Raw genomic sequence first — 230,686 nt, 5'->3', positions numbered from 1 at the left:
CAGCTGGCGAATAATCGTCTGGGCCGCTCGGCGGCTGCGGCGCAGGCGGGATTTGACGCTTGCCGCGCGATGCCGGGCGGGATTGCCGCTTCGTGCGTATGGCTTCAGCTGGCCCATGCCAAGGCGCTGCTGGCGCTAGGGCAGGCGCAGCCGGCGCTGGAGGAGGCCGAACGTGCCGCCGCCGTAGCCCGGGCCGCGCAGGGGAGTTGGGCGGTGATGAGCGCGTCGCCGCCATGCTGCGAGCGCAGGCGCTGCTGGCGCTGGGACGCTACGAGCAAGCCGAGAGCACACTGGCCGAGTTGGCGCAGCGCGTGGCGGCGTTACCTGATCCGATGGCCAATGGCCAGACTGAAGTGGATCTGGCGCTGAACGCGGTACGTGCCGAACGGGTTGGCATCAATGCGCAAGCCTTGTCTGAGCTGGCAGAACGTGTTGGCGTGCTGGCGCAGCAGTTGGCTGGACAGCGTGGTCTGTCGCATCCCACTTATGCCAATGCGCTGCTGGATGCCGCCGCGTTGAATGCACGCGTGCCGGATCTGGCGCTGGCGCGTCAGCAAAGCGCGCGCGCCATGGCGATTGGTCTGGCTAATCGCGCTACGTTGTTGCAGGCGCGTGCCGCTGCGCAGTTGAGCGTGCTCGATGACGGCAATCAGGCGGTGTTTCTTGGTAAGCAGGCGGTGAATGCCTTGCAGTTAGCGCGTGAGAATATCACTGGCTTGCCGGTTGAGCAGCAGCACAGTTTTGTGCAACTGAAGCAGGTAGCGTATCAGCAATTGGTTGATCGCTTGCTGGACCGGCGACGTATCGGCGAAGCGGAAAGCGTGCTGGCGATGGTGGAGGAAAATGAATTCCACGATCTGGTGCGCGGCGCCGACACCAGCGCCGATGGCCGGCAGGACGCCCGCATTGCGCGTCTTGGTTTCGACGGCGTGGATCAGTCGGCGCAGCAGCAGTTCACGGCGCGTACGCACGCATTGGAGCAAGCCGCCCAAGCGCTGGCGAAGGCACGGGAACAGCAGGCGCAGGGCAGCGCAGGCAGCGCGGCGGAGCTGGCGACGGCGCAGGCTGACATGCTGCGTGTATTGGACGAGGCGACGGCGGCGTGGAGCGCGCCGAGTGCCGCCGCCTCGCCCATTCCGGCAACATCGCCGACTGCTTCTTCGTCCACCGCGTCGGCTGCGGTGCCGGATGTCGTGCCGCTGACCACCGTGACACGCGCGGCCCTGCCGGTGGGGCGGTTGCAACTGACTTATCTGGTGAGCGAACGCCGCTTGCGCATCGTGGTTCAGCACGACAACGTGGCGCGCGTGGTGACGCTGGAGGTCAATGAGGCTGCGTTGGCGCGGGAAATTGCCACGCTGCGGCGGCTGGCGCAAGATCCGGGCAAAGATCCGCGTCCGCAGGCGCAGCGTTTGTACAACCAGCTGCTGGCGCCTGTGGCGCAGGAGTTGGCGCAGGCGCGCAGCCTGAACTTGTCGCTGAACGGCGTGCTGCGCTACCTGCCGTTCGCCATGCTGCATGATGGACGTCATTGGCTGGTGGAGCGCTTGCCGCTTCAGGTCGCCGGCGGCGCCGACTCGAACGACGTGCCGACTGCAATCAACGCCCCGACGCGCACGCATTCGGTCGCGCTGTTCGGCCAGAGCCAGGCCACCGACGATCTGCCGGCCCTGCCGTACGTGGCGCGTGAGTTGCAGGCGGTGAGCGCCACCGAACGCGCCGGCCATATTCCCAGCCAAACTTTTCTGGACGCCAGCTTTACCGCCGCCACCCTGGAGCAGGCGCTGCAACGCGACAGCATGGTCCACATCGCCAGCCACTTCGTGCTGCGCTCGGGCCGCGATGACGGTTCCTACCTGCTGCTTGGCAACGGTCAACGTCTCAGCCTGGCGGAACTGGCGCAGCCGCGCTTCCGCTTCACCGGCCTGGACCTGCTGACCCTGTCGGCCTGCGAAACGGCGGTGCCGGCCGGCGTCGACGCCACCGGCCGTGAACTGGCCAGCCTGGCCTGGCTGGCGCGCGAACGCGGCGCGCGCAACGTGCTGGCCAGCCTGTGGCGTGTGTCGGACCGCTCCACCGCCACGTTGATGACCGACTTCTACCAGGCACTGGGACGCGGCGTTAGCAAGCCGGAGGCCTTGCGCCAGGCACAGTTGCGACAGATCGCCAGCGCAACGGCAACCGGCGCCGGACGTGCACGCGGCCTGAAACCGATCGATGTACCGGCGTCGGCAATTATGCCGGCCGGCACGCACAGCCACCCGTTCTACTGGGCCGGATTCACCATGCTGGGCAACTGAAAAACCATCAGCCGGATACCACGCCATATCTTTGGATAGGGGCCTCAACCGAACGCCTGATTCATCATTAAACTGACAGAATCACTCCCGAGGTCACCCACCATTTACGCGAGGAAAGCATGCGATTGCCACTGATTCCCCCATCTGAACTGAGCACCGAGCAAAAATCCCTGTACGACAGCATGCGCAAAGGCATCGCCAGCAACTTCAATGCGTTCCAGGTGGAACGTGAAGACGGCGCCCTGATGGGCCCGTGGAATCCATGGCTGCACGAGCCGGCTATCGGCAAGGCGATCTGGGATCTGACGCTGGCCATGACAGCCAACGCCGTTCTGCCCGATAACGTGCGGCAGATCGCCATCCTGGTGGTCGGCGCGCGTTACGACGCCGCCTACGAGCTGTACGCCCACGTGGCGGTGGCTGAAAAAGAGGGGATGTCGGCCGAGCGCCTGGCGGCGCTGGTGGCGGACCTGAAGCCCACCGACTTGTCGAAGGAGGAAAATGTCGCCTTCGATTTCTCGTATGCACTGAGCCGTGGCGGGGTCTTGCCGGAGCCGCTGTACCGGCTGGCCATCGCCACCTTCGGTCAACATGGCACGAATGAGTTAATCTATCTGGTCGGCCTGTATGCGCTGGTCTCGACCACGTTGAATGGTTTCAACGTGCCGGTGCCGGAACGCGAATAAACGAGTCTTCCCTAACATCTCTTTTGAAGGAACATCATGAGTATTCAAGACAAAGTTGCTGTTGTTACCGGCGCCGCCAGCGGCATCGGCAAGGAAATCGCCACGGTATTTTTCAAGAACGGCGCCAAGGTCGTCATCGCCGACCTGAACCTGGCATCGGCGCAGGCGGCCGCCAAGGAACTCGATCCGTCGGGCGAACGCGTGATCGCGGTGGCGATGGATGTCACCAATGAAGAGCAGGTCGACGCCGGTATCGCCGATGCGGCCGCCAAGCTCGGCGGCATTGACGTACTGGTGTCCAACGCCGGCATCCAGATCGTTGCCCCTGTTGACACCTTCGCGTTCTCGGACTGGAAGAAGATGCTGGCGATTCACCTCGACGGCGCCTTCCTGACCACCCGCGCCTGCCTGCGCCTGATGTACGAGCAGAAACGCGGCGGCAGCATCATCTACATGGGTTCGGTGCACTCGAAGGAAGCGTCGAAGCTGAAAGCCCCGTACGTGACCGCCAAGCACGGCCTGGTCGGCCTGTGCAAGACCGTGGCCAAGGAAGGCGCCGCCCACGGCGTGCGCGCCAACGTCATCTGCCCGGGCTTCGTGCGCACCCCGCTGGTGGAAAAACAAATCCCCGAGCAAGCCAAGGAACTAGGCATCACGGAAGATGAAGTGGTCAAGAATGTGATGCTGAAGGAAACCGTCGACGGCGAATTCACCACCGTCGACGATGTCGCGCAAACCGCGCTGTTCCTGGCAGGCTTCCCGACCAATGCGCTGACCGGTCAATCGATCGTGGTCAGCCACGGCTGGTTCATGCAGTAATCAGAACGAGTGCCGCACGCCCAGGTTGAAGGCGGCATTGCCGCTGCCAGCCTCGGTGTCGTTGCCCACCGTGTAGCCAGCACCGTTGCGGTTGTTGATCTTGGCGTAGGCCAGATAGGTGCTGGTACGACGTGACCACGCATACGAATAACCAAGCGCCAGCTGGCTGGCGTCCTGATGCCATTGACGGTTATCCTTGTGCAGATAGGACGTCATCACCGTGCCGCGCGCACCCACCGGAATGGTGGCGCCGATCAGCAGATCGCGGCTGTCGGTAGTCGGCTTGGGCGCATCCTTGTAACCGTAGGCGTTGGCCACCGGCAGCACCGCGCTGTTGAAGCCCTTGTCCTGGCCGAACGCAAAGAACGCTTTCACGATATGAAAATCGTAGTTGGCGACGAATAGCGCGTTGTGGCCCAGGTCATGCGATACCGTCGCGGCGCCTGGCACCACGCTGTCGCTGTTGCGGTTGTTGTAGACCAGGCGCGCGTTCAGGTCGCCATTGCTGTAAGCCAGCGCCGCGCCGTACTGGCGGCCGGCCGACTGGTCGCCCTGCTGTTCACCCAGGCTGTAGGTCGCTTCGCCGGAAAAACCGTACAGCGATGGCGTTGCGTAGGCGATGGTGTTGCTGGTGCGCGTGTTCGGGCCGGCCAGCGGGAACAGGTTCTTGGCGCTGCCCGCATAGCCCAGGCCGAACGGATCACCGACTTCGCCCAGGGCCTTGTACATGGCGGTCTTCTGGCGGCCCAGGGTCAGCATGCCGTAATCGCGGCTGTTCAGTCCCACCAGCGCCTGCCGGTTGGCGATGGAACCAGCGACATCGGATTCGCCGGTGTCCACCTTGACGCCGGACTCCAGGATAAACAGCGCACTCAGTCCGCCACCCAGATCTTCGGTGCCTTTAAAGCCCAGGCGCGAGGCAGAACCGACGCCGCTGGTCACCTTGTCCAGGTTGCCCGCCGCGCCGCCGCGTTCGGCCACCACGCCGGCGTCGATGATGCCGTAGATCTGCACGTTCGATTGCGCCTGCGCGCCGGCGGCGATGGCGCCCAGCGCCACCACGCCGAATAACTTCTTCTTCATCGGCGCCCTCGCTTAGCCGCGGTACAGCGGATTGCTGGCGACGTAGACTTCAATCGCGCCTGCATCGAAGCCGGCCGGCGCAATCTTCTTCAAATCCACTTCGGTCACGTTCGGATAGGTGTCGACGTGCCAGGTGAAGCTTTTGCCTTGCTGGACGAACTGCACGGTTTCGCCGTTCGTCACATTGACATATTTGGTGCCGGCGTCGAGGTTGATGACGCGGTCGCTGTAACTGTTGCCGACCAATTGGCCGTAATCGGCGGCATGCGCAGCGCTGAGGGCGGCGGTGGCGATGGTCAGGGCAAACAGGGTGTTTTTCAGGGTGTTCATGGCATGGCTCCTTTGCGTTGAGAATGGAGCCAGTGTAGAGAACGGCCGCTGACACCAGCATGACGCCGGCATTACAAATTCATGACGCGATCATTGCAGAAAAATGGCAGCGAAAATGACCGAATTGTCATATCTCTGTCAGATTGCTGTCCCCGGGCTGCGACTAAAGTCTGGCTTTGGATTGCAACAAGGACCGATCATGAGACTCCTGGTGATAGAAGACGAACCCAAGGCCGGCGAATATGTGCGCACCGGTCTGACCGAATCCGGCTATGTGGTGGACCTGGCCCGCAACGGCAAGTACGGCCTGCACATGGCGCATGAATTCCGCTACGACCTGATTTTGCTGGATGTAATGATGCCGGAGATGGATGGCTGGGAGGTGATGCGCCAACTGGATAAATCGGCCGGCGTGCCGGTACTGTTTCTGACGGCGCGCGGCACGCTGGAGGACAAGCTCAAGGGACTGGAACTCGGCGCGGAAGACTATCTGGTCAAGCCGTTTTCGTTTGCCGAACTGCTGGCGCGCATCCGCGTTGCGCTGCGGCGTGGCAGTCAGCAGCGCGTGGACGATATGCTGCGCATCGCCGATCTGGAAATCGATGTGCCGAAGCGGCGCGTGGTGCGGGGCAATCAACGCATCACGCTGACCAACAAGGAGTTCGCGCTGTTACAGTTCTTCGTGCAGAACCAGGGCCAGGTGCTGTCGCGTTCCCTGATCGCCTCGCGCGTGTGGGACATGAACTTCGACAGCGACACCAATGTCGTCGACGTGGCGGTGCGCCGCCTGCGCCAGAAAATCGACGAACCGTTCGCCACGCGCCTGATCCAGACCGTACATGGCGTCGGCTATCGTTGCGAAGCGGGGGCGTGATGCGCTCGTCACTGGCCGCCCGCCTGGCGCTGCTGTTTGCCTGCCTGTCGTTCGCGGCGCTGGCGGCGGTTGGCGCTGTACTGTACAACTCGCTGGCGCGGCATCTGGCCGACCGCGACGATGCGGCGCTGGTGGCGCGCGTGGAGCAGATCCGCACGCTGCTGCAGGAAACCGACCTGATCTCGCTGATCCACCAGAAGCCGCAACTGTTCGCCAATATGCTGGGCAACCGCGAAGCCTTGCTGGTGTTGCGCTTTGCCGGACAGGCGCCGCTGATCGAGGTGAATCCCAGCCGCACGCCGGTGCCGGCAGTGGCGCCGATGCGCACCAGTGCGCCGCTAGCGCTGACCGACGTCCAGCACGCGCAGGAACGGGGCGGCATCCCGTTTTCGGTGCTGGCCATTTCGACCGCCATTTCCGGTTCGCGGCAAGACCTGGAGATCATCGCCGGCCGCCTGATGACGGAACGCAGCCGCGTATTGCGGGCCTATCGCAACGAGATCTTGCTGGTGGCCTCGTGCGGCGCCTTGCTGCTGGCCGGCCTGGCCTGGTGGGGCGCGCGGCGCGGCTTGCGGCCGCTGCGCGCGCTGGCGCATCAGACCGCCGCTATCGGTGTGCGCAACCTGTCGACCCGCATCGACGCGCAGAATGCGCCGCGCGAACTGGCGCCGCTGATCGAGGGCTTCAACGGCATGCTGGACCGGCTGGACCGCAGCTTCACGCAACTGAGCCAGGTCTCGGCCGACATGGCGCATGATTTGCGCACGCCGATCGGCAATCTGCTGGGCCAGACCGAAGTGGCGCTGGGCCAGAAGCGCGATGTCGCCTACTATGAAAAACTGCTGGGTTCCAATTTTGAGGAATTGCAGCGGCTGTCCAAGATGACCGACAACATGCTGTTCCTGGCGCGCGCCGAGAACGCGGACAACGCCATCGCCCGCAAGCGCCTGCCGCTGGCCGATGAGCTGGAACGCATGGTCGATTATTTCGAGGGCGTGGCCGAGGAACGCGAGGTGCGCATCGCGCTGCACGGCGACGGCATCGTCTGGGCCGACCAGACCTTGCTGCGGCGCGCCTTGGGTAATTTGATGGCCAATGCGGTGCGCTATGCCGAGCCGGGATCGATCATTGTGCTGTCGGCCGTGGCGCATGCCAGTGGCATTGACCTCAGCGTCGAGAACCGTGGTCCAACCATTCCGCCGCAGCATCTGGCACGCATCTTCGACCGCTTCTACCGTGCCGATCCGGCCCGCGCCGATTCGGCGGCGTTCAGCGGCTTGGGGCTGTCGATCGTGCGCAGCATCATGACCTTGCATCAGGGGCGGTGGCAGGCCACCAGCCAGGATGGTGTGACGCGCTTTACACTGCGCTTTCCGCACGAGCCGGCGCGGCCTTGACTTCGGCCTCGGCTTCGCAGCGATAGCCGACGCCGTGTACCGTGTGGATCAGGCGCACGGCAAACGGCGCGTCGATCTTCTGGCGCAGGCGGCGTACGGCGACATCGACGACGTTGGTGTCGCTGTCGAAATTCATGTCCCAGACGCGCGAGGCAATCAGCGAGCGCGACAACGCCAGTCCCTGATGCTCGACGAAAAAGGTCAGCAGCGTGAATTCCTGGTTGGTCAGCGAGAGCCGCTGGCCGGCGCGGGTCACCCGGCGCGTCAGTACATCGAGGTGCAGGTCGGCGATGCGCAAGCCGTCTTCCGGCCGGCCTTGGTGGTTTCGGCGCAGCGCAATGCGGATGCGCGCCAGCAGCTCGGCGAAGGAGAACGGTTTGCCCAGATAGTCTTCGGCGCCGAGTTCCAGACCCTTGAGGCGGTCGGCCAGTTCGTCGCGCGCCGACAGGAAAATCACCGGTGCGGCCGGCGACGGGCCGAGCTGCCGCATCACTTCCCAGCCGTCCATGCCAGGCATGCTCACGTCCAGCAGGATCAGGTCGTAATGCAGCGTGGTGGCCAGGTGCAGGCCGTCCTGTCCGTTGCGGGCCAGATCGACCACGTAGCCCGATTCGTCCAGGCCGGCGCGCAGGTAGTCGCCGGTCTTGGGGTCATTTTCGATCACCAGGATTTTCATATCCTAAGCGACTTCCACCATGACCAGCTCACTGTCCTGCAAGGCGATGATGTGGGTGGCTTCCACGCCCAGCACCACCGCGCCGTCGCCCATCGTCATGATTTCGCCGTCGATATCGATCCGGCCGGACGCCACCACCAGATAAGCCTGACGCGCCAGGCCGAGCGGATGGCGCAGGTAGGCGCCGGCCTTCAGCATGGCGCTGAGCACGCGGGCGTCGGCGTTGACCGGCAGCGCCGTCTCGTCGCCGGGCAGGCCACTGGCCAGCACCGTGAAGCTGTTGCCCGGCTCGCGTGGAATGGGCCGTGTTTCCCAGCGCGGCTCGGCGTCCGGCGTGCGCGGCTTCAGCCAGATCTGGTACACCCGCAGCGGCACTTTGCCGTGGTTGGCTTCCGCGTGCCGGATGCCGGTGCCGGCGCTCATCACCTGCACTTCGCCGCCGTGCAGCAGCCCTTCCGAGCCGAGACTGTCGCGGTGCTGCAGCACGCCGTGCCGCACGTAGCTGACGATCTCCACCGCGCGGTGGCCGTGCATGGGGAAGCCGGCGCCGACGGCCACTTCGTCGTCGTTCCAGACGTAGAGCGGACCGAGCGCGCTGTGCTCCGGGTTGCCTTGCGGATCGACGCGGAAATGGTAGCTGGCGCGCAGCCAGGGCAGGGTATTGCGGTCGAGCGACTTGTAGCGGCGATGTAAAAGCATGGTTTCCTCACTAACGAGGAATCCAGTGTATTTTGTGCAGCCCGCTGTGTAAATTGGGAGAAAGTGGAATCACTATCCATGTGGCTGCACAATAAACGCGTTCTGCTGTCATCTATTTGTAATCCTTGCGTCATGGCTTGGTCACCGCCGGGTTTTTATAGTGGGACGCGTTCAACCCCTACTGACCCAAGGAGAAAATGATGGCTGATACACCGGAAAATCTACATCGCAGGAATACTTTACTTCAGGCTGTGCGCCTGTCCGTGGCCGGCACCTTGGCCGCGTCCGGCGCGGCGGCGCTGGCCAGTCCCGCCGCGCCGGATGAGGCAGCGGCGGCCACCGCCGAGAAAGCCATCGATACGCTGGAAGGTACGTATGGCACACACAAAGGCCAGCGGCGCAACCACACCAAGGGTATCGGTGCGATGGGCACCTTTGTCGGCAATCCGGAGGCCGCGGCGCCGTACTCGCGTTCGCTGCTGTTTTCGGGCGCGCCGATTGATGTGGTGGCGCGCTTCTCCATCGCCGGCGGCAACCCCAGGGTCGAGGACAAGGAAAAAAGCACGCGTGGACTGGGGCTGGAGTTTCGCCTGCCGGGCGGCGGCATGCATCACATCACCATGCTGAATACGCCGATGTTTTTCGCCCGCATGCCGGCCACCTTCATCGCCAAGTTTGCCGCCGTCAAGCCGGACCCGACCACCGGCAAGCCGATGCCGGAGAAGGTCAAGGCCTTCAACGCCACGCATCCGGACGCCGCATCGCAAACCATGTTCCTGACCGAGCACAACCCTCCGCCCAGCTATGCCAACAGTGCTTTCTACGGCATCCATACCTTCAAGTTCGTCAACCAGGCCAATCACGTTACGCTGGTGCGCTGGCGGTTTGTGCCGCGCGATGGCGAGAAGAGTCTGAGCGATGCGGACATGGCGTCGGCGCCGGATGATTTCCTGTACGCGGCGCTGACCGAGCGCCTCAAGCACGGGCCGGTCGAGTGGGACATGCTGGTGGCCATCGGCGAGCCGGGCGATTCGGAAACCGATCCGACCATCCTGTGGCCGAAGCAGCGCAAGGAAATCAATGTCGGCACGCTGACGCTGACCTCGGCCGCGCCACCGGAAACCGCCGCCAGCAACCGCATCAATTTCGACCCGCTGGTGATGGCGGACGGCATCCTGCCGACCGAAGATCCGATCCTGCTGTTCCGCTCGCCGTCCTACGCGTATTCGTACGCGCGGCGCCAGAGCGAAGGCTGAACGCGCGCAATTGAAATCGCGCTGGCCTGGGCGGCGTTCCCAGGGGGGCACGCCGCCCACCCCACGGGAACATTTTCAGGCAGATAATCAAAGTAGGGCAATCATGGCAGCGCGTTAACAGCTTTACACGAATTTACGTGGTATTTGGGTGTTAATTGCCTCAAGGTAATTTGTTTCCATGTGGGAATTTGATAGTATTTGCTGACCACTTCTGCCTTTCCTGCGAGACCGCCATGTCCCTTTTCTCCCGCCACAGCCGCCTGGCTGTACCGCTGACCTGCATCGCCGCTTTGCTGAGCGCCTGCGGCGGCACCACCACCGATAGCACCGCCAATACGGCCCAGTTGCAAGCGGCGCCGTTGGCCACCGCCACCACGATCCTGCAACTGGATCCGGCCACCTTGCCGGAAGCCGACGCGCAGCAGCTGGCGGTACCGGCGTTCCACATGGCGCCGGTGTTGCTGGAGACGCCGGCCGACGCCAATGCCGATGCCGCCGCGCCGGCCGCCGTGCACACGCAAACCGTGCCGACCGAGTTCCGTGGCATCAGCTCGCGCCGCCTGACATTGCAAGGCTTGCGCCAGGTCCAGGCGGCCCGCAGCCAGAGCACCAGCAGTGGCAGCAGCGTTGACGGCAGCACCGACAGCAGCGCAACCGCCAGCACCACCGCCGCGCCGCTGGCCACGACCACCACCGTGGCGACCTACACGCCGGCGCAGATCCGCGCCGCTTATGGCCTGCCGACGCTGCCGGCCAGCTACACCGGCCTGACCGCCGCGCAAGCAGCCCAGCTTGGCGCCGGCCAGACTATCTACATTGTCGACGCCCAGCACAATCCGAACGTGGCAGCCGAGCTGGCCGCGTTCAACACCAAATTCAGCCTGCCGGCGTGCACCACCAAGACGGTGGCCACCACGGCCACGCTGCCGCTGGCGACCGCGTCGTCGTCGGCCTGCGAATTGTCGGTGGTGTACAGCACCGCCGCCGGCGGCATGACCGCCACCGCGCCGACCTATGATTCCGGCTGGGCCACCGAGATTGCGCTGGACGTGCAGTGGGCCCACGCCACCGCGCCGCTGGCGCGCATCGTGCTGATCGAAGCAGCCAGCTCCAGCTACAACAATCTGCTGGGCGGCATCAAGCTGGCTAACGCAATGGGCCCGGGGATCGTGTCGATGAGTTTTGGCGGCAGCGAGAGCAGCGGCACCAGCTCGGCCGAGAGCGCATTCGCAGCCAGCGGCATGACTTACCTGGCCGCCACCGGCGACTCCGGCGCCGCCGTGTCGTGGCCGTCGTCATCGGCCAAGGTGCTGGCGGTCGGCGGCACCACGCTGACCTACACCGGCGGCACCCGCTCGGAAGTGGTGTGGTCCAGCACCGGCGGCGGCGTCAGCGCCTATGTGGCGACGCCAAGCTACCAGAGCACCGCCGTCCCCGGCATGGGCAGCGCCGTGCGCCGCACGGTGGCCGATGTCGCCTTCAACGCCGACCCGAACAGCGGCCAGTACGTGGCCGTGATCGCCTCCGGCACCTCCACCGTCAAGTGGGCCAGCGTCGGCGGCACCAGCCTGGCGACGCCGCAATGGGCCGGCCTGATCGCCGTCAGCAATGCGCTGCGCGCCGTCAACGGCAAGGCCGCGCTGGGTGCACCGCATGTGGCGCTGTACACCAATATTTCGACCGTTCCAGGCACTTACGCCAGCACCTTCGCCGATATCACCAAGGGTAGCCACGGTACGTGCTCGGCCTGTAGCGGCGAAGTCGGCTACGACCAGGCCACCGGCCTTGGCACGCCGAACGCTACTGCGCTGCTGTCGACCTTGTCCGGTCTGACGGTGCAGACCGCGCCGGTGGTTGCCCCCGCCAGCATCAGCGGCAAGGCCGGCACGGCGCTGAGCTTTACCGTGGCGGTGACCGCCAGCAATGCGTTGACCTACACACTGAGCGGCGCGCCGTCCGGCATGAGCATCAGCAGCGCCGGCGTGGTCAGCTGGGCGACGCCGGTGGCCGGCACCTATAGCGTGACCGTCACCGCCAAGGACAGCAAGACCGGCTTGAGCGGTCAGGGCGTGTACACGGTGACGATCGCGGCTGCTACCACCACCACCACCGGCACGACGACGACGACCACCGCCGCCGCCGGCAGCGGCCCGGTCATCAAGGCCACCACCATGAGCGGCGTCGCCGGCCGCGCGCTGAGCGGCACCATCAGCATCACCGACGCCACCAGCAAATCGATCTCGGTCAGCATCTCCGGCGCACCGCTGGGCATGAGCTTCCAGGTCAGCGGCATGCAGATTGTCGCCAACTGGGCCTCGCCGCAGACCGGCAGCTATACGCTCAAAGTGGTCGCCACCGATGGCAACGGCGCCAGTGCTTCGGCCTCGATACCGGTAACGGTCAACGCCCGCTAAGCCGCACCAGCACTCAGCTCCAGCCCGGCCACGCGCCGGGCTTTTTTGTATCTGTCCCTCCCAAAGCGGGATGGCGGGGGCTGCGGACAGCGCTACATTCTGTTATAGTTCGGCAATAATTGGTCTGACCAATTATGGTTTGGTCAGGCCATAATTACATAAGTGTAATATTGCCAAACAGAATACAGCGCCTGCTGACGGTGCTGTCCTCCTCACTTTCACTACACGCTACCTATGTCCAAAGACAAATTCAGTCCGTCTCGCCGGACGATACTCATGGCGACTGCAGCGGCCGTTCCTCTGGTTTCCGTGCCGGTCTACCGCGCTGCCCGCGCCGACGGCCTGGAAGGCGTTGAACTGGCGCAGTACCAGCCGGTCTTCTTCTCGGCAGCCGAATGGCAATTCCTGCTGGCCGCTTGCGACCGCCTGATTCCGGCCGAAGGCCGTGGTCCCGGCGCACTGGAAACCAATGTGCCGGTGTTCATCGACCAGCAGCTGCACAACGGCCTCGGCGACGACGTCTACATGGCCGGTCCGCACAAGGCCGATGCGCCATCGACGCTGGGCTTCCAGGGCACCTTCACGCCGCAGCAGTCGTACCGCACCGGCATCAAGCTGGCGCAGCAAGTCGCGCAGCAGAAACACGGCAAGCCGTTCGAGCAGTTGGCGCCGGCCGACAAGGACGCGCTGCTGACCGCGCTGCAAAAGAACGAGATCGTGTTTGCTGACCTCGGCGAACCGGGCCTGAAGGCGTCGTCGTTCTTCAACCAGATGCTGGGCGACGCCAAGAACGGTTACCTGGCCGACCCTATGTACGGCGGCAACAAGGACATGAAGGCCTGGGTCGCGATCGGCTTCCCCGGCGCCCGCGCGGCGTACACGGAATGGGTTGACCAGCACAACGTCAAGTACCCGTTGGGTCCGGTCAGCGTCAGCGGTAAGCGTGCTTAAAAAGAAGAAAGTTAAACATGTCAAACATCACTAACGACGAAGTCGACGTCGTCATCGTCGGCCTCGGTTGGGCCGGCTCCATCATGGCCATCGAACTGGCCAAAGAAGGTTTGAAAGTACGCGCGCTGGAGCGCGGCCCGGACCGTCCGCCGGAAGATTTCGCCTACCCGAAACCAGCCGACCAGTATGCCTACGCGATCAAGAACAAGGTGTTCGCCACCCCGCGCGACGCCGCGCTGACGGTACGCTACAACGACAGCGAAACCGCGCTGCCCACCCGCAAGTGGGGCGCGTTTGCGCCCGGCACCGGCGTCGGCGGCTCCGGCCTGCACTGGACAGGCGTGCTGATCCGCCCGACCACCACCGACCTCAAGCTCAAGACCTATGCCGACCACGCCTACAAGCGCGGCTCGCTCGACCCGGACATGCGCATCAAGGACTTCCCGTTCAGCTGGGAAGAGATCGAACCGTTCTACGACAAGTTCGACAAAATCTGCGGCCTGTCCGGCACCACCGGCAATCTGAAGGGTGTGATCCAGCCGGGCGGCGATCCGTTTGAAGGTCCGCGTTCCAGCCCGTATCCGCTGCCGGCGCTGCACGACACCTACAACAGCTCGCTGTTCGCCGCCACCGCGAAAAAGATGGGCTACCACCCGTTCCCGAACCCATCGGCCAACGTCTCGCAGGCCTGGACCAACCCGTACGGCGCGCAACTGGCGCCGTGCAACTACTGCGGCTACTGCTCCAAGTACCCGTGCCTGAACTATTCGAAAGCCTCGCCGCAGACCACCATCCTGGACGTGGTCAAGCGCATGCCGAACTTCAGCTACCGCGCCAATGCCAACGTCATCCGTGTTGACCTGCACGCCGACAAGAAGACCGCCAAGGGCGTCACCTACATCGACGAGAACAAGAACGAAGTGTTCCAGCCGGCCAAGATCGTCATCCTGTCCAGCTTCCAGTTCGCCAACGTGCGCCTGATGATGTTGTCGGGCATCGGCCAGATCTACAATCCGCTGACCGAAACCGGCACCATCGGCCGCAACTACGCCTTCCTGAGCAATGGCGACGCCACCCTGTTCTTCAAGGACAAGCACTTCAACCCGTTCGCCACCGCCGGCGCCACCGGCGAAATGTTCAACGACATCTCGCCCGGTAACTTTGAAGACGGCATCAAGCTGGGCTTCATCGGCGGCGCCAAGATCCACAGCTCGCAAGCGACCGGCGCACCGATCGGCACCTCGCTGCCGAAGGGCACGCCAGGCTGGGGCAAGGGCTGGAAAGAAGGCATGGTCGACTGGTATGGCCGCTCGATGAAAATCGGCATCACCACCACCTGTCAGTCGTATCGCGGCCACCACCTCGATCTGGACCCGAACTACAAGGACCCATGGGGCCAGCCGCTGCTGCGCATGACCTTCGACTGGCGCCAGAACGAACTCAAGCTGCAACGCTACCTGCGCGACATCGTGCTCGGCATCGCCAAGGAACTGGGCCCGGATTCGATCAGCGAAAACTTCCTGGCGCTCGATTCGCACTGGGACATTACCAAGTACGTGTCGACCCACAACGTGGGGGGCGCCATCATGGGCGATTCGCCGCGCGACTCGGCGCTGAACCGCTACCTGCAATCGTGGGACGTGCACAACGTGTTCGTGCCGGGCGGGAATGCCTTCCCGCAGAACTTCCAGGCCAATCCGACCGCGACCATCGGTGCCATCACGCTGTTTGCCGCTGAAGCGATCAAGAACCAATACCTGAAAAACCCTGGCCCGCTGGTGCAAGTATGATCAACAAACTGACGCAATTCCTCACCACCGCAGTGCTGGCGCTGGCCGGCGCTGCCGCCAACGCCGCCCCGGACCAGGCGCTGATACAGCGCGGCGAATACCTGGCGCGCGCCGGCGACTGTATCGCCTGCCACAGCGCGGCCGGCAAGCCGGCGTTTGCCGGCGGCCTGGCCATCGACAGCGGCCACGGCATCATCTACTCGACCAACATCACGCCGGACAAGCAGCATGGCATTGGCGCGTATTCGGAGAAGCAATTCGCCGACGCCGTCCGCAAAGGCGTGCGCGCCGATGGCACGCACCTGTATCCGGCCATGCCGTATACCAGCTACGCCAAGGTCAACGACGCCGACATCAAGGCGCTGTACGCGTTCTTCCAGTCGGGCGTGAAACCGGCGGCGTATGACCCGCCGGCCACCAGCATGAACTTCCCGTTCAATCTGCGCTGGGGCATGGGCGTGTGGAACTACCTGTTCGCCGACACCAAACCGTTCGTGGCGCAAGCTGGCTGGAGCGACAAGGTCACGCAGGGCGCGTATCTGGTGGAAGGCCTGGGTCACTGCTCCAGCTGCCACACGCCGCGCGGCTTCGCGATGAACGAGAAAGCCGGCAACAGCGGCCAGCCGAAATTCCTCGCCGGCGGTGAGCTGAACGACTGGCCGGTGCCATCGCTGCGCGGCCTGCCACGCTGGAGCGAAGCGCAGATCGTCGACTACCTGCAAACCGGCCGCAACCACGGTTCGGCGGTGGCGGGCGAGATGACGGCGGTGGTCGAGCACAGCACCTCGCGGCTGCAGGATGCCGATCTGCAAGCGGTGGCGGCCTACCTCAAGCAGCTGACGCCGGTGCCGCCACGCGGTCCTGCCGTCAAGCCGCAGGGCAAGGAAGAAACCGCGCGCAAGCTGACGGCAGCCGTCAACCTGACGCTGGGCGAACGCCTGTACCTGGATAACTGCGCCGCCTGTCACTTTGTCAATGGCCAGGGCGCCAGCCGCGTGTTCCCTGAGCTGGATGGAGCGACCGTGATCAATGCCGACAATCCGACCGCGCTGGTCAACGTCGTGCTGCATGGTGCGCGCACGCCATCGACCGAGAAAGCGCCGTCGATCCTGGTGATGCCAGACTTCTCGCGCCGCCTGAGCGATGCCGAGGTCGCCTCGCTGGCCACTTTCCTGCGCCAGGGCTGGAGCAACAGCGCCGACAGCGTGTCCGAACGCGACGTCGCCAGGATCCGCGCCAAAGCCCACTAAAATTCGGGGTCAGTTCTGCCCAATATACACGAGCCCGGCCGTAGTGACACCTACTGCTGGGCTTGTGTACGTTTGGAAGAACTGACCCCGGGTTTGTCGCGGTTGCGGATGGCGTTGAGTTGCTTGAGTTCTTTGTCGCTGGCGTTGGCCAGCAGGGCTTCGTGGGCCTTACCCAGCTCGACGTAGTGGGCTTGTTCGGGCGTCAACGCCTGGCCACGCAGCGCCCAGCTGGTCAGGGCGCCGGTGGCCATGCAGCACAGCAGCACCAGCACCGTGTAGACGGCGATCCAGCCGCCAGTCTTGAATTGCAGCAGGTTCAGCGACAGGCTGGTCTTGCGCGCCGCCTCGGTGGCTTCCGCCAGCCGCGCGATCATGTCGCTGACCGCCGCCTGGGTCGCATGGGTAGCCGCAGCGCTGGCCTCGACGGCGGCGCGGTCGGCGATGTGCTGCGCGTCGGCGCCGACCCGCACCGCTTCTGCAATCTTGCTGTCAATCTGGCTCAGGCCGGCATTCGCCAGCCGCACCAGCTTGTCGCAGTTGGCGATCTGCCGCGTGACGTTCGCCACTTCGCCGTGAAAACGTTCCACCTCCTTGGCGTGGGCGTCGAGCTTGTCGTTGAAGAGATCGAGTTCGGCTTGGTTCATGGCGAGGTCGGCAGGTGATCGATGTTGCCTATCATACCGCCTTCCCCGTGCGACGAATAAGCAAAATGCTGCAGCTTGCGAGCATGGTCCGTTGCGCCCGCCTGGTGCATACTGTGTCCATCAATCAGGAGGACATCATGACTCAAGTAACCATTTATACCAGCCCGATTTGCGGCTATTGCAGCATGGCCAAACGGCTGTTGGCCGGCAAAGGCGTGACCGTCAACGAGATCGATGCCGGCAGCGACCCGCAGGCGATGCAGGAGATGATGACGCGCAGCGGCCGCCGCACGGTGCCGCAGATTTTCTTCGGCGCGCGCCACATCGGCGGCTATGACGATCTGGTCAAGCTCGACCGCGCCGGCGAATTCGACGCCGCGCTGGCCGCCGGCTGATCGTCCTGGCGCGGGGGCCCGGCCGGCGTGCGCCCCGGCCGGCCCAAACCGATTACCATGACGGTTTCACCGATGGGATAGCCGCATGAAAACTTTACTGTCCGCCGCCGCCCTGGCGCTGTGCTGTGGCGGTGCGCTGGCCGCCGAGGCGCCGCTGGCCACCATCGCCGCACTGGATGTACCGCGCTACATGGGTACCTGGCACGAGATCGCCAAGTTCCCCAATTCCTTCCAGCGCAAGTGCGTTGCCGCCACCACCGCCACGTATGCCTTGCAGAAGGACGGCAAGGTGCAGGTGGTCAACCGCTGCCAGACCGCCGGCGGCGACATGATCGAAGCCACCGCCGAGGCGCGCCAGGTCGGCGCCGCCACTTCGCCCAAGCTGCAGGTGCGCTTTGCGCCGGCCTGGCTGTCGTTCCTGCCGATGGTGTGGGCTGACTACTGGGTGCTCGATATCGCTGACGGGTACCAACTGGCCGCCGTCGGCGAGCCGCGCCGCGAATACCTGTGGATCCTGGCGCGTACGCCGACCGTGTCGCCGGCGGCCTACGAGGCGCTGGTCGATCGCCTGACCCGCCAGGGTTTCGATACCAGCCAGCTGGTGAAGACGCCGGCCGCCAAACCGGCGCCCTAGCACGCTACAGGCGTGGCAAGAATGCCTTATGATGAAGGCTGTTCAACCAGCGCCCGTGCCCATTGGAACCGACTACTTATCACCTCGCCGTTTGCGACTACCTGGAGCGGCGGGAGCCGGAACTGTGGCAATGGATCGCCGCCAGCCGCCAGCAGCACGACCCCGAGCTGCGCCTGCACTTGCTCAAGACCACCTACCAGCTGAGCCGCGAAGCGCACGCTGCGCTACATGCCGCCGTGGCGCTGGCGGCGCAGCGGCTCGGCATTGCGCCCGAGGTGGCGCTGTACCAGGCCCAGCATGACAGCCAGCCCAATGTGGCGATCCTGATCGAGGACCAGGCGGCCCATATCGTGTTCAGCGGCCCGGTACTGGAACTGCTGGACGCGGCCGAACTGCAAGCCGTGATCGGCCACGAGCTGGCGCATTACGAGCTGTGGCAGCGTGACGGCGGCAGGTACTGGATCGGCAGCCGGCTGGTCGAGCGCCTTGCGGCGGAAGAGGCCGGCGTCGGCGAGTGGCACCACACGGCGCTGCGTTACCAGCAATATATGGAAATCTATGCCGACCGCGGCGCCTACCAGGTGTGCCAGGATATCGCGCCGTGCATCGCCAGCCTGGTCAAGATCCAGACCGGACTCAAGCAGGTGCACGTCGACAGCTATCTGGAGCAGGCCGACCGCATCCTGGCGCATGAGGGCGTGGTGAGCGAGGCGGTCAGCCATCCGCAATCGTTTATCCGGGCCCGCGCGCTGGCGCTGCATGCGGCCGGTGCGTCCGATTGCGACGCCACGCTGGCGCAATGGCTGGACGGCGCGCTGGCGCCGGACACGCTCGACATCCTCGGCCAGGTCGAGGTGGCCGCGCTGACGCGCAGCGTGGTGGCCGGTCTGCTGGCCTCGCCATGGTTCAACAGCGAAACCGTGCGCGCGCTGGCGCGGCGCTACTGGGACGATTTCCTGCCCGGCGAACCGCCCGCCGAGCGCCACCTGGGCGTGGTGGGCCAGGTGCGCCTGCCGCAGCCGCACCAGCTCGATGAATACCTGTCCTTCGTACTGCTCGACTTCGCCTGCGCCGATCCGGCGCTGGAAGAACTGCCGATGGCGGCCGCGTTGCAGCTGGCCCAGCAGCTGGACATCGCCGATGCGTTCGAGCGCGCGGTCCTGAAGGAAACCAAGCTGAAGAAAACCGCCGTGGCCAGATTGCGCGCCATGACGATCCCCACCGATATCCACCGCCCATGACCAACCCGACCCACAGTTTTTTCGACTTCCTCGCCACCCTGCACGATACGCCGCAGACCGAGGACTTGCAGGCCTGGCTGCTGCCGCTGCTGGAGCAGGTGGCGACGCTGCACGCGCAGGACCAGGTGGCGCCACTGCAGGGCGTGGCCAGCCTGCGCTTCGATTACAACCAGCTGTGGTTTGAACAGGGCCTGGCCGGTGCGCCGCAACGGGCGGACGCCAAAGTGGCCGCGCTCGATCCGCTGACCACGCTCACCGTCAGCGCCCGTCTGTATCAGGATGAAGCGCGACAGCGCAACCTCGTGCTCGGCGCGGTGCCGCAGGGCGACGACGGCCTGACGGCGCCGCAGTATCTGCCGGGCTACGTGGCGTGGGAACACACGCTCGGCCATCACGATCCGCTGACTGACATTTTCGTGCTGGGCCTGGTACTGGTGAGCGCGGCCTGCCGCCTCAACCTGTCCAACGAGGACGACCTGGCGCGCTTTGTGGCCCACCGCCACAACCTGTTCGCGCTGAATGACCGCCTCAATCCGGTCTGGGCGCGCACTATCGTCCGCATGACCGAGCTGTCGCGCCATCGCCGCCAGCCGGATTTGCAGGAAGCGCTGCACACGCTGCGCAACTACCGCGTACTGGAAGTGCCGCCGGCGTTGCCGGAAACGGCGACGGGCGAAGGCGAGCGCAGCCGCCAGTTGCAGGCGCATCTGCGCGACCGCCTGTTTGAGGTCTCGCGTCGCAACAAACTGCTGTACTTCAAGCCGTCGCAGCAGACGTTGAACCTGACCATGGGCTCGTTCCCTTTGATGCTGGACGTGCGCAACGTCAAGGAACAGCAACTGTTTTATTGGCATGACGCGGTGGCGCGCCAGGTCTGCAGCGAGGCCGCCATTCCGCTGCAAAAATACCTGCGCTTCGAGGACTTGCCGTTCCTGCCGGCGCAGCTGGACACGATCCGCGCCAGCGCCCAGCGCGATCAGGCCGAGTACGGCTTCTCGCAGCTGCGGCTGGCCGTGTGCATGCTGCGCTGGCATAACTTCAAGGAAGACAAGGATGAGCGCATCACCACGCCGCTGCTGCTGTTGCCGGTGACGCTGACGCGCAAGAAGGGCGTGCGCGACACTTACCAGTTGCAGGCCACCACTTCGGTGGCGGAAGTCAATCCGGTGCTGCGCCACGTACTGCGCCAGGTGTATGGCATCGAGCTGCCGGAGAGCATCGACCTCGACCAGCCGCTGGATGACTTCCACGCGCAGTTCGAGCAGCAGATCCGCCAGTCGGAGCCGGGCATCACGCTGCACAAGATCGACCGCCCGCAGATCCAGCTGATCCGCCGCCAGGCGCGCGCGCGGCTGGACCAGTTCGAGCGCCGCCGCAAGAAGCTGAGTGGCCTGAGTCGCCGCAGCTACGGCGAGTTCGAGTACAGCTACGATGCCGCCGCCTACCATCCGCTCGGCGTGCAGCTGTTCCTCGACCGCGTCAAGCCGCAGCCGGCGCCGCTGGCGTCGGTGGTGGGCAAGCCGCGCCCGCTGCACATGGCGGCGCCGGATGCTGTCACTGCACCCGCCACCGTCGAGCAGGAAGTCTACGCGGTCGACCAGGAGCGCCCGGGCACGCCGTACGATTGGGAATTCGATCTGTGCGCGCTCACGCTGGGCAACTTCAATTACCGCAAGATGTCGCTGGTGCAGGACTACAACGCGCTGCTGCGAGAGAATCTGGCCAGCCCGGCGTTCGACGGCATCTTTTCGCTGGCGCCGCGGCGTGCCTTTGCCGAATCGGCGCCGGCGCCGTCGCTGGGCGAGCAGTTTACCGTGGTGCCGCAGGACCCGACCCAGGCGCGCGCCATCGCCCACGCGCGCAGCGGCGCCAGCATGATCATCCAGGGGCCGCCCGGCACCGGCAAGTCGCAGACCATCACCAACCTGATCGCCGATTACGTTGCGCGCGGCAAGCGCATCATGTTTGTCTGCGCCAAGCGCGCCGCCATCGACGTCGTCTATCACCGGCTGCAGCAGCACGGGCTGGAGCAGTTGTGCGCGATGATCCACGATTCGCAGGGCGACAAAAAAGCCTTCGTGATGGATCTGAAGGCCTGCTACGAAACGTGGATGGCGCCGGCGGCCGATCCGCACCAGGCCGAGCAGGAACGTGCCGCGCTGCTGGCGCTGGCCGACGGCGAACAGGCGCAGCTGGCCGCATTCTCCGCCCACATGACGCAGTCGCCCGACAGCCTGGGCATTCCACTGCGCCAGCTATACCAGCGCATCGCGCAGCTGACCGGCAGCATCGACGCGCACCAGGCCAGCGCGGAAGACATCGCGTCGCTGCCCGACTACGCGCTGTGGGCCGCGCATGGCCCGGTGTATCTGGCGCTGGCCGCGCGGCTGCGCGACGCGGGCCAGGACCCATGCCTGGCGCATCTGCCGTTGCGCTACCTGCATCCACAGCTGCTGGCGGCGCCGCAGCCGGCGGCGGCGTTGCGCTCCGCAGTACAGACGACGCTACCGCTGCTACGCCAGCTGCAACAGGCGCTGGTCGGGCTGCCGCCCGAGTTGTGGCGCGACGTGGCGCAGCTGCGCGCGCTCGGCGCCTATCTGCAAGCGGTGCGGCCGCTGCTGCAACGCCGGTTGCCGGAATTGCTGGACGCCGGCCAGCCGCGCAGCGCGGCCTTCCTCAAGCTGCATCGGCAGTACGCGACGCAGCACACGGCGGCACAGGCGGCAGCGGCGCAGAGCGCGCACTGGCGCGTGCGGCTGTCGGCCGCCGAGGTGGCGGCAGCGTTACCGCAGGCGGCGGCCGTCGAGCAATCGTGGCTGGGCTGGCTCAAGCCGGCCTGGTGGCAGCTGCGCGGCTTATTCAAGTCGCATTACGACATGGCGGCGCATGCGGTGCAGCCGCGCTGGAGCGACGCCCTGCGCTGGCTGCAGCAGGATTACGACGCGGCGGCGGCACTGGCCGCCACCGTGGCGGAGATCGACAGTAGCTGGCAGGTTGACGATGTGGACGCCTTCAGCGTTCAGGTCGAGCAGCTGCACGCGCGCAGCGCCGCCTTGTCGCCGGCGTTGCTATTGTTCCAGTACGCCCTGAGCAGCGGTGCTTACGCCGACTTGCCGGGCTTGCTGGCGCTGGAACCGCTGTGCACTGCCGCCTTGCGCGCGCTGGACGCCGGCTGGACCGATGTCGAGCACCTGACGCTGCCGCAATTGCAGGACGAGGTGGCGGCGGGAGAGACGGCCGGCGCCTGGTTGCCGCTGGTGGCGCCCGGACTGTCGGCCTTGCAGCAGACGCCGCCGGCGTTCGCTCACGCCGCGCGCAGTTGGCAGGGTCAACCGGAAGCGCTGGAGATGGCCATGGCGCGCGCCTCGCTGATGCGGCTGTACCGTGACGATGCCGCGCTGGCGCGCCAGGACGGCGTCCAGCTCGATCAGTTGTGCGCGCGGCTCGGCGGCCACCTGCGCGAGTTGCAGGCCCTCAACGCCCGCGTGATCCTGGAACGACGCCGCAACCACTTCCTGGCCCAGCTGGCGCTGGCCAACAGCGGCGCCGGCCAGCTGGACGCGGTGCAGAAGGAATTCAAGAAAGCCTATACCGCCGGCCGGCGCGAGCTGGAAAACGAGTTTTCCAAGGTGATGCGCTACAAGGCCATCCGCGAGCTGGCGTCCGGTCCGTCCGGGCTGGTGGTGCGCGACCTGAAACCGGTGTGGATGATGAGCCCGCTGTCGATCTCCGACACGCTGCCGCTGGAAGCCGATTACTTCGACGTCGTTATCTTCGACGAGGCCAGTCAGATCCCGGTGGAGGAAGCGGTGCCGTCGCTGTACCGCGGCCCGCAGGTGATCGTGGTGGGTGACGAGATGCAGCTGCCGCCGACCAATTTCTTCGGTACACAGGCCGATCCGGACGAGGCGGATGAGGAGCTGCTGGCTGACCTCAGCAGCGACAGCTTCCTCAACCAGGCCGCCAAGAGCCTGCCGTCCACCATGCTGCAATGGCACTACCGCAGCCGGTCGGAGGCGCTGATCACGTTCTCCAACCACCGTTTCTACGACGGCAGCCTGCTGACCATCCCCGACCACGCGCTGGTGCAGCCGGCCCTGCCGATCACGCTGCGCGCCGGCGATGCGGTGGCGCCGGCGCTGGCGCAGGCCTTGCAGCGGCCGATCAGTTTCCATTACCTGACCGACGGCCTGTACCGCGATCGCCGCAATCCGGCCGAGGCTGGCTACATCGCGCAGCTGGTGCGCCAGCTACTGAACGACAGCCACGGCCCCGGCCTGACGCTGGGCGTGGTGGCGTTCTCCGAGGCGCAGCAGGACGAGATCATCCAGGCGCTGAAGACCTTGGCCGGCCAGGACCCGGCGTTCTCGGCGCTGCTGGATGCGGCCTACGAGCGCGAAGAGGACGGCCAGTTCTGCGGCCTGTTCATCAAGAACCTGGAAAACGTCCAGGGCGACGAGCGCGACCTGATCATCATGAGTGTCTGCTACGGCTACGACAGCCAGCGCAAGATGCTGATGAACTTCGGGCCGATCAACCGCGCCGGCGGCGAGAAGCGGCTCAACGTGGTGTTCTCGCGTGCCAAGCGGCATATGTTCCTGGTGTCGAGTATCAAGCACAGCGATATCCGCAACGACTACAACCCGGGCGCGTTCGCCCTCAAAGCGTATTTGCAGTTCGCCGAACTGTCGTCGGTGGGTGACCAGGCCGGCGCGCGCCAGGTGATTGCATTGATGGGCGGCAAGGTGACCGTGCAGCGCCGCGCCGAACTGCATCCGGTGGTGGCGCAACTGCGCGCCGCCTTGCTCGAGCGCGGCTGGGAGGTCGATACCGGCATCGGCGAATCCAGCCTGCGCTGCGACCTCGGCGTGCGGCACGCCGGCGACACTGCCTATCGCCTCGGCATCCTGGTCGATACCGACGCGCATTACGCGTCCGCTGACCTGGTCGAGCGTTACCTGCAGCAGCCCGGATTGCTGGCCGGCGCCGGCTGGCGTTTGCTGCGCGTGCTGAGCAAGGATTGGGTGGCGCAGCCGGAGCTGGTGCTGAAACAGGTAGTGGACGCGCTGGCGTCGGCGCAGACGGTCGGCAGCGACACCAAAGCTGCTTAACCGAGCAGTCGCGCCAGGGCCTGGACGGCGCGGCTGGGCGGCCGCTGCCGATGCAGCAGCAGCGAGAAGGGGCGTGGCGGCAGGTCGAGGTTGACCTTGCATAGCAGCCCCGCTTGCAGATGCGGCGCCACCACCAGTTCCGACACCACCGTGGCATAGGCGCCGGCCATGGCGGCGCTGCGCACCGCTTCGTTGGACGGCAGCGCCAGTGCCACCTTTAGCTGCGCTGGCGCGACGCCCAGCGCCGCCAGCTGCGTCTCAAACGCCGAACGCGTGCCGGAACCCGGTTCGCGCAGAATCCAGTCAGCCGCCAGCAGCGCCGCCGCATCCACCGCGCGGCCATCGGCCCACGGATGGGAGGGCGCCACCACCGCCACCAACTGGTCATGCGCCACCACGGTGGCGGTCAGCTCAGGCGCATCGACGCCGTCTTCCACCAGCCCGAGATCGGCCGCGCCGTCGCGCACCGCCTGCGCGACGCTGCTGGTGTTGCCGATAGTGAGGCTAAGTTCGATTTGCGGATACTGGCGGTGGAAGGCCAGCAGCAACGGCGGCAGCCAATAGCTGGCAATCGTCTGGCTGGCGTGCAGCGCCACCGCGCCGCGTTGCAGGCCGGCCAGCTCGGCCAGCGCCAGTTCGGCGTTACGGGCCGCCGCCAGCGTGGCGCGCGCCTCGGCCAGGAACAGCCGGCCGGCATCGTTTAGTTCGATGCGGCGGCCGACGCGGTCGAACAGCGGCGTGTCGTAGCGTTCTTCCAATGCGCGCAACGCGGCGCTGACGGCCGAGGGCGTCAGCGCCAACACCGCCGCCGCCTGGGTCAGATGTTCGCGCTCGGCGACGGCGACGAAGATGCGCAGTTGTTCCAGCGTCATGCAGCTTCCTTAGGCGATGTGCAGAAAATGGATCAGGCCGAGGCTGATGGCGCACAGCACCAGCAGCGACAGCACGACCACCATGGTAACCCGGCCACCGGCGCGCAGCACGCTGCGGGCGTCGACGCCTAGGCCCAGCGCCGCCATCGACATCACGGTCAGGAAGCTACTGGCGGCCTGGGCCGGCTTCAGCAGCGCCGGCGGCAGCAGGCCGGCCGAACGCAGCGCCATTAGCGCCAGGAAGCCGGCGATGAACCACGGCACCAGCGCCGACAGCCGCAACCGTTGACGTGGCGCGTCACCAGCCTGCGGGCCGAACAGCGACAGCAGCAGCACGACCGGCCCCAGCATCAATACCCGCACCAGCTTGACCAGGGTACCGACATGGGCACTGGTCAGCGATACCGCGCCGGTGGCGGCCAGCACCTGCGGCACGGCGTACACGGTGAGGCCGGCAAACACGCCGTACTGGCTGGCCGACAGCGACAGCAGCGGCATGGCCAACGGCAGCAGCAGGACCACGATGACGCCCAGCACGGCGGTGAACGAGATCGACGCCGCCACGTCCTCGCCATCGGCATCGATTACCGGCGCCACGGCGGCGATGGCGGAATTGCCGCAGATTGAGTTACCGCAGGCGATCAGCAGGGCCAGCTTGGCGGATAGGCCGCTCAGGCGGCCGATGGCGTAGCTGCAGCCGATCGCCAGCCCCACCACGCCGGCGATACCGGTCAGCAGCATCCAGCCATTGGCCAGCAGCGCGCCGGCGCTGACGGTTGCGCCGAGCAGCAGCACCGCCAGTTCCAGCAAGGTCTTGGCGCTGAAGTGGATGCCGGCGTCCCAGCGCGCCGACAGGGGCGTCAGCGTGCGCAGCGCGGTACCCAGCAGGATGGCGAGCACGAGGCTTTCCAGCCAGGCGCGGCCGAACAGGGCGGTCTCGGCCTGCGCCAGCCCGCAGGCGACAGCGGTGACGACGGCGCACAGCAGCAGTCCAGGAAGGATTTTGGTTGACATTGCTTATTCCTTATTCAAATTCCGAATAAGCAAAGTATGAAACCGCATATCCATGCAGTCCATTGATATGTTCTGCACAAATCATTCGATTTTATAAAACAAAACGCCCGTTCGGCGTGACTCCGAACGGGCGTGAAGCTGGCTTCGGTTTAGCCCAGCGTCAGGGTCAGCGTGGCGCCGCCGTAGTTCGGCGTCACGTTGCTAAAGCCGTCCACCGTGATGGTGGTGAACTTGCCTTTCAGGCTGCCGGCGGTGATCACAGTTAGCACATCGCCCGCTTTCGGCTTGTAGCCGTTGGCGAATTTGATGCGCAGCGTGCCGCCGGCGATGGTGGCGGTGCCGGACACGGTCAGGCTGCCCTGGCTGCCGGCGGCTGCGCCGCCCAGATCCAGTTCCAGCGTGGTGCTGCCGCTGAGCTGGGTGTACTTGCCGGTCACTTGCAGCGCGGCCGGCGCATTGGCCACCAGCGTGCCGCCGCTGACGTAGACGTCGCCCTTGCCGAAGGCGGCCACCGAGTCGCCCTGCAGTGCGCCGGCGGTCAGTTCGGTGCCGCCGGTCCAGGTGTTGGCGCCGGCCAGTTTCAGCGTGCCCGTGCCTTGCTTGACCAGCTTGCCCGCGCCGCTGATGTCGTTGCGCCAGCGGTCCACCGCGTTGAAGCCGCCCTTGCTGGCGTCCATGACGATGGTGACGTTGCCGCTGAACGAGGCATAGCCGTCGGCGGCCGCGAACAGGTTCAGACGGCCCCAGCCTTCTGCATCGTCCATTACTGGGTAGCCGGAGGTCAGCGCGGTGGTTTTCAGCACCACGCGGCGCTGGGCGTCGCTCAGGTAGGGCTGGCGCGTTTCCAGCAGCACTTCGGCGCCTTTCGGCACGGCGGCGGCGGCGTTGGTGGCGGCGATCGGCGCGAAGCCGAAGGTGCTGCGGCGCAGATAGTTGGCCTTGTTGGTGGCGTAGTCGGCGAAGCGGTCATTGGCCACGGTGCCCGATTGCGCGTAGGCGGCGAAGGTATCGGCAGTGGTGCTGGTGGCGGCCATCAGCGCGCTGTGCGCCTGGGTGACGGCGGCGGCTTTCTTGGCGGCGTTGGCTGGATCGGCCAGGTTGGCGGCGGCGCTGGCGATGCCGAGCATGCGGCCGCTGACCACGTCCAGCGGCGAGTGCATGCCGGCCAGGATGCGCATTTCGCCCAATTCCAGGCCACGGCTCAGCATTTCCTGATAGCGTTCCGGCACCGCGTAGGCCATGGCGACGGCGTCGCGCACCGCTTCGGCGGTGTGGCCGCTGGTGAATCCGCCATCGGTATTCGGAGTGGTGCTCTTGGCCGGGACCAGCGCCGGCAGCAACTGCACGCTGGTGCTCCAGCGGTAAGGACGGGCGTATTTGTAGAAGCGCTTGGCCGGTTCGGTAGAGGCGTTGTTGCCGACCAGGTTGACCAGGTCGACCACGTTGCCGAAGCTGGTGTTGGTGGCGCTGCCGACGCCGGTGTTGTTGCCGCCGTCGTTGTACAACACGGTAGTGGCGTCGGCCGCCACGCTGGTGATGGTGGTGGTCTGCTGGGCGGCGGCGCGCCAGGCGCTGGTCAGCGGTCCAAGGCCGTCGGTGATGCTGTAACCCTTGCCGCGGCGGTCATCCAGATACGCTTGGACGGCCTGGTCGGCGGTGCGGTTGGTGGTGGCTTTGACCACGTAGTCGATGTTGGCCTGGTGTACGGTGGCGTTGAGCACGGTGCCGTCCGGCGTGCCGTCGCCCGGTACGCCGGACCAGGTCGATGCGACCACGGCCGGGAAGGCGCCATTGGCTGGCGCGGTCACGCCGGCGTCGACGATTTGCGTCAGCGGTTTCCAGATGCTCAGGAAGCCGCCCAGGATGCGCACGCCGGCGTTGGTGTCGAGCGTCGCGTAGCGGGCGTCGCCGCGCTGGTTGGTGGCGATGGTGTCAACAAACGCGGTGGCGGTCGGCAAGGCGACGCTTTCCGCTGCGCCCTGGTCGGCGGGCGCGGCTGGAATGACCAGCGGCTCGTCGTTGGAAGAGCCACCGCAGGCGCTCAGCGCGGCGGCAATGCTCAGGGCCAGGATCAGGGGGCGGGCAGGAAGCAGGTGCATATCGGTATCCGTTGTCGGTGGGGAGTTGGAAAAAGGCCACAGGGTAAAGAGCGGATATGACAAGCTTGTTACGCAACGGCGCTGGCAGCGCTTCCAGCTAAAAATATTATGGCTGATGCGGAAAAGCTGATGGCTCGGCAGGCTGCTACAATGCGGTGTGAAAAAAATCCTGCTCATCCTGCTGTTGACGATCCTGCCGATCCAGTACGCCTGGTCGATGGCGGCCGTCTATTGCCAGCACGAAGAGAACAAGGTGTCGCACTTCGGCCACCATGGCCATCAGCACCAGGCGCAGTCCGACGATGACACGGACCACAGCAAGCCGTCCAAGCATGGCGATTGCGAGGTTTGTCATCATGCGGTGCAGGCCTCGGTACCGGCCGCCGAGCCGCTGATGACGGTGGCGCCGGCCGCCGTGTTTGCGCCAGCGGGCGTGCCGCGCTATCACTCCTATATTGCCGATGGGCCGCCACGGCCCAATTGGATGCTCGTCGCTTAACGCGGCGAGGCCTGATCTTTTTCCTTTCACGTCTCGTCGAATTCCTGTTCTGTTAACTCGGAGAATTCGATGGTCAAGATATTTTTGCCGCTATGGTTAGCGGCGTGGCCTGCGTACGCGCAGGCCGTGGTGGAGCCGTGCGCGCCGTTGACGCTGTCCGCAGCGCTGGCGCTGGCGGATACCTCTCATGCCGATCTGGCGGCGGCGCGGCATGCGCTACTGGCGGAAGACGGCGTGGTGCAGCAGGCTGGCTTGCTGCCCAATCCCTCCCTGAGCGTGGAGCGCGTTGATACGCGCCGTGATACCCGCGAAACCACTTTGCAACTGAGCCAGCCGCTGGAGCTGGGCGGCAAACGCGCGGCGCGCATGCAGGCGGCGCAGCGTGGACGCGAGGGTGTGGCGGCGTTGCTGGTGCAGCGTCGGGCCGAGGTGCGCGCTGATACGGCGGCGGCGTGGTTTGCGGTGCTGGCGGCGCAGGAGCAATTGCGTCTGGCGCAGCAGGCGTCGGAGCTGGCGCAGCGCGCAGCCGGTGCGACCGCACGGCGGGTGGTGGCCGGCAAGGTGTCGCCGGTGGAGGAGACGCGCGCGCAAGTGGCTGCGGCCACCGTCAAGCTGGACTTGATACGGGCGCATGGCGCGCTGGCGACGGCGCGTGCGCGGCTGGCGGCGTTGTGGAGCAATCCGGCGCCGTGCTTTGCGCAGGCTTCTGGCGAGATGGCGACGTTGCCGGAATTGCCGTCGCTGGCGGCGCAGCGTGCGTTACTGGTGCAGGCGCCGGCGATGCAGGTGGCGCAGTCGGAGCTGGCGCAGCGGCAGGCGGCGGCACAGGTGGAGTTGTCGCGCCGCGCGCCGGACGTGGCGCTGACGATCGGTAGCAAGCGCTCGGAGGAACTGGGGCGCACGCAGGCGGTGTTTGGCGTGTCGGTGCCGTTGCCGCTGTTCGATCGTAATCAGGGGGCGGTACTGGCTTCGGCACGGCGTGTCGATCAGGCGCGGGATGGGGTGACAGCGACGGCCTCGCGGCTGGAGGCGGAGCTGGTGCAGGCGCGGGAAGAATATGCGTCGGCGCGTGCGCAGGCGCTGGCTTTGCAGGGCGAGATTCTGCCGGGCGCGCAGAGTGCGTATGACGCGGCCAGTACTGGCTTCGAGTACGGCAAGTTCGGCTTCCTCGACGTGCTGGATGCGCAGCGCACGCTGTTGCAGGCACAGTCCCACTACCTCACCACGCTGGCCGATGCGCATCGCGCGCAGGCCGCCATCTTGCGTTTGACCGGAGCAGAATATGAGTAAGAAGCAGACTATTATCATCGCCGTCATGGCGGTCATCTCGCTGCTGCTGGCGGCGTTTATTCTCAAGCCGTGTGGCGACGCGCACGCTGATGCCAATGCCGATGCCAAGGCGCCGGCCAGCGCGGCGCACGGGGATGCTGCCAGCGCCGCGCCCGAGACCATCGCGCTGAGCGAGGCGCAGGTCAAGGCGTCCGGCATCGTGCTGGCGACTGCTGCGCCGGCGCAGATCAGCACCATCCTCACGCTGCCAGGAGAGATCCGCTTCAACGAAGACCGCACCGCGCACGTGGTGCCCAAGCTGGCCGGCGTGGTGGTGGCCGTGCACGCGGAGCTGGGCCAGACCGTCAAGCGCGGACAGCTGCTGGCGGTCATCGCCAGCAGCGCACTGTCTGAACAGCGTAGCGAACTGCTGTCCGCACAACGCCGGCTGACGCTGGCCAGCACCACGCTGGAACGCGAACGCAAACTGTGGCAAGACAAGATCTCGGCAGAACAGGACTACCTACAAGCCCGCCAGGCGATGAACGAAGCCGACATCGCTGTCCAAAACGCCAAGCAAAAACTGAGTGTGCTGGGTGCTGGCGCGGCGGCAGGCTCGCAGCTCAACCAACTGCAACTGCGTGCACCGTTCGACGGCGTGGTGATGGAAAAGCACCTCGCGCTCGGCGAGGCGATCAAGGAAGACGCCAACGTCTTCACCATCTCCGACCTGTCCACCGTGTGGGCCGATTTCGCCGTGCCGGCGCAAGACCTGAACCGCGTGCGTGTCGGCGAAAGCGTCATCGTGCGCGCCTCGGCGTTCGACGCGCAGGCCAGCGGCAAGATCAGTTACGTCGGATCGTTGTTGGGTGAACAAACCCGCACCGCCAACGCCCGCGTGGCGCTGGCCAATCCGCAGCGCGCCTGGCGTCCGGGCCTGTTCGTCAATGTCGACGTGCAGTCGGGCCTGAGCGAGGCCGCCGTCACCGTGGCTTCAGGCGCGCTGCAAACGGTGGATGGCCAGCCTGCCGTCTTCGTGCGCACCAGGCAAGGCTTCGTGGCCCAGCCGGTAAAGCCGGGCCGCAGCGACGGCAAGCTGACCGAAATCCTGCAAGGCCTGTCCGCAGGCGCTGTCTACGCCGCCGCCAACAGCTACGTGCTGAAGGCGGAACTGGGCAAGGACGGCGCGGAACATGAACATTGAGGCGGGAGACGACCATGTTTGAACGACTTATCCGCTACGCCATCGACCAGCGCTGGCTGGTTCTGCTGATGGTGGCCGCGATGGCGGCGCTGGGCGTCGTCAGCTATGGCAAGCTGCCGATTGACGCCGTGCCGGACATCACCAACGTGCAGGTGCAGATCAACACGGCGGCAGCCGGCTACTCGCCGCTGGAGACCGAGCAGCGCGTTACCGTGCCGCTGGAGACGGTGCTGGCCGGCCTGCCGCGCATCGAGCAAACACGATCACTGTCGCGCTATGGGCTGTCGCAGATCACGGTGGTGTTCAAGGACGGCACCGACATCTACTTCGCGCGCCAGATGGTCAGCGAACGGTTGCAGGAAGCGCGCGCGCAGCTGCCGGCCGGGATCACGCCGGCCATGGGACCCACCTCCAGCGGCCTCGGTGAAATTTACCTGTGGACGGTGGAAGCGAAGCCAGATGCGAAGAAGGCCGACGGCACACCCTACACGCCGACCGATCTGCGCGAAATCCAGGACTGGATCGTTAAGCCGCAGCTGCGCAATGTGGCCGGCGTCACCGAGATCAATTCCATCGGTGGCTACGCCAAGGAATACCAGGTGGCGCCGCAGCCGCAGCGTCTCGCTTCCTATGGTTTGACCTTGCAGGACGTGGTGCTGGCGCTGGAACGCAACAACGGTAACGCCGGCGCCGGCTACATCGAAAAACGCGGCGAGCAGCTCCTGGTACGCGCGCCGGGCCAGGTGAAGTCGCTGGAAGACATCCGCAACATCGTGCTGCGCAGCGTGGATGGTGTGCCGGTGCGCGTGCGCGACGTCGCCGATGTCGATATTGGCCGTGAACTGCGCACCGGCGCCGCCACCGAGAATGGCCGCGAAGTGGTGCTGGGCACCGTCTTCATGCTGATCGGGCAGAATAGCCGCGCCGTGTCGCAAGCGGTGGACAAGCAGATGGCTGTCATCAACCGCAGCCTGCCGGCCGGCGTGCAGGCGGTCACTGTGTACGACCGCACCACGCTGGTGGATAAAGCCATCGGCACCGTGAAGAAAAACCTGCTGGAAGGCGCGGTGCTGGTGATCGCGGTGTTGTTCCTCTTCCTCGGCAACCTGCGCGCGGCGCTGATCACCGCCATGGTGATTCCGCTGGCGATGCTGTTCACCTTCAGCGGCATGGTGGCGGGCAAGGTCAGCGCCAACCTGCTGAGCCTCGGCGCGCTGGACTTCGGCATCATTGTCGATGGTGCGGTCGTCATTGTCGAGAACTGCGTGCGGCGATTGGCGCATGCGCAAGTCACGCTCGGCCGGCCGCTAACGCGCGCGGAGAAATTCGATGAAGTCTTCGCTGCGGCAAAGGAGTCGCGCAGGCCGCTGCTGTTTGGGCAGCTGATCATCATGGTGGTGTACCTGCCGATCTTCGCGCTGACCGGCGTCGAAGGCCGCATGTTCCACCCGATGGCCTTGACGGTGGTGATGGCGCTCGCGGGCGCGATGATCCTGTCGGTGACGTTTATACCGGCGGCGGTGGCGCTGTTCATCGGCGACAGCGTGGTGGAAAAGCACACGCCGCGCATCAACCTCGGGTACGAAATGCTGCTGGAACGCGCGCTGGGCAACGCGCCGGTGGTGCTGTCGTTCGCCGGCATCGCGGTGGCGCTGTCGCTGCTGATGGCGACGCGCATGGGAAGCGAATTCGTGCCGTCCCTCAACGAGGGCGATATCGCCATGCAGGCCTTGCGCATTCCCGGCACCAGTCTGACGCAGTCGGTGGAAATGCAGAAGCAGGTGGAGTCGACCTTGACGCGCCAGTTCCCCGAGATCGAGCGCGTGTTCGCCCGCACCGGCACGGCGGAAATCGCGTCCGACCCGATGCCGCCGAATATCTCGGATGGTTACATCATGCTCAAGCCGGAGGCGCAATGGCCCAAGCCGAAGAAGTCGCATGCAGAATTGCTGGCGGCGATACAGGCATCGGTGGCGCAGTTGCCGGGTAATGCCTATGAGTTTTCGCAGCCTATCCAGCTGCGCTTCAATGAGTTGATTTCGGGCGTGCGCAGCGATGTCGCGGTCAAGCTGTTTGGCGATGACGATGCGGTGCTGAACGCCACTGCGGCGCGCATCGCGGCCATGCTGGCCAAGGTTGACGGCGCGCAGGAGGTCAAAGTGGAGCAGACCAGCGGCCTTCCGGTGCTGACGGTGGAGATCGACCGCGCAAAGACGGCGCGTTACGGCCTCAATGTCAGCGATGTGCAGGAGGTGGTGGCGACCGCCATCGGCGGCAAGGACGCGGGCACGATGTTTGAGGGGGACCGGCGCTTTGACATCGTGGTGCGGTTGCCGGATGTGCTGCGCAGCGATCTGGAGGCGGTGAAGCGCTTGCCGTTGCCGCTGGCCGGTTCCGGCAATTTCATTCCGCTCGGTGAAGTGGCGAACTTCACTATCGCGCCGGGGCCGAACCAGATTAGCCGCGAGAACGGCAAGCGCCGGGTGGTCATCAGTGCCAATGTGCGCGGGCGGGATATGGGATCGTTCGTGGACGAGGCGGAGCAGCGTTTGCAGCAGGTGAAAATCCCGGCCGGCTACTGGACTACGTGGGGCGGGCAGTTCGAGCAGTTGCAGTCGGCGTCGCAGCGCTTGCGGATTGTGGTGCCGGCGGCGTTGGGGTTGGTGATGCTGCTGCTGTTTGCCATGTTCGGCAATTTGAAGGATGGGCTGCTGGTGTTTAGCGGGATTCCATTCGCGTTGACCGGTGGGGTGGCGGCGTTGGCGATGCGCGGCATACCGTTGTCGATATCGGCAGCGGTGGGGTTTATCGCGTTGTCCGGCGTGGCGGTGCTGAATGGGCTGGTGCTGGTGTCGGCGATCCGCAAGCTGCGTGAGGAGGGACGCGGTGTCGAGGAGGCGGTGCGGGAAGGCGCGTTGGCGCGCTTGCGGCCGGTGTTGATGACGGCGTTGGTGGCGTCGCTGGGGTTTGTGCCGATGGCGATTGCCACCGGCACCGGGGCGGAGGTACAGCGTCCCCTGGCCACGGTGGTGATCGGGGGGATACTGTCCTCGACTGCGCTGACGTTGCTGGTGTTGCCGCTACTGTATCGTTGGCTGCATTTACCCCGCACGCTTTTGCCACGACGCTGGCGTGACCGCTTAAGGGTCTGACCCCGTCCGGGGTCAGACCCTGCGTGGCAGTGCGGGTTACAGCGGCGTAAACCGAATCGCCTGGCCGCCGCCAGGAGCCAGTTTGAGTTGCAGCACCGTTTTCGCCGTCACCGTCTGCTTCTCAATGACGATGTCGAAACGGTGGCTGCTGCGGTAGTCCGCCTGGTCGCCGTCGCGATAGATCTCTGCCGTGTAACGCTTGCCGGCGTCGAGGAAGTCCAGCGACAGCGGCAGCGTGCGCGCCTGTCCATCCGTGATCGAACCGACATACCAGTCCTCCGAGCGGCGGTCCTTGCGCGCAATCGTCACATACTCGCCCAGCGAACCATGCAGCACCCGCGTGTCGGCCCAGTCGGTCGGCACGTCCTTGATAAACTTGAACGGTCCCGGATACTTCTCATAGTTCTCGATCAGATCCGCCGCCATCACCACCGGCGAATAAATCACCACAAAGCTGGCCAGCTGCTTGGCCTGCGTGGAGTTGATCGGCCGTCCTTTCACGCCTTCCAGGCTCAAAATGCCCGGCGTGTAGTCCATCGGACCACTCAGCATGCGCGTAAACACCAGGTTCACTTCATGATCCACGCTGTTGATCGGATTGCCCCAGGCGTTGTACTCCATCCCGCGCGCGCCTTCGCGTGAAATCCAGTTCGGATAGGTGCGGCGCAAGCCGGTATCCTTTACTGGTTCATGCGTATCAATCGCCAGCTTGTAGCGCGCCGCTTCGGTCACCGCCTTCAGGTAATGCCGCACGCCTTCCTGCGAATCGGTGTAGCCGAAATGCGTGCCGCCGCCCGCGCTTGGGAAAATCGCCGCGCCGCCATCAGTCACGTAGCCGGACTTGATGCTGTCCACGCCCAGCTTTGCGTACAGCTGATAACCCGCATCCATTTGCTGCTCGTAGCGGGCGATATTGCCGCCGGTCTCGTGGTGGCCGATCAGCCGTACGCCTTTCTGCTGCGCGTAAGCCGACAGCGCAGGCAAATCAAAGTCCGGATACGACTGCGTGAAGCTGAATGACGAACCGCTGCCCGACCAGTTGCCATCCCATCCCAGATTCCAGCCTTCCACCAGCACGCCGCGGAAGCCGTTGCGCGCGGCGAAGTCGATATAGCGCCTGGTATTGGCCGTGGTGGCGCCGTGCTTGGCGCCCGAGCCCCAGGTGCTGCGTTCCAGGTGCATCTCCCACCATACGCCGACAAACTTGGACGGCTTGACCCACGATACATCGCCCAGCTTATTCGGTTCGTTCAGGTTCAACACCAGATCGGACATATACAGACCGGCCGCATCGTCGGCGATCTGCATGGTGCGCCATGGCGTGGTGAAGGCGCCGCGCCGTTCCACCGGCGGACCGAATGCGGACGGCGTCAGGTGCGCGCGCAGTGTCTGGCCTTCCACCTTGCGCAGCCACATCGAGGCGTAATCGACCAGTGCCGCTTCGTGGAAGGCGATATGCGTGCCGTCCTGCGTGCGGATGGTCAGCGGCGTGTTGGCGGTGCCGACTTCGGCCAGCGGCGTCTTGCGGGTGGCATATTCCAGCGCGGCCTTTTCGCCGGCTTCCTGCCACCACGCGGTGGATGGCGGCGCGACGACAAATTCGGTCAGCTCATCGCTGATTTGCGCAACCGGCAATTGCTGCTGGTCGGGGAACTCGTAGCGGAAGCCGACGCCGTCGTCGAATACGCGGAACACCAGCGCCAGGCGGCGGTTGTCGAGCGCTTTCTGCACCAGTTCCAGCCGCAGCTCCTGGTAGTGATTGCGCACGTAGCGGCGTTCGCCCCACGGCTGTTCCCAGGTGTCGTCGTGCGAGGAGACGGCTTGCCGGGCCAGCGTGAAGCCGTTGTCCAGCTGCGGCGCATTGGTCAGCAGGAAGCCGAGGTGGGACGGCGCGATCAGCGGCTTGCCGCGCCGCTGCACGCTGTAGGCCAGGCGGCCGCCGTCTTCCAGCTGGACTTCTACGCTAAGCGAATGGTCGGGCGACGAGACGGTGCCCAGCACCTCGGCGGCATTGGCGCTGGCGACCACGCCCAGCATCATGCAGGCGGCGGAGATCCAACGGACTTGCAGGGAATTGATATGCACTACTACTCCTTAAAACACTACAGTTGACGCGCCGCGCAGTTGGCCGCGATGAAGGCGGCATGCGACGGCATTTGATCCACACAATTGCTGATCACCGAGGCGATGTCGCCCAGGTAGTCGGCCACTTCTTTTTCATCCATCAGGTCTGCCAGCGGATGGTGCCCGGCCACCGGCACGCGCTGTCCATGCAGCACCTGCAGCCAGCCTACTTCCGCAAACAGTTCGTTGTCGACGCGGACGATGCGGCCGCGCGCGCGCCACAGATCCATTTTTTCGCGCAGCGTGTCCGGTATCTCCATGGTCCGCACATGGTCCCAGAACGGCGTGTCGTTACGTTCGGTGGCGTGGTAGTGCAGGATGATGAAGTCGCGTATCCGCTCGATCTCGAAATTGCATTGGCGATTGAATTCGGCGATGTCCGGCTGGCTGAATCCCTTGTCCGGGAAGAAGCTGATGAGGCGCGCGATGGTCGACTGGATCATGTGGATGCTGGTCGATTCCAGCGGCTCCAGAAAACCGGACGACAGGCCCACCGCCACTACGTTCTTATTCCATACCTGTTTGCGCTTGCCGGCGGTGAAGCGCAGCAGCTTGGGTTCCGCCAGCGGCCGGCCATCCAGGCTGGCCATCAGCTGCGCGCGCGCTTCATCGTCGCCCATGAATTTCGACGCGTACACATGGCCGTTGCCGGTGCGGTGCTGCAAGCCGATGCGCCACTGCCAGCCGGCCGGCCGCGCCGTGGCGCGTGTGTAGGGCAGCAGGCCGCCGCCAAGTTCGCACGGCACCGCCCAGGCGCGGTCGCACGGCAGCCAGTGCGACCAGTCCTCAAAGCCGGTGTGCAGCGCCTGTTCGATCAGCAGGCCTCGGAAGCCGGAACAGTCAATGAACAATTCGCCGCCAATCAGATCGCCGTTTTCCATGCGCACGGCGTCCACGTGGCCGTCGCTGGCGCGGGTCAGGGCGTCCACCACCTTGCCTTCGATGCGGCGCACGCCGCGTTGTTCGGCATAGCGGCGCAGATAGCGCGCATACAGGCCGGCGTCGAAATGGAAGGCGCTGACGATGTCGCCCAGCGGCGAGTTGCCGTGCGAGCGGTCGGCGCGCATGAATTTTCCTGCGTTTGCCGCCATGCGGTTGATCGAGTAGTTTTCCAGGTCGGGCGCCTTGCCCTGCTGGTGCATGCGCAGCCAGTACTGGTAGAACGGCAGCGTCGCCAGGTCCTGGCCGAAAATGCCGAAGCCGTGCATATAGCGGTCGCCAATGCGGCCCCAGTCGCGGAATTCGATGGCCAGCTTGAAGGTGGCCTGCGTCTCGCGCACGAATTCATTCTCGTCGATGCCGAGGACGGCGTTGAACAGTTTGATCATCGGGATGGTCGATTCGCCGACGCCGACGGTGCCGATGTCCTCCGATTCGATCAGCGTGACCTGCACCTTGTCGCCCAGTATCCGCGACAGCGCGGCTGCGCTCATCCAGCCGGCGGTGCCGCCGCCGACGATGACTACTTTTTTGATGGTCTCCATCTACTCTGCCTTGGTCATGATTTTATAGCTCCACGGCGCCATGTCGAACTGCGTCGACTCATCGACCTTGAGCGTCTCGCCGCTGGTGAAGTCGCGGTAGCGGCCAAGGTGCAGGTCATCGCGAAAGCTGGTTTTTACCGGTTGCGCGCTCAGGTTAAACACGGCGAACACTTTGTCGCCGGCGTTTTGCCGCACAAAGCTGAACACCTGTTTGGGCGCGTTGTTCGGCACCTGTTCCATCCTTGCGCCCCACTCGCCGTTCCACAGCGCGGTGTGCTGCTTCTTCAGCGCATTCAACTGCGTGTACAGCGCGGTGTAGGGCGACGCCTGCCACTGTATCGCATCGCGTTCGAAGAAGGCCAGCCGTTTGCGGTTGCCGGCTTCCTGGCCGTTGTAAATCAGCGGCATGCCTTCGCTGACGAAGGAAAACACGATGGCCGCATCCACCGCCGGGCCAAAGATCTCGAACTCGGTGCCGTCCCAGGCGTTCTTGTCATGGTTGGTGGTGTACAGCATGCGGTAGGCCTGGCGCGGATAAAACTTCTGGTTCCACGCATAATAAGTATACAGCGAGGTGGCGTCGGCCTTGCCGTCGGTGATGGCGCGCAGGCCGTCCCACCAGCTCCACGCGTAGCTGGCGTCGAAGGCGCGCGCGTGCATGTCACGGCTTTCCCATTCGGCCAGCATGAACACCGGCTTAATGGCGCGCAGCTCGGCCGCGGCGTTGTCCCAGAAGTCCTGCGGCACCAGGCCGGCGGCGTCGGCGCGGTAGCCGTCCACGCCCACTTCGCGCACCCAGTAGCGCAGCGCGTCGGTCATGTAGCGGCGCAGGCCGGGCTGGTTGTAATCGAGGTCGATGATGTCGTCCCAGTCGTACCATGGCGTGGGATGCGGGCGGCCGTGGCGATCGCGCTCGTACCATTCGGGATGGCTGGCGTACAGCACGTTGTCCCACGAGGTGTGATTGCCGACCCAGTCGAGGATGACGTGCAGGCCGAGGCCATGGGCGGCGTCGACGAAGTGCTTCAAATCGGCCTGGGTGCCGAATTCCGGATTGACGGCGAGGTAGTCGCGCACCGCATACGGGCTGCCCAGCGCGCCTTTGCGTTTGGCGAGTCCAATGGGATGGATGGGCATCAGCCACAGGATGTCGACGCCCAGCGCCTTGAGGCGCGGCAGCTGGCGTTCGGCGGCGCGGAACGTGCCTTCCGGCGTGAACTGGCGGGTGTTGATCTGGTAGATGCTGGCGTTTCTGGTCCATTCGGCGTGCTGGAACTGCACGTAGGGATCTGCTGCGGCGGCGCCGCTGAAGGTGATGAGCAGCGCGGTCAGGAGTGATTTGATCATGTAAGCGGTAAAAAAACGGATGCCCTGCCAGGGGACGGTCGACAGGGCATCCGGTAAAAACACCTAGAACTTGTAGTTCAGGCCAAAGGTGTAGGTGCGGCCATACACCACCTTGTTGGTGATCTGGTTAGGATCCGTGGTGTACTCCTGGAACGGTGTGTTGGTCCAGTTATGCCCTTGCAGGAACACCGACGCGCCTTTCAGCCAGCCTTGCTGGAATTCGTACGAGGCTTGCAGGTCGACGATGGTCTCGCCCTTGATGAAGGTGAACTGCGAGTCGCTGCGGTAGTCCAGGATCTGGCCGACGAAGCTGGAGCGGCGGTGCGCGGCCCACGCCAGTTGCAGGCCGTGGTTTTCGTAGTAGACGCGCAGGCTGCTGACGTTCTTCGACAAGCCGGGCAGGCCGATCTCGCTGACCGCGCCGTTGAACACCGGCGCATTGTTCGGCGAGACGAAGCCGCTGGTCGGCAGTCGCACCGAACTGTCGGTGAACGAGTAGTTGGCGGCGACGCCGAAGCCGTCCAGCCATTGCGTGGCCAGCGAGAACGGCAGATTGACCGCCAGCTCGTAGCCGTGCATGTTACCGCCCTGGCCGTTCTGCGGCATGGTCAGGAAGCCGATGGTGGAACCGGCGAACGGGCCGGTGGTCGGCAGCGGCGTGGTGGGGCTGGTGTACGGCTTGAAGTCGAACTGCATCGGCGCGTTGATGATGTAGTTGTCCAGCTTCTTGAAGAAGGTGGCGGCGCTGATGTAGCCTTTCTTGCCGAAGTATTTTTCATACGACAGGTCGAGCGAGCGCGCCTGGTACGGCTTCAGCTGCGGATTGCCGGCAAAGCCGCTCAGCGCCGGCGCCACCGAGGTGGCGTTCTGCACCGAGAAGTCGAGTCCGGCCTTCATATTGTCCAGGTTGGCGCGCGAAATCTGCTTGCCGGCGCCCAGGCGCAGTTTTTGCTCGTAGCCGAGGTCGAATGCTACGTTCAGGCTCGGCAGCACGTTGGTGTAGCTGGTGCCGTCGCTGCGGATTTTGTACGGGCAGGTTTCCACCGTGATGCCGGTGCAGTTGGCCAGGTCGACCTGGTTGCCGGTCGATTGCTGTTTGGTGTGAACCACCTGGAAGCCGATGTTGCCGGTGTAGGGGACGGCCCACAGGCTGCCGTCGAGGTCGCTCATGGCGTAGGCGGTGGCGACTTTCTCGCCGACGGTCCAGTCACGCGCCAGCACGGTGGCGTCGACCCAGCGGTTCAGTTCGTAGATCGAACCCAGCGTGCCGGTGGGGTCGAACGAGGCCACCATGATGCCGGAGGCGCCGGCCGGCGCCACCTCAGTACCCGGTACGGCGGCGCTGGCGTAGCCGTCGCTGCCCTTGACCGACAGCCGGCCTTCCTGACCGGTACGCGACTTGTCGCGCTTGGTGAAGTTGGCGCCGAAGTGCAGGTCGGACAGCGGACCCCAGTCCAGCACGCGGTGCGCGGTCAGGCGCGCCGAATTGACGGTGTCCCTGATGGTCGGCAGCGCCACGTAGCCGGCCTGCGGCGAATTCGGTCCGCCGCCCCAGCCGTCGACGTCGGTCAGCAGCGATACCGAGCGGTCGGCATAGCTGATGCTCGGCGTGTACTTGACGTCGGAGAAGTTGGTGCCGTTAAAGCCGGTGTAGCTGATGCTGGCCAGCTGCGAGGCCGGCGTGTTGCCCGGCTGGCCGGCGGTGGTCTCGTAGTTGGAGATGTTCTTGACACCCTTCGAGTGCGAGACATCGGCCTCGATCCGCCATTGCTCATCGAGCTTGAGCTCGTTGTTCCAGCCGATCGACGTCAGCTTGTCCTTGCTGCCGTACAGGTGATTGCGGACGTCGCCCTTGTAGTTGCTGATGGTGCCGCTGGTGGCGATGCCGTTGACCACCACTGCGTTGCTCAGCACGCCGACCGGATCGTACAGGCCGGTACTGCCGGCCACCGCGCCTTCGATGCCGGTTTTCTTGGTGGTTTCGTCGCCGCGCGAGTAGAACAGGTCCAGCGTCGAGCGGAAGTTCGGGTTGGGCTTGTATTGCAGCGTGACGGCGGCGCCGTCGCGGTCATTCTTGCGGCGCGAGGTCTCGGACAGGAAGCCGCTGGGCGCCTTGGCGGTGCCGCCGTCGTAGGCCATGTCGGTGGTGCCGCCGCCCCAGCTGTCGAACTTCAGCTCGCCGCCGTTGTCTTCCTTGAAGCGGGTCAGGCCCAGCGACAGGCCGATGGTGCGGTTGGCAAACTGGTCGACATAGCTGAAAGTGGTGCGGTGGCCAGAACCGAGGTCAGAACCCGAGTCGAAGCCAATGCGTTCCTTGCGCACCGAGGCGGCCAGCACGCGTTGGCCGAAGTCCAGTGGCCGTAGCGTGCGCAGGTCGATGGTCGAGGCCAGGCCCTGGCCCATCAGGCTGGCGTCCGGCGTCTTGTACACCAGCACCGAGCCGGTCAGCTCGGACGGGAACAGGTCGAACTCGGGGCTGCGGGCGTCGCTGGTGGACGCCTGCTCGCGACCGTTCAGCAGCGAGCCGTTGAAGCTTGGCGACAGGCCGCGCACGCTGACGTCGGTGGCCTTGCCGTTGGTCTTGTTGCGCTGGGTGGTCACGCCGCTCAGGCGCGAAATCGACTCGGCCACGGTGTTGTCGGGCAGCTTGCCGATGTCTTCGGCGGAAATCGCCTCGACGATGGAGCTGGAATTTTTCTTGATCGAGATCGCCGCTTCGACGCCACGGCGGATGCCGGACACGGTGACGCTGGCGATGCCATCGTCGTCCGCCTTGGCCGGCGCCGGCGTGGCCGGATCGCTGGCCGGGGTGGTTTGCTGTGCGTGGCTGGCGCCAGCGGCGCTGATCAGCAGCGCGCACGCGGCCGCCATCGGCCGCAGCCGGAATAGGGTGCTGGTGGTCATACATCTCCTTTGTTTTATTGTGAACTGCTGGACGGATGGTGTAACAGCGCTAAAACCGGGTCAACAATCGCGTCAGGCCGACCTGAAGAAAGCGTGAAGGTTGGCGGCCAAGTCCCTGATTTGCCGATAATTCGGCAGTTGTGGCGTTTTGCCGACGTTGGCGTACTTAAACTACAAAGCCAGCTAAACTGGCGCCATGAATATCCTGATGATTGAAGATGACCTGGCCATCGGCCGCGCGCTGCTGGCGGTGTTACAGGACGAAGGCCACCTGGTGGTCTGGCTGCGGCTGGCCGACGGCGTGCTGGCGCGCCTGCAACAAGAAAACTTTGACGCCGTGCTGCTCGACCTCGGCCTGCCCGACGGCGACGGCGGCACGCTGCTGCAGCAGGTCCGCGCGGCCGGCCTGAGTGTGCCGGTACTGATCATGACCGCGCGCGACAGTCTGCAAGACCGGCTCAACGGCTTCAACACCGGCGCCGACGACTATCTGATCAAGCCGTTCGAGATTCCCGAACTGCTGGTGCGGCTGCGCGCCATTGTGCGCCGCGCCAACGGCAATGCCGACGGTGGCGGCTGGAGCTTCGGCGACCTGATGCTCGACGAGCGGCGCATGCAGGTCACGCGCGCCGGGGCGCCGGTGGCGCTGTCGCGCACCGAGTTCGCGCTGCTGCTGGCCCTGGTCAAGGATTCCGGCCGGGTGCTGACGCGCGCCGAGCTGGAGCAGGGCGTGCTGCCGCACAGCGAAGGCCAGACGCTGGACGTGCACATCTCCAATCTGCGCAAGAAGATCGGCGAGCGCCTGATCCGCACCGTGCGCGGGGTCGGCTATTTTGCGCAGCGTCCGCATGAATAAGCCGTCGTCCTTATTCCGCCGCCTGATGCTGGGCTTTACCGGCGTCATCACGCTGGTGGCGCTGGCCGGCTTTACTTACGTGGCGGTGGAGGCCAAGATTACCCAGCGCGCGCGTACCGCCAGCGAAAACGCCGCCCACGCGCGCGAGGTACTGCTGCATCTGCGGGAGATCGCCGGCGAACCGGTGCGCATGCAGAATGCGGCTGCCGCGCTGGAAGCCGTGCGGCTGGCCATGTTCCGCGATCTGGACTATCACTCGCGGGTGCGCCTGCGGGTCTGGCAGCATGGCGCGCTGATTTACAACTCGCTGCCGGCCTTGCCGGACCAGTTGCCGGCGCCCGGCAGCGCCGCCGCGCGCGATAGCAACGCCTGGGTCAGCGCGGTGCAGCGTGACGACGCCAGCGGGCTGATCGTCGAACGCAGCCATGAAATCGATGATAAATGGATGCAGAGCTTTTCCGGCGTCAGCTTCCTGCTGTCGTCGACGATTTTCAGTTTGCCTTTGCTGCTGTTGCCGGCGTGGCTGATTATCGGCATCGGCTTGCGGCCGCTGCGCTCGATTGCCGAGCAGATCGAGGCGCGCGCGGTGTCGGATTTGACGGCGCTGCCGGAGTCCAAGTACCGCGAGCTGTCACCGCTGGTGGATGCGATTAATCGCCTGATGATGCGGCTGAGCGCGCGTATCGAGCATGAGCATGAATTCCTGACGGATGCCGCGCATGAACTGAAGACGCCGCTGGCGGCGATCCAGATCAATGCCCATCTGCTGTTGAGCCGTAGCGCGGCGGGACAGGCGGGGCCGAGCGCCGAGGCGGAGCAGGGCTTGCGCGATGGCGTGGCGCGGGCCACCCATATGGTGCACCAGTTGCTGGCGTTTGAGCGGGCGCGGGCCGAGCCGGGCGGCGAGCCGTTGCCGTTGACGGAGCTGGGTGGCTTTGTGCGGGGCCGGCTGGCGGCAGCGGCGCCGCTGGGCTTGCAGCGCGGGGTCGAGCTGGAATTCCAGTCGGCGCAGGAATGTCCGATGGCGGTGCATGTGGAAAGCATGGCGGCGCTGCTGGATAACCTGATCAGCAACGCGGTCAAGTATTCGCCGGAAAACGGGCGGGTGGTGGTGCGGCTGGAAGGCGGGCGGCTGACCATCAGCGACCAGGGGCCGGGCATTGCGCCGGCGTTGCAGCAGAAGGTGTTTGAGCGGTTTTACCGTGTACCGGGACAGGAACAGTCCGGCAGTGGGCTGGGATTGGCGATCGCCGAGCGGGCCGCCGAGCGGAATGGCGGCCGCATTACGCTCGACAGTGATGGCGCCGGCCTTACCGTTACCGTCGACTTTACCCCGCATGCTTTTGCCACGACGCTCACTTGACCTTTTAGGGGTCGGACCCGCAGGGTCCGACCCCACCCGGCGGTGCGGGTTTGTTATTCCTGAGGCGTCAGCGCCAGCGCTGCGCTGAAGTCACCCATCGGCTTGGCGCCGTTGGCGGCCAGCGCCTTGTCGCGCACCGTCAGGCCGTCCAGCACCGGCAGATTGAAGCGGTGGGTAATCGCGCGCAGGATCGAGGCCGAGTCATACTGGGTATGGTCGACCGACCCTTTTTTCACGTATGGCGACACAATAATCGCCGGCACGCGGGTGCCTGGACCCCAACGGTCGCCTTTTGGTGGCGCAGCGTGGTCGTAGAAGCCGCCGTTTTCATCGTACGTGACGATGACCAGCATGTTCTTCCACTGCGGGCTCTTCTTCAATTGCGCGATCACGTTGGCGATGTGCGCGTCGCCATCGGCCACCGACGCGTAGCCGGCGTGCTGGTTCAGGTTACCCTGCGGTTTGTAGAACGCCACTGGCGGCAAGGTGCCGGCTGCTGCGTCGGCCACGAACTGGGTGTCGTAGTCCTTCAAGTGCGCCGCGCGGTAGGCGGGGTTCTTCACCGGGTCCATGTTGGCGAAGTAGTTGAACGGCTGGTGGTGGAACTGGAAGTTAGGCGGATTGGCAAACGCGCCGCGGCTGGCCGAGGTGGCGTTGGCCGTGGTGCTGGCCCAGGCGCCCGAGTACCAGGCCCAGTCGACGTTCTTGCTGGTCAGCATGTCGCCGATGTTCTTCTGCGTCTGCGGTGGCAAGGTGGTGGACTTGGTGGTGTCGGCAAATAGGTGGCTGCTGTCGCTGGCGGCCGGGGCATTGCTGCTCGGCTGGTACGGCGGCTGCATGGTGTTGACCGCGTAGAACATGCCGGTCGAATCGGCCGGCGTGAGGGCGCCGTCGTTGGCGTAGGCCGGGGCGCCGTTCAGCACGCTGCTTGGCGCGGTGGCCGACGGCGTCAGGCGCACGAAGTTGCCCTTGCTGTCGACATCGATCTTGGCGATCGAGCCGGCCGCGACCGAGGTGTCGGCGTTCGGGTACTGCGGCGCGCAGGCGCAGATCAGGTACTGGTGGGTCAGGAACGAACCGCCGAAGGCGCCGATGAACAGGTTGTCGGCCAGCGCGTATTGCTTGGCGATGTCCCACATCTTCATCTTGCTGCCGTCGTAGTAGCCCATGGTCAGGCCGCCAGCGTCGGAATAGGCTGCGAACTTGTCGTTGGCGCCGCCGTTGATCTGCATCTGGTTGTTGTAGAAGCGGTGCACCAGGTCGCGCGAGATGACCGATTGCGGCATCGAAATCGCGCTGTTGGCGTCGTCAATCTGGAACGGTTTGTTCGGCAGGTTGGCGGTTTGTGCCTGGGTGATCACCAGGCTCTGGCCGGCGGCGGTCATGCCGCCCCAGGTTGGCGGCAGCACTGGCAGGGTGCTGTTGTCGATGTCTTTCTGCGGCACATAGGCGCTGGTCGAGGTCGGGTTCACACCCGGCACGCCGTTAGCGCCTGGGAACAGGCCGTACAGATTGTCGAAGCCACGGTTTTCCGCGTAGATGACGACGATATTCTTGATGTTGCCCAGCGCTGCGCCGGCGCTGATGGCGTTGGCCACGTCGGCGTTGGCGCTTTGCGTGCCGGCGGCGGCGATGACGGCGGTGAAGTTGTCGTTTTCGGTTTTCAGCTTGGCCTGGTCGTCGCCCGATACCTTGTTGACGTCGGCCAGCAGGTTGGATTCGCTGACGCCGATGCGTGCAGCCAGCTGGGCGCTGGCTTTGGCGAAGTCACCGCCGTTGGCGTCCATGATGGCGGTCAGTTCGGTGCTGATGGCGTCGATGATGCCGGTATGGCCGTTCGGTGCGCGGAACACCAGTTTCTGCGTCACCTTGGTGCCAGCGTCGCCCAGTGCGTCATGGCGGATGGCATCGGTTCCAACGGTGACCAGCAAAGCGCCGCTATTGGTGCCGGTGACTTTGAAGGAGCCGTCGGCGCCGGTGCGCACGGTGCCCGAGTTGCTGTCGCAGGTCAGCTTGGTGCTGCCTTCCAGGCAGACCACGGCGTTTTCATAGTAGCTGCCGACCACCTGGCCGGACACGGACGGCACGTCGCTATCGGAGGAACTGCCGCAAGCGATCAGCCCGGCGCCGATGCCGGTAGCCAACAGCAACAGCGGCACAGGACGCAGTGCCGTTTTCAAGTTTGATTTCATCATTCTGCCTTGAGGGTGGTGGGTGAAAGCGGCTCATGCTATTTAGCAAATATGTCAGGACGATGAAATGGGGAGGTCGCAAAAGTATCGTTTTGTATCGTTCTATGACTGTCATGTAGCGGTCACGTCATTTTGCTAGGCTGCGCGCATGAAAATTATTTATACAGTTGCCGTGGCTGCGCTGCTGAGCGCGTGCCAGCCATCCCCGTCTGATCACGCCGCCGCGCCTTCCGCCACTATCGCTGCCGATGCCCCCCGCGCTGCGTATGCGCCGCCGGCGGGCCGCCGTCCGACCGTGCCGGAACTGACCGCGCTGGGCCGCGCCATGTTCAATGAGCCCAGCCTGTCGGCGTCGGGCAAGCTGGCCTGCGCCAGCTGCCACAGCCCGGACAACGGCTACAGTCCCAACAACAATCTGGCGGTGCAGCTGGGCGGTCCCGACGGCCGCAGCGAAGGCACGCGGGCGACGCCGTCGCTGCGCTATATCCAGAACGTGCCGGTCTTCACCGAGCACTATCACGACGATGACGGCGACGACAGCGTCGATGCCGGCCCGACCGGCGGTCACAACTGGGACGGCCGCACGCAGACGGCGCACGAGCAGGCGCTGGGGCCACTGCTGTCGGCGCGCGAGATGGGCAACCAGGATGAGGCGGCCGTGGTGGCCAGGCTGAAGGATGGCGCGCTGGCGCCGCAGTTCCGCAAGGTGTTTGGCGACGATATCTTCAGCCGGCCCAACGCCGCGCTGCAGGGGGCGCTGATGGCGCTGGAAGTGTTCCAAGAAAGCCCGACCGATTTCTATCCCTACACCAGCAAGTACGACGCCTACCTGCGCAAGCAAGTCACGCTCAGCCCGCAAGAGCAGCGCGGCCTGCGCGTGTTCAACGATGAGACCAAGGGCAATTGCGCGTCCTGCCACATCAGCCAGATTTCGCAGGGCGGCGTGTTCCCGCAGTTCACCGACTACGGCCTGATTAATATCGGCGTGCCGCGCAACCGCAAGCTGGCGGTCAACGGCGATCCGGCGTATTACGACCTCGGCCTGTGCGGCCCGGACCGCACCGATCTCAAGGATCACAAAGAATATTGCGGCGCCTTCAAGACGCCGTCGCTGCGCAATGTGGCCACGCGCAAGGCGTATTTCCACAACGGCAGCTTCAGCAGCCTGGAGGAAGTGGTGCGTTTCTACGCTACCCGGGACACCACGCCGAAGCGGTGGTACAAGGGCCGCAAGTTCGACGACCAGCCGGAAGGCATGGACGGCAACGTCAACATGGAAGCGCCGTTCGGCGGCAAGGTGGGCGGCAAGCCGCTGCTGAATGAAGGCGATATCGCCGACATCGTCGCCTTCCTCAAAACACTGGACGATGGTTATCAAGTGAAAAATTAGCAAATTTGTCATAGAATGCGGATTCCATTGCTCTAAAGAATTGCCATGAAATCCAAGTTAATCATTGTCGCCGTGGTGGCCGCGCTGGCCGCCGGCGGTGCGTATGTGGTGTTGCGCGGCAAGCCGGCCGCTGCGCCGGCTGCGTCCCCGGCATCGGCCCAGACCGCCGCCGTGCCGGCCTTGCAGCCAGAACTGCAAGCGCTGCTGGCCAATTACCGCAAGATCATCGTGCTGCTGGCCGATGAGAAAACCCTGAACGACGCCGACCGCAAGGCCGCCAACCAAGTTGGCCAGTCACTGTTCCATGAAAACCTGGAGCGCCTGACGCGTATCCAGCCGCTGCTGGTGCAAACGCAGGCGCTGCCGCCGGCCCAGCGCGACGCCGCCTACGATGCGCTGCTGTCGTATATCGAATCGGCGTCCGACCTGTTCGATGCGGACCGGTTGGCGTTCCGCGAAGTGCTGCTGTCGCTGCAAAAGCTGGCGGCTACCGACCAGACGCTGCCGGCCATCAAGCTGCACAAGCGTGTCAGCGAAGACCTGGCGGCGCTGGAAGACATCGAGAAGCAGTACGACAAGGAAATCAGCGATATCTTCTCGCGCTTTGAAGCGCGCGCCATCACGCCCAAGCGCGAGAAGTGGGATGACTACGTCGCCCATCTGCGCAAGCTGTACACCCGCGAGCAGATCATGAAGGACTACGGCGTCATCGTGCCGTATCCGGAGCCGCCGGCCGCCGCCGCTGGGGCTGCGGGCACTGCTGCTGCGCCGGCCAAGGAAATCTTCGGCAACACGCTGCCGCCGAAAACCGTGGTGCTGACCTTTGACGACGGTCCGCATGGCACCTACACCGAAGAAATCGCCGCCATCCTCAAGCAATACAATGTGCCGGGCGTGTTCTTCGAGGTCGGCCAGAACGTCGGCCGCTACAAGAACGAGAGCAAGCGCCTGATCGACGCCGGCCACACCGTGGGCAACCACAGTTTCAGCCACGCGCTGCTGTCCAAGCAGAGCGGCGACAAGCTGTACGGCGAAATCGCCAACACCGACACCGCGCTGAAGGCCGCCGACGAGCGCCGCTCGCCGCTGTTCCGCTTCCCGTATGGCGCACACAATGCCGAAGGACTGGCCATCCTGTCCAAGCTGGGCCTGCGCTCGGTGATGTGGAATGTGGATTCGATGGACTGGGCCGATCCGGTGCCGAGCTCGATCGCCAACCGCGTGCTGGGCACGCTGGCCAAGGAGCAGCGCGGCATCATCCTGTTCCACGACATCCACGACCGCAGCGTCAAGGCGCTGCCGATGGTGCTGGACAAGCTGATTGCCGACGGCTACAGCTTTGCCGCCTGGGACGGCCAGGAGTTCAAGGTCGCCAAGGGCGCCAAGCCGGCGCCGGAGCAGGTCGCCATCAGCACCGGCTACGCCAACAGTTACGCGGTGGTGATCGGCATCAACGATTACCAGAAGTGGCCCAAGCTGCAATACGCGGTGCAGGACGCCAAGGCGATCCGCGACACGCTGGTCAACCGTTTCGGGTTTGCCGGCGAGCGCGTGTTCACGCTGACCAACGGCGAGGCCACCCGCAACAACATCCTGGCGCTGTTCCACGACAAGCTGGCCGAAGCCAAGCTGAAGAAGGATGACCGCATCTTCGTGTTCTTCGCCGGCCACGGCGCCACGCGCCAGCTGTCGTCCGGCCGCAACCTCGGTTACATTATCCCGGCCGACTCCGATCCGCAGCAGGTCAGCGTCGACGCCATTCCGATGACGGATTTGCAGAACATTGCCGAAAGCCTCAACGCCAAGCACGTGTTGTTCGTCATGGACGCTTGTTACAGCGGCCTGGGGCTGACGCGCGGCGGCGGCAGCGAAGCCTTCCTGCGCGACAACGCGCGCCGCATCGGCCGCCAGATGCTGACCGCCGGCGGCGCCGACCAGTTGGTGGCCGATGGCGGTCCCGGCGGCCACTCGGTATTCACCTGGACTTTGTTGCAGGCGCTGAACGGCAAGGCCGACCTCAACGGCGACGGCATGATCACCGCGACCGAACTGGCCGCCTATGTGGCGCCGGCGGTGGCCAGCGTGTCGCAGCAGACGCCGGCGTTCGGCAGCCTGCCGGGTTCGGAGGGCGGCGAGTTCGTGTTCCAGTTGCCGGTCGAGGCCGAGTTCCTCAGTGCGCAGTCGACGCAATTGCCGGCTGACGCCATCGCACTTAACAGCAAGCTCGATAGCGCCCGCAGCCAGCAGGCCGAGGGCAACGCAGTGGTGGTCAAGAACCTGAACGGCGGCGAACAGAAACTGGCGGCGCCGAAGCCGGTCGATGTGTCGGCGCGCCAGCTGGCGCAGCGCGCCAACGACCGTGGCATGCAACTGTATAAAGAGAAGCAGTATGCGCAGGCCGAGGCGGCGTTTACCGAGGCGCTGAAATTCCGGCCGGACTTCGGCCTGGCCGCCAACAACCTCGGCTTCGTCTATTACAAGCAGGAGAAATATGCCGAGGCGGCGCGCTGGTTTGAAAACACGCTGCAAATCGACACCTCGCGCGCCATCGCCTATCTCAACCTCGGCGACGCTCGCGCGCACCTGAACGACAACGAGAAAGCCAAGCAGGCCTACACCAGCTTTCTGGCGCTGGCCCCCAACCATCCAAGCGCCACCTATGCGCGCGAACAGCTGAAAAAGCTATGACGGCTCAGTCGCGGCGCCAGTCGTAGTCCATCTGGCGCGCGGTGCGGTCGGCCAGCGCCGCGCCGCTCAACCGCGCCACCAGGTGCAGCGACATGTCGATGCCGGCCGAGATGCCGGCCGAGCTGACAATGCGGCCGGTATCGACCCAGCGCTGGCCGGTCTTGACCTCGACCTGCGGCCAGCCCGAGCGCAGTTCGTCCAGGTCTTGCCAGTGGGTGGTGGCGGGCAGGCCGTCCAGCAGGCCGGCCTTGGCCAGCAGTACGGCGCCGGTGCAGACCGAGGCCGTCAGTTCCGCCGTCGCCGCCGTGGCAGCGATCCAGCGGATGACTTCCGGTCGCATCAGCTCGGCGCCGACGACGCCACCCGGCACAATGAGCACGTCAATCCGGCCGGTGTCGGCCAAGGTGGTTTCCGGATGCAGCACCAGTCCCGCGCGGGCGCGCACCGGCAGGTTGCTGGCGCCGATGGTGCGCACGGCGAACGGCGGCGGCGCGTTGGGCGTCAGTCCGGCCGCCACCCGCGTGGCGCAGGTGAATACCTCATACGGGCCGGCAAAGTCCAATACTTCAACGTTGTCGAAAATATAAATGCCTACGGTGCGTGTCATGGCGATCTCCTTGTCCCTAATCAGCCATGTTGGCACGGCCACAGTTGACACAAATGACATCCATGGTGGAATATCTGCCAGATGACTCCGATCCCGATCTGGCTGCTGGTGTATCCCGGCTTTTTGCTGCTGGACGCTACCGGCCCCGCCCAAGTGTTTGCCACCGCCAATGACGAGGCGGCCGACGCCGGCCGGCCGTCGCCTTATCAAATCAATATGATCGCCGCCGAACCCGGTCTGGTGATGTCGACCGCAGGCGTTTCCGTACAGGCCGCGCCCTTGCCTTCGCCGTCCGCGCTGGCCGGCGCCACGCTGATGGTGGCCGGCGGTCGTGGGGTGGAACGCGGGCCGGATGCCAGTCCGGCGCTGGATGCCGCGCTGGTCGACTGGGTAGTGCAGGCCGCCAGCCAGCTGGCGCGCTGCTGCTCGGTGTGCACCGGCGCCTTCGTGCTGGCGCGTGCCGGTCTGCTGGACGGCCGCCGCGCCGTCACCCACTGGCAGGACGCCGCCGCGCTGCAAGCCCAATACCCGGCCATCACCGTGCAGGAAGACGCCATCTATATTAGAGACGGCGCGCTGTACACCTCGGCCGGCATCGCCGCCGGCATCGATCTGGCGCTGGCGCTGGTCGAAGAGGATCAGGGCCGCGCCGCCGGACTGGCAGTGGCCAAGCGGCTGGTGGTGTTCTACAAGCGGCCCGGCGGCCAGCGCCAGTTCAGCACCGAATTGCTGGCCCAGGCCGAACCGCAGGGTTTGCACGGTCGCCTGACCGCCTGGCTGCGGCCGCGCTTGCAGCAGCAGCTGGATGTCGAGCAAATGGCGGCCGCGCTGGCGGTATCGGTGCGCACGCTGCACCGCCACCTGCAGCAGGAAGCCGGACTGTCGCCGGCGCAACTGCTGCTGCGGCTGCGCATGGAGGCCGCCTGCGGGCTGCTGGAGCAGGCCGGCATGACGGTTAAGCGCGCCGCCCGCCAGAGCGGCTTCGGCAGCGAGTACAATCTGCGGCGCGCATTTGCCGCGCAGCTGGGCGTAGCACCCAGCGACTATCAATCGCGCTTTGGATGAGGACAGGATGCAGGCACTGGAAAAATGGCTGGCCCGGGTATTGTTGCTGAACAGCGGGCTGGCGCTGGCCGTCAGCCTGGGCCTGCTCGGCGCCGCGGCGCCCACCGGCGACATGCTGCTGCACGGGGTGGCGCTGCTGGGTTTCCTGGCCGGCGTGCTGTCGCTGCGGCGCGCGCGTTTCGGCCTGTGGGGCGGGGCGCTCTATTATAGTGTGCAGCTGTTCAGCTATTTTCCCCATGGCGAAGGTCCGACCTTCAGCGTCAAAGCCGGCGTCAGTCTCGGCGTGGTGATGCAATTCGCCAACGCCACTGTTGTCATGAATGCATTTGCGCTGGTGCTCCTAGCCGCCACCCTCGCGGTGTTGTGGCGGCGCCGCCACCAGACCGCTGCAGCGCAATAGAAAATTTCCATACGTCATCATCGCGTCATATCACTGAGGCACAGTCTGGCCTTATCCAGCTGCGCTCGCCGTCGTAGACAAATCAACATGGTTGATAGCCGCTGAACATTGTTATTTTAAGCGTGGCGGCGCGGCGACAGGCTTGCAAATAAATTCCTTGCGGAAATTTAATCCGCTATACTAGCCCTCCATAGCAAGTTTTTTACGTCGTTTTACACACGTTTCAAAGAAAAAAACGAATGCTTTCAAGCACTTGGTGATTTTTGAACGGCAGCGGCAAGATTTCGTGAGTTTTTTTTCCGTATGGGAATAAGTTTACTTAGTGGAAGACTCGTGACGGTCGCCTTGTAATCAAGCAGGACGAGTTTTAGGCTCGATGTTGAGTTGGGAGGAGGCAATAAATCTTCTCGGGTTTACTCAAGTTGAGCAATATGTTGACGTTAAGAATGTGTGCGCACGCGGTTTTGCGTTCGCGGCAAGTAATACCTAATAAGTAGTTAAACGGCAAATATGCCACTGGCGGAAGACGCGGATGCAACGGTAGGGCCGTGCACCAGATGTTTTCGGACAGCAAATCGAATCAGCGCCCTTCTAGGAGAAATGCAATGAGCGTCATTACCAGTATGTCCACCAATCAGCTTGCAAGTCTGAGCACCCAACAAGTGGTGACCATCTCGACTGCAGATATTGCGGCGCTCAGCACCGAACAGATGGCGGCGTTGACCACCAATCAGTTCCAAGTACTGACCTCGACCCAAGTTGGCGCCATTTCGAGCGCCAATGTGCCATTGCTGAGTGCGACCAATTTTGCCGCTTTGAGCACCACCGGTCTCCAAGGCCTGACCACCGGCCAAGTCAAAATCCTGACCACCGAACAAATCGTCGCGCTGACCACCAACCAGGCTGGCGCACTGAACAGCCGCCAGTTGAGCGCACTGAGCACCGCCTCGTTTGCCGCGCTGGAAACCGAAGACTTCGCCGCACTGAAGACCGCCACCCTGGCCGGCCTGAGCAGCACCCAGATCGCCGCCCTGACCACCGAACAAGCCGTTGCACTGACCACCGCCCAGGCTAACTCGCTGACCAGCGCCCAAGTGCGCTCGCTGACCACCGAATCGATCGCCGCCCTGCAAACCGAAGACCTGGCTGCACTGAAGACCGCCGTGTTCTCGTCGCTGAGCACCGGCCAGGTTGCCGCGCTGACCACCGAACAGATCCAGGGTCTGACCAGCGCCCAGTTCGCTGCGATGAGCACCCTCGACGTCGCCTCGGGCCTGACCACCAACCAGATCGTGGCCATGACCTCGAACCAGTTCGCTGGTTTGACCACCGTGCAAGTTGCTTCGCTGTCGAGCGCCAACCTGGCCGCGATTGAAGCCGCTGACGTCAGCAGCATCACCACCGCCGGCATCGCAGCCCTGAAATCGACCCAGATCACGGGCCTGACCACCGAACAGATCGGCCAGCTGACCTCGAGCCAGGCTGCTGCGATCAGCACCGCCGCCATCAAGGCCCTGACCACCGAGCAAGTCGTGGCGCTGACCACCAACCAGGCAGCCGCCCTGAGCAGCGCACAGGTCAACGCGCTGACCGCCGCGTCGATCACCGCGCTGGAAACCGAAGACTTCGCCGCGCTGAAAACTGCGACCATCGCCGGTCTGAGCAGCGCCCAGATCGTCGCCCTGACCACGGAACAAGTCGTCGCCCTGACCACCGGCCAGGCTAGCGCACTGAGCAGCGCCCAGGTGCGCGCGCTGACCACCGAGTCGATCGCCGCCCTGCAAACCGAAGACCTGGCCGCACTGAAGACCGCCGTGTTCTCGTCGCTGAGCACCGGCCAGGTTGCTGCCCTGACCACCGAACAGATCCAGGGTCTGACCAGCGCCCAGTTCGCCGCGATGAGCACCCTCGACGTCGCCTCGGGCCTGACCACCAACCAGATCGTGGCCATGACCTCGAACCAGTTCGCTGGTTTGACCACCGTGCAAGTTGCTTCGCTGTCGAGCGCCAACCTGGCCGCGATTGAAGCCGCTGACGTCAGCAGCATCACCACCGCCGGCATCGCTGCCCTGAAATCGACCCAGATCACGGGCCTGACCACCGAGCAGATCGGCCAGCTGACCTCGAACCAGGCTGCTGCGATCAGCACCGCCGCCATCAAAGCGCTGACCACAGAACAAGTGGTTGCGCTGACCACCAACCAGGCAGCCGCACTGAGCAGCGCACAGGTCAATTCGCTGACCGCCGCCGCGATCACCGCGCTGGAAACCGAAGACTTCGCCGCACTGAAGTCCTCGACCATCGCTGGTCTGAGCAGCGCCCAGATCGTCGCCCTGACCACCGAGCAAATCGTTGCCCTGACCACCGGCCAGGCTAGCGCACTGAGCAGCGCTCAAGTCCGCGCGCTGACCACCGAGTCGATCGCCGCCCTGCAAACCGAAGACCTGGCTGCACTGAAAACCGCCGCCTTCGCTTCGCTGAGCACCAGTCAAGTCGCTGCCCTGACCACCGAACAGATCCAGGGTCTGACCAGCGCCCAGTTCGCCGCGATGAGCACCCTCGACGTCGCCTCGGGCCTGACCACCAACCAGATCGTGGCCATGACCTCGAACCAGTTCGCTGGTTTGACCACCGTGCAAGTTGCTTCGCTGTCGAGCGCCAACCTGGCCGCGATTGAAGCCGGCGACGTCAGCAGCATCACCACTGCCGGCATCGCAGCCCTGAAATCGACCCAGATCACCGGTCTGACTACCGAGCAGATCGGCCAGCTGACCTCGAGCCAGGCTGCCGCCATCAGCACCGCCGCCATCAAGGCGCTGACCACCGAGCAAGTCGTCGCGCTGACCACCAACCAGGCAGCCGCACTGAGCAGCGCACAGGTCAATTCGCTGACCGCCGCGTCGATCACCGCGCTGGAAACCGAAGATTTCGCCGCACTGAAGTCCTCGACCATCGCTGGTCTGAGCAGCGCCCAGATCGTCGCCCTGACCACCGAGCAAATCGTTGCCCTGACCACCGGCCAGGCTAGCGCACTGAGCAGCGCTCAAGTCCGCTCGCTGACCACCGAGTCGATCGCCGCCCTGCAAACCGAAGACCTGGCTGCACTGAAAACCGCCGCCTTCGCTTCGCTGAGCACCGGTCAAGTCGCTGCCCTGACCACCGAACAGATCCAGGGCCTGACCAGCGCCCAGTTCGCCGCAATGAGCACCCTCGACGTCGCCTCGGGCCTGACCACCAACCAGATCGTGGCGATGACCTCGAACCAGTTCGCCGGCCTGACCACCGTGCAAGTTGGCGCACTGTCGTCCGCCAACCTGGCCGCGATTGAAGCCGGCGACGTCAGCAGCATCACCACTGCCGGCATCGCAGCCCTGAAATCGACCCAGATCACCGGTCTGACCACCGAGCAGATCGGCCAGCTGACCTCGAGCCAGGCTGCCGCCATCAGCACCGCCGCCATCAAGGCGCTGACCACCGAGCAAGTCGTCGCGCTGACCACCAACCAGGCAGCCGCACTGAGCAGCGCTCAAGTCAACGCCCTGACCGCCGCGTCGATCACCGCGCTGGAAACCGAAGATTTCGCCGCACTGAAGTCCTCGACCATCGCTGGTCTGAGCAGCGCCCAGATCGTCGCCCTGACCACCGAGCAAATCGTTGCCCTGACCACCGGCCAGGCTAGCGCACTGAGCAGCGCTCAAGTCCGCTCGCTGACCACCGAGTCGATCGCCGCCCTGCAAACCGAAGACCTGGCTGCACTGAAAACCGCCGCCTTCGCTTCGCTGAGCACCGGTCAAGTCGCTGCCCTGACCACCGAACAGATCCAGGGCCTGACCAGCGCCCAGTTCGCCGCAATGAGCACCCTCGACGTCGCCTCGGGCCTGACCACCAACCAGATCGTGGCGATGACCTCGAACCAGTTCGCCGGCCTGACCACCGTGCAAGTTGGCGCACTGTCGTCCGCCAACCTGGCCGCGATTGAAGCCGGCGACGTCAGCAGCATCACCACTGCCGGCATCGCAGCCCTGAAATCGACCCAGATCACCGGTCTGACCACCGAGCAGATCGGCCAGCTGACCTCGAGCCAGGCTGCCGCCATCAGCACCGCCGCCATCAAGGCGCTGACCACCGAGCAAGTCGTCGCGCTGACCACCAACCAGGCAGCCGCACTGAGCAGCGCACAGGTCAATTCGCTGACCGCCGCCGCGATCACCGCGCTGGAAACCGAAGACTTCGCCGCACTGAAGTCCTCGACCATCGCTGGTCTGAGCAGCGCCCAGATCGTCGCCCTGACCACCGAGCAAATCGTTGCCCTGACCACCGGCCAGGCTAGCGCACTGAGCAGCGCTCAAGTCCGCTCGCTGACCACCGAGTCGATCGCTGCGCTGCAAACCGAAGATCTGGTCGCGCTGAAAACCGCGTCGTTCAGCGCCCTGAGCACCGCCCAGGTTGCTGCACTGACCACCGAGCAGGTCCAGGGTCTGACCACCGGCCAGTTCGCCGCGATGAGCACCCTCGACGTCGCATCGGGCCTGACCACCAACCAGATCGTGGCGATGACCTCGAACCAGTTCGCTGGCCTGACCACCGCGCAAATCAGCGCGCTGTCGTCGACCAACGTGGCGGCGATCGACGCGGCGGACGTCAGCAGCATCACCACTGCCGGCATCGCAGCCCTGAAATCGACCCAGATCACCGGCCTGACCACCGAGCAGATCGGCCAGCTGACCTCGAGTCAGGCTGCTGCGATCAGCACCGCCGCCATCAAGGCCCTGACCACCGAGCAGGTGGTGGCGCTGACCACCAACCAGGCAGCCGCGCTGAGCAGCCGTCAAGTGGTGTCGTTGACCACCGAAGCGATCGCCGCGCTGGAAACCGAAGACCTCAACGCGCTGACCACGGCGTCGGTCGCTTCCCTGAGCACCGCCCAGGTTCGCGCCCTGACCACCAATCAGTTCAACGTGCTGAACACCAGCAGCGTGCAAGTGCTGACCACGGCCCAGGTCAACAGCCTGAGCACCGAACAGGCAGTGGCGCTGAGCACCAACCAGGCTGCGGTCCTGAGCTCGTCGCAAGTGGCTGCCCTGAGCACCGCCAGCGTCGCCGTGCTGGAAACCGAAGACCTGGCCGTGCTGAAAACCGCGTCGGTTGCCGCACTGAAGACCTCGCAAGTGGCTGCCCTGAGCACCGAGCAGATCATCGGCTTCACCAACGGCCAGCTGGCAGCACTCAGCACCGCCGTGATGGCGTCCGGTATCACCACCGCGCAGATCGTGGCCCTGTCGAGTGAGCAGCTGAATTCGCTGACCACCGCGCAAGTCCGCGCGCTGTCCACCGCCGGCGTGCAGGCGATCGAAGTGGCTGATCTGGGTCTGATGAACACCAGCTCCATCGCAGCCCTGAGCACCGCCCAGTTCTCGCGCCTGACGACCGAACAGATCGCCGGCCTGAGCACGAACCAGGTGCATTCGTTCACCACCTCGCAGATCCATGCGCTGACCTCGTCGCAAGTCCAGGCGATGAGCACCGACCAGATCTCCGCGCTGCCGACCTTCACGCCGCTGGTGCTGGACCTGAACGGCAACGGCATCGACACCATCAGCTCGACGGCAGGTGTGCAGTTCGACATGCTGGCCAACGGCAGCAAAGTCAGCACCGGCTGGGTTGGCGGTGGCGACGGCCTGCTGGTCCTGGACCGCAACGGTGACGGCACCATCAACAATGGTGGCGAACTGTTCGGCTCGGGCACCACGCTGGCCAACGGCAGCAAAGCCTCGAACGGCTACGCCGCCCTGGCGGAACTGGATACCAACGGCGACGGCGTGGTCGATGCCAAAGACAGCCAGTTCTCGAAACTGCAAGTGTGGGTCGATGCCAACGGCGACGGTGTCAGCCAGGCTGATGAACTCAAATCGCTGGCCGATCTGAACATCACCAAGCTGAACCTGGATGCCAAGCACAACCCGTCGCTGAACAACGGCAACATCGTCGGTCTGACTTCGACCTACGAGACCGCCGACGGCGCCAGCCACACCGCAGCGGACGTCTGGTTCAGCGCCGGCGCCACCAGCAGCAGCCTGACCAGCTCGGTCAGCAACCTGTCGTCGGCGATGTCGAGCTACACCAGCCAGCCGGCTACCAGCGGCAGCACCAAGCTGGAAGTCCCAACCAGCAGCAACGGTTCGGTGGCCGCCCTGGCCAGCGCCATCGGCAGCTACGAGAACAAGCTGACCGCGGCCAGCCACTCGGCTTCGACGGAAGAGACGCTGCGTCTGAAAGCACTGCAAAACGGCGCGCAACACGGCCTGCTGGCAGCCAAGTAATCTGACAGCGCGGTAACAGAAACGGCAAGGCCTGCGGGCCTTGCCGTTTTTTTTTGCCCGGCCATTTTCGCGCCCGCCATCGCCGGAACAGCGGGGTAAACCGGGTTGTGCTTCCAAACAACAAATTCGCCCGAGGAAGGCGTGCACTAGGTTAAAATCCCACAGCTGGAACGAGCGCGTGCGCGTGTCGGCTTGGTTCCCGCTTTTTACCCACATCGATGCCTATGCAAGCTAAATTTCCCCATACCGCGATCCAGTGCCTGACTGCGATTGCCCAGCATCATGGTCTGCAGATAAGTCCGGAACGCCTGATCGATGAAAACGCGCTGCGCGCCGAGGAACCCGGCGTCGGCGCCTTGCTGCGCATCGCCTCGGATATCGGTTTGAAAGCCAAGGCCGACCAGCTGACCTGGTCGCGCCTGATGGCGCAAGGCGGCGTGTTCCCGCTGATGGCGCGCCTGGTGGACGGCAATTCGGTGATCGTGGTCGGCGTCAAGCCGGGGGAAAACGGCGGCCAGGACCATGTGGCGGTGCTCAACCCGGCCAGCGCCAACGCGGTGGTGGTGCTGGTCAGCCGCAGCGACTTCGAGCAGCGCTGGCAGGGCGATGTGCTGTTCATCAAACGCCAGCACAAGCTCAGCGACCCCAACCAGCCGTTCGGCCTGCGCTGGTTCATTCCCGAAATCCTCAAACAAAAAGCCGCCTTCCGCGACATCTTCATCGCCGCCATTGCCATGCAGCTGCTGGCGCTGGCCTCGCCGATCTTCTTCCAGCTGGTGATCGACAAGGTGCTGACCCACCGCAGCGTGACCACGCTGCAGGTGCTGTCGGTCGGCATCATCATGGCGCTGGCGTTCGACGCCACCTTCGGTTTCCTGCGCCAGACGCTGACGCTGGCGGCCAGTAACAAGATCGACATGCGGCTGACGCGCCGCGTGTTCGGCCACCTGCTGTCGCTGCCGATCGATTTTTTCGAGACCACCAGCGCCGGCGTGGTCACGCGCCACATGCAGCAGCTGGAAAAAATCCGCAACTTCCTGACCGGCCGCCTGTTCTTCACGGCGCTGGACGTGATCGCGCTGCTGGTGTTCATTCCGGTGCTGTTCAGCTACTCTGTCAAGCTGGCCTCGCTGGTGCTGTTCTTCGCCGCGCTGATCGCCGGCGTGGTGCTGGCCATGGTGCCGACCTTCAACCGCCGCCTGCAAGCGCTGTACTCGGCCGAGGGCCAGCGCCAGGGCATGCTGGTGGAAACCATCCACGGCATGCGTACTGTCAAGGCGCTGGCGATCGAGCCGTCGCAGCGCCGCGTGTGGGACCAGCGCTCGGCTGAAGCGATCACCATGCACTTCCGCGTCGGCCAGATTTCCATCGCCGGCAACTCGGTCACCGACTTCCTCGGCAAGCTGCTGCCGGTGCTGATCATCGTGGTCGGCGCCGCCGACGTGTTCGACAACACGCTGTCGGTCGGCGCGCTGATCGCCTTCCAGATGCTGTCGGGCCGCGTCACCCAGCCGCTGATCTCGCTGGTCGGCCTGGTCAACGAATACCAGGAAACCGCGCTGTCGGTGCGCATGCTGGGCGAGGTCATGAATCGCGCGCCGGAAGGCCGCGCCGGCGCCAACGGCCTGCGGCCGGTGCTGGAAGGCGAGATCAAGTTCGACGCCGTGACTTTCCGCTATCCGGGTGCGCAGGCGCTGGCGCTGGACAAGGCCAGCTTCACCATCGAACAGGGCACGGTGGTCGGCATCGTCGGCCGCAGCGGCTCCGGCAAGACCACCTTGACCAAGCTGATCCAGGGACTGTATCCGGTCCAGGAAGGCATCGTCCGCTTCGACGGCATCGATGCGCGCGAGATCGAGCTGGCGCATTTGCGCCGCCAGATCGGCGTCGTGTTGCAGGAGAACTTCCTGTTCCGCGGCACCGTGCGCGAAAACCTGTCGGTCACCAAGCCGGACGCCAGCTTTGAAGAACTGGTGGCCGCCGCCCAGGCGGCCGGCGCCGACGAATTCATCGAACGCCTGCCGCAGGGCTACGACACCGTGCTGGAAGAGAACGCCTCGAACCTGTCGGGCGGCCAGAAGCAGCGGCTGTCGATCGCCCGCACGCTGGTGGCCCGTCCGCGCATCCTGATCCTGGACGAAGCCGCCTCGGCGCTGGACCCGGAATCGGAAGCGATTTTCATCAGCAACCTGGCAAAAATCGCCGTCGGCCGCACGGTGGTGATGATTTCACACCGCCTGTCGACTCTCGTCAACGCCGACAAGATCATGGTCATGCAGCAGGGCCGCCTGGTCGATGCCGGCCGTCATGAAGAATTGCTTACCCGCAGCGAAACCTACCAGCACTTATGGAACCAGCAAACAAGTCACCTGTGAGCCGGGCGCGTCGCGCCAAGGACGAGACCGAGGTCGCATTCCTGCCGGATGCCGACGCCATCGAGCGCGGGCCGCTGCCGCGCTTCGTGCGCATCACGCTGCATGTGCTGCTGCTGGCGTTTGCCGCCTTCATCGTCTGGGCCAGTCTGTCGCCGATCGACCAGATCGTCATCGCCCATGGCAAGCTGGTCAATCCGCTGCCGAACATCGTGGTGCAGCCGCTGGACACCTCGATCATCCAGAGCATCGACGTGCGCGTTGGCCAGGTGGTGCGCAAGGGCCAGGTGCTGGCCACGCTGGACCCGACCTTCAACGCCGCCGACGAGAGCCAGCTGCGTAGTCGCCTGGAAAGTCTGGACAACCAGACCGCCGGCCTGCGCGCCGAGCTGTCCGGCCAGCGCGGCGCCGCCGACGTCGGCAAGAGCAGCGCCGACGCCCAGTTGCAGTCGCAATTGTCGAGCGAGCGCCAGGCCAATTTCGCGGCCCAGCAGAGCAAGATGGACCAGAACATCGCCCGCCTCAAGGCCAGCATGCTGACCAACAAGCACGACCAGGTGATCCTGGCCGAGCGCGTCAAGTCGCTGCGCGAAGTCGAAGCCATGCAGGAGCAGCTGATGGCCGAGCAGTTCGGTGCCAAGATGCACTTGCTGGAAGCGCGCGACCGCCGCCTCGAAGTCGAGCGCGACATGGACATGCAACGCAACAAGGCGGTCGAACTGGCCAGCGAACTGGCCTCGGCCGAAGCCGAGCGCGCCGCCTTCGGCAAGAGCTGGCGCCAGAAGGCGATGGAAGACTTGCTGAGCGCCTCGCGCGACCGCGCCGGCGTCACCGAGCAGCTGGCCAAGGCCGACCGCCACCTCAAGCTGATCCAGATGGTGGCGCCGGCCGACGGTGTGGTGCTGGAAATCGGCAAGCTGTCGGTCGGGTCGGTGGTGCGCGAGGCCGAGCCGCTGTTCACGCTGGTGCCGCTGGGCGCCGACCTGGAAGCCGAAGTGCAGATCGATTCGGTCGACATCGGTTACATCAAGCCGGGCGCCGACGTCCACCTGAAGGTCGACGCGTTCTCGTTCATGAAGCACGGCATGCTGGAAGGCAAAGTGCGCACCATCAGCCAGGATTCGTTCAAGCGCGAGACCAAGGACACCAGCGGCGGCGGGCTGGACGCCTATTACCTGAGCCGGATTCCGTACACCGGCAAGCTGAACCGGCTGCCGCCGGGCGTGCGGCTGCTGCCCGGCATGACCGTGTCGGCCGAGATCGTCGTGGGACACCGCACCGTGATGTCCTACCTGCTGTATCCGCTGACGCGCGCGCTGGACGAATCGATCCGCGAACCTTGATTACTACCCATTAACCTGTCGGAGCCCGGCTACGTGTTTACCATCATCATCCCCACCCATGACCGGCCGGTGCTGCTGCAGCGCACGCTGGAATCGCTGATCGCGCAGACCTGCCAGGACTTCAAGATCGTGATCGTGTCCGACAGCGCCACGTATATCCCGCCGTACAATCATCTGGCGCACTTCAGCGGCCGTTTCGACTACGTGCTGCGCTGCAGTGGCCGTCCCGGTCCGGCGCCGAGCCGCGACATGGGCCAGGCCATCGCCACCGGCGACTACATCATTTTCCTCGACGACGACGACACCTTCATGCCGGACCACCTGGCCAAGCTGAAGGCGCGCCTGGACCAGGGCGACCGTCCGGAACTGCTGTTCTGCGACCTGCAGGTGCAGTTCGAGAACCGTGCGGTGACGCCGCCCGAGCCGCAAGGCCCGACCCACAAGGTGTCGATCGCCGACGCCACCGACGACAGCGTCTATATCCGCAACCGCATTCCCAACAGCTGCATCGCCTACCGCCGTGACGTGCTGGACGGCGTCACCAACAATCCGGACATGGTGATCTACGAAGACTGGGACTTCCTGCTGAGCGTGCTGCAAAAAGGCTGCACGCTAACGCACGTTGCCACCGACGGCGTGGTGATCCACAAGACCCCCGCCGACGCGCCGGAAAATATGCGTCGCGGTAACTCGAATGAAGAGCTGGTGGTCAAGGTGATGATGGAGCTGTACATCCGCCATCCGGCGCGCAATATGGAAACGCGGCTGGCGCGCCAGGCGCTGCTGGCCAGCGCCAACCTGCATTTCGACCTGTCGCACTTCTGATCGGGCGGCGACGCCATGCACACCGCAGATTACCTGTTTCCGCGCGACCTGGAAGTCAACCCGACCGGGCTGAAGAAGATCATTGTGATCGGCTCCTGTCTGGCCGAAGCCTACGACAGCGAATTCAAGAAGCTCAATCCGCAGCTGGAAGTCGACAACATCATCTTCGGCAACGCCATGCAGCTGCCGGAGAAGTCGCGCGAAGAACTGGCCACGTTTGACCTGCAATACATCCAGCTGCCGCTGCGCAATGTGCTGACGGATGGCGTGATCCGCCCGCCGGCCGGCGGCGCCAGCGACTGGCTGGAAGTGGGCAAGGCCAACATCGATTTCCTGCTGAAGTACGCGCTGGCCTACAGCGGCTCGCTGCTGACCGTGGTCTCCAATTTTGTGGTCCCGCAAGGCAAGCTGGCGCCCAGCCTGAGCGACCAGGACAGTGCGCTCGACATCACGCGCATCGTCACCGAACTGAATTTCTACCTGGCCGACGCGCTGCGCAAGCTGCCCAACGCTTACCTGGCCGACGTCAATATGATTGCCGCGTCGATGGGCAAGAAATACTTCCTCGATGACGTGGTGTACTTCTTCACCCATGGCGTGCCGCTGGGCCTGGATGAGTTCATCGAGGCCGAACAGGAGTTTTCCGGCGACGCGCCGAACCGCCTGGACGGCAATCTCGACAAGGTGGCGCGTTACGACGGCAAGGTCGGCGAATTCTACGGCGCCGTGTACCGCCAGATGGAAACCATCCACCGCGTGATCCACCAGACCGATTCGGTCAAGCTGGTGATTTTCGACCTCGACAACACCATGTGGCGCGGCCTGGTCGGCGAGCATTACGAGCCGCAGGGCGCGTGGCCGCAGATGTTCGGCTGGCCGTTGGGCGTGTGGGACGCGATCAACCAGCTGCGCCGGCGCGGCATCATCGTTTCGCTGTGCTCGAAGAACGACCAGGCGGTGGTGACCGGCAAGTGGCGCCAGGTGGTGCCGCTGCCGTTCATTGAATTCTCCGACTTCCTGGTGCCGCAGATTAACTGGCAGCCGAAGGCCGAAAATGTCGCCACCATCATGCACGCGTTGTCGCTGACGGCCAAGAACGTGGTGTTCGTCGACGACAATCCGGTCGAGCGCGACGCGGTCAAGATGGCGCACCCGGAAATGCGGGTGATCGGCGCCGATCCGTTCGCCATCAAGCGTATTTTGACCTGGGCGCCGGAGACGCAGATCGCCCGCCTGAGCGCCGAGTCGGCCCAGCGCGAAGCCTCGCTGATCGGCAAGGTCAAGCGCGATGAAGAGCGCGCCGCCATGCCGCGCGAAGAATTCCTGCGCCAGCTGAATACCCGGCTGGAGCTGGTGGAGATCCATAACCGCGAGGCGCCGCAGTTCTTCCGCGTGCTGGAGCTGGTCAACAAGACCAACCAGTTCAACACGGTCGGCGCGCGCCGCTCGGCCGAGGACTACGACCAGCACTGGGCGCAGGGCGGGCGCGTGTTTGCCTTCTCGGTCGGCGACCGCTACACCGAATACGGGCTGGTGGGGGCGTTGTTCACGCTGGGTAACTGCATCACGCAATTTGTCATGAGCTGCCGCGTGCTCGGCATGGAGATCGAGCTGGCGGTGCTGCGCGAAGTGATCGCCGTGCTGCTGGAAGCCCAGCCGGCCATGGTGGTGTCCGGCCTGGTACTGAAGACCGACAAGAACACGCCGTCGCAGGGGGTGTTTGCGGCCGCCGGCTTCGTCGCCACGGATAACCCGCAAATCTTCCTGCGCACCACCGCGCCGGCCTCGCCGCTGGCGCCGCATGTGCCGGCGACGTGGGTCTGACCACCTTCACCACGAGAAAACCATGATTGTTCAACGAATTCAGCAGGACGTAATGTTTCATGACGAGACATTGACGCCGGAGCTGGCCGCGCGGCTGCCGCTCAATGACGTGCTGGGGCTGGTCAGCAATTTCGTCTACAACACTTTCATGCATGAGATGTTCCACATGAAGGCGCTGTTCTACCCGCAGCTGGACGCCATCCTGCAGGAACTGGGCAGCAAGCTGTATGACGGCGTGGCGCCGTTCCCGGCGGAGAATGACCTGCACCTGATCATCGGGTCGCAGTTTTCGAATGTCGGCGGGCATAGCCGCATCGCCCGCGATTTCCTGCAACTCAAGCGGCACAACCTGGTCGTGGTGACCGACACCTTCAACGACCAGAACGACGAGCAACGCCAGGAGATGATCGATTTTTTCCATCCGGCGCCGGTGCTGTTCCTGCCGCGCGGGAACATGGCGTTCAAGGTGCAGCAGCTGGTGGCGCTGATCACGAATTTGCGGCCTAGCCACACGTCGTGCTTCAACCACCACGTTGATCCGATCCCGGTGGTGGCGACGCTGGCCGCACCGGTCAGCAAGAAGATTTTCCATCACCATTGCGATTACCGGCCGTGCCTGGGCGCCAGCCTGGGCGAGTATTCGCACGTCGACACCACCACCGAATTGCAGCGTCTGTGCTGCGAGCGGGCGCCGCGTCACGAGAGCGTGGTGCTGAATATTCACGATACGCTGATCAATACCGATGTGGTGTCGCCGGCCTACCAGCCGGGCCTGCCGCTGAACACCATCAGCGCCGGCGGCGCTTCCAAGTATCTGTTCGCGGCCGAGCCGGCCGAGGCGTCGTATCCTTATGTGGTGGCGCAACTGTTGAAGCAGGGCGCCGGCCAACACCACCATTTCGGCAGCCTGGGCGATGCGGAACTGGCGCTGATCCGCGCGGCCATGGGGGCGCAGGGCGTGGCGTGGGAGCGCTTTGTCTACCACGGCAATGTGGCGTCGGTGTCGGCCGCCACGGCCGCCATCCAGAACGCCGTGTACGTGCCGAGCTTCCCGGTGGGCGGCGTGCTGGTGCTGGTGGAGGTGTTGTGCGCCGGTGCGCCGGTGCTGTTCAACGATGCGGTGGCCACCGACGGCGAATACGACTTCACCGTCGAAGCGCACAAGACGCTGCTGCCGGAACAATACCTGCGCTGGACCGCGTCCGACCAGCTCGGCGGGCTGCTGGCGCAGCTGGCGGCCGACTATCCGCGCTACGCCGCCTCCAGCCGCGACAGGTTCCTCAGCGCACATGCCACGCCCGCCTTCCTGGCGGACCTGGCGACGCTGGCTTAGTTGGCTTAGTTGGCTTAGCTGGCTGCGCCGGCGTCCAGATAGCGCAGGATGCGCGCTGGATTGCCGGCCACCACCGCGCGCGGCGGCACCGAACGGGTGACCACCGCCCCCGCGCCGACCATGGCACCGGCGCCGATGGTCAGGCCCGGCAGAATGGTGGCGCCACCGCCGATCGAGGCGCCCGGCTCCAGCACCGTCTGCGGAAAGCCATCCGGATATTGCTTCGACCGTGGGAACTTATCGTTGGTGAAGGTCACATTCGGGCCGATGAACACACCGGCGCCGACGCGCAACCCATCCCACAGATAATTGCCGCATTTGACGGTCACGTTGTCACCGACCACCACATCATTTTCGATGAAGCAATGGGCGTTGATGTTGCAGCCCTCGCCGATCTGCGCGCCTTGCAGGATCACCGTGAACTGCCACACCCGCGTGCTGGCGCCGATATTGGCCGACTGCACGTCGGACAGCGCATGGATATTGCTCATGACCACTCCTTAGCGCAGGATCGCATGCACGGCTTCGACCACCTGGGCGGCATCGTCGGCCGTCATGGTCGGTCCCATCGGCAGGCTCAGCACCTCGCGGTGGATCGCTTCGGAGATCGGGAACCGGCCTTCCTTCAAGCCCAGCTCGGCATAGGCAGGTTGCAAATGCGGCGCCACCGGATAGTGGACGATGGTGCCGATGCCGCGCTCAGCCAGCTGCTCGGCCAGGCGGTCGCGCTGCGGGTGGCGCACGGCGTACACATGCCACACCGGATCTGCCCAGTCCGGCACTTGCGGCAGCACCAGCCCCGGCACGTCGGCCAGTTCCTTCTGGTAGATCGCGGCGATGGCGCCGCGTTGCTGGTTGAACTGGTCGAGCGTGGTCAGCTTGACGCTGAGCAAGGCTGCTTGCAGTTCGTCCAGGCGCGAATTGTAGCCTTGGCGTTCGTTGCGGTATTTCTGCTGCGAGCCGTAGTTGCGCAGCACGCGCAACGCGTGCGCGGTGTCGGCGTCGTCGGTGGTGATGGCGCCACCGTCGCCCAGCGCGCCGAGGTTCTTGCCGGGATAGAAGCTGAAGGCGGCGCCGTCGCCCAGGTGGCCGGTGCGTACGCCGTTGGCGCGGGCGCCGTGGGCCTGGGCCGCATCCTCGATCACTTTCAGGCCGTGGCGCTGCGCTACCGCGTTGATGCCGGCCATGTCGGCCGGCTGGCCATACAGGTGGACCGCGATGATGGCGCGGGTGCGCGGCGTGATGGCGGCTTCGATCAGCGCCGGATCCAGGTTGTAGGTGGACTCGACCGGCTCGACCGGCACCGGCGTGGCGCCGCAATGGCTGACCGCCAGCCAGGTGGCGATGTAGGTATTGCTCGGCACGATGACCTCGTCGCCGGGACCGATGCCGTAGGCCTTCAGCAGCAGGAAGATGGCGTCCAGGCCGTTGGCCACGCCGATCGCGTTGCTGCTGCCGCAGTAGGCGGCAAACGCGGCCTCAAACTGCGCCACTTCGCTGCCCAGGATGTACCAGCCGGAATTGAGCACGCGCGCAAAGGCTTGCTGCAGCGCCGCTTCCTGTTGCAGGTTGATGGCTTTGAGATCGAGAAAGGGAACTTTTTGAGGGACGCTCATGATAGGCCTGTGGGAAATGCGGAGAGAGGTTGGTTATGCCAAGCATGATGGCCGATTTACGCGCCGGACACAATAGTGCAAGCCCCGCTTGGGTCCGCAAGTGGCGAACAACGTCCTGCTGTGATACTGTGAAACTTGCCCGGCAGGATAGCTTGCCGATGATCCAGCACACCAGACAGACGGAGAGAAGTTATGCAGTTAGCAGAGACAGCCATTGTGCAAGCCGGTGCGCGCGTCAGCGCCACCGCGCGCTTGGGCGACTATGTGAAAGTCTACCTGGGCGCCAGCGTCGGCGACGACAGCGTGGTGCATGGCATGACCCAGCTGTGGCCGGGCGCGCAGGTCGGCGCCAACGTGATTGTCGGCCCCGGCGTGACGCTGGCGCCGGCGGTGGGCGGCGGCGACTGTGGCATCGTGCTGGAGGACCGCTGCGAGATCGGCGCCGGCGCCACCCTGCTGGCGGGCGTGAATATCGGCACCGGCGCGCGTGTCGAGCCGGGCGCCACGGTGGCGCAGAACGTGCCGGCCTACGCGATCGTGTCCGGCACGCCGGCGCGCATCACCGGCTACGTGGAAAAACTGACGCCGGACGACAACGCCGGCTGGTACCGCCAGGCGCGCTTCCCGGCCACGCCGTCGACCATGGTGCTGGGCGTGGGCGGCGTGACGCTGCACCGCTTCAAATACCTGAACGACCCGCGCGGCGACCTGTCGGTCGGCGAGTTCCTTAACGATATCCCGTTCCAGCCGAAGCGTTATTTCCTGGTGATGAATGTACCGAGCGACAAGACGCGCGGCGAGCATGCGCACCACCGCTGCCACCAGTTTCTGGTGTGCGTGAAGGGCAGTTGCGCGGTGATGGTGGATGACGGCGAGACGCGCTGCGAGGTGCTGCTGGAATCGGCCGATATGGGCATTTACCTGCCGCCGCTGACCTGGGGCGTGCAATACAAATACTCGGCCGATGCGGTGCTGCTGGTGTTTGCCTCGGAATTCTACGAGGCCGCCGATTACATCCGCGACTACCGCGAATTCAACGCCGTGCTGGCGCAGTCGAAACTGCAACAGCCCGGCTGATCGGCGAGCCGCTCACCGGCCAGGCCGGTTAGCGTGGCTTGGGGCTCGCGGACGGATGCGAGTGGGCCGCAGCCACGAACTCGTCGTAGTCGTGGTAATAGTCCTTCGGATCGTACAGCGTCGAGGCCATCACCAGGCACACGGCGCCGGACGAGAAGTTCTCGACCTCGCGCCACATCATGCCGGGCACGTACAGGCCGTAGTACGAGCGGTTCAGCTGGAACTTCTTGCGCTCGTAGCCGTCATCCACGATCACGTCGAAACTGCCGGACATGGCGATGAACAGCTGCTGCAGTTCGATGTGGCCGTGGCCGGCGCGCGCGGAGCCGCCCGGCACGTCGTACAGGTAGTACACGCGGCGGATATCGAACGGAATATGGATTCCGCCCTCGACCACCGACAGGTTGCCGCGCTGGTCATGGCGCGGCGGCAGATCGATGATGCGGCACTGGTCCATCATGGCGCCACCTCCGCTGCGGCCGGGTTGACGTGGACGCCGCTGTTCAGTTCCGCCAGCACGCCGTGGTAGCGCTGCTGCGAGCGGGCGAACATCGGGAATACCCCGTTGAAGCGCAGCGCGGCGGCGTCCACCTGGAGCTGCATGGCGGCCAGTTCCTGCTGCGTGACGATGCCCAGGTCGGCGCATTCGATCAGCAGGTCCACATAGTCGGAGAAGCAATAGCCGAAGTTGGGATTGCTGTTCGGGTTGCTGTTCGATTCGAGCTGGAGGTCGTGACGGAAATACGACAGTTCCTCGTCAACATAAAACACCTTGCCACCCTCGGCCAGGTTGAAATACGCGGCGATGTCGGCCAGTCCCAGCGAGCAGTCGTGACGGTGGAAGGTGAACAGCCGGGTGCCGATTTCCCACAACCGCGCGCGGCGGAACAGGATGGTGGTGAACTCGCCGACGAAGTTACCCATGCTCAGCACCATGCTGCGCATCATGCCTTGCGCCGGAATGCTGCCCGAAGCCTGGTAGGGACGGCGGGTCTCGGTGCCCTGGTTCTGTACGTTGATCACCTGCGAGGCGGAAAACACCAGCTGCACTTCCGGGTCCATCTGCATCGCCGATACCATGCGCTCGATGCAGAACGGATGCAACACATCGTCGTCGAACAGCGGCTTGATGAATTCACCCTTGGCGCCGAACAGCGACGACAGCACGTTCTGCTCGCGGATGGCGACGTTGCGCTGGTAGATCACGTGCGGCGCGTACTTTTCGCAGATTTCGCGGATCGCCTCGGTCGGGCAGTTGTCGCTGACCAGGATCTCGATATTTGGATAGCTCTGGCCCAGCGCCGAGCGCAGGCAGGTTTCAAAATGGGCCGCCTTGTAGGACGGGATGACGATGCTGACTAAGGGAAGACTCATACTGTCAAGCTCCAGACAAGGTTAGGCGGCGACCGCGATGACGAGGTACTGCCACGGCAGTGCATCCTCGACCGCGACCACCGGATCGATGCCGCTGGCGCCCGCCATCAGGCGGATCGCCGGCAGGTATTTCTCGCGCGCCGGCTCTTGCAGAATGCGGGCGCTGCCGCCGCTGATCTGGAAGCCGGCCGCTTGCAACATCTCCAGCGCGGCGCCGCGGGTGAACAGGCGCTTGCGCTTCATTTCCAGGCCATCGGTGCCGTAGCGGACGTCGCCGGCGTTCAGGCGCGCCTGCATGCTCCAGTGCTGGAAGTTGCGGATGGTGAGCACCAGCTTGCCGCCGGGGGCGATATTGGTGCGGATCTTGCGCAGCATGCGCCATGGATCGTCCATCTGCTCCAGCGTTTCGTCGAACACCCAGGTATCGGCGTGGCGCACGTGGTCCCAGAAGTCGGGGCCGGCGTGTTCCAGGTCGTTGTTGAAGACAAAATCGCAGTGCGGGCGGGCGGTCTGCGCCAGCGCCGGATCGGCTTCGATGCCGGTGTAGTTGCAGATCGAATTGCGCTGTTTGTAGGCCTTGGCGAAGGCGCCGTCGCGGCAGCCGACTTCGACGATCTTGCGCGCCTGCGGCGGCATGAAGTGCAGCATGTCGGCATTGACGGCGGTGGTGGCGCTCGGCAGGTCGTAGTGATAGCCGCCGGTGCGGATCACCGTGCCCTGCCAGTCGTGCTTGAGGTAATGGCGTTTCGGCTGCTTGGCGAAGTCTTCGTTGACCCACGGGATGTTGGCCACCAGGTGGCTGGAATCGGCCGCGTGCAGCGCCAGCATGGTCGGGATCATCGGCGCGCCGTGCTTGATCGGCAGCGGCCATTGGCGCACCACGTCGATATTGGTCAGCATGCAGGCCGGGTACAGGTACGGCACGGTGCCGTCGTCCGGACGGTCGTTGCCCAGCAAATCGACCGTCAGCACGCAGCCGACGCCGTACATGCCGGGACGCAGCTCGGCGTGCATCGATTCGAGGAAGCCGGCCTTCAGGATCTCGACGTCGGAATCGAGGAACAGCACTTCGCCCGACAGGCCGAGGTGGTTGATCGCCCACGCCATGCCGGGGCCGTGGTGGATGTTGTAGCCGAACGGGATGAATTCGACATTGTCATAGCCGGCCGTGACGGCGCGGATGGTTTCCGCCACATCCGGATTGGAGCCGTCGATCACATACACGCGGTTGGTGTAGAACTGGCGCAGCGTGCGCAGCAGGCCGTCGATCAGGTCCGGCGTGTTGTACGACACGGTGACGATCGGGATCTGGTCAATGCGCACCGGCGCCGCCTGCTCCGACGGTTCCTGCGGCCGTACCGCATGGTCCGGCGCGGCCAGGCGCGGCGCGGCCGGCTTGGCGACTTTTTGCAGCGCCGCTTCCATATTGCGCACGAAGCGCGGGCTGTCGAACAGCGCCGAGTTCAGGCGGTTAGCGTGCAGCTGGCGTTTCATCGAGGCGATGCGCTGCGGATTGCTGGCCAGCTCGACGGCTTTCTCTTCGTACTCGGCAAAGCTGTAGGTGATCAGCTGCGGCAGGTCGACCGCGCGCAGCAGGCTGCCGGCCATGCGCGAGGCGAAGGTCTGGCCGGCGCAGGTCAGCAGCGGCAGGCCGGCCCACAGGGCGTCGCTGGCGGTGGTGCCGGCGTTGAACGGGAAGGTGTCGAGGAACAGGTCGGCCAGCTGGTAGCGCGCCAGGTACTCGGCCGGCACCGCGCGGCCGTTGAAGATGATGCGGTTGCGGTCGATGCCGGCTTCTTCGGTGTGGCGGTACAGGTTCTCGCGCACTTCCGGATGGTCGGCCACCAGCCACAGCACTGCGTTCGGCACGCGGCGCAGAATGTTCATCCACACGCTGAACAGGTCGGGCGTGAACTTGAAATTGTTGTTGAACGAGCAGAAAACAAAGGCGTCGTCCGGCAGGTTGACCGAGGCGCGGGTCGGCGTCGGCGCGATGGCACGCTGGCGGTCGTTGATCTGGAAGCAGTCCGGCAGGTGCAGCGGCTTCTCGGTGAAGAACGGCTCCATCTCCTTGGTGATCAGGAACTCGTCGGAGATCACGTAATCGATACCGGGCAGACCGGTGCTGCCGGGGAAGCCGAGGTAGGTCAGCTGCACCGGGGCCGGGCGGTAGGCGATGATCTGCGGACGGGCGCCCAGGGTCAGGCCGTGCAGGTCGACCAGGATATCGATCTCGTGGGCGCGGATGGTGCGGGCGGCCTGCTCGTCGGTCATCTTGTCGATGCGGATGTAGTGGTCCATCGCCTTGACCACGCGGGCGCGGATCGGCGAACCATCTTCACGGCTCCAGCTGAAGGCGTAGACCTCGAACTTGCTGCGGTCGTGCAGCTCGTACAGCTCGGCGGTCAGGATCGACACCGCATGCGAGCAGAAGTCGGACGACAGATAGCCGATGCGCAGGCGCTGGTGGTTATAGCCGTGCTGACCGGTGAGCGGCGCCACGGCGGCGTTGATCTTCTCATTGACGAAGCGCTTGGCGGCGGCCAGCTGATGCGCCGGATCGGCCGAGGCGCTGAGCATGGCCAGCGCCGAAGTGCCTTCCATCATGGTGGCGACCGAGACGTTTTCCAGGCCGCTGTAGACCGGCCACTCGCACTGCTTCTGGCGCAGGTGGACCCAGTGCGTCATCACACTGGCCTGTTGCGGATCGACGCGCAGGCTGGTGGCCAGCATGGCTTCGGCTTCCGGGTAGCGCTTCTGGATTTCCAGCAAACGGCCGAGGTTATTCAGGGTTTGCACATACAGCGTGCGGTTGGACTTGATGTCCGGCTCGATCGGATCGGTCAGGATCGACTGCCACATGGTCAGCGCGTCGACCGGCCGGCCGGTGCGCTCCAGCAGCGTGCCGAGGTTGAGGCGGGCTTCGACAAAATGCGGGTTCTGGGCGATGGCCTTGCGCAGCACCGCTTCGGCGCCGGCGTCGTCACCGCTGTTCGACAGCACCACGGCCAGGTTGAAGCAGGCGGCGTAGATCAGTGGCGACGGCGTGTGCTCGATCCAGGCGCGGTACAGGGCGATGGCGGCGGGCGCCTGGCCGCTGTCCTGCAGCACGGCGGTAGCGCCAAACAGGTCGGCGATGGACAGCTGGCCCTTGACGGCCATGGCCATGACGGAACCCAGCGGGCTGTTATCGGTAGAAGCGGGTGCGGCAGATGCTTGAGAGGTCATAGCAGAGCATAAAGTGGAATCAGTCCGAGCCCTATCATACCTTTTTGTCGCTGGGCGAGGGGCAACTTTTGGCTCTGGAGCAAGACTGTAAAACACCTGTTGCTCTAACGTTGGCAGGCCGGGGAAGCAGTGCCGCCTCCCCGGCCGCCATTTAACGTTTAGGGACGGCGAACCATTGGCTGGCTTGCTCCTCAAACGCTTGCTTGCCTGGGCCGGTGGCGACGCCTTGCAGGCTGTGCTGGGCACGATAGTGGTCCAGCGCCGCGGCCAATGGCGTGGTTGCCGCTGCTGCTGCCGCCGTCGCTGCCGAGGTTGGCAGCGTCAGCTGTTGCGCCGGGGCCGCAGAAGTGGCGGCATAACTGGCCATGGCGTTGGTCAGACCGCTCACTTGCTGTTGCAGCGAGGCAGTGGACGTTGCTTTGTCGGCCAGGAACCAGGCGTCTGCGCTCTGGTGCACGCTGCCGTCGGTGCTGGTGTAGCTCGACGTCAGGCCGATCACATTGCCGTTCTGCTGCGTCAGCGCGCTGTTGGCTTTGGTGCTGATGGTGGCAATGCCCAGCTGCGCCAGGGTCTTCAGCTCGTCGGCCTGGCTGACGCCGTCGCCGTTGCCGTCGACCCACACGCGCAGTGCGCCGTACGCGCTGTCGGCGGCCGTGATCTGGCCGTCGCCGTTGCTGTCGAGCGCGGCCAAGGCGGCGTAGCCGTCCTTGGCTTTGCTGCCGTCGGCCAGCGTGGTGCCGCTGCCGAACAGTTCGCTGCCGTCGTTGATCACGCCGTCGCCGTTGCGGTCCAGGGCCAGCAGGCCGTCGTGGGCGTCAACCCAGCCGGTGCTGACTTTCTGGCCGTCGCCGCGGATATCAAATTGCACGCCGGCGGTGATGCTGCGGGTCTGCACGCCGTTGCCGTCGAGATCGAGGATCAGCGGCGTGGCGTAGTTGACCGACGACGAGTTCAGCGCCATGGTCTGGGCAATCGACATCGAGGCGATCTGGGTCGCAGTCAGCGCGTCGGCTTGCGCCACGCTCAGCACGCCCAGCTGCGTGGTGGTCAGCGCCGGCATTTGCGCCGCCGCCAGCGCGCGGATCTGGTTGGTGCTGAAGGCCGCCAGCTGGCTGGTCTTCAGGCCGGCGATCTGCGTGTTGCTCAGACCGGCGATCTGCGCGGTGGACAGGTAGCCGATCTGGGTCGCGGTCAGCGAACCGAGCTGGCTGGTGCTCCAGGCCGCCAACTGGTCGGTGCTGAAGCCGTACAGTTGCGTCGCATCCAGCGCGGCGATCTGCGAATTCTTCAGCGCCGCCATCTGGGTGGTGGTCAGCGCCGCCGCCTGTTCACTGGCCAGTGCGAACAGCTGGTTGGTGCTCAGGGCCTGAATCTGCGTCGTGGTCAGCGCGCGTAACTGGTCGGAACCCAGCACGGCGACCTGGTCGATCGTCAGCGCGGTGACCTGGCTGAGCTTGATCGAGGCGATCTGGTCGGTGCTGAGCGCCTGCACTTGCGGCGTCGACAGCGCGGCCACCTGGGTGGTGCTGAGGTAGCCGATCTGGGTGGTGCGCAGCGCGTTGATCTGGCTGGTGCTGAAGGCGAAGAACTGGTCGACGGTGAGGGCGCCCAGTTGTGCGCTGGTCAGCGCCTGCACCTGGTTGGTGTTGAGGCCGGCCAGCTGGCTGACCGCCAGACTGGCGATCTGCACGGTGCCCAGCGCGGCGACGTCGTCCGTGGTCAGCACGTTCAGCTGGGCGGTCGACAGCGCGGTGACGGCGGTCACGCTGAGCGCGGCGGCTTGCTGGGTGCTCAGCGCCTGCAGCTGGTCGCTGCTGAAGACGCCGATCTGGGCGCCGTCGATGGCCGCCACTTGCGCGGTCTTCAGCGCGCGCACCTGGCCGGTGGTCAGCGCCATGGTCTGGCTGCTGGACAGGCCGATGAACTGGCTGGCGCTCAAGGCAGCCACGTCCTGGGTTTCCAGCGCGGCGATCTGTTCGGTGCTGAACACGGCCAGCTGGTCGGAACTCAAGGCCGGCAGCTGGGCGGTGGACAGGCCGGCGACCTGTTCGGTGGTCAGCGCGACGATCTGGTCGCTGCTGAGCGCACTGGCTTGCTGCGTGGTCAGCGCGGCGATCTGCGCGGTGCGCAGCGCCTGGATCTGGTCGCTGGTCAGCGCCGCCAGCCCGTCCAGCGTCAGGCCGTAGGCCAGCTGGGTGGTTGTCAGTGCGCTGATGTGGTCGCTATCGAGCGCGATCAGCTGTTCGGTGCCGAGGCCGTAAGCCAGCTGGGCCGTGCTGAGCGCGGCGAATTGGGCGGTGCCCAACGCATTCAGTTGCAGCGTACCCAGCGTCGACACTTGCGCGGTGCTGAGGGCGTTCAGCTGACGCGTGGTGAGGGCGTTCAGGTCGACGATTTCCAGCGCCGCCAGTTGGTCGGAGCTCAGCGCCGCCACTTGTTGCGTGCTCAGCGTGGCGGTCTGCTCGGTGCTCAGCGCAACAATCTGGGCGCTGGTCAGGGCGGCGATCTGCAGCGTGGCCAGGCTGGCGGTTTGCGCGGTGCGCAGCGCGCCGATCTGGTCGGTGGTCAAGGCGGCGATGCCGTCCGTGCCGAGGCCGTAATTGAGCTGGCTGGTGCCGAAGGCGCTGATGTGGGCGGCGTCCAGTGCCGCCAACTGCGCGGTGGTCAGGCCGGCGGCCAGCTGGGCGGTGGTCAGCGCCGCCAGTTCGGCCGTGGTCAGGCCGTTCAGCTGGTCGCTGCTGAGGGCGCTGATCTGGTCGCTGGTGAAAGCGACCACTTGGCGCGTGCTGAACACGGCCAGGTCTTCGGTTTCCAGCGCCACCACCTGGCTGGTGGTCAGCGCGGCGACCTGGCGCGTGGCCAGCGACGCTGCTTGCGCGGTGGTCAGCGCGATGATCTGGGCGGTGCTCAGGCCAGTGCTGATCTGGTCGGTGGACAGGGTGCTGATCTGCGCGGTCGACAGCGTGACCAATTGCTCGGTCAGCAAGGCCTGCAACTGGTCGCTGCTCAACAGGTTGAACTGGGCGGTGGTCAGCGCCGCCAGGTCGACGGTTTCCAGCGCGGCGATCTGGCCGCTTTGCAGGCCGGCCAGCTGGGTGCTGGTCAGCGCGCGGATTTGCAGCGTGGTGAAGGCAACGATCTGGTCGCTGGACAGCACGCCGATCTGGTCGGATTGCAGGTTGCGGATGGCGCTGGTGGCCAGCACGCTGAACTGGTCGGTATCCAGTGCGCCCAGCTGGCCGGCGTTCAGCACGGTCGCCTGGGTCGAGGTCAGCGCCGCCACTTGTGCGGTGCTCAGGTGGGCGAATTGGCCGCTGGTCAGCGCGCTGATCATGGCGGTGGTGAGGCCGGTGAAGGCGGCGCTTGACAGCGCGTTCAGCTGGCTGCTGGTCAGCGCGGCAAATTGCGCCGTGTTGAGCGCGGTCAGCTGGTTGCTGCGCAGGGCGACGAAATCGTCGGTGCTGAGCGCGCTGATCTGGTCGGTACGCAGGGCGCCGATCTGGGTGGCGCTCAGCGTGACGACCTGGGCGCTGCTGAGGGCGGCAATGTTGTCGCTGCTGAGTGCCGCGATCTGGTCGGTCCCCAGGCTGCTCACCTGTGCCGTGCCGAGTGCGCTCACCAGGTCGGTGGTCAGGGCGGCGATGTTGGCGGTGGTGATGGCGGCGATCTGGGCGCTGTTCAGGACGGCGAAATCGCCGGTCTCCAGGGCGTCCAGCTGGACGCTGCTCAGCGATGCGATCTGGGCCGTGGCCAGGGCCGCCGACTGTGCGCTGGTCAATGCGACGATCTGGTCGCTGGTGACGGCACCAAACTGCGCAGTACTCAACGAGGCCAGCTGGTCAGTACCCAGGTGTTGCCACTGGTCGGTGGTCAACGCTTCCAGCAGGCCGGTGCTGAGGGCGGCGACCTGGGCGCTGCGCAGCGCTTGCACGCCGTCGGTGCCCAGTGCCTGCAACTGGTCGCTGCTCAGCACGTTCAGCTGGGCGCCGGCCAGCGCCTGGATTTGTTGCGTGGTCAAGGCGGCCACGCGGTCGATGCTGAGCGCCTGCAGCTGGTCGCTGCCCAGCGCCTGCACTTGCGCGGTCTTCAGCGCGGCCAGGTCGACCAGTTCGATAGCTTGCAACTGGGCGGTGGTCAGCAGCGCGACTTGGGCCGTGCTGAGCAGGCCGAATTGCTGCGTGGTCAGGGCGATGATCTGGTCGCTGCCCAGCGATTGCAGCTGCGCGCTGCTGAGCGCGGCCAGTTGCGTCAGGCCGAACGCTTGCAGCTGGATGTCGCGCATGATGTTCAGCTGATCGGTGCCGAGGGCGGCGATCTGCGCGGTTTTCAGCGCGGCCAGGTCATCGCTGTTCAGCGCCACCAGTTGGAAGTCGGTCAGCGCCTGCAACTGGCTGCTGGTCAGCGCCTGGGTCTGCCCGGTGGTCAGGATGGCGATATGGTCCGGCGTCAGCGCCTGGATCTGGGCGGTGCTGAAGCTGGCGATCTGCGCCGGACGCAGCGCGACAAAGTCTTCCGCTTCGATGACGCTCAGTTGGTCCGAGGTCAGCGCGGCCAGTTGCCGGGTGCCGAGCACGGCGAATTGCGCGGTGCTCAGGGCGACGATCTGGTCGGGCCGCAGCGCCTGCACCTGGTCGGTGCCGAGCGCGTTCATCTGCACCACGCTCAGGGCCTGCACCTGCTCATCGCCCAGCGCTTGCAGCTGGTCGCTGGTGAGGATGCTGATCTGGGCGGTGCGCAGTGCGGCGATGTCGGCGCTGGTGAGGGCGTGCATCTGGTCGCTGCTGAGGACGGCGATCTGCTGGGTCGACATGGCGCCGACCTGGGCCGAGTTCAGCGCCTGGACCTGGAGCGTGCTCAGTTGCATCAGCTGGTCGGTGCCGAACGCCACGATCTGCGTGGCTTTCATCGCGGCCAGGTCATCAGTTTCCAGCGCGTGCACCTGGTCGCTGCCGAGCGCGGCCACGGCGGCGGTGCTGAGCGAACCGATCTGGCGGGTGGTCAGGGCGACGATCTGGTCGGTGGTCAGCGCCGCGACCTGGGCGGTACTGAGGCCGGCGATCTGCGTCGGCGTGAGCGACTGGATCTGGTCGGTGGTGAGCTTGATCAGCGTGCCCAGCGCCGCCAGCTGGGCGGCACTCAGCGCGGCGAAGTCGGCTGCGCTGAAGGCGCCGATCTGTTGTTCGCTCAGCGTCGACAGCTGGGCGGTCGACAAGGCGGCCACCTGGCTGCTGGTCAGCGCGGCAACCTGGTCGGTGCTGAGTTGCTGGATCTGCGCCGTGAGCAGCGCGTTGACCTGGGCGGTCCGCAGCGCCGCGACGTCATCGGTGCTGAGGGCGGCCAGCTGGCCGTTGGTCAGGTTGACGATCTGCGCGGTAACCAGTGCGACGACCTGGCGGGTGGTCAGCGCGGCGATCTGCTCGGTCAGCAGCGTTTGCAGTTGCGTGGTGTTCAGCGCGGCCAGCTGGGCCGCGGTGAGCGCCTGCACCTGGTCGCTGCCGAGGGCTTGCAACTGGTCGCCGCTGAGGGTCACGACTTGCGCGGTGCGCAGCGCGGCCAGGTCGCGGGTTTCCATGGCGCGCACCTGGTCGGAACCGAGCGCGCTCAGTTGCAGCGTGCTCAGGCTGGACACCTGCAGCGTGCTCAGCGCAACGATCTGGTTCAGATCCAGCGAGGCGATCTGGCTGCTGGACAGGGCGGCGAGCTGGACGGTGCGCAGCGCGGCGAGGTCGGCGGTGGACAGTGCCGCCAGTTGCGCGGCGCTCAGCGCTTGCAGCTGCGCCGTGCTCAGGCCGGCGGCCTGGAGCGTGGTCAGGACGCCGATCTGGTCGCTGCCCAGTGTGCCGAACTGGCTGCTGGTCAGCGCGCTCAGTTGCGCCGTAGTCAGCGCGCGCAGCTGGTCACTCGATAGCGCATCGAGCTGGTCGGTGGTGAGCGCCACCACTTGCGCGGTGCGCAGCGCGGCGATGTCGGCGCTGGAGAAGCCGAGCAACTGGGCGGCGCTGAGCGCCTGCAACTGCGCAGTGCTCAGGCTGCTGGTTTGCAGCGTGGTCAGCGCGGCCGCCTGGCTCGGGTCGAGACCGGCGATTTGCGCGGTGCTGAGGACGGCGATCTGGGCGGTGCGCAGCGCGGCCAGGTCCTGGGTTTCCAGCGCGTTCAGCTGGTCGCTGCCGAGGGCGGCGAGTTGCTGGCTGGTCAGGTGGCTGACTTGCAGCGTGGTCAGCGCGACCAGTTGCGCGTTATCCAGCTGGGCGATCTGCTGGGTTTTCAGCGCGGCGATCTGCTGCGTTTTCAACTGCGCCAGCATGGTGTTACCGAGCGCGCTCAGCTGGTCGCTGCTCAGCAGGCCGATCTGGGCGGTGCCGAGGTTGATCACCTGCGCGCTGCTCAGTGCGGCGATCTGTTCGGTCGCCAGCTGTTGCAGCTGATTGCTGCCCAGGGCCAGCAATTGGGTGGTGGTCAGCGCCCGCACCTGCGTGCTGCTGAGGGCGTTCAGGCTGTCGCTGCCGAGGCTGGCGATCTGGGCGGTGCGCAGCGCGGCCAGGTCGCGGGTTTCCAGGTCGTTCAGCTGGCCGGCGCTGAGGGCCGCCAGCTGGCGTGTGCTCAGGCTGCTCACCTGGGCCGTGGTCAGACCGATGATCTGGTCGCTGCTCAGGACGGTGATCTGGTCGGTCGACAGCGCGGCGATCTGCTGCGTTTTGAGCGCCGCCAGCACGTTGGCGTCAAGCGCCTGCAACTGGCTATTGCTCAGGACGCCGATCTGCGCGGTGCCCAGGCTGCTGGCCTGCAAGGTGCTCAGGGCGCTGATGCGGTCGGTGCCCAAGGCCAGCACTTGCGCGGTGGTCAGCGCGGCGATCTGGCGGCTGTTGAGGGCGGCCATGTGGGCCAGGTCCAGCGCCACCACGGTGGCGGTGCCAAGCGCGGCGATCTGGGTCGTGGTGAGGGCGTTCAGGTCGCGGGTTTCCAGCGCGTTCAACTGCTCGGACGACAGCGCGTTCAGCTGGCTGGCGGCGATTTGGCTGGCTTGCGCGGTGGTCAGCGCGACGATCTGGCTGGTGGTGACGGCGGCCAGCTGTTCGGTGCTGAGCGCGTTGAGCTGCTGGCTCTTCAGCGCGGCCCAGTCGGCATTGCTCAGCACGGACAACTGGCTGGCCAGCAGGTAGCTGATCTGCAGCGGGCTCAAGGCACCCACCTGCAGCGTGGTCAGGGCGCCGATCTGGTCGCTGCTGAGCACGCGGATCTGGTCCGAAGTGAGCTGGCTGACTTGTTCCGTCTTCAGCGCCGCCACCTGGTTCGGCGACAGGATGGCGATACTGTTGGTGCCCAGGCCCAGCAGCTGGCTGGTGCGCAGCGCGGCAAAGTCCTGGGTTTCCATCGCCGACAGCTGGGCGGTGGTGAGCGCATTGAGCTGCACGCCGGTCAGCGCGTTGGCCTGGGCGGTGGTCAGCGCCACGATCTGCTCCAGCGTCAGTTTGCTGATCTGGTCCGGCGTCAGGGCGGCGATCTGCGCCGTCTTGAGGGCGGCGAAGTCGCGGGTTTCCAGCGCCACCAGCTGTTCGCTCGACAGTGCGGCGATCTGGCGCGTGGCCAGTTGGGTGGCTTGCTGCGTGGTCAGCGCGACGATCTGGTCGGTGCCGAGCGCGCCGAACTGGGTCGTGGACAGGCCGTTCAGCACGGTCGAAGTCAGGGCCGACACCTGGGTGGTGGTCAGCGCCGCCACGGCGTCGTTGCTCAGTGCGGCTGCCTGGCGCGAACTGAGCGCGGCGAGGTCGCGGGTTTCCATGACAGCGACCTGGTCGCTGCCGAGCGCGGCCACCTGGGCCGTGGCCAGCGCGGCCACCTGCTGCGAGCCGAGGGCGATCAGATGCACGCTGTCCAGCGCGGCGATCTGGCTGGTGCCGAGCGCGGCGATCTGCTGGGTCTTGAAGGCGGCGAGGTCCTGGGTTTGCAGCGCGTTCAGCTGGGCGTCGGTCAGCGCAGCGATCTGGCGCGTCGCCAGCGCCATGCTTTGCTGCGTACTCAGCGCCACGATCTGGTCGGTTGACAGTGCGGCGACCTGGGCGGTGGTGAAGGCGTTGATGACGGCGGTGCTGAGCACGGCGATCTGGTCGGTGCCGAGCGCCTGGACGTTGTCAATGGACAGCGCCACCGCTTGCCGCGTTTGCAGGCCGGCCAGCGCCGCCGATGACAGCGCCACCAATTGCGCGCTGCCCAGCGTGGATACTTGCAGGGTGGTCAGGGCGGCGATTTGCTGCGAGCTGAAGCTGCCGAAATGGGCGGCGTCGAGCGCACCCAGCTGGGTGCTGGTCAGTGCGGCGACCTGGGCGGTTTTAAAGGCCAGCAGGTCGCGCGTTTCCAGCGCGGCCAGCTGGCTGGTGCTCAGCGAGGCGATCTGCACCGAGGTGAGTGCGGCTGCTTGCGCCGTGGTCAGGCTGACGATCTGGGCGTCGTCCAGCGCCGCCAGCTGGCGGGTGCTGAGCGCGGCGATCTGCAGCGTGGCCAAGGCGGCGATCTGATCGGTGCGCAGCGCGGCGATCTGTTCGGTGCTGAGGCCGCCAAGCTGGTTGCTGCGCAGTGCGGCCAGGTCGGCCGTTTCTAGCGCGCCCAGCTGCTCGGTCGATAGCACCGCCAGTTGTTGCGAGCTGAGCGCATTGGCCTGGACCGTGCGCAGGGCAGCAATCTGGGCCGCGGTCAGCGCGCTGACCTGGGCCGTGCCGAGGGCGGTGACTTGCGCCGTGCCCATGGCGGCCAGGTCAACGGTTTCCAGCGCGGCCAGCTGGGTGATGCTCAGTGCCTGCACTTGTTGCGTGGTCAGCGCGGCGACTTGCGCGGTGCGCAGCGCCACGATCTGGTCGGTGCTGAAAGCGCGCAGTTGCGCGGTTGGCAGGGCGGCGGTCTGCGCGGTGGTGAGCGCGGCGATCTGGCTGGTGCCGAGCATGGCGGTGACGCCGGTGCCGAGCGCGGCCAGCTGCTGGGTCCTCAGCGCGGCGAGGTCTTGCGCACTGAGCGCGCCCAACTGCTCGCTGGACAGCAGGCTCAGTTGCTGCGTGGTCAGCGACTGGATCTGCGTGGTGGTCAGCGCGACGATCTGGTCGGTGCTGAGGGCGGTGAACTGAGTGGTGGTCAGGGCGGCGATCTGCTGGGTTTTCAGCGCGGCCAGGCCGTTGCTGCCCAGGGCGGCCAGCTGTTCGGTGCCGAGGCGGCCGATTTGCGTGGTCGACAGGCCGGCGGCTTGCGCCGTGGTCAGCGCGGCCAGCTGGCTGTCGCCGAGGGCGCCCAGCTGAACTGCGTCCAGCGCGTTCAGTTGCAGCGTGGTCAGCGTGGCCATCTCGCGGGTGGTCAGGCTGGCGACCTGGTTGCTGGCCAGCGCGGCGATCTGCTGGGTCTTCAGGGAAACCGTCTGCGCCGTGGTGAGCGCTTGCAGCTGGTCGCTGCCGAGTGCTCGCAGCTGGGTGGTGCTGAGCGTGACCAGTTGCGCGGTGCGCAGTGCGGCCAAGTCCTGGGTTTCGATCAACGCCACCTGGGCCTGGCTCAAGCTGGCCAGCTGGGCGGTGGTGAGCGCCGTGAACTGGACCGTGGTGAGGCCGGCGCCCAGTTGGTCGTCGCTCAGCGTGGAAAACTGGGCCGTGGAGAGGGCGGCGACCTGCTTGGTCGACAGACTATTCAACTGTTGCGTCCCCATGGCGTGCAAGGTGGCCGTCGTCAGTGCGCGCAGCTGCGCGGTGCCGAACCAGCTGAGCTGGGCCGTGCTGAGCAACGTCATCTGCAAGGTGCTGAGCGTGGCGGCGTCCGCCGTCGTCAGCGAAGCAATCTGTGCCGATTGCAGTGCCTTGAGTTGGTCGGTAGTAAGGTCGGATAAGTTGAATGACATGTCTGATAATCTCCCACGGGAAATATATCTTACCGTCAATAGCGTTTAAGCCGGGAAAAAAGACTGAATTTAGTGCCAATTCTTGGCCTGAAAACAATGACTTAGCGCTCATTTTGTCATTCGCCGGTCATAAATTTCAGCGTGCAAAATAATGAATCTGGAAACACTGTAAGATGCTGATTCGCATTAAACCTCTACTTTCCCTGCCATGCTGCAAACTCCCGCCACTTTTCAGGCCGTTATCCGGCCGCAAGAACACGACCAGCCTGTCACATTTATTTTTCACCGTGGTGAGTTGCTTTTGCGCAACAGCATCATGGGCTTGCCGACGCTGGACGACCTCACGACGCTGCCGCTGGCGCCGGAACGCATCCATCCACTGGGCTTGTGGGAAGGGCGGTATTACCAGGTAACCTGGCTGGACGAGCCGCTGCTGCCGAGCGCGGAGTTTGGCTACCACGGCCTGCGCTCGCTGTTTGGCGTGCTGGACGACGGCTTCCTCGGCGTGGCCGGGCGCGCCTTCCAGCTGGTGGAGTGGGCCCGTACGCACCGGTACTGCGGCGTCTGCGCGACGCCGATGCAGCTGCTGGCGGGTGAGCGCTGCTACAAGTGTCCAAACTGTGGCCACAGCGCCTATCCGCGCATCTCGCCAGCCATGATGGTGCTGGTGCGCAAGGGAGACAAGGTACTGCTGGCGATGCACACCAACTCGCCCTACAAACGCTACACGGCGCTGGCCGGCTTCGTCGAGGCCGGCGAGTCGATCGAGGAAGCGGTGCACCGCGAAGTGTTCGAGGAAGTCGGCCTCAAGGTCCACAACCTGCAATACTTCGGCAGCCAGTCGTGGCCGTTCCCGCATTCGCTGATGGTGGCCTACACGGCCGACTACCTGGACGGCGAGATTCGCGTCGACGACAGCGAAATCGCCGAGGCGCGCTGGTTCGGCGCGGACGACGAATGGCCGGAGTTGCCGGTCAAGGTGTCGATCGCCGCGCGCCTGGTGGACGCCCACCGGCCCCGGTAAGGCCCCGACAATTTCTGTATACTGTCGGGCAATTTAGAAAAAAGGTGTTTCATCATGTCTCAAGAATTTACGGAAAACGACTGGCGCCGCCTGATTGCCAGCATTGGCGAAGACCCTGATCGTCCTGGCCTGCTGGAAACCCCGGCCCGCGTGACCAAGGCGTGGAAACACTGGACCTCCGGCTACGGCCAGGATCCGGTCACGCTGCTGAAGGCGTTTGAAGACGGCGCCGAGCAGTACAACGAATTCATCATCGTGCGCAACATCCCGGTGTACAGCCACTGCGAACACCATCTGGCACCGTTCTTCGGCAAGGCCACCATCGGCTACATCCCGAACGGCAAGATCGTCGGTCTGTCCAAGCTGACCCGCCTGGTCGACTGCTTCGCCAAGCGCCTGCAGGTGCAGGAACGCATGACCATGCAAATCGCCAACGCGCTGCTGGAAGTGCTAGAGCCGAAGGCGGTGGGCGTGATCGTCAAATGCCGTCACCTGTGCATGGAAAGCCGCGGCATTCGCACGCCGGGCGAAGAAACGGTGACCTCGGCCATGCTGGGCGAATTGCAGCCCAACCTGGCAATGCGCACCGAATTCCTGGCGCTGGCGCGGGACTGAGCGCGATGGCGGCGACGAAGGTGGCAATTGAGTGGCTGAACGGCGGCCTCGACGCCGCTTTTGCGCTGGCCAAAGCGCAGCAACGCCCGTTGTTCCTGTACTGGGGCGCCGCATGGTGCCCGCCGTGCAACCGGGTCAAGTCCGAGATTTTTGCGCGGGATGAATTCGCCGCCCGCACCGCCGGCGTGCTGTGCTATCACCTCGATGGCGACAGCGCCGGCGCGCAGGCGCTGGCCGCGCGCTATCAGCTGCGCAGCTATCCGACGCTGGTGCTGTATGCGCCGGACGGCGGCGAAATCACGCGCCTGCCGTGCGAACTCGATGGCGAACTGTTCGTGGCCGCCTTCGACGCCGCGCTGGCCGTGCATGCTGCCGGCTCGTCGGCAGCGGCGGCGCTGGAGGCGGCGTTGAGCGCATCGCGTCCGCTGAGCGCCGACGAGTGGTCGCTGCTGAGCCACTATTCGTGGGACACCGACGAAGGCAAGCTGCTGGGCACGCGCACACTGGCGCCGACCCTGGCCGCGCTGGCTGCGGCCAGCACCAATCCGGATGCGGCGGTGCGATTGCAACTGCACGCGCAACTGGCGGCCGGCAGCGTTGACGCCGCCTTCTTGCTGACGGTGCTGGCCGATGCACGGTTGGCGCGTTCCAATATGGACATCTTCAACAACAGCGGCCTGAACCTGATCAAGCGCGCCAGCCGGCGCGAAGAACTGGCGGCCGCGTTGGGCAGCGTGGCGGCGCAATGGGCCGACGACTTCTGGCTCAGCGCGCCGGACCGACTGATGGCGGTACGCCTGCAAATGCGGCTGGCGCGCCTGCTGGCGCCGACGCAGGGCTTGCAGAAGCAGATCCGCGAACGTGTCGACGAAGCGCTGGCCGAATCGACCGACCCGTACGAACGTCACACGCTGGTCAACACCGCAGTGAGTGCGCTGAACGACGCCGGCTTGCCGGCGCAGGCGGAGCAAGTGCTGCTGGCGGAACTGCCGCGTTCGCATTCACCGTACTACTTCATGCTGAGTCTGGCGGCCAGCGCCAAGCGTCGCAACGACGTCTCGGGCGTGCTGGACTGGTATGGCAAAGCGTGGCAAGCCTCGGTAGGCGTCGCGACGCGGCTGCAATGGGGCGTGACCTATCTGAACAGCCTGATCGACCTGGCGCCGCAAGACAGCGCCCGCATCGAACAAGCCGCGCAAGGCCTGCTGGCCGATATCCACGCGGCCGGCGCCGACGCCCACCAGCAGCGCAACCTCAGCCAACTACAAAAGCTGGCGCCGAAACTGGCCAGCATCCCCGCCGGTCCCCACACCGCCACCCTCGCCGTCGCCCTGACTCCGAATTAATGGCGCTGGAACTCGGCGCCGTCTTTCCACTTGGGCTGCTCTTTGCCTTGCGCGGCCTGGTAGCCGGCCTGGAATAGCAGGGCGATGTCGTCCACCGCGCCACTGATGTTCCAGTTCGGCTGCACGGTGTCGTGCACGGTGTGGAACTGGTGCGCGGTGTAGTTCAGCAGCTTGCTGGCGCTGCTGCGCAGGTAGATGGTCGGCACGCCGGCGCGGGCGAATTCCAGTTGGTCGCCACGGTAGTAGCTGCCGTAGCTGATGTTGCTGTCGGGCTTGACCACGCGGCCCTGCTTGGCCGCCACCGCCACCACCAGATCGTCCGCCGTCGATTTGCCCATGCCGCTCAGCTCAACATCGCGGGTGCGGCCCCACATGTTCAGGCCGTCGATGTTGATGTTGAGGATGGTCTTGCCGATCGGGACCAGCGGATGACGCACATAGTATTGCGCGCCCAGCAGTCCGCGCTCTTGCGCCGTGGTCGCCACGAACAGGATGGTGCGCTTGGGTGCCGTCGGCAGCGCTTTGTAGGCGCGGGCGATTTGCAGCAGCGCCGCCACGCCGCTGGCGTTGTCCACCGCGCCGTGGAAGATTTGCTGGCTGCGCGGTCCGGGCAGGCTTTCGTCGATGCCGAAATGGTCCCAGTGCGCGCTGTAGATCACCACTTCATTCTTCAGCAGCGGATCGGAACCGGTAATGCGCGCCACCACGTTGTGCGAGGTGACCTCGCGCGTGGCGTTCAGCGTCGACAGGTTGATCTTGATCCCCAGCGGCACCGGCTTGAAGCCGCGCGTCTGCGCCTGCTCCTTGAGCTGCTGGAAGTCCAGTCCGGCCGCCTTGAACAGGTCGCCGGCGCGCTCCTGCTGCAGCCAGCCCGGAATGCCGGGGTAGCCGGCATCCGGCGTCTTGCTTTTCAGCGCGAAGTTTTCGCGGCCCCAGCTGTTGACGACGAATTCATACGGGTAGCCGGCGGTTTTGTTGTCATGCACGATCAGCGCCGCCGCCGCGCCCTGCCTGGCCGCCATCTCGAACTTGTAGTTCCAGCGGCCATACCAGGTCAGCGAATTGCCGCCGAACATGGCCGGGTCGAGCAGTTTGGGATGCTTGGGATCGGGGATCGGCGGGTCGTTGATCAGCATGACCAGCGTCTTGCCCTTCAGGTCCGCGCCCTTGTAGTCGTCCCATTTGAATTCCGGCGCCTGGATGCCGTAGCCGACAAACACCAGCTCGGAATTGGCCACGTCGAGCTGCTTGTCGGCGCGCGCGGTCCAGGCGATGTAGTCGTCGCCGAAGCGCAGCTGGGTCGGTTTGCCGTCCTTGCCGGTGTAGCTGAGCGTCGGGTGGCTGGAAATGCCGAGCAGCGGCACTTTTTGCAGGTAGGTGCCGTCCGCGTTGCCCGGCTCCAGGCCGAGTTTCTTGAATTGCTGCTGCAGATAGTCGATGGTCAGGGTTTCGCCCTTGGTGCCGGGCGCGCGGCCTTCGAATTCATCCGAAGCGAGCGTGGTGATCTGTTCCAGCAGCTCCGCGCCGTCGATTTTCGGCAACGCTGCTGCGTGGACCTGGCACGCACACAGGGCCAAAAGCGTTGTCGACAGGAGCGATTTCATATGGATGAACGATTGTTAATATTAAGCCACCATTTTGACACATTTTTGTTGCTTGTGGACACATTTCTACTGGCAGGGATAGATTGGATAAACGAATCATTCCGAGCAGATAATTGCGCTTTTTTATCGGAATTTTTAATACTAAGATGGCTCCATCGACCTTCCTTTCAGGAGCATCACCATGAACACCAAAGCCCTCTTCGCCGCCGTTGCCCTGCTGGCCGCCGGCAGCAGCTTCGCCGCCGACACCAACGAAGCCAGCTTCGACCAGACCTTCCTCAATGGCGGCAACAGCACGCTGACCCGCGCCCAGGTCAAAGCCGAGACCCTGGCCGCCCGCAAGGCTGGTCTGCTCGATACCAATGAAGCTTATCAGGACGTCGCCTACATGGCGCCGCGCGCCAAAAGCGCCGAGGTGAAGGCGCAACTCGCCGCGAAAACCGTTGCAGCAGGCAATACTGCACACTAAGCAATGGGCCGGCTCGGCACTCAAAGCCGAGCCCGGTTGTATTTGCGGATAAACCACAAGAATGAAATTTGTTGCACGCTGCAAGGAGCTTTGGGGGTATTCTCGTTTCCATAAGACAATAGGAGACTCAACCCATGAACAAGTTGTCCTTTCAGCAGAAACTGTGGGTACCGCTGATCTGCAGCCTGCTGTGCATCACTGCGATCTTCCTGTTTGAAACCATTCAGACCCGCAACGTGCGGATCGAGGAACGCAGCAGCGACCTGCGCAATGTCGACGACATGGCGCTGAATATCGTCAAGCAGTTTGGCGACAAGGCCGCAGCCGGCACGCTCAGCAAGGAAGACGCGCAGAAGCAGGCGATGGACACCATCAAAAACCTGCGCTACGCCAAGGATGGCTACTTCACCATCAGCAGCGGCACCATGTCGCTGATGCATCCCATCAAGCCCGAAAACAATAACAAGGACCTGGTCGATCTGAAAGATCCGAAAGGCACCTACGTGTATCGCGCCATCGCGGCAGCGGGCGGGCAGCCGGAAGGTGGCGGCTTCGTCAATTACTACTGGTCGCGTCCGGGCTCGGCCGAGCCGGTGCCGAAAATGAGCCGCGTGGTGCATTACGGGCCGTGGAACTGGGACCTGACCACCGGCGTGTACATGGATGATATCGACGCCGCCTTCCAAGCCTCGCTGCTGAAATCAGCCGGCTGGCTGCTGGCGGTGTGCGCCGTGCTGTGGCTGATTGTCAGCCTGGTCAACAAGAGTTTGCGCCACACCATCGGCGGTGCGCCGGAGTATGTCGGCGAGGTGACGCAGCAGATTGCCGATGGCGATCTGAGTGTGGTGGTCAAGGTGCATGAGGCCGATCGCAGCAGCATCCTGTATTCCGTCAAGGTGATGCAGCAGCGCCTGGCCGAAACCATCGGCGAAATCCGCCGCAGTGCCGACACCATCGCCACCGCCTCCAGCGAAATCGCGTCCGGCAATATGGATCTGTCGGCGCGCACCGAATCGCAGGCCAGCTCGCTGGAAGAGACGGCGGCGTCGATGGAAGAGCTGACCTCGACCGTCACCCAGAATGCCGACAACGCCGTGCAGGCCAACAAGCTGGTGCAGTCGGCCTCCGAAGTGGCCGAGCGTGGCGGCAGGGTGGTGTCGCAGGTGGTGCAGACCATGGATACCATCAATGACTCATCGCGCCGGATTGTCGACATCATCAGCGTGATTGACGGGATCGCCTTCCAGACCAATATCCTGGCCTTGAATGCGGCGGTGGAAGCGGCGCGCGCGGGTGAGCAGGGCCGTGGCTTTGCGGTGGTGGCGTCCGAAGTGCGCAACCTGGCGCAGCGGTCGGCGGCGGCGGCCAAGGAAATCAAGGAGTTGATCAATGCGTCCGTGGACAGCATCGGCGCCGGCAGCGCGCTGGTGGCGGAGGCGGGCACCACGATGGATCAGGTGGTGACCAGCGTGTCGCGGGTAACGCAGATCATGTCGGCGATTACCGACGCGTCGAGCGAGCAGAGCACGGGCATTGGCCACGTCAACATGGCGATTACGGAGATGGATTCGGTGACGCAGCAGAATGCCGCGCTGGTGGAGCAGGCGGCAGCAGCGGCCGGTAGCATGCAGGAGCAGGCGGCGATGCTGGCCACGCTGGTGGCGCGCTTCAAGTTGAATGGGGATGCGCCGTATTCGGCGCCGGTCGCCAGCAAGCCGGTGGCGCGTCCGGCGTCACGGCCGGCAAAACGCCAGATGGCGCTGGTGCGCTAAGCGCTCGCGGCACTGCCGCAACCCGCACACCACTGCGGCCAGGGTCTGACCCCGTACGGGGTCAGACCCTTTTGTTTGGGGTTATTTGGTATCGGCGGGGACGGTTTCTACGACCGCGGCTTCGTAGACGAATTTGCCGCCGTCGTCGCGGAATACACCCATCAATTCGCCGCCGTCGCCTTTGACGTCGGCGTACAAGGTGCAGGTCTGCGTTTCTACCTGCCACATTTCTTGCCCGGCGCGCAGCGTCCAGACGTTGTCGCCGCCGGACAGCAGTTCGATTTCCACTTCATCGGCCGGCATGTCGGTCAATTCGATGCGACGCAGGCAGTCGGGCAGACGCTGCATGATCAACTCCACCCGGCTGTCCTTGCTCCAGAAGTGCTTCTGCGCCCGGTGTATCGTCAGCGCATGGTTGCCGACCGGGCCGTCCGCGTAGTACGAGGCACTGTCGTCAACGCATGCCGCCAGCAGCAGCGGCATCAGGAAGAACAGGATCTTGCGCATGGGCTTTCCGTGGGTGGCTATCGATTTACCGCATTATAGCCGCCCCACCCGACGACCCGATCAGAAGCGGTAGCCGATACCTACGCCCAACAGTACCGGGTCCACTTTTACGCGGCTGGCCTTGGCACCGCTGATCATCACATCGCTGCGGATCTGCACTTTCTTGATGTCGAAGTTGATCGACCAGTTCTTGTCGATCGCCACATCGGCGCCCGCTTGCAGCGCCAGGCCGAAGCTGTCATGTTCCAGGCTGCCTGCGCCGCCCAGCAGGTTCACGCCGGAGAAGGTGGTGTAGTTCACGCCCGCACCGACATAGGGACGGAAGCTGGCGTCCGGCAGGAAGTGGTACTGCACCGTCAGCGTCGGCGGCAGGTGCTTGAGGGTGCCGATCTTGGCGCCGTCCAGCGAGACGTCGTGCTTTTGCGGGTAGGTCAGAATCAGCTCGGTGGCGATGTTCTTGGTGAAGAAATAGGAGACGTCGAATTCCGGAATGGTCTTGTTGCTGACGTGGATGCGGTCGGAGGCACCAACGCCGCCCACGGGATCCGATTTGTCGGCGGTGTCGATGTGCACGGCGCGCACGCGCACCAGCCAAGGGCTTTCTTGGGCCATCACGTTGGCGGTCATCAGGGTCAGGGTTGCGGCTACTGCGGCTACTGCTGCTACGGACTTGCTCATTTTACTTCCCTCTTTATCGTCGTTGAGTAACGTGAGAAAGTCTATTGATGCGGTGCAGTAAAAACATTGATCCAAGTCAAAATTTTCCTACTGTGAAACAGTGGTAGTATGACCAGCGACCGATTTTGGCAACCTACAAACAGGAGACTTGGATGGCAAAGCTCAACGTCAACGGCGCAGTCATGCAATACGAAGCGGAGGACGATACGCCGCTGCTGTGGGTGATCCGCGAACAGCTGGGACTGACCGGCACCAAGTACGGCTGCGGTGTCGCCCAGTGTGGCGCCTGCACCGTGCATATCGATGGCCAGGCAGTGCGCAGCTGCGTCTATCCGGCATCGGCGGTCACCGCCGCGCAGAAGATCACTACCATCGAAGGCCTGTCGCCAGACGGCTCGCATCCGATTCAGAAAGCATGGGCGGCGCTGGATGTGCCGCAATGCGGTTTCTGCCAGTCCGGCATGATCATGGCCGCCGCCGCGCTGGTGCGCGACAAGCCCAAATGTACCGACGCCGATATCGATGCGGCGATGACCAATATCTGCCGATGTGGCACCTACAACCGCGTGCGCAAGGCGATCCACGTGGCGGTGCGCGGCGGCGATCCGGCCAGCGCCGGCCTGTCGATTGAACGCATCGCAGGGAGCAAGGCATGAACGCGCCGCGTTTTCCTGGCGCCTCGCGCCGTGGCTTCATGAAGATGGCCGGCGGCCTGGTGGTCGCCTTCCACATTCCGTTCGATGCGATGGCGGCGGAGCAGCCACCGATCGCCAAGGGCGCCGCCGACGCTACGCCAGAAGTCAACGCCTGGGTGGTGATCAAGCCGGATGACAGCATCGTGATCCGCATCGCCCGTTCCGAGATGGGGCAGGGCACGTTGACCGGCCTTGCGCAGTTGGTGGCGGAAGAACTGGACGCCGACTGGAGCAAGGTCACCACCGAGTATCCGTCGCCTGGACAAAACCTGGCGCGCAAGCGCGTGTGGGGCAGCTTCTCAACCGGCGGCAGTCGCGGCGTGCGCGAGTCGCACGACTATGTGCGCAAGGGCGGCGCCATCGCCCGCACCATGCTGGTACAAGCCGCAGCCGATGCGTGGAAGGTCCCGGCGTCCGACTGCGTGGCCGCCGCCAGTGTGATCACGCATAAGCCGACCGGCCGCACCGTCAGCTACGGCAAGGTGGCCGATGCCGCCGCCAAACTGACGCCGCCGGCGGAAGTGGCGCTGAAAGATCCGAAGGACTGGAAGCTGGCCGGCAAGCGCCTGGCGCGTCTCGATACGGTCGACAAGACCACCGGTGCGCAAATCTACGGCATGGACATCAAGCTGCCAGGTATGCTGAACGCGGCCATCAAGGACTGCCCGGTATTCGGCGGCACGGTGAAGAGCTTTGACGCTGCCGCTGCCGAGAAGCGTCCGGGTGTGAAGAAGATCTTCAAGCTGGGCGACACCGCCGTGGTGGTGGTGGCCGATACGTGGTGGCGGGCCAAGTCCGCGCTGGATGCAGTCACCATCGAGTGGGACAAGGGACCGAACGCCAAGCTGTCCAGCAAGGACATCGCCGCCACGCTGAAGGCCGCGCTGGATGCGCCGGAGGCGGTGGTCGGCAATGCGAATGGCGACGCCAAGGCGGCCATCGCTTCCTCCAAGCGCAAGATCGAGGCGGTGTATTCCTTCCCATGGCTGAACCACGCGACGATGGAGACCATGAACGCCACCGCGATCTGGACGCCGGAGCGCTGCGAAGTCTGGACGCCGACGCAAAACGGCGAGGCGGCGCTGGCCGCCACCGCCGAAGCGGCCGGCCTGCCCGCCGCCAAGTGCGACATCTACAAGATGCATCTGGGCGGCGGTTTTGGCCGTCGCGGCGCCACGCATGACTGGGTGACGCAGACGGTGAAGATCGCCAAGGAGTTCCCCGGCACGCCGATCAAGTTGATCTGGACGCGCGAGGAGGACATGCTGCACGGCCGTTATCACCCGATCACGCAGTGCAAGCTGACGGCGGGGCTGGATGACAAGGGCAATGTGACGGCGCTGCATATGCGCATTGCCGGGCAGTCGATCCTGGCGTCGCTGGGCTCCACGCTGAAGGATGGTAAAGACCCGGTGGTGTTCCAGGGCTTGAACGCGCCGGGACCGGAAGCGTCGATCGGTTACAGCTTCCCGCATCTGCTGGTGGACCATGCGATGCGCAATCCGCCGGTGCCGGCGGGCTTCTGGCGCGGCGTGAACCTGAACCAGAATACGATTTACCTCGAATGCTTCATGGACGAACTGGCCCACGCGACCAAGCAGGACCCGCTGGCCTTCCGCCGCAAGCTGATGGCGGAGCATCCGAAGCATCTGGCGGTGCTGAACGCGGTGGCCGAGAAGATCGGCTGGAACAAGCCGGCGCCGAAGGGCGTGTATCGCGGGCTGGCGCAGACCATGGGCTTCGGCAGCTACGTCGCCGCCTGCGCCGAGGTGTCGGTGGACCGCAAGACCGGCAAGGTGAAGATTCTGCGCATCGTCGCGGCGACCGATCCGGGATACGCGGTCAATCCGCAGCAGATCGAGGCGCAGGTAGAGGGCTCGTTTGTTTATGGGTTGTCCGCCGCCTTGTACGGCGAATGCACGCTGAAGGATGGGCAGATGGAGCAGTCTAACTTCGATACCTATCAGGTGATGAAGCTGGACGAGATGCCGAAGGTGGAGTCGATCATCATGCCGTCCGGCGGCTTCTGGGGCGGCGTGGGCGAGCCGACGATTGCGGTGGCCGCGCCGGCGGTGCTGAACGCCATCTTCGCCGCCACCGGCAAGCGCGTGCGCGATCTGCCTTTAAAGAACCACAGCCTCGTGAAGAAGGCTTAGCATGACAGCGCGCGGCAGCAGGAGCGGCAAGGTGGCGAGCGCGCTGGCCCTGCTTGCGCTGCTGCCTTGCGCCGCCTTTGCAGACGACGGCATCGCATCCCCGCTGCCCGGCGCCGTCGCGGGCGACGCTGCACGCGGCCGCGCCATCGTCGCCAACCGTCAGTTGGGGCTATGCCTGCTGTGTCACACCGGCCCCATTCCTGAGGAACGCTTCCAAGGTAACCTCGCTCCCGACCTGCAAGGTGCCGGCCAACGCTGGACTGCAGCGCAACTGCGCCTGCGCATCGTGGACGCCAGCCAGGTCAATCCCGCCACCATCATGCCTGCCTACTACAAGACCGGAGGTCTGACCCGCGTGGCCGCAAGCTACAAAGACAAAACCATCCTGACCGCGCAGCAGATCGAAGACGTGGTGGCCTGGCTGCAAACACTCAAGGAACCCGCATCATGAAGCGCCGCGACCTGCTGGCCGCCGGCGCCGGCCTCACCATGCTGGCGCTGGTCCGCCCTGCATCCGCCACGCCGGTGGAGATGGCCGCCGCCATTAACAGCTTCACCGGCGGCGCCAAACCGCAAACGGGCAAGGTGAAGTTCGACATCGCCCAACTGATCGACAACGGCAACGCCGTCCCAGTCACCATCTCGGTGGACAGCCCAATGAGCGCTGCAGACCATGTCAGCGCCATCGGTATCTTCACCGAGCGCAATCCGCAAACGGAAGTAGCGATATTCACGCTAGGCCCACGCGCCGGCAAGGCCGAAGTCTCCACCCGCATCCGCCTCGCCACCTCGCAGCGCCTTATGGCCGTGGTGCGCATGAGCGATAGCAGCTATTGGTCGCAGGGCGTGGAAGTCATCGTCGCACTGGCGGCGTGTGTGGAAGGCGAGGAGCCCTGATGGCCCGCGCCCTGATCCACATGTCGGCCAGCGCAAAGCGTGGTGAGATTATCGAAATCCGCGCGCTGATCGGCCATTCGATGGAAACCGGTTACCGCGTCGGCGCGGACGGCAGGCTGCTGGCGCGGGACATTATCCGTAAATTCGCGTGCCGCTACAACGGTGAACAGGTGTTCGGAGCGGAGCTGCATCAGGCCATATCTGCCAATCCCTACATTGCCTTCTTCACCGTGGCGACGGACAGCGGCACGCTGGAATTCACATGGGAAGGCGATAACGGTTTTGCCCACACGGAGAAAATGAACCTGACTGTGAGCGCATCATGAATTGGCTGCTGGCCTGGCGCTGGTGGCGGCATCGGCGCTGGCTGCGGACGACCGCCGCTCCGGCGCGGAATTCATGAGCGCCGCCACCCAGGCCATGCAGCGCGACGATGCGCAGAATCCCGCCCTGCTGTGGGTCGCCAACGGCGAAGCGGAGTGGAACAAGTCGTGCGTCAAGTGCCACGGCGACGCGCGCAGCAGCATGCGCGGCGTGGCAGCGCGCTTTCCGGCGTTTGATGCGGAGAGTGGCAAGGTGGTCAACCTGAGCCAGCGCATTAACCTGTGCCGCGAACGTAAGCTGCATGCCGCGCCGCTGCGGCTGGAAAGCGAGGAGCTGCTGGCGCTGGAGGCCTATCTGGCGATGCAGTCGCGCGGCATGCCGGTGACGCCGCCGCAGGATGCCAATACCCGAGCCGCCGCCGCGCGCGGACAGCAGCTGTACAACCAGCGTATCGGGCAGTTGAATTTGTCGTGCGCGCAGTGTCACGACCAGCAGTGGGGCAAGCGCCTCGCGGCCAGCACGATTCCGCAGGCGCATGCGGCGGTGTATCCGATCTATCGACTGGAGTGGCAGGCCATGGGATCGCTACAGCGCCGGCTGCGCAACTGCATGAGCGGCGTGCGCGCCGAAGTGCCGCCGTTTGGCGCGCAGGAGTTGACGGAACTGGAAGCCTGGCTCGCGGTGCGCGACCAGGGCATGAAGATGGAATCGCCGGGAGTAAGACCATGACATTGAAGCTGATACGTATCGCCTTGTTGGCCGCCGCCAGCTTAATGGTTGCAACGACTGCTGCAACGGCGGCGGCTGCACCAGCCATCTCCGCCAGCGCGCGCCTCGCCGCCACCTGCGCTGCCTGCCATGGCACCAACGGCGACACCCACGGCAGCACGCTGCCGCGCCTCGCCGGCCAGCCGCAGCAAGCGCTGTCGACCAGCCTGCATGCCTTCAAGACCGGCCAGCGCACCTCCACCATCATGACGCAGATCGCCAAGGGCTACACTGACGAACAACTCGATCTGCTGGCCGCCTACTTCGCCGCGCAAAAGCCGGGAGGCGTCAAATGAAGCGTCGCCAATTTCTGCACGCCGCCGGCGCCAGCGCCTTCCTCGCTGGCTGCACCACCATCACCGGCCAGGCCAAGCCGCAAGTAGTGGTCATCGGCGGCGGCTACGGCGGCGCCACGGCAGCTCGCTACATTCGCCTGTGGAGCGACAATAGCATCGACGTCACGCTGATCGAGCCGAACGCGCGGTTCATCTCCTGTCCGCTGTCCAACCTCGTGCTGGGCGGCTCAAAGCAGATCGGCGACCTGACCATGTCCATCAATGCGCTGGCCGACAAGCACGGCGTGCGTATCCTCCGCGACTTCGTCACCAGTATCAATGCCGACAAACGCACGCTGGCGCTAGCCGGCGGACAGACACTGAACTACGACCGCCTGATCGTCTCGCCCGGCGTCGACTTCATGTGGGACCAGTTGCCCGGTATGCTGAAACCAGACGCGCAGGACGCCATCCTGCACGCGTGGAAAGCCGGCGCGCAAACCGTCGCCCTGCGCGCGCAGCTGGAAGCGATGCCGGACGGCGGCGTCTACGCCATGACCATCCCGCCTGCGCCATACCGCTGCCCGCCCGGTCCCTACGAACGCGCCTCGCAAATCGCCTTTTACTTCAGCCGCCACAAGCCGAAATCCAAAGTCCTGATCCTCGATGCGAACGACGACGTGGTCTCCAAAGGTCCGCTGTTCAAAAAAGTATGGAAGGACCGCTACAACGGCATCATCGAGTATCGTCCATCGTTCCGCACCGCCGACATTGACGCCGCCAGCCGCACCGCCATCTCCGAACTGGGCGACCAGGTGCAGGCCGACGTGCTGAACGTGATCCCGCCGCAACGCGCCGGCAGCATCGCCGTGCAGAGCGGCCTGGCCAACGTCAACGCGCGCTGGTGCGGCGTCGACTTCCTCAGCTTCGAGTCGACGCAAAGCAAAAACATCCACGTGCTAGGCGACGCCATCGCCGTGGCGCCATTGATGCCCAAGTCCGCGCACATGGCCAACCAGCACGCCAAGGTCTGTGCGGCGGCTGTGGTGGACCTGCTCAGCGCCCGCGCGCCAGATCAACATCCGATGCTGACCAATACCTGCTACAGCTTTGTTTCCGACGTGGAGGTGATTCATGTGGCCTCGGTCCACGCCTACAACGCGGAGAGGAAAACGCTGCTGGTGGTGTCCGGCTCGGGCGGCGTGTCATCCGCTCCGAGCGCGCTGGAAGGCGACTATGCAATGAACTGGGCCAGGAATATCTGGGCCGATACATTAGGCGCCTGAGCTACCAACCACCGCCTGCCGCGCGGAAGGTGGCGACGGCGGCGCGCGCATTGTCGGCGTTAACCCGCGCCATCTGGTCGCGTGAGGTCAGCAGCTGGCGCTGTTCTTCCAGCACCTCGTACAGGCTGACGGCGCCGCCTTTATAAGCCAATTCCGAGGCATCGCGCGCCCGTGCATGGGCGTCCACTTCCTGCGCCAGTTCCGCGTGCTGGTCTTCCAGTTGCGTCAGTGTGACGACGGCATTTTCCACATCTTCGGCGGCGTGTAGCACGGCTTTACGGTAGGCGGCCAGTGCTTCGGCGTTGGCGCCTTTGGCACGAGCGACGTCGGCGTCGATGCGACCGAAGTCAAATAGCCGCCAGCGCAGGCCGGCGGCGGCTTGCGGTTGCAGCGAGGCGGCGGTCAGCAGGCCGCTGGTGCCAAGACTGCTGAGGCCCAGCAGGGCGGACAGCGTCACCTTGGGATAGTATTCCGCCATCGCCGCGCCGATCTGCGCGTTGGATGCCGCCAGACGGCGCTCCGCCGCAATCACGTCCGGCCGCCGGCGCAGCAGATCCGCCGGCCCCTGTGATAGCGCGATGGCCGGCACGCGCATTTCCGGCACGAGTCCGGCTACCATCCCGGCGCCGCCCGATGCCGACCGCCTGGCAGGTGCGCCAATCGCCGCTGGCGCAGCGGGCATTGCCAACTCCGCCGCGTAGGTGCCCGGCGCGGCGCCCATCAGCACATCCAGTCGGTTCAGTTGTACTTCCAGCTCGATGCGCAGTGGCGGCACGGTGGCGCGGGCTTGTGCCACCAGCGCCTCGGCTTGCGCCGCCTCACGGCTGGACGCCAGGCCATCCGCCAATCGCAGTCGCACCAGTTCCAGCAAATGCCCATTGGTGGCGATCTGCTCCTGCGCCAGCGCGATGCGCCGCTGCGCGCCACGCACGCGGAAGTAGGCGTCCGCCGCTTCCGCCGTTACCGACACCCGCACGCCGAGACGATCCGCCTCAGCCGCCTGGGCCTCCGCACTGGCGGCCTGCGCGCCATGCTGCAAGCCGCCCGCCACATCCAGCTCCCAGCTGGCGCCAAGTCCCGCGTCGTACAGGGACTGTTCACGGTTGTAACCAGGGAAGCTGCTGGCGATCTTGCCAATCGGGCTATTCAACGACTGTCGCTGATGCGCCGCGTTGGCCGTGAGCGAACCTTCCGGCAGCAGCCGCGCGTCGGCCATGCGCGCCGCCGCCCGCGCCTGATCGACCCGCGCCATCGCGGCCGCCAGGTCCAGATTCTGCGCCAGCACCCGCGGCACGATGCGCTGCAAGGCCGGATCGTCGAAGCCATTCCACCACACATCCAGCGCTGGCGCCGGCAGCACCGCCTTGCGCGCCTCGAGCGCACCGGCCGCATGATAGGCCGCCGCCAGCGGCGCCTCCGGCTGCCGGTAAGCCGGTGCGGTCGCGCATCCCGTCAGCGCGCTCAAGGCCAGCAGGCCGGCGCTGGCCAGCAGAATTGTCTTGTCCATTTTGCACTCCTCAAAAAGTCTGTTGCAAGTTGATACTAACAAGTATATGCTTGTTTTCATGATGATCGCAATCAATAAATTTTAAAGGACCAAAATCATGCTGAAGACGAATCTGAGCGCCATGCCATGTCCAATCGCGCGCAGCCTGGACCGGGTGGGCGAGTGGTGGAGCATCATGATCCTGCGCGAATGCTTCTACGGCGAGACGCGCTTTGACGGCTTTAAGAAAAGCCTGGGCATTGCGCCCAATATGCTGACCCGCCGTCTCAACGACCTGGTGGAATCCGGCTTGCTGGAGCGCCGCCGCTATTCCGACAAGCCGCCGCGCGACGAATATCTGCTGACCGAATCCGGCCGCGATTTCCGTCCAGTGATGCTGGCCATGCTTGCCTGGGGCAACAAGCACTTCGCACCGGAAGGCAAGACCGTCATCCTGCGCGATAGCGTGACCGGCGCGGAAGCCGATCCAGTACTGGTGGACGCCAACACCGGCATTCCTATCAGCCTTGCGCGCCACTTCGCAGCCGCCGGTCCGGCCGCCACCGAATCCACCCATCTGCGCATGCAGCGCGCCGCCGCACGCCGCGCCGCCGCCACTTCCGGAGAGCCAGCATGAGCACCGCACCAAACCGCAAACGCCTGATTACGCGCGTCGTGATTGCCGTCGTCGCCATCGGTGCGGCCTTTTTCGGTTATGGCTGGTGGCACAACGGCCGCTTCGTGGAGGAGACCGACGACGCCTACATCGGCGGCAACGTGACGGTGGTCGCGCCCAAGGTGGCCGGCTATATCACGCGGCTGGAAGTCAGCGACAACCAGCAGGTGCACGCTGGCGACGTCATCGCGCGTCTGGATGACCGCGACTATCGCGCGGCACTGGCCAAGGCGGAAGGCGTGGTGGCGGCGGCGCAGGCTTCGCTGGCCAATCTGGACGCCACCCGCCAGCTGCAGGATGCGGTGATCGGCCAGGCCCGCGCCGGCGTCTCCGCCAGCAGTGCCGAAACATCGCGCGCGCGCGATGACCAGACGCGCTACCAGAACCTGTCCGCCAAGGCCGCCGTGTCGCTGCAAAGTTCGCAGAAGGCCGATGCGGAATACAAGCAGGCGCTGGCCGGCGACCAGAAAGCACAGGCGCAGTTGGTCGCCGCGCAGCGTGAGCTGGACGTGATTGGCACCCGCAAGCAGCAGGCGCAGGCCGCGCTGGAACAGGCCATCGCGGAGCGCGACCTGGCCAGGCTGAATCTGGAATACACGGTGCTGCGCGCGCCGATCGATGGCGTAGTCGGCAATCGCCGCGCGCGTGAAGGGGCGTACGCCACGGTGGGCAGCCAGCTGCTGGCCATCGTACCGTCGCAGGGCTTGTGGGTGGATGCCAACTTCAAGGAGGGCCAACTGGCGCGCTTCAAGCCTGGCCTGCGCGCGACGGTGGTGGCGGATGTGATGCCGGGTCACGTATTCCACGGCACGGTGGCCAGCCTGGCGCCTGCCACCGGCGCGCAGTTCAGCGTGCTGCCACCGGAAAACGCCACCGGCAACTTCACCAAGATCGTCCAGCGCGTGCCGGTGCGGATTGTGCTCGATGAGGTGGATGGCCGACTGGGCGTGCTGCGTCCCGGCCTGTCGGTCAACGCGGAGATCGATGTGCGCGTCGCCGGTGGCCAGCCATGAGTGTCACCATGCCTGCCGCCGCTGCGCCCTGGGCGCCGCCGCAACTGACCATGAACCAGAAGGTGCTGGCTTTCGCCACCATGTGCGTCGGCATGTTCATCGCGCTGCTGGACATCCAGATCGTCTCCGCCTCGCTGCGCGACATCGGCGGCGGGCTGTCGGCCGGCGCCGATGACACGGTGTGGGTACAAACCAGCTACCTGATCGCAGAAATCATCGTCATCCCGATGTCCGGCTGGCTGTCACGGGTGTTCTCCACGCGCTGGCTGTTTGCCGGATCGGCGGCCGGCTTCACCGTCGCCAGCATGTTGTGCGGCATGGCGTGGGACATCAACAGCATGATCGCCTTCCGCGCGCTGCAAGGCTTTATCGGCGGTTCTATGATCCCGATGGTGTTCACCACCGCGTTCTACTTCTTCGCCGGCAAACAGCGTGTCATCGCCGCCGCCACCGTCGGCGCACTGGCCTCGCTGGCGCCTACGCTCGGTCCCACCGTGGGCGGCTGGATCACCGACCATTTCAGCTGGCACTGGCTGTTCTTCATCAATCTGGGGCCGGGGATATTTGTGGCCGTGGTAGTGCCGATGCTGGTCAAGATCGACCGGCCCAACCTGAACCTGATCAAGGACGCCGACTACTTCGGCATCGTGCTGATGTCGCTGTTCCTCGGCTGCCTGGAATACACGCTGGAAGAAGGCCCGCGCCTGGACTGGTTCGGTGACCATGTGATCCTCACCACCGCGTGGATTTCCGGCCTGGCCGGCGTTGGCTTCATCTGGCGCACGCTGACCTATGCGCATCCCATCGTCGACCTGCGCGCACTCAAGGACCGCAACTTCGCGCTGGGCTGCTTCTTTTCCTTCATCACCGGCATCGGCATCTTTGCCACGATTTATCTGACGCCGCTGTTCCTAGGCCGCGTGCGGGGTTTCAGCGCGCTGGAAATCGGCCTGGCCGTGTTCTCCACCGGCGTATTCCAGATCATGTCGATCCCGCTGTATTCGTGGCTGGCCAACCGCGTAGATCTGCGCTGGCTGATGATGGTGGGGCTGGCCATGTTCGCCGTCTCGATGTGGAACTTCGCGCCGATCACCCATGACTGGGGCGCGGACCAGCTGATGCTGCCGCAAGCCTTACGCGGCATGGGCCAGCAGTTCGCCGTCGCGCCGACCGTCACGCTGACGCTGGGCGGGCTGGCGCCGGACCGTTTGAAGCTTGCCTCGGGCCTGTTTAACCTGATGCGCAACCTGGGCGGCGCAATCGGCATCGCCGCCTGCGCCACCATCATCAACGACCGCACCAACCTGCATTTCCAGCGGCTGGCCGAGCATCTGAATGCCAGCAACGACGCGATGGGGCAGATGTTGTCCGGCGCCGGCAGCAATCTGCTGGCGTGGGGGCTGGACAACGGCAATGCGCAAGCCGGCGCCTTGCGGCAGCTATGGACGCTGACGCTGCGCGAGGCGCAAACGCAAACCTTCGGCGACGTCTTCCTATGCGTGATGGTGTGCTTTGTGCTGGCGTTTGCGATGGTGCCGCTGATGCGCAAGATCGCGCCGCCGAAAGCACCGTCAGCCGATGCGCACTAAGGCTTAGCGGTAGCGCGCCAGGATCTGTTCGACGCTGCCATCCTTGATGAGCGTGTCGATCACGCGTGAAATCTCGTTGAACGGCACCTGCGACTTTTGCGAGAACGCGCACTGCGCCTTGTAGGCCGAAAACACCAGATCGCCGCGCACCTTCATGCCGGGGTGGATGCGGCTCTGGTAGTTCAGCGTGGCCTCGCTGATCATCGTGTACGGCACTTTACCGGCGATCATTTGCTGGATGTTGGCTTCCATATTCGCCACATCAACGCGGCGGAAACGCTGGCCCAGCACCTGCTCCACGCGCTGGTAGCGGTAGTCGACCACCGTGCCGACCGGCTTGTCCCGCAAATCCTTGAGGGAGCGCAGGTGCGGCATGTCGACGCGGGCCGCGATCATTTCCGCATCCGGGAACAGCGCCACGCTCCAGTGGTAGTCGCCATCGATCCAGAACGGCGTTACATAGCACATGCCGTCCGCGCGGCCGCTGCTGAGCGCCGGCCTGACTTCGGGGCTGTCGGCGCTGAGGTAGACGGCGCGGCGGCCGAGACGCTGCGCCAGCACGTCGCCGAAATCCTTGACGATGCCGCCGGCCACCGCGCCGTTCTGGAAACGCGCGATCGGCATGGCCTGATCGGTAGGCGCCAGCATCACTAGCTCACCCGGACCCGCATGCGCGCCGGTGCACAGGGCCCACAAGGCGGGAGGGAGGAGGCGGGATGGTAAGCGCATGAACCCATTATAGCGGCTGTATGTTGGACCCCGCACATGCAAGCGCGCGCGCCTGTGTCACGCTGTGACTCCCCGATGACAAGCATGGAGCATACTCATGACCAAGGCATTGCAAGACAAACGCATCGCAGTCCTGATGACCGACGGCGTGGAGCAGGTGGAATACACCGGTCCGCGCGAATTCCTGGAGCAGCAGGGCGCCAAGGTAACGCTGATTTCGCCCAAGGCCAAGGGTGAGCAGGTACAGGGCTTTAACCACGCCGATCCGGCCGACAAATTTACCGTCGAGCTGACCGTGAGCGAGGCCCGTCCAGGCGACTTCGACGCGCTGGTGCTGCCGGGCGGCGTGTCCAATCCGGACGCGCTGCGCCTGGAGAAGGACGCCATCGACTTTATCCGCAACTTCGGCCGTGAAGACAAGCTGATCGCCGCCATCTGCCACGGGCCATGGACGCTGATCGACGCCGAGTTGGTGAAGGGCAAGCAGATCACCAGCTGGCCGTCGCTGCAACGCGACCTGCAAAACGCCGGCGCCGACTGGCGTGACGAACAGGTGGTGGTTGACGGCAAATTGATCACCAGCCGCAAGCCGGACGACATTCCAGCCTTCAACCAGGCCATCCAGCAGGCGCTGACCGCCTAACAATTTCTGCGCGGCAAACGGGCGCTCATTGGCGTCCGCTCGTCGTAGACTTAGCTTGAACATCGAGCTCATGCGCCTAAACTCAGGAGACCATCATGAACCACACTCTGGCAGCTGTATTTGAAACCCGCGCCGAGGCCAATCTGGCCAAGGACGAACTGGTCCACAATGGCTACGACGCCAACGGCATCCAGATCCACGATTCCGGCAGCGTGGCCGGCACCGCCCGCATTGACGACAACGAGTCCATCCTCGGTCAGGTCAAGCAGATGTTCAGCGGCCTGGTAGGACGCGAGCACGCCGACCGCCACGTGTATGCCGAAGCGCTGAACCGCGGCCACACCGTGCTGTCGCTCGACACCCACTCGCTGGAATCGGCCGAACGCGCCGCCGACATCATCGAGGACTTCAACCCGATCGACATCGACGAACACGAAACCATGTGGCGCGCCAGCGGCTGGGGCGCGGACGTGCTGCGCAGCGGCACCGGCCCGCTGCAAACCAGCGTCGGCATGCAGCAGGCGGCGCCGGAGCAACATGGCATCCGTCCACGCGAGGACGCGGTGGTGTTTGCCCGTTCCGAACAGGTGACGCTGGCGCCGGGTGCGATGCAGCGCGGCGACGTGGGCAGTGGCACTGTGCCGGCGGCGTCGGAAGCGGCGGTGGCCGACATCCAGAACACCGTGCAGCGCAGCGGCATGCGCATCTACCCGCGCAATGAGCCCAACCAGGACACGCTGAACATCCTGACCGGCAACGAGCAGGATGAAGACGATTACTTCCGCTCGCACTGGGAGAAAACCTACACCGGCGGCACGTTCCAGGAATTCGACCCGGCCTACCGCTATGGCGAATCGATGAAAGGCAACCCGGGCTACCGCGACAAGGAATGGAACGACGTCGAACCGGAGCTGCGCGCCACGTGGGAGAGCAAGCAGCCGCAGTCCAGCTGGGATAAGTTCAAGGACGCGGTGAAGCACGGCTGGGAGCGCATCACCGGTTAAACCCGGAGATGTGACAGGATCGGCGATAATGGCTGCTGTATAACCTTTGGGCAGCCTCGCCTTTCTTCATGCATTACACCGTAGACGACGTTCGCCATGGTTTTGATCGCGCCACCTTCAGCCGTGGCGCGAGCTATTTCGACAGCGGCATGGTGCAATCCGTGGCGCTGGATGGTGACGTGCTCAAGGGCAAAGTTGCGGGCAGCTCCAGCGATTTCTATCAGCAGTCGATTACGCTGGTGCAGCGCGAACGCCAAGTGCGCTTCAAGGGCGACTGCACCTGCCCGATGGACTACAACTGCAAACATGTGGTGGCCGTGCTGCTGGCCGCCGACAAGGCCGGCTTGAATGCGGAGGCCGATGCGGAAGAGGACGCCTCCCCCGCCGCGCTGCCGTTCGCCATGTCGCAATGGCTGGCCAATGTTTCCTATTTGGCCGACTCGGCGCGCCGCCAGCATAGCGTGGGCAAGAACCTGCGCAAGAACGATAGTCGCGCCATTTACGTGTTGAAACCGCAAGCCGATACCGGCCGCATGCGTGTCAACCTGTACAAGGGCAAGATGACCGCCGACGGCGAGATCCGCTCGGCCACCGCGATTCCCGACCTGGAAAACTTCCAGCACAAGCCGCCGGCCTATCTGCGTCCGGAAGACCGTCCCATCGCCGCCATGTTTAGCGGCCTGATGAACGGTTTGTGGGGCGGCGGCACATTGGACGTGGCCGCTGACGGCGTGGCCGCCTTCCTGCAATCGGCCACCGAGTCCGGCGTGCTGTACCTGGCGACCGACAACGACGCGCTGCGCGGCCGTCTGCGGCAATTGCACGCTGGTCCGACCCGCGCTGGTCGCCTGGCCTGGCGCGCCGAGCACCAGCGCCTGCATCTGGGCTGGGCGTTTGAAGACGGCACGGCAATCGACTATCTGCTGCCGAGCACGCCACCGGCCTACGTCGCCGGCGAATTCATCGGCCAGCTAGACTTGCCTACCGACCTGACCGTACTGCCATTGACGCAATGGCTGACGCTGGTCGAGCAGGCGCCGGAACTCCCCACCGCCCAGGCCGCATCGCTGGCCGAGGAATTGCTGGCCGCCGGCCTGGAAAGCCTGCTGCCCCTGCCGCAGACAACCAGCACCCTGCTGACCGGGTTGAAGCCAACGCCGGTGTTGACCTTGCAAACCAATCCAGGCACCGGCCGCGACGTGGCTTTGCTGGGATTCGACTACGAAGGCCAGCGCGTCGGCGCCGATCCGCGCCTGCAACTGGTGCGCATCAGCAATAGCGGCATCGACACCATTGAGCGCAATGTACAGGACGAGCTGGCGGTATCGGCGGCGCTGGCTGCGGCCGGCTTTATGGCAGCGCCGGCCGGCGCGACACCCGGCACGCTGTATCTGCCGTCCGACCGCGCCTGGCTGGACTTCGTCAACAACACCGTGCCCGCGCTGCGCCAGCAAGGCTGGCGGATCGACCTGCTGCCCGGCTTCCGCTTCGACCTGGCCGGCATTGACGACTGGTACGCCAACGTCAACGATGGCGGCGAAGGTTCCGCCAATAACTGGCTGGAACTGGAACTGGGCATCGTGGTCAACGGCGCGCCGGTGCCGCTGCTGCCGGTGCTGCTGCAACTGATCCGCCAGGCGCCGCGCGATTTCGCTCCGGCGGCGCTGGACATCCACGGCGACGACGAAGCGCTGCTGGCCGCCTTGCCCGACGGCCGGCGTGTGGCGCTGCCATGGGGGCGCGTCAAACCTATCCTGCGCACGCTGGGCGAGCTGTACTTCACCGACCGCGTCGGCGACACGCTGCGCATGACGCAGCTCGACGCCGCCCGTCTGGCCGAACTGGAAACCGGCGCGCAACTGCGCTGGATGGGCGGCGACCGCCTGCGTTCGCTCGGCCGCAAGCTGGCCGCATTTGAGCAGGTGCAGCCGGTGGCCAGTCCGGCCGGACTGCAAGCCAGTCTGCGGCCGTACCAGGCCGACGGGCTGGCATGGATGCAGTTCCTGCGCGAATACGGCCTGGCCGGCATCCTGGCCGACGATATGGGCCTGGGCAAAACCATCCAGACCTTGAGCCACATCCTGGTCGAAAAAGAGTCCGGCCGCCTGACCACGCCGGCGCTGGTGGTGGCGCCGACCAGCCTGATGGTCAACTGGCAGGCGGAAGCCGCCCGCTTCACGCCCGGCCTGCGGGTGCTGGCGCTGACCGGGAAGGACCGCCTGCAACGCTTCAGCGAGATGGCCCAGGCCGACCTGGTGCTGACCTCCTACGCGCTGCTGCCGCGCGACGAGGACGTGTTGCGGCAGCAGCGCTTCCACCTGCTGATCCTGGACGAATCGCAGTACATCAAGAACCACCGCTCCAAGGCGGCGCAGACGGCCGGTCTGCTGAAAGCTAGCCATCGTTTGTGCCTGACCGGTACGCCGATGCAAAATCACCTGGGCGAACTGTGGGCGCAATTTCACTTCCTCATGCCAGGCCTGTTGGGCGAGGAAAAAACCTTCAATACCCAGTTCCGCAAGCCGATTGAAAAGCAGGGCGACAACGCCCGCAACGCCTTCCTAATCCGCCGCATCAAGCCCTTTCTGCTGCGGCGGACCAAGGACCATGTGGCCAAGGAACTGCCGCCGAAAACCGAAATGGTGCGCATGGTGGAACTGGCCGGCGCACAGCGCGACCTGTACGAAACGGTACGGCTGGCGATGGACAAGAAAGTGCGCGACGAAATCGCCCGCAAAGGCGTGGCGCGCAGCCAGATCGTCATCCTCGACGCGCTGCTCAAGCTGCGCCAGGTGTGCTGCGATCCACGTCTGCTGAAAACCGCCACCGGACGCAAGGCTGAGGCCTCGTCGGCCAAGCTGCACGTGCTGCTGGAACTGATCGAGGAGTTGCTTTCCGAAGGCCGCAAGCTGCTGGTGTTCTCGCAGTTCACCAGCATGCTGGCGCTGATCGAGGAGGCGCTGCGCGAACGCGGCGTGCCGTATGCGCTGCTGACCGGCGACACCACCGACCGCGCGGCGCCGGTGGCGGCGTTTCAGGATGGGCAAGTGCCGGTGTTCCTGGTCAGCCTGAAGGCGGGCGGCGTTGGCCTGAACCTGACGGCGGCCGACACCGTGATCCACTACGACCCGTGGTGGAATCCGGCGGTGGAAAACCAGGCCACCGACCGCGCCTGGCGCATCGGCCAGGACAAGCCGGTGTTTGTCTACCGCCTGATCGCGGCCGGCACGCTGGAGGAAAAAATCCAGCAACTGCAACGCGCCAAGGCCGGCCTGGCCGACGCCGTGCTGGCCGGTGGCGACGCGCAAGGCTTGCAGATCACGCCAGAAGACCTGCTCAGCGTGTTGTCGACCGGGATTACCTAGCGGCTTGTGTTTTCTCAAGGAGAACGGATTCGCCCCGTGACATGATCGGCAACCTGGGCAGTCCGGATGGTCGGGCGCCCATCTTGCGATGGACGTCACGATGGAAAAACTGCTGCCCTACTACGAACGCGAATTAAGCATGCTGCGGCGCGCCGGCGCCGAGTTTGCGGGGCGCTATCCCAAGCTGGCGGGCAGCCTGCAGGTGCGCGGCGAAAGCTGCGCCGATCCCCATGTGGAACGGCTGATCCAGGCCTCCGCCTTCCTCAACGCGCGCGTGGGGAAGCTGCTGGATGACGGCTACTCTTTCTTCACCGATGCGCTGCTTGGCATGCTGTATCCGCACTATCTGCGGCCGATTCCTTCCTGTTCCATCGCTCGCATCGACTACAGCGGCGCCAGGGCCAATGAAGTCAGCACCACCAGCGTACTGCCGCGCGGCGCGGCGATGAAATCGCTGGGGCAGGGCGCGTTGCTGTGCCGCTTCCGCACCGTCTACGATGTGACGCTGGCGCCGGTCACCATCAGCGCGGCGGGCTTTGAACCATATCCGCAGATTCCTGCCAGCTTGCCGCTACCTCCGGGCGCCGGCTGCGCCATCAGCATCCGCATCGCCAGCACTGCCGCCGGGCGCGCACTGGCGGCGCTGGACGTCGCCACGTTGCGCGTGTACCTCGACGGTGAAGCCTCGCTGCGCGCCAGCCTGCGTGACGCCATGTTCATGCATACCGCCTGCGCCTGCGTGGCAGCGGACGGCCATTGGCGCATGTTGAACCGCGTGCCCCTCACTCCCGTCGGCCTGGCCGCCGAAGAAGCACTGCTGCCGGCCGCTCCATCCGAACATGCTGCCTACCGGCTGCTGAGCGAATACTTTGCCTTCCCCGAAAAGTTCGACTTCGTCGACATCGACCTTGCTGCGCTGACCTCCGCCGCACCGGAAGGCTGCACCGAGCTGACATTGCGCCTGCTGCTGCGCGACGTGCGTCCGGACACGCCATCCGCCCGCATCCTCCGCACACTAAGCGCGGACAACCTGCTACTGAGCTGCACACCTGTCATCAACCTGTTCTCCCAGCCTGCCACGCCGATCCGCATCACCCACACGGCTAGCAGCTATCCGCTGATGGTGGATGGCATAACGGGCAGCGCTTGCGACATCTACAGCATCGACAGCGTGCAGGTGGTGCGCAAGACCGAAGATGGCAACGCGGTGACCGACTTCTTTCCCTACTACTCGCTGCGCCACGGCGAGGCGGAAAGCCGCAAGGGCCACTACTGGCTGGCGCAGCGCGAAGAGCTGATGGCGGCGGGCCACGAATATTCGCTCACACTCGTTGACCGCGACTTCTCGCCCGTGCAGGCGGACGACGGCACGGCCTCCGTGCGCCTCACCTGCACCAACCGCGATCTGCCGCATGGCCTGCAATACGGCCGCGCCAGCGGAGACCTGAATACCGAAAGCGCCATCGGCAACCTCCCCATCCGCCTGCTGCAGCGGCCGACTTTGTCGTATCGCCTGGCGAATGACGCGCGCCGTCAATGGGGACTGATCGCGCATCTGGCGCTGAACCACCGATCGCTGACGCAGGAAGGTCTGCCGGCGCTGACCGCCATGCTGCGACTTTACGCGCAGCAGGACAGCAGCGTATCGCATCGGCTGATCGATGGCGTGACGGCGCTATCGCATCATCCCGCCACGGCGTGGATACGGCAGGCGCAGGGCAATGCGTACCTGCGCGGGATCGAAGTGCATGTGTCGCTGGATGAAGAAGCGTATGCGGGCGTGGGCATTCACGCCTTCGCGCAGATTCTGGACCAGCTGTTTGCGCTGCATGTGCATCTGAACAGCTTTACGCGACTGGTGGTGCTGTCGCACGTGAGCGGAAAGGAGTTGCTGCGATGCCCACCTCGCAACGGCGCATTGACGCTGGCGTGATCGGCCAGCTGCTGGCTACGCCGCAGTGCTACGCCTTCTTCCAGGCGGTGCGGCTGGTGGAGCAATGGCGGCCGGGCAGCGCGCGCTTCCGCAACCGGCTGGCGATGCGCTTCGCGCCGAGCGATATCGAGAACATCAGCGCCGATGACGATGGTGTGCGGATTACGCAGGCCTTCATCGGCATACTGGGCAACCAGGGCGTGCTGCCGCTGCACTACTCGGAGCGCATCGCGCGGCACGAGAAGGATCACAACGACGGCGGGCCACGGGCGTTTCTGGATCTGCTGTTGCATCGGCCGGTGCAGATGCTGTATCAGGCGTGGACGCGGCGGCGGCCGGAATGCATGGAAGATGAATTCCTCGACATGCTGAATGCGCTAGCCGGAAAACAGATCAGCGACGAAATCGTCGACCGCGAAACGCTGGCCTTCTACGCGATGCAGATACGCAGCCGCGCGCTGTCTGCCCCGCTGCTGGCCGGGATGTACACGGAATACTTCGGCGTGCCGGTCGCGGTGGAGCAGCTGGTCGGCCGATGGAGCGCGCTGCCGGCCGGCGACCAGGCGCAGTTGGGGCGCGCGAATGTGGATCTGGGCGGTGGCGTGATGCTCGGTGGCCGCATCTATAACTGCGATGCGCGCGTCCGTCTGCATATCGGGCCGCTGGACAAGACCCGCTACGAGCGCTTCCTGCCCGGTCACACCAGCGCGCGGCACCTGCAAGCGATGCTGGAACTGCACTGCGGCGTGGGCATGACGTGGGAAGTGCATCTGATCCAGCATGCACAGGACATGCGCGGCGTGCGGCTTGACGCCAATAGCCGCTTGGGCGTGAACGCCAGGCTGCTGAGCCGACCCGCCACGCAGGATCACGATGAGTTGATGTATCTGCTGCATACCTAAGGAGCGACTGTGGAAAGCGACAGCGATTTTTTCAGCTTCATGACGGCGGCCAAGGAGCTGGTCACCGATAACCGGCCGTTGCGGCTGCGGTTAGACCTACCCGGCGGATTCAATGACGACATGCTGCTGCCGCAGCGCGTGTTTGGGTCGGAGAGCATCTGCGGCGGGATTGAATACCGCGTGCTGTGCGTATCGGCCAATGCGCAACTACCGCTGAAGAAGATGATCGCTGTGGCGGCCCAACTGGATTTCGTCACCGATCGCGGCGACTTGCGCAGCGTGTGCGGCATCGTCACCGAAGCCAGTTCGGGCGACAGCGATGGCGGCCTGGCCAGCTACCAGCTGGTGCTGCGCGATGCGCTGGCGATACTGGAAAAGCGCACCAACACCCGCGTGTTCCGCAATATGGACGAAGTAGAGATCGTCCAGCGCATCCTCGATGAATGGCGGCAGAAAAGCCCAGTGCTCGGTATCTGCTTCAACCACGAGAAGGATGAGGCCTTCGACCTGCGTACCTATCCCAAGCGCGAATTCACCATGCAGCACAACGAGTCGGATGCGGCCTTTATCCGCCGCCTGCTCAAACGGCGCGGCATCGGCTGGTACATCCGGGCCGGCGAGATGATGCACACGCTGGTGTTGTTCAACAATGCCGACAGCCTGCGTCAGAACGCCGCCGGCACCATTCGCTACCACCGCGACGCCGCTACCGAAGAACGCGACACCATCACCGCCTGGAGCGCGGTGCGCAGCCTGCAGCCCGGCACGGTCACGCGGCATAGCTGGGATTACATGAATCCGCAGGGCAGGGACTTCATGCTGGTGTCGACTAACAGCAGCAACAACCAAGGCGTCAACGGCAACGAGCTGGCCGCCACGCTGGACGACTATCAGATCCTGCCGCCACACGCAGGCGACGACAACGAAGACTTGTTCAACCTCGGTCAGCTGCGCATGAAACGGCATGACTACGAATCCAAATGCTTCCACGGCGAAGGCAGCGTGCGGGATCTGTGCGCTGGTGAATACTTCACGCTGGCCGAGCATCCGGAAGTGGACCAACACGACCCTGCGGAACGCGACTTCATCGTCACCGATTTACAGGTGACGGCGCAGAACAACCTGCCGAAAGCATTAGCCACGCGTGTGGAACGCCTGTTCGCCCGTAGCCGCTGGATGCACGGCGCCAGCGATGTGCAAATGCAGCGCGATGCGGCGGACAAGGTGGCCAGCGGCCCTCTGCGCATGCACATCCAGTTCACCGCTGTGCGCCGAGGCGTGACCATCGTCCCTGCATTCGACACCCGCGTGGACGTGCCACAAGCGCAAATGCAAAGTGCCATCGTGGTCGGTCCGAAAGGTGAGGAGGTCCACTGCGACCAACTAGGCCGCGTAAAAATCCGCTTCCCCGGCACCCGCCCAGAAGACCACGAAGAAGCCGCCGGTGCCGGCGCATCAGATACCACCACCGACTCCGCTTGGGTGCGTGTCGCCTCTAACTGGGCAGGCAACGGTCCCGGCGCGCAGCAACAATGCGGCACGATCGGCTTGCCCCGCGTTGGTTCAGAAGTGTTAGTTACCTTCCTCGGCGGTGACCCGGACAAGCCGGTGATCGTCGCCCAACTCTACAACCAAGGTGGTGCCCCAGCTGCACTGAGTAGTGCAGGCGACTTACCGGGGAACCGCTACCTCTCTGGAATCAAGAGTCGCGAAATTAACGGTGGTCGAGCAAACCAATTAAGGCTGGATGACACTGAAGGTCAAATCAGCGCGCAACTGGCGAGTGACCATGGAGCCAGTCAACTTAACCTGGGCTGGTTGCCCCAGCCTAGGGCAGACGGGCACGGTGAGCAGCGAGGAGCAGGCGCTGAACTGCGCAGTGACATGAGTGTCGCTGTGCGCGGGCAGCAGGGCGTCTTGATCACCGCAGAGTCTGGTGATGCCGAGAAAGGAAAACATCTGGAACGGTCTGAGCTGATTCGCATTGCAGAAGGCCTACAAAATTTAGTCAGGCAACTAGGCGAGCGGGCGGAGCAACATGCCGGCGACAAGGCCCCGAGCAAAGATCTTTTTGAGCTGATTGAAAAGCTTAAAAACCTCGATGATAGTGGCGCTCCCATTGTTGCGCTTAGTGGTCCTGCGGGTTTAATTTGCACGAGTGCCCGTAGTATCGCCATCGGAGCCGCGACAACGGTAGACATAGCTAGCGTTACCACCACATCTATTGCATCAGGCGAAACAGCGTCAATACGCTCGGTGCAGGAGATGAGCCTGTTTGCGAATGAGGGCGGTATCAGATTGACTGCAGCCAGTGGCAAGATAGCATTGAACGCTCAGGACGATCAATTACAGGTGCTGGCAAAAAAAGTGGTAGAGATCATCAGTAACACCGACTGGATTACCATCAAAGCGAAGAAGGGAGTACGCATCAATGGCGGTGGTACTGAATTAGAGCTTAGCGCTAGCGGCATCAAGGGCTACACCGCAGGGAAACATGAAATGTACGCCGCAGATCATCAGACCTTCCCCGGTCAAAGCCGCAACATCACATTTGATGGCGACAAGTCGCCACACAAAGTCTGCGTGCCATGCTTGTTAATTGCCGCCGATGCTCATAGCGCATTAGCTAAATCTGGGAGCTGATCATGGCCTCGACTTATATCTTGATCGATACGACATTGATTGGTTATCCAGCCGACAAACCTTGGACCAGGAAGCGGCGCAAACTTAGCTGGGTTGCCGTGTTGTATGAGCGCGAGGCAATAGCAGTTAGCCCGATCTTGATCGATATTGAGCGCGCGTTAGTATGTGATCGTCTCGATGTAGTCATGGATTTGGTCAATGCGCAGCGCCCGCAGTTGGGCGTTTCATTTATCGAGACAGACCTAAGTTTAGCCGAGCTTCATAGCCATCTTAGAGAATTTATTTACGTGAAAACTGAGAATGGCATCGAACTGACTTTACGATTTGCTGACTGCGCAGTATTGCCCTCATTATTTGTCACCATGACAGCGGAGCAATGGTCATCGATTGTAGGCCCATTCAAGCGCTGGCAGATTCATGGCCGCGATGGAAAACTGATGTCGCTGTCAGTCTCTAAAAAAGATGCTGAATATAGGCACCCTCTAATTCTGCGTAACGATCAAATCGCGGCCTTAGAGAATGCCATGAGGACGGATCAGCTGCTCTCGAACTTGCGAAAGATGCGGCCGGGAAGGCCGTCTGAGTATTTAAGTTTAACAGCCTACGAACAAGCTAATCACGCACTTCAGAAATGGCTCTCTGCGGGACATAAAGAGGATACGGATTTGCTGCTATTCGCTCGCGACGTGTTCGATACAGATGGATTGCTTCTAAAGCATGTTGCGCTGGATGAGGTGCTTGCGCAACAAGATCCTGCCCAGCGTCGTAAGCAGTTGCACCGCATAGCTATGCCCCATCTAAGTGGTAGCTGAGTCATGAAAAGCTATCTGACTCGCGTCCTCTTGGTTACTGCCGCCGCTATCGTACTTTGGTTTGGATACACCGAGTTTCTGCACCACTCCAGAAGCACTGACTTTACTCCAGCCGGCATCACTGGGGTGCAACATCTTGGGAATGGCTATCTTATTTCGAGTTTTTACGTAGATAAGTATGGTGGTGATAGCGTTGGTAGAGATGGCGGTGGTGGTTCGATCGTCTGTTGCGCCATGCTCCCATTGAAGTGGCGGCCAGGATTGGCTGTGGAAGTTCGATGGAGAGTGGAGGATTGGACCCGCGAAAATCGTGCAGAGATAGATGCCGGAAACTATCAAAGCGTGACAGAAAAAGGAGTGTACATCGCCAAGGTCCCGATTGAACAATACGATGAGCCACATGATTTGTACGTCCACTTTTTTCCTCGAGGTAGGGTACGCGTGTTGTCAACAAAGTATTCAGTTAGTAGTCCCGTACACCCTGTCCTTTTTGGCCAGAGGGAAGGCGGACTTTTAGCGACCGCAGGCTTGCCTATTAGGGCAATATTTTCTCCGTCCGAGTTAGCGGAAATAAGCAAAAGGAGCAATCCATGGAAATGAAAGATGTTGGAGTGAAATTTCGTGTGACGAGAACTGCGCCAACTAAATCCATAAAGCCGTCGCAGCCTGCGCCGCTCGCTACTGCCTCCGTCTGCGAAATGACAGTGCAGATAGGTATTTTCTTTGATGGGACTGGTAACTGCCTGAACCCTGGCGGAGGGATATCCGCTCGCTCCAACGTTTTGAGACTTCATCAAACCTACCCAGAGCACCAGCCGACAGGAAATTATAGGATATATGTCCCCGGCCTTGGTACTCCTTTTCCTCTAATCGGAGAGTACAAAGAGACGGCTTACGGAGGTGCTTTCGCTACTGGCGGAGACGGTCGGATTATTTATGCGATTTTGCGGGTCATTGATGCGATACACCGCAGTTTCTTTGGTACAGAAATGTTCGGATCAGATAGGATTAAAGCCTTATGTAGCGCTGAGCCAACTGAAGCCCAAAAAAATATGGTAAAGCAATTCGGATTATTTGGAAATTTAGTCGATGACGATGACGATGGTGCTAGACGAGTAAAATTCTTAACTACCTGTCTGCGCGACATGCAGATAAGGATGAAAGCCAATAAGGTCCCCAAGATTTGCACGTGTTTTTTGGATGTATTTGGATTTTCTCGTGGGGCCACCGAGGCCAGGGTCTTTTGCCACTGGATGAACGACTTGATGACTAAGTCATCGTTGGCAGGAATACCTGTCCGCTTTCGTTTTTTGGGCGTGATGGATACCGTAGCCTCGGTCGGGAAGATGGATGGCGTAACGAACAGAAAAACAACTGGAGGCCATTCCTGCTGGGCGACGGCCGCTACCCTTCGAGTCTTACCTAGTGTTGAAAACTGTGTTCACTTTATTGCCATGCATGAGTTGAGAAAAGCATTCCCACTCGATACTGTGTTAATTGATAATGTACTTCCTCCCAACTGCATAGAGTTTGCTTATCCTGGATCACACAGTGATGTCGGCGGTGGTTATGCCGCTGGCGAGCTTGGTGTATCCAGTCGTGATTCCCTGAAGCTTTCACAAATACCTTTAAATCATATGTTTGATTGCGCGGTTAGTGCAGGTGTTCCCTTGTCAAAAGGGCTATTGCCAGAAGTCGATCGGGCCATTTTTGCGGTTGATAGTGAGTTGCAAAATGCTTTTGATCAATTTCTCATTGAGTCAATGGAAGCTCCTAGATCGCTAGGTGACTGGGAATTTCCTTATCTTGTTTGGCTTTGGCAGGAGCGACAGAATTATAAAAATTTAGCGCAGTTCCAAAAAGCGAATGCTGAGGATCGCGCTCTTTTATTAGCGGCTAACGCGTATTTCTGTGAGTCCGATGAACAAATTAAAGGCTCCAAAGCCTATGCAGCTGTCTCGGGAGCGCGAACTAGTCTTTTTGATCGAAGCGGTGCCCAGAGCGGATTGTTACATCTTGAGATGGAAGCCCCTGCATTACGATTTCGTATCGTACAACAACCTAAAATTTCCCCTACGCTAGCACTATTTTTTGACAAATTTGTACACGACTCTGTGGCAGGTTTTCGAAAGAAATTCGTAGAAGCCTCTGGGCACTGGCGTTATCGCCGGGTATTCCGGGGTTCAGATACGCCTTATGTCGGATAAACACAAGGACATGCTATGAAGGACAGCAAGGGATGTGGGGTTATTCGTTTAGGAGACAAGACTACTCATGGAGGCAAAGTCATCTCCGCCCAATCAGACTTGAAGGCGCTTGGCCAAGCGGTAGCTGTGGAGGGGGATTTGGCTATGTGCCCGAAATGTAAGGGCGTCTTCCCTATTCAGCTTGCTACTAGCGAGCGTCACCATCGTGGACGAGCCGTTGCTTACGATGGTGATAAGACTGCTTGTGGCGCTGGACTTCTTTCGTCGGTCTAGATATCCTTAATACTGTAGTCGTAGCGAGTTGATCAGACGGCACTGAGTGCAATTACTGCAGTCGGTTCATTATCGTAGTCATAAAACCAGTAAATTCCCCACTTGAAGTTACCTATCTTAATTTGCCGCCCATCTAATAGATTTTCTACCAGCCTATTAAAAAACCGCTCTAAATAGGTGCGTAATTCATCGGTCTCGAATGGAAGCTTTGCGGTTGAGTAAGATGAAACAGAAGGTGTGACTGCTGAGTCTTTTTTCTTCTTCTCGGCCATAAGAATTTTATAAGTAGATTAAATGGAAAAAGGGGCCGTATAGCCCCTTTTATTAATTGCAGAGAATTTCGGCAGAATTAGACGTCAATATTCCCCGCACGCAGCGCATTGTTCTCAATGAACGCGCGGCGTGGTTCCACGTCATCACCCATCAAGGTGGTGAAGATCTGATCCGCAGCAATCGCATCCTCGATCTGCACCTTCAGCAAGCGGCGGACGGTTGGGTCCATGGTGGTTTCCCACAGCTGTTCCGGGTTCATCTCGCCCAGACCTTTGTAGCGCTGTTTCGAGACCACGCGTTCCGACTCGTCGCGCAGCCACTGCATCGCCTGGTGGAAGTCGACCACGGCCGATTCCTTGGTGCGCTCGCCTTCGCCGCGGCGCACGTAGGCGCCTTCGCCCAGCAGGCCGGTGAAGGTGGTGGCGGCGTCGGCCAGCACGCGGTAGTCGGCGCTGCGCACGAAGTCGGCGTCGATCGAGCTGACTTTGACGTTACCGTGGTGCATGCGCTCGACCCACAGCAAATGCTGTTCGTTCAGTTCATCCGAACGCACCGAGACTTTGACGGCGATGTCGTTGATGTTCTCTTCCAGCGCGCGCGCCGAAGCTTCAGCGGCTGCCTGCGTGCTCAGGTCCAGCTGCACGCCGGTCATAATGGCGGTCAGTGCGGCGCGGTCGATCATGCGCGTCAGGCGCGTCATGATGACGTTGGCCAGGTTGAACTGGCGCACCAGTTCGCCCAGCGCTTCGCCCTGGATCGGCTCGGCGCCTTCGCGCGGCGTCAGCACGGCGGTGTTCAGCGCCACGTTCATCATGTAGGTCGCTTCTTCGGCGTCGTCCTTCAGGTAGCGCTCGTCGCGGCCGGCCTTGACCTTGTACAGCGGCGGCTGGGCGATGTAGATGTGGCCGCGTTCGACCAGTTCCGGCATCTGGCGATAGAACAGCGTCAGCAGCAGGGTGCGGATGTGGGCGCCGTCGACGTCCGCATCGGTCATGATGATGATGCGGTGGTAGCGCAGCTTTTCGACGTTGAATTCGTCCGGGCCGATTGAGGTGCCGAGGGTGGCGATCAGGGTGGTGATCTGTTCCGACGACAGCATTTTTTCAAAGCGCGCCTTTTCCACGTTCAGGACTTTGCCTCGCAGAGGCAAGATCGCCTGGAACTTGCGGTCACGGCCTTGCTTGGCCGAGCCGCCTGCGGAGTCACCCTCGACGATGTACAGTTCGCACAGCGCCGGGTCGCGTTCCTGGCAGTCGGCCAGTTTCGACGACAGGCCGAGGCCGTCCATCACGCCTTTGCGGCGGGTCAGGTCGCGGGCCTTGCGGGCCGCTTCACGCGCGCGCGCCGCTTCGACGATCTTGCCGCAGATGATTTTGGCGTCGTTCGGTTTTTCCTGCAGGTAGTCCGACAGCGTCTTGGCGACGATCTCTTCGACCGGGCCGCGCACTTCGGACGACACCAGCTTGTCCTTGGTCTGCGACGAGAATTTCGGCTCGGGCACTTTGACCGACAGCACGCAGGTCAGGCCTTCGCGCATGTCGTCGCCGGAAATTTCCACTTTCGCCTTCTTGGCGAAGTCGTGCTCGTCGATGTATTTGTTGATGACGCGGGTCATCGCCGCGCGCAGGCCGGTCAGGTGGGTGCCGCCGTCGCGTTGCGGGATGTTGTTGGTGAAGCACAGCACCTGTTCGTTGTAGGCGTCGTTCCACTGCATCGAGACGTCGACCGAGATGTTGGTGTTCTGGTCCGACATGCGGTCGCCGGTGGCCTGGAACACGGTCGGGTGCAGCACGGTCTTGGCTTTGTTGATGTATTCGACGAAGCCGCGTGTGCCGCCTTCGAACGCGAACAGTTCTTCCTTGCCGGTGCGCTGGTCGGTCAGCTTGATGTTGACGCCGTTATTCAGGAACGACAGTTCGCGGATGCGCTTGGCCAGGATTTCGTAGTGGAATTCGACGTGGGTGAAGATTTCTTCGTCGGCCCAGAAGTGGACGTCGGTGCCGCGCTTGTCGGTTTCGCCGATGACCTTGATCGGCGACACCAGCACGCCGTCGCGGGTTTCCAGCTGGCGGTCTTGCGCCACGCCGCGCACGAATTCCATTTCGTGCACTTTGCCGTCGCGGCGGATGGTCACGCGTAGCAGTTTGGACAGGGCGTTGACGCACGACACGCCGACGCCGTGCAGGCCGCCGGAGACCTTGTACGAGTTCTGGTCGAACTTGCCGCCGGCGTGCAGTTCGGTCAGCACAATTTCGGCCGCCGAGCGCTTCGGCTCGTGCTTGTCGTCCATTTTCAGGCCGACCGGGATGCCGCGGCCGTTGTCGGTGATCGAGATCGAGTTGTCGGAGTGGATGGTGACGTGGATTTCGGTGCAATAGCCGGCCAGCGATTCGTCGATCGAGTTGTCCAGCACCTCAAACACCAGGTGGTGCAGACCGGTGCCGTCCGAGGTGTCGCCGATGTACATGCCGGGACGTTTGCGGACTGCTTCCAGACCTTCCAGGATCTGGATCGAGGAGGCGCCGTATTCATCATTCTTTACCGCGGGGACTGCATTCTCTTCGGACATGTGCTGCTTTCTCAATCAATATGCGTGTATTACTGGGACGTCATTCCCGCAGCGGCGGGAATCCATGCTGAGCATGCGTTCTCTGGGCCCCGGCGGGCGCCGGGGCGACGGCGGTGGTGCGATTAAATGCGCATCGGCATGACGACGTACTTGAAGTCGGTGTTTTCCGGGATCGAGATCAGCGCCGACGAGTTCGAGTCGCCCAGCGCGATGTTGATCTGGTCGCATTTCAGGTTGTTCAGCACGTCCAGCAGGTAGGTGACGTTGAAGCCGATATCGACGCTGTCGCCGCCGTAGTCGATTTCCAGTTCTTCGACCGCTTCTTCCTGGTCGGCGTTGGTCGAGCTGATCTTCATGACGCCCGGCGCGATGATGCAGCGCACGCCCTTGAATTTGTCGCTGGTCATGATGGCGGCGCGCTGCAGCGAGCGCAGCAGCTCATCGCGGCCGATCGTGAATTCGTTCTTGTAGCCCTTCGGGATCACCCGCGTGTAGTCGGGGAACTTGCCTTCCACCAGTTTCGAGATCAGCTCGATGTCGGCGAAGGTCAGCTTGACCTGGTTAGCGGCGATGTCCAGCTGCACCGGCTCGTCGTTTTCTTCCAGCAGGCGCTGCAGTTCGATGATGGTCTTGCGCGGGATGATGACTTCCTGGCGCGCGAACGATTGCTCGGTCTCGACCTGGCAGAACGCCAGACGGTGGCCGTCGGTGGCCACGGCGATCACGTTGTTGCCGTCCAGGACCAGGAGCAGGCCGTTCAGGTAGTAGCGGATGTCCTGCTGGGCCATCGAGAAGTGCACCATGTTGAACAGGTGCTTCAGGGTTTTCTGCGGCAGCGTGACGGTGGCGCTGTAGCTGTCGGCCTGCTGCACGGTCGGGAATTCTTCCGCCGCCAGGGTTTGCAGCGCGAAGCGCGATTTGCCCGAGGCCACGGCCAGGCGCTTGTTTTGCAGCGTGATGGTGACGTCGCCCGATTCCGGCAGCGCACGCAGGATGTCGAGCAGCTTGCGCGCGGCCACGGTGGTGCCGGTGACATCGGCGCCGGAGCCGATCTCGGCGATGGTGGTGATCTGGACTTCGGTGTCGGTCGACAGGAAGGATACGCTCTCGCCCTCTTTGCGGATGAGGATATTGGCCAGAATCGGCATAGTGTGCCGACGCTCGACAATACCACTCACGATCTGCAGTGGCCGGAGTAGCGTATCACGGGTGGTTTTGACCAATTGCATAGCTTATCCTCAGTAAAAATTTAATGATGTTTTTTGATACTTTTGCCTTGTGAGCAGGCGGACAGGTTTGACTAAATGATAAAGCCAAAGCCTGTCTCCGGCTAGCCCTTGAGTGTTTGCTCCAGAACGTGCAATTCGTGGTTGCATTCCGGATTTTTGGTGCGGTCGAGGGCGATCTTGCGCACCGCGTGCAGCACGGTGGTGTGGTCGCGGCCGCCGAACAGTTCGCCGATTTCCGGCAGCGATTTCTGCGTCAGCTCCTTGGCCAGGTACATGGCGATCTGGCGCGGGCGGGCGATGTTGGCCGGCCGGCGTTTCGAGTACATGTCCGCCACCTTGATGTTGAAGAAGTCGGCCACGGTTTTCTGGATGTTTTCCACCGAAATCTGGCGGTTCTGTACCGACAGCAGGTCTTTCAGCGCTTCTTTCACGATGTCGATCGTGATGTCCTTGCCGTGGAAGCGCGAGTACGCCAGGATCTTGCGCAGCGCGCCTTCCAGCTCGCGCACGTTGGAGCGCAGGTGTTTGGCCACGAAGAAGGCGACGTCATCCGAGAAGGTCACGCCTTCCTGCTTGGCTTTCTTGAGCAGAATCGCCACCCGCATTTCCAGCTCCGGCGGTTCGATGGCGACCGTCAGGCCGGAGTCGAAGCGCGAGATCAGGCGGTCATCCATGCCGGTGATCTCTTTCGGATAGGTGTCCGAGGTGATGATGATCTGTTTCTTGGCGGCGATCAGGGCTTCGAACGCGTAGAAGAATTCTTCCTGCGTACGGCTCTTGCCGCCGAAGAATTGAATATCATCGATCAGCAGCATGTCCAGCGAGTGGTAGTAATGCTTGAAGTCGTCGAAACCCTTGCGCTGGTAAGCGGTCACCACGTCGCGCACGTACTGCTCGGCGTGGATGTAGCGGATGCGCGCGCCCGGCTGGTCGGCCATCACCTGGTTGCCGATGGCATGGATCAAGTGGGTCTTACCCAGGCCGACGCCGCCGTAGAAGAACAGCGGGTTGTACGACACGCCCGGATTATTCGCCACCTGGATGGCGGCGGCGCGCGCCAGCTGGTTGGCCTTACCGGTGACGAAGCTGTCGAAGGTCAGGTCGGTGTTGATGCGGCTTTGTTCGCGTCGCGGCTGGGCCGAGGCCGGCATTTCCGGCACCGACGGCGCCGGGTCGGTCAGCGCCAGGCGCGCGTTGTTGCTCGGCGCGCCGCCGTTGACGTCCGGCACCGGTGCGGTGGTCGCGACTTTTTTCGGCGCCGACAGGCGCGGATCGAGCACGAACTGCACTTCGGTCGGCTGCTCCCAGTACTGGCAAGCGAGCGCCGTGATGCGGCTGGCGAACTGGGTCTTCACCCAGTCCAGCTTGAAGCGGTTGGGTGCGGCCACGCGCAGCTTGCCCGCCTCGTAATCGAGGGGGATAAGCGGCTTAATCCAGGCACTGAATTGTTGCGGCGTCAGCTCCAGCTCCAGCTGGGCGGAGCAGGTCTGCCAAAAATTTTCCATGAATCTACGATCTGTGTTCTTACTGTATAAGGGTGTGGGCAACTTTGAAGTTTTTCACACGTAACGCGCTATTCTACTCTCGCTCGCCTAAGTTATCCACAGGCACGTCAGGATTTTTTCGCCGCCGCCGGCCGCCGGCGATGGTTGGATGGGGCAGTCAGTTGTTGACAAGCGGGGGCGAAATGCTGATAATTCAGGGTTCCCCGCCCGTATTCCTTGTTTCTTCACATGGATAGCGATATGGAGTAGCGAGGATTTAGCGGGCGATGAGATGGACCCAGCTTGTGCCGGATAGCGTTGGCATAGGTGCGCGAAGTGTCATTGGCACCAAAAACTGACGGGCCGTCTGACCCGATTTTGCATTTTTTTTGCTTTAAGCGAGACCAACATGAAACGTACTTACCAACCTTCCGTTGTACGCCGTAAGCGTACCCACGGTTTCCGCGCACGCATGGCTACCCGTGGTGGCCGTCAAGTGCTGAACGCACGCCGCGCCAAAGGCCGCAAGCGTCTGGCTGTATAAGCCATTAGCTTGTTAGCTGATCGCGTGGACAGCTGCATCAACAGCGGCTTGACAGGCGAAGGTTCACACGACTTCGCGCGCGCTCGGCGTATCGTTAAAACGGATGAATTTTCATCCGTTTTTCGTTTGCGCCCCAGCCAAAAAACCGCGCACTTCGTGCTGTACACCTGTCCCAACCAATTGCCGCATGCGCGGCTGGGCGTCGTGGTGGCCAAGCGCTTTGCGCCGCGCGCCGCCACCCGCAACACGATCAAGCGCGTTACCCGCGAGCTGTTCCGTGTGACCGGCCTGCCGCCGGTCGACTGCGTCGTGCGCCTGGCCAAGCCGGTCAACAGCAAGGATGGCCCGGCCACCACTGCAAAGCTGAAAGCAGCCTTGCGGGTGGAACTCACGCGTCTGTTCGCGGCGCAGGCAAAACTCGTTGTTTCGCCTGGCAAGCCGGCCTTGCCTTCAGCGCCGCCGCCTCCACCTGGGTCGCCATGAAAACCGTGCTTCGCTTCCTCTTGCGCTTTTATCAACTGGCGATCAGCCCGATGATGACGCCGAGCTGCCGGTTTTATCCGAGCTGCTCGAACTATGCGCTGGAAGCGTTGCAGGTGCACGGCGCCGGCAAGGGCAGCTGGCTGGCCGTCAAGCGTGTCTGCCGCTGCCATCCGTGGCATGAGGGCGGACTGGACCCGGTCCCGCCGGCCGACGGCAAATCGAATTCTTCAACGACCGCTTGCGGTTGCAACCACTCCTGAAAATACCTAATGGATATCAATAAACGTACCATTCTGTGGATCGTGTTCGCGGTATCGCTGGTTGTTCTGTGGAACAACTGGCAAGTCTCGACCGGCCATCCATCGATGTTTGCACCGGCGCCGCCGGCCGCCAAGGTGGCGGAGGCGAAAAAAGCCGACGCCGCCGCCAGCGCGGCCGCCGCCGCCGTGCCAGGAGCGGCTGCCGCAGTTGCCGGCGCCACCGATGCTGCGCCGTTCAAAGCCGAGCGCATCACCATCACCACCGACGTGGTCCGTGCCGACATCGACACCCAGGGCGGTGTCATCAAGCGCCTGGAACTGCTGAAGTTCAAGGAAAACGGCCATCCAGGCTGGTTCGGCGGCTGCGGCGGCCTGTTCAAATGGTGCGAGCCGGGCGACAACACCAAGAACGTGGTGCTGTTCGACGTCGACGCCGGCATCGGCAAGACCTATCTGGCCCAGACCGGCCTGTACGGTCCGTCGGGCGCGCTGCCCAACCACACCAGCCCGTTCGTGGCCAAGCCAGGTCCGCGCATGCTGGACAATGGCAACCAGGTGCAACTGGTGCTGGAATCGGAAGAAGGCGGCGTCAAGCTGACCAAGACCTTCACCTTCAAGCGCAACGACTACGTGATCGATGTGCGCCATGACGTGACCAACGTCGGCACCGCGCCGGTCAGCCCGACCTTGTACCTGCGTCTGGCGCACGACGGCAACAAGCCGGCCGGCGACTCGTTCTTCAACAGCAGCTACACCGGCCCGACGCTGTACACCGACGACAAGCACTACGAGAAGCTGAAGTTCGACACGCTGGAAAAAGAAGCGGCCGAAGCGGCCAAGACCGGCAAGCCGGTGGTGCAGGACCACGCCACCAAGGCCGACAACGGCTGGATCGCGATTTCGCAGCACTTCTTCGTCTCGGCCTTCATTCCGCAGCCTAAGCTGATGCACGATATCGAGACCTCGAAGATCGATACCAATGTGTACGGCATCGCCGTCAAGCAGCCGCTGGGCACGATTGCGCCGGGCGCCACCGTCAGCAATGACGCCCGCCTGTTCTCCGGCCCGCAAGAAGCCAAGCTGCTGGAAGAGACCGCGCCGGGCCTGATCCTGGTGCGCGACTACGGTTTCCTGGCCATGATCGCCAAGCCGATGTTCGCCGTGATCAACTACATCCACTCGCTGCTGGGCAACTGGGGCTGGACCATTATTGTGTTCACCATCCTGATCAAGCTGCTGTTCTTCCCGCTGTCGGCTGCCGGTTACCGCAGCATGGCGAAGGTCAAGCTGGTGACGCCGAAGATGCAAGCCATCCGCGAGCGCTACAAAGGCGACCCGGCCAAGATGAACCAGGCCACGATGGAACTGTACAAGCAGGAGAAGATCAATCCGCTGGGTGGCTGCCTGCCGATCCTGGTGCAGATGCCAGTGTTCATCTCGCTGTACTACGTGCTGCAATCGGCGGTGGAAATCCGCGGCGCACCGTGGATTGGCTGGATCACCGACCTGGCCCAGCACGATCCGTATGCGATCCTGCCGGTGCTGTACGCGATTTCGATGTTCATCACCACCAAGCTGAACCCTGCACCGGCTGATCCGATGCAAGCCAAGATGATGCTGTTCATGCCGCTGGCGTTCTCGGTGATGTTCTTCTTCTTCCCGTCCGGCCTGGTGCTGTACTGGGTCGTGAATAACGTGCTGTCGATTGCTCAACAGTATGTGATTTCCAAGAAATTCGGTACCCCGGCGCCTGCCAAGGCGTAAGCGCCACAAGCTGTTGCTAAAAAGCCCCATGTGCGCTTGCACCGGCCAAGGCCGCTGCAAAGCCACATGGGGCTTTTTTTTATTTACCTTACAATCCGTTTATGAACATCGACTCTTCCCCTATCGCCGCCATCGCCACCGCACCGGGGCGCGGCGGCATCGGCGTCGTGCGCGCCTCCGGCAAAAACCTGCAAGCGCTGATCGGCGCGCTGTTCGGCGGCGACGCGCTCAAGCCGCGCCACGCCACCTACATCCCGTTCAAGCAGGCCGACGGCAGCATCATCGACCAGGGTATCGCCATCTGGTTCAAGGGGCCGAACTCGTACACCGGGGAAGACGTGCTGGAACTGCAAGGCCACGGCGGCCCTATCGTGCTGCAGATGCTGCTGGCGCGCGTACTGGAAGCCGGCGAAGACCTCGGCCTGCGGCTGGCCGAACCGGGCGAATTCACCCGCCGCGCCTACCTCAATGACAAGCTCGACCTAGCGCAAGCGGAAGCCGTGGCCGACCTGATCGACGCCTCGACCGAAGCGGCGGCCAAGTCGGCGTCGCAATCGCTGTCGGGCGCATTCTCGAAAACCGTGAATACGCTGGTCGGCAGCGTCACCAACCTGCGCATGCTGGTGGAAGCCACGCTGGATTTCCCGGAAGAAGAAATCGACTTCCTGGAAAAATCCGACGCGCGTGGGCAACTGAAGAGCATCGTTGCCGCGTTGGAGCAGGTTTTCAAGCAGGCGGCGCAAGGTGCGCTGCTGCGCGAAGGGCTGAACGTGGTGCTGGTCGGCCAGCCGAACGTCGGCAAATCGTCGTTGCTGAATGCGCTGGCGGGCAATGACGTGGCGATCGTTACGCCGATCGCCGGCACCACGCGCGACAAGGTCACCGAGACGATTCAGATCGAAGGCATCCCGCTGAACATCATCGACACCGCCGGCATCCGCGCCCCGGAAGAGGCGGTGGACGTGGTGGAACGGATCGGCATCGAGCGTACCTGGGGCGAGGTCGGCAAGGCCGACGTCATCCTACACCTGCTGGACGCCGACCACGGTCCGTCGCGCGCCGATGAAAATATCACAGCCGCGTTCCCGGAAGGCGTGCCGGTGCTACGCATCTGGAACAAGATTGATCTGTCCGGCCACAAGCCGGCGGTGGACGTGATGGAAGACGCCACCCACATCTACCTGTCGGCGCACGACCACGTCGGGATTGATTTGCTGCGCAAGGAACTGTTGCGCATCGCCGGCTGGCAGCAGACCGGCGAATCGCTGTACCTGGCGCGCGAACGTCACCTGATCGCGCTGAAAAACGCTGGCGCCCACCTGGCCCGCGCCGGCGAGCACGCCGCGCAGAGCGACCAGTCGCTGGACCTGTTCGCCGAAGAACTGCGGCTGGCGCAAGTTCAGCTGTCGAGCATCACCGGCGCCTTCTCCTCCGACGACCTGCTAGGCGTCATCTTCAGCCGCTTCTGTATCGGCAAATAAACTTGGTTTAGTACGGCGAACCGGTAACGTCCAGCTTGAGTTGCCACAGTGCGCCGGCGCCGGTGATGTAGAGGGTCTTGCCGTCGGCGCCACCGAAGGCGGCGTTGGTGACGTTGGCGTCGACTTTGATGGTGGCGATCTGTTTGCCCGCCGGCGTGAACACGCGCAGCCGCTTGTCGGTGTGCTCGCTGACGTAGATGTTGCCGTAGCAGTCCACCGCCATGCCGTCCGGAATACCCAGCTGCTCCACCAGATCCTTGCCGGCCTGCGGCATGCCGTTGACGATCGGGTAGGCGCGCAGCACGCCGTGCTCGCCCACCATGCCGTTCACGTACAGCACGTCTTCCTTTGGCGACAGCGATACGCCGTTCGGATTTTTCAGCGTGTCATCCACCACCGTGACCTTGCCGTCGGTGCCCACGCGGTACACGCGCGTCTTGTCCTGGCCGCCCGGCGCGGCGGTGCGCTGGAAGTCTGGATCGCTGAAGTACAGCGTGTCATCCGAGGCCATCGCCATGTCGTTCGGCGAGTTGAAGACGGTGCCTTCAAACTTGCTGACCAGGTCGCTGCGCTTGCCGTCCAGCGTGTACAGCGACACCGATTTCCACTTGTGGGTGGCGGCGATGATGTTGCCGTGGCCGTCGGTGGCCAAGCCGTTGCTGCCGCTGTCCTCGATTGCCACGCTGACTTTGCCGCTGGCGTCCAGCTTCAGGATGCGCGACGGGAAGCCGGGGCCAAACGTGAAGTCGGAGAAGTACAGCGCATCCTTGATCCATACCGGTCCTTCATACAGGCCGGGTTCGCTGCGGGTGCTGTTGGCGGCGGCGATGCGGGTCGCCGTCAGCTCGCCGGATGGGGCTTTGCCGGTGCAGGCCGCCGGTGCGGAGAGGGCATACGGCGCGGCCAGCACGGCCGCCAAGGTAAGGGCACTGCGTAACATCATGCTGCATTCTCCTGTTGTTGACGATAGACGATGACACAATCGCGGCCAGCTTTCTTGGCCGCGTACAAACAGCTGTCGGCGGCGGCCAGCATGGCGGCGGCGTCGGCCAGTTTGTCTTTGTCGAAGGTGGCCACGCCGATGCTCATGGTGACGTGCGGCCGGGTGGCCGCCGGCGAGTGGTTGATCTGGAGCGAGGCGATTTTGGCGCGGATGGTTTCCGCCACCAGCGCCGCCTGTTCGCTGCTGGTGTCGGGCAGCACGGCGCCGAATTCTTCGCCGCCGTAGCGCGCTGCCAGGTCGGCCGGTCGTTGCAGGGTGGCGGCAAACGCTTCCGCCACCAGGGTCAGGCAGGCATCGCCTTGCTGGTGGCCGAAGTGGTCGTTGTAGGCCTTGAACGAGTCGATGTCCATCAGCAGCAGCGACAGCTGGCCGTCGTTGCGCTGGGCGCGCCGCAGTTCGCGGTCGAGCGCGACGTCGAAGTGGCGGCGGTTGGCGATGCCGGTCAGGCCGTCGACATACGATTGCGCCCGCAGCTGTTCGGCTTGGCTGCGTAGCTGGCGCTCGCGGCCGACGATGGTACTGATGTCGCTGACTTCGATCAGGCAGTAGCGTTCCTTGCCTTCGTTGAACGGCGTCACCGACACCGCCTGTTCGACGCGTTCGCCGCCCCAGGTGCCGGCCGGGTACAGCGGGAATGGCGACGGATTCAGCGCCGGCGATAATTGCTGCGGCAGGTTGCTCTGCATCGCGCTCTGCACCGCCTGTTCCAGCCGCTGGCCGCGCAGTTCGCCGTACAGGTCGAACAGGTCCTGGCCCAGCACGCGATGCGCCGATTTGCCCGAGCGGCTAGCCATCCACTGGTTCCACATGACGATGTGCTGGTTGATGTCGAGGACGATCAATCCCAGCTGGGCCAGTCCGAGCACGCGCGTGGACAGGAGCGGGCTAAGCGATGAATCTGACATGCGTGCTTTCCTGATAGGAATGATAAACGTGCCACGATTATACGGGCAGGCGCGGGCCTTGCCGACTATCGCCTCGCCATTTTTCATTGAAAATATTGGGGCTGGTGGTAGATGTGGTCGTCGCATGTAACCTGCTATTATTGATCGTCGCAAACGGATCTGCGGTTTCATGCAACCGTTGAGAAATCTCATATCTGTGGCAATTCCGCTGAAGTAATCTTGCAACTTACCTGAGCTTGGCCTGGAAGGAGGGGATCGTGGAACCGATACAAGAGAGCGTCCCGGACGACGGGGCCGGCATGCCGCCGCCTTCTGCCGCCACGTCCGCGCCACCGGCACGCACGCGCCAGATGCTGCCGCCTAAGGGAGCGTGCTGGTACTGCGAAAAACCGCTGGATAATGTGCGCCGTTTTTGCGACAAGGAATGTGCCGACGCCTTCGACGAGGAAAAGGAATATACCCGCTAGTCCGCCATTGCCGCCTGCAAGGTGGCCAGCGCTGCTTCAAAATCGAACTGGTGCGCCGCTTCCGTCACCTCCTGAAATACCTCCACTCCCAGGCTCGCCGCCAGCACCGTCGCTGATTGCTCCAGCACATCGATGGCCGCGCCGTCGCCCTCGTCCAGCAGACGCATCAGATGCAGCAACAGCATGCGTGTCTCCGGCACCACGGCCGCCGCCGACGCCTCGCCCGCCAGGATCTGTTGCGGATCGCTGGCCAGCACGTCGTCGATCGCCATGACCAGGCTGCGCAGCGCCTGCTCCAGTTGCGCCAGCGGCGCCGACCACACCTGGGCCGGGCCGGCGCACAACGTTTCCAGCTGCGCCGCCAGCAAGTACACCTGTTGCGCGCCGATCATGCCGGCCGCGCCCTTGAGGGTGTGGACGATGCGTTGCGCGTGGCCGGGTTCGCCGCTGTTGAGCGCCTTGCGGGCGTCGCAGCCGCTGTCCGGATAGCGATGGCGGAAACGACGCAGGATTTGCAGATACAGGTCGCGGTCGCCCATCAGCTGTTGCAAGCCGGTTTCCACTTGCAGGATATGGCCGGCTGCGGGCGGCGTCAGGGGCTGGCTGGTTGAGGTCATCGTGCGCGGCTCTGCGGAAGGTATTACCCCATAAGATAGCAGACGCGGTCGTTTGCACAGTTAAAAAAATGCAACATCACTTGCTTTCTTTTATTGGGTGCTGAACGACCAGCTGGTGTTGACGGCGACGCCGCCCACCGTGCCGGTAAAGTTGACGTCGTAGGTGGTGGCGCTTTTCAGCGGCGCCAGCGGCACGATGGCGGCGGCCGTGCTGGTGGTGCCGTTGGTGCCGGCGGCGTAGCTGAGTAAGCGCGTACTCAGCGCAGAAGCCCCGCGCGGTGCGACCGTGAAGCTTTGTACCACCACGCTGCCGGGCACGCGGGCGTAGCTGTCTGCGTGCAGGCTGATCGGATAGCCCACTTCATTCTGGTTGGGCACCGGGTCGGGCGATTCGGTGTCGCTGAAGAAGTTGGTCGGCACGTTGGTCTGCTGGTTGCGCGGATAGGTGACGAAGCGCCCTGCGCCCAGTCCGCTGAGGGTATCGCGCACGGCAAAGTCGGCGGTGAAATAGGTGGTGCCGCCGCTGGCCGTGGCACCGCCGGTACCCAGCTCGCGGAACACCGGTTCGAAGATAACGAAGCGGTGGTAGATGGCGGTGATCAGTTGCTCGGCCTGGTAGAAGCCGGACGGGTTGCTGGTGGCCGAAATCACTTCGCCAGCGGCATAGGTGCGACCGCTCAGCGTGTAGCCGGCGGCGTTCAGGCGCTCGACCAGGCCTACGCCGGTAAAGCCGGGCAGGCCCGCCGTCTGTTCGTGGGTGATGGTGTTGTTGCTGCGCTGGTAGTCGGAGTGGCCCTGCGCCGCCGCCGTGATCTGGCTGTTGCGCGTCAGCACCGACAGGCCCAGTTGCGCGCGCCGGTAGTTGATCCAGTTAAAGCCGTCAATGGCGGTGTTGCCGGTCATCGCCGGTGCGCCCGGCTCTTGCGTCAGCGGCGGCGCGGTGGTCGCCGGGCCGGTCACGCTGCTGCTGTCGCTACCGCCGCCACCGCCGCAAGCGGCCAGCAGGGACGCAACCAGCCATGCGGCCAGCCGCAGACGCCATTTTTTCATGATGAACTCCTATGCCTTGCGGCTGATTCTATGTCGGTTTTCAAAACCGCAGCACGCGTTACCGTTATTAAAAATGGTAAGCTTGTCGTTTCTCGAGGAATGCACCTGTTTTGAAGCCTTTACACCATCAGCGCATGCAGCGCGCCAAATTTGCCTTGCCCAGCATCGTCACGCTGATGTCGATCGCCTGCGGTTTCGGCAGCATCGTCATCTCGGTCGACAATGCCTTTATCGGCGATGCCGGCGATTACCGCCTGGCCGCCATATTGCTGGTGCTGGCCGGCGTGTTCGATGCGCTGGATGGCATGGTGGCGCGCGCTACCAATACCCAGTCCGACTTCGGCATGCAGCTCGATTCGATCGCCGATGTGATGAACTTCGGCTGTGCGCCCGGCCTGCTGCTGTACTGCTACGGTTTCCAGCAACTGGGCGCCGATCACCCGACGCTGCTGCGCATGGGCGGCATCGCCAGCTTCTTCTTCGTGGCCTGCGGCGCGCTGCGACTGGCGCGCTTTAATGTGAATGTGGGCCGCACCGATCCGCGCTATTTCGTTGGCATGCCGATCACGGCCGGGGCGGCGTGCGTGGCGTCGGTGGTGGTGGCCTGGCCGGATGCGGCCTCGTCGGTGCTGCATGGCAGCCTGGTGGTGTTGCTGCTGTTCGTGGTTGGCAGCCTGATGGTGTCGACCGTGCGCTTCCCGAGCTCCAAGCAGAAGAAGAGCTGGGCGGCGCTGGTGGTGCTGCTGATTAACCTCGGCCTGCTGGCCTGGCTGCTGACGGCGTACTTCGTGCTGTTCTTCGCGGTCTACATTGCGTTCACGCTGGCGCTGAACGCGGCGTGGAAGACCGGCTGGACGGGCATCGCCCCGCCGGTCGTGTACGACGACGAATAGTCGTTACGTCAGCTCGTTATGCCACTTCGTGGCCACGGGCCGCGCGCAGGATCTCAAACCACTGGCTGCGGCTCAGGCTGAACTGGGTTGCTTCCACCGCTTCTTTCACCGCCGCGATACGGCCGGAGCCGGTCAACGGCACCGGACGGCTCGGCAGCTGCATAATCCACGCAAACACCACGCTGCCGAACGGGCGTTGCAGTTCGTCGGCCACTTTCTGGATCACTGCGCGCAGGCGCACGCCGGCCGCATCATCGCTGCTGAACAGGCGACCACCGGCTAATGGCGACCAGATCATCGGCGCCACGCCCAGGTCTTGCAGACCGTCGAAGGTTTCGTCGAACATCGGCGCCACACACAGCGGCGAGAATTCGACCTGGTTGGTGGCCAGCGCGATGCGGCGGTTCAGGCTCTCGAACTGGTGGCGGCTGAAGTTGGACACGCCGAAGTGCTTGACCTTGCCATCCTGGCGCAGGCGTTCGAAGGCGCCGGCGACTTCGTCGAAATTCATCAGCGGGTCGGGACGGTGGATCAGCAGCAGGTCCAGATGGTCGGTGCGCAGCTGGCGCAGCGAGTTTTCCGCCGAGGCGATGATGTGGCTGGCGCTGGTGTCATAGTGCTGGATGGTGTGCTCGGGACGGGCGTCGGAAAGCAGCTTGATGCCGCATTTGCTGACCAGCTGCATCTTGCCGCGCAGCGAGGGCTGCAAGGCCAGCGCCTCGCCGAAGGTGGCTTCGACGCCATAGCCGCCGTAGATGTCGGCGTGGTCGAAGCTGGTCACGCCCATGGCCAGCGCCTGCTCGATCCACTCGACGCGCTGCTGCGGCGTCAGGTTCCATTCATTCATGCGCCACATGCCGGCCACGATGCGCGACAGCGTCAGGCCGCCTTGGTAGGTGACGAGGGAAGGGCAGGACAAATCGGTCATGGGAACGTTTCCAAGGTTAAGTGAGAGGCAAGAATTATAGTATGATCGGCTGGTCTGTCAGACCGAACCGGAGAGATCAACGTGGGATTATTATCGTTTCTGAAGTCGAAGCCTGACGCCGCCGCAACGCCTGCCGCCCCCGTCGCTGCCGACGCCGTGGCTGTCCCGCCGCCTGCCGTGTCCGATGAGACCGCGGCCCTGATCACCCGTACCGAAATCGTCGACAAACGCCAGCGCCTGAGCGGCTACCGCTTCGCCGCCGCGCTGCCCGAGCCGGCCATGCTGGACGCGCTGCTGGCCGCGCAAGTGCCGGAGTTCGCACAGTCGCGCCTGGCGCTGGTGCCGATCAGCGCGGAGGCCGTGGCGGCCGGACTGCATCTGCCGCTGGCCGCGCCGCACACTATATTCCTGCTAGACCAGCTGGCGGCCGACGCGGTCGCCGCATTGCGCGCCGCCGGCAGCCAGATCGCGCTGTCTGGCATCTCGTTAAAGGAAGAGGATGCCGCCTTGCTGTACCAGGCCGACCTGGCGGTGGTGTCGCTGCATGAACATCCGCTGGCGGAGTTCCAGACGCTATGCAAGCAGCTGCATCTGCGCCATCCCAACCTGAAGCTGATGGTAGATGGGGTGGATACGTGGGAAGAGCAGCGCATGTGTTTGTCGTGGGGCGCCAGCTATTTCATGGGGCTGTTCCTGACCACCGCCGAGCATGTCGATCCGGATGCGCGAATCGACCAAAGCCGCATGACGTCGATCGAGCTGCTCAATCTGCTGCGCACGGATGCCGAGCTGCCGGCCATGATCGAGGTGGCCAAGCGCGATCCAGGCATGACCTATCAGGTGCTGCAATGGGCCAATGCGCCGGTCAATGGGCAGGCCACCAAGGTGACCAGCTTGCAGCAGGCGTTCATGGTGCTGGGGCGGAATCAGCTGTATCGCGGTTTGACGGTGTCGATGTTCCGCCTGGGTGGTGGCGCCAACCAGGAGCGCGATGAGTCGCTGCTGGAAGTGGCATTGACGCGCGCGCGCTTCCTGGAGACATGCAGCAAGCTGCCGCAGGCTAAGCGCGATGAGTTGTTCCTGGTGGGCTTGCTGTCGCTGTTTGATGTGCTGCTGGGTGTGCCGATGGCCAATCTGGTCGGCAAGATGCATCTGTCGGATGATATCCGCGAGGTGTTGCTGGGGAATGGGGGCGTCTATGGCCCGTATCTGACGATGGTGCTGCTGCTGCAGCGCGATAAGGTGGAGCAGGCGATGGCGATTGCGGGGGAGCTGGGGCTGGATATCGACAGCCTGCCCGGTGTGGGGCAGGCCGCGTTCCAGTGGGCGCAGGAATCAATGAAGCATACCGGCGCTGACTGAAACCCGCAAACCGTGAGCCATCGGGGGCCGACCCCGCATGGGGTCAGACCCCTCGACGGGGGACGGGTTACATTATTTCAGCCACAGGCGGATCGAATCCCAGGCGCGGCCGAAAATCGAGGCTTGTTCCACCGTCTCCAGCGACACCACCGGCAGTTCCAGCATTGGCTTGCCGTCCACCACCATCTTCAGCGTGCCGACGCGGCTGTTCTCAGCCAACGGCGCCACCAGCGGGTCTTTACGTTCCAGCGCCGGCTTCATCTTGCCTGCCACGCCCTTCGGCACGGTCACCATCACGTCCTGCGCAAAGCCGATCTTGACGTTGCTCTTGGAACCTTTCCAGATTTCCGGCGTGGCAATCGCCTGGCCTTTCGAGTACAGCTTGACGGTATCGAAGTTCTGGAAGCCCCAGTTCAGCAGCTTCTGGCTTTCCTGCGTGCGGACCTGGTCCGAGGAGGTGCCCAGCACCACCGAGATCAGGCGACGCTCGCCGGCGCCGTTCGGACGGTGCGCCGAGGCGATCATGCAATAGCCGGCCGCTTCGGTATGGCCGGTCTTCATGCCGTCCACGGTTGGATCCAGCCACAGCAGGCGGTTGCGGTTCGGCTGGGTGATTTTGTTGTAGGTGAAGCTTTTCACCGAATCAATCTTGTAGAACTCCGGGAAGTCCAGGATCACGCGCTTGGCCAGCACCGACAGGTCTTGTGCGGTCGAATAGTTCTCCGGCGACGGCAGGCCGTGCGGATTGGCGAAGTGGGTCGAGGTCAGGCCCAGGCGCTGGGCTTCCTTGTTCATCATCACCACGAACGCGGATTCGTCGCCGGCAACGGCTTCGGCCAGCGCCACGGCGGCGTCGTTACCCGACTGCACCATCAGACCGTACAGCAGGTCGTTGATGCTGACCGGGGTGGCCGGATCGATGAACATCTTGGACGAGCTGGTATCGACTTTCCACGCCTTGGTGGATACATTGACCATCTGCTTGAGGTCGACCTTCTTGTCGCGCAGCGCGCCGAAGACGACGTAGGCCGTCATGACCTTGGTCAGCGAGGCCGGTTCGATGCGCAGGTTGGGATCTTGCGAGGCGATGATCTGGCCGCTGGTAGCGTCCAGCAACAGCCAGGATTTGGCGGCGATGGTCGGGGCCGGGAGCGTTTGCGCCACGGCCGAGGTCATCAACATCACACTGGTGGCCAGTGCCGCGATAAGTTTTTTCATGTGGGAATGTTCGGTGAAAAGTTAGAAGCGCAATAATTATAGATGCTTAATCGGCGCTTGCGGTGTCCGTTTCAGCCTCGGTTAAGCCGGCGCCGCCCCACAGCTGCGTGACCCAGCTCTTGATATGGCCCAGCTTGCGGTGGAAGAAGTGGTCGGCGCCGGGAATGACGATGACCGGAATCTCTTGCGGGCGCAACCAGTCCAGCACGTCGGCCAGCGGGATGGTGTCGTCCTGTTCGCCATGGATCAGGATGGTGTCGGCCGGGATGTCGGCCATCGCCCATTTCTTGGCGGCGGCGCCTACCAGCACCAGGCGCTCGGCCGGCGTGCCGGCGGCAGCCAGGCGTTGGCCCAGTTGCGACTGCACATAGGTGCCGAACGAGAAGCCCGACAGCGCTACCGGCAGGTCCGGGTATTTTTCTGTCATCCATTGGTGCAGGATGGCCATGTCGTCGGTCTCGCCCTGGCCGTGGTCGTGCACGCCTTCGGACTTGCCGACGCCGCGGAAGTTGATGCGCGCCACCACGTAGCCGAGGTTGACGAAGGTGCGCATTAGCGTGACGGCGACCTTGTTGTCCATGGTGCCGCCGTACAGCGGATGTGGGTGCGCCACCAGCGCCACGCCGCGCGGCGCGGCATCGTCGGCCGGGTAATCAATGATGCCTTCCATCTGACCGGCAGCGCCGGCCAGCATAAATTTTTCACTCTTGTTCATGGGCTCAGATTTTCAGACGTTCTACGACCTGGCCGTTGACCAGGTGGCTGTCGATGATTTCATCAATGTCGCTGGTGTCGACGTAGGTATACCAGGTGCCTTCCGGATAAACCACCAGCACTGGGCCTTCTTCGCAGCGGTCCAGGCAGCCGGCCTGGTTGATGCGGACTTTGCCGTGGCCATTGATGTCGAGTTGCTTGCAGCGCTTCTTGGCGTGTTTTTGCGCGACTTCCGCGCCGTGGTCGCCGCAGCTGTTGCGGCCATCGTCACGCTTGTTCATGCAGAAGAAGACGTGGTGTTTGAAGTAGGGGGTATCGCTCATGGGCATCACCTTCTGGAAATGGTAGCCGCTATGATACCTTGGCGGCGTTCAGCTTGTGGGACGGCAGCCACAGGAACCAGACCGCAAAGAATGGCCATAGCAGCGACAGGAACTGGGCGGCGCCGTTGAAGTTCAGGAACTTGCCCTGCACCCATGTTTGCAAAGTGGCCACAAAGTAGGGATTGGCCGGCGTGGTGTTGATGATGACCAGGCCCAGCAGCAGGGTGGTCACCGCCAGCCGCCGTTGCGCCACATGCGGTGCGTAGGTCAGGCCGGCCAGCATGATGGCGCCGATCAAAAAGCCGCCTTCGGCGCCGGGCGTGACCCAGACGAAGGCGTTTTCCGGCGAGAACAGCAGCGCCGTCGCCAGTCCTTTGATCAGCACCGAGGCGGCGATCATGGCGCAGACCAGCAGGCCGCGCGGGGCCGGCTTGCGCAGCAGGCACAGCAGGGTAAGGCCGGCGCCGACCATGCCGCAGGCGGTGATGATGGTTTCCGACAGCCAGTATTGTTCGACGGTCAGGTCGACGTCCGGGCGGATCAGGCCGGCCAGGTCTACTTCCATGTCCAGTAGTTGCGACAGCCAGTCGGACAGGATGGGCAGGATCTGACCCAGGCCGTACAGGAAGTTTTGCGGGTAGATTTGCGCCAGCGGCCACAGCGCCAGCAACACCAGACCCTGGCTGGCGTGCGGCGCGAACCATTCGCGGCGCAGCCGTTGCAGCTGGCTGCGGTCGAGCAGGCGGCGCACGGTCAGCACGCCGATCAGGCCGCCGAGCGCGCAGCCGATGGCGTTGGTGTAGAAGTCGAGGTTGGAGGAGACGCGGGTCGGCAGAAAGGTTTGCACCGCTTCCATTGTGCCGGACACCAAGGCGCCGGCGGCGGCGGCGATTAGCAACGCCCAGATGCCTTTGATGCGCGGGTACAGCGAGTAAACGATCAGAGTGCCGAGCGGCACGTAGCCGATGACGTTGGTGATGGCGTCGAACAGGGTCCAGTAACGTGGCATCTTCATGGTTTCCAGGAAGATGAACGGTGACAGCCCCTGGTTGTGCCAGCCGGAGAACGGGAACCAGCTGGCGTAGATGATCAGGAACAGATAGGCCAGCAGCGCAGCACGCGTGATCGGCGATGAGCGCGTGGCCGGCGCCAGTGGCGGCCGCTCGCGCTTGCGGCGGTTGATAGGCGCAACCGGCGGCACGCCCGTCGCTACCTCGGCGTCGACCAGAGCAACCGGCGGCATGGTCGGCGCCACCTCAGCGCCGACCGCAGCAATCGACGCCACGTCCGTTGCTCCGGCGTGGCCGGCAGCGGCTGCGGCCGAGTCCGCCGGTGGCGCGTCTGGCGGACCGGCGTCTGGCGTTGCTGGCGTGTTTGCCGTCATTCCCTCGACGGCGGCAGCGCCGCCAGCCAGCTGAGCACATCAGCCGCCACCGCATCGCTGGCGTCGGCCAGGGCGCGCGCGCCGCCGGCCGCGTCGGCGCTCGGCGCCGGCACGCTGCGGCTAAAGGTTTTCTGATCCACCAGCTTGTGACTGCGGAACACCGACGCCCGCAGGCTCAGCACGCCATTGCTGGCGGTGGTGGTGTCGAAGTTTTGCGCAAAGTCTTGCACCTCCATGCGCAGCACGGTGGTGCTGGCGGCAGCATCGGTGGTCGACAGCACCTTGACGCCGGCCTGCGCCAGCCGCGCTTTCATGCGCTGGGTCAGCAGCTGGGTGGGCGTGCTGGTCCACTGATTGTAGGCATACGGTTTGGATTGGCGTGCGTCGGCGTACAGCAGGCGGTATTGCATACGTTCGGTATCCAGCGCGGCCGGCCCGGTGATGTCGGCCACGATGACGGCGCCGATGGTGCTGGCCGGCGCGCCGGCCGGTGCAGTCAACGGACCAAAGTCAAATTGCGACGTCGGCACGCCCTTGCTGGCGCAGGCGCCTAGCAGGATGGCGGCGGCGCTCAGCGCGAGGCAGGTGCGGATGGCGGAAGTCATCATGCTGTAGATCCTTATTTGGCAGGCGCGGCAAAGCCTTCTTCGCCCGGGCCCGGCGGCGTGCCTGGCGCGCCGAAGATCAGGCTTTGTGGACGGTCGTTAATCTTGTTCATGGTCTTGCGCAGCGCGCGCATCGAGGCGCGCGTGTCGTCCGACAGCGAATTGACCTGCGGCAGCGTATCGAGTTCGATGCCGCCGGCGACGGCATCGACCGAGCTGCCGATGCGCTCGACCTGCGTGGTGATGCGCTCGATCGGGCCGCCGGGCGCTTGCAGGCTGGTGGTCAGGTGGTTGACGTCATTGGCCAGCGCGGTCACCGAATTGAGCGTCTTCTGGGTCTGCTCGGCCAGCGCCGGCAGCTTGTCAATGGTCGGCTGCAGCTTCTCCGGCAACTCGCGGTACTTCTGCGCCGTCTCGCTGACATCGGAGAACGCGCCCAGCATGACCTTTTGATGTTCCGGGCTGAGCAGCTCGTTCAGGCGGTTGGTCACTTCCTCGGTCTGCGACAGGATCTCCTTGCCGCGCTTTTCCAGCTGATCGAAGAAGCCCTGGCGCAGCGGAATCTGGGCCGGACGGTCGGCGCTCGACGGCAGCCGCGGCGAGCCGACCTTGTCATCGTCCAGCGAAATGAAGGCGATGCCGGTCACGCCCTGGTAACCGAGCGAGGCGAAGGTGGTGGTGGTGATCGGCGCGTCGGAGTTGATATTCAAGGTCACCACGATCTGGCCGGTCACCTTGGGATCGAAGGCGATGCTGCCGACGCGGCCCACTTCCAGCCCGCGGTAGCGGATCGGCGCCTGCGGATTGAGGCCGGGAATGGACTGCGCGGTGGCAATCACATACGGCGTGCGCTCGACGCGGTCGCGGTTGAACCAGAGGCCGTACAGGATCGCCGCTATCAACAGCGTGATCGTGAAAAAGCCGGTAGTCAGGGCATGCGATCTATTTTCCATCAGTGCTCCGTGGGTGTTTTGTCGTCCAGCGCTTCCAGCGCGCGGCGGCCGCGATCGCCGAGGAAGAACTCTTTGATGAACGGATGGTCTACTTTCAGCACATCGCGCAGCGGGCCGAGCGCGATCACGTGTTTTTCCGCCAGCACCGCAATCCGGGTCGACAGCGCGAACAGCGTGTCGAGGTCGTGGGTGACCATCACCACCGTCAGGCCCAGCTCGCGGTGCAGCGATTTAATCAGTGTGACGAACGCTTCCGACAGGTCGGGATCGAGGCCGGCGGTCGGTTCGTCGAGGAATAGCAGTTTCGGCTCCAGCGCCAGCGCGCGCGCCAGCGCCACCCGCTTGACCATGCCGCCGGACAGGTCGGACGGCATCTTGTTGGCCTGTTCCGGGCCCATGCCGACCATATTCATCTTCAGCAGCACGGCGTCGCGGATCAGGTCTTCCGGCAGCACCTGCAATTCGCGCATCGGCTGGGCGATGTTTTCGAACACCGTCAGCGCCGAATACAGCGCGCCTTGCTGGAACAGCATGCCCCAGTGATTGCGCAGTTGTTGCAGCTGGTCGGAGTCGATGGCGCTGATGTCTTCGCCGAATACCCGCACGCAGCCGCGCGCCGGTCGCTCCAGCCCCAGCATCTGGCGCACCAGCGTGGTCTTGCCGGTACCGGAGCCGCCGACGATGGACATGATCTCGCCCTGTTCGATTTCCAGGTTCAAGTCCTGGTGTACCACTGTGCGGCCGTACTTGGTCCACAGGCCGGTGATTTCGACCACCGGCACGCTGCCGTCCAAGGTCAGTTCGCCGGTGCCGGGGCCGCAGGTGCTTTCTTGTTCACTCATCAGAACCCCACGCCGCTGAAGACAATCGCGAACACGGCGTCGGCCAGGATCACGGCGGTAATCGCCGAAACCACCGAGGTGGTGGTGCCGCGGCCCAGGCTTTCGGTATTCGGCTTGATGCGCAGGCCGAAGTGGCAGGACACCAGCGCGATCAGCATGCCGAACACGGCACCCTTGCCGATGCCGATCATATAATTCGACAGCGGCACCGCCTCCGGCAGCTTGAGCAGGAAGTATTGCGGCGACAGGTTGAGTTCCACCTTGGCCGACAGCATGCCGCCCAGCAGCGCGATGGTATCGGTCCAGATCACCAGCAGCGGCATCGCAATCGCCAGGGCCAGCACCTTCGGCATGATCAGGCGGAAGCCGTGCGAGATGCCCATCACCAGCATGGCGTCGAGTTCCTCGGTCACGCGCATTACGCCCAGCTGCGCGGTGATGGAAGAACCGGAGCGGCCGGCCACCAGGATCGCGGCCAGCAGCGGCCCCAGTTCGCGGATGATGCTCATGCCCAGCAGATTGACCAGGAACACGTCGCCGCCAAAGTTGCGCAACTGCTGCGCAGACAGGAAGGAGAACACCACGCCGATCAGGAAGCCGACCAGCGCCGTAATGCCCAGCGCCTGGAAGCCGGCGTGGTAGATATTGGCGGAGATTTCCTTCCACGGCCCGCGCAGCGGATTGCGCAGGAAGCGGCCCAGGTCCAGCACCACCTGGCCCACCAGCCGGAGCAGGCCGGTCAGGTGTTCGAAGAACAGCAGCATGGCGAAGCCCAGCTTCATCACCAGGGTCAGGCGATTCTGGCGTGGGCGCGGCAGTTCCAGCGTGCCGGTGGTTTCCAGGCGATTGAAGAATTCTTCCAGCTCCGGCGGCAGTTGCAGCTCGGCCGGGCGGGTTTTACCCCAGGCGTTCCACAGCAACTGGGCGCCGATATGGTCCATGCTGGCGACGGCCGACAGGTCCCATTTCAGATGGTCGCCCTTGAGCGCCTTGAGAAAAGTGGTGATGGTGGCCATCGCCTTGCCTTGCGCGAGAGCGTGTACCTGCCAAGTGCCGGTCGCGGCAACGGCGCCGGCATTCAGGGTCAGGGTAGGCTCTTGGGCAATAGGCATGCTGCAAGTTTAAGGGAGATTGACACTTGCCGCCACCACAGCCTGTGTCCGGGGTGTGCTGCCTCTCTAAAGGCGGACCCCGGGGGAGCCGTGGGGTCTGACCCCGTTTGGGGTCAGACCCCTGTTTGCGGTGTGCGGGGTGGACGCATCAGGCAGCTAGCCTGCGCGCCTGCCGTTTGGGAGCCGGGGTCTCGGCGGGCTTGGGTTTCGCCCCCGCATAGTCGCTGGCCAGCAGCGCTTCGGCGTCGGCCTTGTCCATGCCCTGGGTTTGCAGATAGCGCGCCACCATGGCCACCAGCCGCTCCAGCGCAATCCGGTGCGTGGCATCGGTATTGGCATATAACCAGTCCGAAAACGCCATAAACCGCTGGAACGGCGCGTCGTCCAGCAGCACCGGCAGCGTATTGCCGAAGCGTCCGGAATTCGCCACCAGATCCCAATAGCGGGCAAACCGCACCAGCCGCTGCATGGTTGAAAAATCAATATCTCGGTTGGCCAGGATGGTGTATGGCGGATATGGGTCATACACCATGCCGAATTCCTGCGTATGGCGAATGATCGGTGTGCCGCGCAAGCGCTTCAGAATCCCGAACTGGATCTCATGCGGCTCCAGCGCCCACAGCTTGTTGAAGCCCTCGGCGAAGCTCTCCACCGTCTCGCCGGGCAGTCCGGCGATCAGGTCGACGTGCATGTGCGCATGCGATTGCGTGGTCAGCCAGCGGATATTGTCGGCCGCCTTCTGGTTATCCTGTTTGCGGCTGACCAGCGTCTGCACCGCGGGATTAAAGCTCTGGATGCCGATCTCGAATTGCAGCGCGCCGGGCGGGAACTTGCTGATGCCCTCTTTCAGCGCGTCCGGCAGATGGTCCGGCACCAGCTCGAAGTGGGCGTAGACCGGATCGTCCGGATTGGCTTCCAGCTTATCCAGGAAGAACTGCATGATCTTCAGGCTGGTCTTGATATTCAGGTTGAAGGTGCGGTCGACAAACTTGAACAGCCGCGCGCCGCGCTGGTGCAGCGATTCCATCTCCGCCAGGAAGTTATCCAGCGCGAACGGCCAGGCCGTCTTGTCCAGCGCAGACAGGCAGAACTCGCACTTGAACGGGCAGCCGCGCGAAGCTTCCACATATAAGGTGCGGTTCTTGATGTCGTCGTCGCTATATAAAGAGTAGGGCAGCGCGAGGTCGTTGACGGGCGGCTGGACGCCGGCGTGCACCTTCATCAGCGGCTTGGGGCCGTTGAGAATCTCGGCGCACAGCTTGGGGAAGGTGATCTCGCCCCAGCCGGTCACTACATAGTCGGCCAGCTTGACGATTTCCTGCTCATTGGTCTCGTGCGACACCTCGGGGCCGCCCAGCACCACGGCCACGTGCGGCGCCACGCGCTTGAGCATGGCGACGACCCTGGTGGTTTCCTCGACGTTCCATATATAGATGCCGAAGCCGACGACCTTCGGCGCATGCGCCAGGATGCGTTCCACAATCTCGGTGGTCTTGGCGCCGATGACAAATTCCTGCAGCCTGGTTTGCTCCTGCAGCGCACCCATATTCGCCAGCAAATAGCGCAGGCCCAGCGACGCATGGGTGTAGCGGGCGTTGAGCGTAGTAAGTAAGATAGACATTCGCGTATTTTACCCTTGCCAGACGCGCTTGCCCTTGTTATGATTCTGTCCCTCACAAAACAACACATGCAAATGCGGCGTTGCGTGAGAAAAGAAGAGAAGAAGTAGCGCTTGACGAAATATTCGAAACGCCTCATAATCTTGCCTCTTCGCTGACAAACAAAACGCTTTGTCAGCACGCAGTACAGAATGATCTTTAAAAATTTACAGTCGATAAATGTGGGCGTTTGATGCTGCAACAAAAAGCATTAAATGCTCAACAAAGAAATATTCAGTAGAAATACTGTCAGTATTTTTGAGAAGAGCGAACCAGTGACCAGCAGTGGTCACAAACAGAGATTAAACTAAAGAGTTTGATCCTGGCTCAGATTGAACGCTGGCGGCATGCCTTACACATGCAAGTCGAACGGCAGCACGGAGCTTGCTCTGGTGGCGAGTGGCGAACGGGTGAGTAATATATCGGAACGTACCCTGGAGTGGGGGATAACGTAGCGAAAGTTACGCTAATACCGCATACGATCTAAGGATGAAAGTGGGGGCTCGCAAGACCTCATGCTCCTGGAGCGGCCGATATCTGATTAGCTAGTTGGTAGGGTAAAAGCCTACCAAGGCATCGATCAGTAGCTGGTCTGAGAGGACGACCAGCCACACTGGAACTGAGACACGGTCCAGACTCCTACGGGAGGCAGCAGTGGGGAATTTTGGACAATGGGCGCAAGCCTGATCCAGCAATGCCGCGTGAGTGAAGAAGGCCTTCGGGTTGTAAAGCTCTTTTGTCAGGGAAGAAAAGGGTCTGGCTAATATCTAGGCCTCATGACGGTACCTGAAGAATAAGCACCGGCTAACTACGTGCCAGCAGCCGCGGTAATACGTAGGGTGCAAGCGTTAATCGGAATTACTGGGCGTAAAGCGTGCGCAGGCGGTTTTGTAAGACTGTCGTGAAATCCCCGGGCTCAACCTGGGAATGGCGATGGTGACTGCAAGGCTAGAGTTTGGCAGAGGGGGGTAGAATTCCACGTGTAGCAGTGAAATGCGTAGATATGTGGAGGAACACCGATGGCGAAGGCAGCCCCCTGGGTCAAAACTGACGCTCATGCACGAAAGCGTGGGGAGCAAACAGGATTAGATACCCTGGTAGTCCACGCCCTAAACGATGTCTACTAGTTGTCGGGTCTTAATTGACTTGGTAACGCAGCTAACGCGTGAAGTAGACCGCCTGGGGAGTACGGTCGCAAGATTAAAACTCAAAGGAATTGACGGGGACCCGCACAAGCGGTGGATGATGTGGATTAATTCGATGCAACGCGAAAAACCTTACCTACCCTTGACATGGATGGAATCTCCGAGAGATTGGAGAGTGCCCGAAAGGGAACCATTACACAGGTGCTGCATGGCTGTCGTCAGCTCGTGTCGTGAGATGTTGGGTTAAGTCCCGCAACGAGCGCAACCCTTGTCATTAGTTGCTACGAAAGAGCACTCTAATGAGACTGCCGGTGACAAACCGGAGGAAGGTGGGGATGACGTCAAGTCCTCATGGCCCTTATGGGTAGGGCTTCACACGTCATACAATGGTACATACAGAGCGCCGCCAACCCGCGAGGGGGAGCTAATCGCAGAAAGTGTATCGTAGTCCGGATTGTAGTCTGCAACTCGACTGCATGAAGTTGGAATCGCTAGTAATCGCGGATCAGCATGTCGCGGTGAATACGTTCCCGGGTCTTGTACACACCGCCCGTCACACCATGGGAGCGGGTTTTACCAGAAGTAGGTAGCTTAACCGCAAGGAGGGCGCTTACCACGGTAGGATTCGTGACTGGGGTGAAGTCGTAACAAGGTAGCCGTATCGGAAGGTGCGGCTGGATCACCTCCTTTCTAGAGTTTGCAGGATTCTTCGGAATCACTTTCAAGCGCTCACACTTATCGACTGTAATGAGTTAGAGAACAGCATCGGGGCTGTAGCTCAGCTGGTTAGAGCACCGTGTTGATAACGCGGGGGTCGTTGGTTCGAGTCCAACCAGCCCTACCATTGGGGGATTAGCTCAGCTGGGAGAGCACCTGCTTTGCAAGCAGGGGGTCGTCGGTTCGATCCCGTCATCCTCCACCAAACTGCCTTTACGAATGGCGCAGTTATTCGTAAGTGTAGTTCTCGTTCTTTAAAAATTTGGAAGCAGTAAGTAATTGTTATGACCCATGCGGGCAACTGCGTGGGTGGGTAATGATTGTAATATCATCAAACGTAACAACGTAATATCTTATTCCTATAAACGCTTTCTGTTAGTCGCAGAAGCTAACGTTATAGGGACAAGTGAATAAGTGCACATGGTGGATGCCTTGGCGATTACAGGCGATGAAGGACGTAGTAGCTTGCGATAAGCTGCGGGGAGCTAGCAAACAAGCTTTGATCCGCAGATTTCCGAATGGGGAAACCCGGCCTTTTAGGTCATCACTCACTGAATACATAGGTGTGTGAAGCGAACGCGGCGAACTGAAACATCTAAGTAGCTGCAGGAAAAGAAATCAACCGAGATTCCCAAAGTAGTGGCGAGCGAAATGGGAAGAGCCTGCACGTGATAGTCGGACTGATAATGGAATGCTCTGGAAATGGCAGCCATAGCGGGTGATAGCCCCGTACATGAAATCAGACCGGTGGTACTAAGCGTGCGACAAGTAGGGCGGGACACGAGAAATCCTGTCTGAATATGGGGGGACCATCCTCCAAGGCTAAATACTCGTAATCGACCGATAGTGAACCAGTACCGTGAGGGAAAGGCGAAAAGAACCCGGGAGGGGAGTGAAATAGATCCTGAAACCGTGTGCATACAAACAGTAGGAGCGGACTTGTTCCGTGACTGCGTACCTTTTGTATAATGGGTCAGCGACTTACATTCAGTGGCAAGGTTAACCGCATAGGGAAGCCGTAGAGAAATCGAGTCCGAACAGGGCGATAGTCGCTGGGTGTAGACCCGAAACCAAGTGATCTACTCATGGCCAGGATGAAGGTGCGGTAACACGCACTGGAGGTCCGAACCCACTAATGTTGAAAAATTAGGGGATGAGCTGTGGGTAGGGGTGAAAGGCTAAACAAACTTGGAAATAGCTGGTTCTCTCCGAAAACTATTTAGGTAGTGCCTCAAGTATCACCATCGGGGGTAGAGCACTGTTATGGCTAGGGGGTCATCGCGACTTACCAAACCATTGCAAACTCCGAATACCGATGAGTGCGAGCTTGGGAGACAGACGTCGGGTGCTAACGTCCGGCGTCAAGAGGGAAACAACCCAGACCGCCAGCTAAGGTCCCAAAGATTGGCTAAGTGGAAAACGAAGTGGGAAGGCTAAAACAGTCAGGATGTTGGCTTAGAAGCAGCCATCATTTAAAGAAAGCGTAATAGCTCACTGATCGAGTCGTCCTGCGCGGAAGATGTAACGGGGCTAAGCCAGTCACCGAAGCTGCGGATATGCTTTTAGCATATGGTAGGAGAGCGTTCTGTAAGCCTGCGAAGGTGTCTTGTAAAGGATGCTGGAGGTATCAGAAGTGCGAATGCTGACATGAGTAGCGATAATGGGGGTGAAAAGCCCCCACGCCGTAAGCCCAAGGTTTCCTGTTCAACGTTCATCGGAGCAGGGTGAGTCGGCCCCTAAGGCGAGGCAGAGATGCGTAGCTGATGGGAAGCAGGTTAATATTCCTGCACCGTCGTATGATGCGATGGGGGGACGGATCGCGGAAGGTTGTCTGACTGTTGGAATAGTCAGTTTCTGCTTCATAGAAGGTGCTTAGGCAAATCCGGGCACGTAATTCAAGGGAGTGGGACGAGTGTACTTGTACACGTAGCAATCGGAAGTGGTTCCAAGAAAAGCCTCTAAGCTTCAGTCATACGAGACCGTACCGCAAACCGACACAGGTGGGCGAGATGAGTATTCTAAGGCGCTTGAGAGAACTCGGGAGAAGGAACTCGGCAAATTGGTACCGTAACTTCGGGAAAAGGTACGCCCTTGTAGCTTGGCTGATTTACTTCAGTAGGGCGAACGGGTTGCAATAAACTGGTGGCTGCGACTGTTTAATAAAAACACAGCACTCTGCAAACACGAAAGTGGACGTATAGGGTGTGACGCCTGCCCGGTGCTGGAAGATTAAATGATGGGGTGCAAGCTCTTGATTGAAGTCCCAGTAAACGGCGGCCGTAACTATAACGGTCCTAAGGTAGCGAAATTCCTTGTCGGGTAAGTTCCGACCTGCACGAATGGCGTAACGATGGCCACACTGTCTCCTCCCGAGACTCAGCGAAGTTGAAATGTTTGTGATGATGCAATCTACCCGCGGCTAGACGGAAAGACCCCATGAACCTTTACTGTAGCTTTGCATTGGACTTTGAACCAATCTGTGTAGGATAGGTGGGAGGCTTTGAAGCAGGAACGCCAGTTTCTGTGGAGCCAACCTTGAAATACCACCCTGGTTTGTTTGAGGTTCTAACCTTGGTCCGTTATCCGGATCGGGGACAGTGCATGGTAGGCAGTTTGACTGGGGCGGTCTCCTCCTAAAGTGTAACGGAGGAGTTCGAAGGTACGCTAATTACGGTCGGACATCGTGATGATAGTGCAATGGCATAAGCGTGCTTAACTGCGAGACTGACAAGTCGAGCAGGTACGAAAGTAGGACATAGTGATCCGGTGGTTCTGTATGGAAGGGCCATCGCTCAACGGATAAAAGGTACTCTGGGGATAACAGGCTGATTCCTCCCAAGAGTTCATATCGACGGGGGAGTTTGGCACCTCGATGTCGGCTCATCACATCCTGGGGCTGTAGCCGGTCCCAAGGGTATGGCTGTTCGCCATTTAAAGTGGTACGTGAGCTGGGTTTAAAACGTCGTGAGACAGTTTGGTCCCTATCTGCCGTGGGCGTTGGAAATTTGAAGGGGGCTGCTCCTAGTACGAGAGGACCGGAGTGGACAGACCTCTGGTGTACCGGTTGTCACGCCAGTGGCATTGCCGGGTAGCTAAGTCTGGAAGAGATAACCGCTGAAAGCATCTAAGCGGGAAACTTGCCTTAAGATGAGATTTCCCAGAGCCTTGAGCTCTTTGAAGGGTCGTTCGAGACCAGGACGTTGATAGGTCAGGTGTGGAAGTGCAGTAATGCATTAAGCTAACTGATACTAATTGCCCGTACGGCTTGTCCCTATAACCTTAGCAGGTTATAGAATAAGATGTACGTTGAGCGTTCGTTGATATACAACTTCATTACCTAAAACAATTACTGCATAAACGATATAAATCGTTTATAATACTGTCTTCCAGATTTCAGGTGGCGCGAATTTAATCGCGACATCAGTACAAGTTAAAGCTTGATGACCATAGTAAGTCGGTCCCACCCCTTCCCATCCCGAACAGGACCGTGAAACGACTCTACGCCGATGATAGTGCTGCAACCAGTGTGAAAGTAGGTTATCGTCAAGCTAGTTATACCGAATTAGGCCCGCTCAGATTACTGTGCGGGCCTTTTTCATTTCAGCGGCGCCGACATCGGCAGCGTCAACGTAAAACACGTGCCACCACCCAGCTCGCTGCGCACATCAATCCTGCCTCCCAGGATTTCCGTCACGATGTTGTGCACGATATTCAATCCCAGTCCCGAGCCGCCGACTCCCATCTTGGTGGTAAAGAAGGGATCGAAGATGCGCGGCAACGCTTCGCGCGCGATGCCGGCGCCATGGTCTTCCACGCTTAGCATCACCCAGCCTTGCGCCGACAGCTGCGCGCTCACCGCAATCAGCCCGTCGCTGCGGCCTTCATAGCCGTGCAGGATGGCGTTGTTGATCAGGTTGGTCACCACCTGGCCCAGCGGCCCCGGATAACTTTCCATCATCAACTCCGTCGGAATATATTGCTCGATGACGAAGGGCGTGCGCTTGATGGTCGGTTGCAGCGTCAATACATTACCGGCGATGACTTCCGCCAGCAAAAAGCTGCGCCGCTGCGAGCTGGTCTGGTCCACCGCGACCTGCTTGAAATTGGTGACGATGTCGGCCGCGCGCTGCAGGTTGCGGCTGAGGATCTCGACCGACAGCCGCGCGTTGTCGATGTAAAGCTCGAACTCCTTGCGCGTGACGCCGCCGTCGCCGGTCAGGTGGCGATGGATTTCGTCGGTCTGCATTTCGAAAGTGGTGGACGCCATCAGGCTGTTGCCGATCGGCGTATTCAGTTCGTGCGCGATGCCGGCCACCAGTGCGCCAAGGCCGGCCAGCTTCTCGTTGCGCACCAGGTCTTCGCGCGCCCGCGCCAGTGTGGCGATCATGTCTTGCAGTTCGAGGTTGGCGCGCCGCAGCGCCAGGTGGGTATTGATGCGGGCCAGTACTTCTTCGATCTGGAAGGGCTTGGTGATGTAGTCGACGCCGCCGGCATCAAAGCCGGTGACTTTCTGTTTGGGATCGGTGAGGCCGGTCATGAAGATGACCGGCACATCCTTGGTGCGCTTGCCGGCCTTGAGGCGCCGGCAGGTTTCAAAGCCGTCGATGTCGGGCATGACCACATCGAGCAGGATCAAGTCCGGTTCGGCAAACTCGGCGCGCATCAGGCCTTCGGCCGCAGTTTGCGCCAGCACGATCAGGAAGCCGTGTCGTTCCAGCCGGTCCAGCAGCGCGGCCAGGTACGACGGGGAGTCGTCGACGATGAGTATCGTCGGCATCGGCACAACGGGGACCTCGCTCTGGTTCATCGCGCACCCTGATTGATTCACGGTGCGGTCAGTATATAACGGGCTTTAGAACAAGCCGAGGCCTTTCAGCATCACCACCAGGATCAGCAGCGGCGAGACATAGCGCAGCAGGAAGAACACCATGCCGGCGATGGCGCCATTGCCCAGCGCACCGTGGTTGGAGAGCGCCTGCAGGAAGTTGTCCTTACCCCACACCCAGCCGACAAACAAGGCTAGCAAAATGCCACCCAACGGCAGCAGCACATTGGATGAGGCGAAGTCGAACAGGTCGAACATATTCATGCCGAACAGCTTGAAGTTGGCCAGCGTGCTGTTGGTCAGCGCGCAGGTCGAGCCCAGCACCACCAGGATGGCGATGGTCAGCACGGTGGCCTTGGTGCGGCTCATGCCGAAGCGTTCATGCAGCACGACCACCGGCACTTCCATCATCGACAGCATGGCGCCGGTCGCCGCGACGGACGCCAGCGCAAAGAACGCAATCATCAGCAGCTGCCCGCCGGGAATTTGCGAGAACACCGCAGGAATCGTAATGAACACCAGCGACGGTCCGGCCGACGGCTCAAAGCCAAAACTGAATACCGCAGGGAAGATGGCGATGCCGGCCAGCATGGAGACGAACAGGTCGGCAATCATCACGCGGAAGGTGGTGGCGGGAATGTTCTGGTCGTCGCGGAAGTAGGAGCCGTAGGTCATCATGGTGCCCATGCCCAGCGACAGTTTGAAGAAGGCCAGGCCCATCGCGGTCAGCACCACGCCGGAAGTAATCTTGCTGAAGTCCGGGCGGAACAGGAAAGTCAGGCCCTCGGCCACCTTGGGCAGCGTCAGGCTGACCGCACACAGTAGCAGCAACAACAGGAACAGCACTGGCATCAGTTTCTTGGTAATGCCTTCAATGCCTTTGGTCACGCCCATCAGCAGAATGCCGCCGATGAACACCAGCACGCCCCATTGCCACAGCAGCGATTGCAGCGGGTCGCTGATCAGCGCACCGAAGGCGCTTTCGGTCACATGACGATCGCTGCTGAGGATGCTGCCACCGATCGCCTTGAAGACATAGGCAAACACCCATGCCACCACTTCCGAATAGAACGACAGAATCAGGAAGGCGGCCAGCACGCCGGAAGCGCCGATCAGCCACCATGGCAAACTGTTCTTCGGCGCCAGGCGCTGCAGCGTGGTGATGGGATTGGCCTTGGCGGCCCGACCCATGGAGATTTCCGCGATCATCACAGGCAGGCCGATCAATAAAGTGGCCAGCAGATAAATCAGCAGGAAACCGGCGCCGCCATTGGCGCCGGTGAGGGAAGGGAACTTCCAGATATTACCGAGGCCTACTGCGGAGCCTAGTGTTGCTGCCAGTACGCCGAAGCTGGAGCTGAAGCCGCTGCGGCCTATCGTCTTATTGTTCATAGCATTTTGCCGAGGTTTTTTGAGGACGCGATTGTATCAGTTGAAAAAAGATGGTTGACGGAATCAATGCCATGCAGCATAATCTCATCTCTTCGCTGCTGAACACAACGATTCAGCGGCAAGCAGTAAAAGATCTTTAAAAATTTACAGTCGATAAATGTGGGCGTTTGATGCTGCAACAAAAAGCATTAAATGCTCAACAAAGAAATATTCAGTAGAAATACTGTCAGTATTTTTGAGAAGAGCGAACCAGTGACCAGCAGTGGTCACAAACAGAGATTAAACTAAAGAGTTTGATCCTGGCTCAGATTGAACGCTGGCGGCATGCCTTACACATGCAAGTCGAACGGCAGCACGGAGCTTGCTCTGGTGGCGAGTGGCGAACGGGTGAGTAATATATCGGAACGTACCCTGGAGTGGGGGATAACGTAGCGAAAGTTACGCTAATACCGCATACGATCTAAGGATGAAAGTGGGGGCTCGCAAGACCTCATGCTCCTGGAGCGGCCGATATCTGATTAGCTAGTTGGTAGGGTAAAAGCCTACCAAGGCATCGATCAGTAGCTGGTCTGAGAGGACGACCAGCCACACTGGAACTGAGACACGGTCCAGACTCCTACGGGAGGCAGCAGTGGGGAATTTTGGACAATGGGCGCAAGCCTGATCCAGCAATGCCGCGTGAGTGAAGAAGGCCTTCGGGTTGTAAAGCTCTTTTGTCAGGGAAGAAAAGGGTGCGGCTAATATCTGCGCCTCATGACGGTACCTGAAGAATAAGCACCGGCTAACTACGTGCCAGCAGCCGCGGTAATACGTAGGGTGCAAGCGTTAATCGGAATTACTGGGCGTAAAGCGTGCGCAGGCGGTTTTGTAAGACTGTCGTGAAATCCCCGGGCTCAACCTGGGAATGGCGATGGTGACTGCAAGGCTAGAGTTTGGCAGAGGGGGGTAGAATTCCACGTGTAGCAGTGAAATGCGTAGATATGTGGAGGAACACCGATGGCGAAGGCAGCCCCCTGGGTCAAAACTGACGCTCATGCACGAAAGCGTGGGGAGCAAACAGGATTAGATACCCTGGTAGTCCACGCCCTAAACGATGTCTACTAGTTGTCGGGTCTTAATTGACTTGGTAACGCAGCTAACGCGTGAAGTAGACCGCCTGGGGAGTACGGTCGCAAGATTAAAACTCAAAGGAATTGACGGGGACCCGCACAAGCGGTGGATGATGTGGATTAATTCGATGCAACGCGAAAAACCTTACCTACCCTTGACATGGATGGAATCTTCGAGAGATTGGAGAGTGCCCGAAAGGGAACCATTACACAGGTGCTGCATGGCTGTCGTCAGCTCGTGTCGTGAGATGTTGGGTTAAGTCCCGCAACGAGCGCAACCCTTGTCATTAGTTGCTACGAAAGAGCACTCTAATGAGACTGCCGGTGACAAACCGGAGGAAGGTGGGGATGACGTCAAGTCCTCATGGCCCTTATGGGTAGGGCTTCACACGTCATACAATGGTACATACAGAGCGCCGCCAACCCGCGAGGGGGAGCTAATCGCAGAAAGTGTATCGTAGTCCGGATTGTAGTCTGCAACTCGACTGCATGAAGTTGGAATCGCTAGTAATCGCGGATCAGCATGTCGCGGTGAATACGTTCCCGGGTCTTGTACACACCGCCCGTCACACCATGGGAGCGGGTTTTACCAGAAGTAGGTAGCTTAACCGCAAGGAGGGCGCTTACCACGGTAGGATTCGTGACTGGGGTGAAGTCGTAACAAGGTAGCCGTATCGGAAGGTGCGGCTGGATCACCTCCTTTCTAGAGTTTGCAGGTTCTTCGGAACATTTCAAGCGCTCACACTTATCGACTGTAGACAATAAAAGAACAGCAAATATTGGGGCTGTAGCTCAGCTGGTTAGAGCACCGTGTTGATAACGCGGGGGTCGTTGGTTCGAGTCCAACCAGCCCTACCAGTTGCCTGTATTCGTGGTACCCATAGGGGGATTAGCTCAGCTGGGAGAGCACCTGCTTTGCAAGCAGGGGGTCGTCGGTTCGATCCCGTCATCCTCCACCACCTGTTTTTACGTAAGCAAGAGATGCTTAGGTAAAAGCAGTATCGTTCTTTAACAATCTGGAAGAAGTAAAGTTTTATTAGGTGTGTGTCGACAGATACATGCCTGGGTAGTAAAACTCATCATCACAAAGTAGTAAATGCTTGAACTATAGCCGTCAAGGTTATAGGGACAAGTGAATAAGTGCACATGGTGGATGCCTTGGCGATTACAGGCGATGAAGGACGTAGTAGCTTGCGATAAGCTGCGGGGAGCTAGCAAACAAGCTTTGATCCGCAGATTTCCGAATGGGGAAACCCGGCCTTTTAGGTCATCACTCACTGAATACATAGGTGTGTGAAGCGAACGCGGCGAACTGAAACATCTAAGTAGCTGCAGGAAAAGAAATCAACCGAGATTCCCAAAGTAGTGGCGAGCGAAATGGGAAGAGCCTGCACGTGATAGTCGGACTGATAATGGAATGCTCTGGAAATGGCAGCCATAGCGGGTGATAGCCCCGTACATGAAATCAGACCGGTGGTACTAAGCGTGCGACAAGTAGGGCGGGACACGAGAAATCCTGTCTGAATATGGGGGGACCATCCTCCAAGGCTAAATACTCGTAATCGACCGATAGTGAACCAGTACCGTGAGGGAAAGGCGAAAAGAACCCCGGGAGGGGAGTGAAATAGATCCTGAAACCGTGTGCATACAAACAGTAGGAGCGGACTTGTTCCGTGACTGCGTACCTTTTGTATAATGGGTCAGCGACTTACATTCAGTGGCAAGGTTAACCGAATAGGGAAGCCGTAGAGAAATCGAGTCCGAACAGGGCGATAGTCGCTGGGTGTAGACCCGAAACCAAGTGATCTACTCATGGCCAGGATGAAGGTGCGGTAACACGCACTGGAGGTCCGAACCCACTAATGTTGAAAAATTAGGGGATGAGCTGTGGGTAGGGGTGAAAGGCTAAACAAACTTGGAAATAGCTGGTTCTCTCCGAAAACTATTTAGGTAGTGCCTCAAGTATCACCATCGGGGGTAGAGCACTGTTATGGCTAGGGGGTCATCGCGACTTACCAAACCATTGCAAACTCCGAATACCGATGAGTGCGAGCTTGGGAGACAGACGTCGGGTGCTAACGTCCGGCGTCAAGAGGGAAACAACCCAGACCGCCAGCTAAGGTCCCAAAGATTGGCTAAGTGGAAAACGAAGTGGGAAGGCTAAAACAGTCAGGATGTTGGCTTAGAAGCAGCCATCATTTAAAGAAAGCGTAATAGCTCACTGATCGAGTCGTCCTGCGCGGAAGATGTAACGGGGCTAAGCCAGTCACCGAAGCTGCGGATATGCTTTTAGCATATGGTAGGAGAGCGTTCTGTAAGCCTGCGAAGGTGTCTTGTAAAGGATGCTGGAGGTATCAGAAGTGCGAATGCTGACATGAGTAGCGATAATGGGGGTGAAAAGCCCCCACGCCGTAAGCCCAAGGTTTCCTGTTCAACGTTCATCGGAGCAGGGTGAGTCGGCCCCTAAGGCGAGGCAGAGATGCGTAGCTGATGGGAAGCAGGTTAATATTCCTGCACCGTCGTATGATGCGATGGGGGGACGGATCGCGGAAGGTTGTCTGACTGTTGGAATAGTCAGTTTCTGCTTCATAGAAGGCGCTTAGGCAAATCCGGGCGCGTAATTCAAGGGAGTGGGACGAGTGCACTTGTGCACGTAGCAATCGGAAGTGGTTCCAAGAAAAGCCTCTAAGCTTCAGTCATACGAGACCGTACCGCAAACCGACACAGGTGGGCGAGATGAGTATTCTAAGGCGCTTGAGAGAACTCGGGAGAAGGAACTCGGCAAATTGGTACCGTAACTTCGGGAAAAGGTACGCCCTTGTAGCTTGGCTGATTTACTTCAGTAGGGCGAACGGGTTGCAATAAACTGGTGGCTGCGACTGTTTAATAAAAACACAGCACTCTGCAAACACGAAAGTGGACGTATAGGGTGTGACGCCTGCCCGGTGCTGGAAGATTAAATGATGGGGTGCAAGCTCTTGATTGAAGTCCCAGTAAACGGCGGCCGTAACTATAACGGTCCTAAGGTAGCGAAATTCCTTGTCGGGTAAGTTCCGACCTGCACGAATGGCGTAACGATGGCCACACTGTCTCCTCCCGAGACTCAGCGAAGTTGAAATGTTTGTGATGATGCAATCTACCCGCGGCTAGACGGAAAGACCCCATGAACCTTTACTGTAGCTTTGCATTGGACTTTGAACCAATCTGTGTAGGATAGGTGGGAGGCTTTGAAGTAGGGACGCCAGTCTCTATGGAGCCAACCTTGAAATACCACCCTGGTTTGTTTGAGGTTCTAACCTTGGTCCGTTATCCGGATCGGGGACAGTGCATGGTAGGCAGTTTGACTGGGGCGGTCTCCTCCTAAAGTGTAACGGAGGAGTTCGAAGGTACGCTAATTACGGTCGGACATCGTGATGATAGTGCAATGGCATAAGCGTGCTTAACTGCGAGACTGACAAGTCGAGCAGGTACGAAAGTAGGACATAGTGATCCGGTGGTTCTGTATGGAAGGGCCATCGCTCAACGGATAAAAGGTACTCTGGGGATAACAGGCTGATTCCTCCCAAGAGTTCATATCGACGGGGGAGTTTGGCACCTCGATGTCGGCTCATCACATCCTGGGGCTGTAGCCGGTCCCAAGGGTATGGCTGTTCGCCATTTAAAGTGGTACGTGAGCTGGGTTTAAAACGTCGTGAGACAGTTTGGTCCCTATCTGCCGTGGGCGTTGGAAATTTGAAGGGGGCTGCTCCTAGTACGAGAGGACCGGAGTGGACAGACCTCTGGTGTACCGGTTGTCACGCCAGTGGCATTGCCGGGTAGCTAAGTCTGGAAGAGATAACCGCTGAAAGCATCTAAGCGGGAAACTTGCCTTAAGATGAGATTTCCCAGAGCCTTGAGCTCTTTGAAGGGTCGTTCGAGACCAGGACGTTGATAGGTCAGGTGTGGAAGTGCAGTAATGCATTAAGCTAACTGATACTAATTGCCCGTACGGCTTGTCCCTATAACCTTGACGGTTATACGCATTTACTCTGATGATGAGTGGTGCTACCCCAACACAAAACTTTACTTCTCCCAGATTCGCTGTGCAGCCGTTGGCTGCAGAGCATACAAGTCAAAGCTTGATGACCATAGTAAGTCGGTCCCACCCCTTCCCATCCCGAACAGGACCGTGAAACGACTCTACGCCGATGATAGTGCTGCAACCAGTGTGAAAGTAGGTTATCGTCAAGCTAGTTATTAGAAAAGGCCCGCTCAGTTTATCTGTGCGGGCCTTTTCGCATTCACGCCCCGCGCTGCAAACTCAGGATGAAACTGACGCCGCCAGCACGATTTTGCGCAACGATGGTGCCGCCCATCTTGGCCATATAGGTCTTGGCTACGAACAGGCCCTGGCCACGATTGCCTTCGGCACCGGACTCCGGCTGGTCCGATACGCCGTATTCAAAGATCTTGGTCAGCATGTCGGAGGGGATCTGCGGACCGTCGTTGTGAATGCCGATCGCGGCGCCGGTGTCGCTGCCTTCCAGCGTAATGGTGATCGGGCTGCCCGGCTTGCGGTAACGCTCGGCGTTGCGCAGCACATGCGTGACCACATCCTCCAGAGAATATTCATCCGCGCGCGCGGTCAGCGGCTCCGCTGGCCCATCGAAGCGCACGCCGTCGATGCCGACGTGGCAGGCATTGCCGGCCACGTTCTGCAAAAACGCCGTCAGGTCGATCTCGCTCACCTGTAGTTCGGATGACTGAAATGCTTCGCTTGGCGACGCCCGTCCATACAGTACGCGAATCGCCTGCTGCATGCGGCTGATGTAGCGGTGGCTCTGGTCCTCCGGCGCACCGTGCAACACCATCAGCGACTGCAGCGGCGACATGATCTCGTGGCCCACCGCATGCCACATATCGCGTTCCTGTTCGGCGCGAATATTGTCGCGTTCGACGTCTTCGCGCACGCGGCGCAGCAGGTCATGCAGTCCGGTCGCCAGCACGCCCAGTTCATCTTCGCCGCGCAGGTCGGCCAGATCTGCCTCCGAAAATCCCTGCGCCGCTTTAACGCGTTCGCCCACGTCATCGGCCCGCTTGATCAGCACCTTGACGCGATTGATGATGCCGATCTCGATCACAAGCCAAGCCAGCATCAGCGCCGCCAGCATGGCGCCGACAAACCAAACCAGGCGGCTGGCCACCACGCTCAGGCTTTTGCTCACGCTGCGCACATCGCCTTTCAGCAGCACTTCGTAACTGCCGGCCGGTGTGGCGATGATTTCCTTCGCCGCCAGCGGCACATCGTAGGCGTCCACCGGCAGGCGGCGGATCAGCGCCGTGACGAAGTGCCAGCTCTGGTCTTCCGGATCAATCGGCGCGACCAGCACCGGCAGCGCCGCGCCATCACTGAGCCGTTTGATTTGCAGGCTTTCGCCCGGCAGCAGCATGGATTTCAGATCGGTCAGCGAGAACGGCGGAGCAGCCGGGCCGGTGCTGCTGTCCAGCAGTGGTGCGCCATCACCCGGCGGCAGCACAGCGATACTGACGCTGATGCGATCCAGATCCGCAGGCGGCCACTCCGGGCGGCGCTTTTCAAACAAGGCGTCTTGCAGCACGGCGACCGGCAGGCGCAGGGAGAAGAATGCGCTGCGCGCACAGTTGGTGTCATCGTCGGCGATGTCGGGCTGGTTGCAGCGCGGGTTTTGCCAGATCCAGCCGCGGAAGTCCTTGACCACCGGGGATTTGCCGCGCGCGACATCGGCGGCGGTGAAGCCGGTTAGGCGTCCGCGCATGCCGCCGTAGCGGCGGCCGGGCGTTTGCGGCTCGGTACTTTCTTCAAACGGCGCGATCCAGTCATACGTTTGTCCGCGCAGCGTCACTTTGACCCGCACGCGGTGCGCCTGATCGACCACCTGGTCGCCACGCACATGCGGCACCAGTTGCGCGCTATCGAAGCTGCCTGCGACGTAGATGAAGCCACCGGCCCACGGGTTATTGCCGATGCCGACGCACAGTGAGCCATTATTCCCGTATTGCGCCAGGCAGCCGGACATCGCCACCGCCTGCTGCACTTTTTGCAGGTCATCGAAATCCAGCGCGGCGAAGGGCAGCAGTAACGGATGCAGTGCGCCGCCGGTGGACGGTTTTGGATTGAGAAGCGCCAGCTGGCCGGACGGATGACGCAGCGTTGCGGCGACCTGCACGCGCGTTTTTTGGAAGCTGCCTTCGTAGTTCTTGTAGCTGAGCTGCTTTTCCTGCTGGAGCACCGACAACGCCAGGCCCACCGTAGCCGTCATCAGGAAAATAAAGGCGGCGCGCAGCAGCAGCCGCAGGCGATAGGGAACGAGGCTGAGCCGGCGCCAGTTCATTCGCCGTCGGTCCAGCGGAAGCCGCGCATCGGCACGTTTTCTATGCAGGTGAAGTCGGGATCAATTTCGCGGAAGGCGTCGCGTATGGTGCTGACATGCTTGCGGATGTTGTCGCGATTGCGGCCGCTCTTCACCACGTCGAATAATTCATCGTAGGAGATCACCTGCCCGCGCCGTGCAAACAGCGCCGCCAGGATGCGCTGCGCCGTCAGCGGCAAGTTGATGCGCTGGCCGCGCCACATCGGCGTGCGCTGGCGCAGCGGGTCCATGCTCAGCTCCGCCGTGCCGGCGGAGGGGGCAGGCGCAGGAACCGGCGCGGCGCGCAGGATTTCCAGGAAGGTTTCGACGAAATCGGCTTCTTCAAACGTGGCCTTTTGCAGATAGTCCCATGCGTCCAGCGCTTTCATGATGCTGCGGTAGATGGTGGCCGGCATCGCCGACACCACCAGTACCGGCGTCGCATGCCGCTTGTTGATGGCGTTGATGATCGCGACGCCGGCGTGGCGCTCGCGTCCCAGTTCAATATCCAGCACCACCAGGTCGTAGCGCTCGCGGGCGATGGCGGCTTCGGCGTCGTCACGGCTGAACCATTGATCGACCATGATGCCCGGACGTGCCGCTTCGATCCATGCCCGCAACTGGTTGCTGGTAGGGTGATCGTCCTCGATGACCGCGACTCTGGACATGCTGCGCTCCACATTCTGCTAATGGAATAAGTATCTACGCTTTTGAGGGAAAAGTCACAAAGCGGCTGTGAGGATTTCCTCACACGGCAGGAAGAGAGGCGGACGGCGGCAGCGTTGATACTTCCGCATCGTCCGGCGCACCATGCTGTTCAGGGATAGGCCCGGAACTCAACGAAAGGTGAATATCATGGCAGAGCGGATCAAACGGATGGTGCAGGCGGTGCGGACTGCGTTCAGCGGCGGCGCCGGCATGGCGGTGGACGGCGCGCGCCGCAATGGCGCAATGCTGGTGGCGGTGGGATTGGCCGCTGCCGCCATCTACGGCCTGGCGACGCATCCACCGCTCGCCAAGCTGGCGCCGGGGAATGTCGGCATCCGCACCAACCAGCTAACCGGTTCCTCTGTTACGGTGCGTGATGGCGCGGTATTCATGATGCCGGGCGTGCATGTGCTGCGCCAGGTATCGCTGCTGGATCAGGTGTATCGTCCGGCACGTCCGGACCAGGCGCCGTTCCAGTCGTTGGAGGGGCTGGCGTTGGGCGTGGACCTGACGGTGCGCTATGCGCTTGATCCATCGCGGGTGGTGTCGATGGCGCAGTCGCTGCCGCCTGATATCCGTGGCGCTATTGTGGAGCCGGCGGTGCAGGGCGTGATCTACAAGGTGTTCACGCGTTATACGGTACGCGAGATTTATTCGTCCAAGCGCGCTGAAATCCAGAAGGAGATCGAGACGGAGCTGAAGCCCAAGCTGGCAGCCGATGGCGTGACGCTGCGCGGCATTACCATCGGCAAGATCACCCTGCCGGAAGAGTATCAGGCCGGCATGGAGAAGCTGCTGGCCGAGGAGCTGGAGACAGAGAAGATGCGCTATACGCTGGAGCTGAAGGAGAAGCAGGTCAAGCAGTCGTCGCTGGAGGCGGATGCGGAGAAGGTGCGCCGCGAGAAGGCGGCGGAAGCGGCCGGCAATGAGCAGATCATTGCGGCGCGCGCGCAGGAACAGGCGATGGCGCATGTGCTGCCGTTCAAGCAGAAACAGATCGAGCAGCGCAGGCTGGAGGCGGAAGCGGAGAAGGAGGCGCGCATCAAGACGTCCGAGGGCAATGCGCAGGCGCGCCTGATCGAGGCGGGCGGCGAGGCGGATGCGCGACGCAAGCTGGCCGAGGCTGAGGCGTACCGCCACGAGATCGTCGGCAAGGTGGAGGTGGCGCAGATGGAGCGCGAAGGTGAGCTGTTGACGCGCAATCCGCTGCTGATCCAGAAGACCATGGCGGACAAGCTGTCGGACAAGGTGTCGGTGATTATCGCGCCGCCGCCGGCGGATGGCGGTTTTATCGGTTCGGCGTTGTTGGGCAAGCAGCCGCGCGTGGCGGCGGAAGGACAGTAATCATGGTCATGTTGATGGCGGCGGCCCTGACGCTGGCGATTGTGACGCAAGACCAGGCGGCGCTGCGTGCCGCGCCCAAGGATTCGGCGCAGCAGCAGGCGGTCCTGTGGCAGGGCGATAGTCTGGAGATACGCGGCGAGAAGCAGGATTTTTTGCAAGTCTACGATTATCGCCGAGAGCGGGCCGGCTATATTCGCGCGGCGCAGGTGCGCAAGGTGTCGCTGGAGGCGGCGGATGCGCCGGAGTTATTGTCGGTGGTGCGTTTTCTGCGCGACACGCCGGGAGCGGAGTCGCTGGGCATCAGCTATGCGGCGGCGTATCTGAAGGCCGCGCCGGCGGCGGCGATTACGGCGGAACCGTTCGATGCACTGGGGACGATGGCGGACCGGCTGGCGCGGCGCGCGTCGGCCAGGCAAGGCAAGCAAGGCGATGTGGTGATTGCCGCGCATCTGGAGGCGGTGGCGCGGTACGGCGTCGGCATCCGCAGCTTTGAGCGCGAGGGGCGAATGCAGCTGTGCTATGACGGCGAGGCGTTCCGGCGCGTGCTGGCGATGGCGTCGGCATCGCAATCGCAACGGGCTGCGGCGGTGCTGGGATTGACGCGGCAGGAATGCGTCGATCCCGCGCTTGGACCGGGCGCGCGGGTGGCGCTGGATGATTGGCGCGCAGAGGTGCTGGAGCGGGTGGAGTTGAAGGATTTGCCGGCGCATGTGAAGAACCGCGTGCATATGCGACGGGCGATCGTGTGGTCGTCGGTGGCCTTTGCGCGGGCGCGCAAAGGCGTGTCTGCAACGGAGGCTGGGCAGCGGGCGCTGGACGAGCTAGGGATGGTGGAGCCAGCCGAGTTGACCGAGGATGATGCCGCCGCCTATGCCGAAGCCGGGGTGCGCGCGGGCAGCGTGCGCTGGGCGGCGGATACGGAGATCGGCACAGCGGCCGCGCAATCGCCAGCCGCGCCGATGCAGACCACGAAGCCCGGCGTCAAACAGGCTGCCGGCACGCAGGCGGCCGTCGTGGCCACGGTGGGCGCTGGCTTGCGTGTCGCGACGGTGGCTGGGCAGCCCGGGGAGACGTGCGTGTTGCTGGTCGACGGCAAGCACGATCAGCAGCATCCGCTGGCGCGACGTTGCAGCTACGGTGTGGTGTGGGCGGCGTCGGCGCGCGCCAATGCGCAAGGCACCGCGCTGGCGTTGGCGGTACAGCCGGTGGACGGTTGGCGCGAGATGTGGCTGTTCCATCAGACCAGCGATGGCTGGCTGGCCGACGTCATGCCGCCGGCCGCCGCCGATCCGGACATCGGCTATGTGGAATTCGCCGGCTGGGTGCCCGGCACGCAGAACATGCTGGTGGCGCGCGAGGCCCGTGTTGACGGCCGCTTCAAGCGCAGCTTCGAACTGGTGGAGATCAATACCCTGGCCACGCTGAAGTCGGCCGACAAGCCCTCGTCACTCAGCCTGTTCTACCGCTGGCAGGATCCGGCGTGGAAGCGCCAGACCATTGCGCTGCGCTAGAACTGATACAGCGCGCTGCCGCCCACCAGCCAGTTTCGCTGCGGCGCCGCTTCGTAATAGCGCTTGTTGGTGTCGCCGACGATGACCGAGCCGACGTAATTTTTGTCGAGCAGATTATTCAAGCGCGCGAATTGTTTGAATCGCCAGCCGCCCCACTGCTGGCCGGCGTGGACGCGCGCATTCAGGACGCCATAGCCGGCCGCCGGCTGGTCCACGTTGCTGTCTTCAACGTAGATCTTGCCGACAGCGACCGCCTCCAGCGCCGCGCCAAAGCGGCCGGCGCTGTCCTTCCATGCCAGTTCGCCGTACAGGTTCGCATTCGGCACGCCGGGCAGGCGGCTGCCTTGCAGGACATTGCCGTAGCCCTGATCGTAGACCGCGCGCAGCGTGGTCAACGCCAGCCGCGTGCTGAAACCATAGCGCCACGACGAATCGAGCGACAGTTCCAGGCCCTGGCGCAGTGTCTTGCCGCCATTGCGATAACTTGTGCGGCCGCCACTTGAGCTATCCACCACCAGTTCGTCCGATGTCTTCACCTGGAACAGCGCCGCATTGATGCGCGTGTGCTCATCCAGCCGCGCCTTGACGCCGGCTTCCACGTGCGTGCTGCACGCCGGCTGCAAGCGGAAGTTGAAACCGCCGCCGGCGCCGGAGTAGAACAGCTCATTCAGCGTCGGCGTTTCAAAGCCGCGCGCCGCGCTGGCATACACATTCAACTGTGGCGCCACGCGATACAGCACGCCCAGCACCGGCGTGGTGTGGCTGTAGTTCAGCGAGCCGCTGTCATTGCCGTTGCTGAGGAAGTGATCATCCACCGAAATCTTCACGCGGCTGTGACGCAGGCCGGCGCTGAGCTGCCACGCGCCGGCGTCCCACTCGGTTTGCAGATACGGATCGAGATTGCTGACTTTATCCTCTTCATCGCGGCGCAAGGCGCCTTTGACGCCAAAGGCAGTGCCGACGAAATTCTCGTATCCCTGGCGCGCATCGCTGGAGCTGCCGTACTCCACGCCTGCAGTGGTGGTCAGCTTGCCGCCGGCCAGCGCATTCACATGCGACCAGTTGATATCCGCGCCGGAGAAGTCACGCTCAAAGTCGACCACGCCTCCGGAATGACTTGCAGGCGCCTGGAAGGCTTTGGAAAACGCTTGATACTGAATCACGTCGCGGTTGCCGCCATAGGCGGTCACGCGCAAGCGGTCATCCTCGCCGAGCCGCTGCTCCCACGTCGCGCCTATTTGCTTGTGGTTGATGCTCTTGCGCGTGTTATAGCGATCGGCCAGTGTGCGCTTCGGCGACTGCGTATCGGTGCTGTCGATTTCGCCGGCGCGCGGGTCGCGCTGATAGGTGGCCCAGGTGACGCCAAGCGCATCCTGCGTGTCGTCCTGCCGTAGCGCGTTGGCGATGATGTTCAGCTTCGCACCTTTAACAGGCGTCAGCGTCAGCCTGGCGTAGGCCTGGTCGCGGGTGGCGGCGCTGTGCGCGCGGTAGCCGTCGGTGTCGAAGCGCGACACATCGAGCACATAGCCGATGTTCCCTTGCTTGCCCTGCGCGGTGAGGTCCGTCTTGTGCGTGCCGTAGCTGCCGCCGGCCACATTCAGTTCGACCGACGGCGAGCCATCGCCTTCCCTGGTGAACAGCTGGATCACACCGCCCGCGTGATTGCCATAGATGGCGGAATAAGGGCCGCGCAGCACTTCGATGCGCTCCGCCACATCCAGATTAAAGGTGGCGGCCTGGCCCTGGCCGTCCGGCATGCTGGCCGGGATGCCGTCGGTGATCAAATGCACACCGCGCACGCCGAAGGCGGAGCGGGCGCCGAAGCCGCGTGATGAGATCTGCAGATCCTGCGCGTAGTTCTGGCGGTTCTGCACCACCAGGCCGGGCACGGCCGCCAAGGCCTCGGACGCGTTGACGCGCAGGTTGTCGTCGTCGACCTTTACCGCGTCTATAGAAGCGGGCACGTCAAAGCTGGCGTGTTCAGTACGCGTGGCGCTGACGACCACGACCGGCGTTTCTACAGCTGCGGCGGCAAGCAGGGCGATGAGGAGCAAAGTGTATTCCCAGGAAACGATGAAAACGAAATATAACAAAGCCCTTGCCAGACCAGCGCGCCCTTGTTATGATTCTGTCCCTCACGAAACAACACATGCAAATGCAGCGTTGAGTGAGAAAAAGAAGAGCTTGACGAGATGTACGAAACGCCTCATAATCTTGCCTCTTCGCTGATGAACAAAACGCTTCTTCAGCTAGTAACACAGAATGATCTTTAAAAATTTACAGTCGATAAGTGTGGGCATTTGGTGCTGCAACAAAAAGCATTAAATGCTCAACAAAGAAATATTCAGTAGAAATACTGTCAGTATTTTTGAGAAGAGCGAACCATCCGGTAAAACGGATAAAACAGAGATTAAACTAAAGAGTTTGATCCTGGCTCAGATTGAACGCTGGCGGCATGCCTTACACATGCAAGTCGAACGGCAGCGCGGGGCAACCTGGCGGCGAGTGGCGAACGGGTGAGTAATATATCGGAACGTACCCTGGAGTGGGGGATAACGTAGCGAAAGTTACGCTAATACCGCATACGATCTAAGGATGAAAGTGGGGGCTCGCAAGACCTCATGCTCCTGGAGCGGCCGATATCTGATTAGCTAGTTGGTAGGGTAAAAGCCTACCAAGGCATCGATCAGTAGCTGGTCTGAGAGGACGACCAGCCACACTGGAACTGAGACACGGTCCAGACTCCTACGGGAGGCAGCAGTGGGGAATTTTGGACAATGGGCGCAAGCCTGATCCAGCAATGCCGCGTGAGTGAAGAAGGCCTTCGGGTTGTAAAGCTCTTTTGTCAGGGAAGAAAAGGGTGCGGCTAATATCTGCGCCTCATGACGGTACCTGAAGAATAAGCACCGGCTAACTACGTGCCAGCAGCCGCGGTAATACGTAGGGTGCAAGCGTTAATCGGAATTACTGGGCGTAAAGCGTGCGCAGGCGGTTTCGTAAGACTGTCGTGAAATCCCCGGGCTCAACCTGGGAATGGCGATGGTGACTGCAAGGCTAGAGTTTGGCAGAGGGGGGTAGAATTCCACGTGTAGCAGTGAAATGCGTAGATATGTGGAGGAACACCGATGGCGAAGGCAGCCCCCTGGGTCAAAACTGACGCTCATGCACGAAAGCGTGGGGAGCAAACAGGATTAGATACCCTGGTAGTCCACGCCCTAAACGATGTCTACTAGTTGTCGGGTCTTAATTGACTTGGTAACGCAGCTAACGCGTGAAGTAGACCGCCTGGGGAGTACGGTCGCAAGATTAAAACTCAAAGGAATTGACGGGGACCCGCACAAGCGGTGGATGATGTGGATTAATTCGATGCAACGCGAAAAACCTTACCTACCCTTGACATGGATGGAATCTTCGAGAGATTGAGGAGTGCCCGAAAGGGAACCATTACACAGGTGCTGCATGGCTGTCGTCAGCTCGTGTCGTGAGATGTTGGGTTAAGTCCCGCAACGAGCGCAACCCTTGTCATTAGTTGCTACGAAAGAGCACTCTAATGAGACTGCCGGTGACAAACCGGAGGAAGGTGGGGATGACGTCAAGTCCTCATGGCCCTTATGGGTAGGGCTTCACACGTCATACAATGGTACATACAGAGCGCCGCCAACCCGCGAGGGGGAGCTAATCGCAGAAAGTGTATCGTAGTCCGGATTGTAGTCTGCAACTCGACTGCATGAAGTTGGAATCGCTAGTAATCGCGGATCAGCATGTCGCGGTGAATACGTTCCCGGGTCTTGTACACACCGCCCGTCACACCATGGGAGCGGGTTTTACCAGAAGTAGGTAGCTTAACCGCAAGGAGGGCGCTTACCACGGTAGGATTCGTGACTGGGGTGAAGTCGTAACAAGGTAGCCGTATCGGAAGGTGCGGCTGGATCACCTCCTTTCTAGAGTTTGCAGGTTCTTCGGAACATGCCAAGTGCTCACACTTATCTGCTGTATCGTTCTTTAACAATCTGGAAGAAGTAAAGTTTTATTAGGCGTGTGTCGACAGATACATGCCTGGGTAGTAAAACTCATCATCACAAAGTAGTAAATGCTAAGAACTATAGCCGTCAAGGTTATAGGGACAAGTGAATAAGTGCACATGGTGGATGCCTTGGCGATTACAGGCGATGAAGGACGTAGTAGCTTGCGATAAGCTGCGGGGAGCTAGCAAACAAGCTTTGATCCGCAGATTTCCGAATGGGGAAACCCGGCCTTTTAGGTCATCACTCACTGAATACATAGGTGTGTGAAGCGAACGCGGCGAACTGAAACATCTAAGTAGCTGCAGGAAAAGAAATCAACCGAGATTCCCAAAGTAGTGGCGAGCGAAATGGGAAGAGCCTGCACGTGATAGTCGGACTGATAATGGAATGCTCTGGAAATGGCAGCCATAGCGGGTGATAGCCCCGTACATGAAATCAGACCGGTGGTACTAAGCGTGCGACAAGTAGGGCGGGACACGAGAAATCCTGTCTGAATATGGGGGGACCATCCTCCAAGGCTAAATACTCGTAATCGACCGATAGTGAACCAGTACCGTGAGGGAAAGGCGAAAAGAACCCCGGGAGGGGAGTGAAATAGATCCTGAAACCGTGTGCATACAAACAGTAGGAGCGGACTTGTTCCGTGACTGCGTACCTTTTGTATAATGGGTCAGCGACTTACATTCAGTGGCAAGGTTAACCGCATAGGGAAGCCGTAGAGAAATCGAGTCCGAACAGGGCGATAGTCGCTGGGTGTAGACCCGAAACCAAGTGATCTACTCATGGCCAGGATGAAGGTGCGGTAACACGCACTGGAGGTCCGAACCCACTAATGTTGAAAAATTAGGGGATGAGCTGTGGGTAGGGGTGAAAGGCTAAACAAACTTGGAAATAGCTGGTTCTCTCCGAAAACTATTTAGGTAGTGCCTCAAGTATCACCATCGGGGGTAGAGCACTGTTATGGCTAGGGGGTCATCGCGACTTACCAAACCATTGCAAACTCCGAATACCGATGAGTGCGAGCTTGGGAGACAGACGTCGGGTGCTAACGTCCGGCGTCAAGAGGGAAACAACCCAGACCGCCAGCTAAGGTCCCAAAGATTGGCTAAGTGGAAAACGAAGTGGGAAGGCTAAAACAGTCAGGATGTTGGCTTAGAAGCAGCCATCATTTAAAGAAAGCGTAATAGCTCACTGATCGAGTCGTCCTGCGCGGAAGATGTAACGGGGCTAAGCCAGTCACCGAAGCTGCGGATATGCGTAAGCATATGGTAGGAGAGCGTTCTGTAAGCCTGCGAAGGTGTCTTGTAAAGGATGCTGGAGGTATCAGAAGTGCGAATGCTGACATGAGTAGCGATAATGGGGGTGAAAAGCCCCCACGCCGTAAGCCCAAGGTTTCCTGTTCAACGTTCATCGGAGCAGGGTGAGTCGGCCCCTAAGGCGAGGCAGAGATGCGTAGCTGATGGGAAGCAGGTTAATATTCCTGCACCGTCGTATGATGCGATGGGGGGACGGATCGCGGAAGGTTGTCTGACTGTTGGAATAGTCAGTTTCTGCTTCATAGAAGGTGCTTAGGCAAATCCGGGCACGTAATTCAAGGGAGTGGGACGAGTGCACTTGTGCACGTAGCAATCGGAAGTGGTTCCAAGAAAAGCCTCTAAGCTTCAGTCATACGAGACCGTACCGCAAACCGACACAGGTGGGCGAGATGAGTATTCTAAGGCGCTTGAGAGAACTCGGGAGAAGGAACTCGGCAAATTGGTACCGTAACTTCGGGAAAAGGTACGCCCTTGTAGCTTGGCTGATTTACTTCAGTAGGGCGAACGGGTTGCAATAAACTGGTGGCTGCGACTGTTTAATAAAAACACAGCACTCTGCAAACACGAAAGTGGACGTATAGGGTGTGACGCCTGCCCGGTGCTGGAAGATTAAATGATGGGGTGCAAGCTCTTGATTGAAGTCCCAGTAAACGGCGGCCGTAACTATAACGGTCCTAAGGTAGCGAAATTCCTTGTCGGGTAAGTTCCGACCTGCACGAATGGCGTAACGATGGCCACACTGTCTCCTCCCGAGACTCAGCGAAGTTGAAATGTTTGTGATGATGCAATCTACCCGCGGCTAGACGGAAAGACCCCATGAACCTTTACTGTAGCTTTGCATTGGACTTTGAACCAATCTGTGTAGGATAGGTGGGAGGCTTTGAAGCAGGAACGCCAGTTTCTGTGGAGCCAACCTTGAAATACCACCCTGGTTTGTTTGAGGTTCTAACCTTGGTCCGTTATCCGGATCGGGGACAGTGCATGGTAGGCAGTTTGACTGGGGCGGTCTCCTCCTAAAGTGTAACGGAGGAGTTCGAAGGTACGCTAATTACGGTCGGACATCGTGATGATAGTGCAATGGCATAAGCGTGCTTAACTGCGAGACTGACAAGTCGAGCAGGTACGAAAGTAGGACATAGTGATCCGGTGGTTCTGTATGGAAGGGCCATCGCTCAACGGATAAAAGGTACTCTGGGGATAACAGGCTGATTCCTCCCAAGAGTTCATATCGACGGGGGAGTTTGGCACCTCGATGTCGGCTCATCACATCCTGGGGCTGTAGCCGGTCCCAAGGGTATGGCTGTTCGCCATTTAAAGTGGTACGTGAGCTGGGTTTAAAACGTCGTGAGACAGTTTGGTCCCTATCTGCCGTGGGCGTTGGAAATTTGAAGGGGGCTGCTCCTAGTACGAGAGGACCGGAGTGGACAGACCTCTGGTGTACCGGTTGTCACGCCAGTGGCATTGCCGGGTAGCTAAGTCTGGAAGAGATAACCGCTGAAAGCATCTAAGCGGGAAACTTGCCTTAAGATGAGATTTCCCAGAGCCTTGAGCTCTTTGAAGGGTCGTTCGAGACCAGGACGTTGATAGGTCAGGTGTGGAAGTGCAGTAATGCATTAAGCTAACTGATACTAATTGCCCGTACGGCTTGTCCCTATAACCTTGACGGTTATGCGCATTTACTCTGATGATGAGTGGTGCTACCCCAACACAAAACTTTACTTCTCCCAGATTCGCTGTGGCGCCCGATTGGCGGCGCCAGAGCACACAAGTCAAAGCTTGATGACCATAGTAAGTCGGTCCCACCCCTTCCCATCCCGAACAGGACCGTGAAACGACTCTACGCCGATGATAGTGCTGCAACCAGTGTGAAAGTAGGTTATCGTCAAGCTAGTTATATAGAAAAACCCCAGTTAAGCCTGAACGAGCTCAAGATCGCGCTCAGTGCAAAACTGGGGTTTTTTGCGTTTGGCGCAACAGATAGTTTTGGTGAGTATTGACCTCCGGAAATAAAGGAGTACCATCTCGACTTTCACCGCCTACGCATCACCTCTCAATGAAATTCGCAGCCCAAAAAACGCTGTACTTCACATTGGCATTGATGGCCTGGGCACCTGCCCACGCCGATGAGTTTGCCGATGTCAGCAAGCTGGCCAAAGCTGGCAAAGTCGCCGAAGCACTCACCAAAACCAATGAGTATCTGAGCAAGCACCCCGCCGATGCGCAAATGCGCTTGATGAAGGGTGTGCTGCTGACTGATCAGAACAAGCCGGAAGAGGCGATCGCCGTCTTCATCAAGCTGACCGAGGATTACAAGGATCTTCCGGAGCCGTATAACAATCTGGCGGTGCTGTATGCGGCCAGTGGGCAGTACGACAAGGCGCGTGTGGTGCTGGAGAAGGCGTTGCGCACCAATCCTAGCTATCAGACTGCTTACGAGAACCTGGGCGATATTTACGGCAAGATGGCCAGCCAGGCGTATGACAAGGCTTTGGCGCTGGGGGCGGGCACGGCGCTGCCGGGCAAGTCTAAGTTGACCATGCTGCGTACGGTGTCGAACGGCGCTGGCAGCAAGATGGTAGGCGTGGAGCCGATGCCGGCGTCGCAAGTTGCGGCTGCTGCGGTAACGATTCCACCCCTGGCGCCTGCGCCTGTGGCAGCCAAGCCGTTGCCAACGCCTGTGCCGTCTCCTGCGCCGGTTAAGGTTGCAATAGCGCCGCTGCCGACACCAACGCCGATGCCGACGCCAGCTCCGGCTGCGCCCAAGGTCGCGGCGGCTCCGCTACCTGCGCCAGCACCGCTCAAGGTGGCTGCGGCACCTGCACCTGCACCTGCGCCAGCGCCTGCCCCTGCGCCTGCCGTCGCGCCGGCACCGGTACCCGCCAAGGTCGTGGTGGCCAAGCCTGACACGTCCGAACGCGATGCAGTGCTGGCGCAAGTCCATGGCTGGGCCAAGGCCTGGACCTCACAGAATGTCGATTCCTATCTGGGCTACTACAGCCCGCAGTTTGAACCGCCGAAAGGCCTGACGCGCAAGGCATGGACCGATGAGCGCCGTGCCCGCATTGAAGGCAAGGGCCGCATCCATGTGGAGGTGGCCGCGCCCGAGGTGACCGTCAACGGCAACACCGCCAAGGTCAGCTTCCGCCAGACCTACGAATCCGACCGCCTGACCGCGCGCAGCCGCAAGACGCTGGTTATGGTCAAGAACGGCGGCAAATGGCAGTCAAGCAGGAAGTTTCCAATTGAAGGCGCGTCTTGTCACCGGCGTGGGCCTGCTGCTACTCTGCCTGATGGGAGGAGAGCTCAGCTACGCTGCAAAAAAGCCGGAACGGGCGGCTGCCGCCCGTAAGGCCAATCCGGAAGAGCTGCTCAACGATATCTACGCCGAGCTGTCGAAGAACGATCTGGATGCAGCGCAACGCAAGGCGGATGCGCTGGTTGAGGCGTATCCAAGCTTCCGTCTTGGCCATCTGGTGCGCGGCGATATCCTGCTAATGCATACGCGGCCGGTGCTCGTGCTGGGTGCGGCAGCGCCGGCCGGTGCGGAATCGAAGCTGGCCGACCTGCGGCGCGAGGCTGCGGTGCGCTTGCAGGCGGCGCGTCCGGCAGCGACCTTGTTGCCGCGCGCGCTGCTGCAAATGCGCAAGGATCAACGCCATGCGCTGATCGTCGACGCTCGCCACTCCCGCCTGTATCTGTATGAGAACCGCAATGACGGCTTGCGGCTGGTGCAGGATTTCTACGTCAGCCAGGGCAAACTGGGCATTAACAAGCTGAAGGAAGGCGATATGCGCACGCCGGTCGGCGTGTATTACCTGATTGGCCGCTTGCCTGGCGTGAAGCTGCCGGATATGTACGGCAAGGGCGCGCTGCCGCTGGATTACCCGAATGACTGGGACAAGGTGAACGGCCGCAGCGGTTCCGGCATCTGGGTGCATGGCACGCCGCCGGAGACCTTCAGCCGGCCGCCGCTGTCGACCGACGGCTGCGTGGTGGTCAGCAATGAAGATCTGAATTTCCTGACCCGCACGGTGGAGATCGGCAAGACGCCAATTCTGATCGGTGACCAGGTTGAGTTTGTCAGCAAGGAGCAGATGGACAAGGACTTGCAGCAGGCGGCCGGACTGGTGGAGACCTGGCGCCGTGACGTCGAGAACCGCGATGATGTCAGCCTGAAGGCATTGTATTCGCCGAAGTTCAAGTCCGCTGCGGATGACAATATCGATGCCTGGCTGGACAAGAACCGCTATCTGCCGGGGGCGAAGAAGATCAGTGTGACGATCAGCGATTCCAGCTACTTCCGCCAACCGAGCCAGGAAGAAGTCATCGTCAGCAATTTCACGCAGCAGATCGTGATCGGCAAGTTCCGTCACGCGGTGCGCAAGAAGCAATACTGGGCAAGGGAAGGGGCGGCCTGGAAGATTGTGGCCGAGACTAACGTGTAGCAACGTTAGCTCGGCATGGGTCCCCGCAGGCGCGGGGACGATGGCGTATCAGAAGTGGTACGCGGCTTTCAGTTCAAAGAAGTTCACGCCCGAATTCGGCTTCTTGTAGCCGCCGTTCGAGAAGTGCTGCACCTTGGCGGCAACTTCCCAATGGTTGTCGAACACATAGCCTACGCCGATATGGTCGCCGAACTGGAAGTGGGTCGACAGGCGGTTGTCGTCGTTGTTATACAGCTTCGACAGCATGTGAACGCCGATGCCGCCTTCGTAGTAGATGCCTTTTTTATTGTCGTTCTGGAAGCGGAACACCGGGGTGAAGCCGATATCCCACAGTTTGTGTTCGACGCCAGGCTGGTTCATGTAGGCGTTTTCGCGCCAGATGCCGGTGCTGGCTTCCCAGTAGCCGCTCAGGTTGGTGCCGTTCGACTGGAACCATTTGGTGTCCCAGTCCTTGGCTGCACTGAAGCGTACCATTTGGACTTTGGCGCCGGTGGCCACGTCGACCGACACGGAATCAACCAGCTTGTCATCGGCAAACGCGGTTTGCGCAACGACCAGGGCGGCTGCAACCGCCATCATTTTTTTAGCGAACATAGTATCCTTGGAATGTTGAATGCTGTATCTCAGATTTGTTATACGGCTAACCCGTGATTGTACCGGGGTTCCGGAAAATATTCAGGAGCGAGATTGTCGACCCAAATTACCTTTTTAGGCATAGGCTTGATGGGGGACCCGATGGCCCGTCGTCTGCTGGCTGCCGGCCACGCGGTGACCGTCTGGAATCGCACCGCCGCCAAGGCTGAGGCACTGGCTGGCGCCGGCGCGCATGCGGTGTCGGATTTGCAAGATGCGGTGCGCGGCGCACACATTGTCATCTCCATGCTGGAGGCGGGCCCGACCGTGGACGGGGTGCTGCGCGCAGCATTGCCGGGGCTGGCGCAGAACGCGCTGTGGATCGACATGAGCTCGACACAGCAGGCCGAGGCGCAGGCTTTTCACGCCCAATTAACCGCCCAGGGACGGCGCTTCATCGACGCGCCGGTATCCGGCGGCGTTGGTGGTGCGGCCGCCGGCACGCTGGCGATCATGGCCGGTGGCGCAGCAGAGGACTTTGCCGAGGCCGAGCCGGTGCTGGCCGCCATGGGCCGCGCCACGCTGGTGGGACCGGCTGGCGCCGGGCAGGTGGCCAAGCTGTGCAACCAGCTGATTGTTGGTGCGACGATCAATATTGTCGCGGAAGCCATTTTGCTTGCGCAGGCGGCCGGCGCGGATCCGGCGGCGATGCGTGCCGCCATCCGCGGCGGCTTCGCCGAGTCGAAGATATTGGATGTGCACGGCCAGCGCATGCTGGAGCGGAATTTCGTCGCCGGCGGCAAGGTGAGTACGCAACTGAAGGATCAGCGCAACATCCTGGCGGCGGCGGAAGCGGCCGGTATCGTGCTGCCGCTGACGGAGCTGGTGACGGCGCGCTACCTGACGCTGTCGAAGACCATTCCGCAAGCCGATCACTCGGCCGCGCTGATCGGGCTGGAGCAGTTGAATCCGGGCCAGCGCGTCGGCGACGCCCCGGATAAATTAAGCTAAGGGCAGGCTGGCCTCGACCAGCTTGACCCAGAAGCTGGCGCCGATCGGCAGCAGGTTGTCGTTGAAGTCGTAGCTGCCGTTGTGTAGCACGCACGGGCCGAGGCCGTGGCCGCCGTCGCGGTGGTCGCCTTCACCGTTGCCGATGAAGATGTAGCAGCCCGGCCGCGCCTGCAGGAAGTAGGAGAAGTCTTCCGCCGCCATCGACGGTTCGGTCTTGTCGTCGACCTTGTCGGCGCCGACCACCGCCTTCATCACCTCCACCGCAAAGCGCGTGGCTTCCGGATGGTTGACCAGCGGCGGGTAGTTGCGGCGGAACTTGAACTCCACTTCCGCGCCGAATGCGGCGGCCGTGTTGACGGCCACTTCTTCCATCTGCTTCTCGATCATGTCCAGCACCGACGCGGACAGCGTGCGCACGGTGCCGGCCAGCTTGGCTTCGTCCGGGATGACATTGGTGGCGGTGCCGGCGTGGAACTGCGTCAGCGACAGCACGGCGGTGTCGATCGGATTGGTGCGGCGGCTGATGATGGTCTGCCAGCTCTGCGCGATCTGCATGCCGATGATCACCGGGTCGACGCACTTGTGCGGTTGCGCCGCGTGGCCGCCCTTGCCCTTCACCGTCAGATAGAACTCGTTACTGGACGCCATCAGCGGGCCAGGCCGCACGCTCATGTGGCCCGACGGGATCCCCGGCCAGTTGTGCATGCCGTAGATGCTGTCCATCGGGCATTGCTCGAACAGGCCGTCCTCGATCATGCGCCTGGCGCCGGCGCCGCCTTCTTCGGCCGGCTGGAAAACGAGATAAACAGTTCCGTCGAAGTTGCGGTGTTCGGCCAGGTGCTTGGCGGCGCCGAGCAGCATGGCGGTGTGGCCGTCATGACCGCAGGCGTGCATCTTGCCGGGGTGGCGCGAGGCGTGGGCGAAGGTATTCACTTCCTGCATCGGCAGCGCATCCATGTCGGCGCGCAGGCCGATGGCGCGCTCCGAGGTGCCGTTTTTGATGACGCCGACCACGCCGGTGATGCCCAGGCCGCGAATCACCGGGATGCCCCATTCGGTCAGCTTGGCGGCCACCACGTCGGCCGTGCGTTGTTCTTCGTAGCAGAGTTCCGGATGGGCGTGCAGGTCGCGCCGTATTTCCTGAATTTCGGATTGAAATGCAATGATGGGATCTACCAGTTTCATGCTGCTTCTCCAATATTCGTGTCGCTTGCTTTTTAAGCATCGAGAACAGCCATTGTAGCCCTTGTCTACGGACTTAAGCCAGAGCGGGCGCAATGGTTTACGATACTGTTTTCCGCATCAGCTTTTTTGGATTTCCGACATGACTACCACACAAGTCCGCGCAGCCTGCCCGCTCGACTGCCCCGACACCTGCGCGCTGCTGGTGACGGTGGAAGACGGCGTCGCCACCGCGGTCAAGGGCGATCCCGACCATCCCACCACGGCCGGGGTGCTATGCACCAAAGTGTCGCGCTACACCGAGCGCACCTATCACGACGACCGCTTGCTGCATCCGCTCAAGCGCGTCGGCAAGAAGGGCGAGGGCAAGTTCGAGCGGATTAGCTGGGACGAGGCGCTGGCGACCATCGCGGCAAAACTCAAGCCCATCGCCGAGCGCGCGCCGGAAGCCATCCTGCCATACAGCTATTGCGGCACCATGGGGCTGATCCAGGGCGAGTCGATGTCGTCGCGCTTCTTCAACAAGATCGGCGCGTCGCTGCTGGACCGCACGATCTGCGCGATGGCCGGCGCCACCGGCTACAAGTACACAATCGGCGGCTCGGTCGGCACCGACATGGAGCAGTTTCAGCATTCCAAGCTGCTGATCATCTGGGGCGGTAATCCGATCGCCTCCAACCTGCACTTCTGGACCCGCGCGCAGGAAGCCAAGCGGCACGGCGCCAAGCTTATCGCCATCGATCCTTACCGCTCGCTGACGGCCGAGAAGTGCCATCAGCATATCGCGCTGTTGCCGGGCACCGACTCGGCGCTGGCACTGGGCCTGATGCATGTGCTGATCAAGGAAGACCTGCTGGACCACGACTACATCGAACAGTACACGCTGGGCTTTGCAGAACTGAAGCAGCGCGCCGCCGAATGGACGCCGGAACGCACCGCGCAAACCTGCGGCATCACGGTGGAAGAAGTGGTCGATCTGGCGCGCCTGTACGGCAGCATGGCGAAGGCCGGTGAGCCGGTGGCGATCCGCACCAACTACGGCGTGCAGCGCGTGCACGGCGGCGGCATGGCGGTGCGGAATATCGCCTGCCTGCCTGCGCTGGTGGGGGCGTGGCGCCATGCGGCCGGCGGCGTGCAGCTGTCGTCCAGCGGCTCCTTCCCGACCAACAAGGCCAAGCTGCAGCGCACCGATTTGCTGAAGAAGATCCCACGCACCATCAACATGACCACCATCGGCGATGACCTGCTGCGGCCTGCGTCGGCGGCGTTCGGACCGGCTGTGGAGGCGGTCATCGTCTACAACTCCAATCCGCTGGCGGTGGCGCCGGATTCGGACAAGGTGATGCGCGGCTTCCTGCGCGAGGACCTGTTCACGGTGGTGCTGGAGCAGTTCCAGACCGACACCGCCGACTACGCCGACATCGTGCTGCCGGCCACCACGCAGCTGGAGCATATCGACGCGCACACGTCCTACGGCCACCTGTACATGATGGCGAATAACGCCGCCATTGCGCCGCTGGGCGAGGCCAAGCCGAACACGGAAATCTTCCGCCTGCTGGCGGCGAAGATGGGCTTTGACGACGACTGCTTCAAGGACAGCGACGACCAGCTGGCCGCCATCGCCTTCAACGCGCAGGACGCGCGCGCGCTGGGCTTCGACTGGGACGCCTTGAAGCAGAAGGGCTGGCAGAAACTCAATATGCCGGATGCGCCGTTTGCGCAAGGCGGTTTCCCTACGCCGTCCGGCAAGTGCGAGTTCTATTCCGCGCAGATGGAGAAGGATGGTCTCGATCCGCTGCCGGCGTATGTGGCGCCGTATGAATCGGTGGCCAGCAATCCGGAACTGGCGGCGCGCTATCCGCTGGCGATGATCTCGCCGCCGGCGCGCAACTTCCTCAACTCCACCTTCGTCAACGTCAAGAGCCTGCGTTCGGCGGAGGGCGAGCCGCATCTGGATATCCATCCCGACGACGGCGCCGCGCGCGGCATCGCGCACGGCGACATGGTGCGCATCTTCAACGACCGCGGCTCCTTTGTCTGCAAGGCGCGCTTGACGGACAAGGCACGTGCCGGCCTGGTTGTCGGCTTGTCAGTGTGGTGGAAAAAGCTAGCCACGGATGGTAAAAACGCCAATGAGGTTACCAGCCAACAGTTGACGGATATGGGCCGCGCGCCGACGTTTTACGATACACTGGTTCAAGTCGAGAGAGTCTCCGCTTGAAGGTAATGTATGCGCAATATTGCCCGCCGAATGCTCCGCGCCAGGTACTGGCTGGTGCCGGCGTGCGTGGCCGCGATGCTGGCCGGTTGCGCGCAATTCAAGTACTACATGCAGGCCGCCCAAGGCCAGTATTCCTTATGGTCGGACGCGCGGCCGATTGATGACTGGCTGGGCGATCCCAGCACCGATCCGCAGCTGAAGGCACGCCTCGAGAAGGCGCTGTTGATCCGCAAATTCGCGGTCAAGGAACTGGGCCTTCCGGACAACGCCAGCTACAAGAACTACGCCGCGCTGTCGCGCCCCTTTGTGCTTTGGAATGTGGTGGCGACGCCGGAATTGTCGCTGCGGCCCATCCAATGGTGCTTCCCGATTGCGGGCTGCGTCAGTTATCGCGGCTACTACAGCAAGGACGACGCGATGGCCTATGCCGACGAGCTGCGTAAGGAGGGCAACGACGTGCAGGTCGGCGGCGTGCCGGCCTATTCCACGCTGGGCTGGTTCAGCGATCCGCTGCTGTCGACCTTCATCAATTACTCCGACGCCGAGCTGGCGCGCATGGTGTTCCACGAACTGGCGCACCAGGTGGTGTACGTGCCGGGCGATACCCAGTTCAACGAAAGCTTCGCAACGGCGGTCGAGGAGGCCGGCGTGGCGCGCTGGCTGGAACTGTATGGCACCGATCCGATGCGCGACGCCTACACGCGCTACAACGCGCGCCGCCAGGACTTCCTGGCGCTGCTGGTGCAGCACCGCAAAATGCTGGCCGACCTGTACGCCGGCAAAACCAGCACCCGCCACAAGCGGGCCGAGAAGGCCCGCATCTTCGCCCACCTCAAGTCCGACTACCTGAAGCTCAAGGAAAGCTGGGGCGGCTATGCCGGCTATGACCGCTGGTTTGCCGAGCCGCTGACCAACGCCCACCTGTCTTCGGTGGGGACTTACCACGATTATCTCCCCGCCTTCCGGGCCTTGTTAACGCAGGAACGAACGTTCGTGCGTTTTTATGGTGCGGTGCAAAAGATGGCGGCACTTGACGTAGTTCAACGCCGACAGCAGTTGGACCTCTTGGGCCGCCCGGCGATGCTCAATGCGGAGGGCGTCAAAGAGCCTCCGACCAGTGCCGAAGGTGCGCATTGATGTTGCGTTGCATCATGAAAAGCCGTTAGAACCTCCGTTCTAATTATGGTTAAATGCGCTTGCGTACGGGCTTGGTGCCCGATAGCATCGCATCATCAGCAAGCTCCCCTTACAACGATAAATATTCGAGACAGAGGCACAGGATGGAGAAAATCTGGTTGAAATCGTATCCGCCGGGCATGCAGACCGAGGTCGATACGAGTCAGTACCGTTCGCTGGTGCAATTGCTGGAAGAGTCTTTCCACAAGTTTGCCGACCGCAACGCTTATGTCTGCATGGACAAGTTTCTCACCTATGCCGAAGTCGATACGTACTCGAAACGCCTCGGCGCCTGGCTGCAAAGCCGTGGCCTGAAGCCGGGCACGCGGGTGGCCATCATGATGCCGAACGTGCTGCAGTATCCGATCGCGATTGCGGCGATCCTGCGCGCCGGCTACACGGTGGTCAACATCAATCCGCTGTACACGCCGCGCGAGCTGGAGCACCAGCTGAACGACTCCGGCGCGGAAGCCATCATCATCCTGGAGAACTTTGCCACCACGCTGGAACAGGTGCTGGGCAAGACCCAGGTCAAGCATATCGTGGTGGCCAGCATGGGCGAGATGCTGGGCGGCGTGAAGGGCTTGCTGGTGAATTTTGTGGTGCGCAACGTCAAGAAGATGGTGCCGGCGTTTTCGCTGCCCAACGCCGTGCGCTTCAAGGATGCGCTGTCACAGGGCGGCAGCATGAAGCTGACGCCGGTCGAACGCCAGTACAACGATCCGGCGTTCCTGCAGTACACCGGCGGCACCACCGGCGTGTCGAAAGGCGCGACGCTGACGCACCAGAATATCGTCGCCAACCTGCTGCAGAGCGAGGCGTGGTCGGAGCCGGCGCTGGGCGGTTCGGACGAGCAGGTGACCATCGTCTGTGCGCTGCCGCTGTACCATATCTTCGCGCTGACTTGCTGCGCGATGTGGGGCACGCGGGTCGGTGCGCTGAATATCCTGGTGCCGAATCCGCGCGACATCGGCGGCTTCATCAAGGAACTGGCCAAGTACAAGTTCAACATGCTGCCGGCCGTGAACACGCTGTACAACGCGCTGCTGAACCATCCGGATTTCGCCCATCTGGATTTCTCGGCGCTGAAGATCTGCAACGGCGGCGGCATGGCGGTGCAGCAGGCCGTCAACGACCGCTGGCTGAAAGCAACCGGCGTGTCCATCATCGAGGGTTACGGCTTGTCCGAGACCTCGCCGGTGGCCACCTGCAACCGCGCCGACAGCAAGGAATTCACGGCCACCATCGGCCTGCCGGTGCCGTCGACCGACATCGCCATCCTGGATGACGACGGCCAGGAAGTGCCGCTGGGCACCGCCGGCGAGATCGCGATTCGCGGCCCGCAGGTGATGTCCGGCTACTGGAACCGTCCGGACGAAACCGCCAAGGTGATGACGCCGGACGGCTTCTTTAAATCCGGCGACGTCGGCGTGATGGATGAGCACGGTTTCGTTAAAATCGTGGACCGCAAGAAGGACATGATCCTGGTGTCCGGCTTTAACGTCTACCCGAACGAGCTGGAAGGTGTGATTGCCGCCCATCCGGGCGTGCTGGAGTGCGCGGCGATCGGCGTGCCGGACGAGCATTCGGGCGAGGCCGTCAAGGTATTCGTGGTGCGCAAGGACCCGAACCTGACGCAAGAGCAGTTGATGGCCTACTGCAAAGAACAATTTACCGGCTATAAAAAGCCGAAATACATTGAGTTCCGCGAGGAGCTACCCAAAACCAATGTCGGGAAGATTCTGCGTCGCATGTTGCGCGACGAAGTCCCCGGCGAGAAGAAAAAGGCTGCATAAAGATGGATAAGATTTGGCTGAAGTCGTACCCGGAAGGCGTACCGGCGGAGATCGACAGCACCCAGTTCCGCTCGGTGACCCACCTGATGGAGGAATCCTTCCGTAAGTACGCGGATCGCAATGCTTTCGTGTGCATGGATAAATTCCTGACCTACGGCGAGCTGGATCACCTGTCGCAAAAAGTCGGCGCCTGGCTGCAAGCCAAGGGACTGCAACCGGGCGCGCGCGTGGCCGTCATGCTGCCGAACGTGCTGCAATATCCGGTCATCATGGCCGGCATCCTGCGCGCCGGCTACACCGTGGTCAACGTCAACCCGCTGTACACGCCGCGCGAGTTGCAGCACCAGCTGACCGACTCGGGCGCCGAAGCCATCTTCGTGCTGGAAAACTTTGCCACCACGGTGCAGCAGGTGGTGGCGCAGACCGCCGTCAAGCATGTGGTGGTGGCCACCATGGGCGACCTGCTGGGCGGGCTGAAAGGCTTCATCGTCAACTTCGTGGTGCGCAATGTGAAGAAGATGGTGCCGGCGTTTTCGCTGCCTGGTTCGGTGTCGTTCAAGCAGGTGCTGTCGGAAGGTTCGGGCAAGACGCTGACGCCGGCCAAGCAGGGCCATGACGACATCGCTTTCCTGCAATACACCGGCGGCACCACGGGCGTGTCGAAAGGCGCGATCCTGCTGCACCGGAATATCATCGCCAACGTGTTGCAGAATGAAGCCTGGCTGCAGATGAAGGCCGGCGGCGAGCCGATGGTGTTTGTGGCTGCGCTGCCGCTGTACCACATCTACTCGCTGACGGTCAGCGCCTTCATGAGCATCCGCACCGGCGGCTTGAGCCTGCTGATTCCGAATCCGCGCGACATTCCGGGCTTTATCAAGGAACTGGCCAAGTACAAGGTCACCGTGCTGCCGGCGGTGAACACGCTGTACAACGCGCTGCTCAACAATGCCGATTTCGCCAAGCTGGACTTCTCGTCCTACAAGCTGTGCAACGGCGGCGGCATGGCGGTGCAGAAGGGCGTGGCCGAACGCTGGCTGAAGGTGACCGGCACGCCGATCATCGAAGGTTATGGCTTGTCCGAGACCTCGCCGGTGGCCACGGCCAACCGCATCGACATCAAGGAATTCACCGGCACCATCGGCCTGCCGATTCCATCGACCGAAGTGGCGATCCTCGACGACGACGGCAATCCGCTGCCGCTGGGCTCGACCGGCGAGATCGCGATTCGCGGTCCGCAGGTCATGGCCGGCTACTGGAACCGCCCGGACGAAACCGCCAAGTCGATGACGGCCGATGGCTTCTTCAAGACCGGCGACGTCGGCATCATGGATGAAAAGGGCTACACCAAGATCGTCGACCGCAAGAAGGACATGATCATCGTGTCTGGCTTCAACGTCTATCCGAACGAGGTGGAAGAGGTGGTGGCCTCGCATCCGGGCGTGCTGGAAGTGGCGTGCATCGGCGTGCCGGACAAAAATTCGGGCGAGGCTGTGAAGCTGTTCGTGGTGCGCAAGGATCCGAACCTGACGGCCGAGCAGATCCTCGACTATTGCAAGCACGAGCTGACCGCGTACAAGAAACCGAAGTACATCGAGTTCCGCGATGAGCTGCCGAAGACCAATGTCGGCAAAATCCTGCGCCGCCAGCTGCGGGATGAGAAAACCGAAAAGACCGCCGCCTGATCCCCCGTCATCCCGGCGCAGGCCGGGATCCATAGAACGTTTCCAGTATTAGCTCAGCATGGGTCCCGGCTTTCGCCGGGACGACGGTCAGGTTGTGTGCAGGCCGGGTTGGCCGTTGCGGACCACGAAGCCGGCGGCGCGGGCGATCGGGGTGGCGCTGTTGTGTACGTCGTCCAGCGCCAGGAAGTGGGCGCTGGTGTCGGCCGGCGTGACGGTCAGCAGCATGTAGCCGCGCTTGTCGCTGCGGCCGTATTTGATCGCCGGATTCATTCGTACGAAGTCGTCGGTGCGCGCTTGCGAACGTGACGGCGAGGTGATCGAGGTGCCGCAGAATTCCGTCGCCACCAGCGGATTGCCGGCACTGCGCGGCCGGGAGGGATTGCGCGCCAGCTCGCTGGCGAAGAAGCTGTGCACGTCGCCCGACAGCACCAGCGGATTGCTGGCGCGGTTGGTGTGCAGCGTGTCCATCAGGCGCTGGCGCGCCACCGGATAGCCGTCCCAGCCATCGGTCCAGAAGCGGCCGTCGCCTTCCTTGATAATCGGCAGCTGGCTGTTTTGCGCCATCAGCGTTTGCTGGGCCAGGATGTTCCAGCGCGCCGGCGAGGACGCGAGTCCCTGCGCCAGCCATTGTTCCTGTTCCTTGCCCAGCATGCTGCGGCTGCGGTCCAGCAACGCCGGGCAGTCGCGCAGCAGCACCGAGCTGGAACCGCCGCGCCCCTTGGGCGGACAGGCATGGTAGGCGCGGTACTGGCGGTCGTCCAGTACGTGGAAGCGCGCCAGCTTGCCCCAGTCGTAGCGCTGGTACATGCGCAGGTTGGCGAAGTCTTTCGGCGCAACGCGCAGCGGCATGTGTTCGTAGAAGGCTTGATACGCGGCGGCACGGCGGTCGATGAAGCGCGGGTCGAGGCGTTCGTCGCGATCGTTGCCGTAATCGTTGGCGACTTCGTGATCGTCCCAGGTGACGATCCATGGCGCGGCGTGGTGTGCAGCCTGCAGGTCGGGATCCGATTTGTACTGGGCGTAGCGGGCGCGGTAGTCGGCCAGCGTGAAGCTTTCCGAGACCCGTACGGCGGCTTTTGGGTGCTGGCGCTGGTATGGCCCCCACTCGTAGATGTAATCGCCCAGGAAGGCCACCAGGTCGGGCGCTGCGGCGGCGATGTGGCGATGGGCGGCGTAGGTGCCGAATTCCCAGTGCTGGCAGGAGGCCACCGCCAGTTTTAGCGTGGACGGCATGGCGCCGGCGGCCGGTGCGGTGCGGGTGCGTCCGGTCGGACTGACGGCGTCGCCCAGCATGAAGCGGTACCAGTACCAGCGGTCCGGTTGCAGGCCGGTGACGTCGACGTGGACGCTGTGTGCCAGCTCGGGCGGCGCGCTGGCTGTGCCCTTGGCGACGATGCGGCGGAAGTGTTCGTCCTCCGCCATCTCCCAGCGCACGCTGAAGGCCAGCGCCGGCATGGCGGCGGCGTTGAGTGGGTCATGCAGGATGCGGGTCCAGATGATGACGGCGTTGGTCAACGGCGAACCCGAAGCCACGCCCAGCGAGAATGGATACCCCGCAAACCGCAAGCCGGGGTCAGACCCCGTGCGGGGTCTGACCCCCTCTGGCTGTGCGGGTTGTGCGGTGCCAAGCGCCGCCAGGGCGCCAAGGAAGATGCGGCGTTGGTGATCCATGCGCCGCTTATGCTTATGGGTGAATCAGCGTTTCAATCGGCGGCACCTTGCGCGGCTTGCGGTCCGAGTCGGTCGCCACGTAGGTCAGCGTGGCTTCGGTGACTTTCACCGTGTCGGCCTGCAGGCGGTTGCGTTCCGCATACACTTCCACCTGCACGGTAATGGACGTATTGCCAACCTTGACAATATCAGCATAGAACGACAGCAGATCCCCTACGAACACCGGGTTCTTGAACACGAACGAATTCACCGCAATAGTCGCCACGCGGCCATTGGCGCGGCGGGTGGCCGGCAGCGAGCCGGCGATGTCCACCTGCGCCATGATCCAGCCGCCAAACACATCGCCGTAGACGTTGGCGTCGGACGGCGACGGCATCATGCGCAGTTCCGGCATCTTCCCGGCGGGCAGGCCGCGGTTGATGGTGGTGACGGCGATCGGGGCGGGTGTTTGGGGCGTGGTCATCTTAAAATCTCTTCAGGGGCTACAATGAACGGGAATTGAACCATAAAATGCCATTATCCGCCATGCGCCGTTACTCCGAATCCCCGCCAGCCACCGCCAGCAAGTCCGCTTCTTCCCGCAGCGATTTTTCCACCCTGAGAACCCTGCTGCCGTATTTATGGGTCTACAAATGGCGCGTGGCGCTGGCGCTGGGTTGCCTGGTCGGCGCCAAGCTGGCCAACGTCGGCGTGCCGGTGGTGATGAAGAAGCTGATCGATTCGCTGACCATCTCACCTTCCCATCCCCAAGCCTTGCTGGTGCTGCCGCTCGGTGCGCTGGTGGTGTACGGCATCCTGCGCGTGTCGACCACCGTGTTCACCGAGCTACGCGAGTTTCTTTTCGCGCGCGTCACGCAGCGCGCGGTGCGCACCATTGCGCTGCAAGTATTCCGCCATCTGCACGCCCTGTCACTGCGCTTCCACCTGAACCGCCAGACCGGCGGCATGACGCGCGATATCGAACGCGGCACGCGCGCGGTCGGTTCGCTGATTTCGTACACGCTGTTTAACATCCTGCCGACGCTAGTGGAAATCACACTGGTGCTGGGCTACCTGGTCACGCATTACGACATCTGGTTCTCGGTGATCACCTTTGTGGCGCTGGTGTCGTACATCACCTTCACCATCCTGATCACCAACTGGCGCACGCACTTCCGCCGCACCATGAACGAGATGGACTCGAAGGCCAACACCAAGGCCATTGATTCGCTGATCAACTACGAAACGGTGAAGTACTTCGGCAACGAGGAATACGAGGCGCGGCGCTACGACGAAGGCTTGCAGAGCTACGAAAGCGCGGCCGTCAAATCGCAGACGTCGCTGTCGCTGCTGAACACCGGCCAGTCGATGATTATCGCGGTCGCCGTCACGCTGATCCTGTGGCGCGCCACGGTCGGCGTCATCGACGGCAAGATGACGCTGGGCGATCTGGTGCTGGTCAATTCCTTCATGATCCAGCTGTATATTCCGTTGAACTTCCTCGGTGTGATTTACCGCGAGATCAAGCAAAGCCTGGCCGACATGGAGAAGCTGTTCTCGCTTCTGGACCAGAACCGCGAGATCGCCGATGCGGCCGACGCCAAGCCGCTGCTCACGCATGGCGCCGAGGTGCGCTTCAAGCATGTGGATTTCAGCTACGATCCTAACCGGCAGATCCTGTTCGACGTGGACTTCACCATCGCGCCGGGCACCACCACGGCGGTGGTAGGGCACAGCGGTTCCGGCAAGTCGACCTTATCGCGCCTGCTGTTCCGCTTTTACGAAGTCAACGCCGGCGGCATCACCATCGACGGTCAGGACTTGCGCGCGCTGACGCAGGACTCGGTGCGCCATGCGATCGGCATCGTGCCGCAGGATACGGTGCTGTTCAACGACACCATCGAATACAACATCGCTTACGGCAAGCCGGGCGCCACGCATGACGAAATTGTCGCCGTTGCGCGCGCTGCGTCGATCCACGATTTCATTGACAGCCTGCCGGACGGTTACAAGACCATGGTCGGTGAGCGCGGCCTGAAACTGTCAGGCGGCGAGAAGCAGCGCGTGGCGATTGCGCGCACGCTGCTGAAAAATCCCGCTGTACTGATCTTCGACGAAGCCACGTCGGCGCTGGACTCCAAGGCGGAGCAGGCGATCCAGGCGCAGTTGAAGGAAATCTCGCGTACCCGCACCACCATGGTGATCGCGCACCGCCTGTCCACCGTGGCCGATGCGCAGCAGATCATCGTGCTGGATCATGGCCGCATCGTCGAACGCGGCACGCATCAATCACTGCTGGCGGCAAACGGGCTATATACTCAAATGTGGGAACGCCAGCAGGCCAAGGCGGATGAGGAAGAAGTTTTAAACTAAGGAGCTAATCGATGAAGTCTCGTTTTGTGCTGGGTGCTGTATCTGCAATGCTGGCGTGCGTGCAAAGTGCTTATGCTGTTCAAGCCGCCGATCCGACGGAACCGCAGTTCCGCGCCCTGTACAAGGAGCTGGTCGAGACCAATACTACGTTGTCTGCCGGTAGCTGCACGCTGGCCGCCGAGCGCATCGCAGCACGGTTGAAGACGGCGGGTTTCCCGGATGCGGATCTGCATCTGTATGCCGATCCTGCACATCCGAAGGAGGGCGGTCTGGTGGCGATTCTGCCGGGCCGCGATCCGAAAGCGAAAGCGATCCTGCTGCTGGCGCACATCGACGTGGTGGAAGCCAAGCGCGAAGACTGGGTACGCGATCCGTTCACGCTGGTGGAAGAAGACGGCAAGTTCTACGCGCGCGGCGCGCTGGACGACAAGGCGCAGGCGGCCATCTGGGCCGATTCGCTGGTACGCTTCAAGCAGGAAGGGTACAAGCCACGCCACACGCTGAAGATGGCGCTGACCTGCGGCGAAGAGACAGCCGGCGCTTTCAACGGCGCCGAGTGGCTGACCAAGAATCGCCGTGAGCTGATCGACGCGGCCTACGCGCTGAACGAAGGTGCGGGCGGCGAACTGAATGCGGCCGGCAAGCGCGTGTCGATGACGGTGCAGGCGGGCGAGAAGGTGGCGCAGAACTATCGGCTGGAAGTGATCAACCGCGGCGGCCACAGTTCGCGTCCGGTCAAGGACAACGCCATCTATCATCTGGCCGGCGCGCTGGAGAAAATCCAGGGCTATGAATTCCCGATCCAGCTGACCGACGGCAGTAAGGGCTATCTGAATGCGATGGCGAAGATCGAGCTGGCCGCTGGTCATAAAGAAGTGGCCGATGCGATGCTGACGGTGGCGAAAAATCCCAGCGATGAAAAAGCCGTGTCCACGGTGTCCAACGCTAGCCCAAGCTGGGGCGCGATGCTGCATACCACCTGCGTGGCCACCATGTTGGACGCAGGTCACGCCACCAACGCGCTGCCGCAACGCGCACGCGCCAACATCAACTGCCGCATCTTCCCCGGCGTGACGCAGGAGACGGTGCGCCAGGCGCTGGTGAAGGCCATCGACGATCCGGCAGTGAAGGTGGAGACGCTGGAGATCCGTGGCGAGAACTCGCCGCCGCCGGCGCTGACGCGCGCCATCATGGAGCCGGTGGAGAAGATGACCGCGAAGCTGTGGCCTGGTGTGCCGGTGATGCCGATCCTGCAGTCCGGCGCCACCGATGGCCAGTTCCTCAACGCCGCAGGCATTCCCACCTACGGCATTAGCGGCATTTTCCTAACGCCGGACCTGGGTAACATCCACGGCCTGAATGAGTACATCGGCGTGCAATCACTGATGGAAGGCCGCGTATTCCTGCACGAACTGGTGAAGGTCTACGCGGAGCAGAACTAAGCCAGCGCGCGGTACTTGAAGTCGCGCAGCTTCACCACGCCTGTGCCGGCGCTGTAGATGCCCGGTTGAAGGCTGGCGAAGCCGCCGAATACGTTGTGGTGCAAGCCGGAGACTTCCATCTGCCACGGATGCTGCACCCACTGCTTGCCGTCCAGCGAGTAGTGGAAGGTAACGATGTGGCGGTCGTTCCTCATGCGGATATGGACGGTGGAGACGTCCATTTTCTCGCGCATCCAGCTTTGCTCCTGCGAGTGGGCGAAGGTTTTCATCTGCGTCGGCGTGAAACCGATGCCGACGTAGGCGCGTTCGCTGTAGTGCAGTAGCAGTCCCCCTTCCGCATCGGCGCCGATCTCCATGGTGATGGTGGCTTCGTAGGCGCGGTCGCCGGCGATAAAGGTCAGCGGCGACGCGTCGACCGGCGATGTGCCTTTGCCCTGGATGGCCAGCGTGCCAGGGGTGTGCTGCACGCGTTTCATTTCATCCGGCCCCGGATTGAAGAAGCTCCACTGCACGCCGAAGCGCGTGGTCTGGAAATCGTCGGACTTGGCGAAGTTGTGCGGGACCGCCTTGCCTTTCTTCGGCGTTGGCAGTGGCTTGGACAGGTCGCCGCCTTTGGCTTTGAACCAGCCGTCCCTGGTCCATTCAATCGGTTCGAGCAGGCATTGGCGGCCCAGGGTGCGGTAGCCATTTTCGTAGCCATGGTAGACCAACCACCAGTCGCCGGCCGGGCCTTCTACCAATGACGCATGGCCGCGCGACCACCATTTCTCTTCGGCGCTTCTGGTGCGTACCAGCGGGTTGCTCGGGTGGTTTTCCCACGGGCCGTGGATGGAGCGGGAGCGGGCGGCGATCACCATGTGGCTGGTCGGTGGGCCGGAGGTGCCGCCGACCGCCATCACGAGGTAGAACCATTCGCCGCGCCGGAGCAGTTTCGGGCCTTCGGGCGCGAACATTTCCACTACCCAGTCTTGCTGGTAGCGCCAGGGTTCGTAGACTTTTTCCAGCTTGCCGATGGTGGCCAGGCCGTCGTCGGTGAGGCCGATGCGGCGCACGCCATTGACGAACAGGTAGCGCTTGCCGTCTTCGCCGACGGCGTGGCCTGGATCGATGGCCCCTTCGATTTTCAGGTCGATCGGATCGCTCCACGGGCCTTTGATGTTGTCGGCCCAGATCACGTAGATGCTGCTGCCGGCCGGGATGTAGATGAAGTAGCGGCCGTTGTGCTTGACCAGGTCCATGGCCCAGATGCTGCCGAGCGGTTGGGTCAACGCCGGGCCGATGGGCTGCCAGTTCACCAGATCCTGCGAGTGCCAGATGATGACGCCGGGGTAGGCCAGGAAGGAAGAAAACGTCATGTAGTAATCGTCGCCGTCCTTGAGGATGGTGGGATCGGGGTGGTCGCCGGCGAGGATCGGGTTGAGGAAGGTACCGTTGCCCAGATCAGCCTTGCGCTGGCCTTCGACGCCGCGTCCCCAGGTCGGCTCGGCAGCGGCGGTGGCCAGTTGTGGTGCCACGGCGGCGCCGGCCAGCAAAGTCTTGAGCGCGGTGCGCCGTGATGCGGTCATATCGTCTCCAGCATAATAAAATTATCGCTAGATGGTGCAGCAACCCTTGCGCCACCGCAATTACGAAAACCGCCAAGCCGGATAACGATTCCGCGCAAGGTGTACGATGGAGCCTCTCATTGGAGGCGACATGAAAGACTCGCTGTTACTGCTGTTGACTGGGATTGTGTGCGCGGCTGGCGCGTGGCTGTTCTTTCGGTACTTTGGCCAGGAAGCGTTTGGCATGCTGATGCTGCTTGGGCTGATCGGTGCTATCGCCGACAACGCCCGTCTGCGGCGCCGTTTGCGCGAGAGGGGGCCAAGCCGGAAGGCAAGCGCACTTGGCTGTGACAAAAAAAAGCCACCGCGAAGGTGGCTTTTTTGTTGAGGCTTACGCCAGCTCGGCGTTGGCCGGTTTCGGCGGGTCCATCTCGCCTTCCCACTTGGCGACGACGGCGGTAGCGATGCCGTTGCCGATGACGTTGGTCGCGGAGCGCGCCATGTCGAGGAAATGGTCAATGCCCAGCAGCAGCAGCATGCCGGCTTCCGGAATATTGAACTGGCCCAGCGTGGCGGCGATCACTACCAGCGAGGCGCGCGGCACGCCGGCCATGCCTTTCGAGGTCAGCATCAGCACCGCCATCATGGTCATCTGCTGGCCCAGCGACATTTCGATGCCATAGGCTTGCGCGATGAACACGGTGGCGAAGGTGCAGTACATCATCGAACCGTCCAGGTTGAACGAGTAGCCGATCGGCAGCACGAACGAGGCGATGCGGTTGCGCACGCCGAAACGCTCCAGGCCTTCCAGCGTCTTTGGATAGGCCGCTTCGCTCGATGCGGTCGAGAACGCCAGCAGCGCCGGGCTGCGCATCTCTTTCATCAGGTCGAAGACGCGGCCTTTCAGGAACAGGAAGCCGATGAAGATCAGCAAAGCCCACAGCAGCGCGATGCCGAAGTAGAACTCGGCCATGAACACGCCATAGGTTTGCAACACGCCCAGACCGCTCTTGGCGATGGTGCCGGCAACCGCCGCAAACACCGCGAACGGTGCAAATTTCATTACATAGCCGGTGACTTTGAGCATCACGTGGGCCACGCCGTCCAGCGCTTCGATCAGCACATTGGCTTTCGGGCCGACGGCCGCAGCGGCCGAACCGAAGAACAGCGAGAAGATCACGATCTGCAGGATTTCGTTCTTGGCCATGCCGTCAACGATCGAGGCCGGCACCAAGTGGGTGACGAAATCTTTCAGCGTCAGGCTAGAGGTGGCCAGGTCGGTCTTGGCGGCGGTGGCGGCCATGTGGCCCAGCAGCGCGTCGCCCGGACGGAACAGGTTGACCAGAATCAGGCCCAAGGTCAGCGACATCACCGAGGCGATGAAGAACCAGCCCAGCGTCTTGACGCCAACGCGGCCGACAGCGGTCGCATCGCCCATCTTGGCAATGCCGCATACCAGCGTGGAGAACACCAGCGGCGCGATAATCATCTTGATCAGGCGCAGGAACAGCGTGGTGATCAGCGCCATGGTGTCGGCAAAGCTGCCGCGGCTCGCTTCCACCAGATTGATGTTGGCGATGTAGCCGGTGATGATGCCTAGCGCCAGTCCGATCAGGATGTACGTGGTCAATCGGCTTTGTTTGTTCATATTGTTGGGTTTCCTGTGGTAGTGTCTCTCTTGGCCTGCGCAGCGTGCAGGTTGGCCGCCGCTGCGTTCTTTGTTAGCGTGGCGACAGCCGGTGGAGGGTGGGCCGGCTGCTGAAACTAATGGCAAGTTCCGCAGTATCCTTGCGGGCAGGGACGCTGTCAAGCGCGCAGCCGTCCTGCCCGTGGCCAGACCGAATAATCTATTTTCTTATGATCGAAATCAAAAACATCAGCAAGTGGTATGGGCAATTCCAGGTTTTGAAGGATTGCAGCACCAGGGTGGACAAGGGCGACGTGATGGTGATTTGCGGCCCGTCCGGCTCCGGCAAGTCCACCCTGATCAAGACGGTCAACGGGCTGGAGCCGGTGCAGCGGGGCCAGATTATTGTCGACGGCACCTCGGTGGTCGATAAAGCTACCGATTTGCCGGCGCTGCGGGCGCGGATCGGCATGGTATTCCAGAATTTTGAGTTGTTTCCCCATTTATCGGTGCGCGACAACCTGATGCTGGGCCAGGTCAAGGTGTTGGGCCGCAGCCAGGACGAGGCCACGGCGCGCGGCTTGCAGTACCTGGACCGGGTCGGCCTGCTGGCGCAGCAGGATAAATTCCCCGGCCAGTTGTCCGGCGGCCAGCAGCAGCGGGTGGCGATTGCGCGGGCGCTGTCGATGGACCCGATTGCGATGCTGTTTGACGAACCGACTTCGGCGCTGGACCCGGAAATGATCAACGAGGTGCTGGATGTGATGGTCGGCCTGGCGCAGGAGGGCATGACCATGATGGTGGTGACCCACGAAATGGGCTTCGCCCGCAAGGTGGCCAACCGCGTGGTGTTCATGGACCAGGGCGCGATTCTGGAAGATACGGCCAAGGACGAGTTCTTCCAGGCGCCCCGTACCGAGCGCGCGCGTGATTTCCTGGCCCGTATAATTCACTGATGAAAATTTCTTCTAAGAAATTAAGTGGCGCCATGCTGGCGCTGGGACTGCTGAGCGCGGCCCATGCGGCCGACAAAATCGCCGCCGACGTGGTGTTGACCAAGGCCACCCTGATCGATGTAGCGGGCGGTAAAACGGTGACCGGCAAATCGGTGGTGCTCAAGGGCGACACCATCCTGGCGGTGGTGGATGACCAACAATTGTCCAACTACGCTGCCGAAAAAACCATCAGCCTGCCGGGCAAGTATGTGATGCCCGGCCTGTGGGACACGCACGTGCACTTCGGCGGCGGCCCGGCCCTGATCGATGAGAACAAGCATTTGCTGCCGCTGTATCTGGCCTACGGCATCACCACCGTGCGCGATTGCTCGGGCGATTTGCCGGATACCGTGCTGCAATGGCGCGCGCAGATCAATGCGCGTCAGCTGGAAGGGCCGACCATCTTTACCTCCGGCGCCAAGCTGGAAGGCTACAAGCCGCTGTGGAAGGGCACGATTGAAGTCGGCACGCCGGAGGAAGTCAGCAAGGCGCTGGACAAGCTGCAAGGGCAGCAGGTGGACTTCGTCAAGATTACCGAAAACACGCTGAAGCCGGAGATGTATCTGGAAGCGCTGCGCCAGGCCAAGGCGCGCGGCATGCGCACCTCCGGCCACATTCCGGTGCAGCTGACGTTGGCGACGATGTTCGACGCCGGCCTGGGCACGGTGGAACATCAATCCTACCTGCTGCGCGCGGCCACGCCGAAGGAGCAGGAATTGACCGCGCAAGTGGCGGCGGGCACGCTGACCGGCCGTGAGGCGGTGAAGCAGAGCCTGGCCAGCTACGACGAAGCGACGGCGCGCTCGTCGTTCCGCTACATGGCGTCCAAGGGCACGGCGGTGGTGCCGACTTTGTCAGTGTCGCGCGTGGTGGCGTATCTGGACCGCGACGATCATACGCATGATGAGGCCTTGCAGTACATCGGCCACGGCCTGCGCGCTACCTACGAATGGCGCGTGCAGCGCGCAGCGCAGGACGACGCGGCGGCGATTGCGCAGCGCAAGGCGGTGTTCGAGAAATCGGCGGCGCTGCTGCCTATCCTGCAACAGGAAGGCGTCAGCATCATAGCCGGCACCGATGCGGGCTTTTTGAATTCCTACGATTATCCCGGGCAGGCGCTGCATGACGAAATTGGCCTGTATGTGAATTACGGCCTGACGCCGGTGCAGGCCTTGCAGACGGCGGTGATCAACGGCCCGCGCTTCCTCGGCAAGCAAGACCGCTACGGCGCGCTGGAAGCTGGCAAGGCGGCCGACGTGCTGGTGCTGGACGCCAATCCGCTGCAAGACATCGGCGCCACGCGCAAGATTCGCACCGTCATCAGCCACGGCAAGGTCTACGACCGCGCCCAGCTCGACAAGATCCTGGCCGACACCAAGGCCTGGGTCGCACAGACCAAGGTGGAATAGGACTGCCATGCCGCTATTTCGTTCGCTGTTTCTGGTTCTGATGTGTTGCGCCTCCATGGCGCGAGCGGCGGACAAGTTCCCACCCGGCGCGCCGATGAAGGGGCCGGTCGGCTTTGTCTACGCGATTTACTTCGCCAAGGCGCCGGCCACCGGGCCCATGGCGGCCTTGCAAAAGGCGCTGGCGCAGCAGGGCGGTGCACTGACACTGGTGAAGGATCTGTCGCCGGCGCCGGCCGAGGCGCAACTCAGCGCCTTGCTGGAAGTCGACGTCCAGAAGAACTTTACGCCGCCGGACCTGCGCATGATCCAGTATTTCGGCCGTGGCCTGAGCAAGGAGCAGTCTGAGGAGGTTCAACTGGCGCAACAGGCGCTGGTGCTGGAATTCCGCATGCCCGCCTCGCCGACCTACGCCGGCCTGCGAGCCGCCGACCGTCTGCTGCTGCAAGTGGCCGAGCAGACCGGCGGCCTGCTGTGGGATGAAGAAACCCGCGAAATCCTCACCGCCGCCGAATGGCGCAAGCGCCGCGTCGACGGCTGGCAGGGCGACACGCCGTATGTGGCGCGCCACACGATTATCCACGCTTACCGCGAAGACCAGCTACTGCGCGAAATCACCCTCGGCATGGCCAAGTTCGGCCTGCCGGACGTGGTGGTCAACGAGGTGGCCCATTCGCAGAACAACCAGGCCGGTAACCTGATCAACATCCTGGCGCAGGCATTGGCGGAAGGCGCGGCCATCGGTCCGGGCGGCACGCTGACGCTCAACCTGAAGGCCATCAAGCACGAGTCAGTGCGCGGCGCGCAACTGCCGACGCTACAGGACAACGCCACGGCAACCGCCCAGCTGGCGCTGTATAGCGGCAAACCGGAAGAGGGCGATCCGCGCAACCGTCTGCTCGAAATCGGGTTCGACCGCTATCCGGGCCGGACCGCCATGCGCAGCAGACCGCGTTGTTTGCGTCGCTGTTCGGTTCCGCCGATTCGGTGCAGATCGTGCGGCATGACGACGCGGTGCTGGCTGCCAGCACCGCCGCCAAGGCCAGGCTGCCGGCGCTGCAACAAGCCTTCAACGCCGGCCTGCGCACCGGCGAGTACATCATGGTCAAAGCCCCCTTCGCCGCGCCGGACAATGGCCGCGAGTGGATGTGGGTGGAAGTGACCAAGTGGGACGACAAGGAAATCACCGGCCTGCTGAACAACGAACCGGCCAACATCCCCACGCTGCACAGTGGCCAGATCGTCAAAGTCAAGGCGGCGGACGTATTCGACTACATCCGCTACGACGGCAAGGGCAACGAAGAAGGCAACGAATCCGGCAAACTGATGGCAAAACAGCGCCCGGACTAATCGTAATGTGTCCACATGCGCAGGATGCGGACGATTTTCTGGTCAGGAAAGACCTCGTAGACCAGACGATGATGGATATTGATCCTGCGCGAGTAGGTGCCCGCCAGGTCACCGACCAGCTTTTCGAATGGTGGTGGCCGGGCAAACGGATCGCTGGCCAGCACGTCCAGTAGCGCTTGGGTTTGTTTTTTCAAGTGAGCGACGGCTAATTTTTTCGCGTCTTTTTCTGCTTGACGCGAATACACCAGCTGCCAGCTCACCAGCTTAATTCCTTGCTGTTGTTTTCCAGTGGCTCCGCGCGCGCTGCAAGAATCGACTCCCGCATTCCGGGCACGGAGAGCAAGTGCAGCGTTTCCTGGATTGCCGCCCAATCCTCTGCCGACACCAGCACGGCGTTATTGCGCTTGCCGGTGATGGTGACCGGTGCGTGGCTGGCGGCGGCTTCGTCAATCAGGGTGTACAGCCGGGCGCGGGCTTCGCTGGCGGAAATGGTGTCCATGGAGGCTCCTTGGGATGGCGTGGTCTAAACGTACGCTGGTGCGTACGCACTGTCAAGCGACCGGCGCAACGAGGTAAAATGTCGGCTATTCGCACTTTGATAGCCTGAAAGCCCGCCGCCATGTCCGACCTCGCAAATACTCCCGACAGCATCACCATCACCCGTCCAGACGACTGGCACCTGCATTTGCGCGACGGCGCGACGCTGGCCAGCGTGCTGCCGCATAGCGCCCGCCAGTTCGGCCGCGCCATTGTGATGCCAAATTTGAAACCGCCGGTGACCACCACGGCGGCCGCTGTCGCCTACCGCGAGCGCATTCTGGCGGCGCTGCCGAAGGAGTTCAACTTCGAGCCGCTGATGACGCTCTACCTGACCAACAACACGCAGACCGACGAAATTGTGCGCGCCATGGAGAGCGGCATTGTCCACGCGGTCAAGCTGTACCCGGCCGGCGCCACCACCAATTCGGACGCTGGCGTGACCGATCTGGCCAACTGCTACAAGGTGCTGGAGAAGATGCAGGAAGTCGGCATGCCGTTCCTGGTGCACGGCGAAGTCACCGATCAGGACATCGACCTGTTCGACCGCGAAGCCGTGTTCATCGAACGCGTGATGCGTCCACTGCGCCGCGATTTCCCGGCGCTGAATATCGTGTTTGAGCACATCACCACCAAGCACGCCGCCCAGTACGTGGCGGAAGCCGAAGGCCCGATCGCCGCGACCATCACCGCGCATCACCTGCTGTACAACCGCAACGATATCTTCAAGGGCGGCATTCGTCCTCACTACTACTGCCTGCCGGTGCTGAAGCGCGAAGAACACCGCCTGGCGCTGGTGACGGCTGCCACCAGCGGCGACGAACGCTTCTTCCTCGGCACCGATTCGGCGCCGCACGCGCAAGGCGCAAAGGAAGCCGCCTGCGGTTGCGCCGGTTGCTACACCGCGCTGCATGCGATGGAGCTGTACGCGGAAGCCTTCGAACGCGCCGGCGCGCTGGATAAACTGGAAGCCTTCGCCAGCTTCAACGGCCCGGCCTTCTACGGTCTGCCACGCAACGAAGGCACCATTACGCTAAAGCGCGAGCAGTGGACCCTGCCGGAGACCCTGCCGCTGGCCGACCAGCAGGTGGTGCCGCTCAACGCCGGCGAAACCATCAACTGGAAAATGGTGTAAGCAGTGCTGGAGACAATCGACTGGTCGCGACCGTGGTTTGAATCGGTACGCGGCGCGGCCAGCCATTTGTCGGCAGACACGCACTTCCGCGACACGTTCTGCCAGCAGGCCGCAGCACTGGGCCTGCGCAATCACCTTGGTTTGCCGATGTCGTTCGTGCCGCAGGAGGATCTGCCGGAGGGCACCGCCTACGAACAGCACATCGGCGCCACCGGTTGCGTGCCCACGCGCGACAACCTGCACGACTTCTTCAACGGCCTGGTATGGCTGACCTTCCCGCGCATCAAAGTGCAGCTGAACGCCTTGCAGGCGGCACAGATCGCGCTGGACGGCGTCGGCAAATCACGCGGTCCGGCGCGCGACGGCGCCACCATCTTCGACGAAAACGCCGCACTGCTGGTGGTGCGCGATGATGCAGAAGGCCAGGCGCTGATTGAGGCGCTGCAAGGGCATCGCTGGCATGAGGCGTTTGTCGGCCGCCGCGCGCAATGGGGTGTGGATGCGCAAGTCTGGCTGTTCGGCCACGCGCTGATGGAAAAGCTGGTCGCGCCGCGCAAGGCCATCACCGCGCACACGCGGGTGGTGCTGGCGTCCGAGGATTTCTTCGCGCTGGACCACGACGGCCGCCGCGCGTGGCTAGACGCCAAGGTCGCGCAGCAGCTGGCCGACGAAGGCCTGAGCACCGCCGGCTTCACGCCGATGCAGGCGCTGGGCGTGCCGGGCTGGTGGCCCGATCAGGATGACGCCTTCTACGCCGACGCAACGGTGTTCCGGCCCAAGCGCATCGCCGCAGTAAAATAAGCATTCCGACACCAACCAACACGCCGCCGATGCGGCAGAAAGTACACCATGACGCAGGTAATTCGCTGGGGTATTCTGGGCACGGGCAAAATCGCCAAAGCCTTCGCCACCGCTTTGCGCGAGACGCCGGACGCCAAACTGGCCGCCGTCGCTTCGCGTTCGGTAGATAGCGCTACCAAGTTTGGACAGGAGTATGGCGCCGAGCGCTTCCACGGCAGCTACCAGGCGCTGGCCGACGATCCTGAAGTGGACGTTATCTACATCGGCACGCCGCATCCCATGCACCACGAGAATGCGCTGATGTGTCTCAACGGCGGCAAGGCGGTGCTGGTGGAGAAATCGTTCACCATGAACCGCCGTCAGGCCGAGGACATCATCACCCTGGCGCGCGCCAAGAAGCTGTTCGTGATGGAGGCGATGTGGACGCGCTTCATGCCGTCCGTGGTCGAGGCCAAGCGCATCGTCGACAGCGGCGAGATCGGCAAGCCAGCCAATGTGTCGGCCGATTTCGGCTTCACCTCGGATGCCGGCCCTGAGCACCGCTTATTCGCGCCTGAACTGGGCGGCGGCGCGCTGCTGGACCTGGGCATTTATCCGCTGTCGATGTCGTCGTTCTTCCTCGGCGCGGTAACGGGCGTGAAGGCGCAGGCCGAGATGGCCCCCACCGGCGTCGATATGCAGACCGCGTTTACGCTCACGCATGAAGGCGGCGGCGTCTCGTCCTGCGCGTGCAGCTTGCGTTCGCGCACGCCGACCGAACTGGTGATCTCGGGCGAGAAGGGCTATGTGCGCCTGCACGACCGCTTCCACAACACCGACACCATCACCGTCACGCTGGTGGACGGCGCCTCGCGCAACGAGCGCACGCTGACGCTGCCGAAGTCCGGCAACGGCTACACACACGAAGCGCAGGAAGTCGGCCGCTGCCTTCGCGCAGGTCTGATCGAAAGCCCGGTGATGCCGCACGCCGAAACGCTGGCGCTGATGGGCACCCTGGACGAGATCCGCGCGCAGATCGGCCTGCGCTACCCGGCCGACGCATAAAGACCTTGCAAGCGCGGCCCGCCCGAACTGGTTACAATCTCCGGATACGATTTTAACAACGGGGATACACCATGTTCGTCGCGGACCGCGCACCTTCCTTGAAAACCGTGCTGCTTGCCACCGGCGTTGTGCTGACGATGGCGATGGGCGTGCGCCATGGTTTCGGCTTCTGGATGCAGCCGATTTCCCAAGCCCACGGCTGGACACGCGAGACCTACTCGCTGGCGCAAGCCATGCAGAACCTGATGTGGGGCGCTATCGGCCCGTTCGCCGGCATGGCGGCGGATCGCTTCGGCACCATGCGCGTGGTGCTGGTGGGCGCGGTCAGTTACGCAGCCGGCCTGTTTTGGATGGCGCTGGTCAAAGATCCTACTTTATTCGTGCTGGGCACCGGCCTGTTTGTCGGCCTGGGACTGGCGTGTACCGCGTTCGGCGCGGTCAGCGGCATTATTGGCCGCGTAGCGCCGGCGGAAAAGCGCTCGTGGGCGTTCGGCATCTCCGGCGCGGCCGGTTCGCTGGGCCAGTTCATGCTGATGCCGATCGAGCAGCAGCTGATCTCCGCGGTCGGCTGGCAGAACGCCTTCTATATACTGGGCGCCTTGCTGGTGGCGCTGATGGTGCCGATGGCTTTCTACCTGCGCGAACCTGCGGTGACGCATGCTCATGGTCCGCAGCAAAGCATCCGTGAGGCGGCCACCGAGGCATTGGGCAACCGTTCCTTCCTGCTGCTGGTGGCCGGCTATTTTGTGTGCGGCTTCCAGTTGGTGTTCATCGGCGTGCACATGCCGGCGTATTTGAAGGACAAGGGCATCGCCAATCCCGGCGTCGCTGTGATGGCGCTGGCCTTGATTGGACTATTCAATATCTTCGGTTCCTACTATGCCGGCAAGCTGGGTGGACGCCTACCTAAACGTTACCTGCTATCGGCGATTTACTTCGCGCGCGCTTTGGCGATTACCCTGTTCCTGCTGGCGCCGTTGATGCCGATCACAGTCTACCTGTTTGCGGCGGCGATGGGCGTGTTGTGGTTGTCGACAGTGCCACTCACCAATGGCATCATCGCCGGCGTGTTCGGCGTGAAGCATATGTCGATGCTGGCCGGGATCGTGTTCTTCTCGCACCAGCTGGGCAGCTTCCTCGGCGTGTGGCTGGGCGGCTATCTGTACGCGCTGCAGGGTAATTACGATGTCGTGTGGGGCATCACTATTGGGCTGGGTGTGATGGCGGGCCTGGTCAACCTGCCGATCAACGAGCGCCCGTTGGCGCGCATGCAGGCGGCATGATGAACACCTGGCTGCTGCGCGCCGCCATCGCCACCGTGCTGGCGCTGGTGTTCGCGGCTTACTTGCAGCCAGACTTTGTGGTGGATCTCGCCAACCGCATCTACCTCTGTTTTTGAAAAATTTTTAACTCTTATCAGAAGTCTGTGATGCGTCTCCTCTAAGATGTTCTGACGCTTACTACAGATAAGGGAGTTAATTATGGATGGCATCAATGCTCTTAACAGTGCTGGTATAACCTTAATAAAGGGATTGGTACTCGCTATCTTGCCATTGGTACTAGCCGCCGCGATCATTTGGTGGAGAACGCGTTCAGGCCATACGATCTTTACACGGATATGGGCCTTCTTCGCATCAAGCCGCAGTACTACAAGCTTGAAGTCAATAAAGCAGTTCCACGAAAAGCGAGCCGCACTTCTGCATTTCAGATTTACTACCGGTCTTAGTGTACGTACGCATCATCAGATGGATCGCGTGGTCTGCTGGACTGAGGAGAAGGACGAGGATGTTGGCGATATTGCCAGATGTGGGGGATTCTTTGATTTAGAGCGTTTAGAACTGCGAGAAGGGGTGGCGAAAATAAAGTGGTGGTACGAGCTGTTGCCGTTTTTCTTGGCACTCATTTTGGGAATTGCGGGATTAGGTGCGGGAGCGCTGATGGTTCCTGGTAAGGCTTTGTTGCAGGTGACGGAGACAAAGAAAAACATACTACTAAGTGAGAGCTATGTGAAGCCGCTCAATGGGAAAGGCTTCAGGCTTGCAGCGTGTAGTACGGGCTTACCTGAAAATACCGGTTTTACAGAACGGGAACAGCGAATCATTTGTGATGCAGCTAAAGACCGAGGAATGACTGAAACCGTCACCCAAAGCGTCGAAGAACAGCGCTGGGTATTGGGCTTCTTCTCGGCATTTCTGCTATTTTCGGTGATCCCCTTTTGGACCTTTTTTCGAGAGATGGCTAGCGCTCGAGCAATGCATGCACGACTTGCAAAACCCGCTACTCAGAACGAAACTCCGGGGAAAACCAAAGAAGTTGAGCCAGCTGTTTAAACGGCTAAACTTTGAGGAATTCTTCGCGACCGCCTAGCCAGCGGGCCAGGTGGGCTTCGACGGTGGCGGCTTTTTCGGGGCTGTTGGCGTGCAGCAGGTCGTGGGCGACGTCGCGGGCCTGATCCACCAGCCAGCTGTCGGTTTCCAGGTCGGCGAAGCGCAGCATGGCCTGGCCGGACTGGCGGGCGCCGAGGAATTCACCGGGGCCGCGGATTTCCAGGTCGCGGCGGGCGATTTCAAAACCGTCTGTGGTTTCGCGCATCGTCATCAGGCGCTGCTTGGCAATCTGGCCCAATGGACTTTGATACAGCAGCAAGCACACCGACGCCGCCGAGCCGCGTCCGACGCGGCCACGCAACTGGTGCAGCTGCGACAGGCCAAAACGCTCAGCATGTTCGATCACCATCAGCGACGCATTCGGCACGTCAACCCCAACTTCAATCACGGTGGTAGCCACCAGCACCTGCATTTCGTTGGCGATGAAGGCGTCCATCACTTCCTGCTTCTCTGCCGTCTTCAGGCGGCCGTGTACCAGACCTATATGCAGGTCCGGCAGCGCTTCGGCCAGCAGCGCGTGGGTGTCGGTAGCGGTTTGCAGTTGCAGCGCTTCTGACTCTTCAATCAGCGGGCAGACCCAGTAGACCTGGCGGCCTTCCTGCGCTGCCGCGTGCACACGTTCGATCACTTCGTCGCGGCGATTCTGGTCGATGGTGCGCGTGACGATCGGGCTGCGGCCCGGCGGCAGTTCGTCGATGACCGAGACTTCCAGGTCGGCGTAGTAGGTCATCGCCAGCGTGCGCGGGATCGGGGTGGCGGACATCATCAGCTGGTGCGGCACTTCGCCTTCGTTGCCTTTGTTGCGCAATACGAGGCGCTGGCCAACGCCAAAGCGGTGCTGCTCGTCGACGATCACCAGTCCAAGATTCTCGAACATCACCACCTCTTGCAGCAGCGCGTGCGTGCCGACCACCAGCCGCGCCGCGCCGGATTCGATCAGGTCATAGGCCGCCTGCTTGTCCTTTTTCTTCAAGCTGCCGCTCAGCCACGCGACCTTCACGCCCAAGGGCTCCATCCAGGCGGCAATCTTGCGGAAGTGCTGTTCGGCAAGGATTTCGGTCGGCGCCATCAGCGCGGCCTGATAGCCGCTGTCGATGGCCTGCGCCGCCGCCAGCGCGGATACCACGGTCTTGCCGCTGCCAACGTCGCCTTGCAGCAGCCGCTGCATCGGAAACGGCTGGCGCAGGTCGGCGCGGATTTCGTTCAGCACCTTTTGCTGGGCGTTGGTCAGCTTGAACGGCAGGCCGGCCTGAAACTGTTCCGACAGCGCGCCGATCACCGTCAGCGCAGGCGATCCTTTCAGGCGGCGCGCGCGCTGCGCGCGTTTCAGCGACAGCTGTTGCGCCAGCAGTTCGTCAAACTTTACCCGCGTCCAGGCGGGATGCGAACGGTCGGCCAGCGCGTGGTTGTCCACCTGCTGCGGCGGATAGTGCAGCAGCTTGACCGCCGGCTCCAGGTCGGACAGCTGCAATTGCGCGCGCAGCGAGGCGGGCAGGGTGTCGCTCCAGTCCACGCGCGTCATGGCGTCGCGGATGGCTTTGCGCAGCACCGGCTGCGACAGGCCTTCGCCGGATGGATAGACCGGCGTCAGTGAAGTCGGCAGCGGCGCCCCCTCGTTGACCACTTTATAGGCCGGATGCACCATCTCGGCGCCGAAAAAGCCATGTTTCAACTCGCCGCGCGCGCGTATCCGCGTGCCCTCGGCCAGCTGTTTGACCTGGCTGCCGTAGAAATTCATGAAGCGCAGCTGCAAATCGCCGGTGCCGTCGCTGATATGCACTAATAATTGTCGTCTTGGCTTGTAGGCGATCTCGTTTTTTACAACAACGCCCTCAACTTGGGAGGTGTCGCCGCCGTGCAGGCGGGCTTCTTCGATGGTGATGACCTGGGTTTCGTCCTCGTAGCGCATGGGCAGGTGCAGCACCAGGTCCATATCGGTGTGCAAGCCCAATTTGGCCAGTTTGGCCTCTGCGCTGACGGTTTTTTTAGCAGTTTTAGACGGTGAAACAGGCATATGGCGTAAAATAGAGGGTTGGCCGCCGCTATTGTAAGGCCTACCGTATTTTTGTTTAACAGAGTCCGCACATGTATTCGCTTTCCGATTTCGATTTTAACTTGCCGCAAGAGCGTATTGCGCAATTCCCGCTGCCAGACCGCAGCGCTTCCCGTCTGCTGCATCTGGACGGTGAGCAGATTATCGACCGCCAGTTCGCCGATATTCTCGATCTGCTGCAGCCAGGCGACCTGCTGGTGATGAACAATACCCGCGTGCTGAAGGCGCGTTTCTTCGGCATGAAGGAAAGCGGCGGCAAGGTCGAGGCGCTGGTGGAACGCGTGCTGGACAACCGCACCGTGCTGGCCCAAGTGCGCGCTTCGCGCTCGCCACTGGCCGGCACCAAGATGCGCCTGGCCGACGCCTTCGATGTCACTGTCGGCGAACGCGCCGGCGAGTTCTTCACGCTGCATTTCGACGCCGACGTGTTCGACCTGATCGAAGCCCACGGCCGTCTGCCGCTGCCGCCGTACATCGAGCACGATGCCGATTCCTTCGACGAGAACCGCTATCAGACGGTGTTCAACAAGGTGCCGGGCGCCGTGGCCGCGCCGACCGCCGGCCTGCACTTCGATGAGCCGCTGCTGGAAAAGCTGAAGGCCAAGGGCGTCAACTTCGCCTACGTCACGCTGCACGTGGGCGCCGGCACCTTCCAGCCGGTGCGCCACGAGAAACTGGCGGATCACCAGATGCATACCGAGTGGTACACCATGCCGCAGGAAACCGTGGAGGCGGTGCGCGCCACGCGCGCCGCCGGCCGCGATGTGGTGGCGGTGGGCACCACCTCCCTGCGCGCGCTGGAATCGGCTTCGCAGAGCGGCCAGTTGGAAGCGGGCAGCGCGGATACGGCGCTGTTCATCACGCCCGGCTATCTGTTCAAGACCGTGACGCGTCTGATCACCAATTTCCACCTGCCGAAGTCGACGCTGCTGATGCTGGTGTCGGCCTTCGCCGGCTATGAAGAGATCCGCAAGGCGTACGCCCACGCGATCGCCAATGAATACCGCTTCTTCAGCTACGGCGACGCCATGCTGCTGACGACGAACAATAAGGAATAAGCAATGTTGGAATTTAAGCTGCACAAGACGGACACCACCGGCGTGACCAAGGCCCGCCGTGGTGAAGTCAAGCTGAACCACGGTGTGGTGCAAACGCCGATCTTCATGCCGGTAGGCACCTATGGCTCGGTCAAGGCGATGTCGCCGCTGGAGCTGAAGGAAATCAACGCCCAGATCATCCTCGGCAATACCTTCCACCTGTGGCTGCGTCCGGGCAATGACGTCATGGCCAAGTTCGGCGGCCTGCACGACTTCATGGGCTGGGACAAGCCGATCCTGACCGATTCCGGCGGCTTCCAGGTGTTTTCGCTGGGTGCGATGCGCAAGATTACCGAGGAAGGCGTGCACTTCAACTCGCCGATCAATGGCGACAAGCTGTTCCTGTCGCCGGAAGTGTCGATGCAGATCCAGCGCGTGCTCAATTCCGACATCGTCATGCAGTTCGACGAATGCACGCCGTACGAAATCGACAAGCGCCCGGCCACGCTGGACGAAGCGGCCAAGTCGATGCGCATGTCGCTGCGCTGGGCTCAGCGTTCGCACGACGAATTCCACCGCGGCGAGAACCCGAACGCGCTGTTCGGCATCGTCCAGGGCGGCATGTTCGAGAACCTGCGCGATGAATCGCTGGCCGGCCTGGAAGAAATCGACTTCCCGGGCCTGGCCATCGGCGGCCTGTCGGTCGGCGAGCCGAAGGAAGACATGATGCGCATCTTGCAACACGTCGGCCCGAAATTGCCGGCCAACAAGCCGCACTATCTGATGGGTGTCGGCACGCCGGAGGACCTGGTGGCGGGCGTTTCCAACGGCGTCGACATGTTCGACTGCGTAATGCCGACCCGTAACGCCCGCAACGGCTGGATCTTCACCCGCTACGGCGACATCAAGATCAAGAACGCCCGTTATAAGGAAGACAAGGAGCCGTTCGACCCGACCTGCTCCTGCTACGCCTGTAAGAACTTCTCGCGCGCCTATCACCACCACCTGAACCGTACGCAGGAAATCCTCGGCGCGCGCCTGAATACCATCCACAATCTGCACTACTACCTGGACATCATGCAGCAGATGCGCGATGCGCTGGACGCCGACCGTTTCCCGGCGTGGGTGCAGCAATTCCACGCCGATCGCGCGCGTGGGGTGTAAAAGTCGTAACGCCGTTCTGCCAGTGCTAGAATACAGCGCTGTTTTTTAAACTATAGATATCGGAGTCACCAGTGTCCTTCTTCATTTCCAATGCTTATGCTCAATCCAACCCACTCGAAGCCCTCGGCGGCGGCGGTGGCTTCCTGGGCCAGTATGGTTTCCTGATTCTGATGTTCGTGGCCATGTATTTCCTGATGATCCGTCCTCAGCAAAAACGCGCCAAGGAACAAAAAGCCATGATGGAAGCGCTGACCAAGGGCGCTGAAGTGGTGACCGCCGGCGGCGTGCTGGGCAAGATCACCAAGATCTCCGACGCGTACGTGACCCTGGAAATCTCCAGCGGCGCCGAGCTGGTGGTGCAAAAGAACTCGATCACGATGGTGCTGCCAAACGGCACGCTGAAAGGCCTGTAATTCCCCCGGGCCCGCGTCTGCGCGGGCCTTTTGACGTCTCCATTGAACGTTAGAGCTATATGAATCGTTATCCAGTCTGGAAATACATAGTAATCGTGGTGGCCATCCTGTTGGGTGCGCTGTACACGGTGCCGAACTACTTCGGCGAATCGCCGGCGGTGCAGGTCACCAGCGGCAAGTCGACCGTCAAGATGAGCTCGGACATGACCGCCAAGGTGGCCGATGTGCTGACCAAGGCCGGCATCGCCAACGACGGCATCGCCTTTGACGGCACCGGCAACTACGCCTCGGTACGGGTGCGCTTCGCCACCCCGGACATTCAGTTCCACGCCAAATCGGTGCTGGAAAAAGAACTGAACACCGATCAGGAAGATCCCACCTACCTGGTGGCGCTGAACCTGCAGGCCGATACGCCGAAATGGATGCAAAGCCTGCACGCGCTGCCGATGTACCTCGGCCTCGACTTGCGCGGCGGCGTGCACTTCCTGATGCAGGTCGACAGCGAAGCCGTGCTGAACAAGCGTGTGCTGGGCATGCAGGCTGCATCGCGCTCTATCCTGCGCGACAAGAACGTGCGTCACGCCGGTATCGACAAGGTCGGCAACACCATCGAAATCAAGTTCCGCGACGACGCCACCCGCCAGAAGGCCAAGGCTGTACTGAGCGGCGAGATGACCGATTTGCTGTTCGCCGATTCCGGCGACGGCAGCGACCTGAAAACCGTGATGACCCTGAAACCGGCCGCGCTGAAGCAAACCGTGGATGACGGCGTCAAGCAGAATATCGCCACCCTGTCCAAGCGTGTCAACGAGCTGGGCGTGGCTGAACCGGTGATCCAGCAGCAAGGTCCGGACCGCATCGTGGTCCAGCTGCCAGGCGTGCAGGACGTGGCGCGCGCTCGCGCCGTGATCGGCCGCACCGCCACGCTGGAAGTGCGCATGGTCGACGAAACGATCACGCCAGGCACCGAACTGTCGGCAGCGATTCCGTTCAACTCGGAACTGTTCACCGTCGGTAAAGCCGTTCCGGTGGTGCTGTACAAGGACGTGGTGCTGACGGGCGATTACATCTCCAGCGCCGTGGCCAGCTTCGACCAGAACAACCAGCCGGCCGTGGGCCTGGAACTGAATGGCGACGGCGGCCGCCGCATGCTGGACGCCACCCGCGACCGCGTCGGCAAGAAAATGGCCATGGTGCTGTTCGAGAAGAAGGGCAAGCCGGGCGAAGTGCTGTCGGTGGCCACCGTGCAGTCCGAGCTGGGACGCCGCTTCCAGATCACCGGCATGGGCACGGCGGAAAACGCGGCGGAACTGGCGCTGCTGTTGCGCTCGGGCGCGCTGTCGGCGCCGATGGACATCATCGAAGAACGCACCATCGGCCCTGCACTGGGCGCCGAGAACATCAACAAGGGTATCCACTCGACGATGTACGGCTTTGCGGCCATCGCGATCTTCATGATCGTCTATTACATGATGTTTGGCTTCTTCAGCGTGTTCGCGCTGGCCTGCAACCTGCTGTTCCTGCTGGCCATCCTGTCGCTGATGCAAGTGACCCTGACCCTGCCGGGCATGGCCGCGATTGCGCTGGCGCTGGGTATGGCGATTGACTCCAACGTGCTGATTAACGAGCGTGTGCGGGAAGAGCTGCGTTCCGGCGCGTCGCCGCAGCAGGCGATTTCCGCTGGCTTCGACCGCGCCTGGGCCACCATTATCGACTCCAACGTCACCACGCTGATCGTCGGCGTAGCGCTGTGGGTGTTCGGCTCCGGCCCGATCCGCGGCTTCGCCGTGGTGCACACGCTGGGTATCCTGACCTCGATGTTCTCCGCCGTGTTTGTTTCGCGTGGCGTGGTCAACCTCTGGTACGGCCGCAAGAAAAAGCTGCAATCGATCGCCATCGGTACCGTTTGGGTACCGGGTCAGAAATAACCAGGGGCACTGAGCATGGAATTTTTCCGCATTAAAAAAGACATTCCGTTCATGCGCCACGCGCTGGTGTTCAACGCTATTTCGGCGTTGACCTTCGTCGCGGCCGTGTTCTTCCTGATCACCCGTCCGCTGAACTTCTCCGTGGAGTTCACCGGCGGCACCGTGATGGAGCTGAAATACAAGGACGCGGCCAACCTGGAACGGATCCGCCATACGCTGGAAAGCATCGGCTACGAGCAGCCTGAAGCCACCGGCTTCGGCACCGCCCACGACGTGATGCTGCGTCTGCCGGTGGTGAAGGGCATCACCTCCAACGCCGCTTCGGCCAAGGTGTACGATGCGCTGTGCAAGGCCGAAAGCGGCGCTATGAAGCAGATCGACACCGTCACCGGCAAAGGCGAGCACGTGGTCAAGCAGGCTTGCTCGGACGCCGCCGGCGCCGAGTTGGTTGGTTTGCAGAAGGTGGAATTCGTCGGCCCGCAGGTGGGCGACGAGCTGGCCCAGAATGGCCTCAACGCGCTGGTGATGGTGATTATCGGCGTGATGATCTACCTGGCCGTGCGCTTCGAATGGAAATTCGCGGTCGCCGCGATTATCGCCAACTTGCACGACGTGGTGATCATTCTCGGCTTCTTCGCCTTCTTCCATTGGGAATTCTCGCTGACCGTGCTGGCCGGTATCCTGGCTGTGCTGGGCTACTCAGTCAATGAGTCGGTGGTGATTTTCGACCGGATCCGCGAAAACTTCCGCAAGCAGCGCAAGGCGTCGGTGCATGAAGTGATCGACAACGCGATCACCTCGACCATCTCGCGCACCATCATCACCCACGGCTGTACGCAGATGATGGTGCTGTCGATGCTGTTCCTGGGCGGTCCGACGCTGCACTACTTCGCCATGGCGCTGACGATCGGTATCTGCTTCGGCATTTACTCGTCGGTGTTCGTGGCCGCCGCTGTCGCCATGTGGCTGGGCGTGAAGCGCGAAGACCTGATCAAGCCGATCAAGGAAAAAGACGAAACCGATGGCGCTGTAGTGTAAATCAACGTTATCAAATTGATAGTAGAATCCCCCAGTGCATTTTTGCCTGGGGGATTTTTTTTATGGGTTACCGATTACTGGCCGGCCTGCTGCTGTGCTGTTCCGCGCAGGCGGCCGAATTGCCGTGGGACTTGAGTTACAAGTCGGCCTTGCGCCAGCATCCGGCCGCCGCGCAGGAGGGCTGGGCAGATTGGGTGGCCAAGTATCCGCAACGCCCGATTCATCAACTGCTGAAGGAATACGCCGGGCCGCGCATCGAGTCGTCGCTGCTGATCGAGCAACCGGGGCCGCATTCCTCGCACACGCTGGCCACCTGGATTTACACCACCCGCGATGATGCACAGTGGTGCGCCTTTGACGAGCGCAGCCTGCCGCTCCAGCAGAAAATCTGCTATCCCATGGAGCGTCCAGTGGCGCAGGACATCATCCGCGAAGTGATGGCGATGCCCGATCCGCCGCCGCCCGTTCGCACTGCCGGCGCGCAGGACTACAAGACCTATTATTTTGGGTTCCTGAGCGTGTACCAGGATGGCAAAGCGTTGCAACGTCCGCTGAAGCTGGATGAGTGGCAGCGTGACGACACGCCGCTGCTGGCGGCAGTGATGGCGCGCGCAGTGCAGTCGGTCGAGGAACTCGGCCGCCGCAATCGCGATTAACCAGCCCCCCGGAGATATCCTGATGCCTTACCGATTACTGGCAGCCTTGCTGCTGTGCTGTTCCGCGCAGGCGGCCGAGTTGCCGTGGGATTTGAGTTACCAGTCGGCGTTGCGCGACCATCCGATCGCGGAGAATGAATTCATGCGCATCTGGCCGCAGCAGCATCCGCAGCGGCCGATCCATGACAGGTTGGCGGCCTACAAGGGGGAGCCGATCGAGGCGTCGCTGCTGATCGAGCGGCCGGATGGCCATGCCGGCGATGCGCAGGCGACGTGGTTCATCGTCACCCGCAGTGGCGCGCAGGCCTGCCCGTTCCATCCGCAATCGCTGAAGCAGCCGTGCCAGACGCTGGACCGCGAACGGGTGCAGAACGCCATCCGCCAGATCATGCTGACGCCCGATCCGCGTCCGCCGGCCGGGCAGGGCACGGTGGGCGACGCCAATTACTTCGGCCAGGGCAAGCCGCTGCTGATGAATTACATGGGCTACGTCAGCGCCTACATCGACGGCAAGGTGTTGCAACGCCCGGTCAGCCTGACGGAACTCGATCCGGCCGCGCAAGGGCCGGAGGCGGGCCGGCTGGTGGCGATCCTGCAGCGCGCTGTGGCGACGGATGGCGTCGCAGCCGCGCGGCCGGTGACGCCGGAGCGAGCCGTCGCGACCGAGGTCGAAGATGAAAAGGAACGCAAGGCACGCAGCGCGCTGATCGAGGAAGTGCAAGGCTATCTGATCAGGTCCGATTACAAGAAGCTGGATGCGCTGCGCAACAAGCTGCTCAAATCGCAGGAACGCACGCCCAGCGGCGTGTGGAAGCTGGCGATCTTCTATAACCAGCTCAAGGAATTCCCCGGCCGCAGCCGCGAACCCGAGTACTGGCTCAAGAGGGAAGCCAGCGCCAAAGCGTGGGAGAAGCAGGCGCCGACGTCCGGCGCGGCGCGCATCTTTCACGCCTACGTGCTGCTGGCGCGCGGCCTGTCCTATCGCGGCAGCGCCTTCTACGACAAGGTGCCCAGGGAAGACATCAAGCGCATGCTGGCCGCGATCGACGAGGGCAATGCGGTGCTGTTCTACGCCGAGAAGCAGCTGCTCAAGGATAAGGATCCGGAACTGTTCCGCGTCCGCATGACGCTGACGCCGTGGGGCGACAACTTCCGCGCGCTGAGCAACCGCACGGCGCTGGACAAGGCCATCGCCCTGTATCCCGATTATCACGAGACATACTTCACGGCGACGCTATACGGCAGCGCCATGTGGCATGCGTCTCCGGACGAAATCGACGAAATCGCCCGGCGCGGCAGCAAGGCCGGCGGCGCCGATGCGGCCGCGATGTATGCGCGCGTCTACTGGTACGCCAACCGCGATGTCTACGAAGACAAGCTGTTTGACGACCCGGCCAGCCTGGTGGACTGGGATACGATGAAGACCAGCTTCGAGGCGCTGGTGGCGCGTTATCCGGATGCCTGGAACCTCAACGCCTACGCCAACTTCGCCTGCCAGGCGCGCGACTATCCGACCATGGACGCGGTGCTGCGCCGCGCCGGCGACAAGCGCGTCTACCAGACCTGGCGCAACGGCGAAGGGGGCTACGCCGACTGCCTGACCCACAGCGGCGAACCACGGGTGCGCCAGGCCGCCGCCGACATCCGCAAGCGCGAGGACGCGCTGTATCGCGGGCTGCTGTATTTCGCCAGCGCGGTGGCGCGCAAACAGGGCTATATGGAAGAATCGCTGCGCGCGCTGGACAAGGCGGAACCGATCGGCATGCGCATCTACACCGGCGGCCCGAATATGCCGCTGTATTACCACCGCGCGCGGGCGCTGCTGGTGCTCAAGCGTTACGACGAAGCGGTGACGGCGCTGACCACCGGCCTGCCGCACCAGCCGGATTACTTCGAAGCGTATTACTATCGCGGCCTGGCCTACGAAGGTCTCGGCCGACTCGACGAAGCGCAGCGCGATTTCGAACAGGCGGGATCATTGCTGCAAAAGCTCAAGCGTGAAGGCAAGCTGGTCTTCACCGGCACCGACGAGCAGAAGGCGCTGTACCGTACTGAAATGGGCAAAATGCTGGCCAAGTTCAAGCAATATAACGTCGCGGCGCCGGAAATCGACCTGTAACTGCACCACTACCGTGCGACAGGCTGGCATGGGGATTGCATGTTTTCTGATCTCGGGACTGGAGGCAACGCATGCAAGCTACTCTACAGAAGACGCTGGGCACGTTTCAACTTTGGGGCATCGCGGTCGGCCTGGTGATCTCGGGCGAATACTTCGGCTGGAGTTATGGCTGGGCGTCGGCCGGCACGCTGGGCTTCACCGTGACGGCGCTGTTCATCGCCGCGATGTACACCGCGTTCATCTTCAGCTTTACTGAACTGACCACCTCCATTCCGCATGCCGGCGGACCTTTTGCATACAGCAAGCGCGCGTTCGGGCCGCTGGGCGGCTATCTGGCCGGCGCCGCCACGCTGATCGAATTCTTGTTTGCGCCGCCGGCGATTGCGCTCGCCATCGGCGCCTATCTCAATGTGCAGTTCCCTCAGGTCGAGCCGAAAACGGCGGCGGTGTGCGCCTTCCTGGTTTTCATGATGCTGAATATCCTCGGCGTGCAGATCGCCGCCACCTTCGAACTGGTGGTGACGCTGCTGGCGATCTTTGAGCTGCTGGTATTCATGGGCGTGGTCGCGCCGGGATTTTCGGCGGCGAATTTCGTTAAGGGTGGCTGGTCCGGGCAGGACGCCTTCACACTGGCGGCGATTCCCGGCATGTTTGCGGCGATCCCGTTTGCCATCTGGTTCTTCCTGGCGATTGAAGGCGTGGCGATGGCGGCGGAGGAAGCGCGCGATCCACAGCGTTCGGTGCCGATCGCCTACATCGCCGGCATTGCGACACTGGTGCTGCTGGCGCTGGGCGTCATGGTGTTTGCCGGCGGCGCCGGCGACTGGACCAAGCTGGCCAACATCAACGATCCGCTGCCGCAGGCGATGAAGCTGATCGTCGGTGAACATAGCGGCTGGCTGCACATGCTGGTGTGGCTTGGGCTGTTTGGCTTGATCGCTTCCTTTCACGGCATCATTCTGGGCTACTCGCGGCAGATTTATGCGCTGGCGCGCGAGGCGTATCTGCCGGCGTACTTCGCCAGGATTCACCCGCGCTTCAAGACGCCGCATCGCGCCATTCTGGCCGGCGGCGTGGTGGGCATCGCCGCCATCTACAGCGACCAGTTGATCACGCTGGGCGGCCAGACGCTGACGGCGAATATTGTGACACTGTCGGTGTTCGGCGCGATCACCATGTACATCATCAGCATGCTGGCGCTGTTTAAGCTGCGGCGGGATGAGCCGACGATGGCGCGGCCGTTCCGCGCGCCGTGCTATCCATTTTTCCCGGCCGTCGCGCTGGTGGGGGCGCTGGTCTGCATGGCGACCATGATCTATTACAATGCGGTGATCTTCTGTGTGTTTGTGGTGATGCTGTTGCTGGGTTATGGTGTTTTCCGAAAGGACCGTGATGGGCTACTCGCACCAGGTCGGCAGTAAGACCTATCTGTTCCGCGATCTAAAGGATGTGATGGCGAAGGCGACGCCTGCGCGCTCGGGCGACTATCTGGCCGGCGTCGCTGCCGGCAGCGCCGAGGAGCGCGTCGCCGCGCAGATGGCGTTGGCCGAGCTGCCGCTTGCCACTTTCCTCAACGAGGCGCTGGTGCCTTACGAAGAGGATGAGGTGACGCGGCTGATCGTCGATACGCACGATGCGGCGGCTTTCGCGCGCGTGTCGCATCTGACCGTGGGCGATTTTCGCAACTGGCTGCTGAGCGATGCTGCCGATGGCGTCGCACTAACCGCATTGGCGCCGGGGGTGACGCCGGAGATGGCGGCGGCGGTATCCAAGATCATGCGTGTGCAGGATCTGGTGCTGGTGGCGCGCAAGTGCAGCGTGGTCACGCGCTTTCGCAATACGATAGGGCTGGCGGGATGCATGTCGACGCGCTTGCAGCCCAATCATCCGACCGACGACGCCAGCGGCATCGCGGCCAGCCTGCTTGATGGGCTGTTATATGGCAGCGGTGACGCGGTGATCGGCATCAATCCGGCCACGGACAATGTGCCGCAGGTGATCAAGCTGGTGTCGATGCTGGACGAGATCATTGCGCGTTACGCGATTCCGACCCAGTCCTGCGTGCTGACGCACGTGACCAACACCATCGCCGCCATCGAGCGTGGCGCGCCGGTGGACCTGGTGTTCCAGTCGATTGCCGGCACCGAGGCGGCCAATGCTGGTTTCGGCGTGACGCTGTCGCTGCTGGACGAGGCGCGCCAGGCGGCGCTGTCGCTCGGGCGCGGTACTGTGGGCAACAACGTGATGTATTTCGAGACGGGGCAGGGCAGTGCGCTGTCGGCCAATGCGCATCATGGCGTCGACCAGCAGACGTGCGAGGCGCGCGCGTATGCGGTGGCGCGGCGCTTCCAGCCGCTGCTGGTGAATTCGGTGGTGGGCTTCATCGGGCCGGAGTATCTGTATGACGGCAAGCAGATTGTGCGCGCGGGACTGGAGGATCACTTCTGCGCCAAGCTGCTTGGTTTGCCGATGGGCTGTGATGTCTGCTACACCAATCATGCGGAGGCGGATCAGGATGACATGGATGTGCTGTTAACGATGCTGGGGGCGGCCGGCGGCACGTTTGTCATGGGCGTGCCGGGATCGGACGACATCATGCTCAATTATCAGAGTACCTCGTTCCATGATGCGCTGTATGTGCGGCGCGTGCTGGGCCTGAAGCCGGCGCCGGAGTTTGAGGCGTGGTTGCAGGCGATGGGCGTCGTCACCGGCGATGCGCGCTTTACCTTGGCGGATGTTTTGCCACCGGCTTTCAATAACGCCTTGCTGCGGTTGGCGGCGCATGGATAAGCCAGTGACCAGCAATCCGTGGAGCGCGCTGCAGCAGTTCACGGCGGCGCGGATTGCGCTGGGGCGTAGTGGCGTCAGTCAGCCGACGGCGCCGCAGCTGGCGTTCCAGCAGGCGCATGCGCGTGCCCGCGATGCCGTGCATCTGGCGCTCGATCCGGTGGCGCTGGGCGAGGCGCTGCACGACGCCAGCGGCTTGCCGTGGATAAGCCTGCATAGCGCCGCACCGGACCGCAATACCTACCTGCAACGCCCCGACCTCGGCCGCCGCCTGGACGACGCCTCGCGCGCGAAGCTGGCCGCCACCACCACGCCGGCCGCCGCTGCCACCACGACCGCGCCGGCCGACGCCGACCCTTCCACCGCCGATGCGGTCACCGCCGCGATGCCCGCCGCCGCCATCGCGCCCGCCACGCCTTCCGCCGCCGGCGCGTGCTACGACCTCGCGCTGGTGGTTGCCGATGGCCTGTCGGCGCTGGCGATTGAGCAGAACGCCGCGCCGCTGATTCGCGCGTTGATGGCGCGTCTGTCGGCCGAGCAGTGGCGCCTGGCGCCGATCACCATCGTGCAGCAAGGCCGCGTCGCCATTGGCGACGAAGTCGCCCATCTGCTCGATGCGCAAGCGGTGGTGGTGCTGATCGGCGAACGTCCCGGCCTCAGCTCCCCTGACAGCATGGGCCTGTACCTCACCTGGGCGCCACGCCCCGGCCTCACGGACGCCAGCCGCAACTGCATCTCGAATGTCCGCCCGGCGGGCTTGACCTGCGACGCGGCAGCGTTCAAGCTTCACTACCTGTTGTCCGAAGCGCGCCGCCGCCAGTTATCCGGCGTCGCACTGAAAGACGAAACCGCGAGCGACAGCGCCGACCTGGAGGCGCCACGGCGCAATTTCCTGTTGGAGTGAACGTGTTAGTGAAGCGCGCACCATGAGCCGCACCGGCCGCCTTTTCATGCTGATGGACGCCATGCGCGGCTATCGCCGCCCCGTTACCGCCGCCCGTCTGGCCGAACAGCTGGGCGTTTCCGAGCGCACCATCTACCGCGACATCCAGACCCTCACCGGCCTTGGCGCACCGCTGGCCGGCGAGGCCGGTGTCGGCTACATGCTCAAGCCGGGCTTCTTCCTGCCACCGCTGATGTTCGGTGCCGACGAACTGGAAGCGCTGGTGCTCGGCGCGCGCTGGGTGCGCAGACAGGGCGATGAGGCGCTGGCCCACGCCGCCAGCAACGCGCTGGCCAAGATCGCCGCCGCCACGCCGAAAGACCTGCGCGACGACATGGCCGACACCAGCCTGTGGGTGCCGATCGGTCCCGACCGGCAAGCCGCCAGCGATATCCACGTGCGTCCGGTGCGCGAGGCGATCCGCTACCAGCACCGGCTGCGCATGGCGTACTGCGATGAGCAGGGCGCGCCATCGGAGCGGGTGGTGTGGCCGTTCGCGCTGGCCTTCTTCGAGGGCAAGCGCCTGCTGGCCGCGTGGTGCGAATTGCGGCTGGCGTTCCGCCATTTTCGCATCGACCGCATTGCGGCGGCGGAGTCGATGCAGGAGCGCTACCCGGCACGCCGCCACGAGCTGCTGAAAACCTGGCGCGCCGAGCACAATATCAGCGACGACTCCTGACAAAAACTGTCGCAGCCTGGATCTACGATGCAGTTCTCAACCACTCAACGGAGACTGCACCATGCGCTTGTACCACCACCCAATGTCGACCTGTTCCCGCCGCGTGATGCTGGCCGCCCTGCACATGGGCACGCCGCTGGAGCTGACCGAAGTCAGCCTGCTGAGCCCTGACGACCGCCGCCGCCTGGTCGGACTCAATCCCAACAACAAGCTGCCGGTGCTGCATGATGGCGAGTTCACGCTGACCGAGTCCTGCGCCATCATGCAATACCTGGCCTACCGCACGCACGGGCAAACGCTGTATCCGGATAACATCCTGGTCCGCGCCGACATCAACCGCTGGATGTTCTGGGCAGTGCAGCACTTCGCGCCGCCGATCAGCGTGTTTTGCTTCGAGCACATCTGGAAAGGACTGATCGGCAAGGGCGGCCCGGATGCGGCGGAACTGGAACGCGCGGGCCTGCAGGTGGCGCAGTTCGCCGCGGTGCTGGAGCAGCACCTGGCTGGCCGCAAATGGATGGTCGGCGAAAAGCTCAGCCTGGCCGACCTGGCAGTCGCGCCGTCACTGACTTACCTTCAGCAAGCCAAGCTGCCGCTGAGCCAGTACGCCAATCTGCAGGCATGGTTTGCCCGCGTGACCGAGCTGGAAGCCTGGAAGCACACCATGCCGGTGTGGTGATCTTGCTGATTGCAAAAAGAGCACGCTTATGTGAAGTAGCGCACAGAGCAGGACGGGCAAGGGCAGTATTCTGGACTCGTCTCCTCTGGAGGAGATCCCTAGTTTTGGACTTTGCCCGCTGCCCAGCGGGCTTTTTTTTTTACAGCATCAGCACCGCGTACAGCGACTGCACATCCTCTGCCGACTCGGTCATGATGGCGTGCAGCGTACCGTCGCCGACCACGAAGTCGATGGTGCGCGCGCCTTGCAAAGTGGTGGCGCCGGGCCGCTGGTACAGCGGCGAATGCACCGGCGACAGGTCGTTGGCCAGCAGCAGCGTGTCGCCTAGCGTTTCCGGCGGCAGCGCGCGCAGGCCGATCCACATCGATTCAATCGCCTTGAACACGCCGTCCGGCACGCCCAGGTGGGTCATGACGCCGCAGCCGATCTCGATTTCGCCATGCTCGACCCAATCCTCCGGCTCGCCCTCCATCACCTCCGGGTAGTCGCCGGCGCAGGACAGCATGTAGAACCCCGCCACCTCGTGCATGATGCCGGCAAACAGCGCCGTATCCGGATCGACGTGCGTGACGCGACGCGCGATCACCTGCGACAGCGCGGCCACGTGGGCGGTGTGCTCCCACAACTGGTTGATCTTGGCGGCCAGCGCCGGCTCGGTGACCTGGCTGCCGATCTGGCGCACGATCAGCGCCGCCACCAGCGATTGCAGCGTACGCACGCCGAGGCGCTGCACAGCCGCTCGCACGCTGGAGATTTCGGTGCCGGAACGGTTGTAGGCGACCGAGTTGGCAATCGCCACGCTACGCGCGGCCAGCAACGGGTCTGCCTGGATCAGCTTGGCGGCTGATTCGATGTGACAATCGGGATCATTCAGCGCCTGCTGCAAGCGCAGCGAGGCGTTGACGTTGGCGGGGAAGGTGAGTTCCCCCCGGCTCGCTTGAGCAGCGATGGTCTTGAAGGCGTCGAGTCTGTCCATTGTCAAAAATTATACTCGGAATATTGCCGTACGGCACTTTTCTAGGTATTACTTTTTCAGACGTCTGTTTCGGCCCACAAGCCAAATTGGTTATTGCTCGCTGAAGATGGCGTCGCAGCCTTCCACCGGTTCGTCGGTGTCTTGCAGCTCGTCGCTCAGGCCCAGGTCGAACAGTTCCTCGACCGCGTTCATGAAACTGTTGTGGGTCGAGGCGCCGATCAGGCGGTAGATTTCGCCGTCGGCATTGCGCACGCCGACGATCAGGGCTTCCTGGCGCACTTCGTCCGCAGGCGCCACGTCCAGCAGCAGGTTGGCGATGATGTGTTTGTCGAATTTGGCAGGTTTAATGCCGTCCAGCAGAGAGGTTTTCAAATCTGTTTCCTTGGTGTTTTAATCGCAATCGCGGCTGGTCGGGGCGGGCTCCGTCTGACCAGCCATGATGACAGTTTTAAGTTCGGACAGCGTTTTTTCAAGCCGCGCAAAGTCGTCGTCGGTGTAGGACGCAAACATTTTGCCGCTGTTGGCGATGACTTCCGGGAACACGGTACAGAAGGTCCGTTCGCCTTCCGGGGTCAGTCGCACAAAGAAAGAACGCTTGTCGCAGTCGTTGCGCTGACGTTCGACCAGGCCTTTTTGCTCCAGCCGTTCGATCACCCCGGTCAGGGTACCCTTGGTGATCAGCGTCTTGTCGCCCAGTTCTTTATAGGACATGCCGGGCGTGTTGCCCAGCGTGGCGATAATGTCGAACTGCGCGTGCGTCAAGCCGCTCCGGCGCACATATTCGCCGGAGAGCCGTTCATAGCCTTGCATGCATTCAGCCAGTAGCCGGATGCTTTTCAAGTATCGTTCACCCATAGGACGTGATTATAGCCGCTTCGCATCCGGCTTTCCGGCGGGGTACACTATGCCAAACGACAAGATTGATAAGAATAGCCGATGTCCTTTGCAAATTTATCCAGCCTCGCCCAGCAGCACCCCTTGCGCATGCTGCTGGTCAACGCCGGCGAGGCGGACGCCATTACCTGGGCGGGACTGGTGCAGCCGCTGCGCCTGGCCGCCGCCCAGCTGGGGCGCGATGTGCTGCAACTGGAGACCATGACGCCGGCCCAGGTGGTGCTGGCCCAGCCCGGCTGGCATCTGGCCTTGCTGGTGGCCGACGAACAACAGACGCCTCTGCCGCCCGAGCAGTGCCGCGCCGTCATCGAGCGCTGCCGCTCGGCCGAATACTGGGGCGGCGTCGGCGCCGGCGTGTTGTGGCTGGCCAAGGCCGGCCTGATGGCGGGCGTGCGCATCGCGCTGCCGTGGGCGCTGTACGCCGATACCGAAGACATCACCGAGCGCGCCATCCTGACCCCGCACCTGTTCGAGCTGGACGGCCGCCACCTGAGCTGCTGCGGCGGCGCCGCGTCGATCGACTTCGCGCTGACGCTGATCGAGCAGCTGTTCGGCGCCGGCATCCAGGCCACCGTCAAGGAAAGCCTGTGCGTGGAGCGCGTGCGCGGGCCGGAAGAGCGCCAGCGGGTGGCCCTGCAGGCCCGCTTCGGCGCCTTGCAGCCGCGCCTGTCGGAAGCGGTGACCTTGATGGAGACCAATATCGAGGAGCCGCTGTCGACCGACGACATCGCCAACCTGGTCGGCCTGTCGCGGCGCCAGCTGGAGCGGCTGTTCAAGCAATACCTGGGCAGCCTGCCGTCGCGCTACTACCTGGAACTACGGCTGCAACGGGCGCGCCAGCTATTGCTGGACACCAATCATTCGATCGTGCAAGTGGGGTTGATGTGCGGCTTTTCGTCGGGCTCGCACTTCTCCACCGCGTTTGGCGCGCTGTTCGGCAACACCCCGCGCGAAGAGCGCCAGCGCAAATTACAGTCCTGACAAGTTTACTTTGCGGCCAAAAGTAAAAATTCTTGTCGCCATTAGAAAAGAACTTTAGCATCCCGGTTTTTATAATGGGTCCACGCGGCGTTGTGCCGCGCATGACCCACATATTGATAGGGAATGCCATGAATGCCAAAGTAGATACGACCGCTCTCAACCGTCCTGTGACCCGTCAGACCTTTGACGAAGTCCTGGTGCCGACTTACGCACCGGCAGCGATGGTTCCGGTCCGAGGCTCGGGTCTGGACCTGTGGGACCAGACTGGCAAACACTACCTGGACTTTACCTCCGGCATCGCCGTGGCCGCGCTTGGCCATTGCAACCCTATCGTGGTCGAGGCGCTGACCCGCCAGGCCAACACCCTGTGGCACCTGGGCAATGGCTACACCAACGAGCCAGTGCTGCGCCTGGCCCTGGCGCTGACCGAAGCCACCTTCGCCGACCGCGCCTTCTTCTGCAACTCCGGCGCCGAAGCCAATGAAGCCGCCCTGAAGCTGGCCCGTAAATACGCGCACAGCAAATTCGGCCCGCAGAAATCGCGCATTATTTCGTGCTATCAGTCGTTCCACGGCCGCACGCTGTTCACCGTGTCGGTGGGCGGCCAGTCGAAATACACCGAAGGCTTCGAGCCGCTGCCACCGTCGATCGACCACATCACCTACAACGACATCGAATCTGCGCGCGCCGCCATCGGTGACGACGTCTGCGCCGTGATCGTCGAGCCGCTGCAAGGCGAAGGTGGCGTGGTGCCGGGCGACAAAGCCTACCTGCAAGAATTGCGCGACCTGTGCAACAAGACCGGCGCACTGCTGATCTTCGATGAAGTGCAATGCGGCATGGGCCGTACCGGCGACCTGTTCCACTACATGACCTACGGTATTACGCCGGACATCCTGACCTCGGCCAAGGCGCTGGGCAACGGTTTCCCGATCGCCGCCATGCTGACCACCCACGAACTGGCGGCCACGCTGAACGTCGGCTCGCACGGCACCACCTACGGCGGCAATCCGCTGGCTACGACGGTGGCGCTGGCGGTGCTGGAAACGGTCAATCAGCCAGCCTTCCTGGCGCGCGTGAAGGAAGCCGGCAACAAGCTGCGTTCGACCATGGAGAAGCTGATCGGCGATTACCCGCAAGTGTTCACGCAAGTGCGCGGCGCCGGTCTGCTGCTGGGCATCGTGGTGACCGATGCGTGGAAAGGCCGTTCCAAGGATATCCAGAAGGCTGCTGAAGCCAACGGTATGATGGTGCTGATCGCCGGCATGGACGTGGTGCGCCTGGCGCCGGCGCTGATCGTCACCGACGAGCAGATCGCCGAAGCGGACCGCATCCTGCGCCTGTCGCTGGATGGCCTGCTGAAGGCAGCGTAAGCACCACCATCCCGTCATTCCCGCGTAGGCGGGAATCCATAGAACGCGGCCGTTGTGGCTCAGTATGGATTCCCGCTTTCGCGGGAATGACGTTTTTACGTTCACTAAGGAGTTTTTATGTATGTAGTCCGTCCGGTCGAACTTGCGGATATTGCAGCCCTTGAGGCGCTGTCCGCGGTCCCTATGCCGGGAGTGCATACCTTGCCCAAGACGCGCGAAAAAATCCGCGCCATGGTCGAACTGTCGATCGCCTCCTTCGCCGCGCATGTCGACATCCCGAGCGAAGAGGGCTACCTGATGGTGCTGGAGTCGCAGGACAAGCAGATCGTCGGCACCGCCGCCATGTTTGCCGCCGCCGGCTCCAACGGCACCTATTTCTCCTTCCGTAACGACGTGATCCAGCAGGTCTCGCGTGACCTCAACATCAGCCATAGCGTGCACGCGCTGACGCTGTGCTCCGAGCTGACCGGCTACTCGCAACTGTCGTCCTTCTTCGTCGGCGAGCGCGAACACGGCACGCCGGAAGCGGCACTGCTGTCGCGCGCGCGCCTGATGTTCGCGGTGCTGGCGCCGCACCGCTTTTCGGAACGCTTCTTCGTGCCGCTGGCCGGCGTGACCGACAGCGAAGGCGGCTCGCCGTTCTGGGATGCGCTGGGCCGCAAATTCTTCCAGATGGATTTCCTCGACGCCGAACGCACCATCGGCGGCGCCCGCAACCGCACGCTGATCGTCGAACTGATGCCGCACTATCCGGTCTACGTGCCGCTGCTGCCGGGCGACGCGCAGGCCGCCATGGGCCAGATCCATCCATCGGGCGAGCTGGCGTTCAATCTGCTGACCGCCGAAGGCTTCGAAGCCGACGACTACATCGACATCTTCGACGGCGGCCCGATCCTGCAGGCGCACAAGAATTCGCTGCGCACCTTTACCGGCGCGCTGCAGCGTCGCGTCGCCACGTCGGTCGAGACGCCGGACCGCGGCCGTGAGCCGCAGCTGCGCTACGCCGTGTCGTCCGGTTCCGAGCATGACTTCCGCGTGGTCATTACGCATTGCCCGGCGCTGGAATCGCAACTCAGCGTGGCACTATCCCTGGATGTACAGGACGCGCTGCATATCGCCGAAGGCGATACCGTCATCTGCGTCCGAATATAAAAACGAGAAAACCTATGCTAGTTGTACGCGCAATCCAAGACACCGACCTCGATGCCCTATATGTGATGGCCACCCAGGTAGGCAGCGGCATGACCACGCTCAAGCCGGACATGAAGATGATGGGCGACCGCCTGAACATCGCCGTGGCCTCGTTTGCCGAAACCATCCCGCCGGAACAGCGCGACTATATGTTCGTGATGGAGGACACCGACAGCGGCCGCCTGGCCGGCGTGTGCGCCATCAAAGGCTCGGTGGGCCTGACCGAACCGTTTTACAACTACCGCATCGGCACGCTGGTGCACTCCAGCCGCGAACTGGATGTGTTCACCCGCATGGACACGCTGTACCTGTCGAACGACCTGACCGGCAGCACCGAACTGTGTTCGCTGTTTCTGCATCCCGACTACCGCACCGGCAACAACGGCAAGCTGCTGTCGAAGTGCCGCTTCCTGTTCATCGCCCAGTTCCCGCACCTGTTCACCGAAAAATTGATCGCCGAAATGCGCGGCTACCAGGAGGAGAGCGGCCGTTCGCCCTTCTACGAAGGGCTGGGCCGCCACTTCTTCAAGATGGACTTCGACCACGTCGATGCGCTGACCGCCGTCGGCAAGAAGTCCTTCATCGCCGAACTGATGCCGCGCCAGCCGCTCTACGTGGCTTACCTGCCGGACGACGCGCAGGAAGTCATCGGCAAGGTGCATACGTCCACCGCGCCGGCGCGTCGCCTGCTGGAGCAGGAAGGCATGTACTTCGAAGGCTATGTCGACATTTTCGACGCCGGCCCGGTGCTGCAGGCGCGCGTGTCGGAACTGCGCGCCATGCGCGACAGCACGCTGGCCGACATCGGCCCGGCGACCGACGGGGATTCCGCCTGCGCGCCGGAGAGCGTTGTGGCCGAACCTATGCTGGTCTCCAACACCACGCTTAAAGATTTCCGCATGATTTTGTCGCAGGCGATGCCGGTCAACGGCATCGTCGCCCTGCCGGAAGCGGAGCAGCAGCTCCTGCATTGCCGCAGCGGCGATACCGTGCGCACCTTGACTCTCAATCCGAGGAAGAACAATGGCTAACTCCGTGGCAAACATCAGCAACTTCATTAACGGCGAATGGATCGCCGGCAGCGGCGCCGAACTGGTGACCATCAATCCGGCCACCGGCCTGCAGACCTGGTCCAGCCACGAATCGACCGCAGTCGATGTGGCGCAGGCCACCACTGCCGCGCGCGCCGCGTTCGACGCATGGGCCCTGACTCCGCTGGAACAGCGCATCGCCGTGTGCACCCGCTTCCGCGACCTGCTCAAGCAGGACGCCGAAGAGCTGGCGCTGCTGATCTCCGAAGAAGTGGGCAAGCCGCTGTGGGAGTCGCGCACCGAAGTGGCCACCATGGCCAACAAGATCGACATCTCGGTGCAGGCCTACAGCGCCCGCACCGGCGAGTCGCACAGCAAGGTGGCCGATGGCGAAGCGGTGCTGCGTCACCGTCCGCACGGCGTGTTCGGCGTGTTCGGTCCGTACAACTTCCCCGGCCACCTGCCGAACGGCCATATCGTGCCGGCGCTGATCGCCGGTAACACGCTGGTGTTCAAGCCAAGCGAATACGCGCCGCGCACCGCCATCAAGACCGTGCAGCTGTGGGAGAAGGCCGGTCTGCCATACGGCGTGCTGAACCTGGTCAATGGCGGCCGCGAAACCGGCATCGCGCTGGGCCAGAGCAAGCTGCTCGACGGCGTGCTGTTCACCGGCAGCTGCCAGACCGGCACCGCGCTGCATAAACAATTCGGCGGCCAGCCGGGCAAGATGCTGGCGCTGGAAATGGGCGGTAACAATCCGCTGGTGATCTGGGATGCCAAGGAAATCGACGCCGCCGTGTTCATGGCGATTTCGTCGGCCTTCATCTCGGCGGGCCAGCGCTGCACCTGCGCGCGCCGTCTGATCCTGCCGACCGGCGCGGCCGGCGACGCCATCGTCGCGCGCCTGGTCGATGTCGCCAGCCGTCTGACCGTCGGCGCTTCCGATGCCGAGCCAGCGCCGTTCATGGGCCCCGTGGTGTCGGCTGCTGTCGCCAGGCGTCTGGTGCAGGCGCAGGCCGACTTGGTCGCGCGCGGCGGCAAGCTGCTGCTGGAGATGAAACACCTGGACGTCAACAGCGGCTTCGTCTCGGCTGGCATCGTCGACGTCACCGACGCCAAAGGCATTCCGGACGAAGAGTGGTTCGGCCCTCTGCTACAGATCATCCGCGTGGCGGATTTTGAAAGCGCCATCGACGCCGCCAACAACACCGCTTTCGGCCTGGCCGCCGCGCTGATCTCCAACGACGAAAAGCTGTGGAAGATATTCCAGGTGCGCGCGCGCGCCGGCATCGTCAACTGGAACCGTCCAACCACCGGCGCCGCCAGCAGCGCGCCGTTCGGCGGCGTGGGCCAGTCGGGCAATCACCGTCCAAGCGCCTACTACGCGGCGGATTACTGCGCCTATCCGGTTGCATCGATTGAGAACAACGTACTTGAAATGCCAGCGAAGCTTTCGCCGGGCATGCACTTCTAAAGGCAGCATCTCATGTCCGCACGCGAATTCAACTTCGACGGCCTGGTAGGCCCATCGCACAACTACGCCGGCCTGTCGTTCGGTAACGTCGCCTCGTTCAGCAACGTCAAGAGCGCCTCCAATCCCAAGCTGGCCGCGCTGCAAGGCCTGGCCAAGATGCGCGCTTTGGCGGCGCGCGGCTTCGGCCAGGCGCTGCTGCCGCCGCAGGACCGTCCGAACTTCCGCCTGCTGCGCAGCATCGGCTTCATCGGCACCGACGCAGAGGTACTCGCCAAGGCGGCAAAAGAGTCGCCGGTGATTTTGGCCTGCGCATATTCGGCCTCGCCGATGTGGACCGCGAACGCAGCCACCGTCAGTCCTTCGGCCGATAGCGCCGACGGGCGCACGCACTTCACCGCTGCAAACCTGAACAACAAGCTGCATCGCGCCTTCGAGCATGAGCAATCGACGCGCGCACTGCGCGCTATCTTCAAGGATGAAAAACACTTCGCCGTGCACGACGCGCTGCCAGGCACGCCGGCTTTCGGCGACGAAGGTGCGGCCAATCACACGCGTTTATGCAAGGACCATGGCAGCAGCGGCGTCGAGATGTTTGTCTACGGCCGCACCGAGTTCGACGCCTCCGCTCCGGCGCCGAAGAAGTACCCGGCGCGCCAGACGCTGGAAGCTTCGCAGGCGGTGGCGCGGCTGCATGGTCTGTCGGCCGAACGCACCGTCTACATCCAGCAGAACCCAGACGTCATCGATCAAGGCGTGTTCCATAACGACGTGATCGCGGTAGGTAACGCCAATGCCCTGTTCTACCACGAGCAGGCATTCGCCGACGAAGCAGGCGCGCTCGATCAGCTGCGCCGCGCACTCGCCGGCGTCGGCGCGGACCTGAACGCGATCCGCGTCGATACGGCCCGCGTGCCGGTGGCCGACGCGGTGGCCAGTTATCTTTTCAACAGCCAGCTGCTGAGCAAGGCCGATGGCAAGATGGCATTGGTGATTCCGCAGGAGTGCCAGGAAGTCGCTTCCGTGGCCGCGTATCTGGACGGTCTCGTAGCGGGCGGCAGCGCGATCGATGAACTGATACATTTCGACCTGCGCCAGTCGATGCGCAACGGCGGTGGTCCCGCATGCCTGCGTTTGCGCGTGGCGCTGACCGATGCCGAAGCCGCCGCCATGCACCAGGGCGTGGTGATGACCGAGGCGCTGTATCACACGCTGGTGGCGTGGGTGGAAAAACACTACCGCGACCGCCTGGACCCTGCCGATCTGGCAGACCCACAATTGGCGATAGAAGTGCATAATGCACTGGATGAGTTGAGCCGTATCCTCGGACTCCCGGGACTCTACGATTTTTAATAATAAACGCCGCGCAGCCACAAGCCGGCGCGGACATTGCAACACAAGATACCTATAACGTATTGGAGAAGCAAAGATGAAAGTATCGCCACAAGACCTGCGCAATCAAACACTGGATCACGTCAAGGCGAGCATGTCGCCGGGCGATGACGCCAAGGTTGCGGAGCTGATCGCCGCCTGGCTGAAGTCCCTGGACGATGAAGACCTGGCCGGTATTGCGCCCGAGAGTCTGGCGATGGTGTTGTGGGGCGGGTTCGTGCAGGCAGCCAAACGTACCGCCAGTGGCGCGCAGATCGCCCGCCTGCGCTACGACGATGGCCGTGGCGGCATGGCGACCGCGCTGCTGATTCTGAACGACGACATGCCGTATCTGGTCGACTCCATCGTTATGGCCATGCGCAAGCTGCGCGTAACCGCCAACAACGTACTCAATACGGTGCTGCCGGTGACGCGCGATGCGGACGGCGTGGTCACGGCCGTTGGCGAGCATGGCGCCAAGCTGGAATCGTACGTGCTGGTGCTGCTGTCGGAAGATTTGCCGGAGGCCGAAGTCGGCATGCTGGAAGAGCGCATCGTCATGGTGTCGCGCGACGCCGCCGTGGTGCGCCGCGACCGTGCCGCCATGCTGGAACAATTCAGCCGCATCGGTGCGGAAGCCGCAGCGCATGGTGAAGAAGGCAAGGAAGTCGCCGCCTTCCTGGAATGGGCCAAGACCGAAGGCTTCGAGCCGTTCGGCTACGCTTACTACGCCGTCAAGCCGGGCGTGCGTGAACTGGAGCGCGACATCCCTAGCCGCATCGGCGTGCTGCAGGATACTTCGCATCCGGTGTACGGTACCTGCCTGGCCAATATCCCTGGCGATTTCGATACGCTGTCCAAGCGCGGCCACACGCTGTCCATCGTCAAGGCCGACGTGGAAGGCACGCTGCACCGCGACCAGCAGCTGGACTTCATCGGCGTGCGCCGCACCGACGCGCAAGGCGCGATCCTCGGCGAATACTGCTTCGTGGGCCTGTTCACCCGCGCCGCCACCTCGACGCCGCTGAACCGTTTGCCGTTCGCGCGTGGCCGCGTGGCGCGCGTGCTGAGCATCGCCGGCGTGCGCCAGGAAGGCTTCCGCGCCGAGAAGTTCGTCGAGATCCTCGAATCGCTGCCGCGCACCGAAGCGCTGGAAGCCGATCCGGAATGGCTGGCCGAAGTCTGCGGCGCCGTGGTCTCGCTGTACAAACAGCCGCGCGCCAAAGTGTTCGCCCGCCGCGACGTCTATGCGCGTCACCTGAATGTGCTGGTCTACCTGCCGCGCGAGCGTTACAGCGCAAGCGTTGGTTCGGCACTGGCCAAAGCACTGCAGGCCAGTTCCGGCGCCAACCATGTCAGCTCGCAGACGCTGGTGGCCGATGGCCCGCTGGCCCGCGTCTACCTGATCGCGCATGGCGCGCGCTATCCGCTGGATCTGGAAACCGACATCCAGCAACCGCTGCTGGCTGTGATGGATGGCTGGCACGACCAGTTCTCCGTGCTGGCCGACGCCGTCACCGACGTGCCGCTGCGCGCCAGCCTGCGCAAAATGTGCGCGACGCTGCCGACTGACTACGTCGCCACCACCACGCCGTCCGCCGCCTTCCACGATCTGGGCGCGATCCTGCGCAACACCGATCCTTCGCGCGTTAGCGTGCGCGTGGATGCCGACAACGGCCACACCAGCATTCGCCTGTATTCGGTCGACCGCGTGCCGTCGCTGTCGACCATCCTGCCAGCGCTGCATAACGCCGGCGTGACCATCGACCGCGAGCAGGCGCACTCGCTGCGCGTGAACGGCGAGCGCCATTTCGTCACCAGCCTGTCGGTGGATGCCGACAGCGCCGCCAAGCTGTCCAAGCCGGAAATCGTGCCGGTGGCGGAAGAGCTGTTCGCCGCGCTGTTCAACGATGCGGCCGAAGACGGCCGTCTGAATGGCCTGGTGGTCGAAGGTGGCCTGAGCGTGCGCGAAGTGCAGCTGGTGCGCGCCTACATGAGCTACTGGCGCCAGGCCAGCCCGCGCTTCTCGGTGCGCTACATGGCCGAGACGCTGCGCAAGCAGCCGGCCATCGTCAAGGAACTGGTGGACGCCTTCCTGCAGCGCTTTAATCCTGCCAACGACGAAGCCACGCGCGCCGCTGCGCTGGACAAGGTTGCCGACATCAAGAGCCGTCTGCCGGCCATCAATCACGCCGACAGCGAAGAAGTGCTGGGCGCGATGGCGACGCTGATCAGCGCCACGCTGCGCACCAATTACTTCCAGAACGATCAGCAGGGCGACAAGATTATCTTCAAATTCGACACCAGTAACCTGCTGCTGGTGCCGGAACCGCGTCCGTTCCGCGAGATCTTCGTGTTCTCGCGCCGCTTCGAAGGCGTGCACCTGCGCGGCGGCCCGGTCGCCCGTGGTGGCTTGCGCTGGTCGGACCGCATGGAAGACTACCGCACCGAAGTCCTCGGCCTGGTCAAGGCGCAGATGGTGAAGAACGCCGTCATCGTACCGGCCGGCGCCAAGGGAGGCTTTGTCTGCAAGCAGATGCCGAAAGACGCCGTGCGCGAAACCATCGCGGCGGAAGGCGAGGCAGTGTATCGCCTGTTCATCGCCAGCCTGCTGGAAGTGACCGACAACCGCGTGCTGGGTAACATCGTGCCGCCGGCCGATACCGTGGTCTACGACCCTAACGATCCTTACCTGGTGGTGGCGGCCGATAAAGGCACCGCGACCTTCTCCGACATCGCCAACGGCATCGCCGTGCAGCGCGGTTTCTGGCTGGGCGACGCGTTTGCGTCGGGCGGCTCCAACGGCTACGACCACAAGAAGATGGGCATTACCGCCAAGGGCGCGTTTGAAGCGGTCAAGCGCCACTTCTACGAAATGGACCACGACATTCACGTGTCGCCGGTGACCATGGTCGGCGTGGGCGATATGTCGGGCGACGTGTTCGGCAACGGCGCGCTGTTGTCGCGCAAGCTGAAGATCGTGGCGGCGTTCGATCACCGTCATATCTTCCTTGATCCGAATCCGGACATGGAAGCATCGTTCGTCGAGCGTGAGCGCATGTTTGCGTTGCCGCGCTCCTCGTGGGAAGACTACAACAAGGAACTGATCTCGAAGGGCGGCGGTGTATTCCCGCGTAACGCGCGTTCGATCGAGCTGTCGCCGGAAATCCGCGCCGTGCTGGATATCGAAGAAACCGCACTGGCGCCGGAAGAACTGATGCACCGCATCCTGCTGGCGCCGGTGGACCTGTTCTACAACGGCGGCATCGGCACCTATATCAAGGCCTCGACCGAATCGCACGCGCAGGTCAAGGACCGCGCCAACGACAACATCCGTGTCGACGGCAATCAGCTGCGCTGCAAAGTCGTCACCGAAGGCGGCAACCTGGGTGCGACGCAGGCTGGCCGTATCGAGTTTGCGCTGTCCGGTGGCCGCATCTTCACTGATGCGATCGACAACTCGGCCGGCGTGGATTGCTCCGACCATGAAGTGAACGCAAAGATGTGGCTGGACGTGGAAATGAACGCCGGCCAGTTGAGCGAAGCAGACCGCAACCGCACGCTGAACGAGATGACCGACGACATCGAGCGCCTGGTCCTGCGCGACAACACGCTGCAAACGCAGTTGCTGGTGCGCGAGTTGCAGGCGCAGGTCGATCCGGATGTGCAGGACGGTTACGCCGCGCTGATCGCGTCTCTGGAAGAAGAGGGCGCGCTGTCGCGTGAGCTGGAGCAGTTGCCGTCGGTGGCTGAACTGGCGCGCCGCAAGGCCGATGGCCGGGGCCTGACCACGCCGGAACTAGCGGTGGTCATCGCCAACGTCAAGAACCGCTACAAACGAATTCTGTCGGCGCTGCCGCTGACCGAGAACAGCTGGGCCGAATCGGTGCTCAAACCGTACTTCCCGGATCTGCTGGTGGCTACCCGTCCAGCATTGGCGCACCCGCTGGCCAACGCCATCCTGGCCACCGTGCTGGCGAATGAATCGGTCAACCGTTGCGGTCCGCTGATGCTGCGTCAACTGGCGGGCGAACATGGCGTGGATGAAGCGGATGTAATCCTTGCGTGGGGCCAGGCATGGTCCGCGCTGAACCTGGCGCCGATCTTCGATACGCTGGATGAAGATGCGCTGAAGATCCCGCGCGCGGTGTCGATCAAGGTCGATGCGCACACCCGCGTACTGCAGAAGGCGGTGATCGAAGGCGCGCTGTCGGTGCCTGTCGAGCAGTTGCGCAATGGTGTCGGCGAGTTGACCGGCCTGTTCGCCAATCCGGAAACGCTGGCGCAGCTCACCCCTGTCAGCGGCCAGTCGGAAGCGGAACTGACCGCCGGCCTGCGCGCAGAATTTGTGCGCGCCTGGATGGCGGTGGATGCGCTGGAAGCCGTGGCGGCGTTTGTGTTTGCGGCGCTGTCGGTGCAACGTCCGGCGGGCATGGACTTGCCGGCCTTCCTGCATGTGGGCCTGGCGCTGCGCGCGCAGGTCGGCATCGACACGCTGGAACGCGGCCTGAAACTGCCGGCCACCAGCCGTTCGCAGGAACAGTTGCGCAGCTACGCGCAAAACGCGCTGCGCCGCACGCAGCAACGCCTGCTGTCGCAGGTGCTCAAGCATGCCACCGGCGGCCATTCGGCGCTGGAGGCGGTGGAGGTGGTCGCCAACACGCTGGGCTTGTCCGGCTATTCGGTGGCGACGGATCTGGAACAGGCGATGCTGGATGTGTGGGCTTTGTCCGAGGCGGTCAACGCCAGCGTCACGGCACAGGCGGCGTAAGACGATGAGCGTTTCGCAAGCACATTCGCCGGCAGCGTTGCCGCAGCAGTTGCCTGCTGCGGTGCGCGCGCTGGCGGAGGCGGATTTCAGCGCCATCGCGCCGCGCTTTACGGCGGCCGGCTTTGTGGTCGCCGAGCCGGCCGACGGCATCATCACGATCCGCGCGGCCGGTGGTGCGGTCCGCCCGGCGGTGCTGATCTCCGTCGGCGTGCACGGCGACGAG

The 230,686-nt window shown here is 62.7% G+C and carries 167 protein-coding genes, 4 tRNA genes and 9 rRNA genes (2 of these 180 cut by a window edge); 120 read left to right on the top strand and 60 right to left on the bottom strand.

Annotated elements, in window-relative coordinates:
- From HH213_RS30140 to HH213_RS09885, 4 genes are all read left to right on the top strand, one after another.
- A protein-coding gene (locus HH213_RS30140) for a tetratricopeptide repeat protein (protein WP_229263378.1) crosses the window boundary here: on the top strand, positions 1–369 show its 3' portion. It extends 1,050 nt beyond the left edge of the window; the window shows 369 of its 1,419 coding nt (coding positions 1,051–1,419); its start codon lies off the left edge, out of view; it ends in the stop codon at positions 367–369.
- Positions 333–2,300 (top strand): CHAT domain-containing protein, encoded by a 1,968-nt coding sequence (locus tag HH213_RS30540; RefSeq protein ID WP_308494544.1) that lies wholly within the window; start codon positions 333–335, stop codon positions 2,298–2,300. Before HH213_RS30140 ends, HH213_RS30540 begins: the two co-directional genes overlap by 37 nt.
- Positions 2,301–2,419: 119 nt before the next feature.
- The gene (locus HH213_RS09890) at positions 2,420–2,986 is read left to right on the top strand and encodes a carboxymuconolactone decarboxylase family protein (protein ID WP_110845806.1); all 567 of its coding nucleotides are present in this window, start codon (positions 2,420–2,422) and stop codon (positions 2,984–2,986) included.
- A gap of 36 nt (positions 2,987–3,022) precedes the next feature.
- A complete protein-coding gene (locus tag HH213_RS09885; RefSeq protein WP_161042976.1) occupies positions 3,023–3,805 on the top strand; it encodes a 3-hydroxybutyrate dehydrogenase in 783 nt (260 codons plus the stop codon).
- On the opposite strand, the gene HH213_RS09880 is transcribed toward HH213_RS09885, so the two are convergent.
- Both HH213_RS09880 and HH213_RS09875 read right to left on the bottom strand, forming a co-directional pair.
- Positions 3,806–4,888, bottom strand: coding sequence for a porin (locus HH213_RS09880; RefSeq protein WP_169112143.1), 1,083 nt, complete (start codon positions 4,886–4,888; stop codon positions 3,806–3,808).
- 12 nt (positions 4,889–4,900) lie between these two features.
- On the bottom strand, positions 4,901–5,218 hold the full coding sequence (locus HH213_RS09875) for a CzcE family metal-binding protein (RefSeq protein ID WP_158288041.1): 318 nt from the start codon (positions 5,216–5,218) through the stop codon (positions 4,901–4,903).
- A gap of 199 nt (positions 5,219–5,417) precedes the next feature.
- Here HH213_RS09875 and HH213_RS09870 point away from each other — a divergent pair, with 199 nt between their 5' ends.
- Both HH213_RS09870 and HH213_RS09865 read left to right on the top strand, forming a co-directional pair.
- Positions 5,418–6,092, top strand: a complete 675-nt coding sequence (locus HH213_RS09870; RefSeq protein ID WP_169112142.1) for a heavy metal response regulator transcription factor — start codon at positions 5,418–5,420, stop codon at positions 6,090–6,092.
- Positions 6,092–7,489 carry a heavy metal sensor histidine kinase gene (locus HH213_RS09865; RefSeq protein ID WP_169112141.1) on the top strand — a complete coding sequence of 466 codons (1,398 nt, stop codon included), beginning with the start codon at positions 6,092–6,094 and terminating at the stop codon, positions 7,487–7,489. The genes HH213_RS09870 and HH213_RS09865 overlap by 1 nt, the downstream gene beginning before the upstream one ends.
- Here the strand turns inward: HH213_RS09865 and HH213_RS09860 are convergent.
- Together HH213_RS09860 and HH213_RS09855 are read right to left on the bottom strand one after the other, a co-directional pair.
- Positions 7,452–8,165, bottom strand: a complete 714-nt coding sequence (locus HH213_RS09860) for a heavy metal response regulator transcription factor (protein ID WP_169112140.1) — start codon at positions 8,163–8,165, stop codon at positions 7,452–7,454. The genes HH213_RS09865 and HH213_RS09860 overlap by 38 nt on opposite strands.
- A gap of 3 nt (positions 8,166–8,168) precedes the next feature.
- A complete protein-coding gene (locus HH213_RS09855; protein WP_110845799.1) occupies positions 8,169–8,864 on the bottom strand; it encodes a pirin family protein in 696 nt (231 codons plus the stop codon).
- Positions 8,865–9,061: 197 nt separating this feature from the next.
- Between HH213_RS09855 and HH213_RS09850 the strand changes: the two genes are divergently transcribed.
- From HH213_RS09850 to HH213_RS09830, 5 genes are all read left to right on the top strand, one after another.
- Positions 9,062–10,120, top strand: a complete 1,059-nt coding sequence (locus HH213_RS09850; protein ID WP_217363504.1) for a catalase family peroxidase — start codon at positions 9,062–9,064, stop codon at positions 10,118–10,120.
- Between the two features lie 233 nt (positions 10,121–10,353).
- Positions 10,354–12,534: a S53 family peptidase gene (locus tag HH213_RS09845; protein WP_169112139.1), complete on the top strand. Its 2,181-nt coding sequence runs from the start codon at positions 10,354–10,356 to the stop codon at positions 12,532–12,534.
- A 234-nt stretch (positions 12,535–12,768) separates the two neighbouring features.
- Positions 12,769–13,485 (top strand): gluconate 2-dehydrogenase subunit 3 family protein, encoded by a 717-nt coding sequence (locus tag HH213_RS09840; RefSeq protein ID WP_110845796.1) that lies wholly within the window; start codon positions 12,769–12,771, stop codon positions 13,483–13,485.
- 17 nt (positions 13,486–13,502) lie between these two features.
- Positions 13,503–15,275 carry a GMC family oxidoreductase gene (locus HH213_RS09835; RefSeq protein WP_169112138.1) on the top strand — a complete coding sequence of 591 codons (1,773 nt, stop codon included), beginning with the start codon at positions 13,503–13,505 and terminating at the stop codon, positions 15,273–15,275.
- Positions 15,272–16,525: a c-type cytochrome gene (locus tag HH213_RS09830; RefSeq protein WP_169112137.1), complete on the top strand. Its 1,254-nt coding sequence runs from the start codon at positions 15,272–15,274 to the stop codon at positions 16,523–16,525. The genes HH213_RS09835 and HH213_RS09830 overlap by 4 nt, the downstream gene beginning before the upstream one ends.
- Before the next feature lie 50 nt (positions 16,526–16,575).
- Here HH213_RS09830 and HH213_RS09825 read toward each other — a convergent pair whose 3' ends face one another.
- Entirely contained in the window at positions 16,576–17,169 is a 594-nt protein-coding gene (locus HH213_RS09825) for a hypothetical protein (RefSeq protein ID WP_169112136.1), read from the bottom strand.
- A 137-nt stretch (positions 17,170–17,306) separates the two neighbouring features.
- On the opposite strand from HH213_RS09825, the gene grxC reads away from it, so the two are divergent.
- The 4 genes from grxC to HH213_RS09805 all read left to right on the top strand — a co-directional run bounded on the left by grxC (position 17,307) and on the right by HH213_RS09805 (position 24,550).
- Entirely contained in the window at positions 17,307–17,564 is a 258-nt protein-coding gene (gene grxC, locus HH213_RS09820) for a glutaredoxin 3 (protein ID WP_110846647.1), read from the top strand.
- Between the two features lie 85 nt (positions 17,565–17,649).
- Positions 17,650–18,198 (top strand): lipocalin family protein, encoded by a 549-nt coding sequence (locus HH213_RS09815; protein WP_169112135.1) that lies wholly within the window; start codon positions 17,650–17,652, stop codon positions 18,196–18,198.
- Positions 18,199–18,260: 62 nt separating this feature from the next.
- Positions 18,261–19,439 (top strand): M48 family metalloprotease, encoded by a 1,179-nt coding sequence (locus HH213_RS09810; RefSeq protein WP_169112134.1) that lies wholly within the window; start codon positions 18,261–18,263, stop codon positions 19,437–19,439.
- The gene (locus tag HH213_RS09805) at positions 19,436–24,550 is read left to right on the top strand and encodes an AAA domain-containing protein (protein ID WP_169112133.1); all 5,115 of its coding nucleotides are present in this window, start codon (positions 19,436–19,438) and stop codon (positions 24,548–24,550) included. Before HH213_RS09810 ends, HH213_RS09805 begins: the two co-directional genes overlap by 4 nt.
- Here the strand turns inward: HH213_RS09805 and HH213_RS09800 are convergent.
- The 3 genes from HH213_RS09800 to HH213_RS09790 form a co-directional block, all read right to left on the bottom strand.
- A complete protein-coding gene (locus HH213_RS09800) occupies positions 24,547–25,422 on the bottom strand; it encodes a LysR family transcriptional regulator (protein WP_169112132.1) in 876 nt (291 codons plus the stop codon). The genes HH213_RS09805 and HH213_RS09800 overlap by 4 nt on opposite strands.
- 9 nt (positions 25,423–25,431) lie before the next feature.
- Positions 25,432–26,436 (bottom strand): YeiH family protein, encoded by a 1,005-nt coding sequence (locus tag HH213_RS09795; protein ID WP_169112131.1) that lies wholly within the window; start codon positions 26,434–26,436, stop codon positions 25,432–25,434.
- 149 nt (positions 26,437–26,585) lie between these two features.
- Positions 26,586–28,535: a phosphatase PAP2 family protein gene (locus HH213_RS09790; protein WP_169112130.1), complete on the bottom strand. Its 1,950-nt coding sequence runs from the start codon at positions 28,533–28,535 to the stop codon at positions 26,586–26,588.
- 157 nt (positions 28,536–28,692) lie between these two features.
- On the opposite strand from HH213_RS09790, the gene HH213_RS09785 reads away from it, so the two are divergent.
- The 4 genes from HH213_RS09785 (at position 28,693) to HH213_RS09770 (ending at position 34,659) form a co-directional block, all read left to right on the top strand.
- Complete coding sequence (locus HH213_RS09785) at positions 28,693–29,034, top strand: DUF2946 family protein (RefSeq protein WP_169112129.1); 342 nt, start codon at positions 28,693–28,695, stop codon at positions 29,032–29,034.
- A gap of 69 nt (positions 29,035–29,103) precedes the next feature.
- Complete coding sequence (locus tag HH213_RS09780) at positions 29,104–30,324, top strand: TolC family protein (RefSeq protein ID WP_169112128.1); 1,221 nt, start codon at positions 29,104–29,106, stop codon at positions 30,322–30,324.
- On the top strand, positions 30,317–31,507 hold the full coding sequence (locus tag HH213_RS09775; RefSeq protein WP_169112127.1) for an efflux RND transporter periplasmic adaptor subunit: 1,191 nt from the start codon (positions 30,317–30,319) through the stop codon (positions 31,505–31,507). Before HH213_RS09780 ends, HH213_RS09775 begins: the two co-directional genes overlap by 8 nt.
- Before the next feature lie 14 nt (positions 31,508–31,521).
- Positions 31,522–34,659 (top strand): efflux RND transporter permease subunit, encoded by a 3,138-nt coding sequence (locus HH213_RS09770; protein WP_169112126.1) that lies wholly within the window; start codon positions 31,522–31,524, stop codon positions 34,657–34,659.
- 36 nt (positions 34,660–34,695) lie between these two features.
- Here the strand turns inward: HH213_RS09770 and HH213_RS09765 are convergent, their stop codons facing one another.
- The 4 genes from HH213_RS09765 to HH213_RS09750 form a co-directional block, all read right to left on the bottom strand.
- On the bottom strand, positions 34,696–36,744 hold the full coding sequence (locus HH213_RS09765) for a glycoside hydrolase family 97 protein (protein WP_229263376.1): 2,049 nt from the start codon (positions 36,742–36,744) through the stop codon (positions 34,696–34,698).
- 17 nt (positions 36,745–36,761) lie between these two features.
- Complete coding sequence (locus HH213_RS09760; protein WP_169112125.1) at positions 36,762–38,267, bottom strand: tryptophan halogenase family protein; 1,506 nt, start codon at positions 38,265–38,267, stop codon at positions 36,762–36,764.
- Entirely contained in the window at positions 38,268–39,614 is a 1,347-nt protein-coding gene (locus HH213_RS09755) for an alpha-amylase family glycosyl hydrolase (RefSeq protein ID WP_169112124.1), read from the bottom strand.
- Positions 39,615–39,677: 63 nt separating this feature from the next.
- Entirely contained in the window at positions 39,678–42,518 is a 2,841-nt protein-coding gene (locus HH213_RS09750; protein WP_169112123.1) for a TonB-dependent receptor, read from the bottom strand.
- Between the two features lie 196 nt (positions 42,519–42,714).
- On the opposite strand from HH213_RS09750, the gene HH213_RS09745 reads away from it, so the two are divergent.
- Positions 42,715–43,374, top strand: coding sequence for a response regulator transcription factor (locus tag HH213_RS09745; RefSeq protein WP_110845779.1), 660 nt, complete (start codon positions 42,715–42,717; stop codon positions 43,372–43,374).
- Positions 43,367–44,737, top strand: a complete 1,371-nt coding sequence (locus tag HH213_RS09740) for a sensor histidine kinase (protein WP_169112122.1) — start codon at positions 43,367–43,369, stop codon at positions 44,735–44,737. Before HH213_RS09745 ends, HH213_RS09740 begins: the two co-directional genes overlap by 8 nt.
- A gap of 53 nt (positions 44,738–44,790) precedes the next feature.
- Here HH213_RS09740 and acpA read toward each other — a convergent pair whose 3' ends face one another.
- Positions 44,791–46,917: an acid phosphatase gene (gene acpA / locus HH213_RS09735; protein WP_169112121.1), complete on the bottom strand. Its 2,127-nt coding sequence runs from the start codon at positions 46,915–46,917 to the stop codon at positions 44,791–44,793.
- Positions 46,918–47,077: 160 nt separating this feature from the next.
- Between acpA and HH213_RS09730 the strand changes: the two genes are divergently transcribed.
- Positions 47,078–48,319, top strand: a complete 1,242-nt coding sequence (locus tag HH213_RS09730; protein ID WP_169112120.1) for a cytochrome-c peroxidase — start codon at positions 47,078–47,080, stop codon at positions 48,317–48,319.
- A 45-nt stretch (positions 48,320–48,364) separates the two neighbouring features.
- Positions 48,365–51,007: a polysaccharide deacetylase family protein gene (locus HH213_RS09725; protein WP_169112119.1), complete on the top strand. Its 2,643-nt coding sequence runs from the start codon at positions 48,365–48,367 to the stop codon at positions 51,005–51,007.
- Between the two features lie 4 nt (positions 51,008–51,011).
- Here HH213_RS09725 and HH213_RS09720 read toward each other — a convergent pair whose 3' ends face one another.
- Positions 51,012–51,614: a DJ-1/PfpI family protein gene (locus HH213_RS09720; protein ID WP_110845774.1), complete on the bottom strand. Its 603-nt coding sequence runs from the start codon at positions 51,612–51,614 to the stop codon at positions 51,012–51,014.
- An 81-nt stretch (positions 51,615–51,695) separates the two neighbouring features.
- Here HH213_RS09720 and HH213_RS09715 point away from each other — a divergent pair, with 81 nt between their 5' ends.
- From HH213_RS09715 to HH213_RS09680, 8 genes are all read left to right on the top strand, one after another.
- A complete protein-coding gene (locus tag HH213_RS09715; RefSeq protein WP_169112118.1) occupies positions 51,696–52,679 on the top strand; it encodes a GlxA family transcriptional regulator in 984 nt (327 codons plus the stop codon).
- Positions 52,680–52,686: 7 nt separating this feature from the next.
- Entirely contained in the window at positions 52,687–53,079 is a 393-nt protein-coding gene (locus HH213_RS09710) for a hypothetical protein (RefSeq protein ID WP_169112117.1), read from the top strand.
- Between the two features lie 605 nt (positions 53,080–53,684).
- A complete protein-coding gene (locus HH213_RS09705; protein ID WP_169112116.1) occupies positions 53,685–59,399 on the top strand; it encodes an SPM autocatalytic domain-containing protein in 5,715 nt (1,904 codons plus the stop codon).
- A 224-nt stretch (positions 59,400–59,623) separates the two neighbouring features.
- Complete coding sequence (locus HH213_RS09700; RefSeq protein ID WP_110845771.1) at positions 59,624–61,774, top strand: peptidase domain-containing ABC transporter; 2,151 nt, start codon at positions 59,624–59,626, stop codon at positions 61,772–61,774.
- Positions 61,771–63,114 (top strand): HlyD family type I secretion periplasmic adaptor subunit, encoded by a 1,344-nt coding sequence (locus HH213_RS09695; protein WP_229263375.1) that lies wholly within the window; start codon positions 61,771–61,773, stop codon positions 63,112–63,114. Before HH213_RS09700 ends, HH213_RS09695 begins: the two co-directional genes overlap by 4 nt.
- A gap of 33 nt (positions 63,115–63,147) precedes the next feature.
- Positions 63,148–63,939, top strand: a complete 792-nt coding sequence (locus HH213_RS09690; RefSeq protein ID WP_110845769.1) for a glycosyltransferase family 2 protein — start codon at positions 63,148–63,150, stop codon at positions 63,937–63,939.
- Between the two features lie 15 nt (positions 63,940–63,954).
- Complete coding sequence (locus HH213_RS09685; protein ID WP_169112115.1) at positions 63,955–65,763, top strand: HAD-IIIC family phosphatase; 1,809 nt, start codon at positions 63,955–63,957, stop codon at positions 65,761–65,763.
- A gap of 22 nt (positions 65,764–65,785) precedes the next feature.
- On the top strand, positions 65,786–67,096 hold the full coding sequence (locus HH213_RS09680) for a hypothetical protein (RefSeq protein ID WP_169112114.1): 1,311 nt from the start codon (positions 65,786–65,788) through the stop codon (positions 67,094–67,096).
- Positions 67,097–67,110: 14 nt separating this feature from the next.
- Here HH213_RS09680 and HH213_RS09675 read toward each other — a convergent pair whose 3' ends face one another.
- Both HH213_RS09675 and HH213_RS09670 read right to left on the bottom strand, forming a co-directional pair.
- Positions 67,111–67,587 carry an acyltransferase gene (locus HH213_RS09675; protein WP_169112113.1) on the bottom strand — a complete coding sequence of 159 codons (477 nt, stop codon included), beginning with the start codon at positions 67,585–67,587 and terminating at the stop codon, positions 67,111–67,113.
- A gap of 9 nt (positions 67,588–67,596) precedes the next feature.
- Entirely contained in the window at positions 67,597–68,712 is a 1,116-nt protein-coding gene (locus tag HH213_RS09670) for a DegT/DnrJ/EryC1/StrS family aminotransferase (protein WP_110845765.1), read from the bottom strand.
- 192 nt (positions 68,713–68,904) lie between these two features.
- Here HH213_RS09670 and HH213_RS09665 point away from each other — a divergent pair, with 192 nt between their 5' ends.
- Entirely contained in the window at positions 68,905–69,789 is an 885-nt protein-coding gene (locus HH213_RS09665) for a WxcM-like domain-containing protein (RefSeq protein WP_110845764.1), read from the top strand.
- Between the two features lie 28 nt (positions 69,790–69,817).
- Here the strand turns inward: HH213_RS09665 and HH213_RS09660 are convergent, their stop codons facing one another.
- The 4 genes from HH213_RS09660 to HH213_RS09645 form a co-directional block, all read right to left on the bottom strand.
- Positions 69,818–70,249, bottom strand: a complete 432-nt coding sequence (locus HH213_RS09660; RefSeq protein ID WP_110845763.1) for a sugar 3,4-ketoisomerase — start codon at positions 70,247–70,249, stop codon at positions 69,818–69,820.
- Positions 70,246–71,163: a glycosyltransferase family 2 protein gene (locus HH213_RS09655; protein WP_169112112.1), complete on the bottom strand. Its 918-nt coding sequence runs from the start codon at positions 71,161–71,163 to the stop codon at positions 70,246–70,248. Before HH213_RS09655 ends, HH213_RS09660 begins: the two co-directional genes overlap by 4 nt.
- A gap of 21 nt (positions 71,164–71,184) precedes the next feature.
- Complete coding sequence (locus tag HH213_RS09650; RefSeq protein WP_169112111.1) at positions 71,185–74,391, bottom strand: O-linked N-acetylglucosamine transferase family protein; 3,207 nt, start codon at positions 74,389–74,391, stop codon at positions 71,185–71,187.
- Positions 74,392–74,542: 151 nt separating this feature from the next.
- A complete protein-coding gene (locus HH213_RS09645) occupies positions 74,543–84,259 on the bottom strand; it encodes an SPM autocatalytic domain-containing protein (RefSeq protein ID WP_169112110.1) in 9,717 nt (3,238 codons plus the stop codon).
- Positions 84,260–84,467: 208 nt separating this feature from the next.
- On the opposite strand from HH213_RS09645, the gene nudC reads away from it, so the two are divergent.
- The 3 genes from nudC to HH213_RS09630 are packed head-to-tail and all read left to right on the top strand — an operon-like array spanning position 84,468 to position 87,244.
- Positions 84,468–85,283, top strand: coding sequence for an NAD(+) diphosphatase (nudC, locus tag HH213_RS09640; RefSeq protein WP_169112109.1), 816 nt, complete (start codon positions 84,468–84,470; stop codon positions 85,281–85,283).
- Positions 85,284–85,337: 54 nt separating this feature from the next.
- A complete protein-coding gene (folE, locus tag HH213_RS09635; RefSeq protein WP_110845758.1) occupies positions 85,338–85,898 on the top strand; it encodes a GTP cyclohydrolase I FolE in 561 nt (186 codons plus the stop codon).
- A 5-nt stretch (positions 85,899–85,903) separates the two neighbouring features.
- Positions 85,904–87,244, top strand: coding sequence for a thioredoxin family protein (locus HH213_RS09630; RefSeq protein ID WP_169112108.1), 1,341 nt, complete (start codon positions 85,904–85,906; stop codon positions 87,242–87,244).
- On the opposite strand, the gene HH213_RS09625 is transcribed toward HH213_RS09630, so the two are convergent.
- Complete coding sequence (locus HH213_RS09625) at positions 87,241–88,785, bottom strand: M28 family peptidase (RefSeq protein WP_229263374.1); 1,545 nt, start codon at positions 88,783–88,785, stop codon at positions 87,241–87,243. The two genes, HH213_RS09630 and HH213_RS09625, sit on opposite strands and share 4 nt — an antisense overlap.
- Positions 88,786–89,029: 244 nt before the next feature.
- Between HH213_RS09625 and HH213_RS09620 the strand changes: the two genes are divergently transcribed.
- A complete protein-coding gene (locus HH213_RS09620; protein ID WP_169112106.1) occupies positions 89,030–89,317 on the top strand; it encodes a DUF4148 domain-containing protein in 288 nt (95 codons plus the stop codon).
- A gap of 134 nt (positions 89,318–89,451) precedes the next feature.
- Complete coding sequence (locus tag HH213_RS09615; RefSeq protein WP_169112105.1) at positions 89,452–91,089, top strand: methyl-accepting chemotaxis protein; 1,638 nt, start codon at positions 89,452–89,454, stop codon at positions 91,087–91,089.
- An 81-nt stretch (positions 91,090–91,170) separates the two neighbouring features.
- Here HH213_RS09615 and HH213_RS09610 read toward each other — a convergent pair whose 3' ends face one another.
- Entirely contained in the window at positions 91,171–91,596 is a 426-nt protein-coding gene (locus tag HH213_RS09610; protein ID WP_169112104.1) for a YdgH/BhsA/McbA family protein, read from the bottom strand.
- 60 nt (positions 91,597–91,656) lie between these two features.
- Positions 91,657–92,274 carry an OmpW/AlkL family protein gene (locus HH213_RS09605; protein WP_110845752.1) on the bottom strand — a complete coding sequence of 206 codons (618 nt, stop codon included), beginning with the start codon at positions 92,272–92,274 and terminating at the stop codon, positions 91,657–91,659.
- A gap of 152 nt (positions 92,275–92,426) precedes the next feature.
- On the opposite strand from HH213_RS09605, the gene HH213_RS09600 reads away from it, so the two are divergent.
- The 8 genes from HH213_RS09600 to HH213_RS09565 are packed head-to-tail and all read left to right on the top strand — an operon-like array spanning position 92,427 to position 98,675.
- Positions 92,427–92,930 carry a (2Fe-2S)-binding protein gene (locus HH213_RS09600; RefSeq protein ID WP_169112103.1) on the top strand — a complete coding sequence of 168 codons (504 nt, stop codon included), beginning with the start codon at positions 92,427–92,429 and terminating at the stop codon, positions 92,928–92,930.
- The gene (locus HH213_RS09595; RefSeq protein ID WP_169112102.1) at positions 92,927–95,125 is read left to right on the top strand and encodes a xanthine dehydrogenase family protein molybdopterin-binding subunit; all 2,199 of its coding nucleotides are present in this window, start codon (positions 92,927–92,929) and stop codon (positions 95,123–95,125) included. The genes HH213_RS09600 and HH213_RS09595 overlap by 4 nt, the downstream gene beginning before the upstream one ends.
- A gap of 1 nt (position 95,126) precedes the next feature.
- Entirely contained in the window at positions 95,127–95,576 is a 450-nt protein-coding gene (gene soxX, locus HH213_RS09590) for a sulfur oxidation c-type cytochrome SoxX (RefSeq protein ID WP_169112101.1), read from the top strand.
- Positions 95,573–96,022 (top strand): SoxY-related AACIE arm protein, encoded by a 450-nt coding sequence (locus tag HH213_RS09585; protein WP_169112100.1) that lies wholly within the window; start codon positions 95,573–95,575, stop codon positions 96,020–96,022. Before soxX ends, HH213_RS09585 begins: the two co-directional genes overlap by 4 nt.
- Positions 96,022–96,348, top strand: coding sequence for a thiosulfate oxidation carrier complex protein SoxZ (gene soxZ, locus HH213_RS09580; RefSeq protein WP_169112099.1), 327 nt, complete (start codon positions 96,022–96,024; stop codon positions 96,346–96,348). Before HH213_RS09585 ends, soxZ begins: the two co-directional genes overlap by 1 nt.
- 1 nt (position 96,349) lies before the next feature.
- Complete coding sequence (gene soxA / locus HH213_RS09575; RefSeq protein WP_229263373.1) at positions 96,350–97,075, top strand: sulfur oxidation c-type cytochrome SoxA; 726 nt, start codon at positions 96,350–96,352, stop codon at positions 97,073–97,075.
- Positions 97,072–97,410: a c-type cytochrome gene (locus tag HH213_RS09570; RefSeq protein ID WP_229263372.1), complete on the top strand. Its 339-nt coding sequence runs from the start codon at positions 97,072–97,074 to the stop codon at positions 97,408–97,410. Before soxA ends, HH213_RS09570 begins: the two co-directional genes overlap by 4 nt.
- The gene (locus tag HH213_RS09565) at positions 97,407–98,675 is read left to right on the top strand and encodes an NAD(P)/FAD-dependent oxidoreductase (RefSeq protein ID WP_169112098.1); all 1,269 of its coding nucleotides are present in this window, start codon (positions 97,407–97,409) and stop codon (positions 98,673–98,675) included. Before HH213_RS09570 ends, HH213_RS09565 begins: the two co-directional genes overlap by 4 nt.
- A gap of 1 nt (position 98,676) precedes the next feature.
- Here the strand turns inward: HH213_RS09565 and HH213_RS09560 are convergent, their stop codons facing one another.
- The gene (locus HH213_RS09560; protein ID WP_169112097.1) at positions 98,677–100,182 is read right to left on the bottom strand and encodes a TolC family protein; all 1,506 of its coding nucleotides are present in this window, start codon (positions 100,180–100,182) and stop codon (positions 98,677–98,679) included.
- A 97-nt stretch (positions 100,183–100,279) separates the two neighbouring features.
- On the opposite strand from HH213_RS09560, the gene HH213_RS09555 reads away from it, so the two are divergent.
- The 3 genes from HH213_RS09555 to HH213_RS09545 are packed head-to-tail and all read left to right on the top strand — an operon-like array spanning position 100,280 to position 103,439.
- Positions 100,280–100,798, top strand: coding sequence for a winged helix-turn-helix transcriptional regulator (locus HH213_RS09555; RefSeq protein ID WP_169112096.1), 519 nt, complete (start codon positions 100,280–100,282; stop codon positions 100,796–100,798).
- Positions 100,795–101,850, top strand: a complete 1,056-nt coding sequence (locus HH213_RS09550; protein ID WP_169112095.1) for an HlyD family secretion protein — start codon at positions 100,795–100,797, stop codon at positions 101,848–101,850. The genes HH213_RS09555 and HH213_RS09550 overlap by 4 nt, the downstream gene beginning before the upstream one ends.
- Positions 101,847–103,439: a DHA2 family efflux MFS transporter permease subunit gene (locus HH213_RS09545; RefSeq protein WP_169112094.1), complete on the top strand. Its 1,593-nt coding sequence runs from the start codon at positions 101,847–101,849 to the stop codon at positions 103,437–103,439. The genes HH213_RS09550 and HH213_RS09545 overlap by 4 nt, the downstream gene beginning before the upstream one ends.
- A 3-nt stretch (positions 103,440–103,442) precedes the next feature.
- On the opposite strand, the gene HH213_RS09540 is transcribed toward HH213_RS09545, so the two are convergent.
- Positions 103,443–104,087 carry a substrate-binding periplasmic protein gene (locus HH213_RS09540; protein WP_229263371.1) on the bottom strand — a complete coding sequence of 215 codons (645 nt, stop codon included), beginning with the start codon at positions 104,085–104,087 and terminating at the stop codon, positions 103,443–103,445.
- A gap of 178 nt (positions 104,088–104,265) precedes the next feature.
- Here HH213_RS09540 and HH213_RS09535 point away from each other — a divergent pair, with 178 nt between their 5' ends.
- The 10 genes from HH213_RS09535 (at position 104,266) to HH213_RS09490 (ending at position 117,950) form a co-directional block, all read left to right on the top strand.
- Entirely contained in the window at positions 104,266–104,811 is a 546-nt protein-coding gene (locus HH213_RS09535; RefSeq protein ID WP_110845743.1) for a type 1 glutamine amidotransferase domain-containing protein, read from the top strand.
- Positions 104,812–104,906: 95 nt separating this feature from the next.
- Complete coding sequence (locus tag HH213_RS09530; protein WP_110845742.1) at positions 104,907–105,815, top strand: hypothetical protein; 909 nt, start codon at positions 104,907–104,909, stop codon at positions 105,813–105,815.
- Positions 105,816–105,883: 68 nt separating this feature from the next.
- A complete protein-coding gene (locus HH213_RS09525; protein ID WP_169112092.1) occupies positions 105,884–109,180 on the top strand; it encodes a DEAD/DEAH box helicase in 3,297 nt (1,098 codons plus the stop codon).
- Between the two features lie 100 nt (positions 109,181–109,280).
- Positions 109,281–111,113 (top strand): type VI secretion system baseplate subunit TssF, encoded by a 1,833-nt coding sequence (gene tssF / locus HH213_RS09520; RefSeq protein ID WP_169112091.1) that lies wholly within the window; start codon positions 109,281–109,283, stop codon positions 111,111–111,113.
- Positions 111,077–112,015, top strand: a complete 939-nt coding sequence (gene tssG / locus HH213_RS09515; protein ID WP_169112090.1) for a type VI secretion system baseplate subunit TssG — start codon at positions 111,077–111,079, stop codon at positions 112,013–112,015. Before tssF ends, tssG begins: the two co-directional genes overlap by 37 nt.
- Positions 112,016–112,024: 9 nt before the next feature.
- A complete protein-coding gene (locus HH213_RS09510) occupies positions 112,025–114,658 on the top strand; it encodes a type VI secretion system Vgr family protein (protein WP_229263370.1) in 2,634 nt (877 codons plus the stop codon).
- 2 nt (positions 114,659–114,660) lie between these two features.
- The gene (locus HH213_RS09505; RefSeq protein WP_169112089.1) at positions 114,661–115,470 is read left to right on the top strand and encodes a DUF4123 domain-containing protein; all 810 of its coding nucleotides are present in this window, start codon (positions 114,661–114,663) and stop codon (positions 115,468–115,470) included.
- Positions 115,471–115,473: 3 nt separating this feature from the next.
- A complete protein-coding gene (locus HH213_RS09500; RefSeq protein WP_169112088.1) occupies positions 115,474–116,070 on the top strand; it encodes a DUF3304 domain-containing protein in 597 nt (198 codons plus the stop codon).
- A complete protein-coding gene (locus HH213_RS09495) occupies positions 116,061–117,677 on the top strand; it encodes a T6SS phospholipase effector Tle1-like catalytic domain-containing protein (RefSeq protein ID WP_169112087.1) in 1,617 nt (538 codons plus the stop codon). Before HH213_RS09500 ends, HH213_RS09495 begins: the two co-directional genes overlap by 10 nt.
- Positions 117,678–117,692: 15 nt before the next feature.
- Positions 117,693–117,950, top strand: a complete 258-nt coding sequence (locus HH213_RS09490) for a PAAR domain-containing protein (protein ID WP_169112086.1) — start codon at positions 117,693–117,695, stop codon at positions 117,948–117,950.
- A 32-nt stretch (positions 117,951–117,982) separates the two neighbouring features.
- On the opposite strand, the gene HH213_RS09485 is transcribed toward HH213_RS09490, so the two are convergent.
- The 4 genes from HH213_RS09485 to dnaA all read right to left on the bottom strand — a co-directional run bounded on the left by HH213_RS09485 (position 117,983) and on the right by dnaA (position 123,526).
- Positions 117,983–118,222, bottom strand: coding sequence for a hypothetical protein (locus tag HH213_RS09485; protein WP_169112085.1), 240 nt, complete (start codon positions 118,220–118,222; stop codon positions 117,983–117,985).
- A gap of 77 nt (positions 118,223–118,299) precedes the next feature.
- Positions 118,300–120,792 carry a DNA topoisomerase (ATP-hydrolyzing) subunit B gene (gene gyrB, locus HH213_RS09480; protein WP_169112084.1) on the bottom strand — a complete coding sequence of 831 codons (2,493 nt, stop codon included), beginning with the start codon at positions 120,790–120,792 and terminating at the stop codon, positions 118,300–118,302.
- 122 nt (positions 120,793–120,914) lie between these two features.
- On the bottom strand, positions 120,915–122,021 hold the full coding sequence (gene dnaN, locus HH213_RS09475; protein WP_110845730.1) for a DNA polymerase III subunit beta: 1,107 nt from the start codon (positions 122,019–122,021) through the stop codon (positions 120,915–120,917).
- 101 nt (positions 122,022–122,122) lie between these two features.
- Positions 122,123–123,526 carry a chromosomal replication initiator protein DnaA gene (gene dnaA, locus HH213_RS09470; RefSeq protein WP_110845729.1) on the bottom strand — a complete coding sequence of 468 codons (1,404 nt, stop codon included), beginning with the start codon at positions 123,524–123,526 and terminating at the stop codon, positions 122,123–122,125.
- Between the two features lie 388 nt (positions 123,527–123,914).
- On the opposite strand from dnaA, the gene rpmH reads away from it, so the two are divergent.
- The 5 genes from rpmH (at position 123,915) to mnmE (ending at position 128,037) form a co-directional block, all read left to right on the top strand.
- Positions 123,915–124,049: a 50S ribosomal protein L34 gene (gene rpmH / locus HH213_RS09465; protein ID WP_040378179.1), complete on the top strand. Its 135-nt coding sequence runs from the start codon at positions 123,915–123,917 to the stop codon at positions 124,047–124,049.
- 48 nt (positions 124,050–124,097) lie between these two features.
- Entirely contained in the window at positions 124,098–124,532 is a 435-nt protein-coding gene (gene rnpA / locus HH213_RS09460) for a ribonuclease P protein component (protein WP_169115071.1), read from the top strand.
- Positions 124,529–124,792 (top strand): membrane protein insertion efficiency factor YidD, encoded by a 264-nt coding sequence (gene yidD / locus HH213_RS09455; RefSeq protein ID WP_110845728.1) that lies wholly within the window; start codon positions 124,529–124,531, stop codon positions 124,790–124,792. Before rnpA ends, yidD begins: the two co-directional genes overlap by 4 nt.
- A gap of 9 nt (positions 124,793–124,801) precedes the next feature.
- A complete protein-coding gene (gene yidC / locus HH213_RS09450; protein ID WP_110845727.1) occupies positions 124,802–126,556 on the top strand; it encodes a membrane protein insertase YidC in 1,755 nt (584 codons plus the stop codon).
- 101 nt (positions 126,557–126,657) lie between these two features.
- Positions 126,658–128,037, top strand: coding sequence for a tRNA uridine-5-carboxymethylaminomethyl(34) synthesis GTPase MnmE (mnmE, locus tag HH213_RS09445; protein ID WP_169112083.1), 1,380 nt, complete (start codon positions 126,658–126,660; stop codon positions 128,035–128,037).
- Between the two features lie 7 nt (positions 128,038–128,044).
- Here mnmE and HH213_RS09440 read toward each other — a convergent pair whose 3' ends face one another.
- Entirely contained in the window at positions 128,045–128,980 is a 936-nt protein-coding gene (locus tag HH213_RS09440; RefSeq protein ID WP_169112082.1) for an SMP-30/gluconolactonase/LRE family protein, read from the bottom strand.
- Complete coding sequence (locus HH213_RS09435) at positions 128,977–129,945, bottom strand: sensor domain-containing diguanylate cyclase (RefSeq protein ID WP_169112081.1); 969 nt, start codon at positions 129,943–129,945, stop codon at positions 128,977–128,979. Before HH213_RS09435 ends, HH213_RS09440 begins: the two co-directional genes overlap by 4 nt.
- A gap of 257 nt (positions 129,946–130,202) precedes the next feature.
- Between HH213_RS09435 and HH213_RS09430 the strand changes: the two genes are divergently transcribed.
- A complete protein-coding gene (locus HH213_RS09430; RefSeq protein ID WP_110846640.1) occupies positions 130,203–130,412 on the top strand; it encodes a hypothetical protein in 210 nt (69 codons plus the stop codon).
- Here the strand turns inward: HH213_RS09430 and HH213_RS09425 are convergent.
- The gene (locus tag HH213_RS09425) at positions 130,409–131,029 is read right to left on the bottom strand and encodes an Hpt domain-containing protein (protein WP_169112080.1); all 621 of its coding nucleotides are present in this window, start codon (positions 131,027–131,029) and stop codon (positions 130,409–130,411) included. The two genes, HH213_RS09430 and HH213_RS09425, sit on opposite strands and share 4 nt — an antisense overlap.
- A 90-nt stretch (positions 131,030–131,119) precedes the next feature.
- A complete protein-coding gene (locus HH213_RS09420) occupies positions 131,120–132,079 on the bottom strand; it encodes a CAP domain-containing protein (RefSeq protein WP_169112079.1) in 960 nt (319 codons plus the stop codon).
- A gap of 134 nt (positions 132,080–132,213) precedes the next feature.
- Between HH213_RS09420 and pssA the strand changes: the two genes are divergently transcribed.
- Positions 132,214–132,972, top strand: a complete 759-nt coding sequence (gene pssA / locus HH213_RS09415) for a CDP-diacylglycerol--serine O-phosphatidyltransferase (protein ID WP_169115069.1) — start codon at positions 132,214–132,216, stop codon at positions 132,970–132,972.
- Between the two features lie 16 nt (positions 132,973–132,988).
- Here the strand turns inward: pssA and HH213_RS09410 are convergent, their stop codons facing one another.
- A complete protein-coding gene (locus tag HH213_RS09410) occupies positions 132,989–133,900 on the bottom strand; it encodes an aldo/keto reductase (RefSeq protein WP_169112078.1) in 912 nt (303 codons plus the stop codon).
- An 81-nt stretch (positions 133,901–133,981) separates the two neighbouring features.
- On the opposite strand from HH213_RS09410, the gene HH213_RS09405 reads away from it, so the two are divergent.
- Positions 133,982–135,262 carry an EAL and HDOD domain-containing protein gene (locus tag HH213_RS09405; RefSeq protein ID WP_229263369.1) on the top strand — a complete coding sequence of 427 codons (1,281 nt, stop codon included), beginning with the start codon at positions 133,982–133,984 and terminating at the stop codon, positions 135,260–135,262.
- Between the two features lie 72 nt (positions 135,263–135,334).
- Here the strand turns inward: HH213_RS09405 and HH213_RS09400 are convergent, their stop codons facing one another.
- From HH213_RS09400 to HH213_RS09360, 9 genes are all read right to left on the bottom strand, one after another.
- On the bottom strand, positions 135,335–136,480 hold the full coding sequence (locus HH213_RS09400) for a D-alanyl-D-alanine carboxypeptidase family protein (protein ID WP_110845718.1): 1,146 nt from the start codon (positions 136,478–136,480) through the stop codon (positions 135,335–135,337).
- Positions 136,481–136,526: 46 nt separating this feature from the next.
- Positions 136,527–137,195, bottom strand: a complete 669-nt coding sequence (locus tag HH213_RS09395) for an alpha/beta hydrolase (protein ID WP_169112077.1) — start codon at positions 137,193–137,195, stop codon at positions 136,527–136,529.
- Between the two features lie 4 nt (positions 137,196–137,199).
- Positions 137,200–137,517, bottom strand: coding sequence for a (2Fe-2S) ferredoxin domain-containing protein (locus HH213_RS09390; protein ID WP_110845716.1), 318 nt, complete (start codon positions 137,515–137,517; stop codon positions 137,200–137,202).
- Positions 137,518–137,545: 28 nt separating this feature from the next.
- The gene (locus HH213_RS09385) at positions 137,546–138,901 is read right to left on the bottom strand and encodes a VanZ family protein (protein ID WP_229263368.1); all 1,356 of its coding nucleotides are present in this window, start codon (positions 138,899–138,901) and stop codon (positions 137,546–137,548) included.
- Positions 138,898–139,506: an ABC-type transport auxiliary lipoprotein family protein gene (locus HH213_RS09380; protein ID WP_169115065.1), complete on the bottom strand. Its 609-nt coding sequence runs from the start codon at positions 139,504–139,506 to the stop codon at positions 138,898–138,900. Before HH213_RS09380 ends, HH213_RS09385 begins: the two co-directional genes overlap by 4 nt.
- A gap of 14 nt (positions 139,507–139,520) precedes the next feature.
- Positions 139,521–140,459 carry an MlaD family protein gene (locus HH213_RS09375; RefSeq protein ID WP_169112076.1) on the bottom strand — a complete coding sequence of 313 codons (939 nt, stop codon included), beginning with the start codon at positions 140,457–140,459 and terminating at the stop codon, positions 139,521–139,523.
- On the bottom strand, positions 140,459–141,301 hold the full coding sequence (locus tag HH213_RS09370) for an ABC transporter ATP-binding protein (RefSeq protein ID WP_110845714.1): 843 nt from the start codon (positions 141,299–141,301) through the stop codon (positions 140,459–140,461). Before HH213_RS09370 ends, HH213_RS09375 begins: the two co-directional genes overlap by 1 nt.
- Positions 141,301–142,413, bottom strand: coding sequence for an MlaE family ABC transporter permease (locus HH213_RS09365; protein ID WP_169112075.1), 1,113 nt, complete (start codon positions 142,411–142,413; stop codon positions 141,301–141,303). The genes HH213_RS09370 and HH213_RS09365 overlap by 1 nt, the downstream gene beginning before the upstream one ends.
- A gap of 148 nt (positions 142,414–142,561) precedes the next feature.
- A complete protein-coding gene (locus HH213_RS09360) occupies positions 142,562–144,034 on the bottom strand; it encodes a B12-binding domain-containing radical SAM protein (RefSeq protein WP_169112074.1) in 1,473 nt (490 codons plus the stop codon).
- Between the two features lie 341 nt (positions 144,035–144,375).
- On the opposite strand from HH213_RS09360, the gene HH213_RS09355 reads away from it, so the two are divergent.
- The 5 genes from HH213_RS09355 (at position 144,376) to rrf (HH213_RS09335) (ending at position 149,482) form a co-directional block, all read left to right on the top strand.
- A 16S ribosomal RNA gene (locus tag HH213_RS09355) occupies positions 144,376–145,906 on the top strand.
- A 77-nt stretch (positions 145,907–145,983) separates the two neighbouring features.
- A tRNA-Ile gene (locus HH213_RS09350) sits at positions 145,984–146,060 on the top strand.
- A gap of 2 nt (positions 146,061–146,062) precedes the next feature.
- Positions 146,063–146,138, top strand: a tRNA-Ala gene (locus tag HH213_RS09345).
- Between the two features lie 195 nt (positions 146,139–146,333).
- Positions 146,334–149,206, top strand: a 23S ribosomal RNA gene (locus tag HH213_RS09340).
- A 163-nt stretch (positions 149,207–149,369) separates the two neighbouring features.
- Positions 149,370–149,482 (top strand): 5S ribosomal RNA (gene rrf, locus HH213_RS09335).
- The 16S, 23S and 5S rRNA genes sit together here with 2 tRNA genes alongside, the layout of an rRNA operon.
- 46 nt (positions 149,483–149,528) lie before the next feature.
- Here the strand turns inward: rrf (HH213_RS09335) and HH213_RS09330 are convergent.
- A complete protein-coding gene (locus tag HH213_RS09330) occupies positions 149,529–150,740 on the bottom strand; it encodes a sensor histidine kinase (RefSeq protein ID WP_169112073.1) in 1,212 nt (403 codons plus the stop codon).
- A 45-nt stretch (positions 150,741–150,785) separates the two neighbouring features.
- Positions 150,786–152,150 (bottom strand): sodium-dependent transporter, encoded by a 1,365-nt coding sequence (locus HH213_RS09325; protein WP_110850176.1) that lies wholly within the window; start codon positions 152,148–152,150, stop codon positions 150,786–150,788.
- A gap of 281 nt (positions 152,151–152,431) precedes the next feature.
- On the opposite strand from HH213_RS09325, the gene HH213_RS09320 reads away from it, so the two are divergent.
- The 5 genes from HH213_RS09320 (at position 152,432) to rrf (HH213_RS09300) (ending at position 157,489) form a co-directional block, all read left to right on the top strand.
- Positions 152,432–153,962: ribosomal RNA gene (locus HH213_RS09320) — 16S ribosomal RNA — on the top strand.
- A 78-nt stretch (positions 153,963–154,040) separates the two neighbouring features.
- Positions 154,041–154,117: transfer RNA gene (locus HH213_RS09315), tRNA-Ile, on the top strand.
- Positions 154,118–154,142: 25 nt separating this feature from the next.
- Positions 154,143–154,218: transfer RNA gene (locus HH213_RS09310), tRNA-Ala, on the top strand.
- A 167-nt stretch (positions 154,219–154,385) separates the two neighbouring features.
- Positions 154,386–157,259: ribosomal RNA gene (locus tag HH213_RS09305) — 23S ribosomal RNA — on the top strand.
- A 117-nt stretch (positions 157,260–157,376) separates the two neighbouring features.
- Positions 157,377–157,489, top strand: a 5S ribosomal RNA gene (gene rrf / locus HH213_RS09300).
- Between the two features lie 50 nt (positions 157,490–157,539).
- On the opposite strand, the gene HH213_RS09295 is transcribed toward rrf (HH213_RS09300), so the two are convergent.
- Together HH213_RS09295 and HH213_RS09290 are read right to left on the bottom strand one after the other, a co-directional pair.
- Complete coding sequence (locus HH213_RS09295; protein WP_169112072.1) at positions 157,540–159,609, bottom strand: sensor histidine kinase; 2,070 nt, start codon at positions 159,607–159,609, stop codon at positions 157,540–157,542.
- Entirely contained in the window at positions 159,606–160,295 is a 690-nt protein-coding gene (locus HH213_RS09290) for a response regulator transcription factor (RefSeq protein WP_169112071.1), read from the bottom strand. The genes HH213_RS09295 and HH213_RS09290 overlap by 4 nt, the downstream gene beginning before the upstream one ends.
- Before the next feature lie 187 nt (positions 160,296–160,482).
- Between HH213_RS09290 and HH213_RS09285 the strand changes: the two genes are divergently transcribed.
- Positions 160,483–161,679, top strand: a complete 1,197-nt coding sequence (locus tag HH213_RS09285) for an SPFH domain-containing protein (RefSeq protein WP_169112070.1) — start codon at positions 160,483–160,485, stop codon at positions 161,677–161,679.
- Between the two features lie 8 nt (positions 161,680–161,687).
- Positions 161,688–163,190, top strand: a complete 1,503-nt coding sequence (locus tag HH213_RS09280) for an SH3 domain-containing protein (RefSeq protein WP_169115063.1) — start codon at positions 161,688–161,690, stop codon at positions 163,188–163,190.
- Here the strand turns inward: HH213_RS09280 and HH213_RS09275 are convergent.
- Positions 163,187–165,244: a TonB-dependent receptor family protein gene (locus HH213_RS09275; protein ID WP_229263367.1), complete on the bottom strand. Its 2,058-nt coding sequence runs from the start codon at positions 165,242–165,244 to the stop codon at positions 163,187–163,189. The genes HH213_RS09280 and HH213_RS09275 overlap by 4 nt on opposite strands.
- A gap of 358 nt (positions 165,245–165,602) precedes the next feature.
- On the opposite strand from HH213_RS09275, the gene HH213_RS09270 reads away from it, so the two are divergent.
- The 5 genes from HH213_RS09270 to HH213_RS09250 all read left to right on the top strand — a co-directional run bounded on the left by HH213_RS09270 (position 165,603) and on the right by HH213_RS09250 (position 172,976).
- Positions 165,603–167,131: ribosomal RNA gene (locus tag HH213_RS09270) — 16S ribosomal RNA — on the top strand.
- Between the two features lie 180 nt (positions 167,132–167,311).
- Positions 167,312–170,184 (top strand): 23S ribosomal RNA (locus HH213_RS09265).
- A gap of 122 nt (positions 170,185–170,306) precedes the next feature.
- A 5S ribosomal RNA gene (gene rrf / locus HH213_RS09260) occupies positions 170,307–170,419 on the top strand.
- A gap of 165 nt (positions 170,420–170,584) precedes the next feature.
- Positions 170,585–171,880 (top strand): L,D-transpeptidase Cds6 family protein, encoded by a 1,296-nt coding sequence (locus HH213_RS30535; protein WP_308494531.1) that lies wholly within the window; start codon positions 170,585–170,587, stop codon positions 171,878–171,880.
- A complete protein-coding gene (locus HH213_RS09250; protein ID WP_229263366.1) occupies positions 171,774–172,976 on the top strand; it encodes a L,D-transpeptidase family protein in 1,203 nt (400 codons plus the stop codon). Before HH213_RS30535 ends, HH213_RS09250 begins: the two co-directional genes overlap by 107 nt.
- Before the next feature lie 48 nt (positions 172,977–173,024).
- Here the strand turns inward: HH213_RS09250 and HH213_RS09245 are convergent, their stop codons facing one another.
- Complete coding sequence (locus HH213_RS09245; protein WP_110845590.1) at positions 173,025–173,570, bottom strand: acyloxyacyl hydrolase; 546 nt, start codon at positions 173,568–173,570, stop codon at positions 173,025–173,027.
- Between the two features lie 141 nt (positions 173,571–173,711).
- Here HH213_RS09245 and HH213_RS09240 point away from each other — a divergent pair, with 141 nt between their 5' ends.
- On the top strand, positions 173,712–174,560 hold the full coding sequence (locus HH213_RS09240) for an NAD(P)-dependent oxidoreductase (RefSeq protein WP_229263365.1): 849 nt from the start codon (positions 173,712–173,714) through the stop codon (positions 174,558–174,560).
- Here HH213_RS09240 and HH213_RS09235 read toward each other — a convergent pair.
- Complete coding sequence (locus HH213_RS09235) at positions 174,552–175,745, bottom strand: M20 aminoacylase family protein (protein WP_169112069.1); 1,194 nt, start codon at positions 175,743–175,745, stop codon at positions 174,552–174,554. The genes HH213_RS09240 and HH213_RS09235 overlap by 9 nt on opposite strands.
- A gap of 139 nt (positions 175,746–175,884) precedes the next feature.
- Here HH213_RS09235 and HH213_RS09230 point away from each other — a divergent pair, with 139 nt between their 5' ends.
- The 4 genes from HH213_RS09230 to HH213_RS09215 all read left to right on the top strand — a co-directional run bounded on the left by HH213_RS09230 (position 175,885) and on the right by HH213_RS09215 (position 182,617).
- Positions 175,885–177,963: a molybdopterin-containing oxidoreductase family protein gene (locus HH213_RS09230; RefSeq protein WP_169112068.1), complete on the top strand. Its 2,079-nt coding sequence runs from the start codon at positions 175,885–175,887 to the stop codon at positions 177,961–177,963.
- Between the two features lie 9 nt (positions 177,964–177,972).
- A complete protein-coding gene (locus HH213_RS09225) occupies positions 177,973–179,100 on the top strand; it encodes an aminopeptidase (RefSeq protein WP_169112067.1) in 1,128 nt (375 codons plus the stop codon).
- Between the two features lie 143 nt (positions 179,101–179,243).
- Complete coding sequence (locus HH213_RS09220) at positions 179,244–180,935, top strand: long-chain-fatty-acid--CoA ligase (protein WP_110845585.1); 1,692 nt, start codon at positions 179,244–179,246, stop codon at positions 180,933–180,935.
- 2 nt (positions 180,936–180,937) lie between these two features.
- On the top strand, positions 180,938–182,617 hold the full coding sequence (locus HH213_RS09215) for a long-chain-fatty-acid--CoA ligase (protein WP_169112066.1): 1,680 nt from the start codon (positions 180,938–180,940) through the stop codon (positions 182,615–182,617).
- A gap of 87 nt (positions 182,618–182,704) precedes the next feature.
- On the opposite strand, the gene HH213_RS09210 is transcribed toward HH213_RS09215, so the two are convergent.
- Together HH213_RS09210 and HH213_RS09205 are read right to left on the bottom strand one after the other, a co-directional pair.
- A complete protein-coding gene (locus HH213_RS09210; RefSeq protein WP_169112065.1) occupies positions 182,705–184,288 on the bottom strand; it encodes an alkaline phosphatase D family protein in 1,584 nt (527 codons plus the stop codon).
- A 13-nt stretch (positions 184,289–184,301) separates the two neighbouring features.
- Positions 184,302–184,751: an acyl-CoA thioesterase gene (locus HH213_RS09205; protein WP_110845582.1), complete on the bottom strand. Its 450-nt coding sequence runs from the start codon at positions 184,749–184,751 to the stop codon at positions 184,302–184,304.
- 62 nt (positions 184,752–184,813) lie between these two features.
- On the opposite strand from HH213_RS09205, the gene HH213_RS09200 reads away from it, so the two are divergent.
- Complete coding sequence (locus tag HH213_RS09200) at positions 184,814–186,640, top strand: ABCB family ABC transporter ATP-binding protein/permease (protein ID WP_110845581.1); 1,827 nt, start codon at positions 184,814–184,816, stop codon at positions 186,638–186,640.
- Positions 186,641–186,651: 11 nt separating this feature from the next.
- Positions 186,652–188,082 (top strand): M20/M25/M40 family metallo-hydrolase, encoded by a 1,431-nt coding sequence (locus HH213_RS09195; RefSeq protein WP_169112064.1) that lies wholly within the window; start codon positions 186,652–186,654, stop codon positions 188,080–188,082.
- Here the strand turns inward: HH213_RS09195 and HH213_RS09190 are convergent.
- Positions 188,079–189,647: a family 43 glycosylhydrolase gene (locus HH213_RS09190; protein ID WP_169112063.1), complete on the bottom strand. Its 1,569-nt coding sequence runs from the start codon at positions 189,645–189,647 to the stop codon at positions 188,079–188,081. The two genes, HH213_RS09195 and HH213_RS09190, sit on opposite strands and share 4 nt — an antisense overlap.
- Positions 189,648–189,777: 130 nt before the next feature.
- On the opposite strand from HH213_RS09190, the gene HH213_RS09185 reads away from it, so the two are divergent.
- Positions 189,778–190,014 (top strand): hypothetical protein, encoded by a 237-nt coding sequence (locus HH213_RS09185; RefSeq protein ID WP_229263364.1) that lies wholly within the window; start codon positions 189,778–189,780, stop codon positions 190,012–190,014.
- Between the two features lie 3 nt (positions 190,015–190,017).
- Here HH213_RS09185 and HH213_RS09180 read toward each other — a convergent pair whose 3' ends face one another.
- Entirely contained in the window at positions 190,018–191,274 is a 1,257-nt protein-coding gene (locus HH213_RS09180) for a dicarboxylate/amino acid:cation symporter (protein WP_110845578.1), read from the bottom strand.
- A 209-nt stretch (positions 191,275–191,483) separates the two neighbouring features.
- On the opposite strand from HH213_RS09180, the gene HH213_RS09175 reads away from it, so the two are divergent.
- The 4 genes from HH213_RS09175 to HH213_RS09165 are packed head-to-tail and all read left to right on the top strand — an operon-like array spanning position 191,484 to position 195,004.
- The gene (locus HH213_RS09175; protein WP_169112062.1) at positions 191,484–192,209 is read left to right on the top strand and encodes an amino acid ABC transporter ATP-binding protein; all 726 of its coding nucleotides are present in this window, start codon (positions 191,484–191,486) and stop codon (positions 192,207–192,209) included.
- Positions 192,209–193,657 carry an amidohydrolase family protein gene (locus HH213_RS09170; protein WP_169112061.1) on the top strand — a complete coding sequence of 483 codons (1,449 nt, stop codon included), beginning with the start codon at positions 192,209–192,211 and terminating at the stop codon, positions 193,655–193,657. The genes HH213_RS09175 and HH213_RS09170 overlap by 1 nt, the downstream gene beginning before the upstream one ends.
- A 7-nt stretch (positions 193,658–193,664) precedes the next feature.
- On the top strand, positions 193,665–194,816 hold the full coding sequence (locus tag HH213_RS30120) for a hypothetical protein (protein WP_229263363.1): 1,152 nt from the start codon (positions 193,665–193,667) through the stop codon (positions 194,814–194,816).
- Complete coding sequence (locus HH213_RS09165; protein ID WP_371875697.1) at positions 194,756–195,004, top strand: DUF2314 domain-containing protein; 249 nt, start codon at positions 194,756–194,758, stop codon at positions 195,002–195,004. The genes HH213_RS30120 and HH213_RS09165 overlap by 61 nt, the downstream gene beginning before the upstream one ends.
- Here HH213_RS09165 and HH213_RS09160 read toward each other — a convergent pair.
- Positions 195,001–195,264: a Txe/YoeB family addiction module toxin gene (locus HH213_RS09160; RefSeq protein ID WP_169112059.1), complete on the bottom strand. Its 264-nt coding sequence runs from the start codon at positions 195,262–195,264 to the stop codon at positions 195,001–195,003. The genes HH213_RS09165 and HH213_RS09160 overlap by 4 nt on opposite strands.
- Positions 195,261–195,503, bottom strand: coding sequence for a type II toxin-antitoxin system Phd/YefM family antitoxin (locus tag HH213_RS09155; protein ID WP_169112058.1), 243 nt, complete (start codon positions 195,501–195,503; stop codon positions 195,261–195,263). Before HH213_RS09155 ends, HH213_RS09160 begins: the two co-directional genes overlap by 4 nt.
- A 120-nt stretch (positions 195,504–195,623) precedes the next feature.
- Between HH213_RS09155 and pyrC the strand changes: the two genes are divergently transcribed.
- From pyrC to HH213_RS09130, 5 genes are all read left to right on the top strand, one after another.
- A complete protein-coding gene (gene pyrC, locus HH213_RS09150; protein ID WP_169112057.1) occupies positions 195,624–196,676 on the top strand; it encodes a dihydroorotase in 1,053 nt (350 codons plus the stop codon).
- Positions 196,677–196,679: 3 nt separating this feature from the next.
- Entirely contained in the window at positions 196,680–197,477 is a 798-nt protein-coding gene (locus tag HH213_RS09145; RefSeq protein ID WP_169112056.1) for a DUF3025 domain-containing protein, read from the top strand.
- Positions 197,478–197,525: 48 nt separating this feature from the next.
- Positions 197,526–198,521, top strand: coding sequence for a Gfo/Idh/MocA family protein (locus tag HH213_RS09140; RefSeq protein ID WP_169112055.1), 996 nt, complete (start codon positions 197,526–197,528; stop codon positions 198,519–198,521).
- A gap of 71 nt (positions 198,522–198,592) precedes the next feature.
- Positions 198,593–199,804, top strand: coding sequence for an MFS transporter (locus HH213_RS09135; RefSeq protein ID WP_110845569.1), 1,212 nt, complete (start codon positions 198,593–198,595; stop codon positions 199,802–199,804).
- 198 nt (positions 199,805–200,002) lie between these two features.
- Positions 200,003–200,851, top strand: a complete 849-nt coding sequence (locus HH213_RS09130) for a DUF6216 family protein (RefSeq protein ID WP_110889073.1) — start codon at positions 200,003–200,005, stop codon at positions 200,849–200,851.
- Between the two features lie 4 nt (positions 200,852–200,855).
- Here HH213_RS09130 and recG read toward each other — a convergent pair whose 3' ends face one another.
- Positions 200,856–202,922, bottom strand: a complete 2,067-nt coding sequence (recG, locus tag HH213_RS09125; RefSeq protein WP_169112054.1) for an ATP-dependent DNA helicase RecG — start codon at positions 202,920–202,922, stop codon at positions 200,856–200,858.
- A 71-nt stretch (positions 202,923–202,993) separates the two neighbouring features.
- Between recG and queA the strand changes: the two genes are divergently transcribed.
- From queA to HH213_RS09065, 12 genes are all read left to right on the top strand, one after another.
- Positions 202,994–204,019, top strand: a complete 1,026-nt coding sequence (queA, locus tag HH213_RS09120; protein WP_169112053.1) for a tRNA preQ1(34) S-adenosylmethionine ribosyltransferase-isomerase QueA — start codon at positions 202,994–202,996, stop codon at positions 204,017–204,019.
- Between the two features lie 3 nt (positions 204,020–204,022).
- Complete coding sequence (tgt, locus tag HH213_RS09115; RefSeq protein ID WP_110845565.1) at positions 204,023–205,162, top strand: tRNA guanosine(34) transglycosylase Tgt; 1,140 nt, start codon at positions 204,023–204,025, stop codon at positions 205,160–205,162.
- 71 nt (positions 205,163–205,233) lie between these two features.
- The gene (yajC, locus tag HH213_RS09110; protein ID WP_110845564.1) at positions 205,234–205,575 is read left to right on the top strand and encodes a preprotein translocase subunit YajC; all 342 of its coding nucleotides are present in this window, start codon (positions 205,234–205,236) and stop codon (positions 205,573–205,575) included.
- 59 nt (positions 205,576–205,634) lie between these two features.
- Positions 205,635–207,503: a protein translocase subunit SecD gene (gene secD, locus HH213_RS09105; RefSeq protein ID WP_169112052.1), complete on the top strand. Its 1,869-nt coding sequence runs from the start codon at positions 205,635–205,637 to the stop codon at positions 207,501–207,503.
- A 15-nt stretch (positions 207,504–207,518) separates the two neighbouring features.
- Positions 207,519–208,541, top strand: a complete 1,023-nt coding sequence (secF, locus tag HH213_RS09100; protein WP_169112051.1) for a protein translocase subunit SecF — start codon at positions 207,519–207,521, stop codon at positions 208,539–208,541.
- A gap of 62 nt (positions 208,542–208,603) precedes the next feature.
- Positions 208,604–209,197: a hypothetical protein gene (locus HH213_RS09095; RefSeq protein WP_169112050.1), complete on the top strand. Its 594-nt coding sequence runs from the start codon at positions 208,604–208,606 to the stop codon at positions 209,195–209,197.
- 22 nt (positions 209,198–209,219) lie between these two features.
- The gene (locus HH213_RS29855; protein ID WP_217363502.1) at positions 209,220–211,316 is read left to right on the top strand and encodes a tetratricopeptide repeat protein; all 2,097 of its coding nucleotides are present in this window, start codon (positions 209,220–209,222) and stop codon (positions 211,314–211,316) included.
- Positions 211,317–211,387: 71 nt separating this feature from the next.
- Entirely contained in the window at positions 211,388–212,737 is a 1,350-nt protein-coding gene (eat, locus tag HH213_RS09085; RefSeq protein WP_169112049.1) for an ethanolamine permease, read from the top strand.
- The gene (locus HH213_RS09080) at positions 212,709–214,106 is read left to right on the top strand and encodes an ethanolamine ammonia-lyase subunit EutB (protein WP_169112048.1); all 1,398 of its coding nucleotides are present in this window, start codon (positions 212,709–212,711) and stop codon (positions 214,104–214,106) included. The genes eat and HH213_RS09080 overlap by 29 nt, the downstream gene beginning before the upstream one ends.
- Entirely contained in the window at positions 214,099–215,007 is a 909-nt protein-coding gene (locus tag HH213_RS09075) for an ethanolamine ammonia-lyase subunit EutC (protein ID WP_169112047.1), read from the top strand. Before HH213_RS09080 ends, HH213_RS09075 begins: the two co-directional genes overlap by 8 nt.
- A 22-nt stretch (positions 215,008–215,029) precedes the next feature.
- Positions 215,030–215,725 carry a helix-turn-helix transcriptional regulator gene (locus HH213_RS09070; RefSeq protein ID WP_169112046.1) on the top strand — a complete coding sequence of 232 codons (696 nt, stop codon included), beginning with the start codon at positions 215,030–215,032 and terminating at the stop codon, positions 215,723–215,725.
- 61 nt (positions 215,726–215,786) lie between these two features.
- A complete protein-coding gene (locus HH213_RS09065; RefSeq protein ID WP_169112045.1) occupies positions 215,787–216,404 on the top strand; it encodes a glutathione S-transferase family protein in 618 nt (205 codons plus the stop codon).
- Positions 216,405–216,543: 139 nt separating this feature from the next.
- Here HH213_RS09065 and HH213_RS09060 read toward each other — a convergent pair whose 3' ends face one another.
- The 3 genes from HH213_RS09060 to HH213_RS09050 all read right to left on the bottom strand — a co-directional run bounded on the left by HH213_RS09060 (position 216,544) and on the right by HH213_RS09050 (position 218,190).
- Entirely contained in the window at positions 216,544–217,380 is an 837-nt protein-coding gene (locus HH213_RS09060; protein WP_169112044.1) for an HDOD domain-containing protein, read from the bottom strand.
- 90 nt (positions 217,381–217,470) lie between these two features.
- Entirely contained in the window at positions 217,471–217,752 is a 282-nt protein-coding gene (locus tag HH213_RS09055) for a hypothetical protein (protein ID WP_110845555.1), read from the bottom strand.
- Between the two features lie 18 nt (positions 217,753–217,770).
- Complete coding sequence (locus tag HH213_RS09050) at positions 217,771–218,190, bottom strand: MarR family winged helix-turn-helix transcriptional regulator (protein ID WP_229263362.1); 420 nt, start codon at positions 218,188–218,190, stop codon at positions 217,771–217,773.
- A gap of 126 nt (positions 218,191–218,316) precedes the next feature.
- Between HH213_RS09050 and HH213_RS09045 the strand changes: the two genes are divergently transcribed.
- From HH213_RS09045 to HH213_RS09010, 8 genes are all read left to right on the top strand, one after another.
- Positions 218,317–219,255, top strand: a complete 939-nt coding sequence (locus HH213_RS09045) for a GlxA family transcriptional regulator (protein WP_169112042.1) — start codon at positions 218,317–218,319, stop codon at positions 219,253–219,255.
- Positions 219,256–219,383: 128 nt separating this feature from the next.
- Positions 219,384–220,628: an acetylornithine/succinyldiaminopimelate transaminase gene (locus HH213_RS09040; protein WP_110845552.1), complete on the top strand. Its 1,245-nt coding sequence runs from the start codon at positions 219,384–219,386 to the stop codon at positions 220,626–220,628.
- Positions 220,629–220,745: 117 nt separating this feature from the next.
- Complete coding sequence (locus tag HH213_RS09035) at positions 220,746–221,780, top strand: arginine N-succinyltransferase (protein ID WP_110845551.1); 1,035 nt, start codon at positions 220,746–220,748, stop codon at positions 221,778–221,780.
- A gap of 14 nt (positions 221,781–221,794) precedes the next feature.
- Positions 221,795–222,850 carry an arginine N-succinyltransferase gene (gene astA, locus HH213_RS09030; protein WP_169112041.1) on the top strand — a complete coding sequence of 352 codons (1,056 nt, stop codon included), beginning with the start codon at positions 221,795–221,797 and terminating at the stop codon, positions 222,848–222,850.
- Positions 222,843–224,324, top strand: a complete 1,482-nt coding sequence (gene astD / locus HH213_RS09025; RefSeq protein WP_174864402.1) for a succinylglutamate-semialdehyde dehydrogenase — start codon at positions 222,843–222,845, stop codon at positions 224,322–224,324. Before astA ends, astD begins: the two co-directional genes overlap by 8 nt.
- 12 nt (positions 224,325–224,336) lie before the next feature.
- Entirely contained in the window at positions 224,337–225,674 is a 1,338-nt protein-coding gene (astB, locus tag HH213_RS09020; RefSeq protein ID WP_169112040.1) for an N-succinylarginine dihydrolase, read from the top strand.
- Between the two features lie 76 nt (positions 225,675–225,750).
- The gene (locus tag HH213_RS09015) at positions 225,751–230,463 is read left to right on the top strand and encodes an NAD-glutamate dehydrogenase domain-containing protein (RefSeq protein WP_169112039.1); all 4,713 of its coding nucleotides are present in this window, start codon (positions 225,751–225,753) and stop codon (positions 230,461–230,463) included.
- A gap of 4 nt (positions 230,464–230,467) precedes the next feature.
- A protein-coding gene (locus tag HH213_RS09010) for a succinylglutamate desuccinylase (protein ID WP_169112038.1) crosses the window boundary here: on the top strand, positions 230,468–230,686 show its 5' portion. It continues 801 nt past the right edge of the window; the window shows 219 of its 1,020 coding nt (coding positions 1–219); it begins with the start codon at positions 230,468–230,470; its stop codon lies off the right edge, out of view.

Origin of the sequence: Duganella dendranthematis, from assembly GCF_012849375.1 — a bacterium.
In the GTDB taxonomy this organism is placed as follows: Bacteria; Pseudomonadota; Gammaproteobacteria; order Burkholderiales; family Burkholderiaceae_D; genus Rugamonas; species Rugamonas dendranthematis.
This window is presented reverse-complemented; position numbering and strand designations above follow the sequence as displayed.

Bases quoted from the DNA above. Each gene is read 5' to 3' on its own strand.
- HH213_RS30540 (WP_308494544.1), top strand. From the start codon at position 333: ATGGCCAATGGCCAGACTGAAGTGGATCTGGCGCTGAACGCGGTACGT.
- HH213_RS09890 (WP_110845806.1), top strand. From the start codon at position 2,420: ATGCGATTGCCACTGATTCCCCCATCTGAACTGAGCACCGAGCAAAAA.
- HH213_RS09885 (WP_161042976.1), top strand. From the start codon at position 3,023: ATGAGTATTCAAGACAAAGTTGCTGTTGTTACCGGCGCCGCCAGCGGC.
- HH213_RS09880 (WP_169112143.1), bottom strand. From the start codon at position 4,888: ATGAAGAAGAAGTTATTCGGCGTGGTGGCGCTGGGCGCCATCGCCGCC.
- HH213_RS09875 (WP_158288041.1), bottom strand. From the start codon at position 5,218: ATGAACACCCTGAAAAACACCCTGTTTGCCCTGACCATCGCCACCGCC.
- HH213_RS09870 (WP_169112142.1), top strand. From the start codon at position 5,418: ATGAGACTCCTGGTGATAGAAGACGAACCCAAGGCCGGCGAATATGTG.
- HH213_RS09865 (WP_169112141.1), top strand. From the start codon at position 6,092: ATGCGCTCGTCACTGGCCGCCCGCCTGGCGCTGCTGTTTGCCTGCCTG.
- HH213_RS09860 (WP_169112140.1), bottom strand. From the start codon at position 8,165: ATGAAAATCCTGGTGATCGAAAATGACCCCAAGACCGGCGACTACCTG.
- HH213_RS09855 (WP_110845799.1), bottom strand. From the start codon at position 8,864: ATGCTTTTACATCGCCGCTACAAGTCGCTCGACCGCAATACCCTGCCC.
- HH213_RS09850 (WP_217363504.1), top strand. From the start codon at position 9,062: ATGATGGCTGATACACCGGAAAATCTACATCGCAGGAATACTTTACTT.
- HH213_RS09845 (WP_169112139.1), top strand. From the start codon at position 10,354: ATGTCCCTTTTCTCCCGCCACAGCCGCCTGGCTGTACCGCTGACCTGC.
- HH213_RS09840 (WP_110845796.1), top strand. From the start codon at position 12,769: ATGTCCAAAGACAAATTCAGTCCGTCTCGCCGGACGATACTCATGGCG.
- HH213_RS09835 (WP_169112138.1), top strand. From the start codon at position 13,503: ATGTCAAACATCACTAACGACGAAGTCGACGTCGTCATCGTCGGCCTC.
- HH213_RS09830 (WP_169112137.1), top strand. From the start codon at position 15,272: ATGATCAACAAACTGACGCAATTCCTCACCACCGCAGTGCTGGCGCTG.
- HH213_RS09825 (WP_169112136.1), bottom strand. From the start codon at position 17,169: ATGAACCAAGCCGAACTCGATCTCTTCAACGACAAGCTCGACGCCCAC.
- grxC (WP_110846647.1), top strand. From the start codon at position 17,307: ATGACTCAAGTAACCATTTATACCAGCCCGATTTGCGGCTATTGCAGC.
- HH213_RS09815 (WP_169112135.1), top strand. From the start codon at position 17,650: ATGAAAACTTTACTGTCCGCCGCCGCCCTGGCGCTGTGCTGTGGCGGT.
- HH213_RS09805 (WP_169112133.1), top strand. From the start codon at position 19,436: ATGACCAACCCGACCCACAGTTTTTTCGACTTCCTCGCCACCCTGCAC.
- HH213_RS09800 (WP_169112132.1), bottom strand. From the start codon at position 25,422: ATGACGCTGGAACAACTGCGCATCTTCGTCGCCGTCGCCGAGCGCGAA.
- HH213_RS09795 (WP_169112131.1), bottom strand. From the start codon at position 26,436: ATGTCAACCAAAATCCTTCCTGGACTGCTGCTGTGCGCCGTCGTCACC.
- HH213_RS09790 (WP_169112130.1), bottom strand. From the start codon at position 28,535: ATGCACCTGCTTCCTGCCCGCCCCCTGATCCTGGCCCTGAGCATTGCC.
- HH213_RS09780 (WP_169112128.1), top strand. From the start codon at position 29,104: ATGGTCAAGATATTTTTGCCGCTATGGTTAGCGGCGTGGCCTGCGTAC.
- HH213_RS09775 (WP_169112127.1), top strand. From the start codon at position 30,317: ATGAGTAAGAAGCAGACTATTATCATCGCCGTCATGGCGGTCATCTCG.
- HH213_RS09770 (WP_169112126.1), top strand. From the start codon at position 31,522: ATGTTTGAACGACTTATCCGCTACGCCATCGACCAGCGCTGGCTGGTT.
- HH213_RS09760 (WP_169112125.1), bottom strand. From the start codon at position 38,267: ATGGAGACCATCAAAAAAGTAGTCATCGTCGGCGGCGGCACCGCCGGC.
- HH213_RS09755 (WP_169112124.1), bottom strand. From the start codon at position 39,614: ATGATCAAATCACTCCTGACCGCGCTGCTCATCACCTTCAGCGGCGCC.
- HH213_RS09750 (WP_169112123.1), bottom strand. From the start codon at position 42,518: ATGACCACCAGCACCCTATTCCGGCTGCGGCCGATGGCGGCCGCGTGC.
- HH213_RS09745 (WP_110845779.1), top strand. From the start codon at position 42,715: ATGAATATCCTGATGATTGAAGATGACCTGGCCATCGGCCGCGCGCTG.
- HH213_RS09740 (WP_169112122.1), top strand. From the start codon at position 43,367: ATGAATAAGCCGTCGTCCTTATTCCGCCGCCTGATGCTGGGCTTTACC.
- HH213_RS09730 (WP_169112120.1), top strand. From the start codon at position 47,078: ATGAAAATTATTTATACAGTTGCCGTGGCTGCGCTGCTGAGCGCGTGC.
- HH213_RS09725 (WP_169112119.1), top strand. From the start codon at position 48,365: ATGAAATCCAAGTTAATCATTGTCGCCGTGGTGGCCGCGCTGGCCGCC.
- HH213_RS09720 (WP_110845774.1), bottom strand. From the start codon at position 51,614: ATGACACGCACCGTAGGCATTTATATTTTCGACAACGTTGAAGTATTG.
- HH213_RS09715 (WP_169112118.1), top strand. From the start codon at position 51,696: ATGACTCCGATCCCGATCTGGCTGCTGGTGTATCCCGGCTTTTTGCTG.
- HH213_RS09710 (WP_169112117.1), top strand. From the start codon at position 52,687: ATGCAGGCACTGGAAAAATGGCTGGCCCGGGTATTGTTGCTGAACAGC.
- HH213_RS09705 (WP_169112116.1), top strand. From the start codon at position 53,685: ATGAGCGTCATTACCAGTATGTCCACCAATCAGCTTGCAAGTCTGAGC.
- HH213_RS09700 (WP_110845771.1), top strand. From the start codon at position 59,624: ATGCAAGCTAAATTTCCCCATACCGCGATCCAGTGCCTGACTGCGATT.
- HH213_RS09685 (WP_169112115.1), top strand. From the start codon at position 63,955: ATGCACACCGCAGATTACCTGTTTCCGCGCGACCTGGAAGTCAACCCG.
- HH213_RS09680 (WP_169112114.1), top strand. From the start codon at position 65,786: ATGATTGTTCAACGAATTCAGCAGGACGTAATGTTTCATGACGAGACA.
- HH213_RS09675 (WP_169112113.1), bottom strand. From the start codon at position 67,587: ATGAGCAATATCCATGCGCTGTCCGACGTGCAGTCGGCCAATATCGGC.
- HH213_RS09670 (WP_110845765.1), bottom strand. From the start codon at position 68,712: ATGAGCGTCCCTCAAAAAGTTCCCTTTCTCGATCTCAAAGCCATCAAC.
- HH213_RS09665 (WP_110845764.1), top strand. From the start codon at position 68,905: ATGCAGTTAGCAGAGACAGCCATTGTGCAAGCCGGTGCGCGCGTCAGC.
- HH213_RS09660 (WP_110845763.1), bottom strand. From the start codon at position 70,249: ATGATGGACCAGTGCCGCATCATCGATCTGCCGCCGCGCCATGACCAG.
- HH213_RS09655 (WP_169112112.1), bottom strand. From the start codon at position 71,163: ATGAGTCTTCCCTTAGTCAGCATCGTCATCCCGTCCTACAAGGCGGCC.
- HH213_RS09650 (WP_169112111.1), bottom strand. From the start codon at position 74,391: ATGACCTCTCAAGCATCTGCCGCACCCGCTTCTACCGATAACAGCCCG.
- HH213_RS09645 (WP_169112110.1), bottom strand. From the start codon at position 84,259: ATGTCATTCAACTTATCCGACCTTACTACCGACCAACTCAAGGCACTG.
- nudC (WP_169112109.1), top strand. From the start codon at position 84,468: ATGCTGCAAACTCCCGCCACTTTTCAGGCCGTTATCCGGCCGCAAGAA.
- folE (WP_110845758.1), top strand. From the start codon at position 85,338: ATGTCTCAAGAATTTACGGAAAACGACTGGCGCCGCCTGATTGCCAGC.
- HH213_RS09630 (WP_169112108.1), top strand. From the start codon at position 85,904: ATGGCGGCGACGAAGGTGGCAATTGAGTGGCTGAACGGCGGCCTCGAC.
- HH213_RS09620 (WP_169112106.1), top strand. From the start codon at position 89,030: ATGAACACCAAAGCCCTCTTCGCCGCCGTTGCCCTGCTGGCCGCCGGC.
- HH213_RS09615 (WP_169112105.1), top strand. From the start codon at position 89,452: ATGAACAAGTTGTCCTTTCAGCAGAAACTGTGGGTACCGCTGATCTGC.
- HH213_RS09610 (WP_169112104.1), bottom strand. From the start codon at position 91,596: ATGCGCAAGATCCTGTTCTTCCTGATGCCGCTGCTGCTGGCGGCATGC.
- HH213_RS09605 (WP_110845752.1), bottom strand. From the start codon at position 92,274: ATGAGCAAGTCCGTAGCAGCAGTAGCCGCAGTAGCCGCAACCCTGACC.
- HH213_RS09600 (WP_169112103.1), top strand. From the start codon at position 92,427: ATGGCAAAGCTCAACGTCAACGGCGCAGTCATGCAATACGAAGCGGAG.
- HH213_RS09595 (WP_169112102.1), top strand. From the start codon at position 92,927: ATGAACGCGCCGCGTTTTCCTGGCGCCTCGCGCCGTGGCTTCATGAAG.
- soxX (WP_169112101.1), top strand. From the start codon at position 95,127: ATGACAGCGCGCGGCAGCAGGAGCGGCAAGGTGGCGAGCGCGCTGGCC.
- HH213_RS09585 (WP_169112100.1), top strand. From the start codon at position 95,573: ATGAAGCGCCGCGACCTGCTGGCCGCCGGCGCCGGCCTCACCATGCTG.
- soxZ (WP_169112099.1), top strand. From the start codon at position 96,022: ATGGCCCGCGCCCTGATCCACATGTCGGCCAGCGCAAAGCGTGGTGAG.
- HH213_RS09570 (WP_229263372.1), top strand. From the start codon at position 97,072: ATGACATTGAAGCTGATACGTATCGCCTTGTTGGCCGCCGCCAGCTTA.
- HH213_RS09565 (WP_169112098.1), top strand. From the start codon at position 97,407: ATGAAGCGTCGCCAATTTCTGCACGCCGCCGGCGCCAGCGCCTTCCTC.
- HH213_RS09560 (WP_169112097.1), bottom strand. From the start codon at position 100,182: ATGGACAAGACAATTCTGCTGGCCAGCGCCGGCCTGCTGGCCTTGAGC.
- HH213_RS09555 (WP_169112096.1), top strand. From the start codon at position 100,280: ATGCTGAAGACGAATCTGAGCGCCATGCCATGTCCAATCGCGCGCAGC.
- HH213_RS09550 (WP_169112095.1), top strand. From the start codon at position 100,795: ATGAGCACCGCACCAAACCGCAAACGCCTGATTACGCGCGTCGTGATT.
- HH213_RS09545 (WP_169112094.1), top strand. From the start codon at position 101,847: ATGAGTGTCACCATGCCTGCCGCCGCTGCGCCCTGGGCGCCGCCGCAA.
- HH213_RS09540 (WP_229263371.1), bottom strand. From the start codon at position 104,087: ATGCTGGCGCCTACCGATCAGGCCATGCCGATCGCGCGTTTCCAGAAC.
- HH213_RS09535 (WP_110845743.1), top strand. From the start codon at position 104,266: ATGACCAAGGCATTGCAAGACAAACGCATCGCAGTCCTGATGACCGAC.
- HH213_RS09530 (WP_110845742.1), top strand. From the start codon at position 104,907: ATGAACCACACTCTGGCAGCTGTATTTGAAACCCGCGCCGAGGCCAAT.
- HH213_RS09525 (WP_169112092.1), top strand. From the start codon at position 105,884: ATGCATTACACCGTAGACGACGTTCGCCATGGTTTTGATCGCGCCACC.
- tssF (WP_169112091.1), top strand. From the start codon at position 109,281: ATGGAAAAACTGCTGCCCTACTACGAACGCGAATTAAGCATGCTGCGG.
- tssG (WP_169112090.1), top strand. From the start codon at position 111,077: ATGCCCACCTCGCAACGGCGCATTGACGCTGGCGTGATCGGCCAGCTG.
- HH213_RS09505 (WP_169112089.1), top strand. From the start codon at position 114,661: ATGGCCTCGACTTATATCTTGATCGATACGACATTGATTGGTTATCCA.
- HH213_RS09500 (WP_169112088.1), top strand. From the start codon at position 115,474: ATGAAAAGCTATCTGACTCGCGTCCTCTTGGTTACTGCCGCCGCTATC.
- HH213_RS09495 (WP_169112087.1), top strand. From the start codon at position 116,061: ATGGAAATGAAAGATGTTGGAGTGAAATTTCGTGTGACGAGAACTGCG.
- HH213_RS09490 (WP_169112086.1), top strand. From the start codon at position 117,693: ATGAAGGACAGCAAGGGATGTGGGGTTATTCGTTTAGGAGACAAGACT.
- HH213_RS09485 (WP_169112085.1), bottom strand. From the start codon at position 118,222: ATGGCCGAGAAGAAGAAAAAAGACTCAGCAGTCACACCTTCTGTTTCA.
- gyrB (WP_169112084.1), bottom strand. From the start codon at position 120,792: ATGTCCGAAGAGAATGCAGTCCCCGCGGTAAAGAATGATGAATACGGC.
- dnaN (WP_110845730.1), bottom strand. From the start codon at position 122,021: ATGCAATTGGTCAAAACCACCCGTGATACGCTACTCCGGCCACTGCAG.
- dnaA (WP_110845729.1), bottom strand. From the start codon at position 123,526: ATGGAAAATTTTTGGCAGACCTGCTCCGCCCAGCTGGAGCTGGAGCTG.
- rpmH (WP_040378179.1), top strand. From the start codon at position 123,915: ATGAAACGTACTTACCAACCTTCCGTTGTACGCCGTAAGCGTACCCAC.
- yidD (WP_110845728.1), top strand. From the start codon at position 124,529: ATGAAAACCGTGCTTCGCTTCCTCTTGCGCTTTTATCAACTGGCGATC.
- yidC (WP_110845727.1), top strand. From the start codon at position 124,802: ATGGATATCAATAAACGTACCATTCTGTGGATCGTGTTCGCGGTATCG.
- mnmE (WP_169112083.1), top strand. From the start codon at position 126,658: ATGAACATCGACTCTTCCCCTATCGCCGCCATCGCCACCGCACCGGGG.
- HH213_RS09440 (WP_169112082.1), bottom strand. From the start codon at position 128,980: ATGATGTTACGCAGTGCCCTTACCTTGGCGGCCGTGCTGGCCGCGCCG.
- HH213_RS09435 (WP_169112081.1), bottom strand. From the start codon at position 129,945: ATGTCAGATTCATCGCTTAGCCCGCTCCTGTCCACGCGCGTGCTCGGA.
- HH213_RS09425 (WP_169112080.1), bottom strand. From the start codon at position 131,029: ATGACCTCAACCAGCCAGCCCCTGACGCCGCCCGCAGCCGGCCATATC.
- HH213_RS09420 (WP_169112079.1), bottom strand. From the start codon at position 132,079: ATGAAAAAATGGCGTCTGCGGCTGGCCGCATGGCTGGTTGCGTCCCTG.
- pssA (WP_169115069.1), top strand. From the start codon at position 132,214: ATGCAGCGCGCCAAATTTGCCTTGCCCAGCATCGTCACGCTGATGTCG.
- HH213_RS09410 (WP_169112078.1), bottom strand. From the start codon at position 133,900: ATGACCGATTTGTCCTGCCCTTCCCTCGTCACCTACCAAGGCGGCCTG.
- HH213_RS09400 (WP_110845718.1), bottom strand. From the start codon at position 136,480: ATGAAAAAACTTATCGCGGCACTGGCCACCAGTGTGATGTTGATGACC.
- HH213_RS09395 (WP_169112077.1), bottom strand. From the start codon at position 137,195: ATGAACAAGAGTGAAAAATTTATGCTGGCCGGCGCTGCCGGTCAGATG.
- HH213_RS09390 (WP_110845716.1), bottom strand. From the start codon at position 137,517: ATGAGCGATACCCCCTACTTCAAACACCACGTCTTCTTCTGCATGAAC.
- HH213_RS09385 (WP_229263368.1), bottom strand. From the start codon at position 138,901: ATGACGGCAAACACGCCAGCAACGCCAGACGCCGGTCCGCCAGACGCG.
- HH213_RS09380 (WP_169115065.1), bottom strand. From the start codon at position 139,506: ATGACTTCCGCCATCCGCACCTGCCTCGCGCTGAGCGCCGCCGCCATC.
- HH213_RS09375 (WP_169112076.1), bottom strand. From the start codon at position 140,459: ATGGAAAATAGATCGCATGCCCTGACTACCGGCTTTTTCACGATCACG.
- HH213_RS09370 (WP_110845714.1), bottom strand. From the start codon at position 141,301: ATGAGTGAACAAGAAAGCACCTGCGGCCCCGGCACCGGCGAACTGACC.
- HH213_RS09365 (WP_169112075.1), bottom strand. From the start codon at position 142,413: ATGCCTATTGCCCAAGAGCCTACCCTGACCCTGAATGCCGGCGCCGTT.
- HH213_RS09360 (WP_169112074.1), bottom strand. From the start codon at position 144,034: ATGTCTATCTTACTTACTACGCTCAACGCCCGCTACACCCATGCGTCG.
- HH213_RS09330 (WP_169112073.1), bottom strand. From the start codon at position 150,740: ATGAACCAGAGCGAGGTCCCCGTTGTGCCGATGCCGACGATACTCATC.
- HH213_RS09325 (WP_110850176.1), bottom strand. From the start codon at position 152,150: ATGAACAATAAGACGATAGGCCGCAGCGGCTTCAGCTCCAGCTTCGGC.
- HH213_RS09295 (WP_169112072.1), bottom strand. From the start codon at position 159,609: ATGAACTGGCGCCGGCTCAGCCTCGTTCCCTATCGCCTGCGGCTGCTG.
- HH213_RS09290 (WP_169112071.1), bottom strand. From the start codon at position 160,295: ATGTCCAGAGTCGCGGTCATCGAGGACGATCACCCTACCAGCAACCAG.
- HH213_RS09285 (WP_169112070.1), top strand. From the start codon at position 160,483: ATGGCAGAGCGGATCAAACGGATGGTGCAGGCGGTGCGGACTGCGTTC.
- HH213_RS09280 (WP_169115063.1), top strand. From the start codon at position 161,688: ATGTTGATGGCGGCGGCCCTGACGCTGGCGATTGTGACGCAAGACCAG.
- HH213_RS30535 (WP_308494531.1), top strand. From the start codon at position 170,585: ATGAAATTCGCAGCCCAAAAAACGCTGTACTTCACATTGGCATTGATG.
- HH213_RS09245 (WP_110845590.1), bottom strand. From the start codon at position 173,570: ATGTTCGCTAAAAAAATGATGGCGGTTGCAGCCGCCCTGGTCGTTGCG.
- HH213_RS09240 (WP_229263365.1), top strand. From the start codon at position 173,712: ATGGCCCGTCGTCTGCTGGCTGCCGGCCACGCGGTGACCGTCTGGAAT.
- HH213_RS09235 (WP_169112069.1), bottom strand. From the start codon at position 175,745: ATGAAACTGGTAGATCCCATCATTGCATTTCAATCCGAAATTCAGGAA.
- HH213_RS09230 (WP_169112068.1), top strand. From the start codon at position 175,885: ATGACTACCACACAAGTCCGCGCAGCCTGCCCGCTCGACTGCCCCGAC.
- HH213_RS09225 (WP_169112067.1), top strand. From the start codon at position 177,973: ATGCGCAATATTGCCCGCCGAATGCTCCGCGCCAGGTACTGGCTGGTG.
- HH213_RS09220 (WP_110845585.1), top strand. From the start codon at position 179,244: ATGGAGAAAATCTGGTTGAAATCGTATCCGCCGGGCATGCAGACCGAG.
- HH213_RS09215 (WP_169112066.1), top strand. From the start codon at position 180,938: ATGGATAAGATTTGGCTGAAGTCGTACCCGGAAGGCGTACCGGCGGAG.
- HH213_RS09210 (WP_169112065.1), bottom strand. From the start codon at position 184,288: ATGGATCACCAACGCCGCATCTTCCTTGGCGCCCTGGCGGCGCTTGGC.
- HH213_RS09205 (WP_110845582.1), bottom strand. From the start codon at position 184,751: ATGACCACGCCCCAAACACCCGCCCCGATCGCCGTCACCACCATCAAC.
- HH213_RS09200 (WP_110845581.1), top strand. From the start codon at position 184,814: ATGCGCCGTTACTCCGAATCCCCGCCAGCCACCGCCAGCAAGTCCGCT.
- HH213_RS09195 (WP_169112064.1), top strand. From the start codon at position 186,652: ATGAAGTCTCGTTTTGTGCTGGGTGCTGTATCTGCAATGCTGGCGTGC.
- HH213_RS09190 (WP_169112063.1), bottom strand. From the start codon at position 189,647: ATGACCGCATCACGGCGCACCGCGCTCAAGACTTTGCTGGCCGGCGCC.
- HH213_RS09185 (WP_229263364.1), top strand. From the start codon at position 189,778: ATGAAAGACTCGCTGTTACTGCTGTTGACTGGGATTGTGTGCGCGGCT.
- HH213_RS09180 (WP_110845578.1), bottom strand. From the start codon at position 191,274: ATGAACAAACAAAGCCGATTGACCACGTACATCCTGATCGGACTGGCG.
- HH213_RS09175 (WP_169112062.1), top strand. From the start codon at position 191,484: ATGATCGAAATCAAAAACATCAGCAAGTGGTATGGGCAATTCCAGGTT.
- HH213_RS09170 (WP_169112061.1), top strand. From the start codon at position 192,209: ATGAAAATTTCTTCTAAGAAATTAAGTGGCGCCATGCTGGCGCTGGGA.
- HH213_RS30120 (WP_229263363.1), top strand. From the start codon at position 193,665: ATGCCGCTATTTCGTTCGCTGTTTCTGGTTCTGATGTGTTGCGCCTCC.
- HH213_RS09165 (WP_371875697.1), top strand. From the start codon at position 194,756: ATGGTCAAAGCCCCCTTCGCCGCGCCGGACAATGGCCGCGAGTGGATG.
- HH213_RS09155 (WP_169112058.1), bottom strand. From the start codon at position 195,503: ATGGACACCATTTCCGCCAGCGAAGCCCGCGCCCGGCTGTACACCCTG.
- pyrC (WP_169112057.1), top strand. From the start codon at position 195,624: ATGTCCGACCTCGCAAATACTCCCGACAGCATCACCATCACCCGTCCA.
- HH213_RS09140 (WP_169112055.1), top strand. From the start codon at position 197,526: ATGACGCAGGTAATTCGCTGGGGTATTCTGGGCACGGGCAAAATCGCC.
- HH213_RS09135 (WP_110845569.1), top strand. From the start codon at position 198,593: ATGTTCGTCGCGGACCGCGCACCTTCCTTGAAAACCGTGCTGCTTGCC.
- HH213_RS09130 (WP_110889073.1), top strand. From the start codon at position 200,003: ATGGATGGCATCAATGCTCTTAACAGTGCTGGTATAACCTTAATAAAG.
- recG (WP_169112054.1), bottom strand. From the start codon at position 202,922: ATGCCTGTTTCACCGTCTAAAACTGCTAAAAAAACCGTCAGCGCAGAG.
- queA (WP_169112053.1), top strand. From the start codon at position 202,994: ATGTATTCGCTTTCCGATTTCGATTTTAACTTGCCGCAAGAGCGTATT.
- tgt (WP_110845565.1), top strand. From the start codon at position 204,023: ATGTTGGAATTTAAGCTGCACAAGACGGACACCACCGGCGTGACCAAG.
- secD (WP_169112052.1), top strand. From the start codon at position 205,635: ATGAATCGTTATCCAGTCTGGAAATACATAGTAATCGTGGTGGCCATC.
- secF (WP_169112051.1), top strand. From the start codon at position 207,519: ATGGAATTTTTCCGCATTAAAAAAGACATTCCGTTCATGCGCCACGCG.
- HH213_RS09095 (WP_169112050.1), top strand. From the start codon at position 208,604: ATGGGTTACCGATTACTGGCCGGCCTGCTGCTGTGCTGTTCCGCGCAG.
- HH213_RS29855 (WP_217363502.1), top strand. From the start codon at position 209,220: ATGCCTTACCGATTACTGGCAGCCTTGCTGCTGTGCTGTTCCGCGCAG.
- eat (WP_169112049.1), top strand. From the start codon at position 211,388: ATGCAAGCTACTCTACAGAAGACGCTGGGCACGTTTCAACTTTGGGGC.
- HH213_RS09080 (WP_169112048.1), top strand. From the start codon at position 212,709: ATGGGCTACTCGCACCAGGTCGGCAGTAAGACCTATCTGTTCCGCGAT.
- HH213_RS09075 (WP_169112047.1), top strand. From the start codon at position 214,099: ATGGATAAGCCAGTGACCAGCAATCCGTGGAGCGCGCTGCAGCAGTTC.
- HH213_RS09070 (WP_169112046.1), top strand. From the start codon at position 215,030: ATGAGCCGCACCGGCCGCCTTTTCATGCTGATGGACGCCATGCGCGGC.
- HH213_RS09065 (WP_169112045.1), top strand. From the start codon at position 215,787: ATGCGCTTGTACCACCACCCAATGTCGACCTGTTCCCGCCGCGTGATG.
- HH213_RS09060 (WP_169112044.1), bottom strand. From the start codon at position 217,380: ATGGACAGACTCGACGCCTTCAAGACCATCGCTGCTCAAGCGAGCCGG.
- HH213_RS09050 (WP_229263362.1), bottom strand. From the start codon at position 218,190: ATGCAAGGCTATGAACGGCTCTCCGGCGAATATGTGCGCCGGAGCGGC.
- HH213_RS09045 (WP_169112042.1), top strand. From the start codon at position 218,317: ATGTCCTTTGCAAATTTATCCAGCCTCGCCCAGCAGCACCCCTTGCGC.
- HH213_RS09040 (WP_110845552.1), top strand. From the start codon at position 219,384: ATGAATGCCAAAGTAGATACGACCGCTCTCAACCGTCCTGTGACCCGT.
- HH213_RS09035 (WP_110845551.1), top strand. From the start codon at position 220,746: ATGTATGTAGTCCGTCCGGTCGAACTTGCGGATATTGCAGCCCTTGAG.
- astA (WP_169112041.1), top strand. From the start codon at position 221,795: ATGCTAGTTGTACGCGCAATCCAAGACACCGACCTCGATGCCCTATAT.
- astD (WP_174864402.1), top strand. From the start codon at position 222,843: ATGGCTAACTCCGTGGCAAACATCAGCAACTTCATTAACGGCGAATGG.
- astB (WP_169112040.1), top strand. From the start codon at position 224,337: ATGTCCGCACGCGAATTCAACTTCGACGGCCTGGTAGGCCCATCGCAC.
- HH213_RS09015 (WP_169112039.1), top strand. From the start codon at position 225,751: ATGAAAGTATCGCCACAAGACCTGCGCAATCAAACACTGGATCACGTC.